Below are 224750 nucleotides of genomic sequence, written 5' to 3'. Positions count from 1 at the left end.
TGGTGCGGTCGCCCTTCTCGGAAATGAACTTGGCGGCGCCCGCAGTGTCGCCGGCAACCGTCGGCTTCCAGCCGTTTGCGCGGATGATCTTGCGGCACTGGCCAAGCGCATGGATGTGGCTGTGGACGGTGAGGATCTCGTTCTTCGTCACGCCCGGAAGCGCCATCAGCTGGAAGCGGATCGGCATGAAATATTCGCCGACGATGTGCAGGCGTGATTCCGGCAGCAGGTGATGGATATCGGCGACGCGGCCGGCGATCGTGTTTTCGATCGGGATCATCGCGATATCCGCCTCGCCGGTTTCAACCGCGTTGAAGGCATCCTCGAACGTCTGGCACGGCAGCGGATCCATGTCCGGAAACATGTCGCGGCAGGCCATGTCGGAATTGGCGCCATAATCGCCCTGGAAGGCGATGCGGTTGGTCTTCTGGGTCATCATCTGTCCGTTCTGTCTTCTTCGAGAATTAAGCGGTTCGTGCCGAAAGGATCCGGCGCGCCTTTTCGAGGTCGGCGGGCGTGTCCACGCCGAGCGGCACCGAATCGACGATTTCGACATCGATGCGCATGCCGGCTTCGAGCGCCCGCAGCTGCTCCAGCCGCTCGCGACGCTCCAGCGTCGAAGGCTTAAGGGAGACGAACCGCTCCAGCGCCGAGCGTCGATAGGCGTAGAGGCCGATGTGATGGTAGAGCGGCCCGTCGCCGGTCGGCGCCGTGGCGCGGGTGAAGTAGAGCGCGCGCAGCCGTGTCGGCGAGATCGGCGAGCCGATGACCTTGACGACGTTCGGATTGGTCTTTTCTTCCTCGTCGGTGATCTCGACGGTCAGCGTGCCGATGTCGACCGCCGGATCCTTCAGGAGGTCGATCGAGCGGCGGATCGGCTCGGGCTCGATCGTCGGCAGGTCGCCCTGGACATTGATGATGTAGTCGATGCGGCCGTCGGGATCGACGAGCTGCAGGGCTTCGTTGATCCGGTCCGAGCCGGACTGGTGGTCCTGGCTGGTCATCACCGCCTCGAAACCGGCCGCCTTGACCGCCTGCAGAACGTCCGCGTCGTCGACGGCGACCACCACGCGGCCGCAATCCGCTTCCTTCGCGCGATGCGCCACCTGCACGATCATCGGCAGCCCGCAAATGTCCGCAAGCGGCTTTCCGGGAAGCCGCGTCGACGCCATCCGTGCCGGGATCATGAAAAGTGTATTGTCAAAGTGGGGGTACTTCATTGTCGACTCTTCTAATCCGGGCTGAAAGATGGCAAATAGTCACCAACCGACAATCAATATCGTGTTGCATCCGAAATGCAAAAGACATAGGTTCCGCGCGATTTCAAGATGGTCCGGTCTTCATATCTGGCGGTTGCAGGGGAGCGTTTGCAGATGAATTCGAAGGTGAATATGGCCGTTGGGGCGTTGCTCGGCACGGTTTTCGTTCTAATGACGGTGTCGATCGCGTCGGAGGGGATTTTCCATTCCGAGGCACCGGAGAACGAAGGCTTCAAGATTGTCGCCGAGGAAACGTCGTCCGAAGGCGGCGCTGCGGAAGCAACCCCGGCAGCCAAGCCGATCGCCGTCCTGCTGGCCAGCGCCGACGCTGCCGCCGGCGAGAAGGTCTTCAAGAAGTGTCAGGCCTGTCATGACGGCACCAAGGGTGGTCCGAACAAGGTCGGACCGAACCTTTGGGGTGTCGTCGGTCGTCCGATCGCCTCGCATGAGGGCTTCAGCTATTCGGCTGCCATGAAGGATTTCTCCAAGGGCGGTTCCGAAGTCTGGGATTACGAGCACCTGAACCACTTCCTGCATGGTCCCAAGTCCTACATTTCCGGCACCGCCATGGGCTTTGCCGGCGTGAAGAAGGACGAGGAGCGTGCCGACCTGATCGCATACCTGCGCACGCTGTCCGACAATCCGCTGCCGTTGCCGACGCCTGAGGCCGCACCGGCCGCAGCCCCGGCCGGCGATGCCGCCGCTCCGGCTGGTGATGCCGCAGCGCCTGCCCCGGCCGCCGAAGCGCCGGCTCCGGCTGCAGATGCACCGGCTCCTGCCGCTGAAACCCCGGCTCCTGCCGCGGAAACGCCCGCACCGGCTACCGAGGCTCCGGCCACCGAGGCACCGGCTACGTCAAACTGATCCTAGGCAGTATCTGAATGAAATGGCCCGGAACGCTGCTTTCCGGGCCTTTTTTATTGCCAGTCCTGCAAGGAGATCGGCCGGTCGATATCGTAGACCGCCAGTCCGTCCAGCGCATCCGGCGGAATGCGCCAGTCTTCGGCCTTCAGCGCCTTTCGGCCGTCTTCGATGCCGGCTTCCCAATGCTGGTGCATCGAGACGCGCGAGAATTCGTAGTCCTTCGAATGGATGGCCCTGTTCTTGCTGCGGTGGATCAGGTGAATGAGGGTCACGCTGTAATCGGCGCTCATGCCGGACAGTTCGTCGCGCTCCTCGCCGTCCAGCGCATCCGCCGGCAGCTTTTCGAGAAGCGTGGCGATCGAACGGCGCAGCTTGTGACGCTCGAGAAAGGCGTCGGTGATCATGCGCGTGCGGCTGGAATAAGTAATGTCCTTGCGCCGCTCTTCCACCTCTTCCAGATTGCCGGGGATTTCGCCGTGCGAATTGAAGAGGTCCACCTGGAAGACGACGGTATCGACCGCCGCGCCGCGGATCAGCACCTGCTGCAGCGGGGTGTTGGAGACGAGGCCGCCATCCCAGTAATGCCGGCCGTCGATCTCGATCGAGGGAAAGCCCGGCGGCAGGGCGCCGCTGGCCATCACGTGCTCCGGTCCGAACCTCCAGGTACGGCCGGGCTCCTGATTGTCGAAATAGCGGAAATTGCCGGTTTCGACATCGACAGCGCCGACCGAAAGCCGGGTCTTGCCGGCATTGATGCGATCGAAATCGACGAAATGCAGCAATGTCTGTCTCAGCGGATGCGTATCGTAGAAGCTGGCCGCTTCGTCGCTGCCGTATTTCTGCAGCCACGGAACCGGAAAGCGGGGGGTGAAGAAGCCGGGCACGCCGAGCATGATCGACCAGAGGCTGCTGGCCTGCTTGAATTCCCGCCCGCTGGAAAAATGCTTCGGGAGGATCGAATCCATCGGGAATTCGACGCCGATCGTCTCCCAGAAGGCGGTGAGCTTGGCCACCCGGTCCTCCGGCTCGTTGCCGGCGATGATGGCGGCGTTGATCGCGCCAATCGAGATGCCCGCGACCCAGTCGGGTTCGATATGGGCTTCGGCAAGCGCCTGGTAGGCACCGGCCTGATAGGCGCCGAGCGCGCCGCCGCCCTGCAGGACGAGCACCTTCTGCTGGTAGGCAGCGGCCGGGCTGACGGTTCGGGTGCTGGACATGTTCACTTTGCTGCCCTCTCAGGGATCAGGAATGTTGCAGTGCATATAATACGCAATGTACCGCAGCCGGGCCGCGAGAGAACCACATGACGGAAATTTAATGATGGCCCTTAAGATGCGGGCGGTCAGCTCAGCAGATAGGCCCAGAACGAGACCGTCAGCACGCCGAATGCGGTTGTCAGGCTGATCGTCGAGGCGGCGACCGTATGGCCGGCCTTGAACTGGTTGGCGAACAGCCAGGCATTCACGCCGGTCGGCACCGAGGCCGTCAGCACGATTGCCGTCGTCCAGATCTGGCTGAGCCCGACGAGGGTCGCCATCGCATAGACGATCGTCGGCAGCACCATCAGCTTCAGGAGCGTCATGATCACGGTGATCATCCGGTTGCCGGAAATCTGGTAGCGCGTCAGCGCCATGCCGATGGCGATCAGTGCGGTCGGGCCGGCAATGCCGGCAAGCTCGTCGACGACCGTCTTGATCGGCCCGACGAGCGGGATGCCGGCAAAATGGACGATCACGCCGGCAATGATGCCGATGATCAGCGGATTGGTCAGCAGGTTGCGGCTGACCTGCTTGACGACGTCGAGAATGCTGCGGCCCGCCACGCCCTGTTCCAATGCCGCCGCGCGCTCGGTCAGGATCGTGCCCATCATCATCATGAAGGGCAGGTGGACGGCGAGCAGGATCGACATGGCAACCATGCCCGGCGGGCCGAGAAGACGGTCGATCAGCGGCAGACCGATGAAGACGGCATTCGAGAACACGGCGGAAATGCCGGAGATGACGCTTTCGCGCGGCGGTCTGCCGAAGATGCGGCGCGCGGCAAAGGTGGCCAGCGCCAGCGTGATGAGGACGCTGGAGAAGTAGGCGGCCCAGAGCCGGAACGGCGAAGCGCCGTGAAAATCCGCCACCGCGATCGTGCGGAACAGGATGAAGGGCACGGCGATCTTGAAGACGAAATCGCTGATCGCATCGCCGGTTTCGGCCTTCAGGAGGCCGGTGCGGGCGATCACCCATCCGATCAGGATGAGAATGAAGATCGGCAGGACGTTGGAAGCGATGACGAGCATGTCGGCGATTGTGTCGTGGGCAGGATGCCCTGCGTTTATCAGCCTGACTGACGTTTGACAAACGGGCCTGGCGGAAAACGGGCAACAAAAAAGCGGGGTTGAACCCCGCTTCCGCCCTCCTCAGGGAGGTTGCGGCACCGCTGCCAGTTCATCCGTGGTCAGCCGTCCCGCGTTTCAGCGCCGACCGTCTTCGGCCCACCGCTGTGTATTCATATAGGTATGAATTGTATCAGCACAATGACAGTCCGAAAGATTCGCGGTCGCCCGAAAAGTTGGCGATTTCCCTCGGTGGTCTTCCCAAGCCTGCAAAATCGGGTATTACCGGAGACCGCATCACATTAACCGGGAAGGGCTGATGAGCAGGTTCGACGTTTTGACGGTGGGCAACGCGATTGTCGACATTCTGGCACGCTGCGACGAGAAGTTTCTTGTCGACAACGGCATCATCAAGGGGGCGATGAACCTGATCGATGGCGATCGCGCCGAACTGCTCTATTCGCGCATGGGGCCGGCAGTCGAGGCCTCCGGGGGCAGCGCCGGCAACACGGCGGCGGGCGTCGCCAATTTCGGCGGACGCGCCGCCTATTTCGGCAAGGTTGCCGACGACCAGCTCGGCGAGATCTTCGCGCATGACATCCGTGCCCAGGGTGTTCATTACAGGACGCATGCCAAGGGCATCTCGCCGCCGACGGCACGCTGCATGATCTTCGTGACGCCGGACGGCGAACGCTCGCTCAACACCTATCTCGGCGCCTGCGTCGAGCTCGGCCCGGAGGACGTCGAGGCCGATGTCGTCGCCGATGCGCTGGTGACCTATTTCGAAGGCTATCTCTGGGATCCGCCGCGCGCCAAGGAAGCGATCGTCGAATGCTGCCGCATCGCCCACGAAGCGGGCCGCGAGACCTCGATGACCCTATCGGACAGCTTCTGCGTCGGCCGCTACCGGGCCGAGTTCCTCGAACTCATGCGCTCGGGCACCGTCGACATCGTCTTTGCAAACCGGGACGAGGCGCTGTCGCTCTACGAGACGACGGATTTCGATCTGGCGCTCGACAGCATCGCGAAGGACTGCAAGCTTGCCGCGGTGACGATGAGCGAAGACGGCGTGGTGATCGTGCGCGGTGACGAACGCATCCGCATTCCGGCAACCCCGATCGCCCAGCTGGTCGACACGACCGGGGCGGGCGACCTGTTCGCGGCGGGCTTCCTGTTCGGTTACACGAAGGGGCTGGATCTCGAGACCTGCGGCAAGCTCGGCTGCCTGGCGGCGGGCGTCGTCATCCAGCAGATCGGCCCGCGGCCGATGTCGTCACTTGAGGATCTTGCCGCAAAGGCAGGGCTTATTTGAAGGCTTCGCCGGGATAGGCGCCCCAGATTTCGGCCTGCGCCACCCAGCCTTCCAGATCCTTGGCGGTGACTTCGCACCAGTCGCCGTTGCATTCCTTGACCGTCAGCACGACACCGGGTTCCATCTTGGCGATGACCCGTGCGGTCTTTTCCGGTTCGTTGCGCATGGTGATGTAGATGTCGTTGCCCTTGCCGCGCATCCAAGGCGCGGTGATGGCGGTGCGCTCGCCCGAAAGAAGCGAGCGGTTCACCCAGCCTTCGACACCATCGGCATCGCGAATGCGCCGCCAGTTGTCATATTCCTGGATGATCTCCACCGGCAGGCCGTGACGGGTATAGAGCCATTCGACCGCGTAGTCCGTGCTCGGTCCGACGCGCATGTTCACCCGCGTCGCCTTGAGGCTGGCAAAGCGCGGCAACGGCAGCCCGCTGGCGCCCTTGGCCGCCTGGGCATAGGAGCCGTGCGCGCTCGCGCTCAGGTGCAGAAAACCTGCCAGGAAGGAGAAGACGATTTTGGTCAGTACGCCGCGCATTGCACGTTTCCGGTGTCGTTGCCTGGGTGATCGATCGCTTAACGCTGCTTCCATCCTGCCCGCGAATGCGCCAGACATCTGTTGGTCTTCGCTGACGGGTCTGGTAGAAACGATTGAAGCGGATCAAAGTATCACCCGTCTTGGTTAACGAGCTCTGAACAGGCACAGCATCATCGATGATGAACAAGAAGAAGCCGAAGGTTTACATCACCAGGAAACTCCCGGATGCCGTGGAAACCCGCATGCGGGAGCTGTTTGACGCGGAGCTGAATATCGACGATCGGCCGCGCACGCAGCCGGAGCTGGTATCGGCGATGAAGACCGTCGACGTGCTGGTGCCGACCGTGACGGATCGAATCGATGCGGCGCTGATCGAGCAGGCGGGGCCGCAACTGAAGCTCATAGCAAGCTATTCGAACGGCTACGACCATATCGACGTCGATGCCGCAGCCCGCAAGGGCATCACGGTGACCAACACGCCGAACGTGTTGAGCGAAGACACCGCCGACATGACCATGGCGCTCATTCTCGCCGTGTCGCGACGCCTACCCGAGGGCGCGCAGATCCTGACGGAGGAGGGCGCGGAATGGGCGGGATGGTCGCCGACCTGGATGCTCGGCCACCGGATCTGGGGCAAGCGCATCGGCATTGTCGGCATGGGACGGATCGGCACGGCCGTGGCGCGGCGCGCCAAGGCTTTCGGTCTGGCGATCCATTACCACAATCGCAACCGGGTCAGCCCGGCGACGGAAGAGGAGCTGGAGGCGACCTATTGGGACAGCCTCGACCAGATGCTTGCCCGGGTCGACATCGTCTCGGTCAATTGCCCGTCGACGCCTGCGACGTTTCACCTTCTCTCGGCCCGCCGTCTCGAACTGATGCGGCCGGAAAGCTACATCGTCAATACGGCGCGCGGCGACGTCATCGACGAAGCGGCGCTGATCAAGCTCCTGAGGGCCGGCAAGATCGCCGGCGCGGGCCTCGACGTGTTCGAAAACGAACCGGCGGCCAATCCAAAGCTCGTGGCGCTCGCCCGTGACGGCAAGGTCGTGCTGCTTCCGCATATGGGTTCGGCGACGATCGAGGGCCGCATCGACATGGGCGACAAGGTGATCATCAACATCCGCGCCTATTTCGACGGTCATAGGCCGCCGAACCGCGTCCTGCCCGGCCGCAGCTGAGCCGACGCCGTTCAGGCCACCGGCCGCTGCATCTCGATCGACGTGGTGCGATCGAAGCCGGCGTGACGGTTCTCGGCCGTCTTCACGAACCCCCAGGCGGCGAATGTCGCGTGGTTTTCAACAAGTTCGATCCGCGTCTCCAGCCTGAGCTTCGGCAGGCTGAGCTGACGCGCGATGTCTTCCGCGGTCGCCAGCAGGAGCCTGCCGAGACCCTTGCCCTGTGCCTCGGGCGAAACCGCCAGCTTGCCGACATAGAGGAAATCCGGCGGCTCCGGCCGGAAAAAGGCGCAGGCGAGCAGCGCATCGCTTTCCGTTACGACGAAGCCGATCTCGTCACGCGCCTTCTGGGCCAGTAAATCCGGCGTCAGCCTGTGGGCCGAGGAGGGCGGGTCGATCCGCCCCTCCATATAGGCGAACGACGTCATGACCAGCGCCAGCAGCGCGTCCCAGCGCGTGAAGCTGTCGTCCAGCCGGGAGAGTTCAGGCATGCTTGCGGGCGTCCGTCTTGGCGCGGCGGTACTTGATCGTGTCGAACCGCGATGTCAGCGAGTCGTAGAGCAGCAGACGGCCGACCAGAGGCTCGCCGGCTCCGGTCAGAAGCTTGATCACCTCCATGGCCATCAACGTGCCGATGACGCCGGTCAGCGCGCCGACGACGCCGGCCTCGGCGCAGGAGGGCACCATGCCCGGTGGCGGCGGCGCCGGAAAGAGGTCGCGATAGGACGGCAGCAGCTCGCCGTCGGCCCCACGCTCATAGGGTTTCAGCACCGTGAGCGAACCGTCGAAACGGCCGACCGCGCCGCTGACCAGCGGCACCTTTGCCTGTTCCGCCCGGTCGGCGGCGAGATAGCGGGTGTCGAAATTGTCCGAGCCGTCGACGACGAGCCTGAAGCCGGAGATCTGCCGGTCGGCATTGTCGGGGCTGAAGCGCTCCTCGAAGCGGATCACCTTCACATGCGGGTTCAGCCGGGCGATGGCGTCGGCCGCACTCTGCGTCTTCATCTCGCCGAGCATGTCGGTCGAATGGATGACCTGGCGCTGCAGGTTGGAGAGCGACACACGGTCGTCGTCGGCAATGCCGATGGTGCCAACACCCGCTGCCGCGAGATACTGCAGCACCGGCGCGCCGAGCCCGCCGGCGCCGATCACCAGCACACGCGCGTTCTTCAGCTTCTGCTGGCCCGGCCCGCCGATTTCCGGCAACAGGATGTGCCGTCCGTAGCGGGTGATCTCGTCGGGGGAGAGGGGGTCGGTCATGGGTCGGGCGTCCTTTTGGGGATCTGCATGGCAACACCATATAGTATCAAAGACCGGCGGAGTGAATTGCGTTACTTCGCACCGTCCTAAAGACCCCTCCCCAACCCCTCCCCACGAGGGGGAGGGGCTCGCCCCTGCGTCAGCCGTAGTCATCAATAACGATGTTGCAGTTCTTGGGTGCCAGGCCTGCCACGGGTCCTCTCCCCCCTTGTGGGGGAGATGGCCGGCAGGCCAGAGGGGGAATTTTCTACTGCGCCTTCATTCCGAAACGGCGCCGTTGGCAACCGTAAAGAACTGGGCGCGGTCGGCAAGGGCGGAAAACATCGCCCGGTCTGTGCCGGTCATGAAGGCCTGGCCGCCGAGATTGTCGATGAGGTCGAAGAGCGCGGCGCGCCGGCCCTCGTCCAGATGGGCGGCGATCTCGTCCAGAAGCAGGATCGGCGCGAACCCGGTCATGTTGGCGGCGAGCCGGGCATGCGCCAGGATCAGGCCGACCAGCAGCGCCTTCTGTTCGCCGGTCGAGCAGCGCTCCGCCTCCATGTCCTTCTCGCGGTGACGGACCAGAAGATCGGCGCGGTGTGGGCCTTCCAGTGTACGGCCGGCGGCCTGGTCGCGGTAGCGACCGCGGGCCAGCATGTCGGCATAGTCGTCTTCCAGATCGATGGCCGGACGATGGTACTCGCCGTCGAAGAATCCCGACAGCATCAAGGTTGCCGAAGGAAACGGCGAGCCGCCCGCCGTCTCCTCGATCAGCTTTGCCAGCAGTCCCAGCATTTCGTGGCGGGCGAGCATCATGGCGATGCCGAGGCTCGCCATCTGTTGCTCGATGCCGGAAAGCCACGACGGGTCCACACGACCGTCGGAGAGAAGCTTGTTGCGGCTGCGCATGGCGCGCTCGAAATCGCTCGCCCGCCGTCCATGGGCGGGATCGATGGAGAGCACCAGCCGGTCGAGAAAGCGACGGCGGTCGCCGGCGGCCCCGGTGAACAGCCCGTCCATCGCCGGTGTCAGCCACAGGAGGCGCACATGGTCGAGCAGCTCGTCCATGGATTTTGCCTGCGTGCCGTTGATGCGCAGTTGCCGCGAGGCAATGTCCTCGCCGCCGGTCATGCCCGTGCCGACCTTCACCTCGCCCTCCATGCCGTCGACATCGGCGAAGATGGTGAAGCCGCCCGAGCCATGGGCGCGCGGCAGGTCGCCATAGGCGGCGCGGCGCAGGCCGCGGCCGGGCGAGAGGAACGAGACGGCTTCCATCAGGTTGGTCTTGCCGGCGCCGTTCTCGCCGGTCAGCACCACATGCCGCCCGTCGAACGCAACCGAGGCTTCGGCATAGTTGCGGAAGTCGGTGAGCTTCAGACGGGTGATGGCAATCTTTTCCGGCATCGAAGCCAGCTACGATGAATCGGCCTTTGAGTGCAAGGCGGGATGACATCTTGTGGTCGCCGCGATGCGTCAGTATGAAGGCCGGCATCAGGAGACGAGGCCATGTCCGACGAAAACCGCATCATCACGCTCGAGGAAACCGTCGCCCATCAGGCGAAGGTGATCGAGGAGCTTTCGGATGAGATTGCCGAGCAATGGAAGGTGGTCGAGCAGGTGCGCGCCAAGCTCGACCGGCTGACCGAGCGCTTCCTCAGCCTCGAGGAACAGTCGCTCGACGCGCCGCCGATCACCAAGCCGCCGCATTATTGATGCTCGCCTCTTCTCCCCCTGGGGAGAAGGTGGCGCGAAGCGCCGGATGAGGGGTTGTCGGACGGGGCAGGAGGGAACCCCTCATCGCCTCACATGCGTTCGGCACTTCTCCCCAAGGGGAGAAGGGGAGGTAAATTGAGCCGCCGAGCCGGAATGAATCGGCTTGCGGGCGAGCACGATTCTCCAGATTGAAAGCCGCTGGAATTTTCGCTATCTCTATGTGCGTGACCGCGCGGCGATGGCGTCGCTGCACTTTTGCGGATCACGATCATCTCCATGATGATGCTTGTCCTGTACGCCCGGATGGAACGCCGGGCGTTATCCATCCTGCCCGGCATTTGGACGAGGATGAACCCATGCTTGATGTAACCAAGCGTCCCGAAACATTTGTCTGCCACAATGGCGAGAAGGTGCCGCTGCCCTTCAGCCGTGAGGAATATGCGCGCCGGCTTGCCGGCCTGCGGGCGATCATGACCGAACGCGACATTCCGGCCGTGCTGCTGACCTCCATGCACAATATCGCCTACTACTCCGGTTTCCTCTATTGCAGCTTCGGCAGGCCCTATGCCTGCGTCGTCACGCCCGACGGGCTGACGGTGGTTTCCGCCAATATCGACGGCGGCCAGCCCTGGCGCCGGTCGGTCGGCGATAACATCATCTATACCGACTGGCAGCGCGACAATTACTGGCGCGCCGTGTCGGGTCTGATCGGCACCGTCGGCCGGCTTGGCATCGAGACCGACCACATGACGCTCGCCGCCCGCGCCACGCTGGAGCGTATCGTCGGCAAGGTCGAACTCGTCGACATCGCGCAGGCCACCATGGCCTTGCGCATGATCAAGTCGGCAGAGGAAATCGCCCTCATCCGCGAGGGCGCGCGCATCGCCGATGTCGGCGGCGAGGCAATCCGGGCGGCAATCCGCGAGGGGACCCGCGAGATCGACGTGGCGATGGCCGGCCGTGATGCGATGGAACTGGAAATCGCCCGCGCCCATCCGGATAGCGAACTGCGCGACAGCTGGGTGTGGTTCCAGTCCGGACCCAACACCGACGGCGCCCATAACCCCGTCACCACGCGCGAGCTCGTGCCGGGCGAGATCCTCAGCCTCAACACCTTCCCGATGATCTCCGGCTATTATACCGCACTGGAGCGCACGCTGTTTCTCGGAGAACCGGATGCGGCGTCGTTGAAGCTGTGGGAGGCCAACGTCGCCGCCCATGAGCTCGGCCTGTCATTGATCACACCCGGCATCAGTTGCGCCGCCGTCTGCGCCGAGATCAACCGCTTCTTCGCCGACGAGGGGCTCTTGCAGTACCGCTCCTTCGGCTACGGCCACTCCTTCGGCATCCTCAGCCATTATTACGGCCGCGAGGCGGGGCTGGAATTCCGCGAGGATATCGAGACTGTGCTGGAGCCGGGCATGGTCGTCTCCATGGAGCCGATGCTCTGGGTACCGAACGGCACACCGGGGGCGGGCGGCTACCGCGAACACGACATCCTGGTCGTCGGCGAGACCGGCGCCGAGAACATCACCGGCTTCCCCTACGGCCCGGAGAAGAACGTGATAGCCTGCTGAAGCTAAAGCCGAGCCCAAAAGGTCTGCGTAGAGACAAAAAGAGCCGGGCGAAACCGCCCGGCTCTTTGCATTTCAAACAGTGGCGAACACGCTATTCGAAGAATTCCTTCATCCGTGCGAAGAAGCCGGAGGTCTCCGGATTGTTCTCCTTCGAGGAGAGCTGCTCGAATTCCTGCAACAGCTCGCGCTGGCGCTTGGTGAGCTTCTGCGGCGTTTCGATCTGCACCTGGATGTAGAGGTCACCCTTCTGTGCGGAACGCAGCACCGGCATGCCCTTGCCCTTGAGGCGGAACTGCTTGCCGGCCTGGGTGCCTTCCGGAACCGTGACGCGCGACTTCGTCGCATCCAGCGTGCCGACGTCGAACGTGCCGCCGAGCGCTGCCGTCGTCATCGAGATCGGCACCGTGCAGTAGAGGTCCGCACCGTCGCGCTGGAAGAACTGGTGTGGTCTCACCGACAGGAAGATATAGAGATCGCCCGCCGGCCCGCCGCGCACACCGGCTTCGCCTTCGCCCTGCAGGCGGATGCGCGTGCCGTCCTCGATGCCGGCCGGGATGTTGACCGACAACGACCGCTCTTCCTGGACCCGACCATGACCATGGCACTTGGTGCAGGGATCGGAAATCGTCTGGCCGCGACCCTGGCAGGTCGGACAGGTGCGTTCGATCGAGAAGAAGCCTTGCGCCGCGCGCACGCGGCCGGAGCCCTGGCAGGTGGCGCAGGTCTGCGGCTTGGTGCCCGGCTTGGCGCCGGATCCGGAGCACACGTCGCACGTGATCGAGGTCGGAACCCGGATCTGCGCCGTCTTGCCGGCATAGGCTTCCTCAAGTGAGATTTCCATATTGTAGCGAAGGTCGGCGCCGCGTTCGCGTCCGCCCGTCGAGCGCCGGCCGCGGCCACCGCCCATCATCTCGCCGAAAATGTCCTCGAAGATATCGGAGAAGCCACCGGCACCCATGCCGCCGGCGCCGAACGGTCCGCCGGCACCACCGCCGCCGCCACCCATGCCACCATGTTCGAAGGCAGCGTGGCCGAAGCGATCATAGGCGGCCCGCTTCTGCGGGTCCTTGAGCACTTCGTAGGCTTCGTTGATTTCCTTGAACTTGTGTTCGGCTTCCTTGTCGTCGGGGTTCTTGTCGGGATGATATTTCATCGCCGCCTTGCGGAAGGCGCTTTTCAGCTCCTTCTCGTCAGCGGTTTTGCCGACCCCCAATGTTTCGTAGTAGTCCGCTTTTGCCATGGAGAAACCAACCCTGGAAAGTAAATGTCCGGCCGCAGGACGCGGCCGGAATTTCAGGACATGGCGGACGCGCTAAGGACGCCCGTCATCGAATTAGGCCGACTTCTTGTCGTCCTTGATTTCCTCATAGTCGGCATCGACGACGTCGTCGTTGCCATCGGCTGCGCCCTCTTCGGATGCGCCGCCTTCGGCCTGCTGGGACTCATAGATCGCCTGACCGAGCTTCATGGAGACTTCCATGAGGGTCTGGGTCTTCGCCTTGATGTCCTCGGCATCGGGCTCGGAAGCCTCGATGGCCGTCTTCAGCGCGGCAATGGCGTCCTCGATCGACTTCTTGTCATCGGCCGAAACCTTGTCGCCGTAGTCCTTGAGGGACTTTTCGGTCGAGTGAACGAGGCTTTCGGCCTGGTTCTTGGCTTCGACGGAGTCGCGACGCTTCTTGTCGGCCTCGGCATTGGCTTCGGCGTCCTTGACCATCTTGTCGATCTCGGCGTCGGACAGGCCGCCAGATGCCTGGATACGGATCTGGTGTTCCTTGCCGGTGCCCTTGTCCTTGGCCGAAACCTGGACGATGCCGTTGGCGTCGATGTCGAAGGTCACTTCGATCTGCGGCACGCCGCGCGGTGCCGGCGGAATGCCGACGAGATCGAACTGGCCGAGCAGCTTGTTGTCGGCTGCCATTTCACGCTCGCCCTGCGAAACGCGGATCGTCACGGCCGACTGGTTGTCTTCGGCGGTCGAGAACGTCTGCGACTTCTTCGTCGGGATCGTCGTGTTGCGTTCGATCAGGCGGGTGAATACGCCACCGAGCGTTTCGATGCCGAGCGACAGCGGGGTCACGTCGAGCAGCAGAACGTCCTTGACGTCGCCCTGCAGGACGCCGCCCTGGATGGCCGCGCCCATGGCGACGACTTCATCCGGGTTCACGCCCTTGTGCGGCTCCTTGCCGAACAGCTGCTTGACGACTTCCTGGACCTTCGGCATGCGGCTCATGCCGCCGACGAGAACCACTTCGTCGATGTCGGCTGCGGTAACGCCGGCGTCCTTGAGGGCGGCCTTGCACGGCGCAACGGTGCGCTGCACGAGGTCGTCGACCAGGCTTTCGAACTTGGCGCGGGTCAGCTTCATCGTCAGGTGCTTCGGACCGGAGGCATCCGCCGTGATGAACGGCAGGTTGATTTCGGTCTGCTGCGAGGACGACAGCTCGATCTTCGCCTTTTCAGCGGCTTCCTTCAGACGCTGCAGGGCCAGCTTGTCGCCCTTCAGGTCGATGCCGTTGTCCTTCTTGAACTCGGCAGCAAGATATTCGACGAGACGCATGTCGAAGTCTTCACCGCCGAGGAAGGTGTCGCCATTCGTCGACTTCACTTCGAAGACGCCGTCGCCGATTTCCAGGACCGAGATATCGAAGGTGCCGCCGCCAAGGTCGTAGACGGCGATCGTCTTGCCGTCCTTCTTGTCGAGACCGTAGGCGAGCGCGGCAGCGGTCGGCTCGTTGATGATGCGCAGGACTTCCAGACCGGCGATCTTGCCGGCGTCCTTGGTGGCCTGACGCTGCGCGTCGTTGAAGTAGGCCGGAACGGTGATGACGGCCTTTTCAACCTTCTCGCCGAGATAGGCTTCCGCGGTTTCCTTCATCTTCTGAAGGATCATCGCCGAGATCTGCGAGGGAGAATAGTTCTTGCCGGTGGCTTCGACCCAGGCGTCGCCATTGTCGCCCTTGACGATGTGGTAGGGGACGAGGCCCTTGTCCTTTTCGACGGTCGGGTCTTCATAGCGGCGGCCGATCAGGCGCTTGACCGCGAACAGGGTGTTCGTCGGGTTGGTCACAGCCTGGCGCTTGGCCGGCTGGCCGACGAGACGTTCGCCGTCTTCCGTGAAGGCGACCATCGACGGCGTCGTGCGCGCGCCTTCGGCATTTTCGATCACCTTCGCATCCTTGCCGTCCATGATGGAGACGCAGGAGTTGGTGGTTCCAAGGTCGATACCAATTACTTTTGCCATGTCATTCTCTCCTTTAAGCAGGCCGTCGGAACCCGGCTTGAGGCGTTCCGCTGACAGCCCCTCGACTGGATGGTCTCTGGGATTGCGCAGCATCCAGGCTGCGGTTATGCGGCGTATATAAGTAGCAGTTTTGCGGTCTGCAAGGCGGAAGGCGGGGGCCGAAAGGCGAAAATCAAAAGATTCGCGCCGCCAATTCCGCCAAGCAATGCACGTCTGTTCGCATTAGCGGACGAGCCTTGCGCCGGGCAGTCCGGCGCTTCGCGGCGACGGCGGTCATTCTCCCATGATGATACCGAGAAGGCTGGTCTTGCGCGGCGCGCGCGGCGGCGGCTCATAAGTGCCGACATCGGCCGGCGGCACGGGCCCGCCATTGTTGACCTGCTGCGGCATCTCTTCGACCGGTTGCCTGCCGCCGTTGCCGCCATTGTCGGCATTGCCAACCGGCGCGGGCGGATAGTCCGTCTTGCGCTTGTCGCCGGAAAGGACACGGGAAATCAGGCCGTAAAGCGTGTCGATGCCATCGTCCTGACGCACCATCTGCTGGTCGCCGGGCGCCTGCTGCTGTTGCTGGCGCGGCTGCTGGTCGACCGTCTGTCCCTCGCCATAGAGCGGGGCCGGTGACAGGCCTTGATGCGCCGCTGCCATGAACTCCTGCCAAGTGCGCGCCGGCAATCCGCCGCCGGTTACCCGCTTCATCGAGTGGCCGTCGTCATTGCCGAACCAGACGCCGGTCGTCAGGTTGCTGGTGAAGCCGACGAACAGCGCGTCGCGATAGGACTGCGTCGTGCCAGTCTTGCCCGCCACCTGCCAGCCCGGCAGCTTGGCGGCCGTTCCGGTTCCCTGGTTCACGACGCCCATCATCATGGTGTTCATGTTGACGACCGTCCGCGGTTCGAGCACGCGCGGCGGCTTGTCGTAGGTATTCTCGTAGAGCACCTTGCCGTCGGTTGTGGATACCCGCCGGATGATATGCGGGGTCGCCTTGTAGCCGCCATTCATGAAGGCGGCATAGGCGCCCGTCAGTTCGACCAGCGACACTTCGGACGTCCCGAGCGCGATCGAGGCATTCGGTTCCAGCTCGGATTCGATGCCCATCCGGTGGGCGAGCTTGATGATGTTGTTCGGGCCGACTTCCTGCGCCAGCTGGGCGGCGACCGTGTTGATGGAATGCGCCAGCGCGTAGGCGAGCGTCACCGGACCGTCGTACTTTTTTTCGTAGTTTTCCGGCGTCCAGTTGCCGATCTTCACCGGCGCGTCGTTGCGGATCGAATCCGGGCTGTCGCCCTGTTCGAGCGCCGTCGCATAGACGAAGGGCTTGAAGGCGGAGCCCGGCTGGCGCTTGGCCTTCCAGGCGCGGTTGTACTGGCTCTCGGAATAATCCTTGCCGCCGACCAGCGCCCGGATCGCCCCGGTGCCGTCGATCGAGACGAGTGCGCCCTGCTCGACGTCGAGCTTCTTGCCGTTCTTGTCGATGGCCGTGGCGATGGCGTCGCCGGCCGCCTTTTCCAGGGTCGGATCGATGGTCGTGTCGACGACGAGATCCTGGTTGACGTCGCCGACCAGCGTCTTCAGTTCGTCCATCACCATGTCGGCGGCATAATGCGACGCGCCGGACCAGAAATGCTTGGCCTGAGCCGGCTCCTGGTTCATCGCGGTCTTGATTTCGCTGTCGGTGATGTAGCCGGCGTCCTTCATGGCCCCGAGCACCACCTGCGCACGCGCCTTCGCGCCATCCGGATTGGTGGCCGGCGACAGCCGCGACGGCGCCTTCAGGAGGCCGGCGAGCGTCGCCGCCTCGGCAAGGTTCACGTCGCGCGCCGACTTGTTGAAGTAGCGCCGCGACGCCGCCTCGACGCCGTAGGAATTGGCGCCGAAATAGACGCGGTTCAAATACATGGCAAGGATCTGGTCCTTGCTGAACTTGTGCTCCAGCCACAGCGCCAGCAGGACTTCCTGCACCTTGCGTTCCAGCGTGCGCTCCGGCGACAGGAACAGGTTCTTAGCGAGCTGCTGCGTCAGCGTCGAGCCGCCCTGCACCATGTGGCCTGTCAGGACGTTGGTCACCATGGCGCGCGCAAGACCGATCGGGTCGATGCCGAAATGCGAGTAGAAGCGCCGGTCTTCGATGGAAATGACGGCCATCGGGATGTAGGGCGACATCTCGTCGAGCGTCAGCGCTTCCCCGCCTGTCGGCCCGCGATTGGCGAGCACCGTGCCGTCGACGGCCATGATCTTGACGTTCGGGGGGCGATCCGGAATGGCCCAGCTGCTGGCGGCCGGCATTTTCGAACCGTAATAGACGACAACGCCGGCAACGGCGACTGTGCCCCAGATACCAAGGACGATGCACCAATAGGCCATGAACCGGACGAGGCCGACAAATCCGCCGCGACGCACCTTGGTCTTCTTCTTGCCCTTTGACGGACGCCTGCCCGAATTCGGCTTGTCTCGGGATCCCTGACCATCGAAGGTCGGTTCAATCCGATCGCGGTATTTCTTGTTTCCAGCCATTGCCGACGGGTTAGCCTTGCTTGGGGGAGAATTCAAGTTTCGCGGACACGCCGGACCACTTCATGAAACATGATGATCGGGCGCCTTTGAATGCCCGGATGAAAACTCCATTGGTAATATGGTCGCCCTGAACTTTAAATGCGGCGATTTAAGGGGAAGTTAACCAGTTTTCCCCGTTCGTCGTCTGGTCGTGTCCTTTGTGCGTTCACTATTGCCGGTTGGAAATGCCGCAATCGGCAGGGAAAGCAAGGCGCGAGTTGTGATGCGCGCGGACATAAAAGCAAAAAGCGTACCGAACTGCCTCATTTAAACCAATTTTAATCAAAGTCGACCGATTATGCCCGCAAACAGGCGCCTTTGGCCTTCGAGGGCGCTCGATGTCGTCCAGATTTTGACGTGCAGGCCCCAGAACACCGCGCAAGTAGAGGCATTTCGAAATGTTCAGCTTTTTTGACCGGGCTTTTTCCCGGCTCTCCATTCAGACCAAGGTCATCGTTTTCATCGTACCGATTGTTGCCGGAATTGCCGGCCTTGCCTTCATCAGCCTGATGACGGGATCGATGCTTGGCCAGAGGCTGGCCGGAACGGCCGCCAGCATCGATTCGCTGGGCGGTTTCAAGAAAGCCTATTCCGAAATGAACGAGTTCCTCGGCTCCGCCACCGAAGAGCGCCGCGCCGCCGTTGTCGAGCACCTGCAGGAGCAGGTGACCTCGATGCAGGCGATCCTCGACCACGTCGAGGGCGACAATCACGCGGACGAGCTGCGGAAGGGCGAGGACCTTGCCCGCAACCTGATCACCCGGGTCAACGACCTGTGGGAACTGAACAAGAATGAGCTGGCGACGCGCGCCGAGATGGCGAAGCATCTCGGCGAACTGGCGGCCGTCAAGGACGAGCTGTTCGCCACATCCTCGAAGGTCAGCAAGGAAGCCCGCAAGGCCGACAACGAAGCGAAGGACATGCTGCGTGGCTCCGAAGTCCTGAGCCAGGGTGCCACCTTCGTCACAAGCCTGTCAGGGGACCTTTCGGCGGCAACAACCCCGCAGGAAGCGTTCGACGTCGTCAAGAAGAACTATTCCGACATCCGCGCCCTCGCCAAGGACATCGGCCATGCCGTGCCGAAGGCCAGTGCCGTCGTCGCCGATACGATCCGCGACAATCTTCAGGGCATCCTCGATACCGCCGAAAAGAACATGAATGTCGACGCATCGCTGATCACCATCCAGAAGCATGCGACCGCGCTTCGTCCGATGGGTATCAAGCTGCGCGCACTTGGCGCCACGGCGGCCCGCGACGCCATCAAGCGGTTCGGCGAACTAGACGAACAGCTGTCGGATTCGCAGGCGATCGTCGCCTATACGACCAACGTGCTCATTCAGGTCAACAACACGCAGGTGCTGGCCGCCGATTTCCTCGGCCGGGCCGATGAAGAGAGCCTGAAGAACCTGGTGAACGGCGCGCAGAAGCTGAAATCCGTGATCCAGGCCTTCCCGTTGATCATGGGCGACCTGCAGTCCGTCTTTGATCTCGCCCAGAAGGCGATCGCGCCGATCGATGCATTGAACACAGAGGCCGCCAAGCTCGTCGAGGTCGCCAACACGCGGACGACCTCCTTCAAGCAGGCCTCGCTCGACATCGACGAAGCCTGGAAGAATATCGTCGCCTTCGCCGGCAGCCAGCGCAGCGAGGCGACCGTGGTTCAGGAGCAGGCCCGCACCATCACTGTCGTTGCGGCGTTCTCGGCGGTGGCCTTCGCCATCGTCGCGACGCTGCTGCTCGTCACTGCCCTCAAGGGACCGATCCTGCGTTTGACCAACGCCATGCGGGACGTGGCGTCCGGCAAGCTGCAGACGGCGGTTTCCGGGCTGGAACGCGGCGACGAAATCGGCGAGATGGCCCGCGCGCTCGGCATCTTCAAGACCAATGCCGAAGACAAGATCAAGGTCGAACGGGAAGCCGAGCAGAACCGCATGCGGGCGGACGCCGAACGCGAGGCAGCCGACCGCGAAAGGGAGCGCGCCGCCCAGGAACTGCGCGTCACCATCGACGCGCTCGCCTCAAGCCTGCGCTCGCTCGCCCATGGCGATCTCATCTGCACCATCGATACGCCGTTCGCCGGCGAACTCGACGAGCTGCGCATCAACTTCAACGAGTCCGTCGCCCATATGCGCGATACGCTCGCCAGCATCCGTGACAACGCGCTCTCCATCCAGGCGAAGAGTGGACAGCTGAACGGCAGTGCCAACGATCTGGCGCGCCGCACCGAGCAGCAGGCCTCGTCGCTGGAGGAAACGGCCGCCGCCGTCGACCAGATGACCGGCACGGTCAAGATGACGTCCGAACGGGCGGCGGAAACCGATCGCGTCACCCGCGATATCCTGAGCGAGGCTTCGAAGTCCGGTCAGGTGGTCTCGGACGCCGTCCGCGCCATGGGCCGCATCGAGCAGGCCTCGCAGCAGATCGGCCAGATCATCAGCGTCATCGATGACATCGCCTTCCAGACCAACCTTCTGGCGCTGAATGCCGGCGTCGAGGCGGCGCGTGCCGGCGAGGCGGGCAAGGGCTTCGCGGTCGTTGCCCACGAGGTTCGCGAACTCGCCCAACGTTCGGCAAGTTCCGCCAAGGAAATCAAGGAGCTGATCCGCCGCTCCGATGATGAGGTGAGGGACGGCGTCAAGCTGGTCGGCGAGACCGGCGAGGTCATTTCCCGCATCAATTCCCGGATCGAGGAAATCGGCATCAACATCTCGACCATGGCCAAGGCCAGCCAGGAACAGGCGACCGGCCTGCAGGAGGTCAACTCCGCCGTCAACTCGATGGACCAGATGACCCAGCAGAACGCCGCGATGGTGCAGGAGACGAACACCGCGAGCCACGCGCTGGCGCTCGAAGCCGTCGAACTCAACGAGCTGGTCTCGCGCTTCCGCCTCGATGACGACGGTCTCGGTGCAACCTTTTCGGACCAGCGCCACGCCGCCGCCTGATCGGTACGCGCGCCAGACCTGAAATCGAAAGGCCCGCCGGTTCGCCGGCGGGCCTTTTTCATGTCACTTGACCAGTGCGTCGAGGATCCTGACCCAGGAGCGGATGCCCCGGTGGAAGGAATTGAGGTCGTATTTCTCGTTCGGAGAATGGATGCGGTCGTCGTTCAGGCCGAAACCGACCAGCAGCGAATCCATGCCGAGCATCTTCTGGAAGTCGCCGACGATCGGGATCGAGCCGCCCATGCCGATGACGACGGCCGGCTTCGGCCATTCGTCCGAGAGCGCCGATTTGGCGCGGTTGAGGAGCGGCGAATCGTAGGACAGCTGGATCGCCGGCGAGCCGCCATGCGGATGGAAGTCGACCGTGCAGTCGGCCGGCACCTTCGAGCGCACATAGGCGCGGAAGCTCTCGCGGATCGCCTTCGGGTCCTGCTTGCCGACGAGGCGGAACGACACCTTGGCGGAGGCCTTGGCGGCGATCACGGTCTTGAAGCCGTCGCCGGTATAGCCGCCCCACATGCCGTTGACTTCGGCGGTCGGCCGCGCCCAGGTCAGTTCCAGCGCCGAGCGGCCCTTTTCTCCGGCCGGAACGGAGAGGCCGACCTGGCCGAGAAACGTTTCGTCCGTCTGGCCGAGCTTGTCCCACATCGCCTTGATCTGCGATGGGGTCTCCTCGACGCCTTCATAGAAGCCCTCGAGCGTCACGCGGCCGGTCTCGTCGTGCAGGCCGGCAAGAATGCTGGACATGATATGCAGCGGGTTGGCGGCAGCACCGCCGAACATGCCCGAATGGAGGTCGCGGTCGGCGGCGGTGATGGTGATTTCCTCGCCGACGAGGCCGCGCAGCCCGGCGCAGATCGCCGGCGTATCGCGATCCCACATGCCGGTATCGCAGACGAGTGCGAAATCGGCCTTCAGCTCGTCGGCATTGGCGTCGAGGAAGGGCTTCAGCGACGGCGAACCGGATTCTTCCTCGCCCTCGAACAGGATGGTGACCCTGACCGGCAGCGCGCCGTGGATTTCCTTGTAGGCCCGGCAGGCCTCGACGAAGGTCATCAGCTGGCCCTTGTCGTCGGAGGTGCCGCGGCCGGTGATCACCTTGTGGCCTTCCACCTCGCGCACCGCCGGATCGAAGGGATCGTTGCTCCAAAGCTCGATCGGATCGACCGGCTGCACGTCGTAATGGCCGTAGAAGAGCACATGCGGCGCTTCGGCGCTCGCACCGGCGTGATGGCCGACGACCATCGGATGGCCGGGCGTGTCGCGCACGGAGGCCTCGAAGCCGATGTCGGTCAGGTAATTCGCCAGCCATTCGGCAGCCGAGCGGCATTCGGACTTGTAGGCCGGATCGGTCGAGATCGACTTGATGCGGCAAAGCTCGAACAGCGTCTCCAGGCTCGAGGGGAAATTCTTGTCGGCGCAATCGAGAACGGACGATAGATCGGTCATTTGCAAATCCTTGTGGTGGGCAAAGGCAGTCGGTTGGTGGGCAACTTAGGGCAAAGGTCGGCGGGTTTCGAGATGGAATTCGCCGGTGCGCGCGGTCGGCTCAGGGTTTGCGTGCATTGCCAAGCGCACGCCGCATATATTCCAGCATCAGCTCTTTCTCGAACTGTCGAAAGCCGGCAAACAGGGCCTCCTCGGCCTCTTCCGCCGCCCGTCTCGCATCGCTTTCCATGGCCTTCGCCTTGTCGGTGAGGAATATCAACTGTGCGCGGCGGTCTGTCGGATGCGCCCGACGCTCGATGAGCGCCGCCTTCTGCATGCGCGACAATGTGTTGGCCATGGTCGGCTGCTCGATGTCGATGCGCTCCAGAAGCTGGCTCTGGGTCAGCCCGTCTTCGGCCCACAATTCGATGAGGATCGGCAGATGGCCGGGTGAAAATCCGAGCTCGGCGGCGCGCAGCTGCAGGGACCTGGAAAATCCCTTGGCGAGTTGGCCTGCGAGATAGGCGGCCGAATCCGTTTGATCGCTTGGCATGCCTTCTGAATAGGCTTGTTTCAGGACTTGGGCAAGGTGGGGATAGACCGTCGGAGAGGGGCGGAAAACGAAAAAGGCCGCCATGGTCGGAGGGGAAACCATGGCGGCCTGCGATAAGGGGACAAAGGCCCGGAGAGGGGGGTAAGGCCTTTGTCCGAAGTCTGATAAGGCGGGGGACAGGCCTTGCATCAGACTGCGGCGTTTTTCGTTCCGCCGATGACTAAGAAATGTACTTCCGAATGTGTCTTTTCAAGGGAAACAAGGCCGCGAAATCATTACAAATTGGTAACGAAGTGGTGAGCTTTCGGTGAGGCGTTCTGCGGCTTTTGCCGCGTCTTGCGGACAACAAAAAACCGCCACGGCGGGGGACGGGCCGTGGCGGTTTTGTCAAAGCGGTTACAGGATCATCAGAGGGGGCCTTGATCGACTGTCCGCAGGTTCGGGATGAGGGGGAATCATCCCGGTCAAGCGGCTTTGGTAAGGACCGCTTACTAATCATATCGTTCTCCAAATATGGCATTTCAATGTCGGCTATCATTTTTTGCTTTTGCCGGCCGTCAAACCGCGATGGACCTTTGGTTCGTCGCGCGCTATCCATGCTCCCCATGAAAACAGGTGATCATCTTTTCCTCGTCGACGGCTCCGGCTTCATTTTTCGCGCCTTTCACGCGCTGCCGCCTCTGACCCGCAAGTCCGACGGCCTGCCGGTCGGCGCGGTGTCGGGCTTCTGCAACATGCTGTGGAAGCTCCTGACCGATGCGCGCGACACCTCGGTGGGCGTCACGCCGACCCATTTCGCGGTCATCTTCGACTATTCCTCGAAGACCTTCCGCAAGGAAATCTATCCGGAATACAAGGCCAACCGCTCCGCGCCGCCGGAAGAACTGGTGCCGCAGTTCGGCCTGATCCGCGAAGCGACCCGCGCCTTCAACCTGCCCTGCATCGAGACCGAAGGCTTCGAGGCCGACGACATCATCGCCACCTATGCCCGGCATGCCGAAAAGACCGGCGCCGACGTCACCATCGTCTCCTCCGACAAGGATCTGATGCAGCTCGTCACCGCCAATGTCCACATGTACGACAGCATGAAGGACAAGCAGATCTCGATACCGGAAGTCATCGAGAAATGGGGCGTGCCGCCGGAAAAGATGATCGACCTGCAGTCGCTGACCGGCGATTCGACCGACAATGTTCCGGGCGTTCCCGGTATCGGCCCGAAGACGGCCGCCCAGCTTCTCGAGGAGTTCGGCGATCTAGATACGCTGCTTTCGCGCGCCGAAGAGATCAAGCAGGTCAAGCGTCGCGAGAACATCATCGCCAATACCGAGCTGGTGCGCATCTCCCGCCAGCTGGTGACGCTCCGGACCGACGCGCCAATGGAGGTCGATCTAGACGGCCTGATCCTCGAGCCGCAGGACGGCCCGAAGCTGATCGCCTTCCTGAAGGCGATGGAGTTCACGACGCTCACCCGCCGCGTCGCCGAGGCGACCGGCACCGACGCTTCCGCGGTCGACGCCGCCGGCATTGAGGTCGAGACCGCCGACGAGGCGCATGGACCGGATGTCGGGGAGGGCGATGCGAAGCCCGCTGCGGCCAAGGCTCCCGCCGCTAGCTCGGATACCGACAGCGGCGACCCGACGCCCGCCGATCTCGCCAAGGCACGGGCCGAAGCCTTTGCCGGCGCCAAGATCGATCCGTCCGCCTATGTGACCATCCGCGACCTGAAGACGCTCGATGAGTGGATTGCGGCGGCGCGCGAAACCGGCATCGTCGCCTTCGACACCGAGACGACGTCGCTCGACGCGATGCAGGCCGATCTAGTCGGCTTCTCGCTGGCGCTTGCCGACAACAAGAAGGACCCGTCCGGCCTGTCGGTCCGCGCGGCCTATGTGCCGCTCGCCCATCAGAGCGGCACCGGCGATCTTCTGGGTGGCGGCCTCGTCGAAAACCAGATCCCGATGAAGGATGCGCTGGCACGGCTGAAGGACCTACTGGAGGACGAAACCGTCCTCAAGGTCGCGCAGAACCTCAAATACGACTACCTGCTGATGAAGCGCTACGGCATCGAGACGAAGAGTTTTGATGACACGATGCTGCTCTCCTATGTGCTCGACGCGGGCGCGAATTCGCACGGCATGGATGCGCTGTCGGAACGCTGGCTCGGCCACACGCCGATCCCCTACAAGGAGGTCGCCGGCTCCGGCAAATCCTCCGTCACCTTCGACATGGTGGCGATCGACAAGGCGACGGCCTATGCCGCCGAAGACGCCGACGTGACGCTGCGGCTCTGGATGGTGCTGAAGCCGCGCCTGGCGGCCGACCGGCTGACGCGGGTTTATGAGCGGCTGGAACGGCCGCTGCTGCCGGTGCTCGCCCGCATGGAAGAGCGCGGCATTTCCGTCGACCGGCAGATCCTCTCGCGCCTCTCGGGCGATTTCGCGCAAGGGGCGGCGGCGCTGGAGGACGAGATCTTCAAGCTCGCCGGCGAGACTTTCAACATCGGCTCGCCCAAGCAGCTGGGCGACATCCTGTTCGGCAAGATGGGCCTGCCAGGTGGTTCAAAGACGAAGACCGGCCAATGGTCGACCTCGGCGCAGGTTCTGGAAGACCTCGCGGCGACGGGCCATGAACTGCCGCGCAAGATCGTCGACTGGCGCCAGCTGACGAAGCTCAAGTCGACCTACACCGATGCGCTGCCGGGTTTCATCCACCCGCAGACGAAGCGGGTGCACACCTCCTATTCGCTGGCGGCCACGACCACCGGCCGTCTGTCGTCCTCTGATCCGAACCTGCAGAACATCCCGGTCCGCACCGCCGAGGGCCGCAAGATCCGCACGGCCTTCGTCTCGACGCCCGGCCACAAGCTGCTCTCGGCCGACTACAGCCAGATCGAACTGCGCGTGCTCGCCCATGTCGCCGAAATCCCGCAATTGAAGCAGGCCTTTGCCGACGGCATCGACATTCATGCGATGACGGCATCCGAAATGTTCGGCGTGCCGGTCGAAGGCATGCCGTCCGAAGTCCGCCGCCGCGCCAAGGCGATCAACTTCGGCATCATCTACGGCATTTCCGCTTTCGGTCTTGCCAACCAGCTCGGGATCGAGCGCTCGGAAGCCGGCGACTACATCAAGAAGTATTTCGAGCGCTTTCCGGGCATCAAGGACTACATGGAGGCGACCAAGGCGGCCGCCCGCGAACAGGGCTATGTCGAAACCATCTTCGGCCGCCGCATCCATTATCCGGAGATCAAGTCGTCGAACCCGCAGGTGCGCGCCTTCAACGAACGCGCCGCCATCAATGCGCCGATCCAGGGGTCTGCCGCCGACATCATTCGCCGCGCCATGATCCAGATGGAACCGGTGCTGGAAAAGGCGAAGCTTTCGGCCCGCATGCTGCTGCAGGTCCACGACGAACTGATCTTCGAGGTCGAGGACGCCGAGGTCGAAAAGACGATCCCCGTGGTCGTTTCCACCATGGAAAACGCCACCATGCCTGCACTTTCGATGAAGGTGCCGCTGAAGGTCGACGCCCGCGCCGCAACCAACTGGGACGAGGCGCACTGATATCAGCGTGACCGCTAGATCGCCTCGGTCGGCTGCATGCGGGCCGGCGCCGGGCCGGTGTAGCGGGCCCGCGGGCGGATGAGCACGTCGGCGTCCTGCTGCTCCATGGCGTGCGCAATCCAGCCGGCCGTTCGCGCCAGTGCGAAGATCGCCAGTTCGTGACCGACCGGCAGGCCCAGCATGCGGGTCATCACCGCAATTGCATAGTCGATGGTCGGATGAAGCCCGGTCGCCTCGCGGATGAGGCGAGGGGCGTCGACTGCGAGGTGCGGATCGGCACCGGCCTTGGAGAGCGCCGACAGCAGATGATCGGCGCGAGGATCGCCGCCGGGATAGACGGCGTGACCGAAGCCGGGAAAGCGTTCGCCGAGCGCCACCCGTTCCCGAATGCCGCCGGCGAGATCGCCGGTGGCAAGCGTATCGATCAGCCGGGCGGCAAGCGGTCCGGCGCCGCCGTGGCGCGGCCCCTTGACCGCAGCCAGTCCCGCGACGGTGGCATCGTAGAGATTGAGCCCGGTGGAGACCGCGCAGCGCACGGTATAGGCGGACGCGTTGAGCTCATGTTCGGCGAGCAGCACCAGCGCCCGGCGGATGAGATCCTCTGCGACGCGGTTGCCGGGAGCCCAGGCGTCGGCCAGCTGCCGATGGATGGGCAGGCCGGAGGGGCTCGCGCCGAGAATGGCGCCAGCGGTCAGCCGCATCACCCGCGCCCCGGTCTGCGTCCTGCCCGCTATCGAGCGATTGAACGCCCGCGGGTCTTCCTCGCCGGCGACCGACATGATGGCCATTGTCCGCGCAAGCGGCGAGAAGGTGAGGGTCGACTGGCGGACGGTGTCGAGCGTTTCGGAGCTGGACGGCAGGTTGGCGGCCGAGAACGGGTCGGCCTCGTCGACATCCCACAGCAGCGTCGCGGTCTCTTCCAGCGTCGCGTGATCCGCAAGCCGCACCGCCAGCACGCCGCGATAGAGAGGCCCATGGGCAGTCAGCGTCGAGATGGCGGAATCGAGGGCGGCAACCCTGTCGGCATCGCCGGACTTCGCACCGCCGGCCGGGGCTCGCCGGTTCTTCAGCGCCCGCACGTCGTCCGCGCGGTAGCGCCTGGCGCGCGAATCCGCCGTCGCTTCGGAGCGCACAAGGCCGCGGCTGACATAGGCATAAAGCGTTGCCGGCGAGACGGAGAGTTCGGCGGCGGCTTCGCGGGCACTGAGGTAGAGCGGATCGGCCGTGTTTTTCATATTGATCATGATAATCAAGATTGATCAATATGAAAAGAGCGACATGCTTCTCCTCCAATATGAAAGGAGCATGATCCATGACCATCCAATCCATGCCCGTGGTCGGGCTCGAAGGCGTCGTCGCCGCGGAAACGCTTCTGTCGCATGTCGACGGAGAAAAGGGAGAACTGGTGATCGCCGGCGCACGCGTCGCCGACCTCGCGTTCGCTGAAAGCTTCGAAGCGGTGACGGCAAGGCTCTGGTCTCTGGCGAGCGGGACAGCGCATGACGCGGCGGACCTCGCGCGCGACCTTGGCCGCGCGCGCCTCGACGCCCACGCCCGCATGCCGGCAATCTTCGCGGTGACGGACGGCATGCCGATCGTCGACGGCTTCCGCGCCGCAGCCGCGGCCATCCATCAGCACGGCACGACGCGTCCGGAAGTCGCCCTTCTCGGGGCGATGCCGGTGATCGCCGCCGGACTGGTTCGCCGCGCCAACGGGCTCGATCTCGTCCGTCCCGACCCCGGGCTCGGACAGGCCGCCGATCTCCTGCGCATGCTGCGAGGCGAGGCGGCCACCGACAGCGAGACGGCGGCGCTCAATGCCTATCTCATCACCGTCTCCGACCACGGCATGAATGCCTCGACATTTGCCGGCCGCGTGGTCGCCTCCACCGGCGCGGATCTGTTCATGGCGGTCACCGCCGCCTATTGCGCCCTGAGCGGCCCGCTGCATGGCGGCGCGCCGGAGCCCGTCCTGAACATGCTGGATGACATCGGCTCGGTTGACCGGATCGAGAGCTGGATCGACGATGCGCTGAAGCGCGGCGAACGGCTGATGGGCTTCGGCCACCGGATCTACCGCGTCCGCGATCCGCGCGCCGACGTCCTGAAGGCGGCGGTGGAAAAATTGGATAGGGCGGGCCGCGATCTGGGGCTGGCGGCAAGGGTCGAAACCTATGCCCGCAAGGCGCTGGCGACCCACAAGCCGGACCGCAAGCTGGATACCAATGTGGAATTCTACACCGCCATCCTGCTCGATGCGCTGCAGATTCCGCGCCAGGCCTTCACCCCCGTCTTTGCCGCCGCGCGCACGGCGGGTTGGATCGGCCATGCGATGGAGCAGCAACGCAAGGGCCGCCTGCTGCGCCCGGCCTCGGTCTACATCGGCGACATGCCGGCATAGACCCGGGTGAAGCATAAAACAGAAAGGCCGGGCGCGTGGCCCGGCCTTTCTGTCGTGTATCTTTGCCGTTCAGTGGGCGCCGGACATGTCGCCGAGCACGTCCTTGGAGGCGACGGTCGAGTCTGCGTTGAGCTTGTAGACCATCGGCACGCCGGTCGCGAGGTTGAGCTTGAGGATCTCCTCGCGGCTCATGCGGTCGAGCACCATGACCAGCGAGCGCAGCGAATTGCCGTGGGCTGCGACCAGCACCTTCTCGCCACGCAGCACGCGCGGCAGGATTTCCATCATGTAATAGGGCCAGACGCGGGCGCCGGTGTCCTTCAGGCTTTCGCCGCCGGGCGGCGGAACGTCATAGGAGCGGCGCCAGATATGCACTTGCTCCTCGCCCCACTTCTCGCGGGCATCGTCCTTGTTGAGGCCGGCGAGGTCGCCGTAGTCGCGCTCGTTGAGCGCTTCGTCGCGGATCGTCTCGAGACCGGACTGGCCGACATTGTCGAGGACGATCTGGCAGGTCCGCTGGGCGCGCGACAGGGCCGAGGTGAAGGCGATGTCGAACTTGATGCCGTAATCGGCGAGCGCCTTGCCGCCGGCATTGGCTTCCTGAACGCCGAGCTCCGTCAGGTCGGGGTCCTTCCAGCCGGTGAAGAGGTTTTTCAAGTTCCATTCGCTCTGGCCGTGGCGCACCAGCACAAGTGTTCCGCTCATCCGTTTGTCCTCAGGTTGATGGTCAAGAATTGGATTTCGACAGCCCGAGCACGTCGAGCATGGAATAGAAGCCGGGCTTCTCGCGGCGCGCCCAGAGGGCCGCCGTGAGCGCGCCGCGCGCGAAAATGGTGCGGTCGCCGGCGCTGTGGGACAGCGTGATGAGCTCGCCTTCGCCGGCAAGAACGACCGAGTGATCGCCGATCACCGAGCCGCCGCGCAGCGTCGCAAAGCCGATCGTGCCGGCTTGGCGCGCGCCGGTATGGCCATCGCGCACCCGGACGGAATGCGAGGCGAGATCAATGCCGCGCCCCTTGGCGGCGGCGTTGCCGAGCAGAAGGGCGGTGCCGGACGGCGCGTCGACCTTGTGCTTGTGGTGCATTTCCAGGATTTCGATGTCCCAGGCATCGGGCCCGAGCGCGCGTGCGGCCTGTTCGGTCAGCACGCTCAGCAGATTGACGCCGAGGCTCATATTGCCGGAGCGGATGATACGGGCATGGCGCGCCGCAGCCTCGAATTTCGCCTCGTCGTCGGTTGAGCAGCCAGTCGTACCGATGACATGCACGATGCGGGCCTGTGCCGCGAGGCCGGAAAAGGTGACGCTGGCGGCCGGCGACGTGAAGTCGAGCACGCCTTCCGCCTCGAGGAAGGCCTTCAGCGGATCGTCGCCGACGGTCACGCCGATCGGGCCGAGGCCGGCGAGCTCGCCTGCATCCTTGCCGATGAACGGCGAACCCTCGCGCTCGATGGCGGCGTGCAGGACGACGCCGGGTGTCGTGTGAACGAGGCGGATCAACGTCTGCCCCATCCGCCCGGCCGCACCGACCACCACCAGCTTCATATCGGATCCGCTCATTGCCTGTCCTCTTCCCTTGTTCTTTCTCAGTCGGCCTGGAGGCCGAGCGCATCCAGCTGCAGGCTGTTCAGCCGCGCATAGAGGCCGTTATCCTGGCGCGCCAGCGTCTCGTGCGTGCCTTCCTCGATCACCCGGCCGTCGTTCATCACGACGATCTTGTCGGCATCGGCGATGGTCGACAGCCGATGGGCGATGACGATGACGGTGCGCCCGCTCATGGCGACGTCCAGCGCCTTCTGTACCGCGGCTTCCGACTCCGTGTCGAGCGCGGATGTCGCCTCGTCGAGAAGCAGGATCGGCGCGTTGCGGACGATCGCGCGGGCAATCGACAGGCGCTGACGCTGGCCGCCGGAAAGCGTGACGCCGTTTTCGCCGAGCGGGGTGTCGTAGCCATTCTCCTGCTGCATGATGAAGTCGTGCGCATAGGCGTGGCGCGCCGCCTCCTCGACCTCCGCGTCGGTCGCGTCAGGGCGGCCGTAGCGGATGTTGTCGCGGATCGAACCCTCGAAAAGATAGGGCTGCTGCGAGACATAGGCGAGGCTGTGGCGCAGCGACACCTTGGTGATGTCGGCGATGTTCTGGCCGTCGATCAGCACTGCGCCGGACACCGGATCGAAGAAGCGCGGCACGAGATTGATCACCGTCGACTTGCCGGCGCCGGACGGCCCGACGAGCGCGGTCGTCTTGCCGCCCTCGGCCGTGAAGCTGACATTGTCGAGGATCATGCGGCCGCCGTCGCTGTAGCTGAAGCAGACATCGCGGAACTCGACGGTCGCCTTGTCGACCACCAGCGCCTTCGCACCGTCCTTGTCCCGCTGCGGCGGCTCCATGTCGAGCACTTCGTAGAGCATGCTGGCATTGACGGCGGCGCGCTCGAAGCTCAGCTGCACGCGCGCCAGACGCCGTGCCGGATCGTAGGCCATCAAAAGGGCGGTGACGAAGGAGAAGAAGGCGCCGGGGAGCACGTGGAAATAGATCGAGCGATAGGCGGAATAGGCCAGCACCGAGGCGATCGCGATGCCCGCGAACGTGTCCGTCAGCGGCGCGGTGCGCTCGCTGAGGCGGGCGATCCGGTTCGCACGGTTTTCCGACCAGTCGATCAGCTTGTCGATCTTGGACTGGAGCTGGGGCTCCATGGTGAAGGCCTTGACGATCGCGATGCCGGCGATCGTCTCCTGCATGGCCCCGAACACCTGCGCGCCGACGAGCGTCGATTCGCGCGACGCCGTCCGCAGGCGCTTGGAAAGGTAGCGGATGCCGAACAGCAGGATCGGGGCAAATATCAGGACGAAGAACGACAACACCGGATCCTGGACGATCATCACGCCGATCAGGCCGATGAGGCTGAGGAAGTCGCGCGCCGCCGTCGTCACCGTCAGGTTGAGGATGCCGGCGATGCCGCCGATATTGCCGTTCAGCTGCGCGGCGATACGCGCCGACCGGGCTTCGGCATAGAAGCTGCTGGAAAGCGTCATCAGATGCGCGAAGACGCGGCGCTGGTAACGGGCGACGATGTTGTTGCTGATCTTCGACAGGGCGACCGCCTGGCCGTAGGTCGCGAAGCCGCGCAGCACGAAGGCGCTGAGGAGCGACAGGCAGACCACCCAGATGATGTCGGCGCGCTGCTTGGCAAACGCCTCGTCCACCACCGTCTTCATGATCCAGGCGGTAAAGGCGGTCGAGCCGGAAATCGTGACGAGGCAGCCAATAGCGAAAGCGTAGCCCTTGATATGGTCCCGGGCATTTTCACGCACCACCCTTTTCAGGACGACCCAGATGCCTTGCGTGTCGATGGCCTGCTTTTTCTTGCTCAAGTGTTGTGACCTGCATTGTCGAATAGTGGCGACGCCCGGGGGCGGCGGATCAAGCGGCTGTATAAAGAACCGCTCGTCTTTTGGCTATAGGACGACAGGCCACAGGCGCGCCGCCTCACCGATGCCAGCGGCGGCCTTCGGTCGCGACGCTGAAGCCGCCGGGTGCGCGGGCATAGGCGGCAAGGCCGGCAAGTGCCGCCAGCGGATGGGTGACGACATAGGTGGCGATGCCGGCCATCGCCTTGTTGTGCGGCGCCTTGTCCTCGAATGCGGCCCGGAAGCCGCCGGCTTTGAGCGCCGGCATGATCTTCTGCGGAATGCCGCCGGAAATGAAGACGCCGCCCTTGGCCATGAAGGTCAGGGCGAGGTCGCCGGCCACCCGGCCGAGATAGGTCGCGAACAGGGAGAGGGTCTCCTTCGCTTGCGGGTCGGAACCGTCCAGCCCCTTCTCCGAAACCGTGGCGGGCTCGCCGAGCTTCGGCTCGACGCCGTCGGCGGCGCAGATCGCCTTGTAGAGATTGACGATGCCGCGGCCGCAGAGGATCTGTTCGCCCGACACCCGGCCGCCGATTTTCTCGACATGCGGGAAAATCTGGTAGTCGCGATCGGTGCGCGGCCCGAGATCGACATGCCCGCCTTCGCCCGGCACCGGAATCCAGCGGTGCTGCGAATAGACCACGCCGGCGACGCCGAGGCCCGTGCCGGGTCCGAGGACGACGCGGGTCGCGATCCGCTCCTCGCCATCGCCGCCGATCTGCTCGCGGTCGGTATCCCTGAGCGAGGCGACGGCCAGCGCCTGGGCCTCGAAGTCATTGATGATCGTGACGTCCTCGAAGCCGAGATTGGCGATCATGTCGCGCGGCCTGACCACCCAAGGGCAGTTGGTCAGCGGCAATTCGTCGCCCTGGATCGGCCCGGCAATGGCGAGAAGCGCGGAGCGAGGCTGAACCGAGGTATGGTCGAGGATGCAGCGCTGGATGGCGTCGTCGATCGTCTCGAATTCCGCCGTCCGGACGATCGGAAAGGTCTTCGGCTCGGCGTAGGAATCGAGGAGCAGCGAAAAGCGGGCATTGGTGCCGCCGATATCGCCGATGAGGACCGGAAAGGCCATTGCGTGTTCGTGGTGCTGGTTCGCCGCCATTGAATCCTGCATGTTCTACGTCCCGCTGCGGGCGAGGTCGTTCAGAAGAATTTGCGCCGATGACCGGTTCAGTGCCATCGGAATGTCGTAGACGATCGCCAGCCGCATGAGCGCCTTCACGTCGACATCGTGCGGCATCGGAGTCAGAGGGTCGACGAAAAAGATCAAGCGGTCAATGTCGCCGGTCGCGATCAGTGCGCCGATCTGCTGGTCGCCGCCGAGAGGGCCGCTTTTCAGGCGCGTGACGTTGAGATGCGGACAGACGTCGAGAATACGGCCGCCCGTCGTTCCGGTCGCCACCAGCCGCCATTCGGACAGAAGCGGGGAGTTCTGATAGGCGAACTCCGCCATGTCGTCCTTCTTCTGGTCGTGAGCGATGAGCGCAATGCACTTTTCGCTGGGCATGAGGCCTCCGGGACAAAGTGAATTAAATCGATTTGAGCCGCTTCTATAGCATCATCGGGAGATTTGAAAAGGCGGGAGCGGCCGACGCCATTCCATCGGCCGGCGATTTTCAGCGGCTTGCTATGCTATGTCACTGCCCCCCCGGGCGGGGAAGCGGAACCGGCACGTCGAAGGCGCCGGTCGCGCTTGGCTCGGCTGGTGCGAATGCCGTGGCCGGCGAAGCGGGCGCCGCACCGCTGCGGAATGTCGCGGCGTCGACGGAGGCGACTGACGGGCCGTTCACGACGGCGGTGCAGGCCTTCGGCAGGTCGGCCAGCGTCTTCACATGCGGCTTCGGCGCGGGCTTCGTGGGCTTCTCCGGTTTTTTCGGTGGCGCCCAGGGCTCGTCGGAGTACCACCAGGCGAGTTCCTTGCCGCAGCCGTCGTCGGCAGGCACGGCTGCCTGCTTCTTGCAGTCGGGCGAGCCGGGCTGGCAGAAAAGGCGCACATGAATATGGTCGTCATGCCCGTAATAGGGTCGCAGCTTGCCGAAATTGGCGCGGCTTCCGGTCCAGGTCTCGCAGAGTTTCTTCTTGATCGACGGGTTGACGAAGACGCGCTGGACTTCGGGGTAATTGGCGGCGCGGACGATCATGTCTGCGTAACTGTCGTTCCATTTGGCCGGATCGACAGTCAGGCGGGCGTTCTTTTTCAGGAGCGACTGCGCCGAAAGTTTCTCGCGTTCGTCGGCGCTCAGCCGGTGGTTCGGCATCGGCTGCAGCCAGATATCGACGTCGAGCCCGACCTGATGCGAGGCGTGGCCGGAGGCCATCGGACCGCCGCGCGGTTGCGACATGTCCCCGATGAGGATGCCGGGCCAACCGTCGTTGCGAGCGACGTCGCCGGCATACTGTTCGATCCAGGTCACCAGCTCCGGGTGCCCCCAGCGGCGATTGCGCGACAGGCGCATGACCTGCCAGCTGGGTCCGTCCGTCGGCAGTGCCACGGCGCCGGCAAGGCAGCCATTGGCGTAGTAGCCGATCGATTGCGGGGTGCCTTGTTCCGGAAGCGCAATGGCGCCGAAAACCTGTTTGGCCGGCCTGTCGTCGGCAGAACTGTCGACGGCCAACTGACAAACCGCGAGCGTGGCGGTCGCCGCCAGTATGGCCGGCTTCCGTATGGCTTTAAAAAGCCTTGATTGCATTGATACCCCTCCCGCAAAGGGTTCGATGGTGGTGATTTGAGTACCAGCTTACACTGAACGGAGGGTTTGTTGAAATTGTGATCCGCGTTCGCCGCGAGCCTCCGTCTGTGTGGAAATGCCCCCTGTATTTCCGCGGTATTTCGCCTATGGTATGGCCGAACAAATCCAAAAAGGTCCCTATATGAAATTGGCATTCCGGACGCTTGTTTTCTCCCTTGCCCTTCTTTTTCTGCAGAGCGTGTCACCCGCAACGGCGCGTGCCGCCGATCTGGTCTGGCGGCATGGCATCGCCACCATCGGCGAGCTGAAATATCCGGAAGGCTTCAAGCGTTTCGACTACGGAAACCCCGATGCGCCCAAGGGTGGCAGCATCAATGTTTCCGAGCTCGGGACCTACGACACGTTCAATTTCGTGCTCGACAAGGGCGAACTCCCCGGCAGCATCTCAATGCTCTATGACACGCTGCTGACGCCTGCCGATGACGAGCTGTCGTCCAGCTACGGCCTGCTCGCCGAGGCGCTCTCCTATCCGGACGATTTCTCCTACGCGGTGTTCCGCCTGAGACCCGAGGCGAAGTTTGCCGACGGATCGCCGGTTACGCCTGCCGACGTCGTCTTCAGCTTCGAAAAGTACAAGGAACTCAATCCGAAGTTCACGCAATATTATGCCCACGTCACCGCCGCTGAGGTGACGGGCGAGCGCGAGGTGACATTCCGCTTCGACGACAAGGGCAATCGTGAACTGCCGTCGATCGTCGGCCAGTTGCCGGTCATTTCGAAGGCCTGGTGGCAGGCGAACGGGCCGGACGGCAAGCCGAGGGACATTTCCAAGACCTCGCTCGAGCCGCCGATGGCGTCCGGCCCCTACAAGATCGCCGCCTTCTCCCCCGGTTCGACCATCACCTACGAACTGCGCGACGACTATTGGGCGAAGGACCTGAACGTCAATGTTGGCCGCAACAACTTCAAGACGGTGAAGTATTCGTTCTTCGCCGACCGCGATGTCGAATTCCAGGCCTTCAAGGGCCACAATCTCGACTGGTGGTGGGACAACTCCGCCAAGCGCTGGGCGACGGCCTACGATTTCCCGGCGGCACAGGACGGCCGCATCAAGCGGGAGGAACTCGAAAACGAATACCGCAAGCGCGGCGTCATGGTCGGCTTCATCCCCAACATGCGCCGCGAGCAGTTCAAGGACAAGCGCGTCCGCCAGGCCCTCAACTACGCCTTCGATTTCGAAGAACTCAACCGCACCATTTTCTACAACAGCTACACGCGCATCAACAGCTACTTCTTCGGCACCGAGCTTGCGTCCAGCGACCTGCCGAAGGGCGAGGAACTCGAAATCCTCGACAGCGTCAAGGACCTTGTGCCGCCGGAGGTCTTTACCACGCCCTACACCAATCCGATCGGTGGCGACGAGATCAAGGAGCGGCAGAACCTTCGCCGCGCCATCGATCTCTTCAAGCAGGCCGGCTACGAGATCCGCAACCGCCAGATGGTCAATGTGAAGACCGGCGAGCCTTTTACCTTCGAGATCCTTCTCGACGGGCCGATCATCGAGCGCGTGGCGCTGCCCTATGTCGCCAACCTCGCCAAGATCGGCATCAAGGCGACCGTTCGCTCGGTCGATGCGTCGCAGTTCACCAACCGGCTGCGCGCCTTCGATTATGATGTGGTCTACCAGGGTTGGACCCAGAGCATGAACCCCGGCAATGAGCAGACCGGCTATTGGGGCTCGCAGTCGGCCGAACGTCCCGGATCCGACAATTATGCAGGCATCGCGGACCCCGGCATCGACGCTCTGATCAAGAAGGTCATCTTCGCGCCGAACCGCGATACGCTGATTGCCGCCGTGCATGCGCTCGACCGGGTGCTCCTCGCCGGCGCGTATGTCGTGCCGAGCTATTCCCGCCGGTCGTTGCCGATCGCCTATTGGAACAATGTCGTCAGGCCCGACAACCTGCCGGAATATTCCATGGGCTTCCCGGACCTGTGGTGGGCCAAGTCGGCGGAGAAGAAGTAGCGTGCCTGCCGCCGAGATGGTCGGTGCGGCGCAAGCTTGGCACGGTAGCGCAGATGGCATGAGCGGGAGATTGACGGACAGAATGGCATCAACAGACAGGATTCGGCCGGCGGCAATGCGCCAGGCGCGAACCGGAAAGGGGAAATAGCCGCAGATGGGCGCCTATATCCTTCGCCGACTTCTCCTCATGATCCCCACGATGATCGGGATCATGGCGATCTCCTTCGCAATTGTTCAGTTCGCGCCCGGCGGACCGGTCGAGCAGGTCATCTCGCAGCTGACAGGGCAGGGCGGCAGCGCCGAAGACCGGTTGTCCGGCTCGGGAGGCGATCTCCTGGCCCAGCAGGATCAGTTCTCCGAGGCGAACTCCAAATATCGCGGCGCGCAGGGTCTCGATCCCGACCTGATCAAGAAGCTGGAAAAGCAGTTCGGTTTCGACAAGCCGCCGCTCACCCGCTTTCTCGACATGATGTGGGACTATATCCGCTTCGACTTCGGCGAGAGCTTCTTCCGCAACACCTCGGTCATCGATCTCATCATCGACAAGCTGCCGGTCTCCATGTCGCTCGGGCTGTGGATTCTGATCCTCTCCTACGGCATCTCCATTCCGCTCGGCATCCGCAAGGCGATCAAGGACGGATCGGCCTTCGACGTCTGGACCTCGGGCGTCATCATCGTCGGCTATGCCGTGCCGAGCTTCCTGTTCGGCATCCTGCTGATCGTCGTCTTCGCAGGCGGTTCCTTCTTCGACTGGTTCCCGCTGCGTGGCCTCGTCTCCGACAATTTCTGGCAGCTCACCTGGTACGAAAAGATCATCGACTACTTCTGGCACCTGACGCTGCCGATCATTTCTCTGTCGCTTGCCGCCTTCGCGACGACGACGCTCCTGACGAAGAATTCCTTCATCGACGAGATCAAGAAGCAGTATGTCATCACCGCCAAGGCCAAGGGGCTGAATGACCGGCAGGTGCTCTACGGCCACGTCTTCCGCAATGCCATGCTGATCATCATTGCCGGCTTCCCTGGCGCCTTCATCTCGGCCTTCTTCACCGGGTCGCTGCTGATCGAAAACATCTTCTCGCTCGATGGCCTCGGCCGCATGGGCTATCTCGCCATCGTCAACCGCGACTATCCGATCGTCTTCGGTACGCTCTACATCTTCTCGCTGATGGGGCTGGTCATCGGTCTCATCTCCGACCTCGTCTACACCTGGGTCGATCCGCGCATCGACTTCGAGCGGAGGGAAGTCTGATGGAAGCGGGTGTTACCGAAACTGTCGCGGCAAAGCCTCCGAAGCGGCCGTTCCTCAATCCGACCAATCAGCGGCGGCTTGCCAATTTCAAGGCGAACCGACGCGGCTACTGGTCCTTCTGGATATTCCTCGTCCTGTTCACCCTGTCGATGGGCGCCGAGTTCATCGCCAACGACAAGCCGCTGATCGTCTCCTACAAGGGCGAGATCCTCTTTCCGGTGCTGGTCGATTATCCGGAAGAGAAATTCGGCGGCTTTTATGCCGACACGGACTACCGCTCCGAATTCATCCGCGACGAGATCAATGCGAACGGCTGGATGCTCTGGCCGCCGATCCGCTATTCCTACGACACCGCCAACTCCAACATTCCCCATTCGGCACCGACCGCGCCGTTCTGGCTGATGAGCAAGGAGGAGCGCTGCTCGGGCTATCCGCAGGGCGTCAACGATCCGGATTGCGTTCTCGGCAACATGAACTGGCTCGGCACCGACGACCAGGCGCGCGACGTCACCGCCCGCATGATCTACGGCTTCCGCGTCGCTGTCCTCTTCGGCCTTGCGCTCACCATCGCCTCGGCCTTTGTCGGGGTCAGCGCCGGCGCCATGCAGGGCTATTTCGGCGGCTGGCTCGATCTCCTGATGCAGCGCTTCATCGAGATCTGGTCGTCGATGCCGGTGCTCTACATCCTGCTGATCATTTCCTCGGTGCTGCCGCCGGGCTTCTTCGTGCTGCTCGGCATCATGCTGCTGTTCTCCTGGGTCGGCTTCGTCGGCATCGTCCGCGCCGAGTTCCTCAGAGCCCGCAATTTCGAATATGTGAAGGCGGCGCGCGCGCTTGGCGTCGGCAACTGGACGATCATGTTCCGCCACCTGTTGCCGAATGCGATGGTGGCGACGCTGACCTTCCTGCCCTTCATCCTGTCCGGCTCGATCACGACGCTGACCTCGCTCGACTTCCTCGGTCTCGGCATGCCGCCCGGCTCGCCGTCGCTCGGCGAACTGATCGACCAGGGCAAGCGCAATCTTCAGGCGCCGTGGCTCGGCCTCACGGCCTTCTTCACCATGTCGATCATGCTCTCGCTGCTGATCTTCATCGGCGAAGCGGTCCGCGACGCCTTCGATCCGCGAAAGACGTTCAAATGACCGAACCCCTTCTCTCCGTCCGCGATCTGTCCGTCGCCTTCCATCAGGGTGGCGAGACGTCGCTTGCCGTCGATCGCATATCCTTCGACATAGCCCCCGGCGAGGTTCTGGCCCTGGTCGGCGAATCCGGTTCGGGCAAGTCTGTTTCCGCCAATTCGATCCTCCAGCTCCTGCCCTATCCGGCGGCGAGCCATCCGTCGGGGGAGATCCTGTTTTCCGGCCGCGATCTCCTGAAGGTGAGCGAGGCCGAGCTGCGCAAGGTGCGCGGCGACGACATCACCATGATCTTCCAGGAGCCGATGACCTCGCTCAATCCGCTGCATTCGATCGAGAAGCAGATCGGCGAGATCCTGGCGCTGCATGGCGGCATCGTCGGCAAGCCGGCGCGCGACCGTATTCTGGAACTGTTGAACCAGGTCGGCATCCGCGAGCCGGAAAAGCGCCTGAAGGCCTATCCGCACGAGCTATCCGGCGGCCAGCGCCAGCGTGTGATGATCGCCATGGCGCTTGCCAACCGGCCCAAACTGCTGATTGCCGACGAACCGACGACGGCACTCGACGTCACCGTGCAGGCGCAGATCCTCGAACTCCTGAAGGACCTGAAGACGACGCATGGCATGTCCATGCTGTTCATTACCCACGACCTCGGCATTGTGCGCAAGTTCGCCGATCGCGTCTGCGTCATGACCAAGGGCAAGATCGTCGAAAGCGGTCCGGTCGCCGACATCTTCGGAAATCCCCAGCACGCCTACACCCGTCACCTGCTGTCGTCCGAGCCGAGCGGCCAGCCGCCCGAACGCAACGATGCCAAGCCGGTGGTCATGGAAGCGGAAGACGTCAAGGTCTGGTTCCCGATCAAGGCGGGCTTCCTGCGCAAGGTCGTCGACAATGTGAAGGCTGTGGACGGCATCGACGTGACGCTGAGGGCGGGCCACACGCTCGGCGTCGTCGGTGAATCCGGTTCCGGCAAGACGACGCTCGGCATGGCGTTGACCCGGCTCATTTCCTCGCGCGGCCGGATCGCCTTCGTCGGCCGGGACATAGCCGGCTATTCGTTCAAGGAGATGCTGCCGCTGCGCCAGGAAATGCAGGTGGTCTTCCAGGACCCCTACGGCTCGCTCAGCCCCCGTATGTCGGTGGGCGAGATCATCGCCGAAGGACTGAAGATCCATGAGCGGACGCTCAGCGCCGACGAGCGCGACCGTCGCGTTGCCGGCGTGCTCGAAGAGGTCGGCCTCGATCCGGCCACCCGCTGGCGCTATCCGCACGAATTCTCCGGCGGCCAGCGTCAGCGTATCGCGATTGCCCGCGCCATGGTGCTCAAACCGCGCTTCGTCATGCTCGACGAGCCGACCTCGGCTCTCGACATGAGCGTCCAGGCTCAGGTGGTCGATCTCCTGCGCGACCTGCAGAGGCGCCACGATCTCGCCTATCTGTTCATCAGTCACGACCTGAAGGTCGTCAAGGCGCTTGCCAATGATGTCGTCGTCATGCGGCTCGGCAAGGTTGTCGAGAAAGGGCCCGCGGAGAAGATTTTCTCCGATCCCGAAGACCCCTATACCCGGGCGCTGATGGCCGCCGCTTTCGACATGAAAGCGGTCGATACCGCTGCCGTCAGCCAGTAGCCGGGCAGGCCCGCTCCCTCGGCTGCAAGGAACCCTTGCACCTGTCAAGCGTTGAGATCATGAACCCTTCCCATGAGGAGGGCATGATGAAACAGGCAGACAAGGGAGGCCGACATGAACAGTCAGACCGACTTCGCCTCGAAGGTTGCTCCGCGCGCCGAGGCCATGAAAACCGAAAAGCCGCTTGAGCCGAAGGAGGCGCGGCAAGGCCGTCTGGGACGCCCGGTCCTCTACGTTCTGCTTGCCGCACTGGCTATAGCCTTCGCACTCTGGCTGCCGCTTGAGTGGTGGGGTCGCACGGGCGAGCCGAGCAATCCGTCTCCTGCGGGCGTCAGCCAGACTGCGCCGGTGGATAGCGGTACAACTGCTCCGTCCAATTAGGGCCAATGAAGGTGCAACCTTCGGTCACGCCACTGGACTTTCGTCCCATATTTCACGATAACGTCGCTGGTGCCGAAGCCCGGTTGCTTCGGCACTTTGCATTTCTGTGCAGACGTGTGGTTGGAGTCCGGGGGAGCACATGATGAAGACAGATATCGCCCGGCGTGTGTACAACCACGCCTGGAAGCTCGACCCGATCATCCGCAGCCTGATCGACACGGACTTCTACAAGCTCCTGATGCTGCAGATGATCTGGAAGCTTTATCCGGACGTCCATGCGACGTTTTCGCTGATCAACCGGACGACGTCCGTCCGCCTTGCCGACGAGATCGACGAAATGGAACTGCGCGAGCAGCTCGATCACGCCCGCACGTTGCGGCTGTCGAAGAAGGAGCTGATCTGGCTGGCCGGTAACACCTTCTACGGCCGCTCGCAGATCTTCGAACCGGAATTCTTGGCATGGCTGTCGAAATTCCAGCTGCCGGAATACGAGTTGACGCGCCGTGACGGCCAGTACCAGCTCGACTTCCACGGCCCTTGGATGGAAACGACGCTTTGGGAAATCCCGGCGCTGGCTATCATCAACGAGCTTCGGTCGCGCGCCGCGATGCGCTCGCTCGGTCCCTTTACGCTGGACGTGCTCTATGCCCGCGCCAAGGCGAAGATGTGGGACAAGGTCGACCGGCTGAAGGCGCTGCCGGGCCTGAGGATTTCCGATTTCGGCACCCGCCGGCGCCATTCATTCCTCTGGCAGCGGTGGTGCGTGGAAGCGTTGAAGGAAGGCATAGGTCCGGCCTTCACCGGCACCTCCAACGTGCTGCTCGCCATGGATTCCGATCTCGAAGCCGTCGGCACCAATGCGCACGAACTGCCGATGGTCGCCGCAGCCCTCGCTGAAACCGACCAGCAACTCGCCGACGCGCCGTACAAGGTGCTGAAGGACTGGAACACGCTTTACGGCGGCAACCTGCTGATCGTCCTGCCCGACGCCTTCGGAACGGCGGCCTTTCTCAAGAATGCGCCGGAATGGGTGGCCGACTGGACCGGTTTCCGTCCGGACAGCGCCCCGCCGATCGAGGGTGGTGAAAAGATCGTCGCCTGGTGGAAGAAGATGGGCCGCGACCCCAAGGAAAAGCTGCTGATCTTCTCCGACGGTCTCGACGTGGATGCGATCATCGACACCTATCGCCACTTCGAGGGCAGGGTGCGCATGAGCTTCGGCTGGGGCACGAACCTCACCAATGATTTCGCCGGCTGCGCGCCCGACCCGATCGAAGGACTGAAGCCGATTTCCATCGTCTGCAAGGTGTCCGACGCCAATGGCCGTCCGGCGGTCAAGCTTTCCGACAATCCGCAGAAGGCGACCGGCGAGCCGGAAGCCGTCAAGCGATACCTGCAGTTCTTCGGCAGCGAGGACCGGGTCGACCAGGAAGTGCTGGTCTGAACGTCGAGCGCCCGGAAGTTACCGGGTCGCGATCGGCGGTCCGTAGAGGGCGCGGGCGCCGTCAATGTCGCCCTGCTGGGGTGCGCGAAACGTTTCCGTGTACTTGTAGTACATCAGGAAGCCGGCGTGATAGTAATGGTCGAGGCCGATCGCGTGCCCCAGTTCATGCGTGAACGTGTAGCGGATGTCATAGGCTGACGCGTTTCCACCGAAGCCGCTTTTCCAGGTCCGCTCCGGGTTGAGGCAGATCATCGAACGGGAAATCGTCGCCACGGTCTGGGCACCGGGCGCCTGACGCAGATCGGTCCGACTGTCCGGAATGTTCAGCGCGCGGTCGTCCGATTGCTTTCCGTCTCTGGCCAGCATCGGCTTGCGATATTCGACATTGGCAAAGGCGTAACCACGCGGCTTTCCCTGTTCGCCGATCAGGATATTCGCCTTCGCCGGATCGGTGACTTCCTCGAAGGTGATGCCGGCCACGCTGGACCAGAGAGCAGCGGCCGCGGCCGCCTGGCGGCGAAGTTCGTCTCCGCCGAGGCCCGAGGTCTTCTCGACGCCCTTCAGCGGAACGATGTCGCTGCAGTTTCGCGCTTCGGGATCATGAAACGCCGCCGTCACGAAGGCGTAGGTCACATGCGCGGGCGAACCGAGAGTGGGATCGCCCCATTTGACGACATGGCCGTCAAGCTTCAGAAGCTTGTAATGATTGTCCGCGGCCTGAACCGTTCCAAGCCCGAATACGAAAAGCATGCAGGCGCCAAGCGCCATCCTGGAATGTCTGCCCAAATTCCTCGCCCCGTCGATGTCCGCCAGGCCTGTCCCCACAGGCCGGATGGTTAGCGATCATCATGTTTCCACAAGGTGACCCGAGGCTTGCCGTTGACGCAACTCCCCAGAAATTGCGGTATGCGGGCCTCACACCCTCGGTCCGGCCGGTCGGCCGGTGATGACCAAACCATAAAACAAGCAATCGCCATGCCAGGGGCGGCTTGCCCCGACATCTCGGCAAAAGCAGATCACGCGACGCTTTGCGGCAAGATGAAATTGCCGCTTTCGGGGGCAATGCCGGGCACGATTGCACAATCGAACACCGTTTGCAGTGTCCTGGCATCGAACACTTCGGCAGGGGTGCCGAGCGCCGCGACCCGCCCGCCCTTCATCAGCTGGATGCGATCGGCGAACATGGCGCTGAGATTGAGGTCGTGCATGACGGCGATGACGCCGCCGCCGCGCCGGGCGTAGGAGCGGGCGATTTCCATGAGGCCGATCTGGTGGCGGATGTCGAGGCTGGCGACCGGTTCATCCATCAGGAGCCATCGCGGTTCGCCATGCGCAACCGGTTCCCAGATCTGGCAGAGCACGCGGGCCAGCTGCACGCGCTGGCGCTCGCCACCGGAAAGTTCCTGGTAGAGCCGGCCGGAAAAGCCGGCAAGATCGACGGCGGCAAGCGCCTGCGATATGCGCCGCCGGTTGTCCACCGCCGAGCCGCCGTGAACGCCGGCGGCAATGCCGAGCGAAACAACCTCGTCTACGGTAAACGGAAAGGCGAGATGGATTTCCTGCGGCAGTACGGCCCGCAAGGCGGCACACTGCCATGGCTTCAGCGCCCGCAGCGCCCGGCCATTGATGGTCACGTCGCCGGCCACCGCCAGCTCGCCGGAAAGCGCCTTGATGAGCGTCGTCTTGCCGGAACCGTTCGGTCCGGCGATCACGGTGATCTGACCGGCGGACGCGCTGAAATTCAGCTCGGTGAGGATTGGTCGCCCGCCTAGCCTCACCGAGATCGCCCGGGCTTCGTATCGCATATCGGATGAAGCGCTCACAGGTCGACCACCGCGCGGCTCTTGAGCAGCAGCCAGAGGAAGACGGGTGCGCCGACCGTCGCCGTAACGATGCCGATCGGCAATTCCGCCGGTGCGACAATGGTCCGGGCGAAGGCGTCGGCAAGCACGAGCAGCGAGGCTCCGAGCAAGGCGGACGCCGGCAGCAGGGTGCGGTGGTCCGGACCGACCGAGAGGCGGATGATGTGCGGCACGACGATGCCGACGAAGCCGATGCCGCCGCTGACGGCGACTGCCGCGCCTGTCATGGCGGAGACCAGCAGGATGCTGGCGCTCTTCAGGCGCTGAACCGGCACGCCCATATGGCCGGCGGCCGCCTCGCCGAGGGCAAGCGCATTGAGCTTCTTTCCGAGGAAGGGCGCGGCAGCGAGGCAAGCGAGGATCAGGGGGCCGACCGTCAAGGCCTTGCTCCAGGTGGAGCCCGCCAGCGAACCGAGCCCCCAGAAGGTCAGATCGCGCAATTGCTTGTCGTCGGCGATGTAGACGAGGATGCCGGTCGCCGCTCCGGAAAAGGCACCGAGCGCGATGCCGGCAAGCAGCATGGTTGCGACCGATGTCCGCCCCCGGCGCGTTGCAGTCAGGTAGAGGATCGTCGTGGTGGCAAGGCCGCCGCCGAAGGCCGCGACCGGCAGGGCCGAGAAGCCGAAGAGGGCGGTGAGAGGGGCAAGCAGCGTGCCGCCGAGCACGATCATGCCGGCCGCCCCTAGGGCCGCGCCGGCAGACACGCCGGCAAGCCCCGGGTCGGCCAGCGGATTGCGGAAAAGCCCCTGCATCAACGCGCCGGAGACGGCCAGCGCCGCGCCGACCAGTGCGCCGAGTGCGATCCGCGGCAGGCGGATGGCGCCGAGGATGATCCGGTCGCTGGCGGATATGCTGGAATCGGACAGGCCGGCAAGCGCCAGGATGGCGTGAAGGGCCGATGTGTCGGATGCCCCGGCCGTAAGCGAGACGCCGCAGGCGAGCACCAGCGCAATGCAGAGTGCCGGTATGGCAATTCGGGCGCGCGCGGCACGGTCGGACGGCCAAAATCCAGTCCGCCGCCGGAGGGCGTGCCGCTCGACCTCTTGAAGCATGGCCGTCATTCCGTATGTGACGCCGGTTTGTATAGGGCGCTATGCAGATCGCGGATGGCATCGGGTGTCCGTGGGCCGAAGCCGAGCAGATACATCCCGTCCATGCGGATGATGCGCCCGGCCTTGCCGGCCGGCGTTTGAGCGATTGCCGGTTGGGCCAGTACGTCCGCGTCGCCGGCCGCGTGATCGCCGGCTCCGGTCATCATCAGGATCAGGTCTGGCGCGGCGGCGAGGATGGCCTCGTCGCTCACCGGCTTGTAGCCGGAAATGCCGGCCATCGCGTTTTCACCGCCGGCCATTGTGATGATCGAGTTCGCATGCGAATTCGCACCCGCCGCCATCACCCGGCCGTTCTGCAGCGAAAGGACGAAGAGAACCTTCCTGCGCTCTGTGACCGCGTCGGCTGCAGCCTCGGCGGCGCCAAGGTCGGCGTCGAGCCGGGAGGCCAGCGCTGCCGCTTTCTCCTGCTCGCCGATTGCCTCGCCGACGGCGTGCACCTTGCCGATGATGGCCTGGCGGTCGTAGCCGTCCGGCACCGTTGTCAGCGGGATGCCGGCCTGCTCCAGCACGGAGAGGGCTTCCGGCGGTCCGGCACCCTCGAGGACGAGGATGAGATCGGGATTGACCGAGAGCACGCCTTCCGGTGACAGCGCGCGGATATAGCCGGTGTCCGGAAGCCTGGTCGCTTCCGGCGGATAGGTGGAGGTCGTGTCGCGCGCCACAAGCCGGTCGCCGGCGCCGAGCGCAAAGACGATCTCGGTCAGCGAGCCGCCGATCGAGACGATGCGGGATGGTGTCGTGGCAGATGCCGCGCCGGCAAGGCGGGGCCATGCCAGCGCGGCGGAACCGGCAAGGGCAGTCGCGACAAATGCGCGTCTGGAAATCGTAATCATCGCCGTCTCATGCCGCCCGAGTGTCGGAAAGGCGCGGCAGAGATTCGACGATAGCCCGCCAGTTGGACCGCTCGTCCTGACCCTCGATGCGCTTTCCGAAGAACTGGATGATCAGTTCGCCTTCGGTGTCGTAAGCCTCGATGGAGGAGACATGACCCTTGTCCACCGGTTTGCGCACGGCCCAGGTCTGGGCGATCTTGTCGGCGCGCAGATGCAGGTGGAAGGTCGGGTCCATCACGTTGACCCAGGGTCCCATCGTCGCGACGTTGTGGAGCGGTCCGGAATGGATCTGGATGCAGCCGCGATTGCCGACGAAGCACATGATCGGCAGCCCGTCGTCGACGGCGGCGAGCATCATCGCATGCACCGCGTCCGGTGCCAGCTGCCAGGCGAAATCCTCGCCGATGCTCTCGATAGCCTTCAGGCGCGACAGTTCGAGGTCTTTCAGGATGCCGACGAACTGATGGGTATCGGTCATGCCTTCCCAGCGCTGGCGAAGTGTTTCGTGCGGAACGGCATTGTCGTTGACGGGGCTGGTGCGCGGATAGGCGGTGGCGGCGACCGGGATGGTCTGGTCGGGGAGCGCCAGCCTGTCGGCGAGCGCCTGCCAGGCGCTCACATCGCTGGCCGGACGCAGATGCACCTTGTGGACCGCCTCGCCGCTGGCGTCGAAGAACTGGAAGCTGCGCTTTATCGTTTCGCCGGTATCGAACTCGACGGCGAAGCCATGCACCCAATGTCTGGCAAACATCCGCATGTCGATCTGTTCGCCGAGCATCATGGCGGTGTTGCGGCCGTGAATGTAGCGATCGAAGACACCGATCTTCTCGTGAACCGCGAATTCATTGCGGGTCAGTGCCATGACCTCGCCCAAGGCCTCCAGGCCGGGAAACAGCGCTTCGAAGTCCGTCGAAATCCGGCGCACGCCATAGCCGGTCCAGGCGGCGACATAGTCGGCTTCGGATATGCCAAGCCGTGCCGCGAGATCGCGCTCCCGGAGTTTCGGATTGTCCAGTCTTGCTTTGCGGATGTCTTCCGCGCTCGGCAATGTGCCGTTCATTCTGCGCCTCTTCTACTTGTTGAGAATAAGTTTGCCCTGGCGGGTGATCTTCAGCCGATAGCAAAAGCCGGCATGCTCGATCCGAATCTCGCCCGTGCCCTTGAAGAGAAATGCGCTTGAATAAACGGGTGCGGTATTGTCCGCGGGCTCGCCGCGGTCCTCGACGTCGTAATTGTTGCTCGTGCCCATGTCACACTTCATCAGGTCACCCGATTTTCAAAAAGGGCTGGTTTTTCTGAGGCCTGGCTTGCAGTGCTGGCTGGGCTTTTCGCATTAATATGATTATCATAGTCAACTTAATTTGCTGCCGCAATACATGATTTTAAAAATCACCTTTTAGGCGATCCAGAGCGAACCCGCGCCGGCGCAAATGGCGAAGGCGGGGGTGATGCAGGAATTATTGTTGACTAATTGAATCATGTATTCTAGCCAAAGATGAGTTTTAAAATCATATTTATGTTCGCCCGCCTGCTGAGCGTGCGGATCAGTTCCAGGGAAGCAATCGATGATGATGAGGACCGGATTTCGGATTTCATTGGCCGCGATGGCCTTTGCCGCCGCGGAGCCGGCGGCGGCGGCGGGCGAGGCCGTCGCCGCTCCACCGTTGCAGATCGAACTCAACAAGCTCACCTCCGTCGGCGGCGGCTGCCGCATGACCTTCGTGACCAGCAACCACACCGGCGCGGAGCTGAAAAAGGCGGCATTCGAGGTCGTTCTTTTCGACAGTCGCGATCTCGTCGACCGGCTGACGGTCTTCAATTTCGGCGAACTCCCGAATGGCAAGACGGTGGTCAAGCAGTTCGATCTGAAGGACGGCGAGTGCACAAGCTTCTCGCGCCTTCTGATCAATGGCGCCGCCGCCTGCGATGGTCTTCCGGGCGGAACCGAGGCCTGCAACGGCGTGCTGGAAACGGCCAACCGCACAGACCTGAAGTTTGGCAAGTAACCCGCTCGCGAGGGAAATGGACATGAACGCTTATTTTTCCGGATCCTACGACATGCTCGCCTCGTTCCTGGAGCTGGGTGGGCCGGTGGTGGTCATCCTCTTTGTCACGTCGATCGTGGCCGCTGCCCTGGTGGGGCTGAAGCTCGTCCAGTTCAGCATGCTGAGGGTTGGTCGCACCGGCCGCGCCGCGAAGGCCGTCGCTCTCTTCAAAGCGGGCGAAACCGACGAGGCGGAAACGCTCGTACGGACAGGGCGAAGCGCCAGTGCCTCCGCCGTTGCCACCGCGATCCGCCTGTCGCGACGGGGTGATCTCGCCAAGTCAGACATCGAGGAAGAGATCGGCCGCATCGCGCTGGTCAGGCTGCATTCGCTGGAAGGCGGCTTCCGCTTCCTCGACATCTGCGTCCAGCTCGCCCCGCTTCTCGGCCTGTTCGGCACCGTGCTCGGTATGATCGACGCGTTCCAGAAGCTGCAGGGTGCGGGAAGCTCCGTCGATCCGTCCATCCTCGCCGGCGGCATCTGGGTGGCGCTTCTGACGACCGCCGCAGGACTTGCGGTTGCCATGCCCGTCTCGCTGGTGCTGACCTATCTGGAAGCGCGGGTGGAAAAGGAGCGGGTGGCGATCGAGACGATGGCCTCGGAAATATTGTCGCCGGCCCTGCGCTCCCCGCGCGATCCGCGCCAACAGGCACCGCTTCGCCCCGTGGAGCTGCGGCATGCGACTTGACATGCCGCGCCGGTCACGCCGGCGCCTGTCGATGACCTCGCTGATCGATGTCATTTTCCTGCTTCTGCTGTTCTTCATGCTGTCTTCGACCTTCACGCGCTTCGCCTCGGTCGAACTTGCGGCCCCTGCATCTGCCGGCGGCAGCGGACGCCAGACCGCCGACATCATCGTCAAGCCCGGCGACGAGGAGTGGCAGATCAACGGCGTTTCGGTCCGACAGGCCGATATAGCGTCGACGCTGGAAGGCTACCGCGAAAAGGGCGCCGCCAGGGCGCTCCTGATCGTCGATCCGGCGGTTGCCTCGCAGGGTTTCGTGAAGGCGCTGGAAACCCTCAGATATCTTCAGTTCACCGTGACGGTTGCGAAGTAGTGCCATGATTTCGATAGCCCGCAAGAGACAGAAGCGCGAAGTCGAGAGCACCATCGCCCTGATCAACGTCGTCTTCCTGATGCTGATCTTCTTCCTGATCGCCGGCACGCTCGCTCCGCCGATCGATACCGGTCTGGCGATGATCGAGACGGAGCAGTCTTCGCCCTCTCCGCCGCCCGATGCGCTGGCCGTGCTCGAAGACGGCAGCCTTCGGTTTCGCGGTCAGCCGGTGACGGCCGCCGCCTATGTCGAGATGCGCCTGCAGAACGATGACGCCGGCGACGGAACATACCGGCTGGTGGCCGATAGACGGTTGCCGGCCACGCGCCTGCTGGAAGTTGTCGCTGCTCTTCAGGAGGCCGGCGCCGGGAAGATCGAACTCGTGACCGAACGGGCCGCCCAATGAAGACGCGCATGATCCAGTGGGGTGCGGCGCTCGTGCTGTCCGCCTTCGTGCACATGGCCTTTGCCGGCATTTTCGCGCCCGGCCCCGACGAGGTGCTGATCGCCGGATCGAGCGACGAGGGCGTGACGGTACTGGGTGACGCTTTCGCCGACGCGCAGATGGCGGGCGAGGCCTCCGACGAGTCGGACACGGTCGAGCCGACGGAACTTTCCGAGGCGGACATGGAAGAGACGGATCCGACCGAAGAGCCCACTGAGACGGCTGAGTTGGAACCGGCAGAAACGGTGCCGCCTGAGACGAGCGAAGTCGAGCCTGCCGACACTGCGACAGACGATGTCCCGCTGGAGGCCACGGAAGCACCGAGGGCCACGCAAGCCGAGCTCGAACCGACAGAGACGGCGGAAACCGATTCCGTTGCGGAAGTTGCTGCGGTCCAGGCCGAGCCGCAGGAGATCGAGGCGATCGAACCGGTGCCGGAGGTCGTTCCGCTGCCGCGTCCGAAGCCGCCCGTCGCAGCCAAGCCGGATCGTCCCCGCAAGAAGGACAAGGCACGCACGAGACCGGTGCGCCAGGCAAAGGGCTCGGGGGGTGACGCCGACGCCGACAGCCGACAATCGCGCGAGGCGCAAAGCCAGGGACGCAAGGCGAGCGTTGCCGGCAATGCGGCGGTTTCCAATTACCCGGGCAAGGTCGCCCGCAAACTGCGCCGCGCCGTCCGCTTTCCGTCCGGTGCGGGCAGCGGAGGCGAGGCGAGGGTTTCCTTCACCGTCGACCGGAACGGCAACGTCGGCTCGATCAGGGTCGCCAGAAGCTCCGGTTCCGCCGAACTGGACCGGGCTGCCGCCGAGGCGGTTCGCCGCGCAGCACCGTTTCCGCCGATCCCGGATGGCGCTGGCCGTTCAAGCTGGCAGTTCGTCGTCCCGATCCGCTTCGACCGCTGATGTGATAGGCCGCTTTGCGTCCCGCCGCAGGGTCTGATATGCGGTGACGCGCGGTGCGACGATGCCGCGCCGGGCTTCGGCCGGGTGATCTTTCCACCCGCTGCCCGAGGGGACACATTCAAGCGAGGCATACGATGGCACACACCATTCTCCTGATCGGCTGCGGAAACATGGGTTTTGCGATGATGCGCGGCTGGATGGCCGACAATCCCGCGCTTGCCGTTCATGTCGTCGAGCCGGCGGAGGCTCTCCGCACCCGCGCCGCCGGTGCCGGAGCCATGGCTGTAGCTGCCGTCGCGGAACTGCCGGCCGATCTGTCGCCGGATCTGGTCGTCATCGCGGTCAAGCCGAATACGGTTGGCGACGTTCTCAAGCAATGCGCGGCCTTCGCCGAGCGCAAGGCGACCTTCGTCTCGGTTGCCGCGGGCATTACCACGGCGACGATGGCGAAGAACCTGCCCGCCGGCGCGTCGATCATCCGCTGCATGCCGAACACGCCGGCAGCGATCGGCGAGGGCATGATGGTGCTGTTTGCCGGCGACAAGGTCAGCGCCGAAGCCCGCGCGCTGGCCGAAACGCTGCTGAAGACCTCCGGCGCCGTCGCATGGATCGACGACGAGGCGCAGATGGATGCCGTCACCGCCATTTCCGGTTCCGGGCCGGCCTATGTGTTCCACTTCATCGAGGCGCTGATCGATGCCGGCGTTGCGCTCGGTCTGCCTCGGGAGACCGCAGCCCTTCTCGCCAAGCAGACCGTTCTCGGCGCCGGCCGGCTGGCCATGGCCTCGGATACGGATCCCGGCACGCTGCGCGAGCAGGTGACGAGCCCGAACGGCACGACGGCTGCGGCGCTCAAGGTCTTCATGACCGATGATCGAACGAAAACGCTGGTCGCCGAAGCCACGCGTGCGGCCTGTGACCGCAGCATCGAACTCGGCAAGGCGGATTGACTGACCGGCCCAACTCCTTAAGGATCGCCGTCTAGCCCCCTCAGCCCGTCGGCAAGAGACAGCATGACCATCGACCGCATTCGTTTCGTTCTGTTCCTGAACGGTCTTTTCCTCTGGCCGCTCGCCACCATGATGCTGGTGCCGGCCATTGTCGATCTGGCTGACTACAATTACGGCGATGCGCGCAACTTCGCGATCTCCGCCGTCATTACCGGCGCGGTCGGGGCCCTTCTGGTGCTTGCCTTCCGCGAAAAGCATTTCGACGTGACGGACCGGCGCACTGGCTTCCTGATCACCGTCAGCGCCTGGCTTCTGGCGGTGTTTTTCGGCTGCATTCCGCTGCTCGGCAGCTCGCAGCACATCGGCTTTACCGACGCCATGTTCGAATCCGTCTCGGCGCTGACGACGACCGGCTCCACCATTCTCGTCGGCCTCGACAACATGCCGCGCGGTCTCCTGCTCTGGCGCTCGCTGCTGCAATGGCTCGGAGGCGTCGGCATCATCGTCATGGCGCTGTCCTTCCTGCCGGCGTTGCGCGTCGGCGGCATGCAGCTCTTCCAGTCGGAATCCTCCGATATCTCCGGCAAGCCGTTTCCGAAGATCAGCCAGATGGTGCGCGCCATCCTGTTCGTCTATCTGAGCCTGACGCTCGCCTGCGTGATCGCCATGATGTTTGCCGGCATGCCGGCCTTCGACGCCATCAACCACGCCATGGCGACGATCGCCACGGGCGGACTTTCCACCAAGGACGCCTCCATCGGCTACTATCGGTCGGTGCCGATCGAAGTCGTCACCGAGATCTTCATGGTCGCCGGCGCCCTGCCGCTTGGCTCCTATGCGGTGTTCCTCGTCAATCGCGGCAAGAAGCCCTTCGTCGACGACCAGGTGAAGGCGTTCCTGATTGTGCTGGCGACGGCGATCGGCTTGTGCACGATCTGGAACATTTCACAGGGCATGATCCCGCGCGAGGCGCTGCGCGTTTCGGCCTTCAACGTCACCTCCATCATCACCGATACCGGCTTTGCCACCTCCGACTTCTCGACCTGGGGCAGCTTCGCCGTCGGCCTGTTCTTCATGCTCTATCTCATCGGCGGCTGCGCCGGTTCGACGGCCGGCTCGATCAAGATCTTCCGCTGGCAGATCCTGTTTGCCGGCGTGATCCGCGGCCTCAAAAGCATGCTCTATCCCAACTCGGTCATGCGGGTGCGCTATCAGGGCAGCGCCGTCGACGAGGCCGTGGTCAGCAACGTCCGCAACTTCTTCTTCGTCTACATCGTCACCCTGTTCGTCCTCTCCATGCTGGTCATGGCAACGGGCGTCGACTTCCTCTCGGCGACCTCGGCGGTTGCCCAGGGCATGGCCAATGCCGGCCCCGGCCTCGGTCCGCTCGTCGGTCCATCCACCAACTTCTCCGCGATCCCGGAACTCGCCAAATGGTGGATCATGGCTGCCATGATCCTCGGCCGCCTCGAGCTGATGACCTTCTACGTCATGCTGATCCCGGCCTTCTGGAGACGGTAGAGGCAGACACGTGTTCGATGCGTGCCGAAGGCTTTTCACGGACGATCCCATATCGGCACGCCAGGCTCATATAGTTTCGACGCAAATCGGCAACAGACTGAAGCAATGAATATCAGGCGTTCAATTCAAGATTGTGTCGCTTCGGACCAAAGGCTAAACGACACCCTTTCAAGATCTCAACATCGGTTACCCAAGGTCTCTTCCCGACATGTCGTTGGAGCACGAAATTCTGTCGTCGGCAGCGATTCCCGGCGAGGCGACGTTCGAAGGTCAGGAATTCCGTCGCCGATATGGATCGTCTCCCGGGATCGGGTCTGTTCCGATCTACGTCCTGACGATTGATGCGGTTGATGGTGCGAGAAGGCTCCATTGCTCGAAACTGTTCGATCGCATGCAGATGCGGTGCGAGTTTGTCGAGGGCATTCGTTCCGGTGACGTGTCGGAAACGAGGTTGTATTCTCCCGGGTTGAACCTGCTGCTTTCGAAACGCAGTCTCTCGGCAGCCGAAATCGCCGTTTACTGCGGCCACAGGAAAATCTGGAAGCGCATCGCCGACGGCGAAAGCGATGTTGCGCTGGTCGCCGAGGACGATCTCCTGGTCACGGATGCTGCAACGTTCACGCATGTGATGAGAAACGCGGCCGATCACGCGACCTGGGATGTGCTGAAGCTCTTCGACTTCTGGCCGAAGAAGATCGTCGCACGGCATCAATGGAAAGGCATCACGGTCGTCGATTACAAATACCCGGCATCCGGCTGCGTTGCCTACCTGATCACCCGCGACGCGGCGCGGCGATTGCTGACGAGAAAGCGCATCTACCGGCCGGTCGACGAAGACCTCTCCTGGTGCTGGGAGTTCGGACTGCGCGTATGTTCGGTTCAGCCCAATATCGTGTCCGAGGTCAGCCATACCCTCGGAGGTTCATTGCTGGAAGGCGGTCGACGGGATGTCCGGCGGCGCAAGAACCTGCTGCGCAGTCTTCTGGGCATGGTGATCGCCGGCTTCAAGCAGGTTCGCGCGCGCCTCTATCTTGCGCAGATTCTTCGGCGGCACTAGCCGGCTCGGCTCGTTGCCGCAACAGACGACGTTCGGCCGCCGCCAGAGCGAGCGCCAGTTGCCCGGCCTTCCAGTGCTTTGGCCGGGCTCCCAGAAGTCCGAGTATGCGGCGCTGCGCAAGCTCCATGCGTCGCAAGAGGGGCTCCTGGGAAAAGGTCGTGATCGTCGCCTTGCGGATGTCTTCCGGAAGATAATGCAAATAGACGCGGCCGAACGGCATGGGACCGAGCCAGGGCTTTCGCTGGCCGCAGAAATGCAGAACCTTCGGCCGGGCGCGTCGCAGTGAGGCCGGATACTCGGCGAAGCGTCCCGCATGGAAATTCCACACGTGTTCCAGCAGCAGCACCCGACCGGCGCAGAGGCGGTTCAACACGGACTGGTCTTCACAGACGAGATCGGGTGCCGTCATATGCACTCTGGCGCTCCGAGAAATGGCCTCCTTGCGCCAGAGTGCCAGATTGATCAGCATCACGCCGCTATTGAAATACAGCCCATTGCGGCTTCCGGTCGCGACGATGTCCTCTTCGTCGATAAAGAGATCCGGGGCCGCCGCCACCAGATTGTCTCCGAGGTCCAGCTGGGAGAGCGGGGCGAGGTCGTCCAGCACGACGGTGTCGGCATCAAGCCAGATCACCCGGTCCTCATTCGGGAGGCATTCCGCCAGGAACAACCGGGCATACGCCGCGCGCGATAGATGCGACGACCTGAGGGTGGCGCCATCGAGCAGGCCGGTGTCGAAAGGCATGATGCTGGTCGTCAGGCCGACCCGATCGGCGACGGTTATCAGTAGGTCTTCTTCGTCCCCGGAGAGGTCGATCGACAGGATCACCAACACCGTCTGCGGGGAATTTTCCGCCAATGAACGGATCAGCGCGGTAACGGCGGTCACACCACCGGTGTCCACGGCGGTCGCGACAAGGATATGCCGGCGGATTTCAGACATCCCTAGTTTCATCCAGAAGATCGGCCGAGACCAGGGCATTGCGGACTGCAGCGAGATGCGCTTCCGGCCCGAAACGCTCCTGCACCAGGCGACGCGCGCGTTCAGACATCTGCGCTGCCGCTTCGCCTGGCGCCAGAAGGGCCGCAATTTCGGTGGCAAACTCCTCTGGACTTTCCGCCCGGCGGTAATGTTCCTGAGGCATCAAGCCCAACCCTTCGACGGCCTTGGCCGTTGCGACAATGGGACATCCGACCGCCATGGCTTCGAGCACTTTCAGGCGTGTTCCCCCACCGACCGGGATCGGCATCGCCGCCACGGCCGCCGTCGCGTAGACGTCCGCCAGATTGGAAGGGTTCGCCGTCAGCCGATGTCCCGACGACCGCACCAGGGCTTCGACGTCCCGTCTTGGGCGTCTGCCGCACACATGCAGTGTTGCTTGCGGCGCCAGCCGGCGAACCTTCGGCATGATGTCGTTGCATAGCATCTCGACGGCACGCCGGTTTGGAAAATAGCCGAGATGTCCGAGGAACAGGATTTCCTGCATCTTCCGGGCCGTGCGCGGCGGTGACGTGCGGGTCCAATCGGGGATCGGGTTGGGTACGACCGCCAGACGACCCGCGCCGAACCTCCTTTCGGCCTCCTGCAGGTCGGATGGCGAACAGATCCAGACCTGCCGGGCCCAATCTACGCCCTGGCGTTCGACGCGCATGCCGTGCCAGCGTTTCAGGGCAAGGATCGGCAGGGCAAGGGGGCGTATCAGGCGCCCAGCGCGCTCGAGGGCAGCGGCCATGCGCAGGGTGCTTTCGATGTTGTGCATGTCGATGATGACGGGCAGATCAGGTATGGACGTCACGAGCGCCTCGACAGCCTGAAAAAGTTGGATTCCCTCCACCAGGACGAAGGCCGGCCTTTCACGCAGGCACGCATCGACCAGCTGTGCCAGATCCTCGGCCGATAGCGGCATCACGAGCTTCGTACGCGCTTTCCGGCCCAGTCTCTTGTCGGCTCTGAGGGCTGCAACTTCGCCGTGCCCAGCTCCGGACCAAAGCGTTGACAGTGCATCGAAATTCGCCTTATTGCGCAGAGATGCTCCCGAGGGAATAGCATCCCCTTCTGCAATGACTACCTGGATAAATCGCATTGAAATCTCATTCCGGCGTCCCTCGAATCATCCATCAGACCTGGAAGACCCGCCATATACCAGAGGACATGGGCTATCCCGAAAGCTGGATCGAGAAAAATCCGGGCTGGGAATACCGTTTCTGGACAGATGATGATCTTCTGGCCTTCTTCCGGGAGGAGCGTCCGGATCTTCTCGACCTCTATCAATCGTACTCCCGGCCCGTACAGAAGGCGGATCTCGCCCGATATTGCATATTGCAGCGGTTTGGAGGCCTCTATGCCGACGTGGATACGCGTTGCCTGCAGTCTCTCGAGCCGATTGCCGGCGATAACCGCGTCATCTTGTGCGAGGAGCCTGGCCGGCATTGGGAGCCCGCATTGATCCGGGGACTCGACCGGCTGTGGTTCAACGGCACGATGGCAAGTCCGCCGGGCCACCCGTTCTGGAACTCCGTCATCGACCTGTGCCGCCTGATGGCCGACCGCCGCGACGGTGATGTCCTGGAGACGACCGGCCCTCTGATCTTGTCGGCAGCCGTCAACAACTGGCCGGACCCCGGGTCGTTGGCCCTCAATTCGTCCGGGCTTTTCGCGGACATGGATGTCCATGGCAACCCGTCTGGCGACGAGCCCTATGGCCCGTTCGCAGCATTCACCTTTTCCACGCATCTCTGGAAGGGTAGCTGGTTCAAACGGCGAAAGGAAAGCTGGCCGCGGCGCAAGGTGGCGCGCATTCGCATGCTGTGCGACTGGATGTTTGGCGGGCCGCGGCTTGATCCGGCGCAGGCGCTTGCCGAAATCGACATGACGCGCCTCCACGATGGACATCCGCCCCGGTCTGAAAATGGCCAGCTTCTTGTCCTGATCCCGGTGCGGGACGCCGAGCCGACGCTGCCGCGCAGTTTCGAACTGCTGCTTGCGCTTGATTATCCGAGAGACCGCCTTCACCTGCGGTTCGGCCACGGCGACAGCGGCGACAACTCGGCCAGAATGCTGGCCGATTTCGTCACCCGCCACGCTGCCGATTTCGCCTCCGTCGAGGTGGTCGAATGCGGACGCAACGCACCCAGGCTTGACCGGCGCAAGCGCTGGAAGCCCGAAGTGCAGCGCTTGCGCCGGGCCGGGATCGCCAAGGCGCGGAACGACCTTCTCGAAAAGACGCTGATGCCCGAACATGACCGGGTGCTGTGGATCGACGCAGACGTCGTGGACTATCCGGCAGATATCGTCAGCCGCCTCGCATCCTCTGGGGCGCGCATCGTCGTGCCGAATTGCGTGCGTGATCCCGGCGGCCCGAGTTTCGACCTCAATACATTCCTGACGGTCTATCAGCCCGGGCGGGTGGAGCTCTATCGGCATATCCGTGACGGCCTTCTTCAGCCGCCGGAAGACTGGGCCCCGCGTCGCCACCTGCACGACCTTCGCTACCTCGAAACCGTACCCCTGCACGGGGTTGGCGGGACGATGATCCTCGTCGACGCAGACTGCCACCGGACCGGCCTCAGGTTTCCGGAAAAGCCGTATCGCTACCTGATCGAAACCGAAGGCTTTGGGGCGCTGGCAAGGGATGCAGGTGTAATGCCCATCGGCATGCCACGGCTGGAGATCATCCACGCCCGCGACTGAGTTGCGCACGTTGTGCGAGCGCGCTTCTGATGCATGAATACCCGTCTGCGCCACGCGGCGCGTCCGAAACGGTCGAATTCAAGAAGCACTGGCAAAGGGGATATGGCGGACAGAGAGGGATTCGAACCCTCGGTACGCTTTCACGTACACACGCGTTCCAGGCGTGCGCCTTAAACCACTCGGCCACCTGTCCAGTTTTCTGCTGACCCGGTGGAAAATCCGGGTGCTGCGGCAGCGTTGAGGTCAACGGCGTACCGTGCAGAACGGGCGCGATATATACCGATGCTGCAGCGCTAATCAACCCGCCTGTGACAGAATTTTGATCATCCCGTGAAAATCGTTCACCGCTTTGACCATTGCGTCACAAGGGTGGGCAAACTAAATTATGATCCGGGCGAGACAAGGGAAATCCCGGAAGACCGGAAAATCCGGCACGGGAGCATAGGGGGAAGGCAAAATGCGGTTCATTTTCCGCGTTCTAAGTCTGATTGCGCTCGTTCTGGCGGTGATTTCGGGGACGGTCGATTCCGTGCAGTCGGTGGCAGACAGCGATGTCGTGCTGACGCCGTTCGGAACGGCTTGGCAGGATGTGAGCCCGGCGACGCTTCTGTCGCTGCAGGGCTTCGTCGAACACAATCTCAATGCGGGCTCGTGGAACCTGATGGTTCAATGGGTCCTGTCCCAGCCGGCCTTTGCGGTCTTTCTCGCGATCGCGCTGGTGATGTGGATGATCGGTTACAGGAAAGAGCCGGCCGCAGGTCGCTTCGCCGCTTGAACGGGCGAAGGCCCTCCGCGCCGCGCCAGGCCATAGCGGCAAAGGAAGGTGAAGCATGTTTCTGACAGAGATGTTTTCCAAGAAGACGATGATGCCCGATGCCTCCACGGCATTGAAGGGGCGGGCCGATGCCATTCCGACGGCGGAGAACCACTTCGTCAACGGACGGCCGCTGAAGGGGCCATATCCGGAAGGGTGTGAAGTTGCCTATTTCGGCATGGGCTGTTTCTGGGGCGCCGAGCGGCTGTTCTGGAAGCTCGATGGCGTATGGGTCACGTCCGTCGGCTATTCCGGCGGCATCACCGAAAACCCGACCTACCAGGAAACGACGACGGGCCTGACGGGTCACGCAGAGGTCGTCAAGGTTGTCTACGACCCGTCCGTCATCTCCTACGAGACGTTGCTGAAGACGTTTTTCGAGGAGCATGACCCGACCCAGGGCATGCGCCAGGGCAATGACGTCGGCACCACCTACCGCTCGGCGCTCTATTGCACGACGGATGAGCAGTTGGCGCAGGCGAAGGCGGCCCGTGACCGGTTCCAGGCAGCGATGAGCAAGGCCGGCGTGAACGCAGAGATCACCACCGAAATCGCCATGGTCGGTCCGTACTTTTATGCTGAGGACTATCATCAGCAGTATCTGGCCAAGAATCCGGGCGGCTATTGCGGCTTGCGCGGAACCGGCGTCAGCTGCCCGCTCGGCTGATCTGAACCTGGCCTGAAAATTCGAATGCCCGAGGGTCGCTTCCGCCGGAAGCGGCCCTTTTTGCACAGGTTTTGATGGCAGGAAGAAAATTTTACCAGCTGAGAAAAATTCTCGTGAATTTTTTGTTTGGGCATGCAAGGATGCCTCGACCGTGCCGCTTGAAGGCGGCGGCGGATGGTACCGCAGACATGTTCGTTTCCGTCAGGGGCGGGCTTGCGGGAGGACCCAACAAGATCAATAGCTACAACAGGGCTGCACAATGAAAAAATCACTTTTGACCCTCTTCGCCATGGCCGCAATGTCGGCTTCGGCGCTGGCCGCCGACATCAAGCCGGCGCTGGTTTACGGCACGGGCGGCAAGTTCGACAAGTCGTTCAACGAAGCGGCCTATAACGGCGCCGAGAAGTTCAAGGCGGAAACCGGTATCGACTACCGCGACTTCGCGCCGAACGACGACACCCAGGGCGAGCAGGCGCTTCGCAACTTCGCATCGAAGGGCTTCAACCCGGTCGTCGCAATCTCCTTCGCCTGGTCCTCGGCGCTTGACAAGGTCGCAGCCGAGTTTCCGGACACCAAGTTCGTCATCGTCGACTCGGTCGTCGAAAAGCCCAACGTCCGTTCCGTTCTCTTCAAGGAAAACGAAGGCTCCTATCTCGTCGGCGTTCTGGCCGGCCTGAAGTCGGCAACGGGCAAGGTCGGTTTCGTCGGCGGCATGGACATTCCGCTGATCCGCAAGTTCGAGTGCGGCTATGAACTGGGCGCGAAGTCGGTCAAGCCGGACATCGAAGTCTTCCAGAACATGACCGGCACGACCGGTGCGGCCTGGAACGACCCGGTTCGCGGCGGCGAGCTGACCAAGAACCAGATCGACCAGGGTGCGGACGTGATCTTCGCGGCTGCCGGTGCCACCGGTCTCGGCGTTCTGCAGACGGCGGCCGACAACGGCAAGTTCTCGATCGGCGTCGACTCCAACCAGAACTACCTGCATCCGGGCTCGGTTCTCACCTCCATGGTCAAGCGCGTCGATCTGGCGATCTACAACGCCTTCGCCGACACCAAGGACGACAAGTTCACCACCGGCATCCAGAATCTCGGCCTCAAGGAAGGCGGCGTCGACTACGCGCTCGACGACAACAACGCCAGCCTGATCACCGACGACATGAAGACCGCAGTTGAGAAGGCCAAGGCCGACATCATCTCGGGCGCTGTCCAGGTGCACGATTACACGACGGACAACGCCTGCCCCGGCATGTAATCCCTGAATGAGCAATGGGCGCATGGCGGAGGGGAAACCGTCATGCGCCCATTTGCCGTCTGCATCTGGAGTGGTCACGTGAGCCAGGACATCGCAATCGAGCTCGCCGGAATCGACAAGAAATTCGGCGCGGTTCATGCCAACAAGAATATCGACCTCAAGGTCGCAAAGGGGACGATCCACGGGATCATCGGAGAAAACGGGGCCGGGAAATCGACGCTGATGTCGATCCTCTATGGCTTCTATCAGGCAGACAGCGGCGAAATCCGCATCAATGGCGCGCCGGTCGCAATCCGTGACAGCCAGGCGGCGATCGACGCCGGCATCGGCATGGTGCATCAGCATTTCATGCTGGTCGAGAATTTCACTGTGCTGGAGAACATCATGCTCGGCGCAGAAGGCGGCAGCCTCTTGAAGAAGGGCGTGGCCGCGGCGCGGGCGGAGTTGAAGCGGCTGGAAAGCGAATACGGTCTCGAGGTCAATCCCGATGCCGTGATCGAGGAACTGCCGGTCGGCCTGCAGCAGCGCGTCGAAATCCTGAAAGCCATGTATCGTGGCGCCGAGATTCTCATCCTCGATGAGCCGACGGGCGTGCTGACCCCCGCCGAAGCCGATCACCTTTTCCGCATCCTTGGCGTGCTCCGCGACCAGGGCAAGACGGTCATCCTCATCACCCACAAGCTGCGCGAGATCATGGCGATCACCGATACGGTCTCCGTCATGCGCCGCGGCGAAATGGTCGCGACCCGCAAGACGTCGGAAACGACGGTGGAAGAGCTTGCCGAGCTGATGGTCGGCCGGCGCGTTCTCCTGCGGGTCGAAAAGGGCGAAGCCAATCCGGGTAATGTTCTCCTGTCGGTGAAGAACCTGACGGTGAAGGACGGCCGCGGCGTCACCATGGTCGACAACGTCTCGTTCGATGTCCGGGCTGGCGAGATCGTCGGCATCGCCGGTGTCGCCGGCAACGGCCAGTCCGAACTGCTGGAGGCGATCGCCGGCATCCGCAAGCCGACCTCGGGACAGATCTTCATCGACGGCAAGCAGGTGCCCCACGCCGACCCCGCGACGCTGAGGGCGCTGGGCCTCGCCCATATTCCCGAAGATCGGCACCACATGGGTCTGGTGCTGAAGTTCGAGGAATATGAAAACTCCATACTCGGCTATCATCGTGACGAGCGCTACGGCAAGGGCATGTTCCTGAACCTCGACGCGATCCGCAAGGATGCCGCCGAAAAGATCGAGAAATACGACATTCGTCCGCCGGATCCGCGCCTGAAGACGGCCAATTTTTCCGGCGGCAACCAGCAGAAGATCGTCGTCGCCCGCGAGATCGAGCGCGACCCGAAGATGCTGATCATCGGCCAGCCGACACGCGGCGTCGATATCGGCGCCATCGAATTCATCCACCGGCGCATCATCGAGATGCGCGACGAAGGCAAGGCCGTACTTCTGGTGTCGGTCGAACTGGACGAAATCCGCGCCCTTTCGGACCGTATCCTGGTGATGTTTGCCGGCCATGTGGTCGGCGAGAAGACACCGGATGCGGACGAACAGGCACTCGGCCTGATGATGGCCGGCATAGCGGCGTAAGGGACATACATGAGCACGGCATCCGTACCGCTACCCAACTGGATCAATTACGGTCTCATCCCGCTGATCAATCTCTGTGCCGCCTTCATCGTTTCGGGCTTCGTCGTCTGGATGATCGGCGAAAGCCCGATCGAGGCGCTGACGCTCCTCTTGCAGGGCGCCCTGGGACGGGGTGAGGGCATCGGTTTCACCCTCTATTATGCAACGAGCTTCATCTTCACCGGTCTGTCTGTCGCCGTCGCCATCCATGCGGGCCTGTTCAACATCGGTTCCGAAGGTCAGGCCTATATCGGCGGCCTAGGTGCTGCGATCGCCGCCCTGTCGCTCGATCATTACGTGCCGTGGTACGTCACCATGCCGTTCGCCGTCATCCTGTCGGCGATCTTCGGTGCCGCCTGGGCCTTCCTGCCCGCCCTGATGCAGGCAAAGCGCGGCAGCCATATCGTCATCACCACGATCATGTTCAACTTCATCGGCGCCAGCCTGATGAACTACCTGCTCGTGCGCGTGCTGATCGTGCCGGGCAAGATGGCGCCGGAAACGCGCACCTTCCTGGAAGGCGGACAATTGCCGAAGCTCGACTGGCTGATCGCCATGTTCGGCTCCAAGCTCGGCGCCGCGCCGCTGAATTTCTCGTTCCTCGTCGCGCTGTTCATGTGTCTGGTCGTCTGGCTCTTGATCTGGCGCACGAAGCTCGGCTACGAGATCCGCACCCTCGGCTTCTCGCCGTCTGCGGCCTCCTATGGCGGCATTCCCTATGTCCGCACCGTCATCATCACCATGCTGATCTCCGGCGGTCTTGCCGGCATGATGGCGCTCAATCCGGTGATGGGGGCATCCGCCCGCCTGCAGCTGGAATTCGTCGGCGGTGCGGGCTTCGTCGGCATTGCCGTGTCGCTGATGGGGCGCAACCATCCGCTCGGCATCATCTTCGCGGCGGTGCTGTTCGGCGTGCTCTACCAGGGCGGCGCGGAACTCTCCTTCGACATGCCGGCGATTACCCGCGAGATGATCCTGGTCATCCAGGGTCTCGTCATCCTGTTCGCCGGGGCGCTGGAATACATGTTCCGGCCGGCGATCGTTCGCGTCTACCAGAAATTCGTAACCGTGTGAGGTGAGGGGATGGAATACATCGATATTTTCATCAGTATTCTCGGCTCGACGATCCGTCTGTCGATCCCGCTGATCTTCACCGCGCTGGCCGGGCTGTTTTCGGAGCGTTCCGGCATTTTCGACATCGGCCTGGAAGGCAAGATGCTGGCGGCCGCCTTCGCTTCGGCCAGCGTCGCCTATGTCACCGGATCCGCCTGGCTCGGCCTCGGCGGCGGTATCCTGGTGTCGATCCTGTTTTCCCTGATCCACGGCTTTGCCTCGATCACCAACCGCGGCAACCAGATCGTCTCCGGCGTGGCGCTGAACTTCCTGGCGGCCGGTCTGACCGTCGTGCTGGGCAGCGCCTGGTTCCAGCAGGGCGGCCGCACACCGTCATTGCCGGCCGGCGCGCGCTTTACCGAGATCGTCTTTCCCGGCGCCGATGCCGCCCGCAGCATGGGCTATCTGGGCAAGTTCTATGCGAATGTCATTTCCGGTCAGAACATCCTGACTTACATGGCCTTTGCCGCAGTGCCGCTCTCCTGGTGGGTCCTCTACCGCACCCGCTTCGGCCTGCGTCTGCGCGCCGTCGGCGAAAATCCGGGTGCGGTCGATACGGCCGGCATTTCGGTGACCTGGCTGCGCTACCGCGCCCTCATCTGCGCGGGCTTCCTCTGCGGATTCGCAGGCACCTATCTTTCGACCGCCCAGTCGGCGGCCTTCATCAAGGACATGTCGGCCGGCAAGGGCTACATCGCGCTTGCCGCCCTGATCTTCGCCAAGTGGAAGCCGGTGCCCGTCATGCTCGCCTGCCTTCTGTTCGGCTTCCTCGATGCCTTCGCCAATTTCATGCAGGGCAAGACGGTGTTCGGCATCGGCGAAATCCCCGTGCAGATCTTCCAGGCGCTGCCCTACATCCTGACCTGCGTGCTTCTGGCCGGCTTCATCGGCGTCGCGCGTCCGCCGAAGGCCGGCGGCGTGCCCTATACCAAGGAGCGCTAAGCCATGACCGACGAGCTTTTCAAGGCCGCGAAGGACGCGATGGCATTTGCCTATGCGCCCTATTCCAAGTTCCCCGTCGGCGCCGCGATCCGCGGCGAGGACGGCAAGGTCTACAAGGGCGCCAATATCGAGAACCTCGCCTTCCCGCAGGGCTGGTGCGCCGAATGCACGGCGATCGGCCAGATGATCATGGGCGGCGCGAAGAAGATCGTCGAGATCGCCGTGATCGCCGAGAAGCTGCCACTTTGCCCGCCCTGCGGCGGCTGCCGGCAGAAGATCGCCGAGTTCGCCACCAGAGACACCTGCATCTATCTCTGCGATGAAGTCGGCGTGCAAAAGACCCTGACGATCGACGAACTGCTGCCCTTCGCCTTCGAGACCGAGGTCATCGGATGAAGGAGGTCATCGACCTTCTCGTTGACAGGCTGAACGGGCTCCTGCCGAAATACGGCATCGTGCTTGGATCCGGTCTGGGCCATCTGGCCGATGAACTGCGGGATGCGGTCCGCGTCCCCTATGCGGAGCTCGAGGGTTTTCCGCATGGCGGCGTCTCCGGTCATGCCGGCGAACTTGTCGCCGGCTATATGGGAAAGACCCCGGTCGTCATGCTGTCGGGCCGGGTACACTATTACGAGCAGGGTGAGGCTGCGGCGATGCGGCTGCCGATCGCCGTGCTGGAGGGGCTGGGCGTCAACACGCTGATCCTCACCAATTCCGCCGGTTCGCTGAAGGATGAGATGCCTCCGGGCTCGGTGATGCTGATCACCGACCACATCAACTATTCGGGCATGAATCCGCTGATCGGCGAGCGCAGCGACCGCCGCTTCGTCGGCATGACGAACGCCTATGATGCAGCCCTTGTCGAGCGGATGCGTGCTGCAGCGATCAAGGCCAACGTCAACCTGGCAAGTGGCGTCTACATGTGGTTCTCCGGCCCGAGCTTCGAGACGCCGGCAGAGATCCGCATGGCCCGGATACTGGGTGCGGACGCTGTCGGCATGTCGACGGTTCCCGAAGTCATCCTGGCGCGCTATTATGGAATGAAGGTTGCCGCCGCTTCCGTCATTACCAATTTTGCCGCCGGCATGACCGGGGCAGAACTCAGTCACGAAGAAACAAAAGACATGGCCCCCGTTGGTGGAAGGCGTCTTGCGGCAATCCTGAGGGAGATGATTGCCGGAGGAGACCTTCATGATGGATCGCCATGATCTGCGCGAGACGGCGGCCTTAGCCTTGTCCTTACTGGATCTCACCAACCTGCGTGCCGATTGCAGCGAGGACGATGTCATCGAGCTCTGCGCGCGGGCACAGACCGGCTACGGCAATGCGGCGGCAATCTGCATCCTGCCGCGCTACGTGTCGCTGGCGCGCTCCATCCTCGGACCGTCGCACGGTGTGAAGATCGCCACTGTGGTCAATTTCCCCGATGGCGAAAGCACCCGCCTCGCCGTGGCGGAGGAGACACGTGCGGTTCTCGATGCCGGAGCGGATGAAGTCGATCTGGTCATTCCCTACCGCGCCCTGATGGCGGGCGACGAGCAGGCGGTCACGGCAATGGTTGCCGCCGTCAGGGCCATCTGTGGCGGGGATGCGGTGCTGAAGACCATTCTGGAGACCGGCATTCTGAGCGATCCGCACCTCATCCATCGGGCGGCGGAACTGACGATCGATTCGGGCACGGACTTCATCAAGACATCGACCGGCCGCGCCGGCGTGCACGCCACGCAGGAGGCCGTCGACATCATCCTGCAAGCGATCCGCGACAGTGGCCGCAAGGTCGGCATCAAGCCGTCCGGCGGCATGCGGTCCGTGGAAAATTCCGGCCTCTATCTCGGCCTGGCGCAGACGGTGATGGGCGAGGACTGGGTGATGCCCTCCACCTTCCGCTTCGGCGCGACCATTCTTCTCGACGACATCCTGTCGGTTCTCTCGGGCCGGCGCTTTGAAGACTTAAGCATGCAGGCGAACCATTAGAATGCTCCCACAGGAAACCATCCGCCAGAAACGCGACGGTGAGGAATTGTCCGCCGCCGCGATCGGCGAATTCATCGCCGGCATGACGGCCGGCACGATCACCGAAGGTCAGGCCGCCGCCTTTGCCATGGCCGTCTATTTCAAGGGCATGAGCCGCGCCGAGACGGTGGCTCTGACGCTCGCCATGCGCGACAGCGGCGATGTGCTCGACTGGAGCGATGCCGGCCGGCCGATTGTCGACAAGCACTCGACAGGCGGCGTCGGCGACAATGTGTCGCTCATGCTGGCGCCCATTCTTGCGGCCTGCGGGGCCGCCGTGCCGATGATCTCGGGTAGGGGGCTGGGACACACCGGCGGCACGCTCGACAAGCTCGAATCCATTCCCGGCTATCAAATTCGTCCGGACGGGCGGCGGCTTCGCGACACCGTCCGCAATGTCGGCTGCGCCATCATTGGCCCGACCGGTGATCTGGCGCCGGCCGACCGCATTCTTTACGGCATCCGCGACGTGACGGCGACGGTCGATTCCATGCCGCTGATCTGCGCATCCATCCTGTCGAAGAAACTGGCCGCCGGCCTCGAAACGCTGGTCCTCGACGTCAAGTTCGGCAGCGGCGCCTTCATGACGTCGATCGCGGAAGCCGAGGAGTTGGCCCGCATCCTCGCGGGCGTCGCCAATGACGCGGGTGTCAGGACATCGGCATTGATCACCGATATGAACGAACCGCTCGCCGATGCGGCCGGCAATGCGCTCGAAATCGCCAACTGCATCGCTTTCCTGAAGGGTGAGAAGAAGGGAACGCGCCTCGAAGCGATTGTCTTTGCGCTTGCCGGCCAGATGCTGATGCAGTCTGGGATCGCGTCAGGTCCGACAGAGGCCGAAACAATGGCCCGCACGGTGCTTGAAAATGGCCAGGCGGCAGAGACGTTTGCGCGCATGGTCAGCGCGCTGGGCGGTCCCGCCGATCTTCTGGAGAGGTCTTCGGCCTATCTGCCGGAAGCGGCCGTCATTCTCCCGGTCCCGGCATCGGCGGATGGCTTTCTCTCGGCCTGCAATGCGCGGGAGGTGGGTCTCGCCGTGATCGAATTGGGCGGCGGCCGTCGCAAGCCGTCCGACGCCATCGACCATTCTGTTGGTTTCAGCCGGCTGATGCCGCTCGAAACGTCGGTGAGGGTGGGTGATCCGATCGCCTTCGTCCATGCCCGGACTGCATCCGACGCAGAGAAGGCGTGTGCGGCCTTGAACGCAAGCTATCGGATTTCTGCTGATCCGCCGGAAGACAGACCTGTGGTTACTGGCCTCGTCTGATCACTGCACGAGCTGCAAGACGCCATCCTTGACGGCATAGGACTGCAGCTTCTTCATGAAGCTCATGCCGACGAGCATGCCGGAGAGAGCCTTGTCCTCGAGAACCATGGCCTCGACATCGCGCACCCGGACATTGCCGATCTGCACCTCTTTGAGCATGACGCTCGCGGCACGAGCCTGACCGTTGGCCGTCCCGACCGTGTATTTGTAGTCAATGTCGCTGCCGGCGATGCCGACCCGTCGTGCCGTCGTCTCGTTGATGGCGACGCTGCTGGCGCCTGTGTCGATCATGCCGTCGACGGGGCGGCCGTTTATCAGGACCCGTGCAAAGAAATGTCCGGACTGGCCCGCGCTTATCTCCGTCCGGCCGCTGTGCCCATAGGAGGCCGGCGTTGCAGTCGTCTTCGCGGCTGCAGTAGTCTTTTCCGGCGGCTGCTGCCCCGTCAGCGATGTCATAAGCGACGGCACCTGAAGGGCTGCGACGCCGGCGATGGCGGCAATGACGATGCTGCGGACGATCATGGCGGACCTCTGCGTTTGAAATCGCACGATCGTTAGGCTGCAGCGTCTGACGATTGGTTAATGCAGACGCAAACGGAGCCGCTAGGGCCCCGTTTCCACGCTTCCTGGTTAAGGAAAGTTAAACTATTTGGTTCCGTACATCCGGTCGCCGGCATCACCAAGACCCGGAACGATATAGCCCTTTTCGTTCAGATGGCTGTCGATCGAGGCGGTGTAGACCGGAACGTCGGGATGTGCCTCGGTGAAGTTCTTCACGCCTTCGGGGGCGGCGAGCAGGCACAGGAAACGGATGTTCTTCGCTCCGCGCTCCTTCAGCTTGTCGACGGCAGCAATCGAGGAGTTGCCGGTTGCAAGCATCGGGTCAACGACGATGATCAGGCGCGACGAGATGTCCTCCGGTGCCTTGAAGTAGTATTCCACCGGCTTCAGCGTCTCGTGGTCGCGATAGACACCGATATGCGAGACGCGTGCGGAGGGGACGAGTTCCAGCATGCCTTCCAGAAGGCCGTTGCCGGCGCGCAGGATGGAGGCGAAGACCAGCTTCTTGCCTTCCAGCACCGGCGCCTGCATCTCCGTCATGGGTGTCTCGATCGTCTCCATGGTCAGTTCGAGGTCGCGGGTCACCTCGTAGCAGAGCAGCGTCGAAATCTCCCGGAGCAGCCGTCGGAAGCTGGCGGTCGAGGTTTCCTTGCGGCGCATGATGGTGAGCTTGTGCTGCACGAGCGGGTGATCGATAACGGTAACGCCGTCCATGGGTGGGCCTTCTTTTCTGATTATCCGAAACTTTTTTCCACGGAATCGACGCGCGCCGCAAGAGACGACGCGGCGTTTTGCCCGGTTTCTTTGGCCTAGCGCCTGCCTGCTTCAGAGAAAGCTTCGGCCGTAGCGCCCTGCGGGCAGGCCGAGATGGCGCGCCACGGTTTCGCCGATATCCGCGTATGTGTTGCGGATGCCGATCGATCGGGTCTGGATGTTCGGCCCGACGGCGATGACCGGAACGCGTTCCCGCGTGTGGTCCGTTCCGCGCCAGGTGGGGTCACAGCCGTGGTCCGCCGTCAGCAGGACGAGGTCGCCCGGCCGCAGGCGGCGGAAGACGTCCGGCATCTGCCGGTCGAACACCTCCAGGGCGGCTGCGTAACCGGCCACATCGCGACGATGGCCGTACAGCATGTCGAAATCGACGAAGTTGGTGAAGGTGAGGCTGCCGTCCGGCGCGTTCTCCATCAGGTCGAGGCTCGCCGACATCAGCGCCCCATTGCCGTCGGCCTTGATCTTGGCGGTAACACCGCGGGCCGCAAAGATGTCGCTGACCTTGCCGACGGCAATCACCTCGCGGCCGGCCTTGGCGGCGCGGTCGAGCAACGTCGGCTCCGGCGGCGGCACGGAAAAGTCGCGGCGATTGCCGGTGCGGGTGAAAGTGGAGGCGTCTTCGCCGATGAACGGACGGGCGATCACGCGGCCGATGTTCAGCGGATCGAGCAGCTGTCGAACGATCTGCGACAGGTGATACAGGCGATCCAGTCCGAAATGTACCTCATGGGCGGCAATCTGGAAGACGGAGTCGGTCGACGTGTAGCAGATCGGCTTGCCTGTCCGGATATGCTCTTCACCAAGACGGGCGATAATGTCGGTACCCGATGCATGGCAATTGCCGAGAATACCCGCGACACCGGCATGCTGACAGATTGCCTCGATGAGCTCGGCGGGGAAGGACTGCGTCTTGTCGGGAAAATAGCCCCAGTCGAACTTGACCGGCAGTCCGGCGATTTCCCAATGGCCCGACGGCGTGTCCTTGCCGCGCGACACCTCGTTCGCCGCGCCGAAGAGGCCGAAGACCCTGTCAGGGATCTCCATGCCGGCCGGAAAGCGGCCGCAGGCCATCTCCGCAATGTGCATCAGGCCGAGAGCGGAAAGGTTGGGCAGGCGCAGCGGGCCGCTTCTCAGACCTTTACGGTCGGCCGCGCCGGCGGCACAGGCCTCGGCGATATGGCCAAGCGTGTTTGCTCCGGAATCTCCATAGATGCGCGCATCGGGTGCCCCGCCAACGCCGAAGGAATCCAGAACGTAAAGGAATGCTCGTGCCATCATGTCCTCGCCTGCCACGGAAGTCCGTCTCGGGCTTTGCCTTAAACGGAACATTCGGGCGCATCGGTATCGCTCCGACCCGTCATATCATGCAATTGGCAGAGATGACGGCTGAAGCCGCCCCTCATTAAAGCAATTCCGGTGGGTAAGGAAAGTGGGGACGTGTCACGCCCTGGGCGTTGACCGGCCGCTACTTGGTGGTGCCGGTCTCGGCGTGGGTTTCGCAGTTCGGCGTGCAGGACAGAACGGTGCGGTCCGTCTGCCGGAAAACGCGGACGGTATTGTCTTCGTCGATGGAGACAAGAATGCGTTCGTCAAAGATCGCATTGCCATCGGCGTCGAGCAGGACGAGGTTCGTCGTGCCGAATGCGTGGCCGGTCAGAACGATCGTCTTGGAATCGGCGACCGTCGCATCCGCCACGTCGGAATTGCCGACGATGACCTTGCTGACGGGGCGATCAAGCTTCAAAACCCGCGCCTGGTTCATATAGACCGTCAGCATGGCATCGCCATCGCTGGCCGACGCGGCACCGACGCCGCAGAGGGCAAACGTCAAGGCAAGGCAGGACTTTATGAAATGGCCACGCATGACGGCACGATCCCCGGAAGATGACGAGCTTCGAATGACAAAAATGCTAACGCGACAATGGCGCGGAATGGTGAATGAACGGTTAAACGCTTCCATTTGGAGCAGCTCGCTCCCGAGACGAGCGCCAGCCGCGAGAATTGCGGTCAGGATTTTACCGAAGATTGTAGCTTGGCCAAATTGCTGGTGACGCGTGGTGACAAGGCGTCCGGAGCTTCCGGTCTATAATTTAAAAATGAAGCAGAGCGGTTCGCAACTTGTTTACCATAGGAATGATGTCTCGATATTTACGAACTGGTAACTATTTTTTTTAAGTCGATTGCAACAGGGCTTGGCTAGTGTTTGCTCATCCGAACAACGGCAACAGTTGGCGGAAGTGCTGAACAAGTGGACGAAGGAGATCACCATGACCAAGCTTTTTGCACGCTTTATGAAGGACGAGTCCGGTGCGACCGCCATCGAATACGGCCTTATCGCCGCTCTCATCTCTGTCGCAATCATCACCGGCGCCTCGACGCTCGGTAACAGCCTCAGCAACCAGTTCACCAACATCGCTGGCAAGCTGAATTATTCCGGCTGATTGGGAGCCCGGCGGAAGCAAACAAAGTAACCGCCGCTTTCATAAGATACACCGACAGACCGCTCTCAGCGATGGGAGCGGTCTTCGTGTAACCGCAATGCCCTTATTCGGTGGCCGAAGTTCGAGTTTCTTAACGGTTAGCGGCTAGACTGAAACTGTTCGAGCAGAGGAGGACAGGATGATCACAGCTGCAATTTTCGTTGTATTTCCGCTGTGCCTGGCAATCGCGGCCTTCTCGGATCTTTTCACGATGACCATTCCGAACAGGGCGTCAGCGATCTTGCTTGCAACGTTCCTCCTGATGGCTGTGGCCATGGGTCTCCCGTGGCAGCAGATTGGCTTGCACTATGCCGCCGGTCTTGCCGTGTTCTCGGTTTGCTTTGCCCTCTTTGCCTTGAATGTGATGGGTGGCGGTGACGCGAAGCTGCTGACCGCGGCTGCCGTCTGGTTCGGGCTTACACCGTCGCTCGTCGAGTTCCTGATCTACGTCTGCTATGTCGGAGGCGCGGTGACGCTCACGATCCTTGTTTTGCGCAGCCAGGCAAATGCCATCATGGCATTGGGCATCAACCTGCCGTCCTCTATCCTGCACGCGAAAAAGATCCCTTATGGAATTGCGATCGGAATCGGAGGGTTTCTCGCCTATCCGTCCTCGCCTCTGATGGTTCTCGTCACTCAGGTGCATTGACCTGCGAGTTGCCCTGAAACCCCTTGCGACAAGCTTTCGTTAACCAAGTCTGTCCGTATCTCATTAACCATAATTACACCTTTTGCTGATCATTCTTGGAGGAAAGCAATTCGCGATTCCTCAAGGGACGATCATGAAACCTGCCCGCATCATCATATTGACAGTCGCCGTGGTTGCCGCAGGCTTGGCAGGGCTTCTCGTCGTGAACATGGTGGGCCGTCCGCCCGTTATCGTTCAGCAGGCTGAATCTCTCGTCCAGAAGGAGCCGACGGTCGATGTTCTCGTCACGAAGGAGAACATGCCGGTCGGCAGTCGCCTCAATGCCGATAATGTCGAATGGATGCCCTGGCCGCAGGGGAGCGTTGCCGAGGGGCTGATCACCAAGGCGAAGAGCCCTGACGCCGTCACGGCATTGGCTGGATCCGTCGTCCGGCTGCCGCTGTTTACCGGTGAGCCGATCCGTCCGGAGAAGATCGCTGATTCCAACAGCCGGATCCTGTCGTCGCTGCTGCCGGCCGGCAAGCGCGCCATCGCGACCGATATTACCGTGTCGACCGGCGCCGGCGGCTTCATTCTCCCGAATGACCGGGTCGACGTCATCATGGTCCGCCGTGACGACAACCGCAATTTCCAGACGCGGACGATCCTGAGCAACGTTCGCGTCCTGGCGATCGACCAGCAGATCCAGGAGCAGGAGGACGGCTCGAAGGCTGTCGTCGGCTCGACAGCGACGCTCGAACTGACACCGGATCAGGCCAAGGTGATCGCGGTTGCGCAGCAGATGGCTGATCGTCTGACGCTGGCATTGCGCTCCGTCGCCGACGCCGGAGAGGAAGACACGTCGATCCCCAAGGGCATTCTGAACTCAGGCACGGGCGCCGACAGCATAACGGTGATCAAGTCCGGTGAGCTAGCAACCAGCAGCACGACCGCTGCCCAGTCGCAATAAGGGAGTGAGGACCTTGAACATGTTGAAAAAATCGGTCCGCGCCCTCCTTGCCGGCAGCCTGTCTTTATCCTTGACCCTTCCGGGCGTCACCATTGGTGTGACCACCGTTCTTGTGGCTCCGGAAGCGGCGTACGCTTCGTCGAACGTGATCAAGATCGGCCGATACGGTCCGGGAGCGACACAGCGCGTAAAGCTCGGGTTGAACAAGGCCGTTGTGGTCGACCTGCCGACCGATGCCCATGACATTCTCGTGTCCGATCCTGAAATGGCTGACGCAGTGACCCGCACGTCCCGCCGCATCTATCTTTTCGGCAAGACCGTTGGCCAGACGAACGTGTTCATCTTCGGACCGAATGGCGAGGAGATCACCACCCTCGAAATCGAGATCGAGCGTGACATTACCGGGCTGGAACAGAACCTCTCCCGGTTCATCCCTGACTCCGACATCAAGGTGGAGATCGTCTCGGACAACATCGTTCTGACAGGGACCGTACGCACGCCGCAGGATGCGCTGCAGGCCGAAAAACTGGCCGAAGCCTTCCTCAAGGGCGGTGAGGCGACCACCCGCAGTTCGTCGGCCGCGAGCAGCGCCCAGGGCGGTGACGTCGCCATCTATGAGGAAGACCGTCAGACCTCTCAGATCGTCAACCTGTTGAAGATCGAGGGAGAGGACCAGGTAACCCTGAAGGTCACCGTTGCCGAAGTCACCCGTTCGGTGATGAAGCAGCTCGGCTTTTCCGGCGCGCTCAGCGGCGCCAATGCTGCAATCCAGTATATGAATCCGACCAACCTTGGCTCATCCATCAATTGGGCCGCGAATGCCGCGGTGACCGGTTCGGTCGCAGGCACGGACGTCGGCGCCTATATCAATGCCATGGAGCGCGCCGGCGTCATGCGCACCTTGGCAGAGCCAAGCCTTACGGCGATCTCCGGTGAGGACGCGAAGTTCTATGTCGGCGGTGAGTTCCGTCTGGCGTCCGGCCAGGAAATCGCTGAAGACGGCAAGGTGACCCGCGAGAACACGACGACGGAATACGGCATTGAGCTGAATTTCACGCCCGTCGTGCTGTCACCCGGTCGCATCAGCCTGAAAATCGAGACGAATGTCTCTGAGCCCACTTTTGAAGATTCCTTCGTGACCGGGGCAACAATGAGAACGCCCGGCGTCACCTATCTCGGTATCCGCAAGCGCGAGGCATCGACTACAGTCGAACTGCCGTCCGGCGGCTCCATCGTCATTGCCGGGCTTGTCCGCGACGATATCCGCCAGGCCATGTCCGGCCTGCCGGGAATGTCCCGCATCCCGATCCTCGGCACGCTGTTCCGCAGCAAGGACTTTACCCGCAACGAGACGGAACTCGTCATCATCGCCACGCCGTATCTGGTGCGCCCGGTTGCCCGCAACGCGCTGGCAAAGCCGGATGACAACTTCAATCCGGCCAGCGATCAGGCGACCTTCTTCCTCAACCGCGTCAACAAGGTCTACGGACGTGAGGAGGACACCGTTCAGCCGGGTCAGTTCCACGGCACCGTCGGCTTCATCTACAAGTAGGCGGAGAGCGGCAATGACGAAATATTCCACATCAATCCGCCAGGACGCAGAGGCCGAAACCATGGTTCACAAGCCATCCGCTTATCGCTTTTCGCGCCTTCTCGTCGCCAGCTCGATGATGGCGATCGCCGGGCTCGCCACCTCCTGTGGCTCCATGGGGGACCGCATACAAACGGGCTCCATCCCGGATGACTACCGCACTCGCCATCCGATCGCCCTTGCCGACGTCCCGCACACGCTCGACCTGGCGATTGGCACCGGCGACAAGGCGCTTCCCATCGGATCAAGGGATGTGTTGAAGGGATTTGCGGCCAATTTCATCTCCAGCGGTGGTGGCACGATCCAGGTTGCGCTGCCGCAGGGCGCGATCAACAGTGCGACCGCCACCCATTTGTCGAAGGACATCCGCCGGCAACTGATGACCGCCGGAGTAAGTGCACCGCAAATCGTCACCACGGTCTATGACGCGAGCTCCTACGAGGGCGCGGCCCCCGTGCACCTGACCTACAATGCTGTGACTGCCGTGACCAACACCTGCGGCCAGTGGCCGAAGGACCTCATGGCCGACTCCATGGCGAACAGGAATTGGTACAACTTCGGTTGCGCAAGCCAGAACAATCTCGCAGCGCAGATCGCGAACCCGATGGACCTTGTTGCCCCACGCGGAATGACGCCGATCGACGCAGCCCGCAGAACGACCGTCATAGGCAATTATCGTGATGGATCCAGCACCGCATCCGAATGATCAGGCATTGGATTGAAAGTCAGGAAAGACGATGAACGCGATTGACTACGAAATTGGATCGGCGGGACCGGAAGACGACGGTGAGCCGGATCAGCGTGTCCTGGGGGACATGGAGCAGATTCGTCCGCTGCCGCGCATCTCCATCCATGCTTTCTGCGAGACCGACGCCGTCAGCCGGGTGATGGACCGCATGGCCGAGGATCGGCGCATGTCGAAGGTCAGCCTGCGGATCAATGGCGGTGGCATCGCTGCTGCCGCCCGGATGTTTTCGCAGATCCCGACGCCCAACCTGATCATCGTCGAGACGACTGCCAGCCCGCATAACCTCCTCGATGAACTGAGCCCGCTCGCCGAAGTCTGTGATCCGGCGACCAAGGTCATCGTCATCGGCCACCACAATGACATCAATCTCTATCGTGAGCTGATCCGGAACGGCATTTCCGAATATCTGGTCGCTCCGGTGTCGATGGCCGACGTCCTGAGAACGGTGTCGGGCATTTTCGTCGACCCGCAGGCGGAGCCGCTCGGCCGCAGCATCGCCTTCATCGGGGCGAAGGGCGGCGTCGGGTCGTCTACGATCGCGCACAATTGCGCCTTCATGATTTCCCACCTGTTCGACAGCGAAACTGTCCTTGCCGATCTTGACCTGCCCTACGGCACGGCCAACATCGATTTCGACCAGGATCCCGCGCAGGGCATTGCCGAAGCCGTATTCACGCCGGAAAGGCTGGACGAGGTGTTTCTCGACCGCCTGCTGAACAAGTGCTCCGACAAACTGTCCTTGCTGGCGGCGCCGTCGCTGCTCGACCGGGCCTACGACTTTTCCGGAGATGCGTTCCTGCCGCTGTTGGAAATTCTCCAGCGCACGGCGCCGGTGACCGTGCTGGATGTGCCGCATGTGTGGACGGACTGGGCGCGCTCGGTCCTGTCGTCTGCCGACGAGGTCGTCATCACCGCGATGCCCGATCTCGCCAATCTGCGCAACACCAAGAACCTGCTCGACGCCCTGAAGAAACTGCGCCCACACGACAAGGCGCCGCATCTGATCCTCAATCAGGTGGGAATGGTCAAGCGACCGGAAATTGCGCCGGCCGACTTCTGCGAACCGCTCGAAATGGAGGCCGCAGCGATCATCCCGCTCAACGTCCAGCTGTTTGGCGATGCAGCGAACAGTGGCCGGATGATCTCCGAAATCGATGGCAAGTCGCCAGTCGCGGAAACCTTCTCGCAGATTGCCCACCTCGTGACCGGCCGGGCGACCATCAAGAAGGAAAAGAAGGGCGGCCTCGGCAAGGTTCTGGGAATGCTCGGCAGAAAATAGACGGTTGAGAAGAACAGCGACAGGATTGAGTAATGTTTGGCAAGCGAGGAAATGAGGGATTTGGCAAGGCGGGTACCGGCATCGGTACGATCGCCCGGCCATCCGTTCCCGAAAAGGCCGCGGTTCCCCCCTCCGTCGCTCCGCCGCCCTCTGCCGCAGCACCGCAAACGCCGCCTGCCGAAAGCCCTGCACCTGCACCGGCGAGGCCTGGCGTGCTGGACGCCGGCCCGATCGCAGAGCGCGGCAAGATCGCGCCGCCGCCTCTTCAGCGAAAGAAGACAGCCCGCAACGAAGATTACTACGATACCAAGTCGCAGGTCTTCTCGGCGCTGATCGACACCATCGACTTGTCGCAGCTCGCCAAGCTCGACAGCGAAAGCGCACGCGAGGAAATTCGCGATATCGTCAACGATATCATCACGATCAAGAATTTCGCGATGTCGATTTCCGAGCAGGAAGAACTGCTCGAGGATATCTGCAACGACGTGCTTGGCTACGGTCCGCTGGAGCCGCTGCTGGCCCGTGACGACATCGCCGACATCATGGTCAATGGCGCCGGCCAGACCTTCATCGAAGTCGGTGGCAAGACGATCGAGTCGGAAATCCGCTTCCGCGACAATGCGCAGCTGCTGTCCGTCTGCCAGCGTATCGTCAGCCAGGTCGGCCGCCGCGTCGACGAATCGAGCCCTATCTGCGACGCCCGCTTGCCCGACGGTTCGCGTGTCAACGTCATCGCCCCGCCGCTGGCAATCGACGGCCCGGCGCTCACCATTCGTAAGTTCAAGAAAGACAAGCTCAATCTCGACCAGCTGGTGAAATTCGGTGCCATCACCCAGGAAGGTGCCGTGCTGCTCCAGATCATCGGCCGGGTGCGCTGCAACGTCGTCATTTCCGGTGGTACGGGCTCGGGTAAGACGACTCTTCTGAACTGCCTCACCGCCTACATCGACACCGACGAACGCGTCATCACCTGCGAGGATACGGCCGAACTGCAGCTGCAGCAGCCGCATGTCGTCCGTCTCGAAACGCGCCCGCCGAACATCGAAGGCGAAGGCGAGATCACCATGCGCGATCTGGTCAAGAACTGCCTGCGTATGCGGCCCGAACGCATCATCGTCGGCGAAGTGCGCGGCCCGGAGGTGTTCGACCTCCTCCAGGCGATGAACACCGGTCACGACGGCTCCATGGGGACGATTCACGCCAATACCCCGCGCGAATGCCTCAGCCGTATGGAATCGATGATCGCCATGGGCGGTTTCAGCCTGCCGGCGAAAACAGTGCGCGAAATCATTTCCGGCTCCGTCGATGTCATCATCCAGGCCGCGCGCCTGCGCGACGGCTCACGCCGCATCACGCACATCACCGAAGTGGTCGGCATGGAAGGCGACGTCATCGTGACGCAGGACCTGATGGTCTACGATATGGAAGGCGAAGACGCCAACGGACGCATCATCGGCCGGCACAAGTCGACCGGCATCGGCAAGCCGAACTTCTGGGATAGAGCCCGTTACTACAATGAGGAACGGCGTCTGGCGGCAGCGCTCGACGCCATGGCGCAGTGATGAACGCAGGTTGGGACGCCGATGTTCGGGATTGATATCAATCTGATTGCCATCATCGTTCTGGCGGCCATTGCCGCCGGGGGTGTGTCATACGGCATTCTCTTCGGCTCGATCGAAAAGCAGAAGAAGACGGAATCCCGGGTCAGCAAGATCAAGGCCGCCGAGACCGACGGTGCCAAGGTAAAGGCCGCGCGCGATCGCGTTCAGGAAATGTCGAAACGGCGCAAGTCCGTCCAGGACACGCTGAAGGAGATGGAAAAGAAGCAGCAGGAAAAGAGCAAGAAGTCGCTGAGCATCGAGGCGAAGCTCAAGCAGGCGTCGATTCCCATCTCTCTGAGGCAGTTCTATACCTACAGCGCCGCCGCTGCCGCCTTTGTTTTCTTCGCAGGGTTCGTGGCCGGCTTGCCGATCCTTGTCGTTCTGGGAGCGGCCTTCGTCGTCGGTGCTGGCATTCCGCGCTGGTTTGTCGGCTTTCTGATCAAGCGGCGACAGAAGAAGTTTCTCAGCGAGTTTCCGTCAGCACTCGACATCATGGTGCGCTCCATCCGCTCCGGCCTGCCGCTGAACGATGCGCTTCGCCTGATCGCCGTCGAAGGCCAGGAGCCGGTGAAGACCGAATTTCGCCGCGTCATTGAATCGCAACAGGTCGGCATGAACATTCCCGAAGCCTGCGCGCGCATGAGCAACACGATGCCGCTGCAGGAAGTGAATTTCTTCGCGATCGTTATCGCCATTCAGTCCCAGGCGGGCGGCAACCTGTCCGAAGCGCTGGCCAATCTGTCGCGCGTCCTGCGTGACAGAAAGAAGATGAAGGCCAAGGTCAATGCGCTGTCGATGGAAGCGAAGGCCTCGGCGGTCATCATCGGCATCCTGCCGTTTGCCGTGGCGATTCTAGTCTATCTGACGTCACCGGGCTACATCTCCGTTCTCTTCACCGATTCCCGCGGTCACTTGATCCTGATGGCGAGCGGTGTGTGGATGAGCATCGGCATCCTTGTCATGCGCAACATGATCAACTTCGACATATAGGGGGCCGGGGCAATGACAGCAGATCTCGCATCCAGGCTCACAGATCCCTCCACTCTGGTGGCGCTGCTCGTCGCCATTACCGTGTTTGGAACCTTCTATTCGCTGGTCATGCCCTATTTCGAAAAGGGTGATCTCGAAAAGCGCATGAAGGCAGTGTCCACCGAGCGCGACCAGATCCGGGCACGCGAGCGTGCGCGTATGAATCAAGACAGCTCCGGTCAGGCGCGGCGCGCCTCCATTCGAACGGAAAACAACAAGTCGGTTCGCAGCATCGTCGAGAAGTTCAACCTCAGGGAAGCGCTCGTTGACGAAAACACGATGAACAAGCTTCGTGCCGCCGGCTTCCGCTCCCAGAACGCCCTGAACACCTTCCTCGTCGCGCGCTTCCTGCTGCCCTTCGTCTTCTTCGTTCTCGCACTTCTCTGGGTTTTCGGTCTCGGCAACCTGCCGGACAAACCGTTTGCAATCCGTTTTCTGGTGACGATCTTCGTTGCCTATGCGGGCTTCTATGCGCCCAATCTCTACGTCAGCAACCGCATGGGCAAGCGCCAAAAGTCCATCCGCCTTGCCTGGCCGGATGCGCTCGACCTGCTGCTGATCTGCGTCGAATCCGGTATCTCCATGGAAATGGCCATGCGCCGCGTGGCCGAGGAAGTCGCCGAGCAATCACCCGAACTCGCCGAGGAAATGGTTCTGACGACCGCCGAGCTCTCCTTCCTCCAGGATCGCCGTCAGGCGCTGGAAAACCTCGCCAATCGCACGCAGCTTCCGGGTGTGCGTGGCGCCACCCAGGCGTTGATCCAGGCGGAACGCTACGGTACGCCGATCGCCCAGGCCCTGCGCGTACTGGCGCAGGAGGGCCGCGACGAGCGCATGAACGAAGCCGAAAAGAAGGCGGCCGCTCTGCCGCCGAAGCTCACCGTGCCGATGATCCTGTTCTTCCTGCCGGTCCTCATCGCCGTCATCCTGGGGCCGGCCGGGATCACCGTATCCGACAAGTTCCATTGATGTCGCTGCCTGCCGCCATTTGATTGCAGCCCCGCGACGCTCGACATGAATATCGTGACGCGTTTGTCCTGTTGTCGGGCTGCAACATCGCTGCAATCATTAATAGATCCTTGCGGCGTAAACTAGAATGACGAGAACTTCCCTGCTAGCCTTTTGCAAAAGGGGAGTAGAGAGTATGTTTTTTCGAGTTTCTTTGCAGGCTGGCACAGCATCGGCTGTCATCGCTGCATTGGCTGTGAGTGTGTCATCTGCGTTTGCAGCAGATATTTACGTGCCTGCCGACGCGCCTTCGTCATTCGCTCCGCCGGCGGCCCAAAAGCCTGCCGTCGACGGCATCAACGGCAGCCTCAGCGCGCTTGGTGGCGGCGGCGACAGCGACGGCATTTTTGGTCTCGTCGGCAAGTTGTCGATCCCGGTCGGCCATGCCTTCGGGACCCAGTTCGACGGCGGCGTGTTCAGCAATGACGGGCATACCTACTTCTCGGTCGCCAACCACACCTTCTGGCGTGATCCGGACGTCGGCCTTGCAGGCGTGTATGGCTCGTTTTCGCATTATGACGCCGCCGGCGGCCTGAATGGCGGCCGCGTCGGTGCGGAAGGCGAGGCCTATCTTGGACGGTTTACCATCCGCGGCGTGGCAGGTGTCGAATTCAGCAATGGCGACAGCTCCACCAGCGGTTCCACGCTGACGTCCTATGACGATGGCACCCGCTTCTTCGACATGGTCGATGTCGCCTTTTATCCGACCGACAATATCAGCGTCTATGCCGGCCACCGCTACACGGGCGGCAACCACGCGCTGGCGCTCGGCACCGAAGTTCTCTTCCAGAACGGCAGCGGCACGGCGTTCTCCGCTTTCGCGGAAGGCCGCATCGGCGAGAGCGACCACCAGTCCGCCTGGGTCGGCGTCAGGGCCTATTTCGGCCAGTCCGACAAGTCGCTGATCCGGCGCAATCGTGAGGACGATCCGAATACCTGGGAACCGGACACGCTGTTCGGAATATCGAATTCGCTCGGTCAGACGCCGGTTGACAAAAAGCCGCCGCCGCTGCCGCCGCCGCCGTCGCCGACCTAACTTGATCGCAAGAGTTGGTCGTGCTCAATGCATTCATGCGTGTAGCAGCACGTGTACGATGATCTGGATGTAACGAAGCGGCGGGGCGAGTGTCGCTGAATACAACTATCCCGCAGCGTCACTGCCGGGAGGGGAAATGTGTTCGTCACCCGTTCTTGGCGAGCTTCTTCCACGTGCCCTGCTGGTTCAACATCTGCTTGAGATAGGCGACGTTGGCATCGGCCTGTTCCTTGGTCAATTCCCGCTGGGCGATGTTGATCGCCTCGTCGAAGCGTCCCTGAAGGCCGACGACGAGTGCGAGATTCTGGCGGACGCGGCTGTCGGCTGCCGGCTGGGCGATCGCCGTGCGCAGATAGGATTCGGCAGTCTTGAGATCTCCGGTCAGGAGATAGGACATGCCGAGATTGGAGAGCACCGACGGTTCGTTCGGGACGATGTCGAGGGCATTGCGATAGCGCTCGCGTGCCTCGTCTGGCCGGCCGAGCTGGTCGAGCACGGCGCCCTCGGCGGAAAACAGCTTCCAGTCCGGCCGATCCGGCGTCTGGGCGCGCTGGATCGAGGCCAGCGCCTGGTCGAACTGTCCCGCGGCCGCCTGAGTCTTGCCATAGGCGGCAAGCACGCTGGAATTCTTCGGATTGGCGATCGCCACGCGCTGCATGACGGCGAGCGCCTGGTCGTTCTTGCCGGACATCAGCAACAGGTTTGCATAGGTGATGCCGACCTGCGGATTGGTCGGGGCCTTGTCATAGGCCCTGCCGGCCTGGTCTGCCGCCACGTTGAGTTCGGCGGAATCCATCTGCTCGATCGGCTTGGAAAATTTCGGGATGGAGCCGGTGGTCATCTGGCTCGGCTTGGTCGCGCAGCCGCTTGCCGATGCGGTCGCAATCGCCAGACACACGCCAACAAGAAGGCGGGTTTTCGCGGAAGCCAAATGTACCGGCATGCTCATACAATGCCCCTGTTTCTTCGTGCCCGGGCCGCAATCTTTACCTCGACGCGGCGTCATTCTCGCTCCAGCAATATTCTGTTAACCCTAATAGTCCGTTAACATCGTGATTCATTCCAGGCATTTCGCAGGTCCCCATGGCTCCTTTCCAGCACATCAACCGCAAGTCCCCGTATCTTGAAGAGGGCGGCGCGACGCTGCCGATCTTCGCTGTCACGCCCGCCCAGATCGAGGCCGGCTCCATCGATCCCGTCGCGCTCGACTGGGCCAGGAAGGCGGGCTTCAAGGCCGAAGCCGGCGCGACGCTACCGGTGCCCGGCGAAGACGGACATCTTGGCGGCGCCCTGTTCGGCCTTGGCAGCACACCGGAGGCCCAGCCCTTCCTCACAGGCAAGCTGCCCAGAGCGCTGCCGGCCGGCAACTGGCATCTGGAGACGGCGCCGATCAACGTGGATTGGCTGTGCCTCGGCTTCGGTCTCGGCGCCTACAGTTTCGATCTCTACAAGGCGCCGTCCTCCGAAAAGGCGCGCATGGCCATGCCGCAGGATGCCGATGCGGTGGAAATCGCCCGCCAGCTGGCCGCCGTCTATCTCGTGCGTGACATGGTCAACACGCCGACCAACGACATGGGGCCCGATGAGCTGGAATCCGTGTTTCTCGCTCTCGCAAAGCATTATGGCGCTGAAACCGAGGTCATTCGCGGCGATGATCTCATCAAGCGGAATTTCCCGCTGATCCACACTGTCGGCCGCGCCAGCACGTCGGAGCCCCGCTTGCTCGACATGCGCTGGGGACGCAAGGGCGCGCCGCGCCTCACATTGGTCGGCAAGGGCGTCTGCTTCGATACCGGCGGCCTCGATATCAAGCCGGCATCCTCCATGCTTCTGATGAAGAAGGATATGGGCGGCGCGGCCAACGTTCTCGGTCTGGCGCTCCTGATCATGGATGCCGGTCTCGACATCGATCTGCGGGTGCTGGTGCCTGCAGTGGAAAACTCCATAGCCGGCAATGCGTTTCGTCCGAGCGACATCTACATCAGCCGCAAGGGGCTGACGGTGCAGATCGACAACACCGATGCCGAAGGCCGCCTCATCCTGGCCGACGCACTCGCCTATGCCGACGAGGAAAAGCCGGACCTGATCATCGACATGGCGACGCTAACCGGCGCCGCCCGCGTCGCGCTCGGACCGGACGTACCGCCGTTCTTTACCGACGACGAGGCGCTCGCCGCCTCGCTTGCCAAGGCAAGCGGTGAGGTGTTCGATCCGATCTGGCGCATGCCGCTGTTCGCTGGTTACGAGCAGATGGTGAATGCCAGGATCGCGGATCTGACAAACGCGCCGTCCGGCGGCATGGCGGGATCCATCACGGCGGCATTGTTCCTGAAGCGCTTCGTCACTCAGACCCCGCGCTGGGCGCATTTCGATATCTTCGCCTGGTCGCAGGCCGACAAGCCGCATGCGCCGATGGGCGGCGAGGCGCAGGCGATCCGGGCCATTTACCATGTGTTGAAGGCGGGGCTCTGACGGACCTTGTCCCGCATCCCGGTTTGGCGGTAAATAGAACGGTAGCGTAACGGTTCTGGAGAACCCCGTGCCCGTCGAATTGACCGCCAGCCAGGCGCTGGGCCTCATGCATGGATTGACCCTGGAGCAGGTGCGGCTTGAAAATCCGGACCTGACGCTCCGCCAGATGGCGATCCTCCTGCATGTCTACCTGGTGCCGCCGCCGCATACGGTACGCGGGCTGGCGGCGACGCTGAACGTCAGCAAGCCAGTCATCACCCGGGCGCTGGATACCATGGGCGCCATGAAGCTGGTCGACCGGGTGCGGGACGAGCGCGACCGGCGAAACGTCATCATCAAGCGCACCGTTGCCGGCGCGCTCTATCTCGAAAAGCTCGGCGATCTGATCATAGATCAGGCTCACAAGCTGGACTGACCAAAGGGAACCGCGATGCTCGACCGACGTCTTCATGCCTTCCGGCCCGATCTCGCAGACATCCGCCTCAAGGGCGAGGTCGAGGCCGAGCGCTATGTCGAAGGGGAGGCGGCCGTCATCACGGCGCCGGTCGTCGACGTCCGTCCGAAGCCGGACCTTTCGGTCGGGATCGATACCCAGTTCCTTCTGGGCGAGCCGGTCACAGTGTTCGAGACGGCCAACGGCTGGGCCTGGGTGCAGTCGGCGGTCGATGCCTATGTCGGCTATGTTCCGGCCGATGCCGTGGCAACCGATCACCCGGCAGCAACACATGTGGTCAGCGTGCCGCGCACCTTCCTCTATCCGGGTCCCGATCTGCGCTTCCCGATTTCCGCGTCACTGTCGATGGGAAGCCGTCTTGCAGTGGTTGGCGAGGCCGAAACCCGCAACACCCGCTACCTCTTGCTCGCCGACGGGACGGCCGTCATCGCCGCGCATTGCCGTCCGGTAGCAGACATCCTCGACGACGATCCGGTGGCGATCGCCGGCCTTTTCCTGCAGACACCGTATCTCTGGGGCGGACGCAGCGGCCACGGGATCGATTGCTCGGCGCTGGTTCAGCTTTCCATGCAGATGAGCGGACGCAATGCGCCGCGTGACAGCGACATGCAGGCTGCCTTCGGCAGCGCGATCACCCGCAACGATCTGAGACGCGGCGATCTCGTCTTCTGGACGGGCCATGTCGGCTTCATGGAAGATAGCGACAGCCTGCTGCATGCAAACGGCCACACGATGCAGGTGACACGCGAGCCCCTGTCCGAGGCAATCGCGCGCATTGAGCCGCTTTATGGCCTGCCGACATCCTACCGACGCTTTTATTGATTGATCCTTTGCGGCGGCACTGCCGCCGCCCTATATTGACGGTGTCCGCCGAGGAAGGCCGAGGAACGACGTTGAAAATCGCCATTGCCATCTCTGGAGCGATCCTGTTTGCGGCCGCGTCTCATTCGTTCGCCGGCGAACTCGATTTCTCCAAGCTGAAGGGCCAGTACCCCTACAAGGATCTGCCCGGCGTGGAGACGTTCGGCACCGACACGGACGCAAGCGCCAAATTCCGGTGCGAGACGGCGACGCGCCAGTTCCGCTTCCATCGCGATGATGACGATGACGGCAGCTTGCTGCCGAACAACAGGTCACTGCCGAAGCTGGTCTATCGTTGCAGCAACGGCGTCTATTCCGTCGAGAGCACCCGCACCCCTTATCCTTCGACGAAACGCACCGACTGACGTCTTCAGCGTTCGATCCTGGTCGACAGGATGATCGAGGAAAGCGTCCGCTCGACGCCCTCTATTTCGCCGATCGCGTCGATGATGTGATCAAGCGCGCTGATGGATGTGGACGCGACGATGGCAATCAGGTCGAAGCTGCCGCTGACCGAATGCAGTGCCTTGACCTCGCCGATGGCGGAGAGATCCGCCGTTACCCGGCCGAGCGATTTCGGAGCGATCGTGATCAGCACATGGGCCTTCACCAATCCGCTTTCATAGGCAGATGAGAGCCGCACCCCGTAGCCGGCGATGACGCCGTCGCGCTCGAGCTTCTCGATGCGTGCCTGCACGGTGGTGCGCGACAGGCCGAGCCGGCGGGCAATGGTCGCCACCGGCATGCGCGCATTCTCGCCGAGAAGATCCAGCAGAGCACGGTCCTTGTCCATGGTCATCATTTTGATCAAATCCATTGGCTATATGATCAATCATATAAGGCGATATCGTCACATGGAAGCTGCAAATCGACCGAAATTCGGGCCATGCTGATGAAAACATGTCCAGAAGGGGATTTGGAATGAAAGACATCGTCGTCATCGGCGCGGGAAAGATCGGCTCGACCATTGCCCGCCTGCTCGCCCATAGCGGAGACTATCGGGTCACCGTCGCCGACCGCGCGGAAGAGCAGCTCGCCGCCATCGAAGCGCACCCGGCCGTCTCGACCCAAGTTGTCGATATCGCTGATCGCGCCAGTCTGGAGGCACTGCTTGCCCGCAAATTTGCCGTCCTCAGCGCTGCTCCGTTCCATCTGACGGTCGCCATTGCCGAAGCAGCGGCCGCCGCCGACGTGCACTATCTCGACCTGACGGAAGACGTCGAATCCACCCGTCGCGTCAAGGACATCGCGCTGGGCGCCACGACCGCCTTCATCCCTCAGTGCGGACTGGCGCCCGGCTTCATCTCGATCGTCGCCCATGATCTCGCCAGCCGTTTCGACACGCTGGACTCTGTGCGCATGCGGGTCGGCGCCCTGCCGCAATATCCGTCGAATGCGCTGAATTACAATCTCACCTGGAGCACCGACGGCGTCATCAACGAGTATATCGAGCCCTGCGAGGCGATCGTCGAGGGCGTGCTGACGGACGTGCCGGCGCTGGAAGAGCGGGAGGAGTTCTCGCTCGACGGCGTCACCTACGAGGCCTTCAACACCTCCGGCGGCCTGGGCACGCTCTGCGAGACGCTGAAGGGCAAGGTGCGCACCCTCAATTATCGCACGATCCGCTATCCCGGCCATGCGGCGATCATGAAGGCGCTTCTCAACGATCTCGGCCTGCGTCATCGCCGCGAGGTGCTGAAGGACATCTTCGAGAACGCGCTACCGACGACGACCCAGGATGTCGTGATCATCTTCGTCACCGTTTCCGGCCGTAAGGACGGACGTCTCGTGCAGGAAACCTATGCCAACAAGGTCTATAGCGGCGTCGTCGCCGGACGCATGACGAGCGCCATCCAGATCACCACCGCCGCCAGCATCTGCGCCGTCCTCGACATGATGGCGGAGGGCAAGCTGCCGCGCGACACGGGCTTCATCCGGCAGGAAGAGATCAGCCTCGATGCCTTCCTGCAGAACCGGTTCGGACAGTATTACGAAGATCGAAGCAAGACCCATCGCATCGCCGGGTAAAGGCGATCAAAAACCTGACATGAAAACGGGGCCGTTCGGCCCCGTTTCTGTATTCGCCCTGTCTAGGAATGCCGGGCCGAACGGTTCGTCCACCCAGCCCTTGCGGATCAATCGATGTCGAAGGACACGCCCTGTGCGAGTGGCAGGGCCTTCGAGTAATTGATCGTGTTGGTCGCACGGCGCATATAGGCCTTCCAGGCGTCGGAACCGGATTCGCGGCCGCCGCCGGTTTCCTTTTCACCGCCGAATGCCCCGCCGATTTCTGCGCCCGAGGTGCCGATGTTGACGTTGGCGATGCCGCAATCGGAGCCTTCCGCCGACAGGAAGCGTTCGGCCTCCTGCATGTCGAGCGTGAAGATCGAGGAGGAAAGCCCGGCAGCGACGTCGTTGTGAAGCGCCAGAGCCTCGTCGAAATCGCTGTATTTCATCACGTATAGGATCGGTGCGAAGGTCTCCTCGGTGACCGGCGAAACCTGTGCCGGCATCTCGATCAGCGCGGGTTTCACGTAATAGGCTTGCGCGCTGCCGGCGTCCTCGACGCGATGACCGCCAGTGACCTTGCCGCCCGCTGCCTTCGCCGTCTCGATCGCCTTCTGCATGCCGTCGAAGGCGGCCTTGTCGACGAGCGGGCCGACGAGCGCCGATGTCTCGAGCGGATTGCCGACCGAGACGCTTTCATAGGCCTTCTGCAATCGCGGTACGAGCGCATCATAGACGCTGTCATGCACGAACAGGCGTCTCAGCGTCGTGCAGCGCTGGCCTGCCGTACCCATGGCGCCGAAAGCGATGGCGCGCAAGGCCATGTCGAGGTCGGCGGACGGGCAGACGATGCCGGCATTGTTGCCGCCGAGTTCCAGGATCGAACGGGCAAAGCGCTTGGCGAGCCGCGGACCCACTTCGCGGCCCATGCGGGTGGAGCCGGTCGCCGAGACGAGGGCGACCTTGCGATCATCGACAAGAACCTCGCCGATGGCGCGGTCGCCGATCAGAACGGAGGAGAGGCCCTCCGGCGCGTCGCCGAAACGGGCGATGGCGCGTTCAAGGATAGCCTGCGATGCAAGTGCCGTCAGCGGCGTCTTTTCCGATGGCTTCCAGACGATCGCGTTGCCGCAGACCAGCGCCAGCGCCGCATTCCACGACCAGACGGCGACCGGGAAGTTGAAGGCGGAAATGATGCCGACGACACCCAGCGGATGCCAGGTTTCCATCATCCGGTGGCCCGGCCGCTCGGTGGCGATCGTCAGGCCGTAGAGCTGGCGGGAGAGGCCGACGGCGAAATCGCAGATGTCGATCATTTCCTGCACTTCGCCAAGGCCTTCGGACGTGATCTTGCCGGCCTCGATCGAGACCAGTCGGCCGAGATCGGCCTTGGCGGCGCGGAGTTCCTCGCCAAGCAGGCGGATCAGCTCGCCGCGCTTCGGGGCCGGCACATTGCGCCAGACGCGGAATGCGGCATCGGCCTTAGCGATGATCTTGGCGGCGGCGTCCGGCGTGTGCGGCGTGAGCGCGGCGATCTGTTCGCCGGTGACCGGCGAATGGGATGCCATGCTGCCACCGGTGAAGAGGCCGGCATCGACGCCCAGCTTTTCCAGTAGGGCCGCCGCTTCCTTCGGCACGTTGATTTTTGAAGCTGCAATGGTCATGAGCACCTCTGACGCGTATGGGATCGCTTGTAAGTTAATTCCGTTTCAGCATTATAATGAATTTCATTTGGGGAATATTGCAAAATTCGCAGTTCAGGTGATGCGTGATGGTCATGAAGCTCAACCGGCGGCAGATGCCGGACATAGCGACGCTGCAGGCGTTCGAATGTGCTGCCAGGCATGGCGGTTTCACGCAGGCGGCGCGTGAACTGAACCTGACGCAGAGCGCCGTCAGCCGCCAGATCAAGGAACTGGAGGCGCGGCTCGGCCTCACACTGTTCGAACGGGTGCGACAGCGCGTCGTCCTGTCGGAACAGGGGCATGCGCTGTTGCCGGAGGTTCGCAATCTTCTCAATCGAACGGAGGCGATGGTGCTGAAGGCGATGGCCTCGCGCGCCGGCCAGCAGAGCCTTTCGATCGCGACGCTTCCGACATTTGCCAGCCGCTGGTTGACGCCGCGCCTGCCCGGCTTCCTGGAAGGGCACCCGGGAACGACGCTCGAGCTTGCCTCGCGCTCGGAGCCCTTCGATTTCGACGAGGAAAACTTCGACCTGGCCATTCATTACGGTCAGCCGGTCTGGGCCAAGGCGGTCTGCCATTATCTCTGCCGCGAGGTCATTTTGCCGGTGGCCTGTCCGGCGCTCAAGGAGAACATGGCCGGCCTCGGCCCTGCCGACCTTGCCGATGGGCCGCTCCTGCATCTGAGCGCGCGGCCGAAACTCTGGGCGGAATGGTTCGACGAGCAGGGGCTGGACACGACGGGCGCCTTCAGCGGCCATCGCTTCGGCCAGTTCTCGATGCAGATCGAGGCGGCGATCGCCGGGCTCGGCGCCGCCCTGTTGCCGCGTTATTTGATCGAGCAGGAGTTGGCGGATGGCCGGCTGGCAATCCTGTTTGAGCGTCCGCTGACGACCGAAAACAGCTACTATGTGGTGGTTCCCGAGGGAAAGCGTGAGAATCCGCTGGCCGAAGCCTTCCGCCTTTGGATCTCGTCGCAGGTCACGGAGTGAAGCTGAGCCGCCGGACAATCCAAGAGCCTACAATCAGAAGTACCACGATCCAGATGGCGATGATGACGGCTGCAGCCGTCTTGCTGGCCGGCCGGTCGGCGGAGGCCAGCCTGCGATGCTCGGCCATGATCTCTGGCGGGATCAGCTTTATCACCGCCCAGATGCCAAGCGGCACGAGGATGATGTCGTCGAGATAGCCGATGACGGGAATGAAATCCGGAATGAGATCGATCGGCGACAAGGCATAGCCGACGACGAAGACGGCCAGCGCTTTCGCATGCCAGGGAACACGCGGGTCACGGCTCGCGCGGTAAAGCGCCGAGACATCGCGTTTCATGGCGCGCGCCCAGTTGCGCAGGTTCCATGCCATGCCGGGTCCTCCCACCCAAGCGGCCAAAGAGGTGCCGGCCTTAAAGGTCCAGCGCGTCCTTCAAGGCCAGGCCTTCACGCATTCTGTAGTCGAGATCGGTCTCGATGTGGTCGATATGGCGCAGCATCAGCTCTGCCGCGCGTTTCGCGTCGCCTCTTTCCAGAGCGTCGAGAATACCGGTGTGCTCGCTGTGGCCGCAGCTCGAAATGCCGGTGCGCCCGTAAAGCGCGATGACCAGCGAGGAACGGGCGACGAGTTCGTCCATGAAGCGCTGCAGGATCTGGTTGCCGGCGACTTCGGCCAGCATCAGGTGAAAGTCGCCCGATGCCTTGATTTCTCCGCGCCGCGCCTGCGGGCCGCGTGCATTCATGAAATGCGCTTCTTCATCGAGCTGCTTACGGAAGCGGGCGATGTCCGTCGGCTTGATCCGTTCGGCGGCGGCGACTGCGGTACCCGGCTCGATCAGCCGTCGCGACGCAAATACCTGCCGTGCTTCCTCCGGCGTCGGATTGGAGATGAATGCGCCGCGGTTGCGCTCGGTCTTCACCAGTCCTTCGAAGGCCAGCATCTGCAGGGCGGAGCGCACGACCGTCCGGCTGGCGTCGAACAGCGTCCCCACCTCCGCCTCGGAAAGTTTGGTGCCGGGCACGAGCCGACGATCGACGATCGCATCTCGAAGCGCGTCGCGGATGGCCTGGGCCCGGTCTTCTGCCGGTGCGTCGATGGAATAGGCTGCGTCAGTCATGGAAGGAATTCACCGCATCTCGATGACTTCATTTAATCCCGAACCGCTTTTCATGCAAATCCCGAGTGTCTGAAAAAGTGCCATCAGATTGCATACAATTTTGACATTGCATCGAAGGCAATGGACTAAATTTTGTGCAATGCGGCATGTGCCGGTTTTGTGCGCAAACAGCTCGATCCGGAAACCGACATGATATCAGAGACTTCACGAGTCTGGCACGCGAAATGCATTTCTCATTCGGCAAGCGAAGGGGCGCCGCATGAGCAAAGCTGCAGAAATCGAAATCGTATCCGTCGTCAAGAAATACGGCGCAACGACCGCTGTCCACGGCATCAACCTCAAGATTCCGGCCGGCACCTATTGCTGCCTGCTTGGCCCATCGGGTTGCGGCAAGACGACGACGCTGCGCATGGTCGCCGGTCACGAGAGCATCACCGAAGGCGACGTGATCCTGGGCAACAAGAACGTCTCGGACCTGCCGCCGGCGCGCCGCGGTACGGCAATGATGTTTCAGTCCTATGCGCTCTTCCCCCACCTTGATCTCATCGACAATGTCGCCTTCAGCCTGAAGATGAAGGGCGTCGCCCGCGAGGAGCGGCGCGCCAAGGCGCTGGACATGCTGAAGCTGATGCAGATGGAGCGCTATGCCACGCGCAAGCCCACCCAGCTTTCCGGCGGCCAGCAGCAGCGTGTGGCGCTTGCCCGCGCGCTGATCACCGATCCCGAAGCGCTGCTTCTCGATGAGCCGTTGTCGGCGCTCGACCCCTTCCTCAAGGTTCATATGCGCGCCGAACTGAAGAAACTGCAGACCTCGCTCGGCATCACCTTCGTTCATGTCACGCACAGCCAGGAGGAAGCCCTGGCATTGGCGGACCTGATCGTGGTCATGAACGATGGCCGTATCGAGCAGGCTGCCGCGCCGCGCACGGTCTTCGAGCGGCCGGCAACCGCATTCGTCGCCCGGTTCATGGGCGACCACAACGTGATCTCCGGAAAGGCGTCCGGCCATGACGGCACTTTCCTGTCGGTTGCGGTCGAGGATGGCGTGTTCACCGCCATCGATGGCCCGCGTGATCCCGGCGAGCCCGTCGATATCGCTGTGCGTACGGACCGCGTGCGCCTGGGCGAGCCGACGGCGCCGGGTCTCGGCTTCTCCGGCACGATCACCAATGTCGAATATCGCGGCTCCTCCGTGAAGCTGACCGCGGATGGGGCGGGTATCACGGATTTCACTGCGATTGTGGGGGACACGGAGTTTTTCGCCCGGCCTGTCAAGGTCGGAGACGCCGTGGCGCTCGCTTGGGATGCCGGGGATGTGGTCGTCCTCGGTCGGATCGATAAATGACCGTCAACAAAACCACCAGGAGAACAGCTATGAGCGAGACGAAGACTGAGAAGAAGGGGCTGACGCGCCGCGACATCCTCAAGACGGGTGCAGCAGCGGCCGGCCTTGCAGCGGGCACCGGCGTCATCACCGGCTTCCCGACCATCTGGGCCAAGAACCCGATCACGCTTCGCCAGATCGGCACCGGCGTTTCCAACATCAATGCTATCGCCGAGAAGTGCAAGGCCGACCTCGGCATCACGCTCGAGATGACGGCGCTCGACTCCGACGCCGCCGCCCAGCGCACCGTCACCCAGCCGGACAGCTATGACATCGCCGACATCGAATACTGGATCCTGAAGAAGGTCTATCCGTCGGGCGTCATCCAGCCGATGGATACCTCCAAGCTGAAATACTACGACAAGATCGTGCCGCTGTTCAAAACCGGCAAGCTGACACCCAACAGCGTCATCGCCCAGGGCACCGCGCCGCACACCGTCGGCTTCGTCGAAAAGCCCGGCGACAAGACGTTCGCATCCGGCGAGACCGGCTGGTTCACCATGGTTCCGACGATCTACAATGCCGACACGCTCGGCATCCGTCCGGACCTCGTCGGCCGCGATATCACCACCTGGGCCGACATCATGGATCCGGCCTTCAAGGGCAAGACCTCGATCCTCAACATCCCGTCGATCGGCATCATGGATGCGGCCATGATCATGGAAGCCATGGGCAACATCAAGTACGCCGACAAGGGCAACATGACCAAGGAAGAGATCGACAAGACGATCGACTTCCTGATCAAGGCCAAGCAGGACGGTCAGTTCCGCGCCTTCTGGAAGTCCTTCGACGAGTCCGTCAACCTGATGGCGTCGGGCGAAGTCGTCATCCAGTCCATGTGGTCGCCAGCCGTCGCCGCCGTCCGCTCCAAGGGCATCGCCTGCAAGTATCAGCCGCTGAAGGAAGGCTACCGCTCGTGGGGCGGCGGTCTCGGCCTCGCCTCGCACCTTTCCGGCGCCGAGCTCGACGCAGCCTACGAATACATCAACTGGTACACGTCCGGCTGGGTCGGCGGCTACCTCAACCGCCAGGGCTACTACTCGGCCTGCATGGACACCGCCAAGGAATACATGTCCGCCGACGAATGGGGCTACTGGATCGAAGGCAAGCCGGCCGAGGGCGATATCCTGTCGCCGGAAGGCAAGGTCATGGAGAAGGCCGGCGCCGTTCGCGACGGCGGCTCCTTCCTCGAGCGCATGGGCCACGTCGCCTGCTGGAACTCGGTGATGGACGAGGACCGCTATATGGTCAAGCGCTGGAACGAGTTCATCGCTGCCTGATGACAACTGCCCCTCCCTCGGTCTCTCGGGGGAGGGGCGCCATCCAAAGCCCGGGCATAGGAGACGGCACCCGTGAGCACCGCTGCCACAGATGACATGATGCCGATGAAGCGCGCAAAGACCAGCCTCGCATCGCGAATGGCCGGCGGCGCCGCCTCCTATCTCCAGGCCACGCCGCTGACGCTGATCCTCGGCTTCTTCTTCCTGCTGCCGATCATCCTCATCATCGCCGTCAGCTTCTGGGACTACGATTTCGCCGGCATCTATCCGGATTTCCTCTGGACCAATTACGAGGACGTGCTGTTTTCCTGGGTAACCTGGAAGACCTACCTCAACACCCTGAAATATGCGGCGATCGTCTGGGCGCTCACCCTCGTCATCGGCTTCTGGGTCGCCTATTTCCTCGCCTTCCATGTCCGCAGCGCGGCCATGCAGACCATCCTCTTCCTCGTCTGCACGGTTCCCTTCCTGACCTCGAACATCATCCGCATGATCTCGTGGATACCGGTGCTGGGGCGCAATGGTCTGGTCAACATGGGCCTTCAGAAGGCCGGTCTGGTCTCCTCGCCGGTCGAATGGCTGCTCTATTCGGATTTCGCTGTGGTGCTCGCCATGGTGCATCTCTACACGCTGTTCATGGTCACGCCGATCTTCAACACGCTGATGCGCATCGACCGCTCGCTGGTGGAGGCCGCCAAGGATGCCGGCGCCACCGGCTGGCAGACGCTCTGGAACGTCATCATTCCTCTGGCCAAGCCCGGCATGGCGATCGGCACTATCTTCGTTGTCACGCTGGTGATGGCCGATTTCACCACGGTGCAGGTCATGTCCGGTGGCCAGAGCGCGTCTGTCGCGCTGATGATGAAGAACCAGATGTCGCTGCTGCAATATCCGGCAGCCGCCGCCAATGCCGTGGTCCTGCTGTTTGCGGTGCTGATCATCGTCTCCGGCATTCTGCGGATTGTCGATATCCGGAAGGAGCTATAAGCCATGCATCACGAAAAGCGCGGCACCGGCTTCTACGTCCTCGCCATCTTCTTTGCGATCTTCGTCCTGTTCCTCTACGGCCCGATGTCGGCGATCTTCATCCTGTCCTTCCAGGGACCGAATGGCGGCCTGACCTTCCCGATGAACAGCTGGTCGCTGCACTGGTTCGCCAATCTGTTCGAGAAGCAGGCGGTGGGCGATTTCGCCGGCTCGATCACCCGTTCCGTCACCCTCGGCCTGATGGTCATGGCGGTGACGGTGGTCGTCTCCCTTCTGGCGGGCCTTGCCTTCCGCCGGCGCTTTGTCGGATCGACGTCGCTCTTCTATCTGGCCATCGCCAGCCTTGTGGTGCCGTCGATCATCGTCAGCCTCGGCATCGGCGTGATGTTCCAGCAATTCGGCTTCAAGCCGTTCTGGTATTCCTCGGCCTTCGGGGCGCACCTGACCTGGACGCTACCCTTTGGCGTGCTCATCATGTTTGCCGTCTTCAACCGCTTTTCGCCTTCGTATGAAGAGGCGGCCCGCGATCTCGGCGCCTCTCCCTGGCAGACCTTCTCGAACGTGCTCCTGCCGATGATCGCGCCGAGCCTCGTTGGTGTCGGCCTGTTCGGCTTCTCGCTTTCCTATGACGAATTCGCGCGCACGCTGCTGACGGCGGGCAGCTACAACACCCTGCCGCTCGAAATCTACGGCATGACCACCAACGTGACGACGCCGGTGCTCTATGCGCTCGGCACCGTGACGACGCTGTTCTCCTTTGCGGTTATCGGCACGACGCTCGCGGTGATTGTCTATCTCGGGCGCAAGCGCGCGCGAGCATGACCTCCTCCGCACTTATCTCTCCCTGCAATGCAGAGCCGACCAGGTCGGCGAACTGACGGACATTTCATGCGCATCCTCGTCGTGAACCCCAACACCACCGCCAGCATGACGGAGACGATCGCTTCGGCGGCGGTGCGCGTCGCGGCCGCCGGCACGGAGATTTCCGCCGTGACGTCCGCCATGGGACCGGTCTCGATCGAGGGTTATTATGACGAGGCCTTCGCGGTTCCAGGCCTGCTCGCCGAAATCGCAGCGGGCGAACAAGCCGGTGCCGATGCGGCCGTCATCGCCTGTTTCGACGACACCGGGCTCGACGCGGCAAGGGCCATGGCCGCGATCCCGGTCATCGGCATCTGCGAGGCGGGCCTCGCCGCCGCCTCCTTCATCGCCCGTCGCATCGGCGTGGTCACGACCATGGCGATTTCGCTCGACCCATTGGAGCATCTTGTCCAGCGCTACGGCATGGCGGGCAGGGCGCGGGTGAGGGCGGCGGATATTCCGGTGCTGTCGCTCGAAGATCCGAACTCCGGTGCCCGGGCGCGCCTTGAGGCGGAAATCCGCCGCTCCATCGAAGAGGACCGTTCCGAAGCCATCGTCCTCGGTTGCGCCGGCATGGCGGAGATGGCCGCCGAGCTGCAGGAGAAATATGGGCTGCCGGTGATCGACGGCGTCGGCGCTGCCGTCAAGCAGGCAGAAGCGCTGGTGACGCTGGGCCTTCGAACAGCCAAGCGCGGCGCCTACTCATTTCCGATCTCGAAACCGTATACCGGGCTTTTGGAAAACTTCGGGCCGTCCGTCATCCGCTGACCCTCGGCCATATTAGGCGCGTCTTCGATCCCGCTGTGCGGCCGGCTTGTATTCCCTTGCGAAGGCGAGGAACTGATCGGCGCTCATTGGCCGTGCCAAAGCATATCCCTGCAGGAAGTCACAGCCGAGGTCGCGCAGCACGGCGGCATGCTCCATCGTCTCGATCCCTTCGGCCACGCTTTCGATACCCCGCGACCGGCCGATATCGATGATCGATCGCACCAGTTGCTGCTGCGACTCGCAGGTCAGGACAGGTTTGATCAGCTGCCGGTCGATCTTCAGTCGCCGCGGCGACAGGTTGATCAGGCTGATGATCGAGGCATAGCCGGTGCCGAAATCGTCGAGTTCGATGGCGATCCCCAGCTCCTTGATGGCCTTTATCCGGCTAAGCAGCATGTCGTCCTCGTCATCGAACGAGATCGATTCCAGAAGTTCGAAGGACAACGACCCGGGTGCGGGGGCAAGCTCTCGCAGCTTGTCGATCAGGTTGTCGTCAAGCAGCCGCTGTGCCGAGATATTGACCGACACCTGCGGTATGGCAAGTCCCTCGGCCTGCCAGCGATGGTACTGGAACAGCGCCTGATGCAGGATGCTGGCGTCGATCTGGGCCACGTTGTTGAGCGCTTCGGCGATCGGCAGGAAGGCGGACGGCGGCAGCATGCCCTTTTCCGGATGCTCCCAGCGCGCCAGCGCCTCGACGCCGGCGATCTCCAGCGTGCGGGCGTCGAACTGCGGCTGGAAATACGGGATGAATTCGCCCTGCTCGAGGCCGCGGAGGATTTCGTCGGCCGTGCGCTTGTTCGAGACGGCGACTGCCCGAAGGGCATCGGAGAAGAACTCCACCCGGTTGCGGCCCCGACGCTTGGCTTCGTAGAGAGCGATATCGGCGTTGATCAGCAGGTCGTCGGCCTTTTCCAACAGATCGCATCGCGAGGCGACGCCGATACTCGCACCCACCCTGCATTCGTGGCCGTTGTAGTCGACCGGTCGGCTGATACCCTCGATCAGCTTGTCCGCCAGCGGGCTGCAGCTTTCCGCACAGTCGCAGCTCGTGATCACCACGAACTCGTCGCCGCCGATGCGCGCAACGAAATCCGCCACGCCGACATTGGCGAGCAGCGTGTCGGCGGTGTGCTTGAGGATACGGTCTCCCGCGCCGTGGCCGAGCGTATCGTTGATGTCCTTGAACCGATCGAGGTCGATATGCAGCAGGGTCATGGTCGGAGACCCGTGACCGTTATCGCGTTCGGCGAGAACCTGGTCGAGGAAGCGGCGGTTCGGCAGACCGGTCAATGCATCGTGCAGTGAGTTGTATTCCATCCGCTTGCGGGCGATTTCCAGCTCGCGGTTCTGTTCCTCGGCCTTTTTCTTGGCTGCCTTCAATTCGTCCTGCAGTCGCATGTCCTCGGTGACATTCCAGTTGACGCCGACGATCTTGTAATGGCCTCTATGATCGCGGTAGGCCGTACCATAGGCGCGGACATGCCGGACATCGCCGGTTCTTGTAACGATCCGGAACTGGGTGATGTACTTGCGGCCTGTCGAGACGGTTTCCGCAAATGTCGCCCTGGCGATTTCCACGTCTTCGGGATGCACAGAGCGCTCCCAGTCCTGATAGATATTTTCGACCTGATGTCGCGGCAGGTCATAGATGTCGCGCATGCGTTCATCCCAGATCAGGATATCTTCGTCGACGTCGTAGTCCCAGACCCCGATTTGCGAGGTTTCAAGAGCGACTTCCAGGCGCTGGGACAGTTCCTCGAGTTGCTCCTCCCGGTTGCGCAATGCCAGAATGTTGTCGTGGCGTTCGCGCATCAGGCGCCCGACCCAGACCAGCGGCAGGATGATCAGCAGGCCGACGAGCGCGAGGCTGAGACGAAAGGTTGCCGTCCCTTCCGGCAGCACGTTCCATCCCTGCTTCGGCGTGGCCAGCAATATCCATTGTTCATAGCCGAGGTCGATTGCCGCTGCTGCCGGAACCTCTCCGACCTCGGCTCGGTCTCCGTAGAAATAGCGGGTCGAGCCATTGTTGTGGTCGATGGCACCGACGGTGATGTGCAGATTTTCCGAGGCGGCATTGAGGCCGCTCTCCCGATAGAGCTTGTCGAGATCCACGACCGCGGAGAGAATGCCCCAGAAGGTTTCTTTCCCATGAGTATCCGTGAAGGTGACCGGATACCGGACGAGCAGGCCCTGGCCCCCTTGGATCAGATTGATCGGACCTGCGAGCGTTACCCGGTTCTCGTCGCGGGCCCTGTAGACGGCGGAGCGTTGATCGTCGTTCTTGCGGTAGTCTAGCCCCAGAACCTTTTCATTGCCCTTCAGCGGATAGACGTGATTGACCACGAGATCGGGTGCGAGCGCGACGCTTCTGATCTGCGTACCGGATTTCATCAGGTGACCGGCGAGCCTGTCGAAGGTCGATAGCGGCATGTCTGGCTGCGTCGCAATGGCTGCCGCAAGGCCCTGCGCCAGCAGGATGTTGCCGTTGATCTTGCCTTCGAGCTTGCTGCGAATGAGGCTCAGTTCCTCGTGGACCTTCGTCCGCGCTGTAGTTTCGGCCGCCTGCTTGCGAACGAAATCCGTATAGACAAGTGCGCTGACGATAGCCGCAACGAGCAGCAGCCCGGGAAGATAGGGCGCCTTGACCAATTTCGCCGCAAAGCGGCGCAGGGACTGTGCTCGTATGTCTGCCATTCAGCCAGAGACCGGATTATTTCACGACTATCCTCGGCAACAGTGCAACAATAGGTTTAAGAATTTGCTGCTTTCCTCGAGGCAAAAAAAATGCCCCCGTGAGCAGGTCACGGGGGCAGGAAATTCAGGCAGCGCGGCCGATGGCGCGTGTCCGTCCATCTCCGATCTGGAAGTGGCTGATGCGCTGACTGAGCACGATGCTCTCGCTGTCGAGGCTGTGGGCCGATGCGGTGGTCTCCTCGACCATCGCCGCGTTCTGCTGCGTGACCTGATCGAGAGAGACAACGGTCGAGTTGATCTCGCCCAGACGCTCGGACTGGTCGCGCGAGGCCAAGACGATGCCGTTGATCTCGGCGCTGATCGCCTGGATGCCTTCCTCGATCTTGGTCAGGCCCTCGCCGGTCTTCAGTACCAGCGCGACGCCGTTCTCGACGTCGGCAGCCGAACCGTTGATCAGGGCGTTGATGTCCTTGGCCGCCGCGGCGGAACGCTGGGCAAGCTCGCGGACTTCCTGCGCGACGACGGCAAATCCCTTGCCGGCATCGCCGGCGCGGGCCGCCTCGACGCCTGCATTGAGCGCCAGCAGGTTGGTCTGGAAGGCGATCTGGTCGATCACGTCGATGATCTGGCGGATCTGCTGCGAGGAGTTTTCGATCTTGTCCATCGCCGAGATGGCTTCACGGACGATTGAGGCGGAAGCGCTTGCCTGCTGCGTCGTCTGAGTGGTGACGGCTTCCGCATGTTCGCAGCGTCCGCGCGTTTCCTTCAGCGTTTCGGTGATGCTGCCGAGTGCCGCCGCCGTTTCCTCGAGCGCGGCTGCCTGCCGCTCGGTGCGCTGCGACAGGCTTTCGGACGCGGTCTTCAGGCTGGCCGAGCCGCCGCTGATCGTGTCGACGCTTTCGCCGATGGCGCCGATCGTCTCTTCGAGCTGCTGCATGGACAGGTTGAAGTCCACGCGCAGCTGGTCGAGGCTGGCGACGAACGGCATGTTGATCCGGTGGCTGAGCCGGCCGCCGGCGAGGTTCTTCAGACCGCTGGCAAGGGCTGCGACCGCCGCCTCGAGATCGGCGGCGCTCCGCGCCTTTTCCGCCTCGCGCTGGACGCGCTCGGATTCGATCTCACGGTTCTTCTCGGCTGCGTTGATTTCCATCGCATCCTTTTCGAGCGCACTGTTGCGGAAGGATTCCAGTGCCCGCGCCATGGTGCCGATTTCATCCTTGCGGTCGACGCCCTCGATGACGATCGACTTGTCGCCGGCATTCAGGCGGTTCATCAGTTCGGCGAGCTTGGTCAGCGGCCGGGTCATGCGAGCGGCGACGAACGCGCCGACGAGACCCATGATGGCGAGCACGGCAAGTGTGGCGACCACGGCCGACTGCGCCAGCTTGGTCGAAGCGGCCAGAACCTTGCTTTCTTCCTGGCCGACGACAAGCATGTCGTTTTCGCCGAACAGCGAGATCGGCAGATAGGAATAGAAGAAGGAGCCCTGATCGTCGGAGGCGAGCAGCGAGCCGGAGGAGGACTGGCCGGCGGCAGCGGCAAGATCCGCGGGAGCCTTGCCGTCCTTGGCGAAGCTGGCGGCGCCGGCGCGCAAGATGCCGTCCTTCGTCAGCAGGAAGCCTGCGTCGACCGTCGAGCCAAGACCCTCCGGTTCGACAACCTGTGCCAGCTTGGTGCTGGAAACGCGGACGATCACGAAGCCCTTGCGGGTGGGCTTGCCCCAGTAGAGAATTTCGAGCGGGCGGCCGATGAATGCCGATACGTCGCCGTCCTCGGCCTTGTAGGGCTGGAAGCCCTCGACGAAGTCCTTGGTCTCTGTGCTCTTGCCGGCTTCCTCTACGATCTTGGCCAGCGGCTCGTTGCCCGGGTCCTTGACGCTCTGCAGGAATTCGCGGCCCTTGGTGACGGAGTAGACGATCAGGCCGTCCTGATTGACGACATAGATGTCGCTGACCTTGGCGTTCTTCCATGCGGAGACGAGCGAGCTGTGGATTGTCGAATGGCGCATGCCGTAGATGAGTTTGGTCGAGGAGCCGTCTTCCTTGACGCGCTGCTCAAGCGTCGCACCGGCCGGAGAAAATGTCTTGAGAATATTGTCACGCTCGGACGACATGATGGAGGCGATGTTGTCGACCGCGTCGGCGACAGCCGTGTTCTGTCCGATGTCACTAAGGGTCTGGTTGACGCGCACGACATAGTTGGAGACGTCCTTGGCCTGGTTGCCGGCGATCGACGCGAGGCGAAGTTCGCTTGCCTCGATGAGGCCCTGCTTCCCGATCTCATAACTCAGCAGTCCCACGGACAGGCATGAGACCAGTGTTGCTCCGATGACCAGCAAGGCAAACTTCGCCTTGATCGACGAGAATTGGAATAGCGGAATATTTCGAACCGGATTTTTCACCAATGGCCCCCCAATACAGTGTGGCGCACGAACGCCCTCAAATCCCGGGCATTATTTGCAGAATGCCTTATCAAGCGGTTAAGCAGCCGGGTAAGTATTGACGATTGGCTCGGTGAGCTTGCTACGGCGTTGACGTTTTGCCGATGGTCGCCTTATGAGTGTCCCTCGAAACAGGATGAGGAGAAGGCCATGTTGGCGCAGGATTTTACTACCGGACTTTTCGTTGGGCGCGTCTGGCGCCGGGATATCGATGGCCCGGCTCTGGTCGTCTTGCGCGACGGCGAGGTGGTCGATATCACCGGTAAGGATGCCCCGACCATGCGCGATCTTCTGGAAAAGGAGGATCCGGCCGCCTACGCCCGCACGGCGAAGGGTGAAGCGCTGTGTTCGGTCGCGGATCTGCTCGACGCACCGCAGGGCAAGGCTTTGACGTTGTTGGCGCCCTGTGACCTGCAGGCGGTCAAGGCCTGCGGTGTCACCTTCGCCCGCTCGATGATCGAACGCGTGATCGAGGAACGCGCCGCCGGCAATGCGGCCCTCGCGCTGAAGATCCGCGAGAAGGTCACCGCCATCATCGGCGACAGCCTGCGCAACCTTAAGGCCGGTTCGCCGGACGCGGAAAGGGTCAAGCAGGCGCTGATCGAGGAGGGCGTCTGGTCACAATATCTCGAGGTCGGCATCGGTCCGGATGCGGAGGTCTTCACCAAGGCGCAGGTCATGTCGTCTGTCGGTCATGGTGCGGATGTGGGTCTTCATCCCGTCTCGAAGTGGAACAATCCCGAGCCGGAGATCGTGCTGGCGGTCAACAGCCGCGGCGAGGTCAAGGGCGCCACGCTCGGCAACGACGTCAATCTGCGTGACGTCGAGGGCCGCTCGGCCCTCCTGCTCGGCAAGGCCAAGGACAACAATGCCTCCTGCTCCATCGGCCCGTTCATCCGTTTGTTCGACGAGACTTACGCAATCGACGATGTCCGGCAGGCCGAACTGGATCTCCTGATCGAGGGAACCGACGGCTACGTACTGCACGGCAAGAGCTCGATGAAGGAGATCAGCCGCGATCCGCTCGATCTGGTCGCCCAGACGATCGGCCGGCATCACCAGTATCCCGACGGTTTCATGCTGTTCCTCGGCACCCTGTTTGCGCCCGTGGAAGACCGGGACAATCCGGGGCAGGGCTTCACGCACAAGGGCGATGACGTCGTGACGATCTCCAATGATCGCCTCGGCGCACTCAGCAATCGCGTGCGGCTTTCGACGGAATGTGACCCCTGGACCTTCGGCGTCTCGGCGCTGATGCGCAACCTGTCGAAGCGCCAGCTCCTCTGATTGCGAATAGAAGCTATGCGCTGGAGGCGGTTGTCACGCCGCCCCCAGGCCATAAGTTCTTTGCCACCCAAGAGGAGTGGGAGCGCTGATGGCTGAACGTATTCTCGAAGTTTGCATAGATGATGAAATCGGCATGATGGCGGCCTACCGCGGAGGAGCGGGCAGGCTGGAACTCTGCAGCGCGCTCTCCATCGGCGGGCTGACGCCGACACCGGGCCTGATCGCCGCTGCCGTCAATCTCTCCATTCCCTGCTATGCCATGATCCGCCCGCGCGACGGCGACTTTGTCTACTCCGAATCGGAGTTCTCGATGCTGATGCGCGAAATCGACATGGTCCGGCGCGCCGGCGTCGACGGCGTCGTGCTCGGCGCGACCCTTCCTGACGGCCGCCTCGACTACAATCTTTTAAAGATCCTCACCGGTCATTCCGAAGGGCTCGGCATGACGCTGCACCGGGCGATCGACCTTGTCCCGGATTTCGACGAGGCCGTCGAGATGGCGATCTCGCTCGGCTTCGAACGGATCCTGACCTCCGGTGGCAAGCGCACCGCGCCGGAGGGCGTCGATGTTCTTGAGCGGGCAATCGAAGTGGCGGCCGGCCGCATTTCCATCATGCCCGGCTCCGGCGTCAATTCGGAAACGATCGACGTGCTGTTGCCGCGCTTGAAGACGAACGAAATCCACGGCTCCTGTTCCGTCTCCGTCCCGGTCAGCAATCCCAAGGTCATCGAACTCGGCTTCGCGCCCACCAATCCGAAGAAGACCGACGAGACGAGCGTGCGGGCGCTGAAGACGAAGATCGACGCGCTCTGATCAGCGCGTCTGCCATCGTTTCGACAGCACCGCCACCGGCTTGAAATCGAAATCCTTCTGGAACGGATAGGTAGGTCGCAGCCGGCGCGCATTCGCCAACGCCTCGATGTCCTGGTTGACCGAACCGTCCGTCAGCGCCATCAGGTTGGGATTGGCGATCGGCGCCAGCTCCGGCGACAAATAGCCGGATTTGACCACCAGCAGCCGGACGGATTTCGGATCGAGGCCGAGCCGCGTGAAATCGGCGATGTTGTGATAGGGGCGGCGGCGTGCCGACAGGACGACGGTGATGCCGCCGATCGCCACCACGGCCTGTCGCTCGGAAGCCTCGCCCGGATCGTCCAGCCGCACGACACGCGCCTCGACCGTGACCGCCCGGCTCGCCGGATCGAGGCTGCCGCCGATGGTCAGCGTCACGCTCTGTCCTTCGCCGGCGGCAAAGCAGGCCTCCACCGATGGCCGGTCGCAGATGCCGGCAACGAGCGCGTCCTGCCAGCCGGCAGCGGTCAGTGCCGCAAGCACATCCGCCCGGTCGCCGACCCCACCGCCGGTGGGATTGTCACCGGAATCGGCAAGAATGATCGGCTTCGTTTCCGCCCGCGATGCGATGGCCAGCATGTCCTCGAGCGAACCCGTCGCCGGCCCGAAGCGGAAGTCCGCCCGCGCATTCCAGTAGGCCGCCGCCAGTTTCTCCGCTTCCCTTTCCGCCGTTGCCGCGTCCGTCGCCGTCATGATTGCCGCCGCCGTTGCCCGTGGTTCGTCCGCCCAGACATAGCCGACCATCAGATTGGCATCGAGAATGCCGTCAATGCGGTCGATCTCCGGCAACAGCGCGTAAAGCCCCTTGGCCGGCTCGTCTTCCGTCGAGGTTCTCTCGCCCGGCAGCAGCACCGGGATCTTTGCCCAGGCAATGCCGGGCTTAACGCCGGATGTCAGCGCCTCGACCAGCATGGCGAACGCCCGCTCCATCGTTTCCTGCGTGTCGATATGGGGCGCCGTTCGATAGGCTGCAAAAATGTCCAGCCGGTCGATGATCGGCTGGCTGACATTGCCGTGCAGGTCGTAGCTCGCTGCAACGATGCAATCCGGTCCGACGAGGTCCGAGGCCGCCGCAATCCAGTCGGCCTCGGCGTCGTCCATGCCCTCGACATTCATGGCGCCATGCATGGCGAGGTACAGCCCGTCGACGGGAAGCACGGCCGAAAGCCGCTCCAGGAATTCCGCCTTCAATGCTTCGTAAATCTTGCGTGACACAGGGCCGCCCGGCACCGCGCGGGCGTGCATGAGCGGCAGGCAGTCCATGCCGGAACCCGCCATGAACTGGAACCGTGCGTCGGACAGAAGATCCTCGCCCCTGACGACACGAAAATCCTCTTCCGTCATCAGGACCGAGGAGGATGTCGAGCATTCCGTGTGAATGCCGCCGAATGCGATGCGCATGGTCATCTCCTCAAAGCGTCGGTGAAAGCGGTGCGATCGCCGCAAAACGCAGCCAGTCCTTGCGCTCTCTTGGCGTCCAGGCGGCCTCGGCAATGGCGCTGAGGCGTGGGAAGACCAGATGGTTGAAGTAGGCGCGCGAGATGAAGTTCTCGGTCCAGATGCAGGCCTGGATGCCGCGCAGCCGGCCCTTCAGCGCCTCAGGGAATTCGCCTTCCGCCTCGTAGGCGTAAGTATGCGCCGGCGGCACCGTTCCGGCCCAGCTGGCGCCCGGCTCCTGCCATTCCTCGGCCTGCACCATGTCAAGATAATAGGCCTGGCCGGGCGTCATCACCACGTCGTAGCCTTCGCGTGCAAGCTCTATCCCCACCTCCGGGTTCTGCCACGCCATCAGCAACGTGCCGTCGGGGCTGACGCCGCCGCCGTGAGCGACCTCGTTCCAGCCGGCAAGCTTTCGGCCGCGCGCGTCCAGCATCGCCTTGACCCGCTTCATGAAATGCGATTGCAGCTCGAACGTCCCGGCAAGACCTTCCTTGTCCATCAGGGCGCGGGCGAGGGGCGACTTCAGCCACGAGCCGTCGGCCACCTCGTCGCCGCCGATGTGAATGTATTCGGACGGGAAGAGCGTGACCATCTCGTCGAACACCTTGCCGAGGAAGTCATAGGTCGCTTCGATCGCCGGGTTCAGCGCGTTGTTCGGATAGCCTTGGACGGAGCGATAGCTGTCGGGGGCTTCCTGACCATCGGTCAGGTCCGGATAAGTGATGAGAACCGCCGTGCAATGGCCGGGAATGTCGACCTCGGGCACCGTCTCGATATGGAGCGAGGCAGCATGGGCGACGATCGCGCGCACCTCCTTCTGGCTGTAGAAGCCATGGCGCGGTTCGGCTCCGTCGCCGAGCTGTGGGATCAGCGGTTCGTCGGGACCGCGGCGGGCGCCTGTGTCGGTCAGCGCCGGATAGGCCTTGATCTCCAGGCGCCACGCCTCGTCGTCGGTCAGGTGCCAGTGGAAGATGTTGAGCTTGTGCCAGGCGAGGAGATCTACGAAGCGCAGCACGTCCGCCGTCGGGATGAACTGACGGGAGACGTCGAGATGGCAACCGCGCCAGCCATAGCGCGGGCTGTCGGAGACGCGTCCGGACTTCGGGAAGCGGAAGCCGCTGCCGCCGGGACGGGCACCATGCAGCAGTTGCGCAAGGCTGGTCAGGCCGTATTGCCGGCCGGCAGCGCCGCCATAGGCGAGCTGGATGCCGCCGGGCTCGAAGGCGATCTCGTAGGCTTCATCAGCGTGTCCCGGCTTTTCGGCAAAGGTGACTGCAATACCGCCATCGACCGCGACCAGTGAGAAGGGCAGGTGGTCGACCGGGAAGAGCCGCTGGTAAAGCCCCTGGATCGCCGCCATGGCCGCAACATCGGCGGCGGTGCTTCCTGCTGCCGGATAGAGCGCTACCGGCACCGCGTCACCGGGTTCCAGCGTGCTTTCACGCGGCCAGGGCAGGAGCGAAAAGGGTTCGTCCGTCTTGCCGTCGGGCAGCAGTCGTGGCGGCGTCCGGCTTTCGGCTCCCTTCAGCATGAGGTCGCCGATCGCCATCGCCAGATGGCGGTTGTCCGCCGTCGTGACATAGGCGGATTTCGCGCCGTCCGTCACATGCTTTGCCGGGCGCGTCAGCCCCTCGACCGTGAAGGACCAGATTGCGCCGGGCGCGAGCGTGAAACCCTCCGGCGGCGCATATTCGTGATAGTTCGCGACCTTCCGGGTGAGACGGGCATTTTCGCAGACATGCTTTTCAGCCGTGCGGGTGAGCGATGTGTAGGAGAGGCGAAAGCCGGTCAGCGTCTCGTCGGAGAGGTTGACCAGCGAAAAATGGAACTTGCCGGAGGTGCCGGCAACGGGTTCCCAGGCGGCTTCCAGGCGAAATTGCGGAATGGTCATGGTCGGGGCTCTTTTATCGGTAGGTTTTGAAATTCAGTAATCGGCAGACTGGCTGAAGGTTGCCGCCAGCTCCGCCTGGCCGGCTGTCAGACCGCAATCGACCGGCAGGCAGACGCCGGTGATCGACCGGGCGGCGGGACCGGCCAAGAAACGCACGGCGCTTGCCACGTCCTCCGGCGGCACGACGCGTTGCAGCGGATACCAGCGGCGTGCCTCCTCGAAGACGTTCGGATTGGCCGCCGCGCGCGCCTCCCAGGCCTGCGTGCGCACCGTGCCCGGCGCCACCGCATTGGCTCGGATGCCGAACTTGCCGTATTCGACCGCGATCAGCCGGGTGAGATGGATCATGCCGGCCTTGGCGGCGCTGTAGGCCGGATGGCCGAAGACGGCGAGGCCGTTGACGGAGGCGATGTTGACGACCGACCCTTGCGACTGTTTGAGTGGCTCCTCGAAAGCCTTGAAGCAGTGGAAGCAGCCGTCGAGATTGAGCGCCATGTCGCGGCGCCAGTTTTCGGTCGTGGTGCTCTGCAGCGAAATATCCCGCGCAGCACCGGCATTGTTGACGAGTGTGGTGACCGAGCCGAGACCCGATGCGAAGGCTGCCAGCGCTTCGGTCGATTGCGGATCGGTGATGTCGCAGGCAAACGGCTCGAAGCGGGTGCGACCATCCGAGAGGTCGGCTGCTGCCGCCGATGCCGCCGACGCATCGATATCGGCGAGCACGACCGCATAATGGTCGCCCGCAAGGGCGCGCGCGACCGCCCGCCCTATGTCCCCGGCCGCTCCCGTCACCACTGCAACGCTCGTCGCCATCTCTGTTCGTCTCCGATATTGTTCTAGTCGCCGAGAAGCTGGCGATCGTCTTCGTCTCGGAAGGTCACCAACTGCTGCTTGATGCGCCGCAGCGTTGCCGACGCCTGGGTCTTGATCTTGTGCGCCGTGATATTCGCCAGCACGTCGGTCATCGCCAGATAGGCGATGCGCGTCGAGGTGGGGCGGAAGATGTCGACGCCTTCGGCAAGATCGATCGTCAGGGCAAGGCCTGCCGCTCTCGAGACCGGACTGTCGCTTTGCGTCAGCGCGATGGTGAAGATGCCGTATTCGCGCGCCTGTTCCAGGATGCGGACCAGTTCCCGGTTGCGGCCCGAGAAGGAAGAGCCGACGATCACGTCCTGCGTGGTCGCGGCGGCTGTCATCATCAGCATCATCTGGTGGTCGTTGCAGGCCGTGACATTGATGCCGAGCCGGAAGAGGCGGTTCTGCATTTCATTGGCGACCATCGAGGAATTGCCGCCGGACCCGAAGGCGTAGATCATCCGCCCCTCGGCAATCCGCGCCGCCGCCGCTTCGACCTTTTCGAGATCGATCGACCGGTGCAGGGCGTAAAGCGCCGACTGCGCCTTGGTGATGACGTTCTCGGCGATCTCTGCAGGCGAGGTCGCCCGGCTGGTCGGATTGAGATAGCGCGTGCCGACGAAGGCCGTCTGTGCGAGCCGCACCTTGAACTCGGAAAAGCTCTGGCATTCGAGCCGCCGGCAGAAGCGCGTCACCGTCGGCGGCGAGACGTCGGCCCGCTCGGCAAGCTCGATGATCGAGGCATTGACCGCAAAGTCGAAATCCGAAAACAGGATGTCGGCGATGCGGCGCTCCGATTGGGAGAGGGCCTCTTTCTCCTGCTGCAGCCGAGTGAGAATGTCCATGAGGTCCCCGCTTCCCGTTGGTCTAGGCCTGGCGGCCCTTGAAGGCCACGCAGTCGATTTCGACCTTGCAATCGACCATCATCCGCGACTGCACACAAGCGCGCGCCGGCGGATGTTCGCCGAAATAGCCCTCATAGATCTTGTTGAAGCTCCAGAAGTCCCGCGGGTCGTCCAGCCACACGCCGACACGCACGACATGCTCCAGCCCGTATCCGGCTTCCTCCAGAATGGCGATGAGATTCTGGATGGTCTTGTGCGTCTGGGTGACGATGTTGCCCTCGATGATCTCGCCGTCTTCCATGGCGACCTGGCCGGAAACATAGAGCCAGCCGTCCGCTTCGACGGCGCGCGCAAACGGCAGCCTCTGGCCACCCGCGCCCTTCTTGTCCGCTCCATACCGCTTGATCGTCATGTGATCCTCTTTATGCAAATTATTTTCTTATTTCGTTGACAATTGACCAGATAAGGCGGAAATTTGCCAGACAAAATTGCCATTCATGAAAAGAATTTAAATGCGCGACCCATTCAAGAACCCTTTCGACCCTTCGGATGAGGCCCGCAGCGCCATTTGGACGATGCTTGTTCCGCGCGATATCGATGCCTTTCTGGCGGCCGACTGGAGCATGGTCGCCGACGATTTTGTCGAGGAAGGCTTCATCGGCATCGATGGCGGCAAGAAGGAGAGCCCGGACGACTGGCGGCTTGCCTTCCCGACCCTCGCAGACTACCGCGACGAATGGCTGCGTCAGGCACAATCCTTCCAGAAGGAGAGCTTTGCCGAAGACCCGCGCACCGCGATTTTCACCACCACGACGCTGGAAGACATCGAGATCAATGGCGACATGGCGCTGGTGCGCAAGAAGTTCGACGGCTCGATCCTGAAGGCCGATGGTGAGCGCGACGTCATGAAGTGGCAGACGCTCTATTACTGTCGCCTGCATGACGGACGCTGGAAGATCTTCGGGTTCACCGGCTACCTGCCCAATCCGATGGGCGGGAAATAAGCCGCAAACATGCCGGGGAGGCCTTCATCCTTGCGTTTCTTTACCGCTGCCCTTGCGACCGAAACCAACACGTTTTCGCCGATCTGCATCGACCGTCGCGCGTTTGAAGCGTCGCTGTATGCACCGCCCGGCAAGCATCCGGCGACACCGACGCTCTGTTCGGCGCCGGTTACCGTTGGCCGCCGCCTCGCGCGCGAACACGGGTTCGAACTGATCGAGGGAACGGCCACCTGGGCCGACCCCGCCGGGCTGATCAATCGCGAGACCTATGAGGGACTGCGCGACGAGATCCTCGATCAGTTGCGCGCCGCCCTTCCGGTCGATGGCGTCGTGCTCGGCCTGCATGGCGCCATGGTCGCCGATGGCTATGACGATCCTGAAGGCGATTTTCTGACCCGGGTGCGCGAGATCGTCGGCCCCGATGTGCTGGTCTGCGCCGAGCTGGACCCCCATTCCCATCTGACCCGCAAACGTCTCGATGCGGCGGATTTTTTCGTGGCATTCAAGGAATTTCCCCACACCGATTTCGTCGATCGCGCGATCGACCTCTGGCAGATTGCGCTCGATACCGTTGAGGGTCGCGTGGTTCCGCGGATGTCCGTCTTCGACTGCCGGATGATCGACGTCTTCCCGACCTCGCGCGAGCCGATGCGCTCCTTTGTCGACCGCATGATGGACATGGAAAGCGCCGATCCGGATATCCTGTCGCTGTCCGTCATTCACGGGTTCATGGCAGGCGACGTGCCGGAAATGGGGACCAGGGTCATCGCCGTCACCAACGGCAAGGCGGAAAAGGGCGCGGCGATCGCCCGTGATCTCGGAATGGAGCTGTTCTCGCTCCGCGGAACCTTCATGATGCCGCAGCTGAACGAGAGAGAGGCGGTCGACGAGGCGCTTAAGACAGCCGAGGGACCTGTGGTGATCGCCGATGTCTGGGACAATCCCGGTGGCGGCACTGCAGGCGATTCCACCGTGCTGCTCGAAGAGGTGCTCGCGCGCGGTGTCACGGGAGCGGCTTTCGGAACGATCTGGGATCCGATTGCCGTACAGATCTGCATGGCGGCGGGCGAGGGAGCGGAAATTCCCTTGCGCTTCGGCGCCAAGTCGGCGCCCGGCACAGGCAATCCGGTCGATGCGCGGGTGACGGTCGTGAAGCTGCTGCGCAATGCCGAGATGCGCTTCGGCGAAAGCTATGCGCCCTTCGGCGACGCGGCCCATATCCGTTTTGCCGGCATCGACGTCATCCTCAATTCCACCCGCGCGCAAAGCTTCGACCCGAGCCTGTTCGAGGTCATGGGCATCGATCCGCGCCCGCAGCGGCTTCTGGTCATCAAGTCGACGAACCACTTCCATTCGTCCTTCTCGAAGATCGCCTCGAAAATCATCTACTGTGCGGCCGGCACGCCCTATCCGAACAATCCGGCAAAGACGCCTTACCGCAAGGCGCGCAGAACCATCTGGCCGATGGTTGAAAATCCCCACGCAGAAAAGGATGTGGTCGCTTAAATGAAACCCTTTGCACCGAAGCCCGGCATGGCTCTCGCCGGTCTGTCGACCCCCGTACCCGTCATCGACGAAGCCGTTCTCGCCGGCAACATTGCGCGTGTTCAGTCCTATATGGACGAGCATGGCCTTGCCTTTCGCCCGCACATCAAGACCCACAAGATCCCGGCGCTGGCCAGGGCGCAGACGGACGCCGGCGCGCGCGGAATCAATTGCCAGAAGGTGACGGAGGCGGAAGTCTTCGCCGATGCCGGCTTCGACGACATCCTGATCACCTTCAACATTCTCGGAACCGAAAAGCTTGCCCGTCTCGCAGCACTCAACGATCGGATCGCCAGCCTCAAGGTCGTCGCCGACAACGGCATCACGGTTGCCGCTTTGTCGAGGGCGTTCGCCAATGGCAAGCCGCTGACCGTGCTCGTCGAATGCGACACCGGCGGCGGCCGTTGCGGGGTGCAGACCCCGGAGGACGCACTGGCGCTGGCCAGGCAGATCGTCGGATCGATGGGGCTGAATTTCGGCGGGCTTCTGACCTATCCCAAGGCATTCAGCGAGGAGACGGTCGAGCGATGGTTTGCCGGCGCCGTTGCCCTGCTGAAGGATGCCGGCATCGAATGCCCGGTGGTCAGCAGCGGCGGCACGCCGAGCCTCTTCTCCGCCCATCTCGTGCCGACGGCGACCGAGCATCGTGCCGGGACTTATATCTACAATGACCGATCCATGGTTCGGGCAGGCCATTGCGAATACAGCGACTGCGCCATGCACATCCTGGCGACGGTCGTCTCCCGCCCGACGCCGGACCGCGCGGTGATCGATGCGGGGTCGAAGGCGTTGACCTCGGACTTGCTCGGCTTTGCCGATTACGGCTACCTGCCGGATTATCCGCAGGCGGTCATCACCGGCCTGTCGGAGGAACATGGCGTCATCGACCTGTCGAAGGTCACCGGTGAGCGGCCGGCGATCGGCGATCGCATCCGCATCATTCCCAACCACACTTGCGTGGTCTCGAACCTGTTCGATGAAATGGTATTTCACCGCGACGGTCTTGTGTCGCGCGTGGAGAAGGTCGCCGCCCGCGGGCTGGTCTGGTAGGGAGCCCTCGGGCTCCCTCCTTTTTTCAGTGCGTCATCGTCAGCAGTTGCGGATCGATCGCCGTCAGTTCGACCTGGCGTTCGAAGGCGCTGCCGTCTTCGTCGAACAGGTGGCAGTCGGCAGCGAAGAAGCCGCTCTCGATCGGCTCTTCCGAGCGGAACGAGGCGAGCCCGTCGAACAGGCCGCAATAGTTCTCGCTGTCGCCGAACGGCAGGATGAAATAGGCGACGGTATGGGCGCCGAGCCGTTCGACCACCGTCGGAACCGCGGAAATCTTCATGTCGCCCTGGCCCATCTTGATGTGTTCGGGGCGGATGCCGAGCGTCAGCGTCTTCCCGACCGGATTGCCGTGCGGCTTGACCGGAACGGTGATCGACTGGCCTTCATAGGAAACCGTGGTGCCCTCCGGCCCGGAAGCTGTGCAGCTGACCGGCAGCAAGTTCATCTTCGGATTGCCGATGAAGCCGGCGACGAACAGGTTCTGCGGCTTGTGGTACAGCTCCAGCGGTGCGCCGTACTGGGCGATGTCACCGCCATTCAGCACCACGATACGGTCCGCCATGGTCATGGCTTCCACCTGGTCGTGGGTGACGTAGACCATGGTCGCCTTGAGGCGCTTGTGCAGCTTGGTGAGCTCGATGCGCATTTCGCCGCGCAGCGCGGCGTCGAGGTTCGACAGCGGCTCGTCGAACAGGAAGATCTTCGGTTCGCGCACGATGGCCCGGCCGATGGCCACGCGCTGGCGCTGACCGCCGGACAGCATGCCCGGCTTCTGCTGCAACCGTTCCTCGAGCTGCAGCACGCGCGCCGCCTCGTGCACCTTGTTCTTCAATTCAGGCTCCGGCATCTTTTCGACCCGCAGCGGGAAGGCGATGTTTTCGAACACCGTCATGTGCGGATAGAGCGCGTAGGACTGGAACACCATCGCGATGCCGCGCTTGACGGGCGGCAGGTCGTTCACTCGGTTGCCGGCGATGTGAATGTCACCGTCGGAGATTTCCTCAAGCCCGGCGATCATCCTCAAAAGCGTGGACTTGCCGCATCCGGACGGGCCTACGAAGACCACGAACTCGCCTTCGCGGATTTCGAGGTCGATGTCCTTGATGACGTCGTAGGTGCCGTAATTTTTGCGAATCTTGGTAAGGTTAAGCTGTCCCAAAACGCCAACTCCTGTCGTCCGGTTCATCCGGACGTATGATATGCGATCGGTTGAACAATACCGGACATGCCCTGCACTGAGAACTGCGTTGCATTCCGGGGTGAAAAGGAGCGGCCCACCATTCCGGGAAGGACTGGCGGGCCGCAGGCTGGGATTACTTGTAGTCTTCGATCTCGGTGGCAGCCTTCTTGATCGCATCCTCAGGCTTTGCCTGCTTGGTGACGACCGACTGCACCATGTCGATCATGGCGTTCTGGAACGCCTTGTAGTCGGTGAACAGCGGCTCGGGGCCACCGTTGGAGATGCCGTCCAGGAACGGCTTCCAGGTCGGGTCGGCCTTGACCATTTCCTCGACGCCCGGAACCGGACGCAGCGGCGTCAGGCCATGGGTCTTTTCATAGAAGAACTGGTGTTCCGGGTTGGTGAGCCACTTGGCGAGATCCGCAGCCTTGTCCTCGTAGCCGGTGCCCTTGAAGACGGCCAGGCTGTCGGTGATCAGCAGCGTGCCGGGACCCTTGGCCTGCGGGCCGAGCGGCAATGGGCCGACGCCCCAGTTGAGGTCCTTGTTGACGCGCACGCGCACCCACGGACCTTGCTCGATCATTGCTACCTTGGCATCGTTGAAGAGCGGCGTCAGTTCGTCCTGCTCGTAGGCGGTCGGACCTTCTTCCGAAACGTCCGTCATCTTGCCGTACCAGGTCAGCGCTTCGACGTTCTGCGGGCTGTCGAGGGTGATCTTGCCTTCGTCGTCGATGACCGTGCCGTTATTGGTATAAACCCAATGGAGGAACTGGTGCATGGTATTGTCGAAGGTCTTGGCGGTCAGACCATAGCCGGCAGTGCCGGTCTTTTCCTTGATGGTCTTGGCCATGTCGTAGAGTTCCTGCCAGGTCTTCGGCGGGGTCTCCGGATCGAGGCCGGCCTTCTTGAACAGGTCCTTGTTCCAGTAGAGTGCCTTGGTCGAGAAGGCGACTGGAACGCCCCACTGCTGGCCGTCGAAGGTGACGGTGGAGACGATGTGCGGATAGTAGGAGGCCTTCTCCTCGTCCGTCATCGGCACGGGAACGATCAGGTCGCTCTCGGAGAGCTGCTTGAGCGTGCGCGAGCCGACATAGGCGAGGCCGACCGGCGTGCCGGCGGCGGCAAGCGTCGTGATCTTGTCCTGGCACTGCGCCCAGCCGACGATTTCGACCGAGACCTTGTAGCCGGGGTTCTTGGCTTCCCACTCCTTGATGAAGCCGTCATAGCCTTCGGCGAGCGTGTCGCCGCACTGGATCATGGTGACGGTCGTGTCTGCGGCGGCTGCCAGCTGCGTGGAGGCGAGAAGCGCCACGGCTGCTGCGCCGATAAGAGTTCGGGTCATGTTCATTGCTGGGTTCCCTTCTATTGTTTGCCCGTTCGGCAAGGCCCCGGGTTGACGTCAGTCACTCCCTTCCCGGGGTCTTGCCCTAATCCGCACACAGCTTTCTCGATGCCGTCCACGAAATCTGTTGTCATGTCTTCACGGCTCCCGCCGTCATGCCGGCCACCAGGTAGCGCTGCAGGAAGATGAAGACGATGAAGACCGGCAGAATACCGAGGAAGCAGGCGGCCATGAGCTCGTTCCAGATGACTTCCTGGCGTCCGAAGAAGGCATAGAGCCCGACGGACAGCGGCATGTATTCGGTCTTGGAATTGAAGGTCAGCGCAAAGATGAACTGCTGCGCGTAGATGGTCAGGAAAGAATGGATCGCGACGACGGCGATGCCCGGCAGGGCAAGCGGAATGATCACCCGCCGGAAGGTGTAGAAGCGGGACGCGCCGTCGACGAGTGCTGCCTCTTCCAGTTCCCGCGGAATGCGCAGCATGTAGGTGCGCAACAGCCAGATGCCGGTCGGGATGACGAAGGCGACCCCCGGCACGATCATGGCGAAGTAGGTGTTGAGCAGGCCGAGCGTGCGCATCAGCCGGAACAGCGGGATCAGCAGGACGGCGCCGGAGAACATGTTGACCGCGAGGAATCCACCCATCAGCGGTCCGCGCCCCTTGAACTCGAAACGCGCGAACGCATAGGAGGCCGGCACGATCAAGAAGAGCGAGATGATCATCCCGACGCCGGCGATGAAGATCGAATTGAGGATGTAGCGCCCGAGCAGCGGCACGCGCTGCCACATCGTGTGATAGGCCTCCAGCGAGCCGTCATCCGGCCAGAACCGATAGGGCGAGGAAAAGAGGTGCGACAGCGGCTTCAGCGAGACGAAGAAACCCTCGACGAAGGGCGCCAGCACGAAACTCAGGAACAGGAGGATGCCGGCATAGATGCCGAGCTTCTCGTACCAGGTGTAGCGGTTGATCAGCGCGCTGGAGCTCATCGTGCGGCCTCCCCGGAAAAGCGGTTCACCATGCGGAAATAGAGCCAGCAGAACAGCGACAGGAAGATGGTGATCAGCACGGCCCGCGCGGCACCTTCGCCGAACTTGTAGGCGCCGATCGCGGTTCGGTAGGTGTCGATGATCATCGTCGTGGTCTGGCCGCTCGGTCCGCCCTGGGTCAGGATCCAGATGATGTCGAAGGAGTTGAAGGTCGAGATCAGCGAGATCATCGACATGGTGATCATGGCCGGCACGATCAGCGGCAGGGTGATGCGGCGGAAACGGTAGAACCGGCCGGCGCCGTCGGTCCAGGCGGCCTCGTAGAGATCGGTGGGGATCGACTGGATGGCGGCTAGCAGGTAGATCGTCACGAAGGGAACGCCGATCCACACATCGGTGACGATCGTCGCCCAGAAGGCCGTCGGCCCGGTCGACAGGATGGGGAAGGGGCCGTCTAGAAAGCCGAAGCGCTGCAGCAGTCCGGAAATCATGCCGAACTGGCCATTGTACATCCAGCCCCACATGAAGATGCCGATGGCCATCGGCACGATCCATGGCGGCATGGTCAGCACGCGGAACAGCGTGCGACCGGGGACGGCTGCATTCAGCAGCACCGCGGCGCAGGTGCCGATGATCATCTTGAAGAGCACGGAGAAGAAGGTCCACACGAAGGTGCGGACGATGATGTCGGAAAAGCCGCGACGGAAAATCTTTGTGAAGTTTTCGAAGCCGACCCAGTCATAGGTGCGTTTGAGGGAGGCGTCGGTAAAGGAGAGCTTGATGGTATCGATCAGCGGATAGGCGACGATGATGAGGACATAGATCAGCGCCGGGAGCAGAAGCATCCAGGCAAAGAGCACCGCACTTCGTCTTGTCGTCATTCCCTGCATTCAAGCTCCCCTTTGTTTTTTTGTGCTTGATTATGCGGCCTGTGCCTGGAGTGCGGCGTCGAACCGCGCCCATATGGGCCGCAAGTCGACCACCGAGCGCGTTCGCCGGGCCTCGTCCATCGCCATTGCCAGGACGCCGGCTTCCATGGCGTTGAGCGCCGAGACCGGCAGCGGCGTGCCGTTCTTCATGTGGTCGAGAATGTCTTCGACCATCTGCTCGTCGGCGCCGTAATGCTGCGACAGCGTCGTCCTCGTGTTGTAGCGCTCCTCGACCACCTTCTTGCCGGTATGCGCGTCATGAACGTCGACATAGCCGCGGATGAAGTCGCCTTCCGCCATGCCCTTCGAACCGATGACGCAGAAGCGACGGAACTGGTCCGGCACGTTGAGGTTGGTGTGGAAGGTCATCGCCACGCCGTTCTCGTATTCGACGATCGCGGTCTGAAAGTCGATGATGTCGGCATCGCTGTCGAACACCTTGTCGGTGCTCATCCAGCCGCTCGGCTTGCGGTGATAGACTTCCATGTCGTTGGTGCCCTGATTGGCGGGCGAATTCTGCGGAATGAAGCTCTTGCGGCCGCCGAAGCTTGCCACCCGCTCGGGCCGGCAGCCGACGACGCCGTTGTAAAGGTCGAGGTCGTGGCAGCATTTTTCCAGCATGAAGCCGCCGGCATAGCGCTCGTAACGGCGCCAGTCGCGCATGAAGAAGGCGCCGTGATAGGGTTCGATATGCTCGGATGCCTCGATCGAGACGACTTCGCCGAGAAGGCCTTCCGCCTGGGCGGCGCGCAGCTTCTTGTAGTGCGGGGAATAGCGCAGCACCAGGCCGACCATCAGGCGGTCGTGTCCGTACTTGGCGAGCAGGTGCGCGAGTTCGTAGGTCTGTTCCAGCGTCGTGACGATCGGCTTTTCGGAGAACACCTTGCAGCCGGCTTCGAGACCGATGCGGATATGCTCGAGATGCATGTGGTTCGGCGACCCGATCATCAGCAAGTCGAAGGTCTCGTTGGCGATCAGTTCCTCGGGCGTCGCATAGACGTTGCCGGGCGAAATGCCGTGCTCGTCGAGGGTCTTCATGCCGGCGGGCGCGGGGTCCACATAGCCGGCGATCTGGAACTCCTTGTCCAGCGCATTGAACACGTAACTCAGATATCCAAGACGGTAGCCGAGACCGATGATACCTACTCTCATTGATGGGACCCTTTACGATACGTCGTGTTTTCGTAATTTATTTTCTTAGGCTCTGACAAATTTTCCTCCCAGTCAATCGAATTTCGGTCAGAAATGCGAAGTCTATGAAATTCATTTTCAAATTCGTCAGGTTGGTTGATTTTTTATCCGACACTTGTTGAATTTTTTCAAGTCCCTTTCATGGCGCGCCGGGAAAGCCGCAAAATCGAGCGGGGATGAAGGATTCGACAGTCGCCATGTTTCGTATTATATAACTGACCGGTCAGTTATTTATTCGTGCAAACGGGATCGTCATGCCTCAAACTCCGAAGTTCCGCCGCCGTCCGACAGCGCGCCCCGACGAGGTGCTCGATGCAGCGCTCGATCTCTTCATCGAGCGCGGCTTTGCCATGACACGTGTCGAGGACATCGCCGAGCGCGCGGGTATTTCGAAGGGTGCGGTCTACCTCTACTTCCCCAACAAGGAAGCGCTGATCGAGGCGATCGTGAAACGGGCCCTCGTCCCGGTCGCCGAAAACGTGGCGGCGCTGGCGAAAAACCTTTCCGGCGATCCGGCGGAGGACATCGTGCGGATGATCCAGCTTGTCGGCGGCCGTCTCGGCGACCAGCGAACGGCGGCCGTGCCTCGTCTCATCCTGTCGGAAGCCAAGCTCTTTCCGGAACTTGCCGCGATATATCGCCGCGAAATTCTGGACCGCGGCCTTGCCGCCGGAAAGATCGTGCTGGAGCGCGGCATGCAATCGGGCCGCTTCCGCCGGATTGATCCTGATCATGCCGTGCGTGCCGTCGTCGGTCCATTGATTGCCAACCTCATCCTCTTCCAGGTCTTCGGCCTTGGAAGCGCTGAGCGAGAAGCGCAGGAGAGCTTCCTGCGCTCCCATGTCGACATCCTGATGAACGGATTGCTGCGGGAGAAAGACGATGAATGAGGTCCAATCCTGGCTGGGGGCAGCCTTCACCGCCCTGTTGAGCCTCTTCTCGCCGGCCGAGCCCACCGGCTTCTCCGGCTATGTCGAGGCGGACTACACCTATGTCGCGCCGCTCGCCTCCGGTCGTCTCACCGATGTCACCGTCCGCGAGGGCCAGGAGGTTGCGGCCGGCTTACCGCTGTTCGATCTCGATGATGCCGCTGCGGCAAGCGCATTGGCGCAGGCAAGGGCGGAGGCCGATGCCGCGACAGCCGATGTCCGCAATCTCGAGACCGGCTCCCGCGAGGCGGAACTCGACGTCATCCGCCAGACCTTGCAGCAGGCGCAATTGACCCTGCAGCAGGCAACGACGGACGCGTCACGGATCCGCGCCCTTGCCGTGCGCGGGGTTGCGACCTCCTCCGATCGCGACAAGGCCGACACCGCCCTGCAAAAGGCCGCGTCCGAGGTTCGCCAGCTGAACGCACAGCTCGCCGCAGCCGAACTGCCGGCGCGTCCGGAGCAGATTGCTGCGGCGAAGGCGAAGGCCGAGGCGGCGCAGCAAGCGGTCGCGCAGGCCGAGACGGCGCTCGGCCATTATCATGTCGCCGCGCCGGTCGCCGGCAGGATCGATCGTCTCTTCCTGAAAGCGGGTGAAGTCTCCGGCCCCTCCGCGCCCGTTCTGTCGATCGTTCGGACAGGTGACCTCAAGCTGCGCTTCTTCGTGCCGGAAGCAGTGCGAACGCAATTTGCGATCGGCGCGCGGGTCATGGCGGAATGCGACGGCTGTGACGGCGAATTCAAAGCGACCGTCACCTATCAGGCTTCCGAGCCGGAATTCACGCCGCCGCTGATCTACAGCCGCGACGAGCGCAGCCGGCTCACCTTCATGACCGAGGCCCGCTTGGACCCGGAGGGCTTCCGCCCGCCCGTCGGCCAGCCGGTAACGGTTCGCCCGGCCGACGGTTCGAGCCGATGAGCGACGGGGAACAGGATCGCGAGACGGTCATCGACGTGACCGGCCTGACCAAGGTGTTCGGCACCAAGACGGTAGTCGACAACTTCGATATTCGCGTTCCGCGCGGCGCGATCTACGGCTTTCTCGGCCCGAACGGCAGCGGCAAGACGACGACGATCCGCATGCTCTGCGGGCTGCTCACCCCGGATGCCGGCTCGGGCACCTGTCTCGGCATGGACATCAGGACCGACAGTAGCCGGATCAAGGAGCGGGTCGGCTACATGACCCAGAAATTCTCGCTCTACGAGGATCTGTCGATCCGCGAAAACCTCGACTTCATCGCCCGCATGTACCGGCTGGATCGAAGGCGCCAGCGGGTGGAACAGGCGCTTGAAGACCTTGGGCTTCGCAACCGCGCTCATCAGCTCGCCGGCGAACTCTCCGGCGGCTGGAAGCAACGGCTGGCGCTGGCCGCCTGCATGCTGCACGAGCCGGACCTGCTGCTTCTCGACGAACCGACCGCCGGCGTCGATCCGAAGGCACGCCGTGAATTCTGGGACGAGATCCGCCGCCTGTCGCGCCGTGGCGTCACGGTGCTCGTCTCCACCCATTACATGGACGAGGCGGTGCAGTGCGAGTTCATCGCCTATATCGCCTATGGCCGAAAGCTGATCGACGGACGCACCAGCGACATTCCCGATCAGGTCGGCCTGGAGACCTGGAACGTCGAAGGCCCGAACCTCACCGCGCTTGAAGACGATCTGCGGGGTGCGCCGGGCGTCGATCAGGTCACCCGGTTCGGAACGGCCCTGCACGCTTCCGGCGCCGACCACGATGCGCTCGCCAGGACGGCCGAGGCCTTCCGCGAAAGGGACGCAACGCGCGACTGGACACGGCACAAGGCCGGACTTGAAGACATCTTCATCTATCTGATGTCCAGCTCCAGGGACAATTTCGGCGGCCGGGAGCCGGGCAAATGAGGACGGGCTTCTCCTTCAGCCGCTTCCTGGCCGTGCTCGTCAAGGAATTCATCCAGATGCGGCGCGACCGCGTCACCTTCGCCATGATGGTGGCCCTGCCGATCGTCCAGCTTTTGCTGTTCGGCTACGCCATCAACACCGATCCGCGCCATCTGCCGACCCTCGTCGATATCCGCGACAGCGGACCGCTGACCCGGGCGCTCATCGCAGGGCTGAACAATTCCACCTATTTCGACATTCGCGGCGCGGTTTCCGGAGAGAAACAGGCGGATGCGGCATTTGCCGCCGGCCGGGCGACCTTCATCATCGTCGTCCCCGGCAATTTCGAGCGCGACGTCGTACGCGGCGAGAAGCCTTCGGTGCTGCTTGCCGCCGACGCCTCCGATCCGACGGCGACCGGCGGTGCAGTCGGCGCGCTGAACGGCATCATCGAGGCGGCACTCACCGACAGCCTGCCGGGCGCCCTCAAGCATCTTGCGCCACAGGCGCCGCCTTACGACATCGTCGTCCACAAGCATTTCAATCCGGCCGGCGTCACCGCCTTCAACATCGTCCCCGGCCTGCTGGCGATCATCATTTCGATGACGATGATCATGATCACCGCGGTCGCCATCGTGCGCGAAACCGAGCGTGGGACGATGGAGACGCTGATCTCCACCCCCGTCCGGCCCGCCGAGGTGATGCTCGGCAAGATCCTGCCCTACGTCTTGGTCGGCTATGTGCAGACGCTGGTCTTTCTGGTGATTGCGCTCGTGCTTTTTGCGGTTCCCTTCGAAGGCAGCGGCTGGGCCTTCCTCGCCGGGCTCAACCTGTTCATTGTCGTCAACCTGGCGCTTGGCTTCCTGTTCTCGACGGTGGCCAGAAACCAGATGCAGGCCATGCAGATGTCCTTCTTCTTCATCCTTCCGTCGGTCCTCCTGTCGGGCTTCATGTTCCCCTTCGCCGGCATGCCCGGCTGGGCGCAGGCCGTCGGCAGCGTCATCCCCGCCACGCATTTCGTCCGCATCGTCCGCAAGGTGATGCTGAAAGGGGCCGGCATGGTCGACATCGTGCCGGACATGACCGCGCTCGGCCTGATCATGGTGGTGATCACGGTCGTCGCCATGCTGCGCTACCGGCAGACCCTCGACTGACCTTTGCTGCAAGGTTCAATGGCCTCCTGCATTTGACATGTATCAACAAATGCATCGGCCCCGCATGCGAGGTATGATTGCGGGGAGGGTGTCCGCAAGGCGGTGAACATGCGCAAGGCCATCTTCAGAGTCGACGAATTGACGAAGGTCTACCGGACCGGCGATGTCGAGGTCTTTGCCCTGCGCGGTGTCGACCTCGAGCTTTTCGAGGGCGAGATGACGGTCCTGCTCGGCCCCTCGGGCAGCGGCAAGTCGACGCTGCTGAACATCATGGGCGGGCTCGACCGTGCCACCGACGGAAAGGTCTTCTTCGAGGACAGCGAACTGACCGCCTGTACCGAGCGCCAGCTCACCCGCTTTCGCAGGGAGCATGTCGGCTTCGTCTTCCAGTTCTACAATCTGATCCCAAGCCTGACGGCCTGGGAGAACGTCGCGTTGGTGACCGAAATCTCAAGGCACCCCATGTCGCCGGAAGAAGCGCTGGACCTTGTCGGCCTGAAGGAGCGCATGCACCACTTTCCGGCCCAGCTGTCCGGTGGCGAACAGCAGCGCGTCGCCATTGCCCGAGCGATCGCCAAACGGCCAAAGGTGCTTCTTTGTGACGAGCCGACGGGCGCGCTGGATTCGAAGACCGGCGTTCGCATTCTCGAGGTGCTCTGCCGGATCAACGAGGAATTCGGCACGACGACGGCCGTCATCACCCACAATGCCGGCATTCGCCAGATCGCCCACCGGGTCGTCAGTTTCCGCGACGGCCGCATCGAGGACATCGTCGTCAACGACAGGCGCATCCCGCCCGCGGAGGTGACGTGGTGACGCCATGAGGATGCTCGATCGCAAGCTGACACGGGACTTTGCCAGGCTGTGGGCGCAGATCATTGCGGTGGCTCTGGTCATGGCCTGTGGCGTGGCGACGATCGTGATCGCCATTGGCGCCTATCGCTCGCTGGACGAAAGCCGGAGCGCATTCTACGAGCGCTATCGCTTTGCCGACGTGTTTGCCGGCGCCACCCGCGCACCGGACTATTTGAAGGATCGGATCCTCGGCATCGACGGTGTGGCGAGGGCGGATCTGCGCATCGTCCGCCCGGTCGTGCTGGACATGGAGACAATGAGCGAACCGGCGACCGGCACGGTCATCTCCATTCCGGATTTCGGCCAGCCGTCGGTCAACAGGCTCTATGTCCGGACCGGACGGCTGCCGGCGCCCGATCGCGACGGGGAGGTTGCCGTCAACGAGAGCTTCGCCAAGGCGCATCGCATGGCTCCGGGCTCTCGGTTCCGTGCCATCATGGACGGCCACAAACGCCTCTTGACGGTTACCGGCATCGTTCTGTCGCCGGAGTATGTCTATGCCATCGGACCGGGCGACATGGTTCCGGACCCCCGTCGTTTCGGCGTCCTCTACATGTCGAAGAAGGAAATATCCGGCCTGTTCGACATGGACGGCGCTTTCAACGACGTGGCGCTGCAGTTGCTTCGCGGCGCCAGTAGCGCGACCGTGGTCGATGCGCTCGATGTGATATTGAAGCCCTATGGCGGGCAGGGCGCCTATCTGCGTGACCGGCAGGTCTCGCATACCTTCCTCGACAATGAACTCATCCAGTTGCGGGCCATGGCTTCGGTCATCCCGCCCGTCTTCCTGTTCGTCGCCGCCTTTCTGGTCAACATGATACTCAGCCGGCTGATCGCTCTGGAGCGGGAGCAGATCGGTCTCCTGAAGGCGGTCGGTTACGGCAACGCGGCGATCGTGTGGCATTATGCCAAGCTGACCATCGTCATCGCGGTTCTCGGCGTGGCGATCGGCGCTGCCGCCGGAAACTGGGCGGGCCGCGGTCTCACCCGTCTCTACGCCGAATTTTATTCCTTCCCCGTCCTGGTTTTCGCCGAGAGCATCGACCTTTACGTCATCTCGGCAGCCATCGCCGTCGCTGCGGCGCTTGCGGGCGCGGCTCGCGCCATCGCCGGCGCGGTGGTCCTGCCCGCAGCGGTCGCCATGCAGGCACCGGCGCCCGTCCGCTACCGATCAGTGTTCGGCATCGGACAGACCATCACACGGCACTTTTCGCAGATGACGGTGATGGCGTTCCGGCAGATCATCCGACGGCCGCTGCGCGCCCTGCTGACGACGGTCGGTGCGTCCTTCTCCGTAGCGCTGCTGGTGACCGCTCTGTTCTCCTTCGACTCGATCAATTTCATGATCGATGCCGTCTTCTTCCAGGTCGAACGACAGGACGCGACCCTTTCCTTTGACCGAAACCGCGGTCCCGCCGCGCTTCAGTCGGTCGCCGCATTGCCGGGCGTGATGCGCGCCGAACCGTTTCGCGCCGAGCAGGCGATCCTGACGAACGGGCACAGGGAAAAGCGGCTGCCGATCACCGGCCTCCCGGACGGAACCGATCTCGCCCGCATCGTCGATCTCGGGCTGCATCCGCTCGATCCGCCCGCTTCCGGATTGATGATCTCGGACCGCGTCGCCCGCTACCTCGGCGTGGGCATGGGAGACCGCATTTGGGTCGATCTCGTCGACCGTGACCACAAGCGGGTCGATGTGACGGTCACCGGCATTGTCGAAAGCTATGTCGGCCTCGTCGCCTACATGCGCCTCGATGAACTCGATCATCTGGCTGGCGACGGCGCGCGCTTGACCGGTGTGAGGATTTCCGTCGACCGCACCAGGCTTGACGCGCTTTACCGCAAGCTGAAGGCCATTCCCGCGATTGGCGCCGTCGCGTTGCAGGGCGTCTCGCGCGACAATTTCCGCAAGACGATTGCCGAGAACATAACCATCATGACGACGGTCTACACCATTCTCGCCGTCATCATCACCTTCGGGCTGATCTACAACTCCGCCCGCATCCAGCTGTCGGAACGGGCGCGCGAACTGGCGAGCCTGCGCGTTCTCGGCTTCACGCGCGCCGAAGTGTCGAGTGTCCTGCTGATCGAGCTTGCGGTGATCATTGCTTTCGCCCAGCCGCTCGGCTGGCTGTTCGGCTGGCTGTTTTCCTGGTCGGTGGTCGAAGGCTTCGACAGCGACCTGTTCCGCATACCGTTCGTCATCAACCTTTCGACCTTCGCCGTGGCGAGCCTGGTCGTCATTATCGCCGCAGCCCTGTCGGCGCTGATCGTCCGTCGTCGCGTCGACCGTCTCGATCTCGTCCGCGTCCTGAAAACGAGGGAGTAACGAAAATGCCTTCTGCCTGGCTGAAAAACGGAGTCTATGCCCTGCTTGGTATCGCGGTCATCGGGGGATTTGCCTTCGCGCTGCGGGAAAGGCCGGTGCTGGTCGACACGGCCCAAATCGCCGAGGCGCCGATGAAGGTCTCGATCCTGCAGGAGGGCAAGACGCGGGTGCGCGACGTCTACACGGTCTCTTCGCCGATCGCCGGCCATCTCGCCCGCACGGTGCTGGAGGAGGGCGATCCGGTCAAGGCGAATGCGACGATCGTTGCAGCCATCCATCCGCTCGATCCGCCGCTGATCGACGACCGCACACTGGCGGAGCTGAAGGCAACGGTCGAAGGGGCGGAGGCGGCCGTCGCCATGGCCGAAACCCAGTATGAGAGCGCCAGCGTCAATCTCAGCCTGTCCGAGAGGGAGCTCAAGCGCTCGGAGGATCTGGCCAGGACGAGCGTCATTTCCGAAAGCACGCTGTTGAAGGCAAGGACCGATCTCAAGACGAAACTGGCGGCCGTCGCAGAGGCTCGCGCCGCCATCGACCTGCGCAAGGCGGAACTTGCCACCGCCCGCGCCAAGCTGATGCAGCCGAACGATAGCGGGGCACCGGGCGGCCGCACCTGCTGCGTCAATGTGACGGCTCCTGTCGATGGCGTCGTGCTCGCCGTCTTTGCCAAGAGCGAACAGCCCGTCGCCGTCGGCGCGAAGATTGCCGAGATCGGCGACCCCGCGAAGCTTGAGATCGTGGTCGACCTTCTGTCTTCCGATGCGGTCAAGCTGGGCCCGGGCACCGAAGCGCGGATCCTCGACTGGGGCGGCGAGCCGCTGGAGGCGAGCGTCCGGCGGATCGATCCTGCCGCATTCACCAAGGTATCGGCACTCGGGATCGAAGAGCAGCGGGTGAACGCCATTCTCGATCTCGATACGACCGATCCGCGCCTCGGCCATGGCTTTCGTGTCTATGCGGAGCTGACGGTCTGGCAGTCCCCCGGCGTCCTGCAGATCCCGATCGGAGCACTGTTCCGCAATGGGCGAGACTGGAGCGCCTTTGCCGTGCGCGATGGTCAGGCCGCGCAAGTGACACTCGAGATCGGGCACATGAATGATGAGACGGCCGAGGTTCTCTCCGGCCTGTCGGCCGGCGACATGGTCATCCTGCATCCGAGCGATATCATCGAGCAGGGCACGCTCGTCAGCCAGAGATAGAAGATGGGACTTGACCGTGATCAAGTTCCGGGCAGGAGGCATATGCAATATTCTGTATGTCAAATGTCGCGGCGAAGCTGAGGGAGGCTGAGCATGACAGAAGCACACCAGATCGTCTGCCCGTCCTGCGCAGGCATCAACCGCTTGAGGATCGACCGCGATCCGCTGACGGCAAAGTGCGGAACGTGCGGGGCGCTTCTGTTTTCGGGTCATCCGATCGAGGTGGACGGTGGGCGCTTCAGCCGGCAGATCGAGAAGAGCACCATCCCCGTGGTCGTCGATGTCTGGGCGCCGTGGTGCGGGCCTTGCCGGTCGATGGCGCCGGCATTCGAAGCGGCGGCAAAGCGGCTGGAGCCTAAGGTCCGGTTTTTGAAACTCAATTCCGACGATGAGCAGCAAACCGCAGGCCGGCTGTCGATCCGCGGCATTCCGACCATGCTGCTCTATTTGAACGGCCGCGAGGTGGCGCGGGTCTCGGGCGCCATGGGAGAGCGGCAGATCGTCGACTGGCTGACGTCCAGCCTTGCCGGGCTGTGAACCGGCGTACCGAGATCAGGGGAGGTGCATGGACAGAAGGGCACTTGCAAAGCTTATCGGACATAAATATATGAATTTTACTATATGTTATGGAGGTTCAGATGAACGTTGATCGTGCAGTTCTCGGCTTTGCCGGTTTCATGGTGCTCTTATCTCTCGTGCTGACCTATGCGGTCAGCCCGTATTTCGTCTGGCTGACCGTCTTTGTTGGCGCCAACATGTTGCAATCGGCCTTCACCGGCTTCTGCCCGGCGGCCATGATCCTGAAGAAGCTCGGCATCCGGCCGGGCAACGCGTTTTGATAGAAGCAGGGGATACCGAAATGGGGTGGAAAGCCTTCGTCTTGTCCGGCGCTCTGACGCTTGGTCTCGCGGGCGGCGCGGTTGACGCCGCAGCCGAGACGCTGCGCCTGGAACCGGCCAGCATGACCGAATGGAAGGCTGTCTACGGACGGGTGGAAGCGCGCGACAGCGTTCCCGCCCGCGCCCGTTTGGGTGGCACCATCATTGCGCTGAACGTGACCGAGGGCGATACCGTCAAGGCCGGTGATGTGCTGGCCTTGGTCAAGGACGACAAGATAGACTTTCAGATTGCCGCGACGAATGCCCAGCTTTCCGGCCTGCAGGCATCGCTCGCCAACGCGCAGAGCGAACTGACGCGCGGCGAGCAACTTTTGAAAAGCGGCGTGACCACGACGCAGCGGCTCGACCAGCTGCGCACTCAGGTTGACGTCATCGCCAACCAGATCGGCGCGACCGAAGCACAGCGTGCCGTCATCGAGGAGCAGGCGAAGGAAGGGCAGGTGCTGGCGCCGGTCGACGGCAAGGTGCTGACCGTGCCCGTGACCCGAGGCGCCGTCGCGCTGGCCGGTGAAACCATTGCCACGGTCGGTGGCGGCGGCTTCTTCCTGCGTCTCGCCATTCCCGAGCGCCATGCCGCCACGCTGAAACAGGGCGCGGCAATCGAGATCGACGGCGTCGATGGCACCAGCGCCACCGAAGGCCGGCTTGCCAAGATCTATCCGGAAATCGACAATGGCAGGGTGATCGCCGATGTCGAGGTCGCCGATCTGCCGACGGCCTTCGTCAACGCCCGCGTGCTTGTCCGCCTGCCGGTCGGCAGTCACGAGGCGCTGCTGGTCCCGCAGGCTGCGATCGTCAACCGGTTCGGGGTCGACTATGTGTCCGTGATCGCCGATGGCGTCACGTCCGAGCGCGCCGTCGTGATCGGCCAGACGGTCTCCGACAAGGGCAAGGACATGGTCGAGATCCTGACGGGCCTTGCTGCCGGCGAAGAGGTTCAGCTGCCATGAAGCACGGCCTTGGAATTGCCGGCGGCCTGACGAAGACCTTCATCTCGTCGCCGCTGACACCGCTCTTTCTGCTCGCCGCCTTCGCGCTCGGCCTCATCGCCCTGATGACGCTGCCGCGCGAGGAAGAGCCGCAGATCTCCGTCCCGATGGTCGATATCTTCGTGAAGGCCGAGGGGCTGAAGGCGGAGGATGCCGCCAAGCTCGTCACCGAACCGCTGGAAACAATCGTCAAGGGTATCAACGGCGTCGAGCACGTCTACTCGCAGACCAGCGACGATCAGGTCATGGTCACGGTCCGCTTCCTCGTCGGCACGTCCGGCGATGCGGCGGTGCTGCGCGTCCATGACAAGATCATGGCCAACATGGATCGCATTCCGGTCGGCATTCCCGAACCGATGATCGTCGGTCGCACCATCGACGACGTGGCGATCATGGCCCTGACGCTGACGCCGTCCGAAGACAAGGGCGCCGGCGTCACGGCCAATGACCTCACCCGCATTGCCAGCGAATTGCGCGTCCAGCTGTCGACCATCGACAATGTCGGCCTCACCTATCTGGTCGGCGAGACGGGTGACGCCATCCGTATCGCTCCGATCCCGGAAAAGCTTGCGCTCTATGGCGTCACGCTGCAGCAGTTGACCGGCAAGGTGACGGCGGCCAACCGGTCCTTCTCCACCGGCCTCGTGCGCGACGGCGGCAAGCAGATCGACGTCGTCGCCGGCGAGACGCTGCGCTCTCCGGCCGAGATCGGCAATCTCCTGCTGACGACGCGCGACAACCGGCCGGTCTATGTGCGCGACGTCGCCGATGTCTCCTTCGTCACCGACACTGCCGACACCCATGTCTCGTCCATCACCCGTGGCAAGGACGGCGAGCCGGTGCGCGTGCCCGCCGTCACCCTGGCGATCGCCAAGCGCGCCGGCGCCAATGCCGTCGTCGTTTCCGATCAGATTCTTGCCAAGGTCGATGAGCTGAAGGGCAAGCTGCTGCCGGATTCAGTCTCGGTCGAAGTCACGCGAAACTATGGCGAGACGGCGAACGAAAAGGCCAACGAGCTTCTCTTCCATCTCGGGCTTGCGACACTGTCGATCATCGCGCTCGTCTGGATCGCGATCGGTCGCCGCGAGGCGATGGTGGTGGCGATCGTCATTCCGGTGACGATCCTGTTGACGCTCTTTGCCGCCAACCTGATGGGCTACACGCTGAACCGCGTCTCGCTGTTCGCCCTCATCTTCTCCATCGGCATTCTCGTCGACGATGCCATCGTCGTCATCGAAAACATTGCCCGCCACTGGGGCATGGGCGGCTCCGACCGGCGGCAATCGGCGATCGAGGCCGTCGCCGAGGTCGGCAACCCGACGATCGTCGCAACCCTGACCGTGGTCGCGGCACTCCTGCCGATGATGTTCGTCTCCGGCATGATGGGGCCGTACATGAGCCCGATCCCGGCGAATGCGTCGGCCGCGATGATCTTCTCCTTCTTCGTCGCCGTCATGGTCACGCCGTGGCTGATGCTGAAGATCGCCGGCAAGGCGGATTTGCATGCCGACACCGACCACGGCACCGGCGGTCGCCTGGGCCGCGCCTATGCCGCGGTCGCCCGCCCGATCCTCAAGACCAAGACGCGCAGCTGGATCTTCCTCCTCGCCGTCGGCGTCGCCACGCTCGGCTCGCTGACGCTGTTCTATACCAAGGACGTGACCGTCAAGCTGCTGCCCTTCGACAACAAGTCGGAACTGCAGGTGACGGTCGACCTGCCGGAAGGTTCGTCGGTCGAAGACACCGATGCCGTGGTCCAGGCGGTGGCGCGCGTCGCGCTCGCCGAGCCTGAAGTCATCTCCATGCAGACGCATGCCGGAACCGCAGCACCCTTCAATTTCAACGGGCTGGTACGCCATTCCTATCTGCGCTCGAAGCCCGACATGGGCGATGTGCAGATCAACTTGACGCCGAAGGGCGATCGCGACCGCTCGAGCCACGAGATCGCCATCGACCTGCGCAATCGGCTGAAGGACATCGCAATGCCGGATGGCACCTCGCTGAAGGTTGTCGAACCGCCGCCGGGACCGCCGGTCATGGCGACGCTGCTCGCCGAAATCTACGGACCCGACGCCGAGACCCGCCGCACCGTGGCGCTCAAGGTCGAGGAGGCCTTCAAGTCGGTTCCCTTCATCGTCGATGTCGACAATTCCTTCGGCACTCCGGCGCCACGGCTGCGCGCGACGATTTCCACCGACGATCTTGATTTCTACGGGGTCTCGGAAAGCGATGTCTTCGACACGTTGAAGACGCTGAATGGCGACACGGTTGTCGGCTATTCGCATCGTGGCGGCGGACGCGCGCCGATCCCGATCGAGATCGCAAGGCCCAAGGGCGCCAAGGTTCTCGACGAACGGTTCCTGTCGACGCCGGTTCCGGCCAATGTTCTGCCCGGCTCGCGCGCCGTCGTCGAACTCGGCGATGTCGTCAAGATATCGCGGGAGCAGGCGTCCTATCCCCTGTTTCGGCACAATGGCCGCTTCGCCGAGATGGTGACGGCCGAGCTTGCAGGTCAGTACGAAGCACCGCTTTACGGCATGCTCGCCGTCCAGGACGCGATCGACAAAATGGATTGGACGGGTCTCGAAAAGCCGGTGATCTCGCTGCACGGCCAGCCGACCGACGAGAGCCATCCGACGCTGTTGTGGGATGGCGAATGGGAAGTGACATGGGTGACGTTCCGCGACATGGGTGCTGCCTTCATGGTCGCCCTGATCGGCATCTATATCCTGGTCGTCGCCCAGTTCGGCTCGTTCAAGGTGCCGCTCGTCATCCTGACGCCGATCCCGCTGACCTTCATCGGCATCCTCGGCGGCCACTGGATCTTCCATGCGCCGTTCACCGCCACGTCGATGATCGGCTTCATCGCGCTTGCCGGCATCATCGTCCGCAATTCGATCCTGCTCGTCGACTTCATTCGCCACGCAAGATCGGAAGACCGGCCGCTGACCGAGGTCTTGATCGAGGCCGGGTCGATCCGCTTCAAGCCGATCCTGCTGACGGCACTGGCCGCCATGATCGGCGCGGCGGTCATCCTCACCGACCCGATCTTCCAGGGCCTGGCGATCTCGCTACTGTTCGGCCTAGCCTCGTCGACCCTGCTGACCGTCCTCGTGATCCCGGCCATCTATCGGGTTCTGAGGACGTAACGCTACGCTGCGCATATGACCACGAGAGAGGCCGGGCAACCGGCCTTTCGCAGCAGTTTGCGTATCGGCCGGGCCGGTTCGCTCCTGACGGCTGATTTGCCATGGCAGTGGCCATGGTGGCAGGCGTGTCACTTTTTCCTTGAAATACTTTCACAATCTGCGGTTAAACTATCCATATTTTAAAGCCTATCTGCGGCAATGGGCGAAATATTTTGTCCTGAATCGGGCTATCACCAGCATCGACACAGAAAATATGGATTTTTGACGGATGAAAAACGGCGGGTTGAGTCAATATGTTGAAGTCATTACCTCTGTCCCGAAGCATCTCGGGATCTCCATAGACAAGTCGGATTGGATATCGACTGCCGAAGGCGGCGTTAGTGAAGAGGATTTCTCGCGTATCAAGGCTCGCTTCGGTCTTCCACTTGCGCTTTATGACAAGGACGGCGTCCGGCTCGACATGGCGGATGAACAGGACGGATTTCCGGCCCGGGTGACGGCGCAGGACGAACAGGGCCCACCTGCCGATTTTTTCGAATTCGACGGCCGGCTGCATTTTGCAACCGTGACCCCGCAAGAGGCGCTGGAGGCAGCGCGCAATGCCCAGACGCTGGTCATCCGAATCGACAGGGAGCTCATCGAAGAGACGGTCGGCGGCTTTCAGACGCCGGTCAAGATCACGGCCGGTGAGTTCCGGCTGATCTCTCTCCTGCTGACCGGTCACGAGCTTCGCGACATTGCCACGCTGACAGGCACCGCCTACGAGACCAAGCGCAAGCAGTTGAAGACGGTTCTCGCCAAGCTTCAGGTGTCCAACCAGCGCGGTATCGTCAAGACGGTATCACTGGTCCTGCTGAAGCATCTGAGCGCGCGCATGATGCTGGACGAAGGGGCGGGCCGCGAAGATGCGCTCGCAAGGGCGGAATTCGGCGATCAGATCCTGCGCCTTCGATATACGCCGGCCTCCGGCCGCAAGCTGCCGGCCTGGGAAATCGGGGCGAGGGGTGGCCGTTCCATCCTCTATTTCCACACCTGGACGTCCGTTCTGCCGTTTACGGCGGATGAGGTTGCCCTGTTGAAGGAGCGCGGTCTGCGCTGGCATGTCGTCCCGCGTCATTTCTGGCCATCGGCAGTGCGCGAGCCGGATATCCTGATGGAGCAGCTTGCCACCGATATCACCGAATACGTCAAGACCTATATCGGCGGACCGGTGACCTGCGTGGCCAACAATTCCGGCACGCCATGGGCGGTGATGCTGGCGCGCCAGGCGCCGGAAGTCATCGACCGACTCGTCCTGTCGGGGTGTCCCTTTCCGCCCTCGCGCGCCCTTCAGGTCGAAAAATCGGGTAGCTGGCAGCACGCCTTCCTGAGGGCGACCCGGAAAAATCCGGCGATCAGCCGGCAGGTTCTGAAGCTGTTTTCCCGCTTCGGCTCTACCAAGAAGCTGCTTTCAACGGCTTATGCCCGCGTCTACGACGACAGGCCGAGCGATCTTGCCGCGCTTCGAAAGCTGATAGGAGAGGGCATGATGGCGGAGTGGATCAATCTTTTCCTGAGCGCCGCGCCGGAGAAGTTCGCCGACGAACTGGCCGTCAGCCGCGTGCATTGGGATCAGTTGATCCGCTCACTCGACTGCCCCGTCGACTTCTTTCACGGCACGGACGACCACATGACCCCGATCGAAGAGGTGGAGGCCATGGAAGACGAACACGACCATGTCAGCGTCACCGCCATACCCGATGGCGGCCATATGGTGGCGGTGTCGCATTTCAAGGATCTGGTCGACTTCCTCGCCGGCCGCCGCCTGCCAGCCGGGCTCGCGTGCTGAGAAGTCCTGCCGGGGCTAGAATTTCTTGGTCAGGTAGAGCGCGACCGTGTTCCGGTCGTAGTCGTAGAGATCGATGTTGGAGAAGTTCCGCGTGTAGGAATATTCGAGCCGCGGCGCGAAGCCGCGGTATTGCAGGTTTCTGAACGTTGCGCCGATCGTGGCATCGACCTGCCGATCCTGCCTATGCTCTGACGTCAGCGGAAAATCCCCGGCATAGCGCGAGATTTCGCCCCCGATCTCGAGATCGGTGATGATGCCGTTCGTCCATTCCTTGTAGATTTTGCCGAAGACGCGATACTTCATGTAGGTGTTGTAGTCCCGCCGGGCCGCCACATAGGTCACGTCCAGCCCGCCAAGCACGCTGCTCGTGGTGTCGAACGCGTAGCGGTGTCGCAATCCGAGCGAGGTTTCGGCGCCATCGAACGCATCAATGTCGATATAGTCCACACCGCGCCAGGAAAACTGCACGGAGGAAACGCCGGCTCGACCCCAGGAATATTGTAGCGAAGCGATCGGCCCGATCGCGGCGCGATACGGCTTGCCGCCCTTTAAGCTATATTCGGAGGACAGGCCGACAGCCGCCGTCAGTCGCGGTGTCAGCCGGTGCGACAGCTCTCCGAAGGCCTCAAGCCGGGTGGTATCGAACTCGGTCTTGCGGAAGCGCGTGCCGGAGACGCTCGCCCCGAATGTCAGCGCAGTATGGTTGCGCAGGTCGAAACGGTAGGTGCCGTTGACGCCGTAATTCACGCCGATGCCGCTCGATTTTTTCTCGTTCGGCCTGAACGGAATGCCGCCGATATAGACGACGTCGGCATCGGTAACGTTGTTGAGATTGGTGCTCGGCGCAAGGGAGGCGTAGGCGGACAGGCTCCATGGCCGGATGCTGCGGCTGCGCTCGATGAAATTGTCGTAGAGCGACCGCATCGACGTGTTGACCGTGCTGTCGGACAGCCGCTCGAAATGATAGATCGCCGCCTTCGTGTCGCCCATCAGGTAAAGCGTGTGCGCCAGTTCCTGCCGCACCCGCGCAAAGTCGGGCCGACTGGCGAGGATCTGCCGCATGGCCGCCGCCGCTTCTGCGAGCCGGCCCTGGTTTTTCAGGATCAGCGCCTTGGTAAAGGCGACGTTCAGCTTGCTGATCTCGGGATTTGCGGAAAACCCCTCGGAGACAGCAATCGCCTCTGCGTAGCGATGCGCCTCGATCAGCGTCTTGATGTGATCGAACTGCGTTTCGGCACGGGCCGGCTGGCCGGCTGAAAGACAAAAGATGACGGCCGCAACAACGGCGGCGGGAAAAGGACATTTCCCCGCCGCTGCGGCCCGAAGGCTGATAAACATGGCTTTCGGATACCGTTACTGGGCCGCCTGGAAGGCACCCATGGCCGTCGCGGACACGCTGCCGCCTTCGCCGTCGGGCACATCGCCTGTGACGAAGAACGTACCGGCGGTGCCTTCGGCATTCGTTCCGTAGAAGGCGCCTTTTACGTACGAGTCAGAGCCAATTTCCGCGGTGCCGTAGGTGATGCCAGTCGACGCAACATTATAAGTCGACCCGCTGATCGTGCCGTCGGTAAACGTTATGTCAGTGTCGTCGTCATCGATATCGAATGTGCCTGCAACGCTGCTGTTGGCGAAATCGACATTGACGGTGGCCGTTCCGGTCATGTTGTCGACCGTGCCGCCCTGGTTGGAGCCGCCATAGAGCGTTCCCGTGTAGGTCGCCGTGCCGCTGGTTGGCATATTGGCATCCTCTGTTACACCGTCCTCGCTGCGGAAGGCGAGGAATGTAGGCGTGTTGGGGCTGGCGCTGTCTTCGACGGAAATAAACGCCGCTGCGCCCTTCTCCGGCGTATCGGTGTCGCCAAGCACCGTCAGGTAATTCGTTTCTGTTCCACTGGTGCTGGAATAGGTGGTGTATTCGCCAGAGGTCTCTGTCGTTGAGTTGGCCGTGCTTGCCGCAAATGTCGTCGTGTCCGTGCCGTCGTCTGTCGAAAGGGTCACCTTGATGTTGCCGTCCTTGTCGGTCGCGAACTTGGCGGTGGCATCCCCCGTGCTGTCGGTGGCTCCGGTATCTGCTGTTGTGACAATATTGCCGAGTGCAGAGACCACGATGTCCGATGATTTGCTGCCAGTCGAGTTGCATCCGGCCAGTGATAGCAATGCCGTGCCCGCAACGAGGGCCTTGATGAGTTCTTTCACGTCCCCAGCTCCAATTGGTTTCGCCCCTGAGGGCAAAGTGTCGTCTGATGATTTCCGCAGGTGTCTTTCCTGCGCGAGACGACCCTAATCAGGCCGGGCGGGTGTGCTCGCCACCCATTTGGGGTATTGGAGAGAGAAAACCGGTCGCGATCCGCCGATTTTCGCGCCCGCCTTGATGTCAGAAAGCGCCGCTCTCGAGCGGGCGGTTCGAAGGAGGGCCCGGTGCACCGGATGCGGAACAGGAGACCGGCGGATGCAGCCGCAGGAGGATGGCCAGCGCCTCGTTGCCGTCGACGAGATCGGCCAGCGTGACGCCGTCCAGCGAGGCATAGAACGCGGTGACGGCATCACGGATGGCGTTTCTCAACCAGCATGCCGCAACGAGCGGACAGGTGTTCGACTGGCTGAAGCATTCTGCGAAGGGCAGGTCGGCCTCGAACAGCCGGAAGACGGCGCCGATGCCGATCTCCTGCGGTGGTCTGGCAAGCTGCATGCCGCCGTTGCGCCCGCGCGTCGCATCGAGGAAATCATTTTGAGCCAGAAGCCGCACGACCTGGCCGAGATGGTTCTCGGAGGCGTTGCACGCCGAGGCGATGTCGGATTTGCGGACAATCGTTTCCGCATTCACCGCGCAATACATCAGTGTCCTGATGGCAAGATTGGTTCTTGTCGTCAGCCGCATGTCAGATTTTCCCCACCACTAGGCCCATGTTTTACAGGGCCGCGGCAATTTGGGATTTGATCGAGATCATGGCTGCCCGTAGCGTGAGCGTAAAAGATGCATCCAGGATATATTTTTAGATTGTTTTGTCTCCATGCCCCGCCATTCCTCCGATGATCCGGCCAGACGCGCCCTCGATGCGCTGGAAAAGAAAAGCCGCAGGCCAATCCTCGCCGCGGCAGCCCTTGCCAGCGCCGCCTCGCTTCTCTGGATCGTCCAGGCCTATGTTGCGGCCGATCTGATAGGGGCGCTGGTGGCCGGCACGGCGACGGTTGAGAAGGCGGTCTTCGCTGCCGGTTTGTTTGTCGGTTTCGGCCTGTTGCGGCATGGCGGCCAAGCCCATGCGGCGCGCCGGGCATTTCGCGCCGCCCAGATGGTTGTGGCGGATGAGCGGCGGCGGATCGTCGAGCGGGAGAGCCTTGTCTCGCCGCTCGCCTCCAACCGCCAATCCTCCGCGGCACTGGCGACGCTGGTCGGCAACAAGCTCGAACTTCTCATCCTGTGGATGGCGCGCTACCGCGTCGCCGCCATCAAGGTGGCCGTCGTCCCGCTCGTCATTCTCGCGGCCGCGCTCTTCTGGTCCTGGGCGGCCGCGCTGATCCTCTTGATGTCGGGGCCGCTGATCCCGCTGTTCATGGCGCTGATCGGCTTTGCGGCGCGGGACGCGAGCGAGAAGCATCTCGCCGAGACCGGCACGCTCAATGGCCTGCTGCTGGAATGGTTGACCGCCGCCTTCGATATCCGGCTGTTGAATGCTGAAGCCGCGACGCTCGCGCGCTTCGAGGCGGCGGCTGACAGCCTGAGGGCCCGCACGATGGCAGTACTCAGGGTCGCGTTTCTCTCCTCCACCGTTCTCGAACTCTTCGCCGCCCTCGGCATTGCGCTTGCCGCCGTTTATGTCGGCTTCAGCCTGCTCGGCACGTTTTCCTTCGGCACCTACGGCACCCCGCTCTCGGTCACCGGCGGCATCTTCATCCTGCTGCTGGTGCCGGATTTCTTCCTGCCCATGCGCGAGCTGGCGGCGGCCTGGCACGACCGCGCGGCCGCTCTGGCGGTGGCGGGCGAAGTGGCGGCGCTGGAGCGGGGGACGGCTCACACCATTCTCGGCACTGGTGAAAAGCAGCCGCCGCTTGGCGGTGCGCCTGCCATCCGTGCGGAGGGTATGGGTCTGTCGATGAGCGCCGGCCGGCACATTCGCTTTCCGGATTTCGTTGTCGAACCCGGCGACAAGGTCGCGCTGACCGGCGGCAGCGGCGCCGGCAAGAGCACGCTGCTCTATCTTCTCGCCGGACTGGCAAAACCGGATCACGGCGCATTGACGATTGCCGGCCGGCCGCTCGATGACGATACCGCCGATGCCTGGCGCGCCCGCATCGGCTATGTCGGCCAGCATCCCCATCTCCTGAATGCCAGCGTCCGAGCCAATCTGGCGCTTGCCGAAACGCATGCGGATCCCGGCCGCCTTTCGGCCGCTCTGGACAAGGCGCAGGCGTCGGATGTGGTCGCCGGCCTGCCGCGCGGCGCCGACACCCGGCTTGGCGAGAACGGTGCCGGTGTGTCCGGCGGCGAGGCCCGGCGGCTGATGATCGCCCGCGCGATCTATGCCAATGCCGACGTCATTATCGCCGACGAGCCGACGGCGGATCTCGATGCGCTGACCGCAGCCCGCATCACAGATGCCCTGCTCGCCGCCGCCGAGTTGGGGGCAACCCTGATCGTCGCCACCCACGACCCGGCGCTGATTGCCCGCATGGATCGCGAAATCCGGCTGGAGGCACGCTCATGAGAGCGCTTTTCAACGTCTTCCGGCGCGTCTGGCGCGGTCACGTCGGCTCGCTTCTGCTTGGCGTCCTGCTGTCGGTGACGGTGACGGCCGCCAGCATGGCGCTCCTCGGGCTCTCCGGCTGGTTCATCACCGCCGCCGGGATTGCCGGCGGGGCAGGGGCGGGCCTCGTCTTCGATGTCTTCCGTCCGAGCGCCGGCGTGCGCATGCTGGCCTTCGGCCGGGCCGCCGCCCGCTATGGCGAGCGACTGACCACCCACGATGCGACCCTGCGCGGCCTCGCCCGTCTACGGGTACAGGTGCTGGCCGCCATGCTGCGCCGCCCGGCGCTCGCTCTCTCCAGGCTGCGGGGCTCGGAACGGCTGAACCGCCTGACGATCGATATCGACGCCTTGGACGGTCTTGCCCTGCGGCTGGTCATTCCCTTCACCGCGGCCGCCGTCACCTTTGTCGTCGCCTATCTCCTGCTGGCATGGCTGACGACGCCGCTGATCGCCGGCTGGCAGATCGGCGGCTTCATCGTCGGCATTGCCGTCGCAGCGGTCACGATGGTGAGGAAGGCCCGCAGGCCGTCACGCCTTGGTCAGAGGGCGATGCAGGCGCTGCGCATGCGCGTCATCGACATGATGCGGGCCCAGCCGGAGTTGGCGGTCGCCGGACGGCTCGACGATTGGCGCCTGTCGGTCATGGACGCGCAGGACAGACTGCAGGCGGCCGGCGACGCGGTCGACCGCGCCGAACATCGCTCGGCCTTCCTCATTACCGGCTTTGCGACAATTGCCGCCGGCGGTTCGCTTCTTCTCGGCGCTGTTGCGGCCTTGAACGGCACGCTGGATGCCGCCCATGCCGCTCTCGGCTTCTTCGCGGCCCTCGCGCTTGCCGAGATCGCCGCACCGCTCGCCCGCGGCATCGGCGAGCTGGGCCGGATGACGGATGCGGCGCGCCGGATCGAGGCCGAATTCGCTGCGGCAGCGCTAACCTCCGCCGCCGATAGCAAATCGGCGCACGCGGCTCTTTCACCTGCTTCTCCCGTTCTGAGCTTCCAGGACGTCTCCGTCTCGCAGGCCGGGCGGCCGCTGTTTGAAGCCCTTTCCTTCGAGGTCAAGGCGGGCGACATCCTGGCGCTCACCGGCCCCAGTGGTTCCGGCAAGACGACGCTCCTCAATCTGGCGCGCGGTCTGCTGTCCGCCGACAAGGGCCATATCCTGCTGGCCGGCAAGCCGATCCTCGACTTTTCCGAGGACGATCTGTCGCAGCGTGTCGGCTACCTGCCACAACGTGCCGCATTGGTCGGCGGCAGCATCGGCGATAACCTCCGCCTCGCTCGTCCCGATGCCTCTGACGAGGACATGATGGCCGCGCTGCATGTCGCCGCACTCGATACGGTGATTGCGGAAAAGGGTGGCCTGGACTTCCGCCTCGGCGAAGGCGGCAGCGGTCTGTCGGGTGGTGAGAAGCGTCGTCTGGCGCTGGCCCGCATGGTGATCCGGCGGCCCGGTCTCCTGCTTCTCGACGAGCCGACCGAAGGTCTCGACGGTCCCACGGCGCAAGCCGTCCTGGAGCGGCTGAAGGCCGCCTTTCCCGAGGCCGCGATCGTCGTCGCCGCCCATCGGGCCGCCGAAAGGGACTGGGCGCACCGCTCGATATTACTCTCCTGAAAAGCTCTGCCGCCAGCGAAAGCCGGGTGCGACAATAAGGTGCGCGAGAAATGCATCTTATTGACGTGAATCAAGTACGGGACAAGCCGAGGGGTCTAAAGCAGATTGGGTGTGGAAGAACGCCTGCTCTGATTTGAAAGCGAGGACGCCATGGCTATCGACATAGTCGAGCTGTCACGACTGCAATTTGCAATGACGGCACTTTATCATTTTCTCTTTGTCCCTTTGACACTCGGACTGTCCATCATCGTCGCCATCATGGAAACGGTCTATGTGATGACCGACCGGCCGGTCTGGCGCCAGATGACCAAATTCTGGGGAACGCTGTTCGGCATCAATTTCGTGCTCGGCGTTGCCACCGGCATCACCATGGAATTCCAGTTCGGCATGAACTGGAGCTATTACAGCCATTATGTCGGCGACATCTTCGGCGCACCGCTGGCCGTCGAGGGCCTGATGGCCTTCTTCCTCGAGGCGACATTCGTCGGCCTCTTCTTCTTCGGCTGGGATCGCCTGTCCAAGCGCGCGCACATGATCGTCGCGTGGCTGGTGGCGATCGGCTCCAACTTCTCCGCGCTCTGGATCCTGATCGCCAATGGCTGGATGCAGAACCCGGTCGGCGCGGCTTTCAACCCGATGACAATGCGCATGGAAATGACTTCGTTCTTCGACGTCGTCTTCAACCCCGTCGCCCAGGCGAAGTTCGTGCATACGGTGTCCGCCGGCTACGTGACGGCATCGGTCTTCGTGCTCGGCGTTTCGGCCTGGTACATGCTGAAGGGCCGGCATATCGAGCTTGCCCGCCGCTCGATCGCGGTCGCGGCCAGCTTCGGCCTCGCCTCGGCGTTTTCGGTCGTCCTGCTGGGGGACGAATCCGGCTATTCGGTCACCCATGACCAGAAGATGAAGCTCGCCGCCATTGAGGGCATGTGGGAAACCCAGCCCGCGCCGGCCTCCTTCACCCTGTTCGGCTTCCCCGATCAGGAGGCCCGTGAAACGCACTACGCCATCCACATTCCCTATGCCATGGGCCTGATCGGCACCCGGTCGCTGACCGAGGAAATCCCCGGCATCGACAAGCTGGAAAAGGTCGCCGAAGAGCGCATCCGCTCCGGCATCGTCGCCTATGATGCGCTGCTGACCATTCGTGGCAACAAGGGCAATGTCAGCGACGAGGTCCGCAAGACCTTCGAGGATCACTCCCGCGATCTCGGCTTCGCTCTGCTCCTGAAGCGCTATGTCGACGACCCGCGCCAGGCGAGCGAGGAGCAGATCGTCAAGGCGGCCAACGACACCATTCCGACCGTCTGGCCGCTGTTCTGGGCGTTCCGCATCATGGTCGCACTCGGCTTCTCCTTCATCGCCATCCTCGGCTGGTTCTTCTACCAGGCGTCGTTCAAGCGTATGCGCTTCTCGCGCCCGGCGCTCTGGTTTGCCGTCGCGATCATTCCGACGCCGTGGATTGCCGCCGAGCTCGGCTGGTTCGTGGCCGAGTTCGGCCGCCAGCCCTGGACGGTTGACGGCGTGTTGCCGACGGCGCTGTCGGCCTCGCAGCTCAGCGTCACCGATCTCCTGATCACGCTGGTGGGTTTCGCCGCCTTCTACTCGGTGCTGTTCGTCATCGAGATGGGGCTGATGCTCAAATACATCCGCAAGGGTCCGTACATCGACGTGTCGGAAACCGACCAGTGGATGAACAAACACCGCAATCGCCTGAGCGCAGGCAACCACGAACTGCAACCCGCGGAGTAACGATCATGATTCTCTTCGAACTGATTGGATTCGATGTCCTGCGCGTCATCTGGTGGCTGCTGCTCGGCGTCCTGCTGACAGGCTTCGCCCTGACCGACGGTTTCGACATGGGCGTCGGCGCGCTCATTCCTTTCGTCGGGAAGACCGACACGGAACGGCGCGTCGCCATCAACACCATCGGCCCCGTCTGGGAAGGCAACCAGGTCTGGTTTATTCTCGGCGGCGGCGCCATCTTCGCTGCCTGGCCGCCGCTCTATGCGGTCAGCTTCTCCGGCTTTTACCTGGCCATGTTCGCCATCCTAGCCGCCCTGATCCTGCGGCCGGTCGGCTTCAAGTACCGCTCCAAGCGCGACAGCGCCACCTGGCGCAACGGCTGGGACTGGGCGCTCTTCATCGGCGGTGCGGTGCCGGCGCTGATCTTCGGCGTCGCCATGGGCAATGTGCTGCAGGGCGTGCCGTTCCGCTTCAACGACGATCTGATGATCTTCTACGACGGAACCTTCTTCGGCCTCCTGAACCCCTTCGCCCTTCTGGCCGGCGTGGTCTCGCTGTCGATGATCGTCATGCACGGCGCGGCATGGCTGAACCTGAAGACGGAGGGCACGGTGCAAGCCCGGGCACGCCGCTACGGCTCGATCGCCGCCCTTGTTATGATGGCGGCCTATGCCTTGGCCGGCATCTGGCTGGCGGCAGGCATCCAGGCCTATGCCTTCTCAGTTCCGCCTGTCGCCAACGGTCCGTCCAACCCGCTCCTGAGCGAGGTCGTCCGTCAGGGCTCGTGGATGGCGGCCTATTCGGCCCGCCCATGGATCATCGTCTCGCCGATCCTCGGCTTTGCCGGTGCCTTCCTGGCCTTCCTCGGCCTGCGGGCCGGCCGCGAGGTCTCGACGCTGCTGTTTTCGAAGCTTGCGATCATCGGCGTCATCTCGTCGGTGGGGCTGACCATGTTCCCCTTCATCCTGCCCTCGTCGATCGCGCCCAATTCGTCGCTCACCGTCTGGGACGCCTCCTCGTCGCACCAGACCCTGTTCGTCATGCTGGTCGCCGCCGTGATCTTCGTGCCGATCATCCTTGCCTACACAGCATGGGTCTACAAGGTCCTGTGGGGCAAGGTGACCGAGAAGAGCGTCACCGAAGCCAGCGACGTCGTCTATTGAGAAAGGATATCTGATATGTGGTATTTCGCATGGATCCTCGGCCTGCCGCTGGCCGCCCTCTTCGCGGTCCTCAACGCCATCTGGCTGGAGCTTCAGGACGACCGCCGCTTCATCGAATCCGGTGACGAGAAAGAGCGCGGCTGATCTGCCCACGACACGCTCAAGCTGCCCCCGACGCTAAGAATGCGGCCGGGGGCATCGCCGTTTGACAGACGGATTTCCGCCAGCCGAAAGAAGGCAACAAAAAACCCCGCCGAGGCGGGGCTTTTTGTGTTTTCCGGACAAGTCCGGAACATGAAATTGGTGCCAGAAGAGGACCCAAATTAAACATCTATCATATTGAGATAATAAAATAATATATCTCACTAAAAGCGAGATACCATCAAAAATGCCATCAATCGCATAGTCGTAGTGGGCACGCCGGCGCAAACCTCAAGAAATCTTGTGGAAAAGGCGATGTTGTCGAACTGTCCCTAGCTCACCGAACGTTGGCATAGAGGTCCGACAACGTCCAATCATGACGTCATTATTTTGGAGCCGATTCCCATGGATGACAATTTTGAAGCGGACTCGCGCGCAAACGATGCTGATGTGAACCCATCGGTTACGCGGGAAGATCTGGACAAAACTTGGATCGGCCTTGGGGCTGCGCTGGAATGGATAGCGCTCCGCGGGCAACCAATTCCTCGAGAATTGTATCGTGGTCGCGAAGAGGAGGCTGATGAAGCGCTAGTTGCGACGCTTGCGGATCTGCCGTCTGAAATCGCTGAAGCGATCGTACGGGGAGAGCCCGAGGAAGATCGGAGAAGATTGGTCCCAGTACCAAGCGGGATTTGGCGCCAAACCGCAACGTCGGATTTCAATGACTCCGGCCAACCCTACAGGTTGATCGGAACGGATGATGATGACCCATGGGAAGGAGCAATCCTTGGGGTCCAGGTTGGTGGATATCGCAGGATTCAAATCCGGAGTTCGTTCATTCTTGAGAACTGGTCTGAGCATGAACTGGACATCGAGACGCTCCCAATATCGTCTGCAGTAGCGCGTGCAAAGGTAAGACGCTTGGTCGAGATGATTGTCGCCGAGACACCCGTGAACTTGGCTCCTATCTCGCAGAGCGAAATGGAATACTTGGTCCGAAGCGTCTTGCCTGCTGCGCAGAGAGACCTTGTTCGGCAGCTCCACCGCGAGATCTATCCAAATCCGAAACGAGGACCAAAAGGCGTGCGAAATCCCGATCGTAAAATCCGGATCGAAAAATTTCGCGAAGAACTGATATCCGCGGAATTGCGGAATTAGGATTCGGCCATTCTGCACGGCATGTTCTCCGCATCCACCCGGGATTGCTCGGGTCCAGACGGAGATAAAGCCATGCAGGAAACCTCAGCACTGTCCATTGCCCAGACCGCCCGCCTTCTCGGGATTGGTCGTTCCACACTCTATTGCATCATCAAGGAGGGCCGCCTGCCTGTTCGCAAGCTAGGCAAGAGGACACTGATCCTGCGCGAGGATCTGGAGCGGTTCATTGCGGCTTTACCGGCCTCGAACGATCCACGCTGATCGAAAGCGGTATTGACGCTGTCTGTCTGGCTGAGAGGCGTACCTAAGGCCTCGCCTGGTGGCCAATCCTTGTTCCCGTAGAGTGATTCCAATGGACCGAACAAAGCAGCGAAGCGGAATGGCCAACGATGGTTCGTACAATGCGATCGAGCACGATGGAGATTCGTTCGAGAAAAGCTCCAAGGCGGCAAGCCATATCGGTGAAGATAGCTTCGCCAATGAATACGCGGAAGCAAGCCAGGCTCGTGAGTTCGGCAGATCGCCGCGGCCGATTGATAGCCTGCAATTCTCTCGCAGCAATTCGCAATCAAGCCCAGACAGGCAAGAAGAGGTTTCAACAACGGAACCCTTGGCGCTTGAAACCCAGGTCCAGCGCGCTGATACCGAAACGGGGCCGGTGGGGGGCGCGCCTTCAACACCAGATGATCGGACAAGGCGAACAACAGCAGTCATTGTTCGGCCGCTTATGCGCGTTGGTGACGTCGCCGTCCGCCTGAACACCAGCGTCACCGCCGTGTGGCGACTGAAGGACAACGATCCTGACTTTCCCCAACCTATCAAGATTGGCGGTTCAACGCGCTGGGATCCTGCGGAGATCGATTGCTACGTCGACGTCTGCAAAGCGCGAAGGCCCAATGGTCGCTGATCATGCCGCGCAAATACGATCCCACCAAAGTTCGAAAACACTGGGTCTATTCCCGTGACGATCTCAAGGAGATGTACGGTGTAAGTGACAGCACAATCCTGAACTGGATACGTGCCGGCCTGGAGACAGTCGACATTAAGCGACCACAGCTCTTTGCGGGATACAAGGTGCGCCGGTTCATCACTAGGATGCGCTGGCCGGATGGCCGCTCACCACAAGATGGCCGCATTCACTGTTCTGTCTGCCTGGGCTTCAAGACTCTGATCACTGGAACCATCAAGACGTTTGCAGCTGACACCAACTGCCTCTTGGTGACAGGCATGTGCACGGATTGCCACAACATGCTACAAGCTGACATACCAGCTGACGAGGTGCCCGAAATCTTTGCCTCAGCCATCAACATCCCCGGACACTCGTCCGACGTAAGTGATGATGGTGCCTCCGGGGAAACTTGGAGAAACGGTGCATCGCTTCCGACTGAAACCCACAGCGGCAATTTGCGCTGGCTTTACGACTACCGTGTCTTCCTCGAGAGAAACCGGGAACTGGATCGGAGAACGGTTGATGAGCATCTGCGTGCGTTGGCCCGCATGAGCGCTTTCCTTGATCACAAGCCGTTTGAGCAGGTTAGCATTGGAGATGTTTGCAGCTTCAAGGACGAGCTTCGCAGACGGCGGTCATTGGAAGGGGACATGGGACTAAGCTGGTCGACGCTCGAACACACTCTGGATCGCTGCGGTGCGTTCTTCGGATGGTTCCAACGTCGGCCCGATATCGAGCTGGATCCCGATCTCCCAGGGTACTTCCAGCTTTCCCGAAGGGAACGGGCCGCCGGGTCGAGCATGGTCAAGGGTACAAGTCTCACCTTTGATTTGGCGCTTTGCCTTTTCGCTGCCATGCCCGGTTCAACGCCGATAGAGGTTCGGAACCGCGCCGTAATCGCCATGCTTATCACGACAGGCATTCGCGTTAAGGCTCTGGTCACGCTCCGCGGCAAGCATGTGAACACGCATACCAGATGGATCAATCAGGATCCCCGTGAGGTAAGCACCAAATATTGCAAGCACATTCGCACCTATTGCTTGGATCTTGGCGCCGGGCTTCTCGACGCAATCCGGGATTGGGCCCGGTGGCGCGAGATGAATGGTTTCGGTGCGGAGGCGCCATTCTTTTTGCCGGATCGCTACATCCAATCAAACGCGATCGGCTTCGGTTATCGCTCCGCTGAAACCTCAGTCCCGGAATGCTGGAAGTCGGATGACCCAATTCAGCGGATCATCAAGGATGCAGCCCAGGCTGCCAAAATTCCAGAGAACAAAATCTCCTCACATGACTTCCGCAAGATCCTTCATCCGTTCCTCTCGAAACGTGGGAGTATGGCGATTATCGAGGAGGTGGCCCTTCAACTCAATCTCGGTCACGAACCGGGCAAGACAATCCGCAAGTACTACGCCTCCATGCAGGACAGTGAACGCGAGGAAATCCTCGACGAGCTTTGCCGCCGCGCTCTTTCACACCGGACTGAACTCGAGCTCTACCTGGCCTTTGAGCGCGGTGAGATCACCCCAGGAGATCCCGATTATGAGCGAGCAAAGGATATCTTTGAGCGGTATATGAAAAGGTGAAGTGCACTGAAATTCGAACCGATTAGCGACAGAAACTCTGGAGCAAAGGATAATCTTGAACGATTGACATGGGGTGGGTAACAGTAGGTAAAGCCGCCATCTGCTTAGATCTCAATAATGGCGGCTCCTTATCGCGCTTGAATAGACTCGGCGCGCTGAAAGCAAAGCCACCGATGCCTGATTAAGCGGGCCCGTAGCGCTTGTTGGACCGTGCACCTGGCCCCTCGATCGTACAACGGTTCGTTAGTTGGAGGCGCTACCTTGCCACTCGTCGAGCGCATTGATCAGGTCGAATATCTGCTGCTTCACATTGTCGGATATTCCGAATTCCGCTTTCAGCAGATCTGATACCGGCGCGACGAATCCTGACCGCACCTTGATTAGCTTTTCTCGATCGACCGGCATCAAACTAACGTTTCTCGAAATAGCTCTATGGCAGTCGGTCGCGACCACGCGAAAACCCATTTTTGCCTGCCAGACCAACTCGCCCTCTCGCAGCACCTTGCGGCTGGATGTACCTGCAATTCTGCGCTGATCGGCGCCTGAGAGCGCTTCCCGGAATGTTTCGACGGCGTGTCCGTCCCGAAGCCACCTATGCCAGACGCTCATGAGTTTGTCTCGATCATCGGACAGGAGTTTTCTTGCATTGCGATCTAGTTCCCATAACACTGCATCGCGGTCGCCGCCTTCGGATAGCCAGCGGTGGCGTGAAGCGAGCTCAGCCGCGGCGAAGCGAAATCTTTGCGCATCGTTTTCAGCGTTGGCCCAGTCAATCATGCACCAAGCCGCCATCGCCGCCGTAAGCTTCGCCGACCGCAATTTACCGATGGCAGCGATGCGTTCCGGTTCGGGAAGTGTCTTCAGGTGTCGAGGCACGACCCCATCATTCCCGGTTTCCCCGAAAAACAGCACCTTCCACATAGCCATCGTTTGACTACGGTAGTCCGCCGGCGACAATCCGCCTTTGATCCGGGCGAAGATCATCAGGACGGCTCGTTGCATATTCCGGATGTGCGATAGAGTTCTCGATCCTCTTGAAAAGGCGCGCGAACCTTTGAGTGGTCGTCGATAGATTTTGCGTGGCTAGGGCGCGTTGAACGTCGTCCGGTTCTTGATCCTCACCCTTCCCATCTTCGTCGCTCTGCACGTTTGCAGGATTATTTCGTTGGGTGTCTTCGTTCTGTGTCTCAAAGAACGATTGTATGAGGGTGAGTGCGTCCGCCTCATTGAAGCCACCCGTTGAAAGGGCCGACGAAAATAGCGGTGATGCCATTGGCCAACTGTCAGTGTAGATGTCGTCCTCTGTGAAGAATGACGGGTCCAAAGTATGATTTTTCGTGGATGACCGAGTGCTGTGATGACCCGAGGGCTTTTGGATGTGCTGATCGAAGAGTTCGAGAACCGCCAGAAATTCGCCGCCAAGTAAGCTGCCCCGCACGGCCGCGCCTTCAAGCCGTTCCCGAAATGATCGTTCCGGGCCACCGACACTGAGAGCACTCTCATCGTCAATCCAGCTTGGAGCTGATGTAATCGTGGTGCCATCGGGTAGCGTGGAACTCAGCCAGATAGACGATATCATCCCGCTTATGAGGAAAACTGCCCGATCCGAGTAAAGCTCTATAGCCGGGAGCATTTGTGAATTCAGCCCTTGGGCACATGCATGCAATTCGATGATTTCGTTCTGAGCTTTGAAAAAAACTTGGAGCCTGTCCCCGTTTCTTCGGGCGCTAAGTATGCGCAGCTCCACTGTCTCGACCGCCCATTCCTCCGAAGGGTGCACATCCGGCAGCGACGGAGCCGCATCGGTCAGATTATATCCCGACCAGAATTCGGCGATCTCCTGTTCGTTGGTCGCTTGAACACTCATAAGCTCTGCGTTGCCCCATGCATCGCCCGCCAGCAGTGCCGCGCTGGAGCAATTGGCGCTGCCCACAACCAGAAAACGCCCAGTTTGAGTATGGATCGCGTAGCTTTTCGCGTGGATGAACTTGTACCGCCGCTCTTCCGTGTCCGCTTCTATCGTCTGCAATCGTACATTCGGCGGCAAGGCTGCGGCGAGATCACTTGAAAGGCCTGCCTTCCTGGGTTGCAGGAAGGCCCGGACTGAACCTTTTGAGAGGGCAGCCAGATGAGAGAGAGCAGTGGCGGACGGATCAAAGTAGGGACTCAGGATGTCGATCGAAGCCACATGACGACCGACTATATCCAGTATTTGTTCAAGTAGTGGCTTAGCCTGCGGCGTCCAAGCTAGGCCTCCCGGCGCCGGTAGTGTTGCACACCAGCTATTACTGGCCAAGCTCAGATTCCCGAGCGTTTCTGCCTTGATCTGTCCGGCGCTCGGGACACAATCGAGTATACGCTCAAGATAGGGAATGAATGCTGCTATCTCAGGGCCGCCATCGCCTGGAAAGAGGAAATCGGACCATACTTCTTGGTTTGAACTCCAGCCCCCATGAGTGGCGTTTCCACTTCCAACAGCTAGGCTAGCGCTTGTATCGCCATAAAGGAATATTGCTTTCGGATGAAATCGGCGGGCGTTGCCGAGGTCTACGGCTACAACGCGGTAGCGTGTGCCGAGCTTCGTGACTAGTCGCTCTTGCATGTGAAAAGTATTCGCGGCGCAGGCGGCGTCAGCGAATATGGTCAGTTGCGGTGAGCCTAGGTCCCGAAGGCGGGGCAGCAAGATCGACTCCACGAAAAGAAAGTCGATATTGTGTGTGAGCACGATAGCTGTACCAGCCTTCTGAACCCCTGAGCACACCGCTTCTATGACGTTCTTCTCGATCAAGCGGCAGCCTCACGCGTGGCAAGTGAACCGTCAACGTTCCTGGTGAGAATCCCGATGTCGGAGAGAACGTTGATCGTGTTGTAAAGCCGCGTACCGCTGAAGCCAGCATTGGTCTGGTTAGCGGTCAGCCTCAGGACATTGCCGTCAGGAAAGAAGCGCAATGAACACTTCTGACCGGCCGACATCTTGCGCAAGGTAACCTGCAGGTGCGGGGTGACGGCGCATCTTTCGGCGAGCTCGGAGAGGAATTCCGCGAATGGTTGATCGCCAACTGAAATGATTAGACTGAGCGCGAGATCGCTGATCGAGTTCGCATGTGCCGCCAAGGTTCCCCGGAAGCTCCGGGTCTGGTCTTGAAGAGCTGATAGGATCGCAAAGCTAGCCATAAGTTTTTCTGGCGGACTCAATTCGTCGACGCTCCTAAATCGAAGCGCCTTTCCGGCAAACAAATCCGGAGGCACGGAACCGCGCGCAACGATTGCTGTCGAACTCCACGCATCGGACGCGGCCGGCCACAAATCCTTTAGCCGTTCATTGAGGTTCCACTCTTCGCGGGTGGCCCGAACCACATCGTCAACCGTGCCTGCGCCGCCAAGGGCGCCCAGCACGCCGCAAACAGCGTTCAAAAGCAGCTCTAGCGCAAAGTGTTGGCGCCTACGCCACTCATAACTTGCCCAAGCAAGTGATGCAGTATCGCGGCGTTGGCCTGCGCTCACCTGTTGCAGATTGAGCGCCAATAGCTGATCTGCAGAGGCTCTTCCGGAATCCGCCCATGACGCGATCCATGCTTGCGTCCCCCTTAGGAGCCGATATCTATGCTCAATCATTTCGCGGGCGGATGCTGCGCTCGGATAGGCGGTTTGAAAAGCATCTCTGAGCAGCCTCGCTTCGTCAGATTCCGGCACCAGCGCGCCAAGCGAAAATTCGGACACGGCAGCCTCCGCGATCGCGTGATCGACGTCACCGCCGCGAAAGAGCAGATCGAGAAGCGGTGATCCTTCCAAGCGACCCTGCCGAGCCTGCCAGATGGCGCGTCCCCGCTCTGTAATCTGATACGGTACGGGGCTGCCGTTTGGCGCGTTGCCGATGAACCCGACGCTTTTGCAGGGATTGTAGTAAATATTGAGGATGCGACTGCTCTTGGATAGCGGCAGCGAAACGGCTGTGCCTGACTTCAGCAACTTCATCTGTGGAGCGAAATAATCACTGCCAAGGATAGCACCGCCAGCTCCTCCCGTTGGATCAGCCTGTGAGGCAGCAATGATGAGAAATTCGACCCGCGTCAAAAACGCGGTTAACGCCCCCTGATCGAAAGGCTCGCCCGCTTCGAGCGTCATGTTGTAAAACTGGTTTATCGCCCACGGCAGAATTGAGAAGTAGCGACCACGCGCCGAGACGGTCGTGATGCCGTTAACGAGATCTGACTCCATCCCCTGATCGATTGCGCGAACCCCCAAGATGTCGAGGCCTGTGGTATCGTCCAATATGTCTTTGTTCCAAAATATCATCGCACAACGGAAGCTACTTGAACTCAATTCGGTGCATCATGCCTGAAGTTATTGATGCCCAGCAGTCAATTCCGTCGCACAATAATGTTGCTCGCGAAGTAGATGCCCTGAGCTCGCGGGCAGAAGGGCGGCGCGAGAGAAACTCTGCGACAAAAGCATTCACTGACGCCGCAGTCGCGGAGCCCGGTAAGAAGGCGAGAAGAAAACTGAAGCTACGCAAATGTACCGCCCTGAGCATGTTGACCCCGTTTGATGCGTCGTAGCCAAAGAAACCGACACGGTTGATTGCGGGTCTCACTATTGAGGGCATGCCGTCTTGCATCTCTGCTGGGGGAACCTTGCTGGGATACGTCATTTCCAGGAAGAGCTTCACGGTCCGTCCCGCGGTCATATTTTGCCCCATGATGTAAGGTATCAAAGGCTCAAAGACGGGCACGTCGGATTTGTTTATCCGGGCTGAGTTATACGAAATCTTCAACAGCCAGCGTTTCAGCAAATGGTAGTCGTACTCCAGTATTACCTCCTCTCCACGCTCGCGGATGATGCTGAAATGATGATCGAAGGCTGTGCATATATAATTATCCAGCTTAGATAGCTCACCGTTGTTGCAAACGGCACAGACATCTCGAATAATTGGTTCATTCGACAGTGCCTTGTCTAGACTGGCAAGCCAAAACTTCTGTTCGATACCATCTTGCAGCGCTACGGTGCGTCTGTGGAGGCTGGCTGGCCACAGGTGCTCCTTCGTTCGCTTTAGATCCGTTGAGCCACAGAATGCGCATGCCCAGCCATCCATATTGTTCCCCGTTTCTGCGTTTCAAAAAAGAATAAGAAGCAACCTCGTTATTAGTATTTAAATCGCATTTTTGGGCCCAATTGGTTCCCGCTCGACCCGGGCCGCACAGTAGATAATCCAAGCGCCTTTCTATCCCACACTTGCGGCTTCAAAATTCGCCAGAGCGGAACGGAGGTTTTCCATTATTTCTTCGGCTAGCACCTCGGGTTCCGGTAAGTTGTCGAGGTCGGTCATTGATGCATCTTTGAGCCAGAAAAGATCGAGGCTGGCCTTGTCGCGGGCCAGCAACTCGTCCCGTTCAAAAGCGCGCCACCGCCCGTCCGGCGCACTCTCGCTCCAGGTGGGTGTGCGTTCATACCGGTTGCCGGGGTTGTAGCAGGACACAAAGTCTTCGAGGTGCGCGTAAGTAAGGGGTTTCTGCTTCAGGGTGTGATGAACGTTGGTCCGGTAGTCATAGTACCAGACCTTGGAGGTTTGCGGATCAGGGCTGGCGGCACGGTTGTCGAAGAATATGACGTTTGCCTTGACACCCTGCGCATAGAAGATGCCCGTTGGCAGTCGGAGAATAGTGTGCAGGTCGGTCGTTTGAAGCAACTTGCGCCTGATAGTTTCACCAGCCCCGCCCTCGAACAGTACATTGTCGGGCACGACCACCGCGGCACGCCCTGTGGTCTTCAGCATGGTCCGGATATGCTGGACGAAATTCAATTGCTTGTTCGATGTCGTCGCCCAGAAATCCTGGCGATTGTAAGTGAGGTCGTCCGTTTCCTGTTCACCTTCAGCATTGGTGAAGCTCATCGAGCTCTTCTTGCCGAAAGGAGGATTTGCGAGAACATAGTCGAAGGTCTCTGAAGGCGGCGATATCAAGGCATCAGCGGGCGATACCAACGTGTCACCGGTCATTTCGCCGATGCCGTGCAGGAACATGTTCATCAGGCACAGGCGCCGAGTGCCGGCAACAATCTCGTTGCCGAAGAAGGTCGAGTGCTTCAGGAAAGCCTTCTGGTCCTTGTCGAGCGCATGGTTATCTGGGTCAGTCAGAAAATCATGAGCGGCGAGGAAAAATCCCCCGGTCCCGCAGGCCGGGTCTGCGATCGTTTTCCCGGGCTCAGGACGGACACATTCGATCATCGCGCGGATTAGGGCGCGCGGGGTGAAATACTGGCCAGCGCCGGACTTCGTATCCTCGGCGTTGCGCTCGAGCAGCCCCTCGTAGATATCGCCCTTGACGTCGGCACCCAGTGTCACCCATTTCGTACCGTTCACCATATCGATCAGGCGGAACAGCTTGGCGGGGTCGGTGATCTTGTTCTGCGCCTTGGTGAAAATCTGGCCGAGCATGCCTTTCTGTTCGCCCAGCTTGCGCAAGAGCACGACGTAATGCGCTTCCAGTTCTGCCCCCTTTCGGGAGGTTAGGCTGGTCCAGTCAAATCCCTTGGGGATGCCCACATCTCGATTGTAGGGCGGTTTCGCATATTCGTCGGCCATCTTGAGGAAGATGAGGTAGGTCAGCTGCTCTAGGTAATCGCCGTAGCCGACGCCGTCGTCACGCAGCGTGGTGCAGAAACTCCAGACCTTGGAGACGATTGGTGCAGTGCTCATTGCTATTCTTCCTGTTCGACGGCCTGCAACTGGGCGGCTTCCCAGTCACCATAGGTTTGTTGAGTGTGCTCGACGATCCAGCTCTTTGGCCCCGACGCCGGGCGACCTGAGACAACTGCGGCTGCTGCACTTGTGCTGTTGAAAACGTAGCTCTTGGAAAACACGCGGTGTGGCCCCTCGAGAACCAGAATGCCTTGGTCAACGAGCTGCGCGTATAGATTCTCGTAGGTCGCGTGCGCGGCTGCGCTCGCCCATTTGTCCCGCGCTAGCGATCCAGCTTCGACAATGAATTTGCCATCTTCCCAACGAGCGCGGGCCTTGATCCCGTGTTTCGCGATATCGAAGGTGAAAAAGACCGCGCCGCTTGCCACGGATGCTGGTGCCGCAGGGCTGTCGTCCTTCGTCTGTTCCGTGAAGAAATCAAACCGTAAGGCAGGCAGAACCAGATAGATGTTCTCAAGGAAATTCTCCATATGCGCCCTGGCGGCCTCGCTAAGCGGGCTGGCGGTAGCAGACTGGCCGTTCTCCAAGGCGATCTTGTTGATCCTCTTCGCATCTGTCAGCATCCGGTGTTCCAGATAGCGGGCGTGAGCCTTGTTCAGGGGTTCGCCGCCGGAAGTGATCAGGATCGCAGTATCCCACCAATCCTTAGACGCGGCGTGCTGGGTCAGTCGCGACTTCAGCTCGTCAGTTTCGCCGATATATGCGGTGGCCTCGCCGTCCTTGTCGCCAACAAGCAGGTAAACGCCGGTACGCAGCGCCTCGGGACGAGAGATCGCTTCCTTCAGCTGGGTACGTCGAGTGACGAGGACATGCCCTGACCATTGAAAGGGGATGGTGGCCGTGACCATGCCGTCGGGGGTGCCGTCGACAAAGAACAACTCGATGGAACGGCCTTTCTTGGTCATACGGTGTCCTCTCTGTTGCAACCGTGTCCCTCAGGAGTGGCCCCAACGCGGCCGCAGGATGACATCGCGTGTTGATCCGACATCTTAGGGAAAACGATATAGGTCACCTGCTCACGATAGTCGCCGTAGCCGATGCCGTCACCAAGACGCGTGGTAAAGTGACTCCAGGCCTGCGAAAAGAAGGGTGCTATCTTCATGAGGGGCCCTACGGAGTTGCCAAGATTTGGTCAACAAATGGCTTATTCTTGTAGGCTTGCAGAACGCGTTTGGAAAATGCGGAAAGCTCCGTACGTTGGTCCAACCGCCGTTTGAGATCTCTGACAGCAGATGTGTATGGTTGTTTAGCTGTCAGGTCCCCACCGGTAAAACGCTTCATGAAAGACTCAGCCTCAATTATCTTTTCTTGAATTTCAATTGCGGCGCGCCTTCTTGCTTCCTGCAAATCAGAATGATTGAGGTGATAAGCCTCTATTGAGGTCAAGGCTTGAATCTTCTGTGGGTTGGCGTCCTCTTGGCTGGCAGGGACCACAACTCCGTCGGCGCGATAATCCAAAGCATCTGGATCAGCTGCATTGCACGGGTCCAGAAGAAGCGGGGTTTCATTGCCGATTTCTTCGTTGCATGTAGCTCGCTCGCAGCCTTCATATAGCGGAAATCCGGCCCCCTTACCTCCTATCTCACCAGTTTTCTGGTCCGTTCGACGGCTATTGCAAAATGTGCAGGCAAAGCGAAAATTGTCGATGCGGAAAGCAGCCCAGCTGTATTTTGATTTTGGGCGGTAATGATCCACGGTACCGTCTGATCGAATATCCTTCATTTCGCAGTAATAGCACTTGTCGAAAGACGCTTGCTTCAAGTTTGGCTTGCAGTCGCGCCAAACATCCGAGTGCTTGCCAATATTCTCTACACCATCCGCCTGCGCCGCAGCTGCCCTCTCTTCGAAGTCGTCTGGAGGTGTTATGAACGCGATATCGATAAACCTCATGACCCAGGCTCATTTTTGGTTTCGTCCAAAGCTTCTTGAACCAATCGGCGAGCGTCTTCTGGATCCAGTTTGTCCGAATTCTGATCGCTCCCAAGCTTTGACGTTGCGGTCTGCGCAGCGCGGGCTCGCAGGTATTCCGTATAAACCGGGTCTCGCATTTGGTAACGGAAACCAAGCGTTTCCAGTTGGCTCGTTGCTTTCTCAAGTTCTTCTTTCTCGGCCTCGCTCAGCTGAGTTTTGGCCGACAATAATCGCTGGGTCTCGAGCAGTTTCTGGGTCGTTGTGTCTACAGCTGCATTGAGGTCAAACATCTCGCTCGTCATCACACCGGCGTACCCCATCCCCATCGGGTCCACGGTTGGCTCCTCGGCAGTAATGTTCAAGGTCTCTTCATCCCGCTTCAAAATCTGCACCTGTTCTTTCAGCAGCTCGGCCACAGCGATTGGGTTGTGTGTAGCCAGAAGGACATGGCTGGATTGGTTGTTGTCGTTATCGTCCCTGAGAAAATCTTGAATGTGTTGGATGTATTCAACGCTCCAGCGTGGATTGAGATGTGTGTCGGGCTCGTCCAGGAGGAAAAGGCTTTCCTTTGCCGATGTGAACTGGAGCAGGCCGAGCACGGTCAGCAGCTGCTGCTCCCCCTCGCTCAACTCGCGGAAAGTGACAGAGCCATCGTTCTTTCTGAGCTTCACCCTGATCCGCACCTCGTCGATGAGGTCGGAGACATGAGTGCTCTCCAGATCCCGGAAGAACTCGGCTGAAGTCTTGCCCCTTGCCAATTCTTGCAAGGCGTCGATGTCCTTGGCAAAGAGGTATAGGTATTCAAGCGTCCGGGAACGACGAACATCATACAGTTCTCTACGCTTGATGCGGATCGGTGCCAGTGAGATTTCGTAAAGCTTGGCGAGGAAATCGCGAACTATCCCTTTGGAATTCCAAAACCGTTCGTCTCCGCCCGTAGCGTTGTTGTTGAACCAATAAGGCTGTTTGAGCACAAACAAAACGGATTCAATCCCACCTTCTTCAAGGCCCAACTGCTTTTGCAGAAACTCGTCTGTCTTCTTCTTATTGTTCACGATGAACGATAGGAGCACAAAGTTGCTGTGCACGGGCTCAGCGAAGAACATGCGTTTCAGCCCAGGGTCATTGTTCTTGATCAGCTTGTCATCGTAGTTTTTCAGGTAGGCGCGGAACACGTCCTTCATCCGCTCGCTTTCACCCGAATAGTAGCCGAACAGAAAGCGTGGGAGGTGCTCCGAGGCCTCACCCACGAGTTTCGTTCTGCTGATAGACATGCCTTCCAGGTCATCGAAAGACGCGCCAACCGTATAGGGGGCAGGATGATTTTTCTTGCTGGCAGTCTTTGCCCGGTAGGCATCCTTTCGCTTCGGGTCGGCGTCGATAAACACCCAGCGGTCCTGGATTTCGTAGGCGATGCGATACTTGAGCGATGGCACACGCTCTGACATCAAGAGGTCGCGAAAGATGACCGTGAGGGCTTCGAGCACATTTGACTTGCCGGTACCGTTCCGGCCGATAAGCACGGTGATCAGGTGGTCCTGAGAGAAATCGATCGTCAGGTCCCTGAGGTTCTTGTACTCGTCCACCCAAAGCCAATCGATGCGCATCAGCTCACCTCCACCTTAGCAAGGCGCAACCAATCTTCGTCACCGCGCCTTTCAACTTCGATGGCACCACCTTCGACAAAATCTTTTAGCTGGCGGAAGAACGCCTCCACGTCGTCTGATGTCGAGCCATCGCCAATCCCTAACTGCTGCGCCGCCTTCGCGGCCGAGATCCAGCTTTTCTGCTTTTCGAGCACTTCGATCAGATCAGTCAATGTCGGCCTCCTTGCCTTGGGGTTGCGGGGTGGCGCGGATTTTCGGTCGCGTTTGGCGGTTTTTTCTCTTTCTGCCTTTTCAGCCTTGATCCGGTCGAGCAGGGCGGAGGCGGGTTCGTCCTCAGGGTCTTGGGGGACGAGTTGGCCGGAGAAGGCTTTTTTCAGGATGGATTGGCGAAGGGCGTCGGCACGAGTGAGAGCGGCGTCGATCTCGGTCTCGAGCGCGTCGGCGGCGTCGAGCCGAGCGTCGAGAAGGCGGACGATTTCGACTTGTTCGGCGGGGGTGCAGATGGGCACTTGAAGTTCCTGCAGCTCCTTCGCGTTGATGTTGTTGACGCCGCTTGTCGACTTTGCCTTGCTTTCGATTTGGCCGCGCACGTTCGGTCCCATCATCAGATAGACGAGGTTCTTGGGAACCAGCGAGCCGGGTATGGGGCGAAGGCGGATCAAATAGCCTGCATAGACGAATTCCGTGTCGACTGGTCGAACCAATGCTGGCTTACCCACCAATGAAAGGCTCCCGTTCGACCGAATGGTCAGCACATCGCCTTCGATCAATTGGTATTGCTCAAGCTCCGCTTCGTCGAAATTGGCAGATTTGAGGTCGGTTGCGTCTACCACGCCGGCCGCAATGTTCGGGATGCGCAGAACGCCCTTATTGCCACCATCGTAGTCGCTCTTTTTCGACGTCCCGTATGCAGGTTCGTCGATTAGCAGGCCCAGCGGCAGCATGGCCCATCCGGGAATGCCGATGTCCGAAGCTGTGGTTGGAAAGTCCCGAGGCCGCTTCGGCTTCGCGGGTTTCTTGCCCTTCTCGCCACTGTCGCGCCATGTGGCGAGCGCGTCTTGCCAGGCGCCTAGAGCGGCTTTGTACCGGGCGTCGCGCTCGCGCTGGATGCGGGCTAGGATTGTTTCGGGGGCTTCCAGCTTGTCCGCGTTCTTGGCGCGCCAGTCGGCGGTGAGGCGGCCTTCGAAGGCAGATTTCAGCAGGGACTGGCGGTAGAGGCCAAGGGTGGTACGCGCCGCTTGCAGGCTCTCGACCCCCTTGTCGATCTCGTCGAACATCGCCTCGATCGTCTCCACAATCCGGCGTTGTTCGTTGGTTGGGGCGATTGGAATCGGTACGGTCGCGAGATTCCCCCGTGAAATACGCTTTCGGGTCGAGCCAGATTGTAAATCCGAAATCTGGCCTCGAACTGTTGGCGAATTGATCGCCCTCATCAAATACCGTGGCTCGATCGCTACGCTGCCCAGCCTAATGACGCAAACGTCGACGACGGTGACAAAATTTTGGTCGCCTTCCAGCGGAAAGAGACAGCTGCGACCAAGCGGATCGGGCATCCGCGCAACCAAGATGTCACCCTTCTTCAGGAATGTGCAATTCAGTTCATAAGCCTTGTCGAGGGTCAAAAAGCGTGACGATTTATCAACGAAGCGATTGTCGGCGATATCGGCTAACTGGATCAAACGAACTGAGCCACTTGGGTCTTGATCTTTGCTCTCAACCCAATCGCCATCGGTAAAAACACCATCGTGCGCAATCAGGTTCTCGAGCGGAGTCAAAGCCCACGTTGAAGGTAAATCAGTCATGCCGAGAGCGCCTCATTCATCTCGGTCATGACTTCCTCCATACCGTCCCCAAAGAGCGTGTACATCTGCCCCATCCCGCCCTTGCCGTCAAAGGGGGCCATGTCCAGATCGTCACGCTCGATGGTGAAAGACGTGGCGAGGTGGTCACGGATCATGCGCAGCCAGTCCATCTGTTCGTCGGTGAACTTCTCGCCCGCGCCTGAGTGGCGGTTCAGCACCCAGTTCTGGAAGTTCCGCCGCACTCGCTCGGAATGACGGGTGAGCTTGTCATCCAGCCCCGTGACCCGACGGATCAGCGCCACGAGCGCGGTGAGGTCACTGACGGGGGTGCTGCCCTTGTAGTCATCAAGATGCGCATAGGCGCGCCAAACGGTGAGCGGGGACAGACGTGGGCGATCCTCGGTCAGCGTCTTCAGCACGTCCTTGACCATGGCGTAGGTGACCTCGGACCGGCGGGCGGGGGTGTTGAAATAGATCGACAGCGCCTCGATCTGATCGCGGTTCTCGGTCAGGTATTCCTCGAACTCCTGTGCAATCTGTTTCGCATTCTCGGCCACGTCTCCCGCCCATTCTGCGCGCAGGAGCGTGTCGAGGTTGTCATGGTCGATGGTCTGTTCGTTGTCGCGGCGGATCTTGTCCATCAGGTTGATGAGCGGGCCGGTAAAGACGTTGGCGGCCTGCTTGATACGTTCCTCGCGCGCGGCCTTCATGGCGGCATCGTCCGGCTCGGGGTGGCCTGCGGCCTTGGCGTCGGCTTCCACCTTGTCGGGGTCGATGGCATCGAAGAGATCGCGCACGATGGTGGTGAGGGCTTTGCCGGCCTCGGCCGCGATCTTCTCCTGATCGTCGGCCCCGAGCTTGTTGTCGAGCCGGGACAATCGGGCGGCCAGCGAACTGACGGTTTCCTCGGAGCGGTCGCCCATCATCAGCCCCATGGCGAGGTCCTTGAAGGGGATGGAGGGCTTGGTGTCGAGCGGCTGGCTGGCCGTCTTGAGCGACTTGGTGACGCCGACGGCATCGACGATTACGTAATGGGTCTTGGCCTTGGCGGAGGGGGAGACCTTTTTCAGGTCATCTGGTTTCAGTACGCGGGTGCCGCGGCCTTTCATCTGCTCAAAATAGTTCTTCGATCGCACATCGCGCATGAATACCAGGCATTCGAGTGGTTTGACGTCTGTGCCGGTGGCGATCATGTCCACGGTCACGGCGATGCGCGGGTAATAGTCATTTCGGAAGGCCGAGAGCGAGGATTTCGGGTTCTTGGCACCATTGGTGATCTTGCGGCAGAAGTCGTTGCTCTCACCGAATTCCTGCCGGACGATCTGGATAATGTCGTCTGCGTGGCTGTCGGTCTTGGCGAAGATGAGGGTTTTCGGCAGTTCCTTGCGGCCCGGGAAGATCTCGGGCCACGTGTCGCGAAAGGTGCGGATGACGGTGCGGATCTGGTCAGGGTTTACGACAGATCGGTCAAGCTGGGTGGCGGCATAGGCCTTTTCCTCGCCCTGCATTTCCCATCGACGGGCGCGAGTCTCGCGTTCGCGTTTCTCGACCAGTTGCTCGGGTTTGAGCGTCTCGCCGCTCTGTGTGATCTCCGTCTCGATCAGGTAGATTTCATTGCCGACGTTCACCTTGTCGGCGACGGCCTTTTCGTGGGTGTATTCGCTGACGACGTTCTTCTGGAAAAATCCGTATGTGCGCTTGTCGGGTGTGGCGGTAAGGCCGATCAGATAGGCATCGAAATACTCAATGACCTGGCGCCAGAGGTTGTAGATCGAGCGGTGGCATTCATCGATCACGACGACATCGAAGAACTCAGGCGGCAGCTTGGGGCTGTAGGCCACTGGTAGCGGTTCCTTGCGGCGCCATTTCTGCTCGGCCGGGTTTTCGTCTTCGGCGCCTTCTTTGAGTTCCTCACCTTTGAGCGTGGCGTACATGCGTTGGATCGTTGAAATGACGACCTGGCTATCGCCCGCGATGGAGGGCGAAGTAAGGCGCTGGACGTTGTAAAGCTCGGTGAACTTTCGAACGTCGTCGTTGGGGATGAAGGCCATGAACTCCTGTTCGGCCTGCTCGCCCAGGTTCTTGGTGTCGACGAGGAACAGGATGCGGCGCGCTCCCACGTGTTTGAGCAGGCGGTAGACTTGCGTGATCGCCGTGAACGTCTTGCCCGATCCGGTCGCCATCTGGACGAGTGCGCGAGGCTTGTCGGCCTTGAGCGAGGTTTCGAGGTTGGTGATCGCCTTGACCTGACAGTCGCGAAGACCTTCCGGGTTAAGATCTGGCAGCGCCGCGATGCCAGCGCGCAGGCTCTTCGGGGATTGCCACCAGGCTTTCAGAGTTTCGGGCCGGTGAAAGGTGAAGACCTCGCGCGATCGCGGGTTGGGATCGCGGGCGTTGGTGAAGCGGGTGACTTGACCGGTGCTTTCATAGATAAACGGAAGGGGTTCGGCGTTAGCGACCCATTTCAGCTTTGCGTTGGCATACCCCTCGGATTGCTCCTCAACCGAGGTCAGCCGGACGCCCCAGTTGTTAGGCTTTGCCTCGACGACCCCGACAGCTTTCCTGTCGGTGAACAGAACGTAGTCGGCTGGTCCGATGTCAGTTTGATACTCGCGAACCGCTACACCAACGCCGGCGTTAAAGTCGAGCGCATCCTTATCCTGAACATGCCAGCCGGATGCCCGCAGACGGTCATCGATCCGGTCGCGGGCGAGTTGCTCGGGGTTTTGATTAGAAGTCGATGGCAAACGCGAATTCCAGTAACATACGTCCATCGGTGTTGGATGGGCTGTGACGCAATTCAAAAGTGTCCGGATTGTCTAGCGGACAATTCACCTTAAAAAAAAGCAAAAAATCCTGCTAACGCCGTTCCTCCCAAGTCAGTGGAGTTGAGCGTAGGATGAACCGCACAGCCAATGCAATCAAAACGAGGATGAAATGTCGTTTCAACCGTGAAATGCCAGAGGCCTTAGCGGTGATGACTAGTTGCCAGTATCTCCCAAAATCTCCCCAATCCTCTCAGCCCACCACTCGGCCATCCTGACACGTTCTTCCCAATATGCCCCACGATGATAGGCGCGGCGGACCCCGTTGCCGCTGACGTGTGCAAGTTCGGCCTCGATTGCATCCGCATTCCATAGCCCGCTTTCATTCAGCAGCGTGGACGCGGTTGCGCGGAACCCGTGCGAGGTTGCTTCGTGCTTCTCGAAGCCCATCCGGCGCAGGGCCTGGTTCAGCGTGTTTTCACTGATCGGCCGTTCAAGCGATGTGCTCGCTGGAAACACAAGCCGAAGATTGCCGGTGTGGCGCTGCTGTTCGCGCAGTATGTCTATTGCCATGGGCGGCAGCGGCTTGCGATGAACCCGACGCATTTTTGCCCGCTCTTCCGGTATCGTCCAGGTTGCCTTGTCCAGATCGAACTCTGTCCATTCCGCTTGCCGCAATTCGCCTGGCCGCGGGTAAAGCAACGCCATCAGTTTCATCGCTGTGCGTGTTTCGATGGAGCCAGTGTACGCCCAGATGCTCTTGATCAGCCCGGTGAAAGCTTCCCACTCGGTAAACGCCGCTCGATGCGTGACCTTCGGCGCGATGATAGCTCCTCTCAGTCCAAAGGTGGGATCGTTGCTGACACGGGTCGTTGCAATCCCGTAGCGGAAAACCTGGCTGATCACCGCGCGTAGCCGGCGCGCAGTCTCATAGTTCCCGAGCGCCTCGACACGACGCAGAGGTAGCAGAATATCGGCCGCGTCGATTTCGCCTATCGGCTTGGATTGCAGATCTTTGAGTGCGAGACTAATCAGCCAGCGCTTCTTGTTCAGCGTCGCCTCCGATTTTCCTTCGCGACGGTTCTTATCGAGAAATTCCTCTGCCAGCGCCTCAAAGCTGTTGGCTGCAGAATCGGCCTTGGCGATCTTGTCCTGCTTTTTCTTCTGGGATGGGTCGACATCGACGGCTAGCAGCTTTCTCGCGGCATCCCTATGAGCGCGGGCCAGGGCGAGCGAGACATCCGGCCATGCACCAAACGCCAGCTGCTTCTGCTTGCCCCCGTAGCGATACACCATTCGCCAAAGCTTGCTGCCATTCGGATTGACGACGAGCAACAGCCCGCCGCCGTCTCCGTGCTTGGTTGGTTTGGCGACCGGTTTGAGCGCGCGAATCTTGGTGTCAGTGAGTGGCATATGATGGCGTCCGACTCGATTGCGTGATGGCATGGTGCTGCGATGCCATCAATTATGCCATCAAATTCTCTGGATGCCATCACATGTCGATGGACGGTGCAGGACGTAAAACCTGCAAAAGCCAACAAAAAACCCCGCTTTCGCGGGGCTCTTGTATTTTCCGGGACGATCCGGAACATGAAATTGGTGCCCAGAAGAGGACTCGAACCTCCACACCCTTGCGAGTACCAGCACCTGAAGCTGGCGCGTCTACCAATTCCGCCATCTGGGCGACGGGGAGCGATGTAAGAGGCGGAGCGCCTGCTGTCAACAGGCATTTTGAAGTTTTCGCGACAAAGCCGAAAAAGAATTTTCAAGGGCTTGCGGCGGCGAAGTCGCGGATCGTCTGCAACCCCTTGTCCAGCAGTGCCGCGGCCGCCTTTTCGCTTTCCGCCTCGACATAGCAGCGCATTTCCGGCGCGTTGCCCGACGGGCGAAAATGGATCGTCCGGCCATCCTTCAGCGACACCCGCAGGCCATCGATGTCGCTGGTCGATTCGACCTCGCCGATCTCGGAGAGAAAGTTCGCGAGATTTTCGCGCGATGCCCTGAGATGCTGCATCAGGGCGGCGGAATGCGCTTGAGGAAAGTTCTCCAGCCGGTCGGCGGCTGCCACGGGCAGGCTATAGGAGGCTGCGACCACGGACAGGGCCTGGCCGCTCGTCGCGGCGCGCTCGAGGCAGGCGAGGATAGGCACGAAGCAGTCGCGCGTCGGCAGCGGATTGAGTGTGCGGCCGTTCAGCAGGAAGGGAGAGGCTGTCAAGAGGCCGCCATTGGCCTCGAAGCCCATCACTCCCTCCTTGCCGTCCGCGAGCGCGTCCAGCATGCCGGCGATCACATAGGGCGAACCGACGCGGGTACGCACCACCTCGTGGCGCCCGGCGCCCTCGATGCCGGAATTGGAGGTGACCGGGGTCACGACCACCTTGGCGCCCAGGAAGCCGGCGGCGATCAGGCCGAGGAGATCGCCGCGAAGCGGCGTTCCGGTCTCGTCTGCCACCAGCGGCCGGTCGCCGTCGCCATCGGCCGAAACGATGGCGTCGAGCTTTTCCTCGCGTGCCCATCGCTTGAGCTTGTCGACCGTGTCCGCCGAGACAGCTTCGGTGTCGACGGGGATGAAGTCCTCGGAACGTCCGAGCCGCTTGACGGTGGCGCCGTACTGTTCGAGCACGTCGGCAAGCAGATCGCGCGCCACGGTCGAGTGCTGGTAGACACCGATCGTCATGCCGGAAAGCGTGCCGGGTGACAGCAGCGCACGGTTGCGGTCGAAGAAGACGGCGACCGCCCGCTCGCCGGCGTGCTCCATCTCCACGTCCGCCGGCGCGGTGAAGTCTTCCGCCTCCACTTCGGCCGCCAGCGCCGTGATTGCCGCCTCGTCATGCTTGTCGATCTCGCCGGACGGCAGGTAGAACTTTATGCCGTTGCGATCGGCGGGGATGTGCGAGCCGGTGATCATCAGCGAGGCGGCGCCGGTCTTCAGGCCGTAAAGCGCGAGCGCCGGTGTCGGCAGCGTGCCGCAATCCACGGGTTGGAGACCGGCCCTGGACAGTGCCGCAGCGCAGGCGGCTGCGATTACCGGGCTGGAGTCGCGGAAATCGCGCCCGATCAGCACCGTGTCCCCCGGCTCGGCTTTCCCGGTGTCGAGAAGATGGCGGGCAAAAGCCGTTGCGTAGATCGTCGCCGGCTTGCCGGCAAGCTCGGTGGCAAGGCCGCGCAGGCCGCTCGTTCCGAATTTCAAGGTCAAATCTCTCTCCCTCGTCAATGTCGCGTGCAGCCGTGTCCGGCCGCCCACGGTGTAAAAGTCATGGCGAAATATTCAAAGCCCCGACCGGATCGCACCGCTCGCCGCGGAACAATCGTCAGGCTTCGCCGTTTTTCGCCGGTACCTCTGAGATAGGTCGTTTGTTGGTTCATGACCACCGGTAGGCAAGATTTCTGTCGACAATCGACGGTTTTGTGCTTCAATTGTGGCTGGCATGAAAAGCAAAGCGGCGGGATCCGTAAACAAGCCCATTCCGGGCTCATCCTTGGGAAGGAATGCCTCATGCAGAAGATTGCAAGAATAGCTGCCGGTATTGTCATGAGCGTTGCGGCGATCGCGCCGGCCGCGCCCGCAGGCGCCTTTGTCGCGTCGCCGCCAGCCGTCGCCGCCGGTGGCGGTGTCAGCAGCAACGTTCAGGACGTCCGCTGGGTTTGTGACGTTTATCGCAATTGCTACTGGCGCGGCGGCCCGCGCTATTATCGTCCGATGCCGGCGCCGCGCCGCGCTCCGGGTGGTTACTGGAGCCGTCACGTTCGCTGGTGCCTTGACCGCTACCGGTCCTACAATCCGCGCACCAACCGCTTCCTCTCGTATGGTGGCGATTATCGGATCTGCCGTTCCCCGTGGGGCTGATCCCTGACCGGAACGACGTCTGTCAGTTAGGAAACGGGGCCCAGTGCCCCGTTTCTCGTCAGGCCCTGTCGGTGTGACCGAGATCACGGCCCGGTTCGATGACATCGCGAACCCGCTGCTTGAGCTCCTTCGGACCTGGAAAGCCGCCGTCGCGCTTGCGTTCCCATATCAGGTCGTCGTCTATCCGGATCTCGAAATTGCCGCCGGTGCCAGGCACCAGCGCCACCTCGCTCAAGACATCGGAGAAGGTCGACAGCAGCTCCTGCGCCATCCACGCGGAGCGCAGAAGCCAGTTGCACTGGGTACAGTAGAGGATCGAGATACGGTATTTCCGGTCCATGGGCGTCCATTCATTCGAGTTGCTGGCTGGGATCGTAGCAGCCAGCTGCGGCTCGGCAACAGATTTCACCCGAATTTCCCGATCGAAGTCCCTTGCGGCGGTGTCGCGAACATGGTCATCTTTCCCTGGTTTCGCGAAGGGTCGTGAGGGACAGCCATGCGCATACTCGCCGTTGAAAACATGGTCGGCACCGATCACGGTCTGGTGGGCGAGGCGCTTCAGCAATCCGGCATCGTGCCTGTCGTCTGCCGGCCTTATGACGGAGATGCGCTTCCCGATGGTCATGGGGATTTCGACGCGCTGATCGTTTTCGGCGGCGCCCAGAATGCGCTCGACGATGAGGCCCATCCCTATCTCCCCTCGCTCGCCCGCCTGATGCGCGATTTCGGCGATTGCGGCAAGGCGGTGCTCGGCATCTGCCTTGGCAGCCAGGTGCTGGCGCGTGCCTATGGCGGGGCGAACGTCGTCGGCGGTGCGACGGAATTCGGCTGGTGCGCAATTGCGCCGACGCCGGAGGGCATGCGTGATCCGCTCCTCGCCGGCCTTGCGGATGGTTTCCGCGCCTTCGAATGGCACGACGACACTTTCACCTTGCCACCGGGCGCCGTACATCTCGCCACCGGGGTCGCTGTTGCCAACCAGGCATTCCGGGTTGGCGAGGCGGCCTACGGTTTCCAGTGTCATTTCGAGGCGGGCACGAGCGTGGTCGAGCACTGGAGCACAGAGTTTGCCGATGCGGCGCTACGGATGGATCCGGATTGGTTGCGCCGTCATCCCGTCGAGGCTGCCCTCCATGGCGGGCCTGCGCATGCGACTGGAATGGCGATTGCCCACGCCTGGATAGCGGTGGCGCGGCGTCAGGCTTCCCGCCTGTCAACCGCCATGGCGGTTTGACGTCTCACCCCCAACTTCTCTGGGGTCGCTAAAAACCGATCATTAATCTTTACGATTTATAAATCTCTCAAACCCGGGAGATTTTGTTATGCGTATCCTGGCGATCTGCCTTTTGCTTTCGCTCGCGGCCTGTGCCGCGCCACCGTCCCAGACCCGCAATGCCTGCGCCATCTTCGAGCAGCGCGACGGGCTGTTCAACAACTGGCGCCGTGCCGCGGAGGCGACCGAGCGCGAATACGGCGTTCCGGTACCGGTGCTGATGGCGACCATATACGTCGAATCGAGCTTCCGGGGCCGGGCCAAGCCGCCGCGCACCAAGCTGTTCGGCTTCATCCCGTGGAAGCGCCAGTCTTCGGCGTTCGGTTATTCGCAGGCGCTCGACGGTACCTGGGATCGCTACAAGCGCGAGACGGGTCGCTTTGCCGCCAGCCGCACCAGCTTCTCCGACGCCATTCAGTTCATCGGCTGGTATCACTACCAGAGCCATCTGCAGAACGGCATCGAACTCAACGATCCCTACAATCTCTACCTCGCCTATTATGTCGGCCATACCGGCTATTCGAAGGGGTCCTGGCGGGGCAATTCGACCGCACAGCGGACGGCCGCCAAGATGAATTCGATCACCAGCACCTACGCCGCGCAGTTGAAGCAGTGCCCCGGCTGACGGTGCGGCTTTGGCGCTCCCCTCTTGAAGCGCCCGGCTGAACGGGCGTAAATCGGACGGCAGCGATCCTGCTGTTGTCGGGGAGGGCAGACATGGACGAGATCTTCGAGGGACAGTGTTTCTGCGGCGGCGTCCGCTTTCGCCAGTACGGGCGGCCGATGTTCATCCATTGCTGTCACTGCAAGGATTGCCAGCGGCAGACCGGCAGCGCCTTTGCGATCAACGCGATCATCGAGGCGGATCGTATCGAGGTGCTCAAGGGGACGCCTGTCGCCGCCGAAATGGCTACTGACAGCGGTCACCCGCACGACATCTACCGCTGCCCCGATTGCGGTTCCGCCCTGTGGAGCGATTACGGGCGGCGGGGCTGGATGCATTTCGTCCGTGTCGCCACGCTCGACGATCCGTCATCCTTCGTTCCCGACGTCCACATCTTCACCCGCTCGAAATTGCCTTGGGTGGTGATTCCGGACGGCGCAAACAGCTTCGAGGAATACTACGACATGAAGGCTCTCTGGCCGCCGGAAAGCTGGGCCCGCCGTGACGCCGCTCGCGCCAGCGCAAAGGCGGCGCGCTAAATCGCCGCAGCCCCGATTTTGCCGCATGAGAGGTAATTAGAAGGCAACGGAACCAGTCGTGGCTGTTGCGCATTCTCCTGTCACTGAATTGAAAAGGAGAGAGCCATGACTTACGATCCCAACCTGAACAATCCCAACCCGAACCCCTATTCGCCGCCGCCGGAACCCCCGCGTCGCGGCGGCTCGGTTACCTGGGTGGCCGTCGGCGCCATCGCGGTGGTCGTCATCGCCGTCTGGGCGATCATGGGCACGCCGGGCACCGATCCGGGCACCACCGCGTCCACCACGCCGCCGGCAACGACCGAGCCGGCCCCGGACGTCAAGCCGGTCCCGCCGGCCGCCCCTGAGGCCCCGGCCGCTCCGTCCGCCAACGACGCAGCGCCCGCCGCTCCGGCTGCCCCGGGTTCGAACTAACGGTCTTCGACCGATAAAAAACCGCCCGCTTCCAGAAGGAGGCGGGCGGTTTTTGTATTTGATGGGCATTCCCACAGAATGGCTTCAGTATCCGGAAAAGAGAAAATCTACCGCTCGAAGCACATCGTCCGCTCGCGACGAAAGGTCGGCAACAAGGTCGCCGATCTCGGCGACTGGAACCGCAGCCATTCTCTGGGTCGCCATGACGTAGATTGTTTCACCGATTTCGAAGTGTGGATTGAGGCGGGACAAGGACCAGGGAGAAACGCTGAGCGAATAGAGCGGTGCCATCACGCGGGTGTTCAGCTGCTCCAGTAGATCGGCCTGAAGATCAATTGCCAGAACCTCATCGCGCCGCAATCGGTACACATGAAATCGGGCCATCAAAATGACCGGTATTTGGCCAATGGCAGCCCTTGTTCCTCGATATAGCCGTTTTCCAGACGGATCGCCTCGGCGTTCTCATCACGCCAGCGACGATCCCGTTCTGCCTTGACCTCAGCGGCAAGGCCTTTTTCTGCAGCGCGAGAGACATTGATGCCGAGTTCGCGAGCCTCCGCGATCAACGTCTTGTCCAAGGTCAGATTTGTCGATTTGCGGTCAGATGCTGCAGGCATTTCACATCTCCGATATGCGCATAAGATACGCGCATATCTGTCATGCGGCAATGCTCACCTTACTCGTCGCTCATCTTCAGCGCTGCGATGAACGCTTCCTGCGGGATTTCCACCTTGCCGAACTGGCGCATGCGCTTCTTGCCGGCCTTCTGCTTTTCCAGAAGCTTGCGCTTGCGGGTGGCGTCGCCGCCGTAGCACTTCGCCGTCACGTCCTTGCGCAGCGCCGAGATCGTCTCGCGGGCAATGACGTTGCCGCCGATGGCAGCTTGGATCGGGATCTTGAACATGTGCTTCGGGATCAGCTCCTTGAGCTTCTCGCACATGTCGCGGCCGCGCTTTTCGGCGGCCATGCGGTGCACCAGCATGGACAGCGCGTCGACCGGCTCGCCGTTGACGAGGATCGACATCTTCACGAGGTTGCCGGCCCGGTAGCCGTCGAGGTGATAGTCGAAGGAGGCATAGCCCTTCGAGATAGACTTCAGTCGGTCGTAGAAGTCGAACACCACTTCGTTGAGCGGCAGTTCATAGGTCAGCATCGCCCGGCTGCCGACATAGGTCAGGTCCGTCTGGATGCCGCGCCGGTCCTGGCAGAGCTTCAGGATGCCGCCGAGATAATCGTCCGGCGTCAGGATCGTTGCCTTGATCCACGGTTCGCGGATTTCCGAAATCCGGACCACGTCCGGCATGTCGGCCGGGTTGTGCAATTCGCGCTGGGAGCCGTCCGTCATCGTCAGTTCATAGACAACGGACGGGGCGGTGGCGATCAGGTCGAGATCGAATTCGCGCTCCAGGCGTTCCTGGATGATTTCCAGATGCAGGAGGCCGAGGAAGCCGCAGCGGAAGCCGAAGCCGAGCGCTGCCGAGCTTTCCATCTCGAAGGAGAAAGAGGCGTCGTTCAGCCGGAGCTTGCCGACGGCGGCGCGCAGGTCCTCGAAATCATTGGCATCGACCGGGAACAGGCCGCAGAAGACGACCGGCTGGGCTGGCTTGAAGCCCGGCAGCATCTTGGCGGTCGGGCGCTTGTCCTCGGTGATGGTATCGCCGACGCGGGTGTCGGCCACTTCCTTGATCGAGCCGGTAAAGACGCCGATCTCGCCGGGGCCGAGGCTTTCCACGGTCAGCATCTTCGGCGTCAGCACGCCGACGCGCTCCACCTGGTACTTGGCGTCCGTCCCCATCATGCGGATGGTCTGGCCGCGCTTCAGCTCGCCGTCGAGCACGCGCACGAGAACCATGACGCCGAGATAGGTGTCGTACCAGCTGTCGACCAGCAGCGCCTTGAGCGGCGCATTGACGCCGCCTTCGCTCTTGGGGGCCGGCAGCTTGTTGACGATGGCTTCCAGCACGTCGGGAATGCCGAGGCCGGTCTTGGCAGAGATCAGCACCGCCTCGGAGGCATCGATGCCGATCACTTCCTCGATCTGTTCCTTGATCCGGTCGGGCTCGGCGGCCGGGAGGTCGATCTTGTTCAGGACCGTCACCAGCTCGTGGTTGTTGTCGATCGCCTGATAGACATTGGCGAGGGTCTGCGCTTCCACGCCCTGTGATGCATCGACCACCAGCAGCGAGCCTTCGCAGGCCGAAAGCGAGCGGGAGACCTCATAGGCGAAGTCGACATGGCCGGGCGTGTCGATCAGGTTCAGCACGTAAGTTTCGCCATCCTTGGCGATATAGTGCAGCCGCACCGTCTGCGCCTTGATGGTGATGCCGCGCTCGCGCTCGATCTCCATGTTGTCGAGCACCTGCTCAGACATTTCGCGTTCGGCAAGGCCGCCGCAGGTCTGGATCAGACGGTCGGCCAGCGTCGATTTCCCATGGTCGATGTGGGCGACGATGGAAAAGTTGCGAATATGGTTAAGCGGTATACGGTTCGGATCTGTGCTCATGGTCGCGCATATAGCAGCGGCTTCGACCCCGGAAAAGCGGCAATTTAGCGGGATGCGCAGAAATTCGGGCGATTTCGACCCGCTCCGAACGGTCTTCGGCTGGGTCATGGCCGTTAACGATACCCGCATCGATGCCGATGGCTGACGGATCGTGCTGCGTGGTAATTTCAGGCGCGTCCTCCTTGAGAGGCGGTTATGGGGCTATAGACATGACCTATCCGAACCAGCTTGCGCTTCGCATCCTGACAGCCGGGACTCTGCTTCTGGGAGCAACCGGCGTTTCCACCGCAGCCGACATGAGCTTCGCCGTCACCAACAACCACTCGACCGCCGCCGAGGCCGCCTTCTACGGCGAGGACTCAGGAACGGTCTGGCCGGGCGCGGATACAACCTATTCCTTCATCAAGGGCGAGACGAAGACGGTGACCTTCTCCTGCCAGGAGGGCGAGCGCATCTGTTACGGCGCCTGGGCGACCGGCGACACGACGACCTATTGGGGCGTCGGCCAGGGCAATCAGCACGGCTGTCCCTATTGCTGCTACACCTGCTCCGGCGGCCAGACCGAGACCTTCAATCTTGTACAGTAGGATCCGCTGAAAGCGCTGTTGACTCCATTATATGAGAAATGCATTCTCGGATAATGGAACCTGCGACGGACGGATTCGACCTGACGATCGGCGAGCGTCTCAAGGCGTTGCGCCTTGACGCCGGCATGACGCTGGACGCACTGGCAGCCGAGTCCGGCGTCAGCCGGGCGATGATCTCGCGCATAGAGCGGGCGGAAGCGAGCCCGACGGCCGTGCTGCTGGCGAGACTTTGCACCGCCATGGGACTTTCGCTCTCCTCGTTTTTCGAAGGCGCAGAGGAGGCCGCCGACCCGTTGTCGCGGCGCGAGGCCCAGAAGGTCTGGACCGATCCCGAGACGGGATATCTCCGGCGCTCCGTTTCTCCGCCCGGCCTCGGCGCGCGCGTCGATATCGTCGAAGTGGAATTCCCGCCAGGAGCACGCATTTTCTATCCGCCACAGACAGCGGCGCAGAGCCAGAACCAGCATGTCTGGCTGTTCGAGGGGGAGATGGAGCTGACCGTCGGAGAGACGGTCCACCGCCTCGCCCCCGGCGACTGCCTGCACATGAACATCGGCCAGGGACATGCCTTTCTCAATCCGGGAAAGGCGACGGCGCGCTATGCGGTCGTCATAGACAGGGGACTGAAATGACGACGATCGCCAGCGTGCGGCTTCTCGACCGGCAACAGGCGCTGGATGCACTTCCAGCGCTGACAGACATTCTGGTCGATTGCGTCGAGGGCGGTGCCTCGGTCGGATTCATGGCGCCCCTGTCGAAGGCGGAAGCGCACAGCTACTGGGAGGGCATGGCCGAGGCGGTCGGGCGGGACGAGATCCTGCTGTTTGCGGCCGAGCTTGACGGACGGATAGTCGGGACGGTGCAGGTCGGCTTTGCCATGAAGCCCAACCAGCCCCACCGCGGCGACCTGATGAAGCTGCTCGTTCACAGTGCGGCAAGAGGCAGGGGGCTTTCCCGGCTGCTGATGGAGGCGGCCGAGCGCGAATCGGCGGCACGCGGCCGCTGGCTTCTGGTGCTCGACACGGCGACAGGCTCGCCGGCGGAGGCAATCTATGCCCGCTTCGGCTGGCAGATGAGCGGCGTCATTCCGGACTACGCGCTCTATCCGGACGGCAGCTATTGCTCGACGACGATTTTTTACAAGCGCCTCGCCGCCTGACCTCTCGTTGCTTGCCTTGTTGCGAGGTGGGCAAGGGGTTGGGTACGCGTTCAATTCGCGCTACGACTTCGACAACGATAACGGAGTGCCCGGATGCGCGTATTTTATTCGGAAGACCACAAGCTGCGCGACGCGAAGACCGAGCTCCATGGCGGTCAACTGGTCAAGCCGTTCGAGGGACCGTTCCGCGCCGAGTGGATACTCGCAGCCGTCAGAGAAGAGGGCTTCACCGACGTCGTGGCTCCCGAACATCACGGGCTCGAAACCGCGCTCAAGGTGCATGACGCCGGCTATCTGGATTTCCTGAAGACCGCCTGGGACCGCTGGGTCGCCGCAGGCTATGAAGGCGAGGCGATCCCGACGGTGCTTCCCGTCCGCCGCGCCCGTCAGATCGTGCCGAAGGACATCGACGGCGCGCTCGGCTATTATGCCAATGCGATCGAGACCTCGATCACCAATGGCACCTACGAGGCAGCGCTTGCCGCGATGAACTGCGCGCTCTCGGGTGCCGACTGGCTGCAGGAGGGCAACCGCTCCTGCTTCTCGCTCTGCCGTCCGCCCGGCCACCATGCCGGCATAGATCTCTATGGCGGCTACTGCTTCATCAACAATGCGGCGGTCGCGGCACAGCGCCTTCTCGATCACGGCGCCCGGAAGGTTGCCGTCCTCGACGTCGATTTCCACCATGGCAACGGCACGCAGGATATTCTCTATGAACGCGGCGACATCTTCTTCGCCTCGCTGCACGGCGATCCGGCCGATGCCTTTCCGCACTTCTGGGGCTATGCGGATGAGACCGGGGCCGGCGCAGGAGAGGGGCTCAACGCCAACTATCCCCTGCCGCCAGGCACCGCATGGGAGGCATGGTCCGCGGCACTCGCCGATGCTCTGGCGCGCATCAAGGCGTTCGGCGCCGAGGCGATCGTCGTCTCGCTCGGTGTCGATACGTTCGAGAAGGACCCGATCTCCTTCTTCAAGCTGAAGACGCCGGATTACATCCGCATGGGCGAGAGGATCGCCGAAACCGGCCTGCCGGTGCTGGTGCTGATGGAGGGCGGCTACGGCGTCCCCGAAATCGGCCTCAACGTCGCCAATGTGCTGAAAGGGCTAGAAGCCTAGCTGGTCTTGCGGGCCGGATCGTCGAGCGCCGGATTGTAGAACAGCGCCAGCACCAGGCTTTTGGCGATCCGCTCGGCGGTCGCCATGAACCAGGCTTTGGCATCCGGTGAGACGCCGAGATCTTCAAGCGTTGCCGAAAAGAGCTGCAACCATTCCTTGAACAGTGGCTCTTCCATGTTCTCGACGGTCAGGTGCGCCTGCACCGGCTTGCCGCCATAGGCGCCGGTCTTGAAGGCGACCGCCGACCAGAAGCGCTTCATCTTCGCCAGATGATCCGGCCAGCGCCCGTCGAGACGGGCTGCGAAGACCGGTCCGAGCGTGGGATGCGCCTGGATGCGGGAATAGAAGGTTTCGACAAGATTATCGATGAAGGCATCGTCGACACCCATCGCCGCCATGTTGGCGCGGGCGCGGTCCTCGATATCCTTCAGGTGGGCGGCTCTCGCCGCAATCTCCGGGTTCATCCGGCAATCTCCGTCGGTTCCTGCCGCCGGGAAGGCGGTTCCGGCTTGAAATAGCCGGAACCGCACGCTGAGGCAAATCAGAGATTGCCGGCGCGCTGCTGCGTCATCATGTAGGTGTCGAAGGAGTACTCAGCCACCTGTTCCCAGAGATAGCCGTCACGCTTGAAGGCCTGCTGGCTGTCGTAGATCTTCTTGAACTCCGGCGACTTCTGCGACAGGTCGGCAAACAGTTCCTGCGACGCCTTGTAGGCGGCATCCATGATCTCGCGGCTGAACGGCTTCAGCTGCGCACCCTGGGCGACCAGCTGCTTCAGCGCCGTGGCGTTGCGCGCATCGTACTTCGCCAGCATCGATTGGTTGGCGCGCGCGCAAGCGTCGGTCAGCATGCGCTGGTAGCTCTTCGGCAGCGCCTTGAACTTTTCCAGGTTGAAGAATGCGTGCACGGCCGGGCCGCCTTCCCACCATGCCGGATAGTAGTAGTACTTGGCGACCTTGTAGAAGCCGAGCTTCAGGTCGTCATAGGGACCGACGAACTCGGTCGCGTCGATCGAGCCCTTCTCCAGTGCGGAGTAGACGTCGCCGCCGGCGATCTGCTGCGGGGTGACGCCGATCTTTTCCATCACCTGGCCCGTCAGGCCGGCGATGCGCATCTTCAGGCCCTTCATATCTTCCAGCGTGTTGATTTCCTTGCGGAACCAGCCGCCCATCTGCGCGCCGGTGTTGCCGGCAGGCAGGGCATAGAGATTATAGGTCGACAGGAACTCGTTGATCATGTCGTTGCCGCCGGCTTCGTAGAACCACGAATTGGTCATCCGCGCGTTCATGCCGAAGGGAACGGCAGTGCCAAGCGCGAAAGCCGGGCTCTTGCCGATGTAATAGTAGCAGCAGGAATGGCCCATCTCGACCGTTCCGTCGCCGACGGCATCGGCCACCTGCAATGCCGGCACGATTTCGCCGGCCGCATAGGTTGCGATCTGGAAGTTGCCGTCGGAGGCCTCGTTGACGCTCTCTGCGATTTCCGTGCAGGCGTCGAAGAGAATGTCCAGGTTCTTGGGGAAGGAAGAGACCATCTTCCAGTTGATCTTGGGCGTTTCGGCGGCAAGTGCGGGTGCGGCAAGCGCGGTGGCCGCAGCGGCGCCAAGTCCGGCGGTGCCGGTCTTCTTGAAAAATGTACGACGATCCATGGTATTTCCTCAAAAAATGACTGTCTTGGCGCAACGTCCTCCCCCGTGCGCGCGCAAGCTGTAGGACCGTATCCGGACACGTCGCAAGACCGGAATCGGTCGAATTAGTACGCTCTGCTTATTAAAAGTGCAGTGTTTCTGCGCTTGAATGCAATCCTGGAAGTGGGGACTTCCTTTGTCCTCGCACGACGTCTGACGTTTCGGACTATTTCGTGCCGATGCAGCGTTCTATCGCACTGCGGGTGTTGACGGTCCGTGGATCGAGGATTAAATTTAGAATTATTCTAAATTGAGGTTGTCAATGTTACGGCTGTTTTTCCCGTCCAAGCGTGCCTTCGAATCCCTGAGCGAAGAGGAGGTCCTGGGCCTGGCCATCTCGTCCGAGGAAGACGACGCGCGCATCTACCGCGCCTATGCCGCGATGCTGAAGGATCGTGCGCCGCAGTCCGCCAAGGTGTTTCAGGATATGGCGGAGGTGGAAGTCACCCACAAGAACATGCTGATCGACATGTTCCGCCGCCGCTTCGGCGAGGAGATTCCGCTGATCCGCCGGGAACACGTCCGCGGCTTTCCGGAGCGCAAGCCCGACTGGCTGATGCAGACCATGTCGCTGGAAAAGATCCGCGACCAGGCCGAAGCCATGGAGGCGCAGGCCTATCGTTTCTACACCCAGGCCGCCAAGCGCACGTCGGACGCCTCGACCCGCCAGCTGCTGGATGAGCTGGCGCTCGCCGAGCAGGGGCACGAGGAAACCGCCCACATGCTGACCGAACGCCACCTTGGCGACGGTGCGCGCGAGGAAGAGGACCAGGCCGAGCACAAGCAGTTTGTGCTGACCTACGTGCAGCCGGGGCTGGCGGGCCTCATGGACGGCTCGGTTTCAACCCTGGCACCGATCTTCGCCGCCGCCTTTGCCACCGGCGACACCTGGCAGACCTTCCTCGTCGGCCTGTCTGCCTCCGTCGGCGCGGGCATCTCCATGGGCTTCACCGAAGCCGCACACGACGACGGTGTCATTTCCGGCCGCGGCTCGCCGATTAAGCGCGGCCTGGCTTCGGGCATCATGACGGCGCTCGGCGGCCTTGGTCACGCCCTGCCGTACCTCATTCCGCATTTCTGGACCGCGACCGCGATTGCCGCGGTGGTCGTCTTCGTCGAACTCTGGGCGATCGCCTTCATCCAGAACAAGTACATGGAGACACCGTTCCTGCGCGCCGCCTTCCAGGTCGTTCTCGGCGGCTCGCTCGTGCTTGCCGCCGGCGTCCTGATCGGCAATTCGGGATAAGCGTCGGGATCGAAACTCGATAGCCAGAAAACGAAGAAAGCGCCCGGTCGAAACCGGGCGCTTTTGCATTGCGGAATTCCTGAGGCTTACTTCAGCGCGCCGACCAGGATTTCGTCGGAGTTCTCGATCGTCACCCACCGGCCCGAATTGAAGGCTGCCTGGCGCTTCAGATAGGTGTAGGGCGTGTCCGTCCAGAGCTTCACCTGGTTGTCGAGATTGTCGAGGATGTAGTCGCCCTCGGAGGTCCGGAGCGTCAGCACCGCGTGGCCTTCGCCGTCCGGCTTGCGCACGACGGTGATCAGCAGGTCCTGCGCGTCGAAGCCCTTTTCCATCAGGAGCTTCTGCTTCAAGAGAACGAAGTCCTCGCAGTCGCCGGCGGTGGTCGGATAGGCCCAGACTTCCTCGCGGCCGTAGAGCTCCTCGTCCGTCATCGGCACGATCGTCGTATTGACGGTGGAGTTGATCTTGCGGATCACGTCCCAGCCATAGGCGGTGATCTTCGGCGCCGGCGCGAGCTTGCTGCGAATATTGCACTCGGCCTTGTAGATCTTGCAGAATTCGTAATGGCCGATCGGCTGGGAGGTGATGTTGCCGGTGATCATCGCGCGCAGCCTGTTCTGTGCCGGCATTGCGATGTTGGCGGAGGCCAGCATGGCCATGATGGCCACGAAAAGCACTGTCTTGCCTGATCCGGTCATGATCAACCCGTCCCCTAATTCTTAACAAAGAGTTAAGAACGTCGGGACGGGTCAAGTCAATCGTTATGGCTTCGTTAACCATGGCCGATTGGGCTTATGGTTAAAATTGGAGCTATTCTGCAACCATGCCCTCGACGGCCGCAAGCATGCGCTCGATGTCCTGCGGGCGCGACAGCCGGTGGTCGCCGTCGCGGATGAGCGTCATCACCACGTCGTCGGCCGGCAGATGGTTCAAAAGCTTGAGCGCGTGGCTGTAAGGCACGTCCGGATCCTGCATGCCCTGGAGGATATGCACCGGGCATCCCGTCTCGATGATCCCGTCGAGCACGCGGTTCTGCCGACCGTCCTCGATCAGCGCGCGGGTAAACACGTTCGGATCGGCGCTGTATTCGGACGGCTCCTCGAAATAGCCGCGTTCGGCAAGCGACGTCTTCTCCGCCTCCGTCAGGGCGGGCTCGATCAGCTCATAGGTGAAGTCCGGCGCCGGCGCGATCAGCACGAGGCCGGCAAGCCGCCCGGCGTCCCCACGCTTCTTCATCTCCTCGACGACGCGCAACGCGACCCAGCCGCCGAGAGAGGAGCCGACCAGGATGATCCTGTTCTTTATATAATGGTCGATGACGGCCAGCGCCTCTTCCAGCCAGAGCGAGATGGTGCCGTCGCGGTAGTCGCCGCTCGACTTGCCGTGACCCGAATAGTCGAACCGGACACAACCGATCCCGTTCTCTTCAGCGAAATGGTCCAGCTCGATCGCCTTGGTGCCGTCCATGTCGGAGCGGTAGCCGCCAAGCCAGACGAGCGTCGGCGCATCCGTCGCGTGGGTGGCCGGGCGTGCCGCAACCGCGATCCTGCGTTCGGGTGATGAGGTGGCAAGGGTCAGGAATTCCATGTCGATTTTATCCGCTCCGCTTTGCTTTTGAGGGCATGAGGGTTGAATTTTCCCCGTGTTAAACCAGATTCTGTCTCCTGCGGACAGGTGGTGATTTTTTCTTGAAGGCGTGCTATTGACTTCACCGGGGTAATCACGACATTGCCGCGAAAAGCGGAGCTATCCGCGTTTATTCGACCGTTATCTGCAATAGTTTGAGGAGAACACGACCATTCGCAGACCTTTCAAAGCCGGCGCACCGACCAGCGAGGGCCCTCGCGCCAATGGGGACATTCGCGTTCCCAAAATCCAGCTCATCAACGATGAAGGCCAGAATCTCGGCGTCGTTTCCACCGATGAAGCTCTGGCGCTTGCCGAACAGGCGGGTCTCGACCTCGTCGAAATCTCTCCGAACTCTGAACCGCCGGTCTGCAAGATCCTCGATCTGGGCAAGCTGAAGTATCAGAACCAGAAGAAGGCCGCCGAGCAGCGCAAGAAGCAGAAGGTCATCGAGATCAAGGAGATCAAGATGCGCCCGAACATCGACACCCATGACTACGAGGTGAAGATGAAGGCGATGAACCGCTTCTTCGAGGAAGGCGACAAGGTCAAGGTCACCTTGCGTTTCCGCGGTCGTGAAATGGCGCACCAGGAACTCGGCATGAAGCTCCTGATGCAGGTCAAGGACGACACGGCGGAAATCGCCAAGGTCGAGGCCGAGCCGAAGCTCGAAGGCCGTCAGATGATGATGGTTCTCGCTCCGCGCTGAGCTGCATTGAAGACCGATTTTGCTGGAAGCCGCTCGTCATCGGGCGGCTTTTTGCATTCCGGGAAACAAAGCGCGGGACCCGGGTTGCGCTTTCAAGGCCTTGCGGTTATAAGCGCGCGTTCCGAACGGTCCGGCAGGGCATGCCGAGGCCGTTCTTAATGCTGTCGGACCTGCCTCTTCAACGGGTCCGCGACCAATATGAAGAACGGAGTAGCAAAATGCCCAAGATGAAGACGAAATCGTCCGCCAAGAAGCGGTTCAAGATCACCGCGTCCGGCAAGGTCGTCGCGGCTGCCGCCGGCAAGCGCCACGGCATGATCAAGCGGTCCAACAAGTTCATCCGCGATGCTCGCGGCACGATGGTTCTCGCCGACGCTGACGGCAAGAAGGTCGTGAAGAACTACCTGCCCAACGGTCTCTGAGACTTTCGGCATTTTTGGATTTTAAGGAGATCATGACATGGCACGTGTAAAACGCGGCGTAACCGCTCACGCCAAGCACAAGAAGACCCTCAAGGCAGCCAAGGGCTATTACGGCCGCCGCAAGAATACCATCCGCACCGCCAAGGCTGCGGTTGATCGCGCCAAGCAGTACGCTTACCGCGACCGCAAGGTCAACAAGCGCAACTTCCGCGCTCTGTGGATCCAGCGTATCAACGCCGCTGTGCGCGAATTCGGCCTGACCTACGGCCGCTTCATCGACGGCCTGAACAAGGCTGGCATCGAAGTCGACCGCAAGGTTCTCTCCGACATGGCGATCCATGAGCCGGAAGCATTCGGTGCGCTCGTTGCTGCCTCCAAGAAGGCACTCGAGTACCTGAAGTCTGAAGGCACCACCAACGAGTTTGAACGCGCAGTCGGCTAAGACCAGCGCTTCCCAAGCTTGTAAGTGATTTGAGAATTGGGAAACCCGCGCTGGCAGGCCAGCGCGGGTTTTTCTGTTGTCAGGGTCCTGCTGGCGGATTAAGCAATGCGCCGGCAGACGATTAGGAAAGTTTTGAGAAACATGTCCGACCTGGAAATTTTGAAAACATCGCTGATGAGCGACATTGCCGCAGCCCTTGATGAAGGCTCGATCGAAGCGGTGCGTGTCTCCGCTCTCGGCAAGAAGGGCTCCATCTCCGAGCTTTTGAAGACGCTCGGCAAGATGTCGCCGGAAGAACGCAAGACCCGCGGCGCCGAGATCAATGCGATGCGCGACGAGGTCGCCGAGGCGATCGCCGCCCGCAAGTCCGAACTGAAGGCCGCCGCCATCGCCGAACGCCTGAAGGCCGAGACCGTCGACGTCTCGCTGCCCGTCCGCTCCTCTCCCGCCGAGCGCGGCCGCATCCATCCGATCAGCCAGATCGTCGACGAGATCACGGCGATCTTCGGCGACATGGGCTTCTCCATTGCGGAAGGCCCCGACGTCGAGACGGACTACTACAATTTCACTGCGCTGAACTTCCCGGAAGGCCATCCGGCGCGCGAGATGCACGACACCTTCTTCTTCGGCGCCGACGAAAAGGGCGAGCGCAAGGTGCTGCGCACCCACACGTCGCCTGTGCAGATCCGCACCATGGAGGCTGAGGAGCCGCCGATCCGCATCATCATTCCCGGCAAGACCTACCGCCAGGACAGTGATGCTACGCACTCGCCGATGTTCCACCAGGTCGAAGGTCTGGTGATCGACAAGAAGGCGAACGTCGCCAATCTGCGCTGGGTGCTGGAAGAGTTCTGCAAGGCCTTCTTCGAGGTCGACAGCGTCACCATGCGCTTCCGCCCGTCCTTCTTCCCCTTCACCGAGCCGTCCTTCGAAGTCGACATCCAGTGCGACCGTTCCGGCCCGATCGTGAAGTTCGGCGAAGGCACCGACTGGATGGAAATCCTCGGCTGCGGCATGGTGCATCCGAACGTCCTGAAGTTCGGCGGGCTCGACCCGGACGAGTATCAGGGCTTTGCCTGGGGCATGGGCCTCGATCGCATCGCCATGCTGAAATACGGCATGCCGGACCTGCGCGACTTCTTCAACGCCGACGCCCGCTGGATGACCCATTACGGCTTCCGTCCGCTGGACATGCCGACGCTGTTTGCAGGTCTGTCGTCGTGACGTCGGTGGCCCCCGACGATCATCGCCGGCAGCCCGTCGACGCCATGTGCGACGATAGCTACCTGCATGTGGAACTGGCCGACGGCCGTGTGATTTCCGTGCCGGTCGGCTGGGCGCCGGCTCTTGAAGCGGCGACGCCGACCGAACGCAACGCCATGGAGTTCATGTCGGCCAGCGTCTTCTGGCCGGAGCTTGGCGCGGAAATCGCGGTCTCCGACCTGCTCGCCGGCGAAGCCGCCGTCAAGGCCGCTGTCGCCCCGCAGTCCGAACTTGAAGCAGACGCATTGTTGAGATCCGTATCGGAAAGAATGGACCAATGAAATTCACACTCTCCTGGCTCAAGGAACACCTTGAAACCGAAGCAACGCTCGAAGAGATCTGCGCCCGCCTGACGATGATCGGGCTGGAGGTCGAGGATGTCGACGACCGGGCGGCCTTCAAGCCTTTCGTCATCGCCAAGGTGCTCTCGGCGGAAAAGCATCCGGAAGCCGATCGCCTGAAGGTGCTGTCGGTCGATGCCGGCGACGGCAAGCCCGTGCAGATCGTCTGCGGCGCGCCGAATGCACGCGCCGGCCTCGTCGGCGCGCTGGCGCGGCCGGGCGATTATGTGCCGGGCATCGACGTCACACTGTCGGTCGGCAAGATCCGCGGTGTCGAAAGCCACGGCATGATGTGCTCCGAAAAGGAGCTGATGATTTCCGACAATCACGACGGCATCATCGATCTGCCGGACACTGCGCCGGTCGGCACCTCCTACGCCGCCTATGCCGGCCTTGACGATCCGGTCATCGAGATCAACCTGACGCCGAACCGTCCGGACTGCACCGGCGTCTTCGGCATTGCCCGCGATCTGGCCGCTTCCGGCCTCGGCAAGCTTAAGACCCGCCCCGCGCCGTCCTTCGCCGTCGATGGCGAGACGCCGGTCAAGGTGACGCTCGATTTTTCCGCCGAAGACAAGCACCTCTGCCCGGGCTTCGCGCTGCGCCTGGTGCGCGGCGTCAAGAACGGCTCCAGCCCTGTCTGGATGCAGAAGCGGCTGAAGGCGATCGGTCTTCGTCCGATCAACGCGCTGGTCGACGTCACCAATTACATGACCTTCGACCAGGGCCGCCCGCTGCACGTCTTCGACGCCGCCAAGGTCGCCGGCAACCTCACGGTTCGCCGCGCCAAGGACGGCGAGAAGGTGCTGGCGCTCGACGAGCGCGAATACGAACTCAATCCGGCCAACGTCGTCATCGCCGATGACAACGGCATCGAGTCGATCGGCGGCATCATGGGCGGCGAGCATTCCGGCTGCGACGAGAATACCGTCGACGTGCTGATCGAATCGGCGCTCTGGGACCCGATGAACATCGCCAAGTCCGGCCGCGCTCATGGCATCATCACCGATGCCCGCTACCGCTTCGAACGCGGCGTCGATCCGGAATACATGGTTCCGGGCATCGAGCGCGCCACCGAGCTGGTGCTCGAGCTATGCGGCGGTACGCCGGCCAAGCTCGATGTCGTCGGCTATGACGGCTACAAGGGCAAGGTCATCGACTTCCCGTTTGCGGAAGTGAAGCGCCTGACCGGCATCGACGTCCATGCCGAGGAAAGCGTCAAGATCCTGACCTCGCTCGGCTTCGGCGTCACGTCGAAGGGTGAACGTGCGGATGTGACCGTTCCTTCCTGGCGTCCCGATGTCGAGGGCAAGGCCGATCTCGTGGAAGAGGTGCTGCGCATTCACGGCGTAGACCGGGTGTCCGGCGCGCCGCTCGAAAGCTTCGGTGCCGTCAACGGCAAGATCCTGACGACGCTGCAGATCCGCACCCGCACCGCCAAGCGGGCGCTTGCTTCGCGCGGCATGCTGGAAGCCGTTACCTGGTCGTTCATCTCCGAAGAACAGGCGAAGCTCTTCGGCGGCGGCTCGCCGAAGCTGAAGCTCGCCAACCCGATTGCCGCCGACATGTCGGACATGCGTCCGTCACTCCTGCCGGGTCTCATTGCCGCTGCCCAGCGCAATGCCGACAAGGGGTATGGCGACGTCGCGATCTTCGAGGTCTCCGGCACCTACGAAACCGACACGCCCGACGGCCAGCGCCGTGTTGCTGGCGGTGTGCGTCGTGGCACGGCCTCGCTTGCCGGCTCCGGCCGCATGTGGTCGAACGCGGCCAAGGGCGGCGGCAAGCCGGTCGACGTCTTCGACGCCAAGGCCGACGCGCTCGCCGTGCTGGAAGCCTGCGGCCTGCCCATGGGCAACATCCAGATCGAGCAGGGCGGACCGGAATGGTTCCACCCCGGTCGCTCCGGAACCATCAAGATGGGTCCGAAGGTTGTGCTCGGCTATTTCGGCGAGTTCCATCCGCTGACGCTCGAAGCCATGGACGCCACGGGCGCGCTTTGCGGCTTCGAAGTCTATGTCGACGCCATGCCGGAGCCGAAGAAGAAGGCGACCCGCACCAAGCCGGCGCTCGATCTTTCGCCCTTCCAGGCGGCCAAGCGTGACTTCGCTTTCGTGGTCGACAAGTCGGTCGAAGCCGGGGCCATCCTGCGCGCTGCAACGAGTGCCGATCGCAAGCTGATCACTGCCGTCAACGTCTTCGATATCTTTGAAGGCGCGTCGCTCGGCGAAGGCAAGAAGTCGATTGCCATCGAAGTGGCGATCCAGCCGACCGACCGTACGCTGACGGATGAAGATTTCGAGGCCCTGTCGGCCAAGATCGTCGCCAATGTCGAAAAGACGACCGGCGGCGTGTTGCGCGCCTGATCGCGAGCCGATTGATAGAACGGAAGACGGCCGGCGTTTCGCCGGCCGTTTTTCATGGATGAATGTAATAGACCTTGCTGACGATCTGCCAGTGCCCGTCGACCTTCAGCAGGGACAGAAGATCGGTGAAGCGCAGGCCGGCGAAGTCGTCGGTCACTTTGGCGCTGGCCGTGTCGCCGGCAACGTCGATCGAATGGATATCCATGAAGGGCTGGCTCGCCGGATCCGCCGACTCTTCGGCCAGCACCGCTTCGATGAAGGCGTCGCGCGTCAACCATTCCACCGCGCCCTGATAATTTCCGATGATCGAGGCCTGCGGATGAAACGCCTTCTTCAGCGCCCCCGCATTCCCGAAGGCCATCCCTTCCACATAGAGATGGACGGTGGTTTCAACGGCCTGCCTGTCACTCATCGCGTTCCTCCCGGTCCGAATGTGGAATGGCTACATTAACACATCCGGACCGCAATGGCATCTTGCCGCCTAGCGGTTGACCATCGCCGACATCGCTTCGGGATAGCGATTGCCGGCAACATGGTCCGGGGCAAAGGCGTCGGCCAGCCGGTCGAGATCGGCCTGCGACAGGCCGACATCGACCGCTGCCGCATTCTGTTCCAGATGCGCGATCCGCCGTGCGCCGGGAATGGGGACTATCATGTCGCCCTGCGCCAGAACCCAGGCGAGCGCCACCTGGGCGGCGGTCGCCTGCTTGTCGGCGGCAATCTCCTCGACGATGGCGACCAGTCGCTGATTGGCGTCCATGTTTTCCTTCTGGAAGCGCGGCAGGGACAGGCGGAAGTCGTTGGCCGCAAGCCCCTCGGTCGAGCGCATCTTGCCGGTGAGGAAGCCTCGACCGAGCGGGCTGAAGGGTACGAAACCGATGCCGAGCGTGCGGCAGGCGTCAAGCACGCCATTGCTTTCCACATCGCGGGTCCAGAGCGAATATTCGCTTTGCAGGGCGGTGATCGGATGGATGGCATGGGCCTTCGCCAGCGTTTCGGCGGAAACCTCGGACAGTCCGATATGGCGGACCTTGCCTTCCTTCACCAGGTCGCCCATCGCGCCGACGGTGTCTTCGATCGGCACGGTCGGGTCCATGCGGTGCAGGTAGAAGAGATCGATGACATCCGTGTCGAGCCGCTTGAGCGAGGCTTCGGCCACCGCGCGCGCATGCTCGGGCCGGCCGTCGGTGCCGGAAAGCGCCTGTGCGTCCGACTTGTCCGGATCGATCTTGAAGCCGAACTTGGTGGCGATCACGACCTTGTCGCGCAACGGTTTCAGCGCCTTGCCGACCAGAACTTCGTTGGTGAAGGGGCCGTAGGCTTCCGCCGTGTCGAAGAAGGTCACGCCGATCTCGACGGCACGATGCAGCGTCTTGATGGAGTCCGCCTCGTCATAGCCGCCATAGGCATGGCTCATGCCCATGCAGCCGAGGCCGATGGCGGATACGGAAAGGCCTTGTCCAAGTGTGCGGTTTTTCATGACGATCTCCTCAGTTGCGGGTGTACTTGGGATGGGCCGAACTATAGGCCGGGTCTGTCGCGCTGATAATCCGTGCAATTGGCAATAGGTTGATCTAAATAATGGACCAATGAACCGCACGCTTCTCTCCCAACTCGCCGTCTTTGCCGCCGTCGCCAGGGCCGGCAGCTTTCGCGCCGCCGCCCGCGAACTTGAGATCGCGCCATCGGCCGTCAGCCATGCGATCGGCAGCCTTGAGGAAAGCCTCGGGGTCCGACTGCTGGCCCGCACCACCCGCAGCGTCCGGCCGACGGAGGAGGGCGAAAGGCTGCTGGCGACCGTCGCTCCCGCCTTTGCCGAAATCGACGCCGGTCTCTCCGCCGTCGCCGACAGCGGCAACCGGCCGGCGGGACCGCTGCGCATCACCATGCCGCTGCTTGCCGCCGAGGATCTGGTCGTGCCCAAGCTCGGCGCCTTCGTGGCCCGCTACCCGGATATCGAGCTCGATATCCGCACCAACGACCGGTTCGAGGATATCGTCGAGAACGGTTTCGACGCCGGTCTTCGGCTCGGCGAGCATCTGGAAGCGGACATGATCGCGGTCAAGGTGAGCGGCCCCTGGCGCGGCATCGTGGTGGGGTCGCCGGACTATTTTGCAGACCATCCGAAGCCGGTGCATCCCGGCGACCTGATTCACCACCGCTGTATTCGCAGGCGCTTTTCCAGCGGCCGGCTCTACCGCTGGGAGTTCGAAAAGGATGGCAAGCCGATCGAGGTGGACGTGCGCGGGCCAGTCATCCTCTCCGACCAACGGTTGATGCGGACCGCAGCGCTTGATGGCGCCGGTCTTGCCTATGTGTTCGACCGCCGCATCGAACGTGATCTGGCCGAAGGCCGGCTCGTCGCGGTGCTTGAGGACTGGACGCCGCCCTTCGACGGCTTCCACATCTATTATCCCTCGCGCCGCCAGATGCGGCCGGCCTTGCGCGCCTTCATCGACTTCTTCCGCCATTCCGGCTGACCCTGCGGCCGATTGCGGCAGGTCTTTTCTCGCCGGAAGCCCTTGCACATTCGGTCCGCTTGCGGAATGTCTAGGGCCAACCGAAATGCCAGCCTTGTGAGTGATTGATGCAGATCGTCGAAACCGAAACGCCCGGTCTGATCTGGGCCTGCGGCATGCTTCCGGGCTCGCAGACGCCTGGCATGCTGAAGGAAGAGGCGCTGCCGGCAGCACTCGCGGCGTCGGAGGGTTTCGTCTGGCTGCACCTCAATCTCGCGGATGTGCGTGTCGCGGATTATCTCGCCACGCTTCCCGACCTGACGGAACCGGCGCTGATAGCCCTGACCGCCAGAGACAGCCACCCGGCGGTCAACGTCGACGAGGGCTCGCTATACGGCACGCTGATCGACTATCAGCGGGAGTTCGATCGCCACACCCGCGATCTCGGCCGGCTGCACTTCGCCATCTGCGGTCGGCTGATCGTCACGACGCGCGTCCATCCGCTGCGCAGCCTCGACCGGGTGCGTGTCGCGATCGAGAAAAGCCCGTCGAAGTTCGCACTCCCGATCGACGTGTTCGAGCAGCTCGTCGTCGAGGTCCAGCGGACCATGTTCCAGCTGGTGCTGGAATTCACCGAGGAGCTGAACGAGATCGAGGACGCCGTCTACGGCCACAAGCCGCGGGAAGGGCAGGTCCCTCTGCAGCCGCTGCGCCGCTCCATCGTCCGCCTGCATCGCTATCTGCGCACCATGCTGACCGCCATGCGCCACGCGGCGGCCTGGGACGAGGACGAGATGCCGGAAGGCTTCGACGAGTCCGCAGCCCGTCTGATCAGCCGGCTGGAAGCCGCCGACCATGAGGTCTCCGCCTTGCAGGATCGCGCCCGTCTGCTGCACGAAGAAGCCGATTCCCGCCTCTCGGCCGAGACCAACCGCCACCTGTACATCCTGTCGGTGATGACGGCTTTCCTGCTGCCGCCGACGCTCGTCACCGGCTTCTTCGGCATGAATACGCCGGGCCTGCCGTTTTCCCATGACGGGTCGAGCGGCACGATCTGGGCCTTCGGCTTGATCATCGCCTCCACCGCCGCAGCCTGGTGGCTGCTGCGCCGGGTCGGAATTCTTTAGCCGGCTTCGTCGAGCATACGCATCTGTTCGTCCGTCAGCTGCAGGGCTGCGGCATTCACGATACTGTCGAGCTGCGCCTTGCTGGTGGCGCTGGCGATCGGTGCTGTCAGCCCGCGCTTGCGCAGGAGCCATGCGATCGAGATCTCTGCCGGCTTGGCACCGGTCTCCTCGGCGACGCGGTCGAGTGCGCCGAGAATGGCGAAGCCTCGCTCGTCGAGATAGCGCGCCGCACTGCCGCCGCGGCTCTTGCCTTCGGTATCCGCCTTCGAACGGTATTTGCCGGTGAGGAAACCTGCTGCCAGCGCATAAAAACTGATGACGCCGATCTCTTCCTTCACGCAAAGCTCCGCAAGCGGTCCTTCGAAAAGGCTGCGGTTGTGAAGATTGTATTCCGGCTGCAGCACGTCATAGCGCGGCAGCCCGGCCTTTTCGACCGCCGCAAGGGATTGCGACAGCTGATCGGCGTCGAGATTGGACGCGCCGATCGAGCGGATCTTGCCCTGTTCCTTGAGCTTTGCCATGGCGCCAAGCGTCTCTTCGTAGGGCGTATCCTTGTCCGGAAAATGCGCGAGGTAGACGTCGATGTAATCTGTCTGCAGACGTCTGAGCGAATCCTCCGCCGCCTGCAGGATCCACTTTTCCTTGAGCCGCTTCTGGTCGCCCCACATGGGATGGCCGACCTTTGTGACGATGACGGCCTTCTCCCGCGCCACCTTGTGCGCCTTCATCCAGCGTCCGATGATGTCCTCGGATTCGCCGCCGCTGTGTCCTTCGACCCAGGCGGAATAGACGTCCGCCGTGTCGATCGCGTTGAAGCCGGCGTCGAGCCAGGCGTCCAGGAGGGAAAACGAGGTCTGCTCGTCGGCCGTCCAGCCGAACACGTTGCCGCCGAAAACGATGGGTGAAATCCGGATGCCGGTCCGGCCGAGGTCGCGATACTGCATGGGTGGGGTCCTGTTTCGAAGAAGGTGCGGATGGAGAAGAGTGTAGGGCGCGGCGAGCCGCGATCAACCGCACCAGGGCCGGCGCTTGCCGGTCCATTTGCGCGCCAGGCCTTCCTCGACCAGACGTTCACCCGCCGACTTCCCGTCGATCATGACAACACGCAGCTTGCGGCCATAGCGGTCGCGGTCCCGCTTGCCGAGTGGCAGCAGCTCGAAGTCGTTTTCGGTCAGCAGTTGAGACAGCCGTTCGGTGGCGCGGTCGCCCAGCGCCTGCTCTTGCTGGCAGCGCGACGGATGGGTTTCCGGGGCATCGATATCGGCAATACGGATCTTCTCGCCGCCGAAATAGAATGTGTCGCCATCAACGACGCAGTCCGTATGCTTGCCATGCCCACAGAGGCGATAGGGCCGCTCTGCCGGCACGGGCGGGCTCTGCCCAACCTCCGGCATCAACCGGCTGGCAATGGCCGAAGCCGTGTCCGGGTTGAGGACGACAAACGAGCTGCCGGCCCCGATGACCACGCCGATCAGGATCGACAAGAGCTTCGCCACACGGCCGTTGCCGGCGTCGCGACGAGCCGGCCGCGGCCGTCCTCTGGATCGAAATTTCAATGGAATCACCTTGCCCATGCGAGCAGGCTAGGCGGCGAGACCTTACGCGACGGTTACCAGCCGTGGAGCGAAGTCACACCTTGATGCGATAGCGCACGTAATCGTCGGCGCCGGCGAAGGTGTCATAAAGCCGCCGGGCGGCGGTATTGTCGGTTTCGGTGTGCCAGTAGAGCCGCGACCAGCCGCGTTCCCGTGAGAGCGCGATCAGGTCCTCGATCAACGCGCGCCCGACGCCCTGGCCGCGAAAGCTTTCCTCGACGAAGAGATCTTCCAGATAGCAATCGGGCGCAATGCTCCAGGTCGAATCGTGAAAGTGATGGATGGCGAAGCCGGCCAGGCGGCCGTCAACATCGGCGACCCTGATCGAGACCCGCGAGCCGGGATCGAGAATGCGCGACCATGTGGAGGCGGTCACGTCTTCGCTGAGATCCGTCCTGTAGAAGGTGAGATAGGCATCCCAAAGGGCGCGCCACTGTTTCTCGTCCGCAGGGCTCACATTCCGGATCGTCACGCTCATCGGTCTTGCCTCCATGTTTCCGAAAACCGGTACGGATGCCGGCCGGCGCTGTCAATTCGCCGTCGCCGGCATTGCCTTTGGGGGACGCCGAAACTAAGTTGCCGCGAAACAGGGACTTAGGAGGTCAACATGCTGCGTTTCGGAATTCTCTCGACGGCCAAGATCGGCCGTGAACTGGTCGTTCCGGCCATTCAGGACGCCGAGAACTGCGTGGTGACGGCCATTGCCAGCCGTGATCTGTCGAAGGCGCGCGCCATGGCTGACCGCTTCTCCGTCCCGCATGCCTTCGGCTCCTATGAGGAAATGCTGGCCTCCGACGTCATCGACGCCGTCTACATTCCGCTGCCGACCGCCCAGCATATCGAATGGTCGATCAAGGCCGCCGACGCCGGCAAGCATGTTCTCTGCGAAAAGCCGATCGCGCTGAAGGCCGCCGAGATCGACGAGGTCATCGCCGCGCGCGACCGCAACAAGGTGCTGATTTCCGAAGCTTATATGGTCACCTATTCGCCGGTCTGGCGGAAGGTCCGTTCGCTGCTGTCTGAAGGCGCGATCGGCAAGCTGCGCCATGTCCAGGGCGCCTTCACCTATTTCAACCGCGATCCCGGCAACATGCGCAACATCCCGGCGCTCGGCGGCGGCGGTCTCCCGGATATCGGCGTCTACCCGACGATCACGACCCGCTTCTCCACCGGCATTGAGCCGCTGCGCGTGCAGGCGACGACCGAGCGCGATCCGGAATTCGGCACCGACATCTACTCGTCCGTCCGGGCCGATTTCGGCTCGTTCGAACTGAGCTTCTACATTTCCACCCAGCTTGCCGCCCGCCAGGTCATGGTCTTCCACGGCACGGAAGGCTTCATCGAGGTCAAGTCACCGTTCAATGCCGATCGCTACGGCGCGGAAGAGATCGAGGTGACCAACCAGAGCCACGGTGAATCGCGCCTCTATCGCTATCAGGACTGCCGCCAGTATCGTCTGGAGGCGGAAGCCTTCGCGCGTGCGGCGGCCGGCGAAGACGCCGAAGTCGTCACGCTGGAAAGCTCCAGGAAGAGCCAGCTCTTCATCGACGCCATCTACCGCGCCAGCGAGAAGGACGGCTGGGAAGCGGTCTGAGCGCTCATTCCGGCTTTGCGCCCATGACGGGAATCATGCTGTCTTCGGCAGCATGACCCATCTTCGCTTCGCCGGGGCCGCGCCGGAAGAACAGACCGCCGCGCTCAAGGACATCATCCTGTCGGAGGATTGGCTTGTTGAAGCCTTGCATCGGCTCGACGGCATGCGTCTGCCGGATAGCTGGATCGTTGCCGGTGCCCTCTACAACATGGTCTGGAACCGTCTGACGGACCGTCCGTCTCGCCACGGCATCAAGGACGTCGACATCTTCTATTTCGACGATGACGATCTCACCTTTGAGGCGGAGGATTATGTCATCAGACGCGCGGCAGGCGTGTTCTCCGACATGGCGGTGCCTGCGGAGGTGCGCAACCAGGCGCGGGTGCACCTGTGGTTCGGCCAGCACTTCGGGTTCGACATCGAACCGATCGCGGACTGCCGCGATGCCGTATCCCGTTTCTCGTCGGTTGCCTATTGCGTCGGTGCCCGCCTGGACACGGCCGGCGATCTTCAAATCACAGCGCCTTACGGCCTCGACGACCTGTTCTCCTTCCGCATCCGACCGAACCGCTATTACGACAACCGCGAGACCCATGAACGCAAGGCGGAAAGGGCGGTATCGCTGTGGCCGGAAGTGACCGTCGAGCCGTGGTAGAGCCTATCTGCGGAAGACGAAGCGGGAATAGCCGAAGTAGCTGAATGCCATTGCGGCGGCAGAGGCGATAACGAGGGCCGCGAGCGGCGGGACGGTCGGAAAGGCGATGAGAACGGCCGAATAGATCGCGTAGTTGAGGATCGCGGACGTCACGCCGACGCCGCCGTAACGCGCACCCTCAGACAGCACATGGCGTCCGGATTTGCCGAAGGTGAATGTCCGGTTCAGGAGCCAGGTGACGCACATGGCGACGGCGATGGCGATCAGCCGGGCCGAGAACGGATCGAGCGAGGTCGCGTGCAACAGCAGCGCCAGGACGGCAGCATCGGTGACGAAGCCGCTGCCGCCGGCGATGGCGAACCAGATCAGCCGTTTCATGCAGCCCTGACCTTGCGCCGTTTCCCCGTGTCCGCGGATGTCTTTGTCGGCGACGATTGGCCTGGAGCCGAGGCGCCGTTTCGATCAGCCTTTCGGCTTTCATGCGCCGACAGGGCAGGCAGCCGCATGTAGTGGATGCGCAACTGCTCCGCGCGCGACCGCGCGACCGAATCGAGGATGAGCCCGGCGGTGAAGACCATGAACGAGATCATCATCAGCGCCATCGACAGGACCCAGGTCGGCAGACGGTCGACGAGACCGGTCTCGAAATATTCCAGCAGTACCGGCGTCATGAAGGCGAGGCTCGCCGCCATGAAGAAGGCGCTGATGATGCTGAAGAAGACGAAGGGCCGGGTCTCCTTCATCAGCATGGCGAACATCCAGAGGATCTTGCCGCCGTCCTTGAAGGTCGAGAGCTTCGAATGCGAGCCCTCGGGCCGGCGCCCGTAATCCAGCTCCAGCTCGCAGACCGGCATCTTCAGCCGGGATGCGTGAACCGACATTTCGGTCTCTATCTCGAAGCCATCGGAGACCGCCGGGAAACTCTTGGCGAAGCGCCGCGAGAAGGCCCGGTAGCCGGAAAAGATGTCGGTGAAATCGGTGCCGAAGATCGTCCGGTACAGGATGTTGAAGATGCGGTTGCCGAAAGCATGCCCCTGGCGGCCGGCATCGTCATGCACGCCGCGGCGCGTGCCGACCACCATGTCGGCGCGTTCGGTCAGCAGTGTGCGGACAAGCTCCTCGGCGTCTTCCGGTGCGTATGTCCCGTCGCCGTCGGCCATGATGTAGATGTCGGCATCGATATCGGAAAACATGCGCCGGACGACATGGCCCTTGCCCTGCCTGCGCTCGCGCACGACCTCCGCGCCCGCCTGCTTGGCCTTGCGCGCTGTGTCGTCGGTCGAATTGTTGTCGTAGACATAGATGTCGGCGCCCGGCAGCGTTCGCTTGAAGCCGCTGACGACGTCCGCGATCGTCAGCCCTTCATTGTAGCACGGCAAGAGAACCGCAATGCTGTAGGCGATGGTGTCGGATTGCCCCATAATGTCCGCTCGATCGAGGTTGGCGTTCAACGCGCGCGCAGCGCCTGCGCAGATATGATCATCCGTTTTACTATTTCTTGAGAAGGTTAAGGCTAGGTTTCGGGCGTCTCAAGAACAAGCGGAAGGTCCGGAAAGATGACGGATTTGGTCGGGATGTCTGAAACTGCCCTACATCGCGGGTCGCCATCACGGTCGAAGACCTTCTTCCGCAACACGTACGGTCCGGTCTGCCTGTTCTACGCGCTGGTGCTCGTTGCGGTTCTCGTGGCCATGACCTGGTTCAAGGCAACCGATTACCTTGGGCCCGACAATGACGATGCCCTGCGGCTGGTCGAAGTCCGCGATTTCCTCAATGGTCAGGGCTGGTTCGACTTGATGCAATACCGCCTCGGCCTCGACGGCGGCGTGCTCATGCACTGGTCGCGCTTCATCGATCTGCCGATTGCCGCCCTCATCTCCTTTTTCTCGCTGTTCCTGTCTCCGGAAAACGCGGAGATCGCCGGCGTCGCCGCCTGGCCGCTCTTGCTCGCCGTCGCCCTTCAGTTCACCCTCGGTCTCGCGGCGATCCGGGCCGGCGGCATGCGTGCGCTGCATGCGGCTCTCCTGCTCAATATCTTCGCGACAGTGCTGTTCGGACGCTTCCGGCCGGGCGCGATCGACCATCACAATGCCCAGCTGGTGCTCGTGGGGCTGATTGCCGCGATGCTCCTCGATCCCGCAAGGAGAGCGGTGAGCTATGCCGTCGCGGGTGTCTGCGCCGGCGTGGCGATCGCCATCGGTGCGGAAACGACACCGTTCATCGCCGCCGTCTGCGCCATGGTCGCGCTGCACTGGCTCTGGGAGGGCCGCCACGACATGTCTGTCGCGGCCCAGTCCTTCGGTCTGTCGCTGCTGGCGACGATCAGCGCGGCGTTTTTCCTGACGATTCCGCCGGCGCGCTATTCCGTCGTTACCTGTGACAATCTTTCGCTCGGCTTCTTTTCCCTGACTGCGATCGGCGGAGCATCGCTGTTTCTTGCGGCCCGCTTTGCTGGGGAAGCGCGCTTTCCGGTGCGACTGGCGGCCCTTGCCGGTGTCGGTGTGGCCGTTACGACGGGGGCATTGGTGATCGCGCCGCAATGCCTGCACAACCCGCTTGCCGATCTCGATCCGATGCTCGTCAAGCTTTGGCTGAATTCGGTGACCGAGGCACAGTCGATCGTGTCCGAAGCGCGTTTCGCGCCAGAAAGCATCGGGCTTTATTATGCCGTTCCGGTCTTCGCCGTCGCGGTCTGCCTCACCCGGCTGTATCTCCGCGACCGCGTCGGGATGCATCTGACGATGCTGGCCCTCGTGCTGGTCAATCTGGTCATCGGCTGCATTCAGCTGCGCTCCATGTTCTTCGCCAATTTTCTCGCGCTGTTGCCATTGTCCGTGCTCGCCGGCGAGCTTCACGCGAAATCAAGGCGGGAGCCTCAGAACCTCGGTCTGGGCCTTGTCTTCGTTGCGACGGTCCTTCTTTCCGCCGTTTCCACCTGGGGGCTTGTCGAGCCTGTCTACAAGAAGCTGCGGGGCGTCGACGTCGCGATGGATGGCAAGGACGGCGCCGGGCTGACCTGCCGCACGAGGGACGAAATGCAGCAGCTTGCATCTCTCCCCGCCGGCAATGTCGCCAGTGCGTCGAATGTCGGCGCGCCGATCCTGCGCTTCACCCGGCACCGCGTTCTGTCCGCTCCATATCACCGCAATGTCGGCGGCATGCTGGCGGAGTTGCATATCGGCATGGCGCAGCCGGGCAAGGCCGAAGCCTTGCTACGGAACGCGAATGTCAGGTACATCGCCTTCTGCGGCACCGATCCACAGACGGAGTATCTCATGACGCTCGAGCCGGACGGGCTCTATGCCGAACTGGCCAAGGGTGACGTGCCGAGCTATCTCCGCGCCCTTCCTGCGGATCCGAAGTCGGGCATCCGCATCTACGAGGTGCGTTCCGGATCGTAACCTTATAGGCAGTGGTGCCGAGGTGAGGTGTGTGGCGGCACCTAGAAGCGCGGCTTGGCCAACTGGGCGACGAAAGTCGTGGGCAGATCCTGCGCGAAACGAAGATTGACTGTTTCGCCACCCTTGCCCATCAGCACACAGGGAAATTTTGCCTGCACGCCCTCGATAACGAGATAGAAGTGCTCCGGCACGGCGCTTGGCGCGACGAGCTTGATCATGGAGCCGCCTTCGGAAATGTTCAGCAGCATGCAGTCCTGTGATGAATATCCGCGAAGCCCCTTCTTCAGATAGAAGATCTTGCCCGGCAGCTTCACATTTCGCCGCTCTGTCTCGCGTCGGTCGGCTTCCACCAACCGGCTGAGAAAATGTTGCTTTTGACCCATTAGAATTAGCCTGTGAAATATCACCTGCGATAAGTTATATAAGATGAAAATAAATCAAAGTTTAATGATATTTAACCAATTGGTTGCAGCCCTCGACCAGACTGGCAACCAAAGGGCGGGGAAGCCGGCAGGCCACTGTTCAGTGCTACGCGGCTTCGGCATGATGGCGCCATGAGCAACATTTTCGATACCGATTCGCCCTCCAACCTGGCCGAATATTCCGTCTCCGAACTCTCCGGCTCGATCAAGCGCACGATCGAGACGGCGTTCGATCAGGTGCGCGTGCGCGGCGAGATTTCCGGCTATCGCGGCCCCCATTCCTCCGGCCATGCCTATTTCACCCTGAAGGACGACAAGGCGCGCATCGACGCCGTCATCTGGCGGGGAAACTTCACACGGCTCCGCTTCAAGCCGGAGGAAGGCATGGAGGTGATCGCCACCGGCAAGGTTTCCACCTTTCCCGGTTCGTCGAAATATCAGATCATCATCGAGACCCTGGAACCCGCCGGTGCCGGCGCGCTGATGGCGCTTCTGGATGAGCGCCGCCGCAAGCTTGCCGCCGAGGGACTGTTCGATCAGGAGCGCAAGAAGCCGCTTCCCTACCTGCCGCGTGTGATCGGTGTCGTCACCTCGCCGACCGGTGCGGTCATTCGCGATATCCTGCACCGTATCTCGGACCGCTTTCCGGTCCATGTCGTCGTCTGGCCGGTCAAGGTTCAGGGCGAGGGATCGGGCGAGGAGGTGGCGAACGGCATTCGCGGCTTCAATGCGCTTGTGCCCGGCGGGCCGATCGCGCGGCCGGATGTGCTGATCGTCGCGCGCGGCGGCGGCAGCCTGGAGGATCTCTGGAGCTTCAACGACGAGATTGTCGTGCGGGCGGCTGCCGAAAGCACCATTCCGCTGATCTCGGCCGTCGGACACGAAACCGACTGGACGCTGATCGATCATGCCGCCGACATCCGCGCCCCGACGCCGACAGGCGCTGCGGAAATCGCCGTTCCGGTCAAGGCGGAGCTGGAAGCGGAAGTCGCAAGCCTTTCGGCACGCCTGCAAGGGGCGGTCTCCCGGCAGATGGACAATCGCGGCCAGGCGCTGCGGGCGCTCGTGCGTGCCCTGCCTTCGCTGGACCAATTGCTGGCCTTGCCGCGCCGGCGCTTCGATGAAGCGGCAGCCCGCCTAGGAAGGGGGCTGGAACTCAGCACGATCAACAAGCGACGCAGCTATGAGCGGGCCGCCTCCGGCCTCGCCACGCTGCCGGTGCGCCTGCTCGGCCATATGGAACGGTCGCGCGACCGGGTGCAGACATTGTCGGCGCGTGCCGACGGGGCGATCGATATCCGCATTGCGAGGCGCAAGGACGCGCTGGCGGCCCATGGCCGCGTCCTGAACTCCCTGTCCTACAAGAATGTGCTGGCGCGTGGTTACGCCGTCATCCGCGATGCCGAAAACCGGCCGCTGCCGCGTGCAACCATGCTTTCCGAAGGACAGGCTTTCCAGGTCGAGTTCGCCGATGGACGTGTGCAGGCAGTGGCGGGTGAGGTCGGCGGCTCGGAGACGCCACCGCCGAAGCCTGCTCCAAGGAAGGCGCCGGCAAAGCCCGTGAAGACCGATCCACCGAAACAGGGAAGCCTGTTCTGACGGATCAGGCCGCGCGCGACGTCAGCTTTCGAATTCCGCCAGGTACCGCCGCAGGATATCGTTCAGCGCCGTGCGATCCTCGTTGCTCAGGAGCGCCGCCAGCCGGTGCTGGTTCTTCACATGCGCGCCGACGGCCTCGTCGATGAGTGAAAACCCCTTGTCCGTGAGGCCGATCAGCACGCTGCGCTTGTCCTCGGGGTTGGCGATGCGCTCGACGAGACCCTGCTTGGCCAGCTGGTCGATGCGGTTGGTCATCGTCCCCGAGGTGATCATGGTCGCCGCCAGCAATTCGCCCGGGCTCTTGCGATAGGGCGCTCCCGCCCGGCGCAATGTTGCCAGCACGTCGAACTTGCCCTGGTCGAGGCCGTATTCATCGAAAACATCGTCCAGTTGCCGTCTGAGGTGGCTGTAGACGCGGGCAAACCGGCCCAGCAGAGCCATCGGTTCGGTATCGAGTTCGGGACGTTCATGCGCCCATTGGTCAATGACGGCGTCGACGTGATCTTTCTTCATGTCGCAGCATCACCATAAAAATATCTTGATATCAAGAGAAGTGGGAGCTATGGATTTATCTTGAAGTCAAGATAAATAGGTGCGCCATGAACGATGACACCAACTTCCCGGATCTCGCGATCACGTCCATCGCCTTCATGATCTGGGGCAGCAGCTACATCATCACGACCGAATTCCTGCCGCCGGACCGCCCCGTTTTCATTTCGCTGATGCGGGCGCTCCCGGCCGGCCTTCTGCTGCTCGCCATCGTCCGCAAGCTGCCGACGGGCGTCTGGTGGCTGCGCGTGGCGATCCTGGCGACGCTGAATTTCTCCTTCTTCTTCATCATGCTGTTCATCTCCGCCTACCGGCTGCCGGGTGGCGTGGCCGCGACCGTCGGCTCCATCCAGCCGCTCGCCGCCATGGTGATCGCCCGCTTCGCGCTCGGCTTCCGCATCCGGCCACTGGCGGTCGCGGCCTGCGCTGCAGGTGTTTTTGGAGTCGCGCTGCTGGTCCTCGGACCGGGCGCAAAATTCGACATGATCGGCTTCATCGCGGCGCTCGCCGGCGCACTCTCCATGGCCACCGGCGTCGTGCTGTCCCGCTACTGGCAACCGCCGGTCTCGAGCCTCACCTTCACCGCATGGCAATTGACAATGGGCGGCCTGATCCTCGTGCCGCTGACGTTCATCCTGGAGCCGCCGGTCGCCATGCTGACCGCGCGCAATATCGGCGGCTTCCTCTATCTCGGCCTTGTCGGAACCGTGCTGCCCTATTTCCTGCTGTTTCGCGGCATCAGCCGCATCAATCCGGCTGCCGTCTCCCTGCTCGGCGTGCTGAGCCCCACCGTCGCGACCCTGCTCGGCTGGGTCTTCCTCGATCAAGCGCTCTCCGGCATCAAGCTTCTCGGCATGGCGATCGTCTTCGCCAGCGTCGTCATGGGGCAGTTCGCCATGGTCGCGCCCGCCAAAAAGGCAATCCCGGCCTGAGAGCCGGGATTTCCGTTCATTCGAGGATCATAAGGTCGTTCAGGCCCATTCGCCGCCGCGCATGACGGGCACCTTCGAGCCATCAGGCTTGATGCCGTCGATGTCCACCTTGTCGGAGCCTATCATCCAGTCGATGTGAATGAGCGAGGAATTGCCGCCCTGCGCGGCAATCTGCTCCTTCGTAAGCTTGGCGCCGTCGATGAAGCATTTCGAGTAGCACTGGCCGAGCGCAATGTGGCTGGCGGCATTCTCGTCGAACAGCGTGTTGTAGAACAGCAGGCCGCTCTGCGAGATCGGCGAGGAATGCGGCACCAGGGCCACTTCGCCGAGCCGGCGGGCACCCTCGTCGGTATCGAGCACCTTCTGCAGCACCGCTTCGCCCTTTGAAGCCTTTGCCTCGACGATGCGGCCCTTTTCGAATCGCACCTGGATGTTGTCGATCAGCGTTCCCTGATGCGACAGCGGCTTGGTGGAGGAAACGGTGCCTTCGACGCGCATGGCATGCGGTGTCGTGAACACTTCCTCGGTCGGGATGTTCGGATTGCAGGTGATGCCGTTCTTGGCGGTCGATTCGCCGCCGAACCATTCATGGCCGTCGGCAAGACCCAGCGTCAGGTCGGTGCCGGGGCCGGTGTAATGCAGCGCCGAAAAGCGGTGGCCGTTGAGCCAGGCCGAGCGGTTGGCGAGTTCGCCATTATGCGTGGTCCACGCCGCGATCGGGTCTGCGACATCGACGCGCGAGGCGGCGAAGATGGCGTCGGCGAGCTTTTTGACGGCCTCTTCCTCGGGAAGCTCGGGGAACATCTGCTTGGCCCAGGAGGGGTTCGGATAGGACACGATGTTCCAGTTGATGTCGAAATTCGAGATATGCTCCAGCGCCGGCTTGTAGGCGATCGACATCGCCCGATTGGCGCGCGCCACCTTGGCCGGGTCCTGTTCCGACAGCATCATCGGATTGTCGCCGGAAATCGCAAGCCGCGCCGTGTTGCCGGCATAGGCCTTGGCCATGCCCTCGTAGAGCCAGTCGGCGGCCTTGTCGAAGCTCTCGTCCGGCGCATGCGCATAGCGGGCGAGCGTCATCTCCTCGTCGGCGAAGAAGGTCGAGACCAGACCGGCGCCGGCCTTGTAAGCATGCTTGCTGATGAGGCGGGCAAGCGGCAGGGCGTTGATCGGAGCGGTGACGACAAGGTCCTGCCCACGCTGCAGCCGCAGGCCGACCTTGACGGCGACCTCGGCCAGCTTGTCGAGTTTGGCGGGATCGATTGCGGTGCGGACGTCGGGCATTGCGGTCATGGAAAGAGCCTTCCTGATGGTCTTTGAATTGATGGTTCGGAACTTAGGGTGCTTCTGCATCCAAATGAAGACGTCGAAGCCCGATCGATGGCACGTCGAGGAAACTTTTCCTGTCGCCACGCGTTTGCAAGGTGACGCTCATTTGAAAGGAACGATCATGGAATATGGTATTATAGGGCTGCTGATCCTCATCGCCGACATTTACGCGGTCATCAAGGTCCTCGGCAGTGGCGCTTCCGGCGTCGAGAAACTGCTCTGGATTCTCGGCATCATCATCTTCCCGCTGCTCGGCTTCATCGTCTGGCTTCTGGCCGGCCCGGGCGGCCGTCGCGCCCGTATCTGACGCCCATCAGGCAATCAATGCGGCGGCTTTCGCTCCGAGGGCCACCTGCGCATCCTTGGGCGACAGGCGCACCTGCAATCCGCGCTGACCGCCATTCATGTAGACAAGCGCGTGCTCCAATGCGGTCTCCTCGATTGCGGTGGGCACGCGCTTTTTCTGTCCGAAGGGGCTGATCCCGCCGACATGATAGCCCGTCAGGCGCTCCGCATCCGCCGGCTTCATCATCGACGCCGATTTCGCACCGAAGGCCGATGCCAGTTTCTTCATGCTGACTTCGCTGTCCGACGGCACGACCACGCACACCGGCTTGCCGTCCGCTTCCGCCATCAGCGTCTTCAACACCTTCGAGGGATGTTCGCCCATCGCTTCGGCGGCTGCTTCTCCGATCCGCGCCACATTCGGATCGTAGTCATAGGTGTGGACGGTGAAGGCAACCCTGGCCTTCTCCAGAAATTGCGTTGCGCGCGTCGTCTTCGACATGACTGTGCCTCAGGATGCGAAAAACGCCGCATATGCGTCAGGCTTGAAGCCGATCTCGATCCGGCCGTCTTTATCCAGAACCGGCCGCTTGATCATCGACGGCTGGTTGGCCATCAGGGCGATCGCCTTTGCCTCGTCGAGATCCTGCTTGTCTTCATCGGCGAGCTTCTTGAAGGTCGTGCCGGCGCGGTTGATCACCTTGTCCCAGCCCGCCTTTACGCACCATTCGCGGAGCTTCTCCTCCGTCACGCCCTGCTTCTTGTAGTCGTGAAAATCATAGGCTTCGCCGTGCTCGCCGAGCCAGGTGAAGGCCTTCTTCATCGTGTCACAGTTCTTGATCCCGTAGATGGTGACGGACATGCCATTTCCTCGCTTGCGTTTTGCCGGGCCCTGTTTAGCCGCAGCGACCGCGTCGGAAAAGGTCACCCGACGGCAAAACCCTCTATCGGCCGGTCCATAGCAGGCTGCTGTCGAGCGTTCCGCGCTCAAGGTGCCCCTTGATGACGTTGAGGCGCATGAAGTTCGACGTGCGGAAATCGGCCGTCAGCCAAGGGATACGTTTGACCCCTTCGACAAGCTCGGCGATCGTGCCCTCCAGCGTGGCGAGCGGCTGATGATCCGGGGCGAGGCGTTCGTAGAGCGAGAAATCCACCTTGTAGGACCGCTTGTCCGGAGGTGCGTCGGAGTTGATGTCGAGCACCGAGCTCGGAATGGCCGCAACCACGGCTTCCGCCAGATCCTTCACCTGATAGTTCCAGCGGTTCGACCCGGCATTGACGGCGAGATAGCGTCCGCCTTCGTCCGGATCGCGGATGAGCGCCCACTCGATGGCCCGCGCCATGTCTTTCACACTGATCAGTGGTCGCCAGGGCGAGCCGTCGGAGAGCACGGTAACCTTGCCTGCCACGAGAGCCGAGGCGACGAAATCGTTGAGCACGAGGTCGAGCCGCAGCCGGTCGGACATGCCGCAGGCGGTGGCGAAGCGCAGCGACGTAATGGTAGCCACGTCCTGGTCCAGCTGTTCGAGGAAGGTCTCGGTATCGACCTTCGAGCGGGCATAGGCCGTCAGCGGGTTGAGCCCGTCCGTCTCGGTCTTCGCCACGCCGCTCGCCGCGCCATACATGCTGCAGCTCGATGCGAACACGATCCGTTCGACGCCGGCCTCCACCGCGCCGCGGGCGATCTCGCAGCAGGAGAGGTTGTTGATGTCGCGCGTCACATCCTCGAACTGGTTGCCCATCGGATCGTTGGAGATCGCCGCCAGCAGCACGATCGCGTCGAAATCCTCGTAGAAATGCGTCGGAAAGCTGCGCACGTCGCCGTAATACTGCGCGTCGAGCAGCACCTCCGGGCTTGATGTGGCGCCGGTCAGGCAATGCGCGAAATAGCCGGTGTCGTAGCCGCAGATCGCCGATTCCGGAAAGCGCTCGCGCAGATGCCTGATCAGCACCGGCCCGACATAACCCTGGTTACCGACGACAAGAATATTCATGGAGACGATGTCCTCACGCGGGCACGCGTCATCGCATGCCGGTTTCCCTGCGCGCCAGACTGGCGTTTCAACCTTGTCCGAGCCTAGAGAAGGACATCCACGGGGTGCAGTCGCCGGACATGAATAAGGGCGGAATGTCCCGCCCTCCTCAGTCTTCAATCTGTCGGGAAGATCACTCCCACTCGATCGTGCCCGGCGGCTTCGACGTTACGTCGTAGACCACGCGGTTGATGCCCTTGACCTCGTTGATGATACGGGTCGAGACCCGGCCGAGGAAGTTCATGTCGAAGGGGAAGAAGTCCGCGGTCATGCCGTCGACCGAGGTCACGGCGCGCAGCGCCAGCACCCGGTCATAGGTGCGTCCGTCGCCCATCACGCCCACGGTCTGGACGGGCAGAAGCACGGAGAAGGCCTGCCAGATTTCGTCGTAGAGGCCGGCTTTCTTGATCTCGTCGATGTAGATCGAATCCGCCTTGCGCAGGATGTCGAGCTTTTCGCGGGTTACGCCGCCGGGCAGGCGGATGCCCAGCCCCGGGCCGGGGAAGGGATGGCGGCCGATGAAGCTTTCGGGAATGCCGAGCTCGCGGCCGAGCGCACGCACTTCGTCCTTGAAGAGTTCGCGCAGCGGCTCGACGAGCTTCATGTTCATGCGTTCCGGCAGGCCGCCGACATTGTGGTGGCTCTTGATCGTCACCGACGGGCCGCCCGAGAACGACACGCTCTCGATCACGTCCGGATAGAGTGTGCCCTGGGCGAGGAAGCTCGGCGAACCCTTGCCGTCCTCGGCGATCTTCTTGGCCTGTTCCTCGAACACCTCAATGAACAGACGGCCGATGATCTTGCGCTTCTTTTCCGGATCCACTTCGCCTTCCAGCTGGCCGATGAAGAGGTCAGAAGCATCGACATGCACGAGCGGAATGTTGAAATGGTCGCGGAACATCGAGACCACCTGTTCGCTTTCGCCAAGCCGCATCAGGCCGTGATCGACATAGACGCAGGTCAGCTGGTCGCCGATCGCCTCGTGGATCAGAACGGCGGCAACCGAGCTGTCGACGCCGCCCGACAGGGCGCAGAGCACGCGTTCGGAGCCGACCTGGTCGCGGATCTTCTGGATCATTTCCTGGCGGTAGGCCGCCATCGTCCAGTCGGAATGCAGGCCGACGATCTTGTGCACGAAATTGGCGAGCAGCTTGCCGCCGTCCGGCGTGTGCACCACTTCCGGATGGAACATGGTGGTGTAGTAGCGCTTCTCTTCGTTGACGCAGATCGCGAACGGCGCGTTCGGCGACACGCCGATGATCTCGAAGCCTTCAGGAGCCTGCGTGACGCGGTCGCCGTGGCTCATCCACACGGGGTAACTGCCGCCGACTTCCCAGAAGCCTTCGAACAGCGGCGACGCCTTCAGGATGTTGACGTCCGCCCGTCCGAACTCCGCCGCATGGCCGCCCTCGACCTTGCCGCCGAGCTGGGTCGCCAGCGTCTGCTGTCCGTAGCAGATGGCGAGGATCGGCACGCCCGAGTCAAACACCGCCTGCGGTGCGCGCGGGCTTCCCTCGCGGGTCACCGAATCCGGGCCGCCGGAAAAGATAACGCCCTTGGGATTGAGCTTGGCAAAGCCTTCGTCGGCGCTCTGGTACGGCCAGATTTCGCAGTAGACGCCGGTCTCGCGGACGCGTCTGGCGATCAGCTGGGTGACCTGGCTGCCGAAGTCGATGATCAGGATGGTTTCGGGATGGGGGTGCGCTGTCTGGGTCATGGCGAGCCTTTAGAGAAATCGCTGGCTTTTTTCAATCCGGGAATACCGGATTTCCGGGTTTTATTGCCTCAATTGTCCTGCTTCCGGGCCTTCTCGAACCCACAGTTGCCGGTCACAGCCGATGGTCGCCGTCAGGCCGGCACTCTCTCCAGCAGACCGTCGGTGATCGCGGCAAAGAGTTGGTCCACGGCTGCCGCCAGCTTCTCGTCCACGACATGGAGATATTCCGTCCAGTCATCGACGTGGTTGAGTTCCGTCTTGCCATCCGAAATGCCTCTGAGGGCGACCAGCGGCAAGTCGAAAGCCATGGCGGCGCGCAGAACCGCGAAGGTCTCCATGTCCACCATGTCGGCGGGGATGCCGAAATAGGCCGACCCGGAAACGATGTTGGCGCCCGTGGAAAGGGTGGCGGCCTTCAGCCCGGGAATGGCCGGTGCAAGCGGGACGGTATGCGGCAGATCCAGAAACGGCGTGACGCCCTTCTCGAAACCAAGTGGCGACGCGTCCATGTCGCGATAGCTGACCGAGGAAGCCTGGTAAACCTCCGTCTGCTCGAGCACAGCCGAACCGGCCGATCCGAGCGAGACGATGAGATCGGGCAGACGGTTTTCGGCTTCCAGCCGCGCCAGTGTCCGGGTCAACTGGACGGCGGCCTCCACCGGGCCGACACCGGTCATCAGCGGCTTGAAGCGGGCCTGCAGGTGAGGTCCGTATTCGGCGGCGACAGCCATGACGAACAGGACGGATTTTCCGGATGCTGGATGCAATTCGAAGGTCATCCTGCGAACCCCTCGCGGCCGCGGAAGGCCATCATCGTTCCGGTCATCGAGGCGATCAGTCGGGCCGGCCCGTCGCTGATTTCATAGGCGCGCCCGTCGGCGACGATGATGTTCGTGCCCGGCTTGGTGATCTCGCCGCGAAACAGGAAGCGCTCGCCGCGCCCGGGCGCCATCAGGTTGACCTTGAACTCGATCGTCAGGATGGAAGTGTCCGGTTCGATCAGCGTATAGGCGGCATAGGTGCAGGCCGTATCGAGCGCCGCAGAGATGACGCCGGCATGCAGGATGCCGTGCTGCTGGGTGAGCTTCATGTCGAAGGGAAGCTCGATTTCCACCGTCCCCTGGCTGACACTTGTCAGTTCCGCGCCGATTAGCCTCATTGCCGCCTGACGGGAAAAACTCTGCCGGATACGCTCTTCGAAATTGCTGTTCGGCATTGCCTCTCCCCGCCTCTTCGCAAGTGCGAAATTGGCATGCGGGCCGCTATTCGGCAAGGCGCAGTTGTGCCGTCAGTTCAAAAACACGATCGTTGCATTCAAGAGCGTCGCGAAGGCAACCCAGAGCGCATAGGGGGTCAGCAACCACACCGACAGGCGGTCGCGCGTCCGGCTCGCCATCATCAGCGCCAGAATGCTGATCAGCAGCAGGACGATGACACCAAGCGCAATGGCCGGGCTCTGCAGGCGGAAGAAGGCCGGCGACCACAAAAAGTTGAAACCAAGCTGCACGAACCACAGATTCAGCGTGTCGCCCGGGCCGCGCTGCAGATAGGCCCGCGCCCCGACAATGCCGATCAGGACGTAGAGAATGGTCCAGACCGGAGCGAAGACATAGGCGGGCGGATTGAAGAAGGGCTTCTGCAAAGCCTGATACCATTCGCCCGGCGGATTGCTGATGCCGATCACCAGACCGCCGGCGACCGTCATCAGAATGAAGAAAGCGTAGATCCAGATGGTTTTCATGGATCTAGAAATAGGGGACTTGCCGCGCTTTAGCCAGCCCCTGCGACCTTCACCCGCACGAGATGCTGGTCCCAGTTGACCCGGCTCCTCGTCTCGGCCAGTTGCCCCGAATAGCTGGACACCGCAAAGCCATGCGTCGCATCGGCAATTCCCGCGGCGTCGGGGATGTCCGTCTCGGCAACCACCTGGCCCGTGTCCTGGTCGATGCTGACCAGCTTCCCGCCCTTGGGGGATGTCAGGCCGACCAGCCCGTCGCGATCGTTGACGGCGATCGCGCCGACATAATTGGCGAGCGCCACGGTCGTCTCGTCGGGCAGGTCGACGAAGGTCAGCGGCTCGCCCTTGTTGAGGAAACCGGCGAGCGGCGGCAGGTCGTTGCGCGGCCCCTCATACTGGCAGGCAAACCAGATGCGCCCGTCGCCGGCGATCGCCAGGTGCCGGGTGGAAAGCTGGGAAAGCTGCCTGGGCAGGCCGTGCTTTTCGATGAGCCGTCCGTCGCTCGCATCGACCAGCGTGATCGATGGTTCCATGTGGTCGAGATTGAGCTTCGTCCGGCCGAAATCCGGATGCGTCTCGATGCCGCCATTGGCGACGACCAGCGTCCGGCCATCCGGCGTGACGGTGAGGTCATGCGGGCCGATGCCGTAGGTCTGGTATTCGGCGACGCGTCGATAGCCCTCGTTGCCGTCATAGACCCCGATCATGCCGTGGGCATTGGCGAAGTCGTTTTCCGAGGCGTAGAGAAACCGCCCGTCCGGGGAAAAGGCGCCGTGTCCGTAGAAATGCCGGTCGGCGACGGAGGTGATGACGACAGGCTTTTCCCGCATCGCCCGGTCGATGACCATGATGTAGGTGCCCGGTCGGCGGGCGAAGACCGCGATCCGGTTTGCCGCCGGGCTGTAGGCCAGCCCGTGTCCGCGGTCCGGCAGGCCCGAGCGGTCGATGATCTCGCCGCGTTCCGATATCGTGGCAATGCCGAAGGACCCGTCCGGCGCCCGGAACCCCGACGCATAGACCGCATCCGCTTGCGACAGCGCAAATGCGGCTTTCGGCGCTAGCCCGCCGAGGAAGGCGAGGCCGGCCGCCTTGACGAATTCCCTGCGGTCGATCAGCAACCGTGAGGCCAAGGTCTCAGTCTCCGTCCGAGAAGGAGAAGCCGGCGCCAAGCCCGATCGCGCCGCCGAAATCATTGTTGAGGCGGAAGACGAGGTCCTTCATGTTGATGACCACGAATTCGATTTTGCTGCGCTTCTTCTCGTCGCCAAGCAACCGGTCGATATCGGGGTCCATCGCCTTTGCCGCCTTGATCACGGAATTGGTGACGAAGTCGATCGAGCCAGCAATAGAGCGCATGCTCGGATCCAGCAGTTCGACCATGCCGGACGACTTGAAGAGGTCGTCGATCGCCTCGACATTCGCTTCGACGGACGGCCAGGTCAGCTGCGAGCGCCAGTAGATGGCGCGATGTGGGAAGTCCTGCTTGTTGGCGCCGCCGTAGAAATATTCGATCCGCTCGTCGCGCACCGTCTCGCCGGCATGAACGAGGATGCCGAGGAGGGCGGTGATCGCCTCATTGCCGTCGCGGAAGACCGGATTGTTCGGGCCTGGCTGCTTCCAGGACGCCGCCACACCCTGCGGGTCGTCCCAGGCGGCCGTCAGCTCGCCGGCGATCGCTTCGATGTTCTTCGCGATGGCATCGCCGAAATGGCAACGATAGTTGCCGGGCGCTTTCAGCAATTCGTCGGAGCCCGTACCATAGAGCACGAATTCAAGCGCACCCAGACCCTGCATGGCAACGCTCTTGTCCGCCAGCGTCTTCGGGTCCGTCGCGGTCTTGTCCTTGGTGGCGATCGCCTCCTGCACCTGCTTCATGCCGATGCTCTTGCGATCCGGGAAGAACAGGATGCGCTCGAAGCGATGATTGTCGAGTGCCGGTCCGACCCGGACGATCTCGATGCGCGACCACGCATCCACGGTACCGGCATAGGCGGAAAGGGCGCTCTGATAGGTGCCGCTGTCGGGGCTGGCGCAAAGCGCGTCCATGGCGCCGACCAGCTTTGCGGCGCTCTCGTGCAGCTTGTGATAGCCGGGCCGGATGAAGCCGTCGACGGCCTTTTCCAGAACGTTCGGGATTGCCTGCTCGTTCAGCGACGGCGGTGGCGTGTTGGCATCCTGCGCATTGGCAATCGAGCCGCCGGCGATCAGAACGGTGAGGGCGGTGGCGATAAGGGCTCTTTGCATCAAAGCGACTCCAGGAATGTCAGTAGCGATTTTCTCTCGTCCGGCGCCAGATCGGCAAACGCGTCCCTGGCCGCCTGCGCCTCGCCCCCATGCCAGAGGATCGCCTCCGTCAGATTGCGGGCGCGGCCGTCATGCAGGAAGAAGCTATGTCCGCTGACGGTCTCGGTTAGTCCGATACCCCAAAGCGGCTGCGTGCGCCACTCCCTTCCGTTCGCCGATCCCACCTGCTGTCCGTCTGCAAGGCCGTCTCCCATGTCGTGCAGCAGGAAATCGGAATAGGGCCAGATCAGCTGGAACGATTGCACAGCGCTGCCTGCGTCGCGGCGGGTGACGAACTTCGGGGTATGACAGGCCGCACAGCCCGCCTGGTAGAAGGCCTGCTTGCCGCGAAGCACCGCGGGGGCATCCACGTCGCGCCTTGCCGGTACCGCAAGGTTCTCCGAATAGAAGGTGATGAGATCGAGCACCGGTGGCGGCGCTTCGGTCTTGCCAAGCCGCAACTGAACGCCGTTGGCGGCCGTCCGGCATGCGGTCTCCGCCGTCGTGCAGTCGCCATAGGGGTCCGGCCGGTCGGGAGAGGAAATGCCGATGTCTCCGGAAAGGGCATCGGCCGCCTGGTCACGCACGCTGGCGTTCTGCGCCTTCCAGCCGAAACGGCCGATGGCGATCTTGCCGCTCAGATGGTCGCGGACGATCGAGGCCTTGCCGGAAATGCCGTCGCCATCCGCGTCGTCGGGATCGGCATGGGCGAGGATGTCGGCATCGGCGATCGCCTCGATCAGGCCGAGCCCCAGCATCGGCTGCGTCACGCGCGCCGAAATGGTAGTCGCTTTGGACAGCGGTCCATAGGCCAGATCGGTCGCCTCGTAATGCGGTTTGCGCAGGCTGACCGTTTCGTCGCCGGCAAGCGTCACGGTCTCTTCCGTGTAGCTGACCGCGACCTTGCCTTCCGCGGCAATCCCGGGCACGGCGACGTCCTGCAATTGCTTGCCATAGACGGGATCGGGAAAATTCAGAGCCAGATGATCGGCAAGTGCCGCTCGCTCCTTCTCCGTTTCCGCCGGTCGCGCCAGCCGCAGGAACATCGACGTGGCATCGCCGTCGGCGCGCGGCGGCTGGCCGCGGCCGTCGTTCAGATGGCAGCTCTGACAGGAGCGGGCGTTATAGAGCGGCCCCAGCCCGTCGGACGCCTGCGTCGACGACGGCGAGGCCACCCAGAACTTACGAAACAGGGCGTTGCCGAGCTGGAAATCCAGAGGCTGGTCGCCTTCGAGGTTGGCGGACGGCTGCGAAAAGGCATTGCGGCCGACGGCTTCGCGCGACGTCAGCGCACCGCCCTGCATGGCCTCGAAGGTCTCGGGGCGGGAAAAGTCGGTGGTCGGCCGGGTGACGCCGGAAACGCGGGCCAGATCGGCAGCGTCGAGATCGGTCCGTTTGGACGGGAAGGGGAGTTCCTCCGCCGAAGCGGCAAAGAGGACAGACGGGGCCGCCGCGCCGGCAAACAGGCACAAAGCGATGAAACGGCCCGGACGGAGGTTCATGTCGAAAGTCGAAGCCGGCCCCGTTGTCGCAGGGCCGGCTTCCCTTGGCTGATTACTGGAAGACGGCGTTCGGCGAGTCGAGGCTGTCGGAACCTTCGAGCTCGATATTGCCGAGGTTCAGGGCGGCGATGACGCGCTGGATCGTCTTGGTCTGATCCATCAGGCCATCGATGGCCGCCTGCACGACGGCGTTGCCCTCGGTGTTGCCCTCGGCGATCATCTGGTCGTACTTCTCGACCTTTTCGCCGCGCTCGGCCATCTTGTGCATGGCGTCGAGCGTCGTGTTCAGCTTGGTCCGCATCTCTTCGTCGAGCGCCGGATCGATGGTCGCGACCAGGGCCGAAAGCGACGGGCCGGTCATCTTGGTGCCGTCCGGACGGGTGTATTCGCCGGTATAGGCCGAAGCGATGCCGATCGCATCGTTGAGATGCGAGTTATAGGTGTTGTCGGAGAAGCAATCATGCTCTTCTTCCGGATCGTGCAGCAGCAGGCCGAGCTTCATGCGCTCGCCGGCAAGCTCGCCGTAAGAGAGCGAACCCATGCCGGTCAGGAGAGCGGTAATGCCCACCTTCGGATCGGCAAGGTCCGGTCCGGCGGCAGCGCCGTCCGGCGCCCACATGGCGACCGCTTCCTCAAGGTCGATGACGAGCAGTGTCGAGGCAGCCTTCAGATAGGCGGCGCGGCGGTCGCAATTGGCGTGCGTGCAGCCGTCGCCGATAACATAGTCGGTATAGGGACGCTCGCCGGCGCCGGGTCCGGTGCCGTGCAGATCCTGGCCCCAGAGCAGGAATTCGATGGCGTGATAGCCGGTCGAGACATTGGCCTCGACGCCGCCGGCTTCCTTCAGCGTGTTCTTCAGGAGGTCGGGGGTGATGACCGAAACGTCGACATCGGCGCCGTTGATCTTGATCGTCTTGTTGGCGATCACATTGGCCGTGTAGAGTGGGTTCTCGTCGCTCTCGGTGCCGTAGGAGGCGTCGACATAGTCGATCAGGCCTTCGTCGAGCGGCCAGGCATTGACGTCGCCTTCCCAGTCGTCGATGGGGGCATGGCCAAAGCGGTAGACTTCCGTCTGCTGATAGGGGACGCGGGCGGCAATCCAGGCGGCCTTGGCGGCGTCCTGGGTTTCCTTGCTGGGCTGCGTCAGGAAGGCGTCGATGGCGGCATCAAGCGCCTTGGCGGTTTCCAGAGCGTCGCCGTATTTGGCGCGCGCCAGCTCGATGTAGTGGTTGACGACATCTGCTTCCTGCTTGGCAAGAGCTTCGTCCTTGACCTTCTGAGCGGCGGCCTGCGCTTCCTTCTCGGCGGCTGCCTTGGCCTCGGCTTCCGCGGTCGCCTTGGCTTCCGCTTCGGCAGCGGCCTTCGCAGCGGTGTCTTCGGCAGGCGTCTGGGCGGTCGTGTCGGCGGTCGCCGCTGCGGCAGGCGTTTCCTGCGCTGCTGCGGGCTTCGGCTCTTCTGCGCCGGCCGGCAGCACGAAAGCCACCGAGGCGGCCAGAAGCGCCAGCGTGGCGGCGATGGATCTCGTCCGGGTCATGATCTCTCCTTTCAGCTCTTGCAAGCCATAGTCCCCTGATGTGGAGCCCGTTCTTCGCGCAAAATTAAACTGGTGTCAAATAATCTAGTTATATTAGCGGGAAAAATTCCGGGCCTGCGAATTGTCGCCGCCGCAGGCCATCCAGGCGTCGGCAAACCGCGCCTGTCGGCATGCGACGAAAGTCTCAGCCACGCCGTTCCAGCATGGAAAAGAAGAATCCGTCGGTATCGGTCGATGCCGGCGTCAGCGTCAGGCTTTTGCCGTCGCTCGAATGCGGACGCGGCGCGTCGTCGCCAAAGAGGCCGGACCACACCGGCATGGCCTGAACCGCCGAAAACTGCGGGTGGCTTTCGAGGAAGTTGGCAACCTGCTTCTCGTTTTCCTCGGGCAGGATCGAACAGGTGATATAGACGAGCTTGCCGCCGGGCCGCACGAATTTCGCCGCAGCCTCCAGGACTGCGGCCTGCTGGCCGGTGCGCTCCTCGAGGTTCTTTTCGGAAAGCCGCCATTTGGTGTCGGGGCGGCGCCGCCATGTGCCCGTGCCGGTGCAGGGCGCATCGACCAGGACCCGGTCGAAGCGGTCGCCGAGTTGCGCCAGTGTCTTTTCGTTGTCGTGAACCTGCACGTTGCGCGTGCCGGCGCGCTTCAGCCGCTCGATGATCGGCGCCAGCCGCTTGCGGTCGGCGTCGAAGGCGTGCACCTGACCCTTGTTGCCCATGGATGCGGCCATTGCCAGCGTCTTGCCGCCACCGCCGGCGCAATAGTCGAGCACCTGTTCGCCCTCGCATGCGCCGGCAAGGTCCGCAACGATCTGCGATCCTTCGTCCTGGACCTCGAACCAGCCTTTCTGGAATGAAAGCTCGGCCGTGACGTTCGGCAGCCGCGACTGGCCTTCGCCGGGCGGAATGCGCAGCCCCAGCCGCGCAATCCGACAGGCTTCCGCGCCGGCGCGGTCGAGAGCCTTCAGCACCTTGGCGCGATCCGCCTTCAGGCTGTTGACCCGCAGGTCCAGCGACGGCCGGCCATTGAGCGCCTGCGCCTCGGCCAGCCAGTCGTCTCCAAAGCTTGTCCGGAAGGCAGGCAGCACCCAGTCGGGAATGTCGCCCTGAACGTGTTCGGGCGCGTCGCTAAGCTTGCGGCTCGAAAGGGCGGCCGCCATCGCCTCGCTGAAGGGCGGCGGCGCAAACCGGTCGCCGTCGAATTCCACCGCCAGGCTTTCCGGGCTCATGCCCCACTGGCGGATCAGCACGCCATAGCCGAGCGCCGTCGCGCTGTCGTCGTCCATCAGCCATGCATGCGAAAGCTTCATCCGGAGCGCGTCATAGACGATGTTGCCGATCGCGGACCGGTCGCCGGATCCTGCGAACCGGTGGGCGAGGCCCCAATCCTTCAGCGCATCGGCAACGGGACGCCTGCGCGTCTCGATGTCGGCGAGAATTTCGATGGCTCCGGCAAGCCTTCCGCCCAGGCGCATGGCATGTCTCCGATATGCTTCCGACAAGTGTTTTCAACATTGCGGAAAAGGCAAACAAAAAACCTGACGTCCGGAACCATTCCTCATCGGAACGATCCCGGACGTCAGGTTGAGCCTCGTACCCATGAATGACGGCAAGAGCAAGTCTTCGCCGCCGGCAGGGGCATTATTCGATGATGTCGTAACAGATCTTGGCGACGCCGGAGCTGACCATGCCGATGTTCTGTGCGGCACCCTTGGAAAGGTCCATCACCCGTCCGCGGATGAAGGGACCACGGTCGTTGACGCGGACGATCACGCTCTTGCCGTTCTTGGCGTTGGTGACCTTGAGCTTGGTGCCGAACTTCAGCTTGCGATGAGCGGCGGTGAAGGCTGAGGGATTCATGCGTTCGCCGGAGGCGGTCTTCGAATGCAGAGCATACCAGGATGCTTTTCCACATTGACTTGCAGCCGATGTTGCCGGGGAGAGAGCAACAGCCAGAGCGGCCATCGCCGCGCCTGCGGCAATAGAGCGGGACAGTTTCATCAAAATAGGTAATCCTTTCACACGGGACGTGTTCCGTACGTTCGCGGCTACCAAAAAAGCCAGAAGATGGCCAAAATGTGCCGCTGCCCCGATCGATATACTGGATATACTCGGGGGATCGATTATCGCCAAATACAGTATCGTGGCGCCCTGGGTAAAATATTCCCCAAAAACGTTAATGAAATCAGACGTTGCTTGGCGAATTTCAAAGGGTAAGAAATTACCGTCGCAACTGCGACAATCTGTCAGAAAAAAATTTCGGAACGCTGTCTTTTAGTCCGGTTTTTCAGCCGGCCAGAGGTCCTTGAGCGACATTCGGTAGTCGGGAAACCGGAACGAAAATCCCATATCGCGGATCTTGCGATTGGAGACGCGCTTGTTCTCGCCGTAGAAGGAACGGGCCATCGGCGTCAGGTCGGCGGTCTCGAAATCCTGTTCCGGCGGCGGCTCGACGCCGGCGATGCGGCAGGCCTCGAGGACGACATCCTGCGGCGGCGCCGGCTCGTCGTCGGTGACGTTGAAGATGCCGTCGGCCATCCGGTCGGCGAGAAAGCGGGCGGCCGCCCCGATATCTTCCACCCGGATCCGGTTGAACACCTGGTCCTTCTTGACCAGCCGTCTCGCCGTGCCTTTTTCGATGTTGCGGAAGGTATTGCGGCCTGGGCCGTAAATTCCGGAGAGCCGCAGGATCGCCAGCGGCAGGCCGGCCGCCGCGCAGGCCGCCATCCACTGATCTTCCGCCATGACCCGTTGGCGCGAGCGGGCCGAGACGGGCCGGCATTCGCTCGTCTCGTCCACCCAGGCGCCGTCATGATCGCCGTAGACGCCAACGGTCGACAGATAGGCCGTCCAGACGAGGTTGGGCATCAGCGTCTTCAGCCCGCTTTTCCCAACGCATGTCGAGATCAGGTTGATGAGCGGGTCTCCTTCGGCGTCGGGGGCGATCGACTGGACCAGATGCGTCACGCTTTTCAGTTCCGACAACAGGGCTTCGCTGATTGATCGGCCGTCAAACAGGAAAGGCTGCATGCGGTTTTCGGACAGTGCGGCAAACTTCTCGGCAGACCGCGTCGTGCCGGAGATCCGTGCCGCCTCGGGCATCGCCATTGCGATCGCCTTGCCGGAGAAGCCGGCGCCGAAAATCATCACATGCATCATGCGTTTTCCCATTCGTTGAGGATGTCCGGATCGGTTTCGTTCTCTGCCCTTGTCCGCAGCGCCTGGAACTCGTCGCCGGACAGCAGTCGCGACAAGGCCCAGACTGCCATGCCGCGCACCTCCGGCGCATCGTCGTCGAGCAACGCCCTGCAGGGTGCCGCGAGCGCCGCTGCCCCGGAATTTCCGGCAGCGATCAGCACGTTGCGCACGAAGCGGTCGCGGCCGATGCGCTTGACCGGCGAGCCGGAAAAGAAGCTGCGGAAGCGGGCGTCATCGAAGTCGAGGAACTGGGCGATCTCCGGGGCCGCGAGATCGTCGCGCGCCTTCAGCTTCATCTCGCTCGCGGCCTTGGCGAACTTGTTCCACGGACAGGCGGCCAGGCAGTCGTCGCAGCCGTAGATGCGGTTGCCCATCAGCGTGCGCAGGTCCCGGTCTATCGGTCCTTTGTGCTCGATGGTGAGGTAGGAAATGCAGCGGCGCGCATCGATGCGGTAAGGGGCAGGGAAGGCCTTGGTCGGACAGGCGTCGAGACAGGCGCGGCAGGAGCCGCAATGATCGACCTCCGGCTCGTCGCAGTCTAGCTCCGCCGTCGTGAACATCGAGCCGAGAAACAGCCAGGAGCCGAACGCGCGGCTCACCAGATTGGTGTGCTTGCCTTGCCAGCCGATGCCGGCCTTGGCCGCCAGCGGCTTTTCCATTACCGGTGCCGTATCGACGAACACCTTCACGTCCTCGCCCGCGCGCGCGGCAAAGCGCGTCGCAATCTCCTTCAGCCGTCCCTTGATGACGTCGTGATAGTCGCGATTGCGGGCATAGACGGAAATGGCGGCCGTCTCCGGCATCGCCTGCAGGCGGCGGGGATCTTCGTCGGGCCCGTAATTCATCGCCAGGACCACGATGGAGCGCGCCTCCGGCCAGAGTGTGCGCGGATCGCCGCGCCGCTCCAGCGTCTCGGCCATCCACGCCATGGTGCCGTGATGACCGTCTTTGACGAAAGCCTGGAGGTTTTCCGCCGTCCCGTCCGGCAGCGCTGCGGACGTGATCCGGCATAGGTCGAAGCCCTGCGCCTTCGCCTCCGCGCGCACAAAGGCGGTCAGCGCTTCGCGGCGCTTCCGGCTCTTGTCATCCTGCCGGCTGATGGCCCGCCCCTCGGTTAGAAATCCAGATCGGCATAGTGTGACACAGGTGTCAGCCCGCGTACACGCTCGGTCAGAAGCGGCCGGAAAGACGGCCGGGACTTCAGCCTCTGGTACCATTCCTTGGCGACCGGCGCCTCGGCCCAGTCGATCTCGCCCATATAGTCGAGAATGGAAACGGCGGAGGCGGCTGCGAGATCCGCGTAGCTGATGCGGCTGCCGGCAAGCCATGGCCGGGAACCGGCGAGCCAGGTGAGATACTTCATGTGCTGGCGGATATTGGCCCGCGAGGTGCGCAGCACCTTCGAATCGGGCGCGCCGCCACCTTCATCGGGACGCATCTGCAGCTTGTAGACGCGCTCGCGCACCAGCGGCCGGGTCACGTCGCTTTCCAGCTTGTGCAGGAACCACTCCATCAGCCGGCGGATTTCCGCGCGCTGGAACGGATCTTCGGCCAGAAGACGGCGGTCGCGCTTCAGCGCGCCATGCGTCTCGTCCATGAATTCAGAAATGACGCCGGCGCCGGAAAGCGTCCGCATGCTGTTGTCGACATAGACGGGCAGGGTGCCGGCCGGATTGAGCGAAAGGAACTCCTTGCGCTTCTCCCACGGCCTTTCCTCCATCAGTTCCACCTGAAAGCCATATTCGGCGAGGATCAGTCGAACGAAGCGGGAGGCCGAGGACATCGGATGGTGGTAGAGAACTGGCATGCGTGCGTTTTCTGGCCGGATGGAGTGAATGACGGGTGATGAAGTCTTGGAAAGTCTTTTTAGCGTCTGCGAATTAAGAAAGAATTAGGGAAGAACCGCTGATCGTCGCCGGCAGTCTCATGCAGGGGCGATCAATCATCGGAAAATGGACATTTCATGGCATCGCCTGCAAATGGCCATGATTGCCGGGAAGGGAGACATGCCCGCCGTTTGGTAAGCCGCACTCCCGCTTCGTGTTGCATAGCAGGCAGCAGGGAGAGGGGCGACATCCCAGCAAACCTCGGGAATACCCCGGATTGCCCCCGATCCGGGCTCTGAAACCATCTGAACATGGAGCATGAGATGGGCTATATCGACGCAATCATCCTTGGCGTCATCGAAGGCATCACCGAGTTTCTGCCGATCTCGTCGACCGGCCACCTCATCATTGCCGAACAGTGGCTGGGGCATCGCTCCGACATGTTCAACATCGTGATCCAGGCAGGCGCCATTCTCGCCGTCACCTTCATCTACTGGAAGCGCATCCTGTCGTTCCTGACCGGCTGGCGCGATCCCGAAATCCGCGATTATGTCTTCAAGCTCGCAGCCGCCTTCCTGGTCACCGCTGTTCTCGGCCTGATCGTGAAGAAAATGGGCTTCGAACTGCCGGAAAACATCACGCCGATCGCCTGGGCGCTGATCATCGGCGGCATCTGGATGATCGCTGCCGAGCGGGTGGCGGCGACAAGGCCGCAGAGCCGGCGCATCACTTGGACCGTGGCACTGCTGGTCGGTCTGGCACAGGTCGTCGCGGGCGTCTTTCCGGGCACCTCCCGTTCGGCCGCAACCATCTTCATCGCCATGATTGCCGGCACCGGCAGCCGCGCCGCGGCAACCGAATTCGCCTTCCTGGTCGGCATTCCGACCATGTATGCGGCCAGCGCCTACGAGCTCCTGAAAACCTTCAAGGATGGCGGCGCGCCGGGCGAGGACTGGACCGCACTCGCGATCGCATTCGTCGTCTCCACCATCACCGCCTTCATCGCCGTCAAGTGGCTGCTCACCTATATCCGCACCCATCGCTTCACGGCGTTCGCGATCTACCGCATCGTGTTCGGGGTCGTGTTGCTCGGTCTCGTCTCTGCCGGCTGGGCTGTGTGAGGACAGAAAGAAGGCCGTCTCGCAAGCGAAGCGGCCTTCTTGAAACTATGACGATGAAAATGCTTCCGATCACTTTGTCGGAATGGACGCCGTCAGCTCGGTATTGCAAGGATCGATGCCGTAAGCGGGCGAGCACTTGCTGTTGATCGCGGCGACGGTAGAAGGTGCGAGCGCAAAGCCGGCCAGTACGATCAGAGCCGCACCGGCGAAAAAGATTGCAATCGCTTTACCCATGAAATTTGCCCCCAAAATGTGCGACACGCGCTGGTAGAGTTTGTCAAATACGGCGCGCTCTGTGGCGGGCCTTCTATTCCGCAAACTGCCGTCAGACAATAACAGGAACATGTTGAACCATCGATTAACGGCAGTAATTTTCATCTGATGCTTTTGTGCAACTTGTTCCTTGCTGGAACCGTGGCTGCTAGCCGGCATCTTGATGACGAAAACGTGGCGGAGCCCCGATTGTTCCTTTGCGCAGGCCTTAAAGAAGGCCTTCGATACCGCGCCACAGCATGTCGAGCGCGATCAGGGTCAGCACCCATTTCAGGCCGGTGCGGAAGATGTCTTCCGGCAGTTTTCCGAGGATCGCCAATCCGGTTCTGGTGCCGGCGAGACCCGTGACGATCATGGCTGCAACGAGCGGCAGCCAGTCGGAAAAGACGAAGCCGGCAAAGCCGAAGGCGATGATCTTCAGAAGATGCTGGATCGTCATGACGGCGGCAAGCGATGCGACCAGCGACTTCCGGTCGTCGAAGGATTTTTCGAACGCCGCAGCATTCAGAGGCCCGGTCGCACCGAAGAACATGCTGGCGAATGTGGTGACGGCGCCAGTCGCGGCGAAACCCGGCAGGTTCATTGCCCGCATTTTCGAAAACTTGATCCAGGTGACCAGAATGATGAAGGTGCCGAGCACGAATTCCAGCGTTGCTTCCGGAAGGGCGACGACGATCCGGCTGCCAAGCCCGGCCCCGATCATCCCTCCCACGAGGAAGGCGCCGATCTGCGGCCAGGCGATATCCGCACGCTGCATGACGGCACGCCCGGCATTGGAGCCAAGTTGCACCGCACCGTGGACGGGGATCAATGCCGCCACCGGCATGTAGAAGCTCAAAGCCGCAAGCATGGCGACGCCGCCGCCGATGCCGAACGTGGCCGTCAGCGCGGACGTGAAGAAACTGACGATGACGAGAACGGCTGCCGCCGCCGGATGAAGATCGGGCGGCAGGAGCGTCTGGAGCATGGGATCAGGCAGCCTTGCCGCTGTTCGTGTACTGGCCGTGCTGACGGTAGCGCACGAGGTAGGACGGCAGGACCGACTGCAGGATGACCGGCGTGATGCTCATGCCCTTCAGCGTCCGGCCTTCCGCCTCGGCCTCGGCCGAAACGAGGTTGTCCTTCTTCAGGAGCGTTACCTGGTCGGGGGTCAGCGGCGGTGCGATGAAGGGAACCATCGAGGCGATGCTGCCGATCATCGATGCGATGCCGAAGGGGATCGAAACGAGCGGACGCTTGCGGAAGATCACCGCCAGCGTGGTTTCCAGACACTGCTTGAAGGTCATGACCTGCGGTCCGCCGAGCTCGTAGATCTTGCCCTTGGCGACCTTGCCCTCGACGGAGCGGGCGACTGCTTCGGCCACGTCTTCCACGTAAACGGGCTGGAACTTCGTCTTGCCGCCGCCGATCAGCGGCAGGAACGGCATGAAGCGCGCCATATTGGCGAACTTGTTGAAGAAATCGTCTTCCGGACCGAACACGATCGACGGGCGCAGGATGACTGCGTCCGGCTTGATCGCCAGCACGGCGGCCTCTGCCTTGCCCTTGGTGCTGGCATAGGTGGATTCAGCCGAGGCGTCGGCGCCGATCGCCGAGATATGGGTCAGGCTGGCATTGGCGTTGCGCGCGGCTTCCGCCACGGCCCGGGCGCCAAACTCCTGCACGGCGTCAAAGGTCTGGCGGCCGCTTTCGAACAGGATGCCGACGCAGTTGACGACATGGTCGGCACCGGCAACGGCGGCGTCGACGGAGGCGCGGTAGCGCAGGTTCGCCTGGACGAAGGAAATCTGCCCGACATTGCCGGCCGGCTGCAGGAACCAGGCGAGATCCGGGCGGCGCACCGCGACGCGGATCCGGTAGCCGCGCTTCGCGAGCGCGCGCACCACATGGCGTCCCACGAAACCGGACCCTCCGAACACGGTGACGAGTGGAGGAAGGTTGGCAAGAGTCATGGCATGCTCCTCGGCAATGAATAGGCGTCTTTCAGTGAGCTCAATTCGTCTCTAGCCGAATTGGCATGCGAGGTGAAGTGCCAACTCGCCGCATCGAAACCGCTTTTGCGCTGTTTTGTTGCAATTGCGAAGGCCGCACCCCGCTCAAACGCCCTCGACCAGCATCAGCTCTCCATCCGCATACTGCTGGCGGATCTTGATGGCTTCCTGGTACTCCGGCGAATTGTAGCAGTCACGTGCTGCCTGCAGCGACGGAAACTCGATGATGACGTTGCGCGACCGGGGCTTGCCCTCGCACTCGATCACTTCACCGCCGCGGGCGAGGAAGTTCGCGCCAAAACGCTCGAACGCCGGTTTAGCCTTGGCAACGTACTGCTTGTAGTTTTCCGGGTCCCGCACATCCATGTGAGCGATCCAGTATCCCTTTGCCATCTTTCTCTCCCTGTCTTGTTCTATCGCTGTCGATGTCAGTTGTTCGCCGGCCAGAGCGCGATTTGCATCTCGTCAAGGATCGCCCGCGCCGCGGCCTTCGGATCGTCGGCCTTCACGATGGGGCGGGCGACGACAAGGTGGCTGGAGCCGGCGTGAATGGCTTCGCCCGGCGTCATCACCCGCTTCTGGTCGCCCTTGTCGGCGCCTGCGGGGCGAATGCCCGGCGTGACCACGGCCATGTCGGGGCCGAGGATCTGGCGGACGGCGGTCGCCTCTTCGGCCGAGCAGACGATGCCGCCCATGCCGGCTGCGCGCGCCTGTTCCGCCCTCCTGGCGACAAGGCTCTTCGCATCCGTCGCGTAGCCGGCGTCGGCAAGGTCGCCGTCATCCATGGAGGTGAGCACGGTCACCCCGAGCAGGCAGAGGCCGGAGCCCCTTGCGGCTTCGACGGCCGCCTTCATCGCCTTCGGGTAGGCGTGCAGGGTCAGCATGCTCATGCCCATCTTGGCGATGTTCTCAACCCCGTGCGCCACGGTGTTGTCGATGTCGAGGAGTTTCATGTCGAGGAAGATCTTCTTGCCGCTTTCGGCAAGCTCGCGGGCAAATTCAAGTCCGCCGGCGAACACCAGCTGATAGCCGATCTTGTAAAAGGAGATGTCGTCGCCGATCTGCGAGACGATCTTCTCCGCCTCCGCAACCGTTGGAACATCCAGTCCGACGATCAGCCTGTCGCGTGCACTCATCCTTCGATCCCTCGTCCGATTTCAGCCGGACCCAAGTCGCACGGGACGGCATCGGGGGCAAGCGAAAATTGGGGTCTTAACGCGCGCTCAGGCCTTGCGGTAGATCCACAGCTGCGCCGGCGGAATGTTGCGGACGATGAAGTCGAAATGCTGGATCTGGTAGCGATCGGGACAGGCGACGACCGGCGAGACCGGGCCGTAAGTGATCTGCACCACCGGCCGGCCGGCCGGAATGCGGGCGAGCAGGCTTTCCAGGAAGCTGACGCGGGCATGCATCGGAAAATACAGGAGCGGCACGGCCGAAATCACGCAGTCGAAGATGAGGTCCTTCTTCTCGCCAAGTGCGCGGTCGAGGTCGCATGCATCACCATGGATGAAGTTGACGCCCTGGAACTGCTCGACGAGATGCCGGTAGAAATCGGAGGAATATTCGATCGCATAGAGGTCTTCCGGCTTCACCCCCTTTTCGAGGATCGCCTTGGTGATGACGCCGGTTCCGGGGCCGAGTTCGAGGACCGGCAGTCCGGACCCTGTGTTGACGACGCTTGCCATCTTGCGGGCGGTGATGGAGGAGGTCGGGACGATCGCACCGACCTGCTTCGGCCCCTGCATCATGCCTTTGAAGAAGCGGATCTCCGCATCAAATTTCTTCTCCAGCTTTTGCTTCAGGCGGATCGCCATGGCGTCCTCTCCTCTTCCCGTCGTTATCGTTACAAAAAATGTCGCAGTCAAATTTATATATGCGTTGTCGTCGGTTTGGCAGCGAAATTGTGCTGATGGTCTGTCGAATCTGAATTGCCGGGAATTGCGGCTTTAGCGAGACCGTTACTGCGTCAGACGCGCATCGGCATCAGGACATACAGTGCGTCGTCGCCTGCAGTGTCGCGGATGAGCGTCGGCGAACCGGCGTCGGCGAACAGGAAAATCGCTTCCGAGCCCGACAGCTGGCCGGTGATGTCGAGGAGATACTTGGCGTTGAAGCCGATCTCCAGCGGGTCGTTCTCGTAGCCGGCGGCGATTTCGTCGGTCGCGCTGCCAGAATCGGGGTTGTTGACGGTCAGGAGGAGCTGTCCGTCGGACAGCGACAGCTTCACCGCACGGCCGCGCTCGGACGAGATCGTCGACACGCGGTCGACCGCCTGTGCGAATGTCTGGCAATCGACGGTCATTTCCTTGTCGTTGCCGGTCGGAATGACGCGCTGGTAATCCGGGAAGGTGCCGTCGATCAGCTTCGACGTCATGACGATCGAGCCGATGGTCAGGCGGATCTTGGCGTCGGATACTTCGACGGTGACGACGACGTCGGGATTGTCGACCAGCTTCTGCAGTTCGCCGACGGTCTTGCGCGGGATGATGATGCCCGGCATGCCTTCGGAACCCGACGGCGCATCGACGTCGGCACGGGCCAGACGGTGACCGTCGGTGGCGACGGCGCGCAGCTTCAGGTCGCTGGCGGCCTCGACCGTGTGGAAGAAGATACCGTTCAGGTAGTAGCGGGTCTCTTCCGTCGAGATGGCGAACTGCGTGCGGTCGATCAGCATCTTCAGGTCGGTCGCCTTCAGGCGGAACGTGTGGCTGAACGTACCGGCGGTCAGGTCCGGGAAGTCGGACTGCGGCAGGCACTGCAGCGAGAACTTCGAGCGGCCCGAGGCAACCGTCATCGCCGTACCGTCGGTGTTGGTGGCAAGCAGGACTTCCGCGCCGTCCGGCAGCTTGCGGACGATGTCATAGAGCAGGTGGGCCGGAACCGTCGTCGCACCGGCCTGTTCGATATTGGCCGGCGTCGCCTCGGTGATCTCGAGATCGAGGTCGGTCGCCTTCATGTCCAGGCTGGCGCCGTCGGCCTTCAAAAGCACGTTCGACAGGATCGGTATCGTATTGCGGCGCTCGACCACGCGATGAACGTGGTTCAGCGATTTCAAGAGATTGGACCGCTCGATCGTAATACGCATTTTTGACTCTGCCGCTTTCGATAGGACCATCCAGGCGGATGGCGGTACTTCCATGGACTGTGCCGGGACCGGGCCGGCGGATGTGGAGGCGCAAAATGGCAGATGTTGCCGTTGCATTGCAAGGGCTTTGTCGTCGCGGACGGTCTCTTATCCCCGAGCTTGCGGGCAGGGCGGCCTTGCCGCATAACGGTCCGGCGCACCGTGAAGCCGAGTGTCGCCCGCGCATGGTCCGAACATTGGAATGAATATAAATGAATGAAAGTCCCGCCGAAGCGCCTCGCGGCTACCGCCTGAACAATGTCGTGGTGCCGGCGCGCCCGCTGGAGCCGGCGCTCTATCTGGTGGCTACCCCGATCGGCAATCTCGGCGACATCACGCTTCGCGCGCTGGAAACGCTGGCCGGCGCCGATGTGCTCGCCTGCGAGGACACGCGCGTCAGCCGCGTGCTGCTCGACCGCTTCGGCATTCGCGGCCGTCCCTATGCCTACCACGAACACAACGCTGCCGAGGCCGGGCCGAAGCTCCTGCAGGCGCTGGAGGACGGTCGCTCGGTCGCGCTCGTCTCCGACGCCGGCACCCCGCTCGTTTCCGATCCGGGCTACCGGCTGGCGTTGCAGGCGATCGATGCCGGTTACCGTGTCGTCCCCATTCCCGGCGCTTCGGCGCCTCTGGCCGCGCTCCTCGGCTCCGGCCTGCCGAACGATGCCTTCCTGTTTGCCGGCTTCCTGCCGTCGAAGGACAAGGCGCGGCGCGACCGCCTTGCCGAACTGGCCGGCGTGCCGGCGACGTTGATCTTCTTCGAATCGCCGCACCGGATCGCCGCGACGCTTGTCGCTGCCGCCGACGTGCTTGGTGCGCGGCCGGCAGCCGTCTGCCGCGAATTGACGAAGACCTATGAAGAGTTCCGCCGCGGTCTGCTTGCCGATCTTGCGGGGCAATACGAAGGACAGTCGGTCAAGGGCGAGATCGTGCTCGTCATCGGCCCGCCGGAAGAGGCCGCCCCACCGGAAGCGGCGGATGTCGACAATATATTGAGAGATCTCGCGGCGACGCTTCCCGCCGGCAAGGCCGCTTCGGAGGCGGCGAAGCGCACCGGCCTGCCGCGCAAGGAGCTCTACGACCGCCTGATGGCGCTGAAGGGGTGACGCGATGGCCGACGGCGACGGCAGGTCCCGCAGACGCAAGGCCTATCGCCGCGGCCTCCTGTCGGAATACGTCGCCGCTTTCTTCCTGATGCTGAAAGGCTATCGCATTCTTTCGGTCCGCTATCGAACGAAGGTCGGAGAAATCGACATCATTGCCCGCAAGGCCGATCTCGTCGTCTTCGTCGAGGTGAAGGCGCGTTCCGATGCGGGCGCGGCGATCGACGCGGTCGGCTATGGCGCCCAGCGCCGCATCCGCTCCGCAAGCGACATCTGGATGTCCCGCCAGCCCGATTGCGCCCGGCTTTCCTGGCGTTACGACATCGTCGCGGTCGTTCCGTGGCGTTTGCCGCGCCACCTACAAGACGCATTCTGAGTGCTTCGGCGCGACAGTTCCGGCGTCATGAAACTGTCATCCGATTGTCACCGGCCGTTCATTCGATGTGGCTAGAGAACTGAAAGTAAAGCGAAACCGTCCGGTCGCTGAACGAACGTCAAAGTGAAAATTCAAGCTTGACGGCATATTAAACGTCTCTAATGTCTCAACTCTTCTGAGGAGGAGAGGAACACCATGATAAAGAAAATCGCTTTTGCAGCCCTGGCGCTCAGCCTGACGGCCTCCGCATCCTATGCCAAGACGCAGATCACCTGGTGGCATGCCATGGGTGGCGAGAACGGCAAGAAGCTCGAAGAAATCGTTGCGAACTACAACAAGTCGCAGGACAACTACGAAGTTATCCCGACCTACAAGGGTTCGTATCCTGAAACGATGACCGCTGCGATCGCCGCTTTCCGCGCCAAGCAGCAGCCCGACATCGTGCAGGTCTTCGAAGTCGGCACCGCAACGATGATGGCCGCCAAGGGCGCCGTCTATCCGGTCTACAAGCTGATGGCCGACACCGGCACCGAATTCGATCCGAAGGGCTTCATCTCGGCCGTGGTCGGCTACTACACCGACACCGATGGCAACATGCTGTCCATGCCGTTCAACTCGTCCACCCCGGTCCTTTACTACAACAAGGACGTCTTCAAGAAGGCCGGCCTCGATCCGGAAACTCCGCCGAAGACCTGGGAAGACATGGAAGCCTATTCCAAGAAGATCATGGAGTCCGGCGCGGCCAAGTGCGGCTTCACCACCGGCTGGATCTCCTGGGTACAGCTCGAGAACTTCTCCGCCTGGCACAACCTGCAGATCGGGACCAACCAGAACGGCTTCGGCTCGGTCGACAGCCAGCTGACCTTCAATGGTCCGACGCAGGCTCGCCACTGGGCGAACCTGAAGAAGTGGCAGGACGAAGGCCTGTTCCAGTATGGCGGTCCGGTCGGCGGCGATGACGCTCCGCCGAAGTTCTATTCGCAGGAATGCGCCATGTACATGAACTCGTCGGCCGCCCGTGCAGCCGTCGTCAACAACGCCAAGGACTTCGAAGTCGGCGTCGGCATGCTGCCGTACTATTCCGACGTCAAGGGCGCCCCGCAGAACTCCATCATCGGCGGTGCAACGCTTTGGGTCCTGCAGGGTCACGACCAGGAAGAGTACAAGGGCGTGGCGGACTTCTTCCATTACCTGTCCTCGCCGGAAGTCCAGTCCGACTGGCACCAGTTCTCCGGCTATCTGCCGATCACCCAGGCTGCTTACGACTACACCAAGAAGCAGGGCTTCTATGACAAGAACCCCGGCGCCGAAGTGGCTCTGAAGCAGATCACGCTGAACCCGCCGACCGAAAACTCCAAGGGTCTGCGCTTCGGCAACTATGTGCAGGTCCGCACCATCATCGACGAAGAATTCGAAGCCCTGCTGTCCGGTCAGAAGGATGCCCAGGCTGCTCTCGACTCCGTCGTCGAACGCGGTAACAAGCTCATCGCCGACTTTGCCGCAGCGAACCAGTAACAGCGGTTTCCTGACGACAACATTCTGAGCAAGTGTTCGGGCCTGCGGCGGTATATCCTCCGCGGGCCCTTCATGCCCCTGCAATACCTCATCTGTCGGACGCCCATCATGCAGACAAAGCGCACGATATTCGGCAACAAGATCCTGCCGTACTGGCTTTTGCTTCCGCAACTTGCCATCACCCTGATCTTCTTCATCTGGCCGGCCGCCCAGGCAATCCGCCAGTCGTTCCTGCGTGAGGATCCGTTCGGCCTCA

At 62.2% G+C, this 224750-nt stretch carries 214 protein-coding genes and 2 tRNA genes (2 of these 216 running past the window's edge); 109 read left to right on the top strand and 107 right to left on the bottom strand.

Features of this window, described 5'->3' with window-relative positions; translation table 11 throughout:
* Both NN662_RS18265 and NN662_RS18260 read right to left on the bottom strand, forming a co-directional pair.
* Positions 1-436, bottom strand: the 5' portion of a protein-coding gene (locus tag NN662_RS18265; protein WP_261932026.1) for a prephenate dehydratase. It extends 419 nt beyond the left edge of the window; the window shows 436 of its 855 coding nt (coding positions 1-436); the start codon lies at positions 434-436; its stop codon lies beyond the left edge, outside the window.
* A 28-nt stretch (positions 437-464) separates the two neighbouring features.
* The gene (locus tag NN662_RS18260) at positions 465-1220 is read right to left on the bottom strand and encodes a 3-deoxy-manno-octulosonate cytidylyltransferase (protein WP_261931635.1); all 756 of its coding nucleotides are present in this window, start codon (positions 1218-1220) and stop codon (positions 465-467) included.
* A 153-nt stretch (positions 1221-1373) separates the two neighbouring features.
* Between NN662_RS18260 and NN662_RS18255 the strand changes: the two genes are divergently transcribed.
* Positions 1374-2123 carry a c-type cytochrome gene (locus NN662_RS18255; protein ID WP_261931634.1) on the top strand — a complete coding sequence of 250 codons (750 nt, stop codon included), beginning with the start codon at positions 1374-1376 and terminating at the stop codon, positions 2121-2123.
* A gap of 53 nt (positions 2124-2176) precedes the next feature.
* Here the strand turns inward: NN662_RS18255 and NN662_RS18250 are convergent, their stop codons facing one another.
* Both NN662_RS18250 and NN662_RS18245 read right to left on the bottom strand, forming a co-directional pair.
* Positions 2177-3346 (bottom strand): patatin-like phospholipase family protein, encoded by a 1170-nt coding sequence (locus NN662_RS18250; RefSeq protein WP_410010950.1) that lies wholly within the window; start codon positions 3344-3346, stop codon positions 2177-2179.
* A gap of 119 nt (positions 3347-3465) precedes the next feature.
* A complete protein-coding gene (locus NN662_RS18245; protein ID WP_261931632.1) occupies positions 3466-4410 on the bottom strand; it encodes an AEC family transporter in 945 nt (314 codons plus the stop codon).
* Positions 4411-4765: 355 nt separating this feature from the next.
* Between NN662_RS18245 and NN662_RS18240 the strand changes: the two genes are divergently transcribed.
* Positions 4766-5758 carry an adenosine kinase gene (locus NN662_RS18240; RefSeq protein WP_261931631.1) on the top strand — a complete coding sequence of 331 codons (993 nt, stop codon included), beginning with the start codon at positions 4766-4768 and terminating at the stop codon, positions 5756-5758.
* Here NN662_RS18240 and NN662_RS18235 read toward each other — a convergent pair.
* Positions 5751-6290, bottom strand: a complete 540-nt coding sequence (locus NN662_RS18235) for an SH3 domain-containing protein (protein WP_261931630.1) — start codon at positions 6288-6290, stop codon at positions 5751-5753. The genes NN662_RS18240 and NN662_RS18235 overlap by 8 nt on opposite strands.
* Before the next feature lie 176 nt (positions 6291-6466).
* Between NN662_RS18235 and NN662_RS18230 the strand changes: the two genes are divergently transcribed.
* Entirely contained in the window at positions 6467-7471 is a 1005-nt protein-coding gene (locus NN662_RS18230) for a 2-hydroxyacid dehydrogenase (protein ID WP_261931629.1), read from the top strand.
* 11 nt (positions 7472-7482) lie between these two features.
* Here NN662_RS18230 and NN662_RS18225 read toward each other — a convergent pair whose 3' ends face one another.
* The 3 genes from NN662_RS18225 to recF all read right to left on the bottom strand — a co-directional run bounded on the left by NN662_RS18225 (position 7483) and on the right by recF (position 10111).
* On the bottom strand, positions 7483-7959 hold the full coding sequence (locus NN662_RS18225; protein ID WP_261931628.1) for a GNAT family N-acetyltransferase: 477 nt from the start codon (positions 7957-7959) through the stop codon (positions 7483-7485).
* The gene (locus NN662_RS18220; protein ID WP_261931627.1) at positions 7952-8728 is read right to left on the bottom strand and encodes a molybdopterin-synthase adenylyltransferase MoeB; all 777 of its coding nucleotides are present in this window, start codon (positions 8726-8728) and stop codon (positions 7952-7954) included. Before NN662_RS18220 ends, NN662_RS18225 begins: the two co-directional genes overlap by 8 nt.
* 258 nt (positions 8729-8986) lie before the next feature.
* Positions 8987-10111 (bottom strand): DNA replication/repair protein RecF, encoded by a 1125-nt coding sequence (gene recF / locus NN662_RS18215; RefSeq protein WP_261931626.1) that lies wholly within the window; start codon positions 10109-10111, stop codon positions 8987-8989.
* Positions 10112-10213: 102 nt separating this feature from the next.
* Here recF and NN662_RS18210 point away from each other — a divergent pair, with 102 nt between their 5' ends.
* Both NN662_RS18210 and NN662_RS18205 read left to right on the top strand, forming a co-directional pair.
* Positions 10214-10420, top strand: a complete 207-nt coding sequence (locus NN662_RS18210) for a SlyX family protein (protein ID WP_261931625.1) — start codon at positions 10214-10216, stop codon at positions 10418-10420.
* Between the two features lie 356 nt (positions 10421-10776).
* Positions 10777-11997, top strand: a complete 1221-nt coding sequence (locus NN662_RS18205; RefSeq protein WP_261931624.1) for an aminopeptidase P family protein — start codon at positions 10777-10779, stop codon at positions 11995-11997.
* A gap of 91 nt (positions 11998-12088) precedes the next feature.
* Here the strand turns inward: NN662_RS18205 and dnaJ are convergent, their stop codons facing one another.
* The 3 genes from dnaJ to NN662_RS18190 form a co-directional block, all read right to left on the bottom strand.
* Positions 12089-13237: a molecular chaperone DnaJ gene (gene dnaJ, locus NN662_RS18200; protein ID WP_261931623.1), complete on the bottom strand. Its 1149-nt coding sequence runs from the start codon at positions 13235-13237 to the stop codon at positions 12089-12091.
* Between the two features lie 93 nt (positions 13238-13330).
* A complete protein-coding gene (gene dnaK, locus NN662_RS18195; RefSeq protein WP_261931622.1) occupies positions 13331-15241 on the bottom strand; it encodes a molecular chaperone DnaK in 1911 nt (636 codons plus the stop codon).
* Positions 15242-15514: 273 nt separating this feature from the next.
* Positions 15515-17752: a transglycosylase domain-containing protein gene (locus NN662_RS18190; RefSeq protein WP_261931621.1), complete on the bottom strand. Its 2238-nt coding sequence runs from the start codon at positions 17750-17752 to the stop codon at positions 15515-15517.
* 437 nt (positions 17753-18189) lie between these two features.
* Between NN662_RS18190 and NN662_RS18185 the strand changes: the two genes are divergently transcribed.
* Positions 18190-20736 (top strand): methyl-accepting chemotaxis protein, encoded by a 2547-nt coding sequence (locus tag NN662_RS18185; protein ID WP_261931620.1) that lies wholly within the window; start codon positions 18190-18192, stop codon positions 20734-20736.
* Positions 20737-20799: 63 nt separating this feature from the next.
* Here the strand turns inward: NN662_RS18185 and NN662_RS18180 are convergent, their stop codons facing one another.
* On the bottom strand, positions 20800-22185 hold the full coding sequence (locus NN662_RS18180; protein WP_261931619.1) for a dipeptidase: 1386 nt from the start codon (positions 22183-22185) through the stop codon (positions 20800-20802).
* Between the two features lie 100 nt (positions 22186-22285).
* Positions 22286-22717 carry a MarR family winged helix-turn-helix transcriptional regulator gene (locus NN662_RS18175; protein ID WP_261931618.1) on the bottom strand — a complete coding sequence of 144 codons (432 nt, stop codon included), beginning with the start codon at positions 22715-22717 and terminating at the stop codon, positions 22286-22288.
* Positions 22718-23322: 605 nt separating this feature from the next.
* On the opposite strand from NN662_RS18175, the gene polA reads away from it, so the two are divergent.
* A complete protein-coding gene (gene polA, locus NN662_RS18170) occupies positions 23323-26280 on the top strand; it encodes a DNA polymerase I (protein WP_261931617.1) in 2958 nt (985 codons plus the stop codon).
* Between the two features lie 14 nt (positions 26281-26294).
* On the opposite strand, the gene NN662_RS18165 is transcribed toward polA, so the two are convergent.
* Positions 26295-27515 carry a citrate synthase family protein gene (locus NN662_RS18165; RefSeq protein ID WP_261932025.1) on the bottom strand — a complete coding sequence of 407 codons (1221 nt, stop codon included), beginning with the start codon at positions 27513-27515 and terminating at the stop codon, positions 26295-26297.
* Between the two features lie 77 nt (positions 27516-27592).
* On the opposite strand from NN662_RS18165, the gene NN662_RS18160 reads away from it, so the two are divergent.
* Entirely contained in the window at positions 27593-28681 is a 1089-nt protein-coding gene (locus NN662_RS18160; protein WP_261931616.1) for a citrate synthase, read from the top strand.
* Between the two features lie 69 nt (positions 28682-28750).
* Here NN662_RS18160 and NN662_RS18155 read toward each other — a convergent pair whose 3' ends face one another.
* The 6 genes from NN662_RS18155 to mepA all read right to left on the bottom strand — a co-directional run bounded on the left by NN662_RS18155 (position 28751) and on the right by mepA (position 34782).
* Positions 28751-29386, bottom strand: coding sequence for a 2,3-bisphosphoglycerate-dependent phosphoglycerate mutase (locus tag NN662_RS18155; RefSeq protein ID WP_261931615.1), 636 nt, complete (start codon positions 29384-29386; stop codon positions 28751-28753).
* A 22-nt stretch (positions 29387-29408) separates the two neighbouring features.
* Positions 29409-30239: a 4-hydroxy-tetrahydrodipicolinate reductase gene (gene dapB, locus NN662_RS18150; RefSeq protein WP_261931614.1), complete on the bottom strand. Its 831-nt coding sequence runs from the start codon at positions 30237-30239 to the stop codon at positions 29409-29411.
* A 26-nt stretch (positions 30240-30265) separates the two neighbouring features.
* Positions 30266-32053 carry an ABC transporter ATP-binding protein gene (locus NN662_RS18145; protein ID WP_261931613.1) on the bottom strand — a complete coding sequence of 596 codons (1788 nt, stop codon included), beginning with the start codon at positions 32051-32053 and terminating at the stop codon, positions 30266-30268.
* 115 nt (positions 32054-32168) lie between these two features.
* Positions 32169-33194 carry a glucokinase gene (locus NN662_RS18140; RefSeq protein WP_261932024.1) on the bottom strand — a complete coding sequence of 342 codons (1026 nt, stop codon included), beginning with the start codon at positions 33192-33194 and terminating at the stop codon, positions 32169-32171.
* A gap of 15 nt (positions 33195-33209) precedes the next feature.
* Entirely contained in the window at positions 33210-33599 is a 390-nt protein-coding gene (locus NN662_RS18135) for a methylglyoxal synthase (RefSeq protein ID WP_261931612.1), read from the bottom strand.
* 130 nt (positions 33600-33729) lie between these two features.
* Positions 33730-34782, bottom strand: coding sequence for a penicillin-insensitive murein endopeptidase (mepA, locus tag NN662_RS18130; RefSeq protein ID WP_410010949.1), 1053 nt, complete (start codon positions 34780-34782; stop codon positions 33730-33732).
* A gap of 181 nt (positions 34783-34963) precedes the next feature.
* Here mepA and NN662_RS18125 point away from each other — a divergent pair, with 181 nt between their 5' ends.
* The 6 genes from NN662_RS18125 to pncB all read left to right on the top strand — a co-directional run bounded on the left by NN662_RS18125 (position 34964) and on the right by pncB (position 42652).
* Complete coding sequence (locus tag NN662_RS18125) at positions 34964-36808, top strand: extracellular solute-binding protein (RefSeq protein ID WP_261931610.1); 1845 nt, start codon at positions 34964-34966, stop codon at positions 36806-36808.
* A 154-nt stretch (positions 36809-36962) separates the two neighbouring features.
* Positions 36963-38060 carry a microcin C ABC transporter permease YejB gene (locus NN662_RS18120; RefSeq protein ID WP_261931609.1) on the top strand — a complete coding sequence of 366 codons (1098 nt, stop codon included), beginning with the start codon at positions 36963-36965 and terminating at the stop codon, positions 38058-38060.
* Positions 38060-39202, top strand: coding sequence for an ABC transporter permease (locus NN662_RS18115; protein WP_261931608.1), 1143 nt, complete (start codon positions 38060-38062; stop codon positions 39200-39202). The genes NN662_RS18120 and NN662_RS18115 overlap by 1 nt, the downstream gene beginning before the upstream one ends.
* Entirely contained in the window at positions 39199-40827 is a 1629-nt protein-coding gene (locus NN662_RS18110) for an ABC transporter ATP-binding protein (RefSeq protein WP_261931607.1), read from the top strand. Before NN662_RS18115 ends, NN662_RS18110 begins: the two co-directional genes overlap by 4 nt.
* 114 nt (positions 40828-40941) lie before the next feature.
* Positions 40942-41208 (top strand): hypothetical protein, encoded by a 267-nt coding sequence (locus NN662_RS18105; RefSeq protein ID WP_261931606.1) that lies wholly within the window; start codon positions 40942-40944, stop codon positions 41206-41208.
* 139 nt (positions 41209-41347) lie between these two features.
* The gene (gene pncB / locus NN662_RS18100) at positions 41348-42652 is read left to right on the top strand and encodes a nicotinate phosphoribosyltransferase (RefSeq protein ID WP_261931605.1); all 1305 of its coding nucleotides are present in this window, start codon (positions 41348-41350) and stop codon (positions 42650-42652) included.
* An 18-nt stretch (positions 42653-42670) separates the two neighbouring features.
* Here pncB and NN662_RS18095 read toward each other — a convergent pair whose 3' ends face one another.
* The 6 genes from NN662_RS18095 to hemP form a co-directional block, all read right to left on the bottom strand.
* The gene (locus NN662_RS18095) at positions 42671-43402 is read right to left on the bottom strand and encodes a matrixin family metalloprotease (RefSeq protein WP_261931604.1); all 732 of its coding nucleotides are present in this window, start codon (positions 43400-43402) and stop codon (positions 42671-42673) included.
* Between the two features lie 266 nt (positions 43403-43668).
* On the bottom strand, positions 43669-44457 hold the full coding sequence (locus NN662_RS18090) for a heme ABC transporter ATP-binding protein (RefSeq protein ID WP_261932023.1): 789 nt from the start codon (positions 44455-44457) through the stop codon (positions 43669-43671).
* 14 nt (positions 44458-44471) lie between these two features.
* The gene (locus NN662_RS18085; protein ID WP_261931603.1) at positions 44472-45566 is read right to left on the bottom strand and encodes a FecCD family ABC transporter permease; all 1095 of its coding nucleotides are present in this window, start codon (positions 45564-45566) and stop codon (positions 44472-44474) included.
* A gap of 5 nt (positions 45567-45571) precedes the next feature.
* Complete coding sequence (locus tag NN662_RS18080; RefSeq protein WP_261931602.1) at positions 45572-46459, bottom strand: hemin ABC transporter substrate-binding protein; 888 nt, start codon at positions 46457-46459, stop codon at positions 45572-45574.
* Between the two features lie 7 nt (positions 46460-46466).
* The gene (locus NN662_RS18075; protein ID WP_261931601.1) at positions 46467-47519 is read right to left on the bottom strand and encodes a hemin-degrading factor; all 1053 of its coding nucleotides are present in this window, start codon (positions 47517-47519) and stop codon (positions 46467-46469) included.
* A 12-nt stretch (positions 47520-47531) separates the two neighbouring features.
* Positions 47532-47708 carry a hemin uptake protein HemP gene (gene hemP, locus NN662_RS18070; RefSeq protein ID WP_261931600.1) on the bottom strand — a complete coding sequence of 59 codons (177 nt, stop codon included), beginning with the start codon at positions 47706-47708 and terminating at the stop codon, positions 47532-47534.
* A gap of 316 nt (positions 47709-48024) precedes the next feature.
* On the opposite strand from hemP, the gene NN662_RS18065 reads away from it, so the two are divergent.
* From NN662_RS18065 to NN662_RS18030, 8 genes are all read left to right on the top strand, one after another.
* Positions 48025-48465 carry a hypothetical protein gene (locus NN662_RS18065; protein ID WP_261931599.1) on the top strand — a complete coding sequence of 147 codons (441 nt, stop codon included), beginning with the start codon at positions 48025-48027 and terminating at the stop codon, positions 48463-48465.
* Between the two features lie 22 nt (positions 48466-48487).
* Positions 48488-49192 (top strand): MotA/TolQ/ExbB proton channel family protein, encoded by a 705-nt coding sequence (locus NN662_RS18060; RefSeq protein ID WP_261931598.1) that lies wholly within the window; start codon positions 48488-48490, stop codon positions 49190-49192.
* Positions 49182-49562 (top strand): ExbD/TolR family protein, encoded by a 381-nt coding sequence (locus NN662_RS18055; RefSeq protein ID WP_261931597.1) that lies wholly within the window; start codon positions 49182-49184, stop codon positions 49560-49562. Before NN662_RS18060 ends, NN662_RS18055 begins: the two co-directional genes overlap by 11 nt.
* Positions 49563-49566: 4 nt before the next feature.
* Positions 49567-49968, top strand: a complete 402-nt coding sequence (locus tag NN662_RS18050) for an ExbD/TolR family protein (protein ID WP_261931596.1) — start codon at positions 49567-49569, stop codon at positions 49966-49968.
* Positions 49965-50909 (top strand): TonB family protein, encoded by a 945-nt coding sequence (locus NN662_RS18045; protein ID WP_261931595.1) that lies wholly within the window; start codon positions 49965-49967, stop codon positions 50907-50909. The genes NN662_RS18050 and NN662_RS18045 overlap by 4 nt, the downstream gene beginning before the upstream one ends.
* 134 nt (positions 50910-51043) lie before the next feature.
* The gene (proC, locus tag NN662_RS18040) at positions 51044-51859 is read left to right on the top strand and encodes a pyrroline-5-carboxylate reductase (RefSeq protein WP_261931594.1); all 816 of its coding nucleotides are present in this window, start codon (positions 51044-51046) and stop codon (positions 51857-51859) included.
* Positions 51860-51922: 63 nt separating this feature from the next.
* Positions 51923-53380 carry a TrkH family potassium uptake protein gene (locus tag NN662_RS18035; RefSeq protein WP_261931593.1) on the top strand — a complete coding sequence of 486 codons (1458 nt, stop codon included), beginning with the start codon at positions 51923-51925 and terminating at the stop codon, positions 53378-53380.
* A 208-nt stretch (positions 53381-53588) separates the two neighbouring features.
* Complete coding sequence (locus NN662_RS18030; RefSeq protein WP_261931592.1) at positions 53589-54437, top strand: glycosyltransferase family 25 protein; 849 nt, start codon at positions 53589-53591, stop codon at positions 54435-54437.
* Here the strand turns inward: NN662_RS18030 and NN662_RS18025 are convergent.
* Positions 54385-55380: a glycosyltransferase family 8 protein gene (locus NN662_RS18025; RefSeq protein ID WP_261931591.1), complete on the bottom strand. Its 996-nt coding sequence runs from the start codon at positions 55378-55380 to the stop codon at positions 54385-54387. The two genes, NN662_RS18030 and NN662_RS18025, sit on opposite strands and share 53 nt — an antisense overlap.
* Entirely contained in the window at positions 55373-56521 is a 1149-nt protein-coding gene (locus NN662_RS18020; protein WP_261931590.1) for a glycosyltransferase family 4 protein, read from the bottom strand. The genes NN662_RS18025 and NN662_RS18020 overlap by 8 nt, the downstream gene beginning before the upstream one ends.
* Before the next feature lie 68 nt (positions 56522-56589).
* Here NN662_RS18020 and NN662_RS18015 point away from each other — a divergent pair, with 68 nt between their 5' ends.
* Positions 56590-58128, top strand: coding sequence for a glycosyltransferase (locus NN662_RS18015; RefSeq protein WP_261931589.1), 1539 nt, complete (start codon positions 56590-56592; stop codon positions 58126-58128).
* A 103-nt stretch (positions 58129-58231) separates the two neighbouring features.
* On the opposite strand, the gene NN662_RS18010 is transcribed toward NN662_RS18015, so the two are convergent.
* Positions 58232-58321: transfer RNA gene (locus NN662_RS18010), tRNA-Ser, on the bottom strand.
* 264 nt (positions 58322-58585) lie between these two features.
* On the opposite strand from NN662_RS18010, the gene NN662_RS18005 reads away from it, so the two are divergent.
* The 10 genes from NN662_RS18005 to deoA all read left to right on the top strand — a co-directional run bounded on the left by NN662_RS18005 (position 58586) and on the right by deoA (position 67831).
* Positions 58586-58903: a hypothetical protein gene (locus tag NN662_RS18005; protein ID WP_261931588.1), complete on the top strand. Its 318-nt coding sequence runs from the start codon at positions 58586-58588 to the stop codon at positions 58901-58903.
* Positions 58904-58958: 55 nt separating this feature from the next.
* Positions 58959-59609, top strand: a complete 651-nt coding sequence (gene msrA, locus NN662_RS18000) for a peptide-methionine (S)-S-oxide reductase MsrA (RefSeq protein WP_261931587.1) — start codon at positions 58959-58961, stop codon at positions 59607-59609.
* A 259-nt stretch (positions 59610-59868) separates the two neighbouring features.
* Positions 59869-60864: a BMP family protein gene (locus NN662_RS17995; RefSeq protein ID WP_261931586.1), complete on the top strand. Its 996-nt coding sequence runs from the start codon at positions 59869-59871 to the stop codon at positions 60862-60864.
* A 42-nt stretch (positions 60865-60906) separates the two neighbouring features.
* Positions 60907-62454, top strand: coding sequence for an ABC transporter ATP-binding protein (locus NN662_RS17990; RefSeq protein ID WP_410010948.1), 1548 nt, complete (start codon positions 60907-60909; stop codon positions 62452-62454).
* Between the two features lie 9 nt (positions 62455-62463).
* The gene (locus NN662_RS17985; protein ID WP_261931585.1) at positions 62464-63567 is read left to right on the top strand and encodes an ABC transporter permease; all 1104 of its coding nucleotides are present in this window, start codon (positions 62464-62466) and stop codon (positions 63565-63567) included.
* 9 nt (positions 63568-63576) lie between these two features.
* Complete coding sequence (locus tag NN662_RS17980) at positions 63577-64548, top strand: ABC transporter permease (RefSeq protein ID WP_261931584.1); 972 nt, start codon at positions 63577-63579, stop codon at positions 64546-64548.
* Between the two features lie 3 nt (positions 64549-64551).
* On the top strand, positions 64552-64944 hold the full coding sequence (locus NN662_RS17975) for a cytidine deaminase (protein ID WP_261931583.1): 393 nt from the start codon (positions 64552-64554) through the stop codon (positions 64942-64944).
* Entirely contained in the window at positions 64941-65756 is an 816-nt protein-coding gene (locus NN662_RS17970; RefSeq protein WP_261931582.1) for a purine-nucleoside phosphorylase, read from the top strand. The genes NN662_RS17975 and NN662_RS17970 overlap by 4 nt, the downstream gene beginning before the upstream one ends.
* Positions 65743-66522, top strand: a complete 780-nt coding sequence (gene deoC, locus NN662_RS17965) for a deoxyribose-phosphate aldolase (RefSeq protein ID WP_261932021.1) — start codon at positions 65743-65745, stop codon at positions 66520-66522. The genes NN662_RS17970 and deoC overlap by 14 nt, the downstream gene beginning before the upstream one ends.
* A 1-nt stretch (position 66523) precedes the next feature.
* Complete coding sequence (deoA, locus tag NN662_RS17960; protein WP_261931581.1) at positions 66524-67831, top strand: thymidine phosphorylase; 1308 nt, start codon at positions 66524-66526, stop codon at positions 67829-67831.
* Here deoA and NN662_RS17955 read toward each other — a convergent pair whose 3' ends face one another.
* The 4 genes from NN662_RS17955 to NN662_RS17940 form a co-directional block, all read right to left on the bottom strand.
* A complete protein-coding gene (locus tag NN662_RS17955; protein ID WP_261931580.1) occupies positions 67832-68353 on the bottom strand; it encodes a TIGR02281 family clan AA aspartic protease in 522 nt (173 codons plus the stop codon).
* A 123-nt stretch (positions 68354-68476) separates the two neighbouring features.
* The gene (gene upp, locus NN662_RS17950; protein ID WP_261931579.1) at positions 68477-69106 is read right to left on the bottom strand and encodes a uracil phosphoribosyltransferase; all 630 of its coding nucleotides are present in this window, start codon (positions 69104-69106) and stop codon (positions 68477-68479) included.
* A gap of 111 nt (positions 69107-69217) precedes the next feature.
* Positions 69218-70438 carry a phosphopentomutase gene (locus NN662_RS17945; protein ID WP_261932020.1) on the bottom strand — a complete coding sequence of 407 codons (1221 nt, stop codon included), beginning with the start codon at positions 70436-70438 and terminating at the stop codon, positions 69218-69220.
* Positions 70439-70628: 190 nt separating this feature from the next.
* Complete coding sequence (locus tag NN662_RS17940) at positions 70629-71027, bottom strand: pilus assembly protein N-terminal domain-containing protein (RefSeq protein ID WP_261931578.1); 399 nt, start codon at positions 71025-71027, stop codon at positions 70629-70631.
* 403 nt (positions 71028-71430) lie between these two features.
* On the opposite strand from NN662_RS17940, the gene NN662_RS17935 reads away from it, so the two are divergent.
* The 10 genes from NN662_RS17935 to NN662_RS17890 all read left to right on the top strand — a co-directional run bounded on the left by NN662_RS17935 (position 71431) and on the right by NN662_RS17890 (position 81533).
* A complete protein-coding gene (locus NN662_RS17935) occupies positions 71431-71604 on the top strand; it encodes a Flp family type IVb pilin (protein WP_261931577.1) in 174 nt (57 codons plus the stop codon).
* 178 nt (positions 71605-71782) lie between these two features.
* Complete coding sequence (locus NN662_RS17930; RefSeq protein WP_261931576.1) at positions 71783-72292, top strand: prepilin peptidase; 510 nt, start codon at positions 71783-71785, stop codon at positions 72290-72292.
* Positions 72293-72425: 133 nt separating this feature from the next.
* Positions 72426-73241, top strand: a complete 816-nt coding sequence (gene cpaB / locus NN662_RS17925) for a Flp pilus assembly protein CpaB (RefSeq protein ID WP_261931575.1) — start codon at positions 72426-72428, stop codon at positions 73239-73241.
* Between the two features lie 13 nt (positions 73242-73254).
* Positions 73255-74793 carry a type II and III secretion system protein family protein gene (locus tag NN662_RS17920; RefSeq protein WP_410010947.1) on the top strand — a complete coding sequence of 513 codons (1539 nt, stop codon included), beginning with the start codon at positions 73255-73257 and terminating at the stop codon, positions 74791-74793.
* 13 nt (positions 74794-74806) lie between these two features.
* A complete protein-coding gene (locus tag NN662_RS17915; RefSeq protein WP_261931573.1) occupies positions 74807-75538 on the top strand; it encodes a CpaD family pilus assembly protein in 732 nt (243 codons plus the stop codon).
* A 31-nt stretch (positions 75539-75569) separates the two neighbouring features.
* Positions 75570-76859 carry a CpaE family protein gene (locus NN662_RS17910; protein ID WP_261931572.1) on the top strand — a complete coding sequence of 430 codons (1290 nt, stop codon included), beginning with the start codon at positions 75570-75572 and terminating at the stop codon, positions 76857-76859.
* Positions 76860-76891: 32 nt separating this feature from the next.
* Positions 76892-78421, top strand: a complete 1530-nt coding sequence (locus NN662_RS17905) for a CpaF family protein (protein WP_261931571.1) — start codon at positions 76892-76894, stop codon at positions 78419-78421.
* A 21-nt stretch (positions 78422-78442) separates the two neighbouring features.
* On the top strand, positions 78443-79450 hold the full coding sequence (locus NN662_RS17900; protein WP_261931570.1) for a type II secretion system F family protein: 1008 nt from the start codon (positions 78443-78445) through the stop codon (positions 79448-79450).
* A 12-nt stretch (positions 79451-79462) separates the two neighbouring features.
* Positions 79463-80458: a type II secretion system F family protein gene (locus NN662_RS17895; RefSeq protein WP_261931569.1), complete on the top strand. Its 996-nt coding sequence runs from the start codon at positions 79463-79465 to the stop codon at positions 80456-80458.
* 271 nt (positions 80459-80729) lie between these two features.
* A complete protein-coding gene (locus NN662_RS17890) occupies positions 80730-81533 on the top strand; it encodes a hypothetical protein (protein WP_261931568.1) in 804 nt (267 codons plus the stop codon).
* Between the two features lie 145 nt (positions 81534-81678).
* Here the strand turns inward: NN662_RS17890 and NN662_RS17885 are convergent, their stop codons facing one another.
* A complete protein-coding gene (locus NN662_RS17885; RefSeq protein ID WP_261932019.1) occupies positions 81679-82476 on the bottom strand; it encodes a tetratricopeptide repeat protein in 798 nt (265 codons plus the stop codon).
* 140 nt (positions 82477-82616) lie between these two features.
* On the opposite strand from NN662_RS17885, the gene NN662_RS17880 reads away from it, so the two are divergent.
* From NN662_RS17880 to NN662_RS17865, 4 genes are all read left to right on the top strand, one after another.
* Entirely contained in the window at positions 82617-84005 is a 1389-nt protein-coding gene (locus NN662_RS17880) for a leucyl aminopeptidase family protein (protein ID WP_261931567.1), read from the top strand.
* A 67-nt stretch (positions 84006-84072) separates the two neighbouring features.
* Positions 84073-84420 carry a MarR family transcriptional regulator gene (locus NN662_RS17875; RefSeq protein ID WP_261931566.1) on the top strand — a complete coding sequence of 116 codons (348 nt, stop codon included), beginning with the start codon at positions 84073-84075 and terminating at the stop codon, positions 84418-84420.
* A 15-nt stretch (positions 84421-84435) separates the two neighbouring features.
* A complete protein-coding gene (locus NN662_RS17870) occupies positions 84436-85281 on the top strand; it encodes an NlpC/P60 family protein (protein WP_261931565.1) in 846 nt (281 codons plus the stop codon).
* 71 nt (positions 85282-85352) lie between these two features.
* On the top strand, positions 85353-85685 hold the full coding sequence (locus NN662_RS17865; RefSeq protein ID WP_261931564.1) for a hypothetical protein: 333 nt from the start codon (positions 85353-85355) through the stop codon (positions 85683-85685).
* 5 nt (positions 85686-85690) lie between these two features.
* Here NN662_RS17865 and NN662_RS17860 read toward each other — a convergent pair whose 3' ends face one another.
* The gene (locus tag NN662_RS17860; RefSeq protein WP_261931563.1) at positions 85691-86122 is read right to left on the bottom strand and encodes an Lrp/AsnC family transcriptional regulator; all 432 of its coding nucleotides are present in this window, start codon (positions 86120-86122) and stop codon (positions 85691-85693) included.
* Between the two features lie 119 nt (positions 86123-86241).
* Here NN662_RS17860 and NN662_RS17855 point away from each other — a divergent pair, with 119 nt between their 5' ends.
* Positions 86242-87348: a saccharopine dehydrogenase family protein gene (locus NN662_RS17855; RefSeq protein ID WP_261931562.1), complete on the top strand. Its 1107-nt coding sequence runs from the start codon at positions 86242-86244 to the stop codon at positions 87346-87348.
* A 107-nt stretch (positions 87349-87455) separates the two neighbouring features.
* Here NN662_RS17855 and NN662_RS17850 read toward each other — a convergent pair whose 3' ends face one another.
* Positions 87456-88991: an aldehyde dehydrogenase family protein gene (locus NN662_RS17850; protein WP_261931561.1), complete on the bottom strand. Its 1536-nt coding sequence runs from the start codon at positions 88989-88991 to the stop codon at positions 87456-87458.
* 113 nt (positions 88992-89104) lie between these two features.
* Here NN662_RS17850 and NN662_RS17845 point away from each other — a divergent pair, with 113 nt between their 5' ends.
* Positions 89105-90001 (top strand): LysR family transcriptional regulator, encoded by an 897-nt coding sequence (locus tag NN662_RS17845; protein WP_261932018.1) that lies wholly within the window; start codon positions 89105-89107, stop codon positions 89999-90001.
* On the opposite strand, the gene NN662_RS17840 is transcribed toward NN662_RS17845, so the two are convergent.
* Positions 89991-90371 carry a YkvA family protein gene (locus NN662_RS17840; protein ID WP_261931560.1) on the bottom strand — a complete coding sequence of 127 codons (381 nt, stop codon included), beginning with the start codon at positions 90369-90371 and terminating at the stop codon, positions 89991-89993. The two genes, NN662_RS17845 and NN662_RS17840, sit on opposite strands and share 11 nt — an antisense overlap.
* Positions 90372-90411: 40 nt before the next feature.
* The gene (locus NN662_RS17835; protein ID WP_261931559.1) at positions 90412-91116 is read right to left on the bottom strand and encodes a GntR family transcriptional regulator; all 705 of its coding nucleotides are present in this window, start codon (positions 91114-91116) and stop codon (positions 90412-90414) included.
* A 259-nt stretch (positions 91117-91375) separates the two neighbouring features.
* Between NN662_RS17835 and NN662_RS17830 the strand changes: the two genes are divergently transcribed.
* The 5 genes from NN662_RS17830 to NN662_RS17810 all read left to right on the top strand — a co-directional run bounded on the left by NN662_RS17830 (position 91376) and on the right by NN662_RS17810 (position 96396).
* Positions 91376-92461 carry an ABC transporter ATP-binding protein gene (locus NN662_RS17830; RefSeq protein ID WP_261931558.1) on the top strand — a complete coding sequence of 362 codons (1086 nt, stop codon included), beginning with the start codon at positions 91376-91378 and terminating at the stop codon, positions 92459-92461.
* A gap of 29 nt (positions 92462-92490) precedes the next feature.
* Positions 92491-93780 (top strand): PotD/PotF family extracellular solute-binding protein, encoded by a 1290-nt coding sequence (locus NN662_RS17825; RefSeq protein ID WP_261931557.1) that lies wholly within the window; start codon positions 92491-92493, stop codon positions 93778-93780.
* 96 nt (positions 93781-93876) lie between these two features.
* The gene (locus NN662_RS17820) at positions 93877-94767 is read left to right on the top strand and encodes an ABC transporter permease (protein WP_261932017.1); all 891 of its coding nucleotides are present in this window, start codon (positions 93877-93879) and stop codon (positions 94765-94767) included.
* A 3-nt stretch (positions 94768-94770) separates the two neighbouring features.
* A complete protein-coding gene (locus NN662_RS17815; RefSeq protein WP_261931556.1) occupies positions 94771-95589 on the top strand; it encodes an ABC transporter permease in 819 nt (272 codons plus the stop codon).
* A gap of 66 nt (positions 95590-95655) precedes the next feature.
* Positions 95656-96396, top strand: a complete 741-nt coding sequence (locus NN662_RS17810) for an aspartate/glutamate racemase family protein (RefSeq protein ID WP_261931555.1) — start codon at positions 95656-95658, stop codon at positions 96394-96396.
* Between the two features lie 12 nt (positions 96397-96408).
* On the opposite strand, the gene NN662_RS17805 is transcribed toward NN662_RS17810, so the two are convergent.
* Both NN662_RS17805 and NN662_RS17800 read right to left on the bottom strand, forming a co-directional pair.
* A complete protein-coding gene (locus NN662_RS17805; protein ID WP_261931554.1) occupies positions 96409-99093 on the bottom strand; it encodes an EAL domain-containing protein in 2685 nt (894 codons plus the stop codon).
* Between the two features lie 124 nt (positions 99094-99217).
* Positions 99218-101431 (bottom strand): methyl-accepting chemotaxis protein, encoded by a 2214-nt coding sequence (locus tag NN662_RS17800; protein ID WP_261931553.1) that lies wholly within the window; start codon positions 101429-101431, stop codon positions 99218-99220.
* A gap of 252 nt (positions 101432-101683) precedes the next feature.
* On the opposite strand from NN662_RS17800, the gene NN662_RS17795 reads away from it, so the two are divergent.
* A complete protein-coding gene (locus tag NN662_RS17795; RefSeq protein ID WP_261931552.1) occupies positions 101684-102820 on the top strand; it encodes a fumarylacetoacetate hydrolase family protein in 1137 nt (378 codons plus the stop codon).
* 88 nt (positions 102821-102908) lie between these two features.
* Positions 102909-103634, top strand: a complete 726-nt coding sequence (locus tag NN662_RS17790; RefSeq protein WP_261931551.1) for a copper homeostasis protein CutC — start codon at positions 102909-102911, stop codon at positions 103632-103634.
* Here the strand turns inward: NN662_RS17790 and NN662_RS17785 are convergent, their stop codons facing one another.
* The 5 genes from NN662_RS17785 to NN662_RS17765 are packed head-to-tail and all read right to left on the bottom strand — an operon-like array spanning position 103635 to position 109116.
* Positions 103635-105074: a M81 family metallopeptidase gene (locus tag NN662_RS17785; RefSeq protein ID WP_261931550.1), complete on the bottom strand. Its 1440-nt coding sequence runs from the start codon at positions 105072-105074 to the stop codon at positions 103635-103637.
* 10 nt (positions 105075-105084) lie between these two features.
* A complete protein-coding gene (locus tag NN662_RS17780; RefSeq protein ID WP_261931549.1) occupies positions 105085-107004 on the bottom strand; it encodes a beta-N-acetylhexosaminidase in 1920 nt (639 codons plus the stop codon).
* A 33-nt stretch (positions 107005-107037) separates the two neighbouring features.
* Positions 107038-107817 carry an SDR family oxidoreductase gene (locus tag NN662_RS17775; RefSeq protein WP_261931548.1) on the bottom strand — a complete coding sequence of 260 codons (780 nt, stop codon included), beginning with the start codon at positions 107815-107817 and terminating at the stop codon, positions 107038-107040.
* 23 nt (positions 107818-107840) lie between these two features.
* Positions 107841-108704 carry a MurR/RpiR family transcriptional regulator gene (locus NN662_RS17770; RefSeq protein WP_261931547.1) on the bottom strand — a complete coding sequence of 288 codons (864 nt, stop codon included), beginning with the start codon at positions 108702-108704 and terminating at the stop codon, positions 107841-107843.
* A gap of 22 nt (positions 108705-108726) precedes the next feature.
* Positions 108727-109116: a RidA family protein gene (locus NN662_RS17765; protein WP_261931546.1), complete on the bottom strand. Its 390-nt coding sequence runs from the start codon at positions 109114-109116 to the stop codon at positions 108727-108729.
* A 100-nt stretch (positions 109117-109216) separates the two neighbouring features.
* Between NN662_RS17765 and NN662_RS17760 the strand changes: the two genes are divergently transcribed.
* The 3 genes from NN662_RS17760 to NN662_RS17750 are packed head-to-tail and all read left to right on the top strand — an operon-like array spanning position 109217 to position 112303.
* Positions 109217-109708, top strand: coding sequence for a hypothetical protein (locus NN662_RS17760; protein WP_261931545.1), 492 nt, complete (start codon positions 109217-109219; stop codon positions 109706-109708).
* A gap of 30 nt (positions 109709-109738) precedes the next feature.
* Positions 109739-111214, top strand: coding sequence for a M81 family metallopeptidase (locus NN662_RS17755; RefSeq protein ID WP_261931544.1), 1476 nt, complete (start codon positions 109739-109741; stop codon positions 111212-111214).
* Positions 111215-112303, top strand: coding sequence for a D-TA family PLP-dependent enzyme (locus NN662_RS17750; RefSeq protein ID WP_261931543.1), 1089 nt, complete (start codon positions 111215-111217; stop codon positions 112301-112303).
* Between the two features lie 25 nt (positions 112304-112328).
* Here the strand turns inward: NN662_RS17750 and NN662_RS17745 are convergent, their stop codons facing one another.
* From NN662_RS17745 to NN662_RS17725, 5 genes are all read right to left on the bottom strand, one after another.
* Entirely contained in the window at positions 112329-113462 is a 1134-nt protein-coding gene (locus NN662_RS17745; protein WP_261931542.1) for an ABC transporter ATP-binding protein, read from the bottom strand.
* Between the two features lie 154 nt (positions 113463-113616).
* Entirely contained in the window at positions 113617-114825 is a 1209-nt protein-coding gene (locus NN662_RS17740) for an ABC transporter substrate-binding protein (protein ID WP_261931541.1), read from the bottom strand.
* Positions 114826-114955: 130 nt separating this feature from the next.
* Positions 114956-115813 carry a carbohydrate ABC transporter permease gene (locus tag NN662_RS17735; RefSeq protein ID WP_261931540.1) on the bottom strand — a complete coding sequence of 286 codons (858 nt, stop codon included), beginning with the start codon at positions 115811-115813 and terminating at the stop codon, positions 114956-114958.
* Positions 115810-116694 (bottom strand): carbohydrate ABC transporter permease, encoded by an 885-nt coding sequence (locus NN662_RS17730; protein ID WP_261931539.1) that lies wholly within the window; start codon positions 116692-116694, stop codon positions 115810-115812. Before NN662_RS17730 ends, NN662_RS17735 begins: the two co-directional genes overlap by 4 nt.
* A gap of 39 nt (positions 116695-116733) precedes the next feature.
* Positions 116734-117894 (bottom strand): Gfo/Idh/MocA family protein, encoded by a 1161-nt coding sequence (locus NN662_RS17725; RefSeq protein ID WP_261931538.1) that lies wholly within the window; start codon positions 117892-117894, stop codon positions 116734-116736.
* 293 nt (positions 117895-118187) lie between these two features.
* On the opposite strand from NN662_RS17725, the gene NN662_RS17720 reads away from it, so the two are divergent.
* The 12 genes from NN662_RS17720 (at position 118188) to NN662_RS17665 (ending at position 133121) form a co-directional block, all read left to right on the top strand.
* Complete coding sequence (locus NN662_RS17720) at positions 118188-118823, top strand: TetR/AcrR family transcriptional regulator (RefSeq protein ID WP_261931537.1); 636 nt, start codon at positions 118188-118190, stop codon at positions 118821-118823.
* Complete coding sequence (locus NN662_RS17715; protein ID WP_261931536.1) at positions 118816-119781, top strand: HlyD family secretion protein; 966 nt, start codon at positions 118816-118818, stop codon at positions 119779-119781. The genes NN662_RS17720 and NN662_RS17715 overlap by 8 nt, the downstream gene beginning before the upstream one ends.
* Positions 119778-120740: an ABC transporter ATP-binding protein gene (locus tag NN662_RS17710; protein WP_261931535.1), complete on the top strand. Its 963-nt coding sequence runs from the start codon at positions 119778-119780 to the stop codon at positions 120738-120740. The genes NN662_RS17715 and NN662_RS17710 overlap by 4 nt, the downstream gene beginning before the upstream one ends.
* Positions 120737-121873: an ABC transporter permease gene (locus NN662_RS17705; RefSeq protein ID WP_261931534.1), complete on the top strand. Its 1137-nt coding sequence runs from the start codon at positions 120737-120739 to the stop codon at positions 121871-121873. Before NN662_RS17710 ends, NN662_RS17705 begins: the two co-directional genes overlap by 4 nt.
* 108 nt (positions 121874-121981) lie before the next feature.
* Entirely contained in the window at positions 121982-122689 is a 708-nt protein-coding gene (locus tag NN662_RS17700) for an ABC transporter ATP-binding protein (protein WP_261931533.1), read from the top strand.
* A gap of 4 nt (positions 122690-122693) precedes the next feature.
* Entirely contained in the window at positions 122694-125057 is a 2364-nt protein-coding gene (locus NN662_RS17695) for an ABC transporter permease (protein WP_261931532.1), read from the top strand.
* A 5-nt stretch (positions 125058-125062) separates the two neighbouring features.
* The gene (locus tag NN662_RS17690; RefSeq protein WP_261931531.1) at positions 125063-126256 is read left to right on the top strand and encodes an efflux RND transporter periplasmic adaptor subunit; all 1194 of its coding nucleotides are present in this window, start codon (positions 125063-125065) and stop codon (positions 126254-126256) included.
* Between the two features lie 93 nt (positions 126257-126349).
* On the top strand, positions 126350-126793 hold the full coding sequence (gene trxC, locus NN662_RS17685) for a thioredoxin TrxC (protein WP_261931530.1): 444 nt from the start codon (positions 126350-126352) through the stop codon (positions 126791-126793).
* 101 nt (positions 126794-126894) lie between these two features.
* The gene (locus NN662_RS17680; protein WP_261931529.1) at positions 126895-127095 is read left to right on the top strand and encodes a DUF2892 domain-containing protein; all 201 of its coding nucleotides are present in this window, start codon (positions 126895-126897) and stop codon (positions 127093-127095) included.
* 20 nt (positions 127096-127115) lie between these two features.
* A complete protein-coding gene (locus NN662_RS17675) occupies positions 127116-128105 on the top strand; it encodes an efflux RND transporter periplasmic adaptor subunit (protein ID WP_261931528.1) in 990 nt (329 codons plus the stop codon).
* Positions 128102-131293: an efflux RND transporter permease subunit gene (locus NN662_RS17670; RefSeq protein ID WP_261931527.1), complete on the top strand. Its 3192-nt coding sequence runs from the start codon at positions 128102-128104 to the stop codon at positions 131291-131293. The genes NN662_RS17675 and NN662_RS17670 overlap by 4 nt, the downstream gene beginning before the upstream one ends.
* 283 nt (positions 131294-131576) lie before the next feature.
* Entirely contained in the window at positions 131577-133121 is a 1545-nt protein-coding gene (locus NN662_RS17665) for an alpha/beta fold hydrolase (protein ID WP_261931526.1), read from the top strand.
* Between the two features lie 15 nt (positions 133122-133136).
* Here NN662_RS17665 and NN662_RS17660 read toward each other — a convergent pair whose 3' ends face one another.
* From NN662_RS17660 to NN662_RS17650, 3 genes are all read right to left on the bottom strand, one after another.
* The gene (locus NN662_RS17660; RefSeq protein ID WP_261931525.1) at positions 133137-134459 is read right to left on the bottom strand and encodes a surface lipoprotein assembly modifier; all 1323 of its coding nucleotides are present in this window, start codon (positions 134457-134459) and stop codon (positions 133137-133139) included.
* 15 nt (positions 134460-134474) lie between these two features.
* Entirely contained in the window at positions 134475-135320 is an 846-nt protein-coding gene (locus NN662_RS17655; RefSeq protein ID WP_261931524.1) for a transferrin-binding protein-like solute binding protein, read from the bottom strand.
* A 178-nt stretch (positions 135321-135498) separates the two neighbouring features.
* Positions 135499-136002, bottom strand: a complete 504-nt coding sequence (locus NN662_RS17650; protein ID WP_261931523.1) for an RrF2 family transcriptional regulator — start codon at positions 136000-136002, stop codon at positions 135499-135501.
* A gap of 133 nt (positions 136003-136135) precedes the next feature.
* Between NN662_RS17650 and cydD the strand changes: the two genes are divergently transcribed.
* The 9 genes from cydD to NN662_RS17605 all read left to right on the top strand — a co-directional run bounded on the left by cydD (position 136136) and on the right by NN662_RS17605 (position 146222).
* Positions 136136-137827, top strand: a complete 1692-nt coding sequence (gene cydD / locus NN662_RS17645; protein WP_261931522.1) for a thiol reductant ABC exporter subunit CydD — start codon at positions 136136-136138, stop codon at positions 137825-137827.
* Positions 137824-139482 (top strand): thiol reductant ABC exporter subunit CydC, encoded by a 1659-nt coding sequence (cydC, locus tag NN662_RS17640; RefSeq protein ID WP_261931521.1) that lies wholly within the window; start codon positions 137824-137826, stop codon positions 139480-139482. Before cydD ends, cydC begins: the two co-directional genes overlap by 4 nt.
* Before the next feature lie 150 nt (positions 139483-139632).
* Positions 139633-141234, top strand: coding sequence for a cytochrome ubiquinol oxidase subunit I (locus NN662_RS17635; protein ID WP_261931520.1), 1602 nt, complete (start codon positions 139633-139635; stop codon positions 141232-141234).
* A gap of 5 nt (positions 141235-141239) precedes the next feature.
* Positions 141240-142391, top strand: a complete 1152-nt coding sequence (gene cydB, locus NN662_RS17630) for a cytochrome d ubiquinol oxidase subunit II (RefSeq protein WP_261931519.1) — start codon at positions 141240-141242, stop codon at positions 142389-142391.
* A gap of 15 nt (positions 142392-142406) precedes the next feature.
* Positions 142407-142535, top strand: coding sequence for a cytochrome bd-I oxidase subunit CydX (cydX, locus tag NN662_RS17625; protein ID WP_261931518.1), 129 nt, complete (start codon positions 142407-142409; stop codon positions 142533-142535).
* Between the two features lie 402 nt (positions 142536-142937).
* Positions 142938-143690, top strand: coding sequence for a hypothetical protein (locus NN662_RS17620; RefSeq protein WP_261931517.1), 753 nt, complete (start codon positions 142938-142940; stop codon positions 143688-143690).
* A gap of 72 nt (positions 143691-143762) precedes the next feature.
* Positions 143763-143951 carry a helix-turn-helix domain-containing protein gene (locus NN662_RS17615; protein WP_261931516.1) on the top strand — a complete coding sequence of 63 codons (189 nt, stop codon included), beginning with the start codon at positions 143763-143765 and terminating at the stop codon, positions 143949-143951.
* 118 nt (positions 143952-144069) lie between these two features.
* On the top strand, positions 144070-144597 hold the full coding sequence (locus NN662_RS17610) for a helix-turn-helix transcriptional regulator (RefSeq protein ID WP_261931515.1): 528 nt from the start codon (positions 144070-144072) through the stop codon (positions 144595-144597).
* Positions 144598-144599: 2 nt separating this feature from the next.
* Positions 144600-146222: a tyrosine-type recombinase/integrase gene (locus NN662_RS17605; protein ID WP_261931514.1), complete on the top strand. Its 1623-nt coding sequence runs from the start codon at positions 144600-144602 to the stop codon at positions 146220-146222.
* A 243-nt stretch (positions 146223-146465) separates the two neighbouring features.
* Here NN662_RS17605 and NN662_RS17600 read toward each other — a convergent pair whose 3' ends face one another.
* The 13 genes from NN662_RS17600 to NN662_RS17540 form a co-directional block, all read right to left on the bottom strand.
* Positions 146466-147206 carry a hypothetical protein gene (locus NN662_RS17600; RefSeq protein WP_261931513.1) on the bottom strand — a complete coding sequence of 247 codons (741 nt, stop codon included), beginning with the start codon at positions 147204-147206 and terminating at the stop codon, positions 146466-146468.
* Complete coding sequence (locus NN662_RS17595; RefSeq protein WP_261931512.1) at positions 147157-149010, bottom strand: hypothetical protein; 1854 nt, start codon at positions 149008-149010, stop codon at positions 147157-147159. Before NN662_RS17595 ends, NN662_RS17600 begins: the two co-directional genes overlap by 50 nt.
* On the bottom strand, positions 149007-150494 hold the full coding sequence (locus tag NN662_RS17590; protein WP_261931511.1) for a hypothetical protein: 1488 nt from the start codon (positions 150492-150494) through the stop codon (positions 149007-149009). The genes NN662_RS17595 and NN662_RS17590 overlap by 4 nt, the downstream gene beginning before the upstream one ends.
* Before the next feature lie 37 nt (positions 150495-150531).
* On the bottom strand, positions 150532-151314 hold the full coding sequence (locus tag NN662_RS17585; RefSeq protein WP_261931510.1) for a hypothetical protein: 783 nt from the start codon (positions 151312-151314) through the stop codon (positions 150532-150534).
* Positions 151315-151443: 129 nt separating this feature from the next.
* Positions 151444-152916, bottom strand: coding sequence for a class I SAM-dependent DNA methyltransferase (locus NN662_RS17580; RefSeq protein WP_261931509.1), 1473 nt, complete (start codon positions 152914-152916; stop codon positions 151444-151446).
* A gap of 2 nt (positions 152917-152918) precedes the next feature.
* The gene (locus tag NN662_RS17575) at positions 152919-153824 is read right to left on the bottom strand and encodes a GIY-YIG nuclease family protein (protein ID WP_261931508.1); all 906 of its coding nucleotides are present in this window, start codon (positions 153822-153824) and stop codon (positions 152919-152921) included.
* Positions 153825-154029: 205 nt separating this feature from the next.
* Positions 154030-154809: an HNH endonuclease gene (locus tag NN662_RS17570; protein ID WP_261931507.1), complete on the bottom strand. Its 780-nt coding sequence runs from the start codon at positions 154807-154809 to the stop codon at positions 154030-154032.
* Positions 154806-156437, bottom strand: a complete 1632-nt coding sequence (locus NN662_RS17565) for an AAA family ATPase (protein WP_261931506.1) — start codon at positions 156435-156437, stop codon at positions 154806-154808. The genes NN662_RS17570 and NN662_RS17565 overlap by 4 nt, the downstream gene beginning before the upstream one ends.
* Complete coding sequence (locus tag NN662_RS17560) at positions 156437-158239, bottom strand: restriction endonuclease subunit S (RefSeq protein ID WP_261931505.1); 1803 nt, start codon at positions 158237-158239, stop codon at positions 156437-156439. The genes NN662_RS17565 and NN662_RS17560 overlap by 1 nt, the downstream gene beginning before the upstream one ends.
* The gene (locus NN662_RS17555) at positions 158236-160986 is read right to left on the bottom strand and encodes a DEAD/DEAH box helicase family protein (RefSeq protein WP_261931504.1); all 2751 of its coding nucleotides are present in this window, start codon (positions 160984-160986) and stop codon (positions 158236-158238) included. Before NN662_RS17555 ends, NN662_RS17560 begins: the two co-directional genes overlap by 4 nt.
* 234 nt (positions 160987-161220) lie before the next feature.
* The gene (locus NN662_RS17550) at positions 161221-162417 is read right to left on the bottom strand and encodes a tyrosine-type recombinase/integrase (RefSeq protein ID WP_261931503.1); all 1197 of its coding nucleotides are present in this window, start codon (positions 162415-162417) and stop codon (positions 161221-161223) included.
* Positions 162418-162601: 184 nt separating this feature from the next.
* Positions 162602-162688, bottom strand: a tRNA-Leu gene (locus NN662_RS17545).
* A gap of 81 nt (positions 162689-162769) precedes the next feature.
* A complete protein-coding gene (locus NN662_RS17540; protein WP_261932016.1) occupies positions 162770-164194 on the bottom strand; it encodes a phosphomannomutase in 1425 nt (474 codons plus the stop codon).
* Between the two features lie 306 nt (positions 164195-164500).
* On the opposite strand from NN662_RS17540, the gene NN662_RS21500 reads away from it, so the two are divergent.
* Positions 164501-164851, top strand: coding sequence for a BA14K family protein (locus NN662_RS21500; RefSeq protein WP_410010946.1), 351 nt, complete (start codon positions 164501-164503; stop codon positions 164849-164851).
* Between the two features lie 58 nt (positions 164852-164909).
* Here the strand turns inward: NN662_RS21500 and NN662_RS17530 are convergent, their stop codons facing one another.
* Complete coding sequence (locus NN662_RS17530; protein ID WP_261932015.1) at positions 164910-165191, bottom strand: SelT/SelW/SelH family protein; 282 nt, start codon at positions 165189-165191, stop codon at positions 164910-164912.
* Positions 165192-165347: 156 nt separating this feature from the next.
* On the opposite strand from NN662_RS17530, the gene NN662_RS17525 reads away from it, so the two are divergent.
* The 4 genes from NN662_RS17525 (at position 165348) to NN662_RS17510 (ending at position 167741) form a co-directional block, all read left to right on the top strand.
* Positions 165348-166085 (top strand): type 1 glutamine amidotransferase, encoded by a 738-nt coding sequence (locus NN662_RS17525; RefSeq protein WP_261931502.1) that lies wholly within the window; start codon positions 165348-165350, stop codon positions 166083-166085.
* Positions 166086-166173: 88 nt separating this feature from the next.
* The gene (locus NN662_RS17520; protein ID WP_261931501.1) at positions 166174-166749 is read left to right on the top strand and encodes a hypothetical protein; all 576 of its coding nucleotides are present in this window, start codon (positions 166174-166176) and stop codon (positions 166747-166749) included.
* Positions 166750-166841: 92 nt separating this feature from the next.
* A complete protein-coding gene (locus tag NN662_RS17515) occupies positions 166842-167327 on the top strand; it encodes a GFA family protein (RefSeq protein WP_261931500.1) in 486 nt (161 codons plus the stop codon).
* Between the two features lie 105 nt (positions 167328-167432).
* Positions 167433-167741: a hypothetical protein gene (locus NN662_RS17510; RefSeq protein WP_261931499.1), complete on the top strand. Its 309-nt coding sequence runs from the start codon at positions 167433-167435 to the stop codon at positions 167739-167741.
* Positions 167742-167825: 84 nt separating this feature from the next.
* Here NN662_RS17510 and NN662_RS17505 read toward each other — a convergent pair whose 3' ends face one another.
* Genes NN662_RS17505 through lepA form a run of 3 tightly spaced genes read right to left on the bottom strand, consistent with a single transcriptional unit; the run spans position 167826 to position 170244 of the window.
* On the bottom strand, positions 167826-168125 hold the full coding sequence (locus NN662_RS17505; protein WP_261931498.1) for a CcdB family protein: 300 nt from the start codon (positions 168123-168125) through the stop codon (positions 167826-167828).
* A complete protein-coding gene (locus NN662_RS17500; RefSeq protein WP_261931497.1) occupies positions 168125-168358 on the bottom strand; it encodes a type II toxin-antitoxin system CcdA family antitoxin in 234 nt (77 codons plus the stop codon). The genes NN662_RS17505 and NN662_RS17500 overlap by 1 nt, the downstream gene beginning before the upstream one ends.
* Positions 168359-168417: 59 nt before the next feature.
* Positions 168418-170244: a translation elongation factor 4 gene (gene lepA / locus NN662_RS17495; RefSeq protein WP_261931496.1), complete on the bottom strand. Its 1827-nt coding sequence runs from the start codon at positions 170242-170244 to the stop codon at positions 168418-168420.
* Positions 170245-170453: 209 nt separating this feature from the next.
* On the opposite strand from lepA, the gene NN662_RS17490 reads away from it, so the two are divergent.
* From NN662_RS17490 to NN662_RS17475, 4 genes are all read left to right on the top strand, one after another.
* Positions 170454-170831, top strand: coding sequence for a hypothetical protein (locus NN662_RS17490; protein WP_261931495.1), 378 nt, complete (start codon positions 170454-170456; stop codon positions 170829-170831).
* Between the two features lie 53 nt (positions 170832-170884).
* On the top strand, positions 170885-171463 hold the full coding sequence (locus tag NN662_RS17485; protein ID WP_261931494.1) for a helix-turn-helix domain-containing protein: 579 nt from the start codon (positions 170885-170887) through the stop codon (positions 171461-171463).
* A 5-nt stretch (positions 171464-171468) separates the two neighbouring features.
* Positions 171469-171990 (top strand): GNAT family N-acetyltransferase, encoded by a 522-nt coding sequence (locus NN662_RS17480; protein WP_261932014.1) that lies wholly within the window; start codon positions 171469-171471, stop codon positions 171988-171990.
* Between the two features lie 93 nt (positions 171991-172083).
* On the top strand, positions 172084-173109 hold the full coding sequence (locus NN662_RS17475; protein ID WP_261931493.1) for a histone deacetylase family protein: 1026 nt from the start codon (positions 172084-172086) through the stop codon (positions 173107-173109).
* Here NN662_RS17475 and NN662_RS17470 read toward each other — a convergent pair.
* Positions 173106-173573, bottom strand: a complete 468-nt coding sequence (locus tag NN662_RS17470; RefSeq protein ID WP_261931492.1) for a group III truncated hemoglobin — start codon at positions 173571-173573, stop codon at positions 173106-173108. The genes NN662_RS17475 and NN662_RS17470 overlap by 4 nt on opposite strands.
* Before the next feature lie 77 nt (positions 173574-173650).
* On the bottom strand, positions 173651-174757 hold the full coding sequence (locus NN662_RS17465) for a TRAP transporter substrate-binding protein (protein WP_261931491.1): 1107 nt from the start codon (positions 174755-174757) through the stop codon (positions 173651-173653).
* A gap of 301 nt (positions 174758-175058) precedes the next feature.
* Between NN662_RS17465 and mbfA the strand changes: the two genes are divergently transcribed.
* On the top strand, positions 175059-176042 hold the full coding sequence (mbfA, locus tag NN662_RS17460; protein ID WP_261931490.1) for an iron exporter MbfA: 984 nt from the start codon (positions 175059-175061) through the stop codon (positions 176040-176042).
* 86 nt (positions 176043-176128) lie between these two features.
* Here the strand turns inward: mbfA and NN662_RS17455 are convergent, their stop codons facing one another.
* Together NN662_RS17455 and NN662_RS17450 are read right to left on the bottom strand one after the other, a co-directional pair.
* Positions 176129-176740: a transglutaminase-like cysteine peptidase gene (locus NN662_RS17455; RefSeq protein WP_410010945.1), complete on the bottom strand. Its 612-nt coding sequence runs from the start codon at positions 176738-176740 to the stop codon at positions 176129-176131.
* A 112-nt stretch (positions 176741-176852) separates the two neighbouring features.
* Entirely contained in the window at positions 176853-177629 is a 777-nt protein-coding gene (locus tag NN662_RS17450; RefSeq protein ID WP_261931489.1) for an alpha/beta hydrolase, read from the bottom strand.
* 211 nt (positions 177630-177840) lie between these two features.
* On the opposite strand from NN662_RS17450, the gene infC reads away from it, so the two are divergent.
* From infC to pheT, 6 genes are all read left to right on the top strand, one after another.
* Positions 177841-178377 (top strand): translation initiation factor IF-3, encoded by a 537-nt coding sequence (gene infC, locus NN662_RS17445; protein WP_261932012.1) that lies wholly within the window; start codon positions 177841-177843, stop codon positions 178375-178377.
* A 218-nt stretch (positions 178378-178595) separates the two neighbouring features.
* Entirely contained in the window at positions 178596-178799 is a 204-nt protein-coding gene (gene rpmI, locus NN662_RS17440; RefSeq protein ID WP_261931488.1) for a 50S ribosomal protein L35, read from the top strand.
* A gap of 37 nt (positions 178800-178836) precedes the next feature.
* Positions 178837-179241, top strand: coding sequence for a 50S ribosomal protein L20 (rplT, locus tag NN662_RS17435; protein ID WP_261931487.1), 405 nt, complete (start codon positions 178837-178839; stop codon positions 179239-179241).
* Between the two features lie 141 nt (positions 179242-179382).
* Positions 179383-180465: a phenylalanine--tRNA ligase subunit alpha gene (pheS, locus tag NN662_RS17430; protein WP_261931486.1), complete on the top strand. Its 1083-nt coding sequence runs from the start codon at positions 179383-179385 to the stop codon at positions 180463-180465.
* Positions 180462-180785, top strand: a complete 324-nt coding sequence (locus tag NN662_RS17425; protein ID WP_261931485.1) for a DUF2442 domain-containing protein — start codon at positions 180462-180464, stop codon at positions 180783-180785. Before pheS ends, NN662_RS17425 begins: the two co-directional genes overlap by 4 nt.
* Positions 180782-183211 carry a phenylalanine--tRNA ligase subunit beta gene (gene pheT / locus NN662_RS17420; protein ID WP_261931484.1) on the top strand — a complete coding sequence of 810 codons (2430 nt, stop codon included), beginning with the start codon at positions 180782-180784 and terminating at the stop codon, positions 183209-183211. Before NN662_RS17425 ends, pheT begins: the two co-directional genes overlap by 4 nt.
* Positions 183212-183263: 52 nt before the next feature.
* Here pheT and NN662_RS17415 read toward each other — a convergent pair whose 3' ends face one another.
* Both NN662_RS17415 and NN662_RS17410 read right to left on the bottom strand, forming a co-directional pair.
* Positions 183264-183623 carry a nuclear transport factor 2 family protein gene (locus NN662_RS17415; RefSeq protein ID WP_261931483.1) on the bottom strand — a complete coding sequence of 120 codons (360 nt, stop codon included), beginning with the start codon at positions 183621-183623 and terminating at the stop codon, positions 183264-183266.
* Positions 183624-183692: 69 nt separating this feature from the next.
* On the bottom strand, positions 183693-184691 hold the full coding sequence (locus NN662_RS17410; RefSeq protein WP_261931482.1) for an aldo/keto reductase: 999 nt from the start codon (positions 184689-184691) through the stop codon (positions 183693-183695).
* Between the two features lie 109 nt (positions 184692-184800).
* On the opposite strand from NN662_RS17410, the gene NN662_RS17405 reads away from it, so the two are divergent.
* A complete protein-coding gene (locus tag NN662_RS17405; protein ID WP_261931481.1) occupies positions 184801-185691 on the top strand; it encodes a LysR family transcriptional regulator in 891 nt (296 codons plus the stop codon).
* A 107-nt stretch (positions 185692-185798) separates the two neighbouring features.
* Complete coding sequence (locus NN662_RS17400) at positions 185799-186797, top strand: transporter (protein ID WP_261931480.1); 999 nt, start codon at positions 185799-185801, stop codon at positions 186795-186797.
* Here NN662_RS17400 and NN662_RS17395 read toward each other — a convergent pair.
* The 3 genes from NN662_RS17395 to NN662_RS17385 all read right to left on the bottom strand — a co-directional run bounded on the left by NN662_RS17395 (position 186794) and on the right by NN662_RS17385 (position 188870).
* Positions 186794-187741, bottom strand: coding sequence for an aldo/keto reductase (locus NN662_RS17395; RefSeq protein ID WP_261931479.1), 948 nt, complete (start codon positions 187739-187741; stop codon positions 186794-186796). The genes NN662_RS17400 and NN662_RS17395 overlap by 4 nt on opposite strands.
* 63 nt (positions 187742-187804) lie before the next feature.
* A complete protein-coding gene (locus NN662_RS17390; RefSeq protein ID WP_261931478.1) occupies positions 187805-188293 on the bottom strand; it encodes a thermonuclease family protein in 489 nt (162 codons plus the stop codon).
* A 133-nt stretch (positions 188294-188426) separates the two neighbouring features.
* Positions 188427-188870: a GNAT family N-acetyltransferase gene (locus tag NN662_RS17385; protein WP_261931477.1), complete on the bottom strand. Its 444-nt coding sequence runs from the start codon at positions 188868-188870 to the stop codon at positions 188427-188429.
* 129 nt (positions 188871-188999) lie between these two features.
* Here NN662_RS17385 and NN662_RS17380 point away from each other — a divergent pair, with 129 nt between their 5' ends.
* Together NN662_RS17380 and NN662_RS17375 are read left to right on the top strand one after the other, a co-directional pair.
* The gene (locus NN662_RS17380) at positions 189000-189986 is read left to right on the top strand and encodes a Gfo/Idh/MocA family protein (protein ID WP_261931476.1); all 987 of its coding nucleotides are present in this window, start codon (positions 189000-189002) and stop codon (positions 189984-189986) included.
* A gap of 52 nt (positions 189987-190038) precedes the next feature.
* Positions 190039-190641 (top strand): nucleotidyltransferase family protein, encoded by a 603-nt coding sequence (locus tag NN662_RS17375; RefSeq protein ID WP_261931475.1) that lies wholly within the window; start codon positions 190039-190041, stop codon positions 190639-190641.
* Positions 190642-190644: 3 nt separating this feature from the next.
* Here the strand turns inward: NN662_RS17375 and NN662_RS17370 are convergent, their stop codons facing one another.
* Entirely contained in the window at positions 190645-191019 is a 375-nt protein-coding gene (locus NN662_RS17370) for a GtrA family protein (RefSeq protein WP_261931474.1), read from the bottom strand.
* Positions 191016-192062: a glycosyltransferase gene (locus NN662_RS17365; protein WP_261931473.1), complete on the bottom strand. Its 1047-nt coding sequence runs from the start codon at positions 192060-192062 to the stop codon at positions 191016-191018. The genes NN662_RS17370 and NN662_RS17365 overlap by 4 nt, the downstream gene beginning before the upstream one ends.
* A gap of 153 nt (positions 192063-192215) precedes the next feature.
* Here NN662_RS17365 and NN662_RS17360 point away from each other — a divergent pair, with 153 nt between their 5' ends.
* Entirely contained in the window at positions 192216-194042 is a 1827-nt protein-coding gene (locus NN662_RS17360; protein WP_261931472.1) for a hypothetical protein, read from the top strand.
* Between the two features lie 41 nt (positions 194043-194083).
* Here NN662_RS17360 and NN662_RS17355 read toward each other — a convergent pair whose 3' ends face one another.
* Positions 194084-194425 (bottom strand): PilZ domain-containing protein, encoded by a 342-nt coding sequence (locus NN662_RS17355; protein ID WP_261931471.1) that lies wholly within the window; start codon positions 194423-194425, stop codon positions 194084-194086.
* Positions 194426-194596: 171 nt separating this feature from the next.
* Between NN662_RS17355 and xseA the strand changes: the two genes are divergently transcribed.
* Entirely contained in the window at positions 194597-196063 is a 1467-nt protein-coding gene (gene xseA / locus NN662_RS17350; protein ID WP_261931470.1) for an exodeoxyribonuclease VII large subunit, read from the top strand.
* A 21-nt stretch (positions 196064-196084) separates the two neighbouring features.
* Here the strand turns inward: xseA and NN662_RS17345 are convergent, their stop codons facing one another.
* Complete coding sequence (locus NN662_RS17345) at positions 196085-196576, bottom strand: MarR family winged helix-turn-helix transcriptional regulator (protein ID WP_261931469.1); 492 nt, start codon at positions 196574-196576, stop codon at positions 196085-196087.
* 86 nt (positions 196577-196662) lie between these two features.
* Here NN662_RS17345 and NN662_RS17340 point away from each other — a divergent pair, with 86 nt between their 5' ends.
* A complete protein-coding gene (locus tag NN662_RS17340; RefSeq protein WP_261931468.1) occupies positions 196663-197544 on the top strand; it encodes an EamA family transporter in 882 nt (293 codons plus the stop codon).
* A gap of 39 nt (positions 197545-197583) precedes the next feature.
* On the opposite strand, the gene NN662_RS17335 is transcribed toward NN662_RS17340, so the two are convergent.
* Positions 197584-198837, bottom strand: a complete 1254-nt coding sequence (locus NN662_RS17335; protein ID WP_261931467.1) for an aminopeptidase — start codon at positions 198835-198837, stop codon at positions 197584-197586.
* Between the two features lie 157 nt (positions 198838-198994).
* Between NN662_RS17335 and NN662_RS17330 the strand changes: the two genes are divergently transcribed.
* Positions 198995-199180, top strand: a complete 186-nt coding sequence (locus NN662_RS17330; protein ID WP_261931466.1) for a PLDc N-terminal domain-containing protein — start codon at positions 198995-198997, stop codon at positions 199178-199180.
* Positions 199181-199186: 6 nt separating this feature from the next.
* Here the strand turns inward: NN662_RS17330 and ybaK are convergent, their stop codons facing one another.
* From ybaK to NN662_RS17250, 16 genes are all read right to left on the bottom strand, one after another.
* Entirely contained in the window at positions 199187-199660 is a 474-nt protein-coding gene (gene ybaK / locus NN662_RS17325; protein WP_261931465.1) for a Cys-tRNA(Pro) deacylase, read from the bottom strand.
* A 9-nt stretch (positions 199661-199669) separates the two neighbouring features.
* Complete coding sequence (locus tag NN662_RS17320; RefSeq protein WP_261931464.1) at positions 199670-200020, bottom strand: arsenate reductase; 351 nt, start codon at positions 200018-200020, stop codon at positions 199670-199672.
* Between the two features lie 82 nt (positions 200021-200102).
* Positions 200103-201152 carry an NAD-dependent epimerase/dehydratase family protein gene (locus NN662_RS17315; protein ID WP_261931463.1) on the bottom strand — a complete coding sequence of 350 codons (1050 nt, stop codon included), beginning with the start codon at positions 201150-201152 and terminating at the stop codon, positions 200103-200105.
* A 172-nt stretch (positions 201153-201324) separates the two neighbouring features.
* Positions 201325-202908: a glutamine-hydrolyzing GMP synthase gene (gene guaA / locus NN662_RS17310; protein ID WP_261931462.1), complete on the bottom strand. Its 1584-nt coding sequence runs from the start codon at positions 202906-202908 to the stop codon at positions 201325-201327.
* A gap of 131 nt (positions 202909-203039) precedes the next feature.
* Complete coding sequence (locus NN662_RS17305) at positions 203040-203687, bottom strand: 5'-methylthioadenosine/S-adenosylhomocysteine nucleosidase (protein ID WP_261931461.1); 648 nt, start codon at positions 203685-203687, stop codon at positions 203040-203042.
* On the bottom strand, positions 203684-204124 hold the full coding sequence (locus NN662_RS17300; RefSeq protein WP_261931460.1) for a PaaI family thioesterase: 441 nt from the start codon (positions 204122-204124) through the stop codon (positions 203684-203686). Before NN662_RS17300 ends, NN662_RS17305 begins: the two co-directional genes overlap by 4 nt.
* A gap of 72 nt (positions 204125-204196) precedes the next feature.
* Entirely contained in the window at positions 204197-204649 is a 453-nt protein-coding gene (locus tag NN662_RS17295; RefSeq protein WP_261931459.1) for a TspO/MBR family protein, read from the bottom strand.
* Between the two features lie 29 nt (positions 204650-204678).
* Positions 204679-205776: a DUF1513 domain-containing protein gene (locus NN662_RS17290; RefSeq protein WP_261931458.1), complete on the bottom strand. Its 1098-nt coding sequence runs from the start codon at positions 205774-205776 to the stop codon at positions 204679-204681.
* Positions 205777-205780: 4 nt separating this feature from the next.
* Positions 205781-206890 (bottom strand): imelysin family protein, encoded by a 1110-nt coding sequence (locus NN662_RS17285; RefSeq protein ID WP_261931457.1) that lies wholly within the window; start codon positions 206888-206890, stop codon positions 205781-205783.
* The gene (locus NN662_RS17280) at positions 206890-208431 is read right to left on the bottom strand and encodes a di-heme oxidoredictase family protein (RefSeq protein ID WP_261931456.1); all 1542 of its coding nucleotides are present in this window, start codon (positions 208429-208431) and stop codon (positions 206890-206892) included. Before NN662_RS17280 ends, NN662_RS17285 begins: the two co-directional genes overlap by 1 nt.
* Positions 208432-208483: 52 nt before the next feature.
* Positions 208484-209965: an imelysin family protein gene (locus NN662_RS17275; protein ID WP_261931455.1), complete on the bottom strand. Its 1482-nt coding sequence runs from the start codon at positions 209963-209965 to the stop codon at positions 208484-208486.
* A 184-nt stretch (positions 209966-210149) separates the two neighbouring features.
* On the bottom strand, positions 210150-211439 hold the full coding sequence (locus tag NN662_RS17270) for an RsmB/NOP family class I SAM-dependent RNA methyltransferase (protein ID WP_261931454.1): 1290 nt from the start codon (positions 211437-211439) through the stop codon (positions 210150-210152).
* A 166-nt stretch (positions 211440-211605) separates the two neighbouring features.
* Positions 211606-211968, bottom strand: a complete 363-nt coding sequence (locus tag NN662_RS17265) for a septal ring lytic transglycosylase RlpA family protein (protein ID WP_261931453.1) — start codon at positions 211966-211968, stop codon at positions 211606-211608.
* 270 nt (positions 211969-212238) lie between these two features.
* Positions 212239-213120, bottom strand: coding sequence for an SDR family oxidoreductase (locus NN662_RS17260; RefSeq protein WP_261932011.1), 882 nt, complete (start codon positions 213118-213120; stop codon positions 212239-212241).
* Positions 213120-214262: a tRNA epoxyqueuosine(34) reductase QueG gene (gene queG, locus NN662_RS17255; RefSeq protein ID WP_261932010.1), complete on the bottom strand. Its 1143-nt coding sequence runs from the start codon at positions 214260-214262 to the stop codon at positions 213120-213122. Before queG ends, NN662_RS17260 begins: the two co-directional genes overlap by 1 nt.
* A 14-nt stretch (positions 214263-214276) precedes the next feature.
* Positions 214277-214969, bottom strand: a complete 693-nt coding sequence (locus NN662_RS17250) for a glutathione S-transferase family protein (protein WP_261931452.1) — start codon at positions 214967-214969, stop codon at positions 214277-214279.
* 342 nt (positions 214970-215311) lie between these two features.
* Here NN662_RS17250 and NN662_RS17245 point away from each other — a divergent pair, with 342 nt between their 5' ends.
* Positions 215312-216109, top strand: coding sequence for an undecaprenyl-diphosphate phosphatase (locus NN662_RS17245; protein WP_261931451.1), 798 nt, complete (start codon positions 215312-215314; stop codon positions 216107-216109).
* 69 nt (positions 216110-216178) lie between these two features.
* Here the strand turns inward: NN662_RS17245 and NN662_RS17240 are convergent, their stop codons facing one another.
* The 7 genes from NN662_RS17240 to dnaN all read right to left on the bottom strand — a co-directional run bounded on the left by NN662_RS17240 (position 216179) and on the right by dnaN (position 221461).
* A complete protein-coding gene (locus tag NN662_RS17240) occupies positions 216179-216487 on the bottom strand; it encodes a hypothetical protein (RefSeq protein ID WP_261932041.1) in 309 nt (102 codons plus the stop codon).
* 103 nt (positions 216488-216590) lie between these two features.
* Positions 216591-217349 carry a sulfite exporter TauE/SafE family protein gene (locus tag NN662_RS17235; RefSeq protein WP_261931450.1) on the bottom strand — a complete coding sequence of 253 codons (759 nt, stop codon included), beginning with the start codon at positions 217347-217349 and terminating at the stop codon, positions 216591-216593.
* 4 nt (positions 217350-217353) lie between these two features.
* On the bottom strand, positions 217354-218334 hold the full coding sequence (locus NN662_RS17230) for a complex I NDUFA9 subunit family protein (protein ID WP_261931449.1): 981 nt from the start codon (positions 218332-218334) through the stop codon (positions 217354-217356).
* 144 nt (positions 218335-218478) lie between these two features.
* Positions 218479-218766, bottom strand: a complete 288-nt coding sequence (locus NN662_RS17225) for a DUF1330 domain-containing protein (RefSeq protein ID WP_261931448.1) — start codon at positions 218764-218766, stop codon at positions 218479-218481.
* 35 nt (positions 218767-218801) lie between these two features.
* Positions 218802-219509: an orotidine-5'-phosphate decarboxylase gene (gene pyrF, locus NN662_RS17220; protein WP_261931447.1), complete on the bottom strand. Its 708-nt coding sequence runs from the start codon at positions 219507-219509 to the stop codon at positions 218802-218804.
* An 87-nt stretch (positions 219510-219596) separates the two neighbouring features.
* Positions 219597-220190: a phospholipid N-methyltransferase PmtA gene (gene pmtA / locus NN662_RS17215; protein WP_261931446.1), complete on the bottom strand. Its 594-nt coding sequence runs from the start codon at positions 220188-220190 to the stop codon at positions 219597-219599.
* Between the two features lie 152 nt (positions 220191-220342).
* Positions 220343-221461 carry a DNA polymerase III subunit beta gene (dnaN, locus tag NN662_RS17210; protein ID WP_261931445.1) on the bottom strand — a complete coding sequence of 373 codons (1119 nt, stop codon included), beginning with the start codon at positions 221459-221461 and terminating at the stop codon, positions 220343-220345.
* Between the two features lie 251 nt (positions 221462-221712).
* Here dnaN and rsmI point away from each other — a divergent pair, with 251 nt between their 5' ends.
* From rsmI to ugpA, 4 genes are all read left to right on the top strand, one after another.
* Complete coding sequence (rsmI, locus tag NN662_RS17205; protein ID WP_261931444.1) at positions 221713-222606, top strand: 16S rRNA (cytidine(1402)-2'-O)-methyltransferase; 894 nt, start codon at positions 221713-221715, stop codon at positions 222604-222606.
* A gap of 4 nt (positions 222607-222610) precedes the next feature.
* Positions 222611-222979: a YraN family protein gene (locus tag NN662_RS17200; RefSeq protein ID WP_261931443.1), complete on the top strand. Its 369-nt coding sequence runs from the start codon at positions 222611-222613 to the stop codon at positions 222977-222979.
* A gap of 195 nt (positions 222980-223174) precedes the next feature.
* On the top strand, positions 223175-224494 hold the full coding sequence (ugpB, locus tag NN662_RS17195) for a sn-glycerol-3-phosphate ABC transporter substrate-binding protein UgpB (protein ID WP_261931442.1): 1320 nt from the start codon (positions 223175-223177) through the stop codon (positions 224492-224494).
* Between the two features lie 108 nt (positions 224495-224602).
* Positions 224603-224750, top strand: the 5' portion of a protein-coding gene (ugpA, locus tag NN662_RS17190) for a sn-glycerol-3-phosphate ABC transporter permease UgpA (RefSeq protein ID WP_261931441.1). It continues 737 nt past the right edge of the window; only the first 148 of its 885 coding nucleotides appear in the window; the start codon lies at positions 224603-224605; its stop codon lies off the right edge, out of view.

This window comes from Rhizobium sp. NRK18, from assembly GCF_024385575.1.
Taxonomy (GTDB): Bacteria; Pseudomonadota; Alphaproteobacteria; order Rhizobiales; family Rhizobiaceae; genus JANFMV01.
Note: the sequence above shows the minus strand (reverse complement) of the source record. Positions and strands in the feature narration are given on the sequence as shown.

Excerpts from the sequence above, each read along its gene's own strand:
- NN662_RS18260 (WP_261931635.1), bottom strand. The coding sequence starts at position 1,220 with ATGAAGTACCCCCACTTTGACAATACACTTTTCATGATCCCGGCACGG.
- NN662_RS18255 (WP_261931634.1), top strand. The coding sequence starts at position 1,374 with ATGAATTCGAAGGTGAATATGGCCGTTGGGGCGTTGCTCGGCACGGTT.
- NN662_RS18245 (WP_261931632.1), bottom strand. The coding sequence starts at position 4,410 with ATGCTCGTCATCGCTTCCAACGTCCTGCCGATCTTCATTCTCATCCTG.
- NN662_RS18240 (WP_261931631.1), top strand. The coding sequence starts at position 4,766 with ATGAGCAGGTTCGACGTTTTGACGGTGGGCAACGCGATTGTCGACATT.
- NN662_RS18235 (WP_261931630.1), bottom strand. The coding sequence starts at position 6,290 with ATGCGCGGCGTACTGACCAAAATCGTCTTCTCCTTCCTGGCAGGTTTT.
- NN662_RS18230 (WP_261931629.1), top strand. The coding sequence starts at position 6,467 with ATGATGAACAAGAAGAAGCCGAAGGTTTACATCACCAGGAAACTCCCG.
- NN662_RS18225 (WP_261931628.1), bottom strand. The coding sequence starts at position 7,959 with ATGCCTGAACTCTCCCGGCTGGACGACAGCTTCACGCGCTGGGACGCG.
- NN662_RS18220 (WP_261931627.1), bottom strand. The coding sequence starts at position 8,728 with ATGACCGACCCCCTCTCCCCCGACGAGATCACCCGCTACGGACGGCAC.
- recF (WP_261931626.1), bottom strand. The coding sequence starts at position 10,111 with ATGCCGGAAAAGATTGCCATCACCCGTCTGAAGCTCACCGACTTCCGC.
- NN662_RS18210 (WP_261931625.1), top strand. The coding sequence starts at position 10,214 with ATGTCCGACGAAAACCGCATCATCACGCTCGAGGAAACCGTCGCCCAT.
- NN662_RS18205 (WP_261931624.1), top strand. The coding sequence starts at position 10,777 with ATGCTTGATGTAACCAAGCGTCCCGAAACATTTGTCTGCCACAATGGC.
- dnaJ (WP_261931623.1), bottom strand. The coding sequence starts at position 13,237 with ATGGCAAAAGCGGACTACTACGAAACATTGGGGGTCGGCAAAACCGCT.
- dnaK (WP_261931622.1), bottom strand. The coding sequence starts at position 15,241 with ATGGCAAAAGTAATTGGTATCGACCTTGGAACCACCAACTCCTGCGTC.
- NN662_RS18190 (WP_261931621.1), bottom strand. The coding sequence starts at position 17,752 with ATGGCTGGAAACAAGAAATACCGCGATCGGATTGAACCGACCTTCGAT.
- NN662_RS18185 (WP_261931620.1), top strand. The coding sequence starts at position 18,190 with ATGTTCAGCTTTTTTGACCGGGCTTTTTCCCGGCTCTCCATTCAGACC.
- NN662_RS18180 (WP_261931619.1), bottom strand. The coding sequence starts at position 22,185 with ATGACCGATCTATCGTCCGTTCTCGATTGCGCCGACAAGAATTTCCCC.
- NN662_RS18175 (WP_261931618.1), bottom strand. The coding sequence starts at position 22,717 with ATGCCAAGCGATCAAACGGATTCGGCCGCCTATCTCGCAGGCCAACTC.
- polA (WP_261931617.1), top strand. The coding sequence starts at position 23,323 with ATGAAAACAGGTGATCATCTTTTCCTCGTCGACGGCTCCGGCTTCATT.
- NN662_RS18165 (WP_261932025.1), bottom strand. The coding sequence starts at position 27,515 with ATGAAAAACACGGCCGATCCGCTCTACCTCAGTGCCCGCGAAGCCGCC.
- NN662_RS18160 (WP_261931616.1), top strand. The coding sequence starts at position 27,593 with ATGACCATCCAATCCATGCCCGTGGTCGGGCTCGAAGGCGTCGTCGCC.
- NN662_RS18155 (WP_261931615.1), bottom strand. The coding sequence starts at position 29,386 with ATGAGCGGAACACTTGTGCTGGTGCGCCACGGCCAGAGCGAATGGAAC.
- dapB (WP_261931614.1), bottom strand. The coding sequence starts at position 30,239 with ATGAGCGGATCCGATATGAAGCTGGTGGTGGTCGGTGCGGCCGGGCGG.
- NN662_RS18140 (WP_261932024.1), bottom strand. The coding sequence starts at position 33,194 with ATGGCGGCGAACCAGCACCACGAACACGCAATGGCCTTTCCGGTCCTC.
- NN662_RS18135 (WP_261931612.1), bottom strand. The coding sequence starts at position 33,599 with ATGCCCAGCGAAAAGTGCATTGCGCTCATCGCTCACGACCAGAAGAAG.
- mepA (WP_410010949.1), bottom strand. The coding sequence starts at position 34,782 with ATGCAATCAAGGCTTTTTAAAGCCATACGGAAGCCGGCCATACTGGCG.
- NN662_RS18125 (WP_261931610.1), top strand. The coding sequence starts at position 34,964 with ATGAAATTGGCATTCCGGACGCTTGTTTTCTCCCTTGCCCTTCTTTTT.
- NN662_RS18120 (WP_261931609.1), top strand. The coding sequence starts at position 36,963 with ATGGGCGCCTATATCCTTCGCCGACTTCTCCTCATGATCCCCACGATG.
- NN662_RS18115 (WP_261931608.1), top strand. The coding sequence starts at position 38,060 with ATGGAAGCGGGTGTTACCGAAACTGTCGCGGCAAAGCCTCCGAAGCGG.
- NN662_RS18110 (WP_261931607.1), top strand. The coding sequence starts at position 39,199 with ATGACCGAACCCCTTCTCTCCGTCCGCGATCTGTCCGTCGCCTTCCAT.
- NN662_RS18105 (WP_261931606.1), top strand. The coding sequence starts at position 40,942 with ATGAACAGTCAGACCGACTTCGCCTCGAAGGTTGCTCCGCGCGCCGAG.
- pncB (WP_261931605.1), top strand. The coding sequence starts at position 41,348 with ATGATGAAGACAGATATCGCCCGGCGTGTGTACAACCACGCCTGGAAG.
- NN662_RS18095 (WP_261931604.1), bottom strand. The coding sequence starts at position 43,402 with ATGCTTTTCGTATTCGGGCTTGGAACGGTTCAGGCCGCGGACAATCAT.
- NN662_RS18090 (WP_261932023.1), bottom strand. The coding sequence starts at position 44,457 with ATGCGATACGAAGCCCGGGCGATCTCGGTGAGGCTAGGCGGGCGACCA.
- NN662_RS18085 (WP_261931603.1), bottom strand. The coding sequence starts at position 45,566 with ATGCTTCAAGAGGTCGAGCGGCACGCCCTCCGGCGGCGGACTGGATTT.
- NN662_RS18080 (WP_261931602.1), bottom strand. The coding sequence starts at position 46,459 with ATGATTACGATTTCCAGACGCGCATTTGTCGCGACTGCCCTTGCCGGT.
- NN662_RS18075 (WP_261931601.1), bottom strand. The coding sequence starts at position 47,519 with ATGAACGGCACATTGCCGAGCGCGGAAGACATCCGCAAAGCAAGACTG.
- hemP (WP_261931600.1), bottom strand. The coding sequence starts at position 47,708 with ATGGGCACGAGCAACAATTACGACGTCGAGGACCGCGGCGAGCCCGCG.
- NN662_RS18065 (WP_261931599.1), top strand. The coding sequence starts at position 48,025 with ATGATGATGAGGACCGGATTTCGGATTTCATTGGCCGCGATGGCCTTT.
- NN662_RS18060 (WP_261931598.1), top strand. The coding sequence starts at position 48,488 with ATGAACGCTTATTTTTCCGGATCCTACGACATGCTCGCCTCGTTCCTG.
- NN662_RS18055 (WP_261931597.1), top strand. The coding sequence starts at position 49,182 with ATGCGACTTGACATGCCGCGCCGGTCACGCCGGCGCCTGTCGATGACC.
- NN662_RS18050 (WP_261931596.1), top strand. The coding sequence starts at position 49,567 with ATGATTTCGATAGCCCGCAAGAGACAGAAGCGCGAAGTCGAGAGCACC.
- NN662_RS18045 (WP_261931595.1), top strand. The coding sequence starts at position 49,965 with ATGAAGACGCGCATGATCCAGTGGGGTGCGGCGCTCGTGCTGTCCGCC.
- proC (WP_261931594.1), top strand. The coding sequence starts at position 51,044 with ATGGCACACACCATTCTCCTGATCGGCTGCGGAAACATGGGTTTTGCG.
- NN662_RS18035 (WP_261931593.1), top strand. The coding sequence starts at position 51,923 with ATGACCATCGACCGCATTCGTTTCGTTCTGTTCCTGAACGGTCTTTTC.
- NN662_RS18030 (WP_261931592.1), top strand. The coding sequence starts at position 53,589 with ATGTCGTTGGAGCACGAAATTCTGTCGTCGGCAGCGATTCCCGGCGAG.
- NN662_RS18025 (WP_261931591.1), bottom strand. The coding sequence starts at position 55,380 with ATGTCTGAAATCCGCCGGCATATCCTTGTCGCGACCGCCGTGGACACC.
- NN662_RS18020 (WP_261931590.1), bottom strand. The coding sequence starts at position 56,521 with ATGCGATTTATCCAGGTAGTCATTGCAGAAGGGGATGCTATTCCCTCG.
- NN662_RS18015 (WP_261931589.1), top strand. The coding sequence starts at position 56,590 with ATGGGCTATCCCGAAAGCTGGATCGAGAAAAATCCGGGCTGGGAATAC.
- NN662_RS18005 (WP_261931588.1), top strand. The coding sequence starts at position 58,586 with ATGCGGTTCATTTTCCGCGTTCTAAGTCTGATTGCGCTCGTTCTGGCG.
- msrA (WP_261931587.1), top strand. The coding sequence starts at position 58,959 with ATGTTTCTGACAGAGATGTTTTCCAAGAAGACGATGATGCCCGATGCC.
- NN662_RS17995 (WP_261931586.1), top strand. The coding sequence starts at position 59,869 with ATGAAAAAATCACTTTTGACCCTCTTCGCCATGGCCGCAATGTCGGCT.
- NN662_RS17990 (WP_410010948.1), top strand. The coding sequence starts at position 60,907 with ATGCGCCCATTTGCCGTCTGCATCTGGAGTGGTCACGTGAGCCAGGAC.
- NN662_RS17985 (WP_261931585.1), top strand. The coding sequence starts at position 62,464 with ATGAGCACGGCATCCGTACCGCTACCCAACTGGATCAATTACGGTCTC.
- NN662_RS17980 (WP_261931584.1), top strand. The coding sequence starts at position 63,577 with ATGGAATACATCGATATTTTCATCAGTATTCTCGGCTCGACGATCCGT.
- NN662_RS17975 (WP_261931583.1), top strand. The coding sequence starts at position 64,552 with ATGACCGACGAGCTTTTCAAGGCCGCGAAGGACGCGATGGCATTTGCC.
- NN662_RS17970 (WP_261931582.1), top strand. The coding sequence starts at position 64,941 with ATGAAGGAGGTCATCGACCTTCTCGTTGACAGGCTGAACGGGCTCCTG.
- deoC (WP_261932021.1), top strand. The coding sequence starts at position 65,743 with ATGGATCGCCATGATCTGCGCGAGACGGCGGCCTTAGCCTTGTCCTTA.
- deoA (WP_261931581.1), top strand. The coding sequence starts at position 66,524 with ATGCTCCCACAGGAAACCATCCGCCAGAAACGCGACGGTGAGGAATTG.
- NN662_RS17955 (WP_261931580.1), bottom strand. The coding sequence starts at position 68,353 with ATGATCGTCCGCAGCATCGTCATTGCCGCCATCGCCGGCGTCGCAGCC.
- upp (WP_261931579.1), bottom strand. The coding sequence starts at position 69,106 with ATGGACGGCGTTACCGTTATCGATCACCCGCTCGTGCAGCACAAGCTC.
- NN662_RS17945 (WP_261932020.1), bottom strand. The coding sequence starts at position 70,438 with ATGGCACGAGCATTCCTTTACGTTCTGGATTCCTTCGGCGTTGGCGGG.
- NN662_RS17940 (WP_261931578.1), bottom strand. The coding sequence starts at position 71,027 with ATGCGTGGCCATTTCATAAAGTCCTGCCTTGCCTTGACGTTTGCCCTC.
- NN662_RS17935 (WP_261931577.1), top strand. The coding sequence starts at position 71,431 with ATGACCAAGCTTTTTGCACGCTTTATGAAGGACGAGTCCGGTGCGACC.
- NN662_RS17930 (WP_261931576.1), top strand. The coding sequence starts at position 71,783 with ATGATCACAGCTGCAATTTTCGTTGTATTTCCGCTGTGCCTGGCAATC.
- cpaB (WP_261931575.1), top strand. The coding sequence starts at position 72,426 with ATGAAACCTGCCCGCATCATCATATTGACAGTCGCCGTGGTTGCCGCA.
- NN662_RS17915 (WP_261931573.1), top strand. The coding sequence starts at position 74,807 with ATGACGAAATATTCCACATCAATCCGCCAGGACGCAGAGGCCGAAACC.
- NN662_RS17910 (WP_261931572.1), top strand. The coding sequence starts at position 75,570 with ATGAACGCGATTGACTACGAAATTGGATCGGCGGGACCGGAAGACGAC.
- NN662_RS17905 (WP_261931571.1), top strand. The coding sequence starts at position 76,892 with ATGTTTGGCAAGCGAGGAAATGAGGGATTTGGCAAGGCGGGTACCGGC.
- NN662_RS17900 (WP_261931570.1), top strand. The coding sequence starts at position 78,443 with ATGTTCGGGATTGATATCAATCTGATTGCCATCATCGTTCTGGCGGCC.
- NN662_RS17895 (WP_261931569.1), top strand. The coding sequence starts at position 79,463 with ATGACAGCAGATCTCGCATCCAGGCTCACAGATCCCTCCACTCTGGTG.
- NN662_RS17885 (WP_261932019.1), bottom strand. The coding sequence starts at position 82,476 with ATGCCGGTACATTTGGCTTCCGCGAAAACCCGCCTTCTTGTTGGCGTG.
- NN662_RS17880 (WP_261931567.1), top strand. The coding sequence starts at position 82,617 with ATGGCTCCTTTCCAGCACATCAACCGCAAGTCCCCGTATCTTGAAGAG.
- NN662_RS17870 (WP_261931565.1), top strand. The coding sequence starts at position 84,436 with ATGCTCGACCGACGTCTTCATGCCTTCCGGCCCGATCTCGCAGACATC.
- NN662_RS17860 (WP_261931563.1), bottom strand. The coding sequence starts at position 86,122 with ATGATGACCATGGACAAGGACCGTGCTCTGCTGGATCTTCTCGGCGAG.
- NN662_RS17855 (WP_261931562.1), top strand. The coding sequence starts at position 86,242 with ATGAAAGACATCGTCGTCATCGGCGCGGGAAAGATCGGCTCGACCATT.
- NN662_RS17850 (WP_261931561.1), bottom strand. The coding sequence starts at position 88,991 with ATGACCATTGCAGCTTCAAAAATCAACGTGCCGAAGGAAGCGGCGGCC.
- NN662_RS17845 (WP_261932018.1), top strand. The coding sequence starts at position 89,105 with ATGAAGCTCAACCGGCGGCAGATGCCGGACATAGCGACGCTGCAGGCG.
- NN662_RS17840 (WP_261931560.1), bottom strand. The coding sequence starts at position 90,371 with ATGGCATGGAACCTGCGCAACTGGGCGCGCGCCATGAAACGCGATGTC.
- NN662_RS17835 (WP_261931559.1), bottom strand. The coding sequence starts at position 91,116 with ATGACTGACGCAGCCTATTCCATCGACGCACCGGCAGAAGACCGGGCC.
- NN662_RS17830 (WP_261931558.1), top strand. The coding sequence starts at position 91,376 with ATGAGCAAAGCTGCAGAAATCGAAATCGTATCCGTCGTCAAGAAATAC.
- NN662_RS17825 (WP_261931557.1), top strand. The coding sequence starts at position 92,491 with ATGAGCGAGACGAAGACTGAGAAGAAGGGGCTGACGCGCCGCGACATC.
- NN662_RS17820 (WP_261932017.1), top strand. The coding sequence starts at position 93,877 with ATGATGCCGATGAAGCGCGCAAAGACCAGCCTCGCATCGCGAATGGCC.
- NN662_RS17815 (WP_261931556.1), top strand. The coding sequence starts at position 94,771 with ATGCATCACGAAAAGCGCGGCACCGGCTTCTACGTCCTCGCCATCTTC.
- NN662_RS17810 (WP_261931555.1), top strand. The coding sequence starts at position 95,656 with ATGCGCATCCTCGTCGTGAACCCCAACACCACCGCCAGCATGACGGAG.
- NN662_RS17805 (WP_261931554.1), bottom strand. The coding sequence starts at position 99,093 with ATGGCAGACATACGAGCACAGTCCCTGCGCCGCTTTGCGGCGAAATTG.
- NN662_RS17795 (WP_261931552.1), top strand. The coding sequence starts at position 101,684 with ATGTTGGCGCAGGATTTTACTACCGGACTTTTCGTTGGGCGCGTCTGG.
- NN662_RS17790 (WP_261931551.1), top strand. The coding sequence starts at position 102,909 with ATGGCTGAACGTATTCTCGAAGTTTGCATAGATGATGAAATCGGCATG.
- NN662_RS17785 (WP_261931550.1), bottom strand. The coding sequence starts at position 105,074 with ATGCGCATCGCATTCGGCGGCATTCACACGGAATGCTCGACATCCTCC.
- NN662_RS17780 (WP_261931549.1), bottom strand. The coding sequence starts at position 107,004 with ATGACCATTCCGCAATTTCGCCTGGAAGCCGCCTGGGAACCCGTTGCC.
- NN662_RS17775 (WP_261931548.1), bottom strand. The coding sequence starts at position 107,817 with ATGGCGACGAGCGTTGCAGTGGTGACGGGAGCGGCCGGGGACATAGGG.
- NN662_RS17770 (WP_261931547.1), bottom strand. The coding sequence starts at position 108,704 with ATGGACATTCTCACTCGGCTGCAGCAGGAGAAAGAGGCCCTCTCCCAA.
- NN662_RS17765 (WP_261931546.1), bottom strand. The coding sequence starts at position 109,116 with ATGACGATCAAGCGGTATGGAGCGGACAAGAAGGGCGCGGGTGGCCAG.
- NN662_RS17760 (WP_261931545.1), top strand. The coding sequence starts at position 109,217 with ATGCGCGACCCATTCAAGAACCCTTTCGACCCTTCGGATGAGGCCCGC.
- NN662_RS17750 (WP_261931543.1), top strand. The coding sequence starts at position 111,215 with ATGAAACCCTTTGCACCGAAGCCCGGCATGGCTCTCGCCGGTCTGTCG.
- NN662_RS17740 (WP_261931541.1), bottom strand. The coding sequence starts at position 114,825 with ATGACCCGAACTCTTATCGGCGCAGCAGCCGTGGCGCTTCTCGCCTCC.
- NN662_RS17735 (WP_261931540.1), bottom strand. The coding sequence starts at position 115,813 with ATGAGCTCCAGCGCGCTGATCAACCGCTACACCTGGTACGAGAAGCTC.
- NN662_RS17730 (WP_261931539.1), bottom strand. The coding sequence starts at position 116,694 with ATGACGACAAGACGAAGTGCGGTGCTCTTTGCCTGGATGCTTCTGCTC.
- NN662_RS17725 (WP_261931538.1), bottom strand. The coding sequence starts at position 117,894 with ATGAGAGTAGGTATCATCGGTCTCGGCTACCGTCTTGGATATCTGAGT.
- NN662_RS17720 (WP_261931537.1), top strand. The coding sequence starts at position 118,188 with ATGCCTCAAACTCCGAAGTTCCGCCGCCGTCCGACAGCGCGCCCCGAC.
- NN662_RS17715 (WP_261931536.1), top strand. The coding sequence starts at position 118,816 with ATGAATGAGGTCCAATCCTGGCTGGGGGCAGCCTTCACCGCCCTGTTG.
- NN662_RS17710 (WP_261931535.1), top strand. The coding sequence starts at position 119,778 with ATGAGCGACGGGGAACAGGATCGCGAGACGGTCATCGACGTGACCGGC.
- NN662_RS17705 (WP_261931534.1), top strand. The coding sequence starts at position 120,737 with ATGAGGACGGGCTTCTCCTTCAGCCGCTTCCTGGCCGTGCTCGTCAAG.
- NN662_RS17700 (WP_261931533.1), top strand. The coding sequence starts at position 121,982 with ATGCGCAAGGCCATCTTCAGAGTCGACGAATTGACGAAGGTCTACCGG.
- NN662_RS17695 (WP_261931532.1), top strand. The coding sequence starts at position 122,694 with ATGAGGATGCTCGATCGCAAGCTGACACGGGACTTTGCCAGGCTGTGG.
- NN662_RS17690 (WP_261931531.1), top strand. The coding sequence starts at position 125,063 with ATGCCTTCTGCCTGGCTGAAAAACGGAGTCTATGCCCTGCTTGGTATC.
- trxC (WP_261931530.1), top strand. The coding sequence starts at position 126,350 with ATGACAGAAGCACACCAGATCGTCTGCCCGTCCTGCGCAGGCATCAAC.
- NN662_RS17680 (WP_261931529.1), top strand. The coding sequence starts at position 126,895 with ATGAACGTTGATCGTGCAGTTCTCGGCTTTGCCGGTTTCATGGTGCTC.
- NN662_RS17675 (WP_261931528.1), top strand. The coding sequence starts at position 127,116 with ATGGGGTGGAAAGCCTTCGTCTTGTCCGGCGCTCTGACGCTTGGTCTC.
- NN662_RS17670 (WP_261931527.1), top strand. The coding sequence starts at position 128,102 with ATGAAGCACGGCCTTGGAATTGCCGGCGGCCTGACGAAGACCTTCATC.
- NN662_RS17660 (WP_261931525.1), bottom strand. The coding sequence starts at position 134,459 with ATGTTTATCAGCCTTCGGGCCGCAGCGGCGGGGAAATGTCCTTTTCCC.
- NN662_RS17650 (WP_261931523.1), bottom strand. The coding sequence starts at position 136,002 with ATGCGGCTGACGACAAGAACCAATCTTGCCATCAGGACACTGATGTAT.
- cydD (WP_261931522.1), top strand. The coding sequence starts at position 136,136 with ATGCCCCGCCATTCCTCCGATGATCCGGCCAGACGCGCCCTCGATGCG.
- cydC (WP_261931521.1), top strand. The coding sequence starts at position 137,824 with ATGAGAGCGCTTTTCAACGTCTTCCGGCGCGTCTGGCGCGGTCACGTC.
- NN662_RS17635 (WP_261931520.1), top strand. The coding sequence starts at position 139,633 with ATGGCTATCGACATAGTCGAGCTGTCACGACTGCAATTTGCAATGACG.
- cydB (WP_261931519.1), top strand. The coding sequence starts at position 141,240 with ATGATTCTCTTCGAACTGATTGGATTCGATGTCCTGCGCGTCATCTGG.
- cydX (WP_261931518.1), top strand. The coding sequence starts at position 142,407 with ATGTGGTATTTCGCATGGATCCTCGGCCTGCCGCTGGCCGCCCTCTTC.
- NN662_RS17620 (WP_261931517.1), top strand. The coding sequence starts at position 142,938 with ATGGATGACAATTTTGAAGCGGACTCGCGCGCAAACGATGCTGATGTG.
- NN662_RS17615 (WP_261931516.1), top strand. The coding sequence starts at position 143,763 with ATGCAGGAAACCTCAGCACTGTCCATTGCCCAGACCGCCCGCCTTCTC.
- NN662_RS17610 (WP_261931515.1), top strand. The coding sequence starts at position 144,070 with ATGGCCAACGATGGTTCGTACAATGCGATCGAGCACGATGGAGATTCG.
- NN662_RS17605 (WP_261931514.1), top strand. The coding sequence starts at position 144,600 with ATGCCGCGCAAATACGATCCCACCAAAGTTCGAAAACACTGGGTCTAT.
- NN662_RS17600 (WP_261931513.1), bottom strand. The coding sequence starts at position 147,206 with ATGATCTTCGCCCGGATCAAAGGCGGATTGTCGCCGGCGGACTACCGT.
- NN662_RS17585 (WP_261931510.1), bottom strand. The coding sequence starts at position 151,314 with ATGGATGGCTGGGCATGCGCATTCTGTGGCTCAACGGATCTAAAGCGA.
- NN662_RS17580 (WP_261931509.1), bottom strand. The coding sequence starts at position 152,916 with ATGAGCACTGCACCAATCGTCTCCAAGGTCTGGAGTTTCTGCACCACG.
- NN662_RS17575 (WP_261931508.1), bottom strand. The coding sequence starts at position 153,824 with ATGACCAAGAAAGGCCGTTCCATCGAGTTGTTCTTTGTCGACGGCACC.
- NN662_RS17570 (WP_261931507.1), bottom strand. The coding sequence starts at position 154,809 with ATGAGGTTTATCGATATCGCGTTCATAACACCTCCAGACGACTTCGAA.
- NN662_RS17565 (WP_261931506.1), bottom strand. The coding sequence starts at position 156,437 with ATGCGCATCGATTGGCTTTGGGTGGACGAGTACAAGAACCTCAGGGAC.
- NN662_RS17560 (WP_261931505.1), bottom strand. The coding sequence starts at position 158,239 with ATGACTGATTTACCTTCAACGTGGGCTTTGACTCCGCTCGAGAACCTG.
- NN662_RS17550 (WP_261931503.1), bottom strand. The coding sequence starts at position 162,417 with ATGCCACTCACTGACACCAAGATTCGCGCGCTCAAACCGGTCGCCAAA.
- NN662_RS21500 (WP_410010946.1), top strand. The coding sequence starts at position 164,501 with ATGCAGAAGATTGCAAGAATAGCTGCCGGTATTGTCATGAGCGTTGCG.
- NN662_RS17530 (WP_261932015.1), bottom strand. The coding sequence starts at position 165,191 with ATGGACCGGAAATACCGTATCTCGATCCTCTACTGTACCCAGTGCAAC.
- NN662_RS17525 (WP_261931502.1), top strand. The coding sequence starts at position 165,348 with ATGCGCATACTCGCCGTTGAAAACATGGTCGGCACCGATCACGGTCTG.
- NN662_RS17520 (WP_261931501.1), top strand. The coding sequence starts at position 166,174 with ATGCGTATCCTGGCGATCTGCCTTTTGCTTTCGCTCGCGGCCTGTGCC.
- NN662_RS17515 (WP_261931500.1), top strand. The coding sequence starts at position 166,842 with ATGGACGAGATCTTCGAGGGACAGTGTTTCTGCGGCGGCGTCCGCTTT.
- NN662_RS17510 (WP_261931499.1), top strand. The coding sequence starts at position 167,433 with ATGACTTACGATCCCAACCTGAACAATCCCAACCCGAACCCCTATTCG.
- NN662_RS17505 (WP_261931498.1), bottom strand. The coding sequence starts at position 168,125 with ATGGCCCGATTTCATGTGTACCGATTGCGGCGCGATGAGGTTCTGGCA.
- NN662_RS17500 (WP_261931497.1), bottom strand. The coding sequence starts at position 168,358 with ATGCCTGCAGCATCTGACCGCAAATCGACAAATCTGACCTTGGACAAG.
- lepA (WP_261931496.1), bottom strand. The coding sequence starts at position 170,244 with ATGAGCACAGATCCGAACCGTATACCGCTTAACCATATTCGCAACTTT.
- NN662_RS17490 (WP_261931495.1), top strand. The coding sequence starts at position 170,454 with ATGACCTATCCGAACCAGCTTGCGCTTCGCATCCTGACAGCCGGGACT.
- NN662_RS17485 (WP_261931494.1), top strand. The coding sequence starts at position 170,885 with ATGGAACCTGCGACGGACGGATTCGACCTGACGATCGGCGAGCGTCTC.
- NN662_RS17475 (WP_261931493.1), top strand. The coding sequence starts at position 172,084 with ATGCGCGTATTTTATTCGGAAGACCACAAGCTGCGCGACGCGAAGACC.
- NN662_RS17470 (WP_261931492.1), bottom strand. The coding sequence starts at position 173,573 with ATGAACCCGGAGATTGCGGCGAGAGCCGCCCACCTGAAGGATATCGAG.
- NN662_RS17465 (WP_261931491.1), bottom strand. The coding sequence starts at position 174,757 with ATGGATCGTCGTACATTTTTCAAGAAGACCGGCACCGCCGGACTTGGC.
- mbfA (WP_261931490.1), top strand. The coding sequence starts at position 175,059 with ATGTTACGGCTGTTTTTCCCGTCCAAGCGTGCCTTCGAATCCCTGAGC.
- NN662_RS17455 (WP_410010945.1), bottom strand. The coding sequence starts at position 176,740 with ATGACCGGATCAGGCAAGACAGTGCTTTTCGTGGCCATCATGGCCATG.
- NN662_RS17450 (WP_261931489.1), bottom strand. The coding sequence starts at position 177,629 with ATGGAATTCCTGACCCTTGCCACCTCATCACCCGAACGCAGGATCGCG.
- rpmI (WP_261931488.1), top strand. The coding sequence starts at position 178,596 with ATGCCCAAGATGAAGACGAAATCGTCCGCCAAGAAGCGGTTCAAGATC.
- rplT (WP_261931487.1), top strand. The coding sequence starts at position 178,837 with ATGGCACGTGTAAAACGCGGCGTAACCGCTCACGCCAAGCACAAGAAG.
- pheS (WP_261931486.1), top strand. The coding sequence starts at position 179,383 with ATGTCCGACCTGGAAATTTTGAAAACATCGCTGATGAGCGACATTGCC.
- pheT (WP_261931484.1), top strand. The coding sequence starts at position 180,782 with ATGAAATTCACACTCTCCTGGCTCAAGGAACACCTTGAAACCGAAGCA.
- NN662_RS17415 (WP_261931483.1), bottom strand. The coding sequence starts at position 183,623 with ATGAGTGACAGGCAGGCCGTTGAAACCACCGTCCATCTCTATGTGGAA.
- NN662_RS17410 (WP_261931482.1), bottom strand. The coding sequence starts at position 184,691 with ATGAAAAACCGCACACTTGGACAAGGCCTTTCCGTATCCGCCATCGGC.
- NN662_RS17405 (WP_261931481.1), top strand. The coding sequence starts at position 184,801 with ATGAACCGCACGCTTCTCTCCCAACTCGCCGTCTTTGCCGCCGTCGCC.
- NN662_RS17400 (WP_261931480.1), top strand. The coding sequence starts at position 185,799 with ATGCAGATCGTCGAAACCGAAACGCCCGGTCTGATCTGGGCCTGCGGC.
- NN662_RS17395 (WP_261931479.1), bottom strand. The coding sequence starts at position 187,741 with ATGCAGTATCGCGACCTCGGCCGGACCGGCATCCGGATTTCACCCATC.
- NN662_RS17385 (WP_261931477.1), bottom strand. The coding sequence starts at position 188,870 with ATGAGCGTGACGATCCGGAATGTGAGCCCTGCGGACGAGAAACAGTGG.
- NN662_RS17380 (WP_261931476.1), top strand. The coding sequence starts at position 189,000 with ATGCTGCGTTTCGGAATTCTCTCGACGGCCAAGATCGGCCGTGAACTG.
- NN662_RS17375 (WP_261931475.1), top strand. The coding sequence starts at position 190,039 with ATGACCCATCTTCGCTTCGCCGGGGCCGCGCCGGAAGAACAGACCGCC.
- NN662_RS17370 (WP_261931474.1), bottom strand. The coding sequence starts at position 191,019 with ATGAAACGGCTGATCTGGTTCGCCATCGCCGGCGGCAGCGGCTTCGTC.
- NN662_RS17365 (WP_261931473.1), bottom strand. The coding sequence starts at position 192,062 with ATGGGGCAATCCGACACCATCGCCTACAGCATTGCGGTTCTCTTGCCG.
- NN662_RS17360 (WP_261931472.1), top strand. The coding sequence starts at position 192,216 with ATGTCTGAAACTGCCCTACATCGCGGGTCGCCATCACGGTCGAAGACC.
- NN662_RS17355 (WP_261931471.1), bottom strand. The coding sequence starts at position 194,425 with ATGGGTCAAAAGCAACATTTTCTCAGCCGGTTGGTGGAAGCCGACCGA.
- xseA (WP_261931470.1), top strand. The coding sequence starts at position 194,597 with ATGAGCAACATTTTCGATACCGATTCGCCCTCCAACCTGGCCGAATAT.
- NN662_RS17345 (WP_261931469.1), bottom strand. The coding sequence starts at position 196,576 with ATGAAGAAAGATCACGTCGACGCCGTCATTGACCAATGGGCGCATGAA.
- NN662_RS17340 (WP_261931468.1), top strand. The coding sequence starts at position 196,663 with ATGAACGATGACACCAACTTCCCGGATCTCGCGATCACGTCCATCGCC.
- NN662_RS17335 (WP_261931467.1), bottom strand. The coding sequence starts at position 198,837 with ATGACCGCAATGCCCGACGTCCGCACCGCAATCGATCCCGCCAAACTC.
- NN662_RS17330 (WP_261931466.1), top strand. The coding sequence starts at position 198,995 with ATGGAATATGGTATTATAGGGCTGCTGATCCTCATCGCCGACATTTAC.
- ybaK (WP_261931465.1), bottom strand. The coding sequence starts at position 199,660 with ATGTCGAAGACGACGCGCGCAACGCAATTTCTGGAGAAGGCCAGGGTT.
- NN662_RS17320 (WP_261931464.1), bottom strand. The coding sequence starts at position 200,020 with ATGTCCGTCACCATCTACGGGATCAAGAACTGTGACACGATGAAGAAG.
- NN662_RS17315 (WP_261931463.1), bottom strand. The coding sequence starts at position 201,152 with ATGAATATTCTTGTCGTCGGTAACCAGGGTTATGTCGGGCCGGTGCTG.
- guaA (WP_261931462.1), bottom strand. The coding sequence starts at position 202,908 with ATGACCCAGACAGCGCACCCCCATCCCGAAACCATCCTGATCATCGAC.
- NN662_RS17305 (WP_261931461.1), bottom strand. The coding sequence starts at position 203,687 with ATGACCTTCGAATTGCATCCAGCATCCGGAAAATCCGTCCTGTTCGTC.
- NN662_RS17300 (WP_261931460.1), bottom strand. The coding sequence starts at position 204,124 with ATGCCGAACAGCAATTTCGAAGAGCGTATCCGGCAGAGTTTTTCCCGT.
- NN662_RS17295 (WP_261931459.1), bottom strand. The coding sequence starts at position 204,649 with ATGAAAACCATCTGGATCTACGCTTTCTTCATTCTGATGACGGTCGCC.
- NN662_RS17285 (WP_261931457.1), bottom strand. The coding sequence starts at position 206,890 with ATGCAAAGAGCCCTTATCGCCACCGCCCTCACCGTTCTGATCGCCGGC.
- NN662_RS17280 (WP_261931456.1), bottom strand. The coding sequence starts at position 208,431 with ATGAACCTCCGTCCGGGCCGTTTCATCGCTTTGTGCCTGTTTGCCGGC.
- NN662_RS17275 (WP_261931455.1), bottom strand. The coding sequence starts at position 209,965 with ATGACCCGGACGAGATCCATCGCCGCCACGCTGGCGCTTCTGGCCGCC.
- NN662_RS17270 (WP_261931454.1), bottom strand. The coding sequence starts at position 211,439 with ATGCGCCTGGGCGGAAGGCTTGCCGGAGCCATCGAAATTCTCGCCGAC.
- NN662_RS17260 (WP_261932011.1), bottom strand. The coding sequence starts at position 213,120 with ATGCATGTGATGATTTTCGGCGCCGGCTTCTCCGGCAAGGCGATCGCA.
- NN662_RS17250 (WP_261931452.1), bottom strand. The coding sequence starts at position 214,969 with ATGCCAGTTCTCTACCACCATCCGATGTCCTCGGCCTCCCGCTTCGTT.
- NN662_RS17245 (WP_261931451.1), top strand. The coding sequence starts at position 215,312 with ATGGGCTATATCGACGCAATCATCCTTGGCGTCATCGAAGGCATCACC.
- NN662_RS17240 (WP_261932041.1), bottom strand. The coding sequence starts at position 216,487 with ATGAAAATTACTGCCGTTAATCGATGGTTCAACATGTTCCTGTTATTG.
- NN662_RS17235 (WP_261931450.1), bottom strand. The coding sequence starts at position 217,349 with ATGCTCCAGACGCTCCTGCCGCCCGATCTTCATCCGGCGGCGGCAGCC.
- NN662_RS17230 (WP_261931449.1), bottom strand. The coding sequence starts at position 218,334 with ATGACTCTTGCCAACCTTCCTCCACTCGTCACCGTGTTCGGAGGGTCC.
- NN662_RS17225 (WP_261931448.1), bottom strand. The coding sequence starts at position 218,766 with ATGGCAAAGGGATACTGGATCGCTCACATGGATGTGCGGGACCCGGAA.
- pyrF (WP_261931447.1), bottom strand. The coding sequence starts at position 219,509 with ATGAGTGCACGCGACAGGCTGATCGTCGGACTGGATGTTCCAACGGTT.
- pmtA (WP_261931446.1), bottom strand. The coding sequence starts at position 220,190 with ATGGCGATCCGCCTGAAGCAAAAGCTGGAGAAGAAATTTGATGCGGAG.
- dnaN (WP_261931445.1), bottom strand. The coding sequence starts at position 221,461 with ATGCGTATTACGATCGAGCGGTCCAATCTCTTGAAATCGCTGAACCAC.
- rsmI (WP_261931444.1), top strand. The coding sequence starts at position 221,713 with ATGAATGAAAGTCCCGCCGAAGCGCCTCGCGGCTACCGCCTGAACAAT.
- NN662_RS17200 (WP_261931443.1), top strand. The coding sequence starts at position 222,611 with ATGGCCGACGGCGACGGCAGGTCCCGCAGACGCAAGGCCTATCGCCGC.
- ugpB (WP_261931442.1), top strand. The coding sequence starts at position 223,175 with ATGATAAAGAAAATCGCTTTTGCAGCCCTGGCGCTCAGCCTGACGGCC.